Genomic DNA, 224,778 nt, shown 5'->3' with positions numbered 1-224,778 from the left:
ATGGCGTTGTCGCGCGGCTCAGCGCAGGCAAGGGTGACAAGAGTATCGCCATCCGCGCCGATATGGATGCTCTGCCGATCGTCGAGGCAACGGGGCTTTCCTATGCCAGCAACACTCCCGGTAAGATGCATGCCTGCGGCCATGACGGCCACACGACCGTCTTGCTCGGCGCAGCCGAATATCTCGCCCGCACCCGCCGCTTCAGCGGCACGGTGACACTGATCTTCCAACCGGCGGAAGAGGCGGGCAAGAATAGCGGCGCCCAGGCGATGATCGCCGACGGCCTGTTCGAGCGGTTTCCGTTCGACGCAATCTTTGGTCTGCACAACCACCCCGGCGCTCCCGAAGGCACCCTGCTGCTGCGATCCGGCCCGATGATGGCGGCCTCGGATACCGTCAATATCACCATCAAGGGCAAAGGCGGCCATGCCTCGCGCCCGCACCTGACCATCGATCCCGTGGTCGTGGCATGCAACCTCGTCGTCTCGCTGCAGACGATCATCTCGCGCAACCTCGATCCGACCCAGACGGCAGTCGTTACCGTCGGCACGATCCATGCCGGCGATGCGGTCAACGTCATTCCGGAATATGCCAAGCTCGCATTGAGCGTGCGCTCCTTCGAGCCGCGCATCCGCGATCTTCTGCAGCAGCGCATCACCAAGCTGGCCCGCTCAGTGGCCGAAGGTCACGATGCTTCCATCGAGATCGACTACGATCGCGGTAATCCTGTCGTCGTCAATTCGACTGTTGAGACGGATTTTGCCCGGATCGTAGCCGTTGAACTGATCGGCGAAGACAGGGTCGCGACTTGCCCGCTCATTCCCGGCAGCGAGGATTTTTCACACTTTCTCGAGCACAAGCCGGGCAGCTTCCTGCGTCTCGGCAATGGCATGAATTCCGCCATGCTGCATAGCGCCAAATACGACTTTGCCGATGCCAGCCTGACGGTTGGCGCGGCAATGTGGGCAAGGCTCGCGGAGCGCTACCTTCAGGACGACGCCTGAGGCTGCTGCCGCCAGGCTTGCCGCTTCGGATTTGGAGCTTCCCAAGGGGACCACAGGCGATCGTGATCCTCAACTGCCGAAGCCGGTCATATCGAACACGGCCGCGTTGTCCTGAACCTCGCGCAGCCCTTTATACGAGGCGTGGCGGAGACTGCCGTCATCGGTCCAACCGCGAAACTCGATCTCGGCGATCAGTGTCGGCTGCACGAAGACGTAGCGCTTGCCCTTCAGGGGAACGACCGGCCGGGTGGTCTTCAATCGGTCGAGCGTCTTTTTCAGGTGCTCGGCATCGCTAGTGCTGAAACCGGTTCCGACCGACCCCACGGAAATCCAGTCGAAACCCTTCTTGCCGGCGAGCAGCAGGCTGCCGATGCCGCCGCGGGCGGAAGCCGACTGTTCGTAACCGACGATCATGAAGCTCTCGCTCTCAACGCACTTGATCTTTAGCCAGTCGCCTGTTCGGCCACTGCGGTAGGGCCTGTCGCGATGCTTGGCGATGATGCCCTCCAGCCGATCATGGCAGGCATGCTCAAGCAGGTCTTCGGCCGGCAGGTCTATCTCTTCGGAAAAGCGGATCTGCCCATTGCCGCCTTCCGGTATCAGGTCTTCAAGAAGGTGCCGACGCACGGCGAGCTCGGTGCCGGTGAGGTCATGCCCGTCAAGATACAACAGATCGAAGGTGTAGAGCACGGACTCGGCCGAAGACCGCTTGCCGCCTCGGCCTCCGAGCGAACGTTGCAATGCGCCGAAGTCCGATCGGCCGTGCTCGTCCATAACAACCGCTTCCCCGTCCAGTATGGCGGTGGCCACACCAAGTTCTTTGGCTGCCGCGGCGATGGCGGGAAAGCGGTCGGTCCAGTCATGGCCGCCACGCGTAATGACACGAACGCTCTTCGGCTCGATATGGATCGCCAGCCGGTAGCCATCCCACTTCGCCTCGTAGAGCCAATCCGAACCCAGCGGCACGGTGGGTTTCAGCAGCGCAAGGCAGGGCTCGATCCTCGCCGGCATTGGATCGAAGGGCAGGCCTGGCTGGTCGGGATCGCGCTTGCGGATCGGACGAGACTGCAGCGTTGTGTTGGACTCGTTGAGAAATGGTAATGAGGGGCGGCGCGAACGCGTCATGATGGATGTTTGCCCTTCCCGGACCGGTTTTCCGCTTCGACCGACTTGCGAAGCGCATCCATGATGTTAATGACGTTGCTCGGCGCCGGCTCTTCCCTTTCGCTCGCCTTGGGCTTCGCCTTGCCCGGCTTTTTCATCTGCTTCCGCTTCGCATCGATGATATCGAGAAGCTTGTCCTGAACCGGATCGGAGACCATTTTCGGGCTCCAGTGCTGCGTCTGCTTTTTGATCAGCTGTTGAACCAGCGGCATCATCTCGCTGTCGGCTGCGTCATCGTCAACCGTCTCGAAATAGGTCTTGGCGTCGCGAACCTCGTCACCGTAACGCAGCGTCCAGAGCACGATACCCTTGCCGCGTGGCTCGAGCATGACGGCGCGTTCCCGCCTCGAGATCACCAGCCTGGAAATACCGACCATATTCTCGGCTGCCATGGCGTCGCGGATAACCGTGAACGCCTCCTCACCGACCGGGTCGTCCGGAGAGAGGTAATAGGGCGTATCGAGCCAGATCCATTCGACACCGTCGCGCGGTGCGAAGACCTCGATGTCGATGGTCTTGGTACTATCCAGCGCGACGTTTTCCAGTTCCTCGTCTTCGAGGATCACATACTCGTTCTCATCGCGCTGATAGCCCTTGACCTCGTCCTCCTCCTTGACCTCCTTGCCGGTGACGGAATCGACATAGTGGCTCACGACGCGGTTCCGGGTTTCCCGGTTCAAAGTGTGGAAGCGTACCTTTTCGTTTTCCGACGTGGCCGGCGTCATCTGGACGGGGCAGGTCACCAGCGACAGCTTCAGATAGCCTTTCCAGTGGGGGCGGGGCACTATCACTTCCTCCTCGATCAGCCGGCACGGCGCTGGTGGGCGCCGGTGCTGCGGCCCTTGGATCCGGACGCTCGAGTGGCTTTTTGCCTGCTCTTGCCGGCATTGGCGTTGGCCGCGGTGCGTTTGGTCTTGGCAGGCGCGGACATTCCCGCACTTTCACGCAGCGCCTGCAGAAGATCGCTCGGCTTGGACGCGGCGACCGCCTTTTTCTTCGGCAGAGTCCGGCCCTCTATCTTGGCCTTCACCAGCTCCGCCACCGCCTTTTCATACCGGTCTTCGAACTGCTTGGGATCGAACTGGCCTTTTTTCGTGTTGATGATGTGTTTGGCAAGCTCCAGCATCTCGCCCTCGATCTTCAGATCCGGCATCTCCTCGAAAGCCTTTTCCGACGAGCGGACCTCATAGTCGTAGTTCAAGGTGGAGCCAATGAGGCCGCTGCCATGCGGCCGAATGAGAACGGTGCGCAGGCGCCTGAACAGAACCGTGCGGGCAATTGCGGCGACCTTGGCTTTCGTCATGCCGTCGCGCAGCAGCTTGTAGGCATCGCTGCCCATCTTGTCAGGAGCAAGATAATAAGGCTTGTCGAAATAGACGTCGTCGACCTCGTCAATGGGAATGAACGCTTCGACCTTCAGCGTCTTGTCGCTGTTTGGAATTGCGGCCGCGACTTCATCGGGTTCGAGGACGACGTATCGCCCATCCTCAATCTCGAAGCCTTTGACCTGATCGTCGCGCTCGACGGCATCGCCGGTTTCGCTATCGACGAACTCGCGCCGGACACGATTGCCGGTCTTTCGATTCAAGGTATTGAAGGCGATCCGTTCGGAAGAGGATGCCGCCGTGTAGAGCGCAACGGGAAACGCGACTTCTCCGAACTTGATATAGCCCTTCCAATTCGCTCGCGGCGCAACCATCGACCCGACTCCCTCACGCAACCAACGCGAGTCAACGGCTGACCCCGCCATTTGTTCCGAGTCAAAACGAATCTAAATTCAAGCACTTAACACGCCTAAGTTTCTCGTTTTGCGAGTCGCGAGATGCTTTTGATTCCATGCGCCTTTTTGCCGTGGCGTGCGTTCTAAAGCATGTCGCGCAAAAGCGTGCAGCGGTTTTGCGGCAACGACATGCGCAAAAGCAAAGAGCTAACGCGCGAGGAGCGAATCTGAAAGATCGCGACGCACTTTAACGAGACGGCAACCACAGGGATGAACGACATGACCAAGCGCGAACTCATCGATACCGCCACCGACAAACGCTACGTCCGCCGCAATGGCCGCTCGCTGTCAGCCGACCGCCGCCAAACGGCGAAGACCAAAGCCAAGTCGGGGGAGGGTTCGAGGCGATGGGAACGTCAAGCACTGACGATCGCTCTTACGGCATCTGAGCACCGCTGAGTGCGACATAGACCGAATACACCGAACGCGTCGCCGCAATAAACAGCCGGTTGCGCCTCGGCCCGCCGAAGGTGAGGTTGGCGACGGTTTGCGGCACGCGGATCTTGCCGATCAGTTTTCCCATCGGATCGAAGCAATGCACGCCATCACCGGCACTCGACCAGAGGTTTCCGTTCACATCGGTGCGGATGCCGTCCGGAATGCCGCTGTCGATCAGGCAGAAGACGCGGCCGTTTTGAAGCCTGAGGCCGTCGACCACGTCGAAAGCCCTTATATGGCGCGGCAGGCTCTCATCATGGCTTGCGGCTGAATCCGCCACATAGAGAATCGTCTCGTCGGGGGAGAAGGCAAGGCCGTTCGGCTGGATGAAATCGGTGGCGACAGTCGCAAGCCCCCCGGTCGCCGGATCGAGCCGGTAGACGTTGCGGGTCGGCTGCTCCGGTACGGCGCGATAGCCTTCATAGTCCGACATGATGCCGTAGGTGGGGTCGGTGAACCAGATCGTGCCGTCGGATTTCACCACCACGTCGTTCGGCGAATTCAGCTTGGCGCCCTCGAAACGATCGGCGAGCACGGTGATCGAGCCATCGACCTCGGTGCGCGTGACGCGGCGGGCGCCATGTTCGCAGGAGATCAGCCGCCCCTGCCGGTCGCGTGTATGGCCGTTGGCGAAGTTGGAGGGTTGCCGGTAGACGGAGACACCACTCTCGGGCGTCCATCGCAGCATGCGCTGATTGGGAATGTCACTCCACAGCAGCTGGTTCGCATCGTTGAACCAGACGGGACCCTCCGCCCAGCGGCAACCGGAATAAAGTTCGTCGAGAGCGGCGCTCGTCACGATCAGCTGCCGGAAGCGCGGGTCGTGGATTTCGTAGATGCTGGCCTCGGCCATGGCGGTCTTTCCGTTTATCGCATGCCGGCCCGGCGACCGCCGGCGAGCATGATGACGCTGATGATGATGAGGCCGGTCATGATGAGGCGGATGCCGGCGCCGACCCCGTAAGTGTTGAGCATGGAGACGACCAGGAACATGAAGAGCGATGCACCCCAGATACCCGGCACGTTGGAATCGCCGCCGGCGACCGCGGTGCCGCCGATCACGACGACGGCGATCGACATCAACAGATATTCCGAGCCCATATTGAGCGCCGCGCCGCCGGAGAAACAGGCGAGCAGATAGCCTGCGACCGCGGCGAGCACAGCGCAGAACAGATAGGTGACGAAGCGTGTGCCGTCGACCGGTATGCCGGCCATGCGCGCCGCCGGCATGCTCTGGCCGATCGCCGAGATCCAGCGCCCGTAGATCGTCTTCTCGAGCAGGAACCAGGCAAGCAGCGAGATGACAAGCGCGACGATCGCCACATTCGGCACGCCGAGCGTGTTCGAGGTGGTGAACTCCGCAAGCATGCTCGGAGGCTTGATGCGCAATCCCCGGTTCGTCCAGATCGCGGCGGACTGGACGATGAAGCTCATGGACAGCGTGGCGATGATCGGCGGAATGCGCAGCGCCTTGATCAGCGCATAATTGCCGAGGCCGACGACAAGGCCGATGACGACGGCAACGAGAAGGCCGGGCAGGATCATGCCGTTTTCGACATTCATCAGCTTCAGCGCCACCGTGCCGGCAAGCGTCATGGTGGCGGGAACCGAGAGATCGATATTGCCGGGACCGAGAGTGATGACGAACATCTGGCCGAGGCCGACAATGACCGAGAAGGCAGCGAAGGTGAGTGCTGCCTGCGACAGGCCGAGCGTGCTGGCGCCGAGCGTCACCATGATCGTCAGGAACCAGACGATGAAGGCGGCGAGCCACGACCAGATCCAGGGCTTGCCGAAGAGGCTGAGGAGCGCGGTCATCGGCGTTTCTCCCGCTTCTCCAGGCGGTTCAGCATCAGGCGAAGCGCGAGCACGATGATCAGGATCGCGCCCTGAGCCCCGATCTGCCAGTCCGGCGAGATGCGCAGGAAGGATAGGAACGAGCCGGCAAGCGTCAGGGTCAACGCGCCGATGACGGCGCCGACAGGGGAGACGCGGCCGCCGATGAACTCGCCGCCGCCGAGGATGACGCCGGCGATCGACAGCAGCGTGTAACGCAGCGCGATATTGGCATCGGCCGAGGTCGTCAGGCCGACGAGGGCGATGCCGGCAAGCACCGCAAACAAGCCGGCAAGACCGTAGGCGCTGGCGCGCGCTGCGACAATCGACCAGCCGGCGCGCTCGACCGAGCGCTGGTTGCCGCCGATGCCGCGGACCAGCACGCCATGCGAGGAGCGCATAACGAGAAAATGAGCGACAGCGGCGATGATAATACTGGCGACGATCGCCATCGGCACCAGTGGCGGTTTGACGGTCATCAGCCAGCGCACCCAGTCCGGCGCCTGACCGCCGGGTGCCGGCAGCAACAGCACGGCAAGGCCGCCCCAGACGAAGCTCATACCGAGGGTGACGACAATGGACGGCAGGTTGCGCAAATGGATGACGACACCGAGGCCCGCATAGATGGCGATCGCGCCGGCAAGGATCAGGATGCCGGTCAGGGGAGCATCCCGCAGAAAGGTTGCGGTTACGCAGGCGACGAAGCTGACGAAGGTGCCCATCGAGAGATCGAGATCGTTGACCGCCATCACCAGCATCTGGGCGATCGTCGCCAGCGCGATGGGCACAGCCAGATTGAACAGCAGGTTGAGCCCGACATAGCTCATGGCGCGCGGCTGCAGCCAGAAGACGGCGGCGAGCAGCAGCGTCAGCGACAGAGCGGGGATGGCAAGACGCATGGCGTCGGACGACAGCCGGAACGTCATGCGGCGAGCCCTTCGAAGGAGGCGGCGATGATATTCTTCTCGTTGACCGCGTCGCCGGCAAGTTCGGCGGTGATGCGGCCTTCGCGGAAGACGTAGACGCGGTCACAGAGGCTCACTTCGTCCATTTCGGTCGAGTACCAGATGAAGGTGCGGCCACGCGCCGCTTCGTCGCGGATGATGGCGTAGACCTCCTGCTTGGTCCCGACGTCGACGCCGCGCATCGGATCGTCCATCAGCACGATCGGCGCGCGCGTTGAAAGTGCGCGGGCGAAGAGCACCTTCTGCTGGTTGCCGCCGGAAAGCGACAGGATGCGATTGGCCATATCGGGCGTGCGGATTTCGATCCGCCGCCTCCAGTCGGCGCCCTTCATCTCCTCTTCGCCGGAAAGGATCAGGCCGCGCCGGGTGAGGTCACCGAGCGAGGCGATGGAGAAGTTGCGCAGGATGCTCCAGAGTTCGAAGACGCCGTTAAGGCGGCGGTCGCCGGCGACGAAGGTGACGAGCGGATCGCGCTCAGGCAGCCAGTTGCCGGACTGGGCGGCATGCAGGGCAAGCAGCAGTTCGGTCTGCCCGTGGCCGGCCAGTCCCGCCAGTCCGATGATTTCTCCCTTGCGGGCAGCGAAGGGCAGGCCTTTCGTCTGATGGGACAGAATGAGCGGAGCGGTGGATTGTTCGCGCCCCGGGCGCTGCTTGGTTTCCTCCTTGGCGACAGTGCCCATCGCTTCCACGAGGCCGTGATGGTCGAAGCCCTGCGCCGGACGCTCGGCGACGACGCGGCCGTCCTTCATGACGACGATGCGGTCGGCGGTTTCGAGGATCTCGTGCAGAATATGCGAGATGAAGATGACCGATCCGCCGGCGGCGATGAAGCGGCGGACATGATCGAGCATCTGGCGGGCAAGGCTTGCATCGAGTGACGAGGTCGGTTCGTCGAGGATCACCAGCCGCGGCGCAACACCGGCGTCGGAAAAGGCCATTGATATCTCGACCATCTGCCGCTCGGCGATCGAAAGATCGCCCACGGCCCGGCTGCTGTCGATACCATGGCCGGGAAAGACGGCATCGAGGCTCTTCTCGATGATTTTTTCGGCGCGCCTGCGCCAGCCGAAACCGCCGAGATGACGATGCATGATGCGCGTGTTCTCGACGATGGAGAGGTTGGGACAGAGCGAAAGCTCCTGGAAGACGCAGCGCACGCCGCGAGCTCGCGCCACGTTGATGCCGTAGCGCTCCAGCCGCTCGCCGTCGCTTGCCACACTTCCTTCGTGCGGTGTGAGGCCGCCGTTGATCACGCTGACGATCGTCGATTTGCCGGCTCCGTTATGTCCGACGAGCCCGACGCATTCGCCCGGCATGACGCGGAGTGTGACGCCGTCGAGCGCCCTGACCGCGCCGAAGCTCACCTTGGCGCCATCGACGGCGATCACCGCCTTCAAAACCTCATCCATGCTGCCCGCCATGCCTGCTTGCAAAGAATGCCGCGCGGCCATTTGCGGGCGCGCGGCGGTCGCCGGGAGATTTACTTTGCCGACTCGATGACCTTGATCGCGTCTGCCTGCGTGTATTCCACGTTGGCAACGCCGCCGGCCTGGGTATTGGCAAGGTTGGTTTCGAGATTGTCCTGGTCGATGCGCAGGAAGGGCACGACCAGGTCCTTCTTGACTTGCTTGCCGTCGAGGATCTGCTGGGCGACCCAGAAGGCGAGCGTGGAGACACCCGGCGCGATGGACACGGACATGGTCTCGTAGCTCTTCGCCTCTTTCTGCTCCTTCCACCACTTCAGTTCGTCTTCACGGTTGCCCATGATAATGATCGGCATCTTCCGGTCGGTCGCCGCAATCGCCTGTGCGGCGCCATAACCGTCGCCGCCCTGCGTTACCACGCCGGCGATGTCGGGCAAGCTCGGCAGGATGCCGGCAACAGCCTTCTGCGCCACGTCCTGCGCCCAGTCTCCATGAACGGAGCCGACAATCTTGAACTGCGGGAACTGCTTGACGCCGTCGTGGATGCCTGCCGAGATCTCGTCGTCGACGAAGACACCGGCAAGGCCGCGGATTTCGAGCAGGTTGCCGCCATCAGGCAGTTTCTTCGACAGGTACTCGACTTCGCTGCGGCCCATTTCCTTGAAGTTGACGGCGATGCGCCAGGCGCAGGGCTCGGTCACGATGCCATCAAAGGAAACGACGGTGATGCCGGCGTCGCAGGCCTCCTTGACCGCGCCGTTCAGCGCCGTCGGCGAGGCTGCGTTCAGCACGATGGCGTCATAGCCCTGCAGGATCATGTTCTGGATCTGCGCGGCCTGTTCCGTCGCCTGGTTCTCGGCGGTGGTGAAAGGGTCGGCTGCGGCAACGGCGCCGGCCTTCACGGCTTCACCCGTCACCTTTCCCCAGCTCGTCAGCATGGCTTGGCGCCACGAATTGCCGGCATAGTTGTTGGAAAGGGCGATTTTCTTGGCCGCTGTGTCGGCAAAGGCGGAAACGGGCATCGCGGCGCAAGCAATAGCGGCCGATGCCAGTAGCATCTTGCGGATTGTCATGTCTTCCTCCCTGATGATCGCGCTGGTCGGCGGATCGCTTCACTCCTGCCGACCCAATCGGGCTCGAGTGAAAATTGTTCTTGCACTGAGCTTCCTCCTCTCAGTAAGGGCAGGATGCGGGAGATCGACCGGCCTGTACAGGGGCAAGGCAGCAAGTCGTTTGCGGGTTTTGCGCAATTAGCTGCGGGTTTACGCAAGACGGCGGCGCTTCCGTGGGCGCTTACTGCAAGGGGATCGCCGCGGGTTGAGGAGCCTGCTGCCGTCTCGGGGAGGAACTACCATGCTGCAACTCGCACCCGCAGCCATGTTCGACCACTATCTCGGTATTTCCCGGCTGCTCGCGGGCCAGCTCGACTTCCGCTCGGCTATCCGTTCGGTTGCGGCGGAGGTCGCTCATATCATCCCGCACGACCATCTCGATGTCTGTGTGCTTCTTGAGGGAGGCAACTACCATACGGCCTACGAGACGGGCATCGAAACCGCCTGGGGCAACCTTGCCGGCGCGCCGGTTGTCAACAGCCCGATCCGTTCGCTGCTCTGGGGCGAGGTGGACTTTCTGCTGGCGGACGACGCCATGACGGACCCGCGTTTCCACTTCGAGGGCGCCTTCAAGCGGCCGATCGTCGAAGAGTCGCTGAGGAGCCGCTTGCATGTGCCGATGAAGGTTCAGGGCACGATCATCGCGGCGCTCTCCTGTTCGTCGCGAACGGCGGGCGTCTACACGATGGAGGATATCGAACGCGCCCGCATCATTGCCGACCTGCTGACACCCTATTTCTTCGCGCTGCAGGCTGCCGAGCAGGCGCAACGCTCGGCCATCGTCGAGGCAGAGGCCCGCGCCCGCGAGGAGGGATTGCGGCAGGGCGCGCTGAAGCTGACCGAGGCACTGGAGCAGGAACGCCAGCGGATCGGCATGGACTTGCACGACCAGACGCTTGCCGACCTGACGCGGCTCGCCCGCCGGATCGACCGGCTGTCGCGCAACGGCGAGGTGGCCCCCGAGGCGCTGGAGCCCGTTTCCCGTTCCCTGCAGCATTGCATGCAGGATCTGCGGCAGATCATCGAACAGGCCAAACCCTCCGTGCTTCAGCTCTTCGGTCTCGCGCAGGCGATCGAGCACCATCTCGACCGATCGACCCGCGACACGGGATCGGCCATCGAATGGGGCCTTGTCGACGAGACGCACGGTGCATTGGAGCGACTGGAACCGACCGTCAGCGTCGCGCTGTTCCGGATCGCCCAGGAGGCAATCAACAATGCGGTGCGCCATGCCGCCCCGCTGGCCGTCACCGTGCGGCTTGAGGCCGACGAGGAGCGGCTGTCGATCGAAATCTTCGACGACGGGACCGGGCTCGCCAAGGCGCGGGGACGGATCGGCGGCGGCATCGACAATATGAAGACCCGTGCGCGGCTGATCTCGGCGCGTTTCACGACCGGGCCCGGCCACAACAATCACGGGACTGCGGTGCGCGTCGTGCTGCCGCTTACGCCGCACGACCCGGCGAGCGGGCCGGACCGAGGAGAGACACGATGAAGGTTCTGATCGTCGAGGACGACCCGCTGCACCGTTCCTATCTGCATGAGGCGGTCAACGCCGCCCTGCCGGAATGCGATACGGTGATCGAGGCGGAAAACGGCACCGTCGGCGAGAAGCTCGCCCGCGACCACAAGTCGGCGCATATCGTCATGGACCTGCAGATGGTCAGCCGCAACGGCATCGAGGCGGCACGCACCATCTGGAAGGAGCGGCCGGAGACCCGCATCCTGTTCTGGTCGAATTATTCGGACGAGGCCTATGTGCGCGGCGTCTCGCGCATCGTGCCGGATGGCGCAGCCTACGGCTATGTGCTGAAATCCGCCTCCGACGAGCGGCTGAAGCTGGCGCTGCGCTCGATCTTCATCGAGAGCCAGTGCGTCATCGACCGCGAGGTGCGCGGCCTGCAGCAAAAGAGCCTCGGCCAGGCGAACGGCTTTACCGATTCCGAATACGAGATCCTCGTCGATATCGCGCTCGGTCTCACCGACCGGGCCATTGCCAAACGCCGCAGCCTGTCGCTGCGTAGCGTGCAGAACCGCCTGCAGCAGCTCTACGACAAGCTCGACGTCTACCAGAGCGCCGGCGACGACCACGAGGACGGCCGCTTCAATCTCCGCGCCCGCGCCATTACGGTGGCTTTCCTGCGCAAGCTGCTGAACTACAGCGCTCTGGAGCGGGCCGAGGCAGAGCTGCAGGAGTGGCTAGACGGAAAGTAGTCCGGAGCTTGCTGGAAAGCCCATAATTCTGCCCAGGCGGATCAGGCGATGGCTTTCAACGGCGCGCGGCTGCTCGGTGCTGCCTCGGGCTTGCCGAACAGGAAGCCCTGCATCTGCGCCGGATGGCTTGCATGAAGGATCGCAAGCTGTTCTTGCGTCTCGACCCCTTCGGCAATTACCGGCAGGTTGAGCGTCGACGCCATCTCGATGACATTCTCAAACAGCGCCCTGATGGTGGGATCGACGCCGATGCCGGCAAGGAAGCGTCTATCGATTTTCAGCTTGTCGAACGGAAAATCGCGGAGGTTGCTGAGCGAGGAATAACCGGTCCCGAAGTCGTCCAGGACGATCCGGATCCCCATCGAGCGCAGCTGACCGAGCGTGGAAAGGACGGCAGCCCGATCGTGAAACAGCGCCGACTCGGTGATCTCAAGCTCCAGGCGGTCAGGCTGCAGTCCGGTTTTCGCAAGAATTTGCGAGAACTGCTCCACCAGGTTCGGCATCAGAAACTGAACCGGCGAGATGTTGACCGCGATCGTCAGCGGGGTTTTCCACGAGGCTGCTTCGCTGCAAGCTTCTTCCAGGACCCAGATCCCGATGGGGATGATGCAGCCGGTTTCTTCGGCGACAGTGATGAAGTCTGCCGGTGCAAGGATGCCTCTGCTTGCATGACGCCATCGCAACAATGCCTCGTAACCGCACGGCTCTTGCGAGGATGTATCAACGATCCTCTGGTAGACGAGGAACAGATCACCTTTGCCGAGTGCGTGCCGCAGATCATGCTCGAGCTGCCGCTTGGCATGCAATTCAATGTCCATCGCCTGCTCGAACGTGCAGGCTCTGCCGCGGCCGCCGCTCTTGGCCCGGTAAAGCGCCATGTCGGCATTGTTTCTGAGGCGCCGATCGGTAACGCCGTGCTCCGGGTACAAGGCAATGCCGATGCTGGCGCCGAATCCCGAAGAGGTTGCGAGATCTGCGAACTCGCCGGCGAAAGCCTTCAGCAGATCGGCCGACAACGCTTCCGTCTGTTGGCGGGACGTATTTGCGAGGATGATGCAGAATTCGTCTCCGCCCATGCGAGCGATCGTGACATGCGGTGGCAAGGTGCGGACCAAGACCTGCGCAACCCGCTGAAGAACTGCGTCCCCCTCGGCATGGCCGAACGTGTCGTTGACGAGTTTGAAACGGTCCAGATCGAGGGCAAGAAGCGCCAGCCCGCTTGGTGTTTCTGCAGCGCCGGCAATCGCCATCTCGAAACGCCGGTCAAACTCGCGACGGTTCGCGAGGCCGGTCAATGGGTCATGGCGCGCCATATGCTCGATCCTGCGGCTCGCCTCATGGCGCTCGGTCAGATCGCGTACGGCTATGACCTGGCACTCGCGCCCACGATATTCGATCGTTCGAGCAAGGATCTCGACCGGAATCCTGTCCTGGCCCTCTCGGAACACGGCGCCTTGGCAGGTGTCGATGCCAAGGCGTCTTTCGATCGCAAGCACCGCCTCGACCGGTTGCCCTTTCAGAAGCGCAGCTGCCTTACCGGCCATCGCCGCGAATTTCTCGTTGAGATCGATGACGACATTCTCCTGGGCAATGACGAGCCCCTCGAACGAGGCGTTCGCCAGCCCGCGCAGATCGGTCAAATGACGGTCAAGAAACAGGGCTGCGGCGGCTCCGAGCAGGATCAATGTCGAGATGATCGATACAGCGATGGCGATGGCGATCCGATCGACCGATGACAAATCGGCATGGACGGGCTCGGCGGAAGGGGTGATCTGGACACCGCTCATCGACACGGTATGCAGGCTGCAGATCGCCAGGACGATACACGCCGCGCTGGCGAAAATGTAGGAACGGCTGCCTGCGCTCCGCCGTAGGACGGCAACCGCAACCATGCCGAACACGATTGCCAACATACACGCAACGATCGATTTATCTACGGCGAGTGAGACCATGCTGAAAGGCGTGATCGCGAGCAGCCCCACGAAGTGCATCGCCGCAATGGCAATGCCGACCAAGACGCCACCAGACGCCTGGACAAGCCGGCTAGCATTCATGAAAGCGATTTCAACCGCTACCGCAAACAGAACGACGGCGGCGATAATCGACAGAACGATCAGAGGGCCGTCGTAGCCGATGGGCACCGGACCGGCATAGGCCAGCATCGCGATAAAATGGGTTGCCCAGGTGCTGGCGCCGAGAACGACGGCAGCGGCGATGAGCCAGTAGTGGTGGTGGTGCCGCACGCATTCCTGCGCACGCGTCAGCATGAAGACTGCCGTCAGGCTGCCGAAGCAGCAGATCGCCAGGGCAACGAAAAGCAACGTCCAGTCATGCTGGTCGGCGATACATGAAAGCACAGTGAACATGGCATCTCCCGAAGGTGGGGGGAGGGTGCCAAAGCGGACCTAACGAAATCATATAGGCATCATTAAAATGCAACTAATCCATGCATAAACCACAACGAAAAGACGAGAAAAAGCGTCACCTGGCAAGCCGCGAATAAAGGTGGCCACAAACCGCAGCTTCGGCCGAAGCAAGCCGACCTCTGACAAAGTGGTATTCAGGAGCTCCCCAGCGGGAGTGAACGCTTTGGCGTCTGCCAATGACGGACCGGAAATGACGCGGTACCGCGCCGCGACAAGGTTGTATATTCCGAAGGCTGCCAATCCGGCGGCAACCGCGATCCCCTAAGTTCCATAAGACAGATTACGCCACATTGTGATGTAGGAGGGTACATTCTATTTAGTAATGCGACAGTTGGGCCAGTTAGAGATGCGACAGTCTCGCCTCTTGATATGCTGGTCAATGTCAACTTACTGCTCGGCCTCATGCTGCAGGCTTATGACCATGCCGGTGCAGCCGGTCTGCTTTCGCTGAAGCGATCGCGGCCATGCAATCGTCGCCATAGCGAGAATCTTCGCAGCGCGGCGCATGTGTGCTTGAGTTGAGCGAGCGCCAGGTTTGCCGACTGCTGAACCGTATCGGCACTGGCGGCGCGGCGTCGGTGCGGCACAAGGCGATCGGCCGGCCGTCGAACAGCCGGATCAGCGACGGCGTTCGGGGTTATGCGGTAACGCTAGGATTTCGAGCCCCAGCAATATTCCGCGACCGAGATATTTCAGAATGGGGGCGATCAGGCTGGCGACGCCGCCTGCTTCACTGCCGATGTCCATAGTGGTGTCCTTTTCGATTCGACGGATCAATATCGAAAGGGCTGTCGGGTTTCAGGACTCGGCACCTGCGCTGCTTGCAAAGAGCGCGACCGTGGCAATTACCGCAGGCAGGCTGAACGCCGCTGCGGGAGCGTACATGTAACCGACAGCGCCGACACCGCAGCCGAGGGCGAAGGTCGCGACGGCAGCTGCCATCTTTTTAACCCGTGCTTTCGCTGTCACGACTTCGTCGGCTTTCGGATCGGCCAGAATGTCCGCGAGATCGAGCATGATCTGCGTCGTCGTGCCGGTCATCAGCGTGGAAGGCGGCGCTTTCGACAGATGCGCCTTGTGAAGCCCATTCTGAATAGCCATCGCCGAAACCAGGGCCATGCCGACCGCCAGTGTGACGGCCCCTTCTTCAGCCCGAAACGGGCCATGAAAGAGTGCGTAGGCAGCAACTCCCACAAACAGCAGCAGCTTGACGACAAGCATTGGCCGGATGGGTGAGCGATCCCGACTTTGAAGTTTCAGGCAGACCAGACGTGATACAAAAACGACCAGACAAAACATCGGTAGTGCCAGGAGTTTTGACAATGCTCCGTCCAGACCGTGCGCCAACGTGGCACCTAGCGTCACGAAGTTTCCAGTGACATGGGCGGTGAACAGCCCGGAAAGCGACAGGAAGCCGAGTGTGTCGACATAGCCGCCATTAAAGCTCAGGAGTGTGGGAAGGGAAGGAAGTTTCATGATCGTGACCTCGACTGATGCTGTTGCCGCAATTTCGTGTCTCGCACGGCACCTGAGTTTTGCCGCTGATCGTCGGCTCTCGCAATTGCATCAATTGTTTCGAATTCATTGCGCCAGGCGACATAATGGAAAGGGCGGCCGAAGCCGCCCTGCCCTTTGCGTTTTCGTTATGCGGCATCAGGCCGATTGATGGTCAAGAAGTGACGGACGACGGGCTTCTCCGGGCCGACGTGGTAGGTCAGAACTTTGCCCTGAAGGTCGGCGTCTGCATTGGAAACCCGCCGGTGCTGGCGAAGGTGTTCGGCCCAGGATTCCACCATGAACCACTCGACGATCTTCTCCGGGTCAGCCGAGTCTTCGGTAACGCCCCAGCCATATGCTCCATCGCGGCGACGCTCCTTGGACAGATAATCGATTGCGTGCAGGAACGCACTGCGGTGCTGCTTCTCGACCTTGTACTCGATCAGGATCAGAACCGGACCACGGTCATGGGCGATCGGCTCGGCGACAAGCGGTTCGGGCCAGTGGTTGGACGGCACCATGTCGGCATCGCCTGCAGGAAGCTTCACGCGATGCATGATGAAACCGGCAACGAGAAGACCAGCCGCTCCAATGAGCAAGGTAGACTGGATGCCAACAGCTTCGCCGACAGCACCCCAGCCGAGGCTTCCGGCAGTCATCGCACCATTGAATACGGTCAGGTAGACGGCAAGACCACGACCGCGCACCCAGTTGGGTAGAACAGCCTGCGCTGCGCCGTTGAGCGTGGTCAGGGCGGTGATCCATGCGCCCCCGAGGAACATAAGAACGATGATGGCGACGATCTTCGGCGGGGCAAGCGACAGGACACCCAAGACGACTGCGGTGATCAGTGCTGCGCCAAGAAGCAGACCGTCCGAGCTCAGGCGTTCGCGCAGCCTCGGCATGACCAAGGCTCCACCGATCGCACCAGCTCCGACCGCACCAAGCAGGATGCCGTAGAAGCTGGCATCCCCACCGAGCAGTTGCCGGGCGACGAGCGGGAGGAGCGCCCAGACGGCGCTGGCGAAGGCGAAGAAGATGGCGGCCCGCAGGAGGACGACATGCATCGGTCTGCTGGAGCGGGTGTAGCGAAGTCCGGCGCGGAAGGCACCGAAGAAGTTCTCCTGAAGCGCGTCGTTTGCATCCTTCGCCCGTGGCCACCAGACCAGAGCTGCGATCACCACGATGTAGCTTGCGACATCCGCGCCATAGGTGATCCCGGCTCCAAAGGCTGCGAGAAGCAGGCCGCCCGCAGCAGGCCCGATGGAGCGGGCGATATTGATGCCGAGCGAGTTGAGCGCCACTGCGCTCTTCACGTCCTCACGCTTCACCAGTTCCGGAACGATCGCCTGCCAGGTCGGCCCCACCAACGCGGCGCCAATGCCGCCGAGGAAGGTCAGGCCGATCAGCGCGCTGACCGAAAGCATGCCTGTCTGGGACAGAACCACCAGGGATATACTGACGGATGCCAGCAGGAGCTGGACAGCGATCAGGAACTTGCGGCGATCGAGGATGTCGGTGAGAACGCCTGCCGGGATGGCAAGCAGGAAGATCGGCAGGGTTCCGGCCGCCTGAACCATGGCGACTGCGGCGGGCGATGCGGACAGATCCGTCATCAGCCAGGAGCTGGCGACGTCGCGCATGAAACTTCCGGTGTTGCCAACGACGGTGGCGATCCACAGAACAGCGAAGACTGGCTGTGCGAGGGGCCCGAAGGTTCCCCCGGATGATTTTGCGGCACTCATTTGCCTGCTCCCTTGGTGAGGTCAAATGCTGCAACGAAGACGAATGCGCCTGCGAGGCCCAGGTGCTCGAAGAAGGCGTTGGCCGCCATCATACGGTCCATGCCCGGGGCCATTTCCCAGAAGCGGAGCGCGATGAAGGTCGCGAGAAGCGTGAAGCCAGCCAGCGCCAGGGCGCCTGTCCAGCGCAGGAAGCCCGAGACCACCATGGCGGAAGCCGTGAGTTCGAAGACGATGACGGCGACTGCGAAGAAGGCCGCTGGATGGAGGCCGAAATGATCCATCTCGGCCAATGCGCCGTTGAAATCGAAGATCTTGGTGAGCGGTCCCTGGATATAGGCGGCGCAGAGCGCCAGCAGCGACACCGTTCGCGTGACAGGAGAGCCGACGACGCGGGCCAGACTGCTCCGAACTGGATTCGACATATGTGATTGGTTGGTCATATCTGCTCCCTGCAGGTTCGCCGGTCTGAACGAGCGGCTGCGTTTGATGGAGCGATATTGGCTGGTTACCGCCCTGCCAACAATTGCAGCAATCGTTTCGATTCAATTGCGGTTTTTGAAATTATGAAATGGATTGCTCGGGCGGCGGCGTGGCCGCCCAAGCGTGAAGCCGAGATCAGACTGCCCAGCAGGAGCAGCCGAGAGCGCCGAAGAATCCCTTGAGGTCGGCGATCGGAAGTTTGGACGTCCAAGCACCGGCATGATCATGCCCATGCACGCCGCAATCGCTGGCACATCCGCATGTGGAGATTGCCGTGCGGCGTAACGAACGGGCACCGGCACCTTCCGGCTCGCCCCAGGCGGCATAGCCGCCGAATTTGCGGACAGGAGACCAGTCGGGCATCGCGGGCGGGATGTCGTTCTCGTCGAGCGTCTTGAAGTCGCCCGCGCCGTAGACGATCTTGCCACCGACCATGGTCAGCTCCGAAACGAGGAACGAGATTTCGTCCTCGGCGCAGGAGAAGAAGTCCTTGTCCGGCACGACCAGATCAGCGAACTGGCCCTTTTCGATACGGCCCTTCTTGCCCTCTTCGTTCGAGAACCAGGTGACCATTTCGGTCCACATGCGAAGCGCCGTCTCGCGATCAAGGCAGTTGGCACGCGGGTAGAGTTGCATTCCGCCAACTGTCTTGCCGGTCACCATCCACGAGAGCGAGACCCACGGATTGTAGGAGGCGACACGGGTGGCATCCGTACCTGCCGAGACATTCACGCCCTTGTCGAGCATGCGCTTGATCGGCGGCGTGGCTTCCGCCACGCCATGGCCGTAGCGCTCGACGAAATATTCGCCCTGATAGGCCATGCGATGCTGAGTGGCGATGCCGCCGCCAAGTGCCGCAATGCGGTCGATCGACCGTTCCGATATGGTCTCCGCGTGATCGAAGAACCAGTTGAGGCCTTTGAGCGGGATGTCCCTGTTGACCTTCTCGAACACGTCGAGCGAGCGGGAGATGGTCTCGTCATAGGTGGCGTGCATGCGCCACGGCCAACGGTTTTCGGCAAGAACCCGGACCACCGCTTCCAGCTCGCCTTCCATCTCCGGAGCCATTTCAGGACGTGGCTGTCGAAAATCCTCGAAATCGGCGGCGGAGAAGACAAGCATTTCGCCGGCACCGTTGTGACGGAAATAGTCGTTGCCCTGCTTGTATTTGACCGACTGCGTCCAGTTCAGAAAATCCTGCTTTTCTTCCTTCGGTTTCTGCGTGAAGAGATTGTAGGCCAGACGAACCGTCATCTGGTTCTCGTCCGACAGCTTCTGGATGACCTCGTAATCGTCCGGATAGTTCTGGAAGCCGCCGCCCGCGTCGATCACTCCGGTCACGCCAAGGCGGTTCAGTTCGCGCATAAAGTGGCGGGTCGAGTTTACCTGATAGTCCAGAGGAAGCTTCGGCCCCTTGGCGAGCGTCGAGTAGAGAATGCCTGCATTCGGCTTGGCCAGCAGCATGCCAGTCGGATTGCCATTGGCATCACGGGTGATTTCACCACCCGGCGGGTTCGGCGTATCGCGGGTGTAGCCGACGGCGCGCAGGGCCGCGCCATTCAGGAGTGCCCGATCGTATAGATGCAACAGGAAGACCGGGGTATCGGGAGCGATCGCATTGATCTCCTCGATCGTCGGCAGACGCTTTTCGGCGAACTGATGTTCGGTGAACCCGCCGACAACGCGCACCCATTGCGGCGCGGGCGTGATCGCCACCTGGCGCTTCAGCATGTCCATGGCATCTGCGAGCGAGCGCACGCCGTCCCAGCGCAGTTCCATGTTGTAGTTCAGGCCACCGCGAATAACGTGGGTATGGTTGTCAATCAGGCCCGGCAGGACGCGCTTGCCCTTGAGGTCGACGATCCTGGTGTCGGGGCCAGCCAACACCATGATCTCGCTGTCGGATCCGACCTCCAAGAACAGCCCGTCCTTGATGGCGATCGCCGTCGCGTTCGGATTGGTCCGGTCAAGTGTGGTGATGCGGCCGTTGTGAAGGATCAGGTCGGGATGCATGGTGTCTACTCGGGTCTGGTTGGGATCGGCGGCTTTCGCCGGTGAGAAGAGGTTCGAAAACGCCAGGCTTGATGCTCCTCCAAGGAAGGTTCGCCGCGTCGTCATCAGCTCCGCTCCTCTACTTGGCCGTCTGCGCGATGAGCAACGTCGATACGATCGCCGCCCTTGGGTAGGTGACCGAACATGTGCGGCTTGATCTGATGAAGCCACGAGACGGCTACCGGCTCCTTGCTCCACAAGGTCTTTGCGAGCGGTATGATCTGTTCGCCGACAAGAATTCCGAGAAGGCCGACTAGAGCGATGACCGGCGGTGCGGGTGAGCGGACGTTGAGCAGGCTGTAGACGATGCCGACAAGCAGGCCTGCACCGAGCGACAGGAGATAGATTTTCATGGGATGTCCTCCAGAATGACGGAAAGACCGCCCCGACGGGGTTATCGGAGCGGGCCGAGCAGGCCTTACTTGGCGGGGTTCGGGCCGATGCGCTTGCCGTGGGCGACGCGTTCGGCGGCCTTGTGGACGTGGGTGTAGGCATAGTCGATGCCCATGCCATAGGCGCCGGAGTGTTCCTTCACAAGCGTGGTGACCGCGTCGTAGGTCTCCTTGCGGGCCCAGTCGCGCTGCCACTCGAGCAGAACCTGCTGCCAGGTGACCGGGATCACGCCTGCCTGCACCATGCGATCCATCGCGTATTTGTGTGCGTCGGACGAAGTGCCGCCCGAAGCGTCGGCGACCATGTAGATCTCGTATTCCGGAACGTCGTGGAGGGCGGAGAGTGCGAAGGTCGTGTTGCAGACTTCCGTCCAGAGCCCCGAGACGACGATCTTCTTGCGTGCGTTGGCGGCATTCTTCGCCAGCGCGTCACGGACGTTCTGGTCGTCCCAGGAGTTCATAGAGGTCCGCTCGAGAATATCGTTCTCCGGGTAGACGGCGAGCAGTTCCGGAAAAGTATTGCCCGAGAAGGATTCGGTTTCGACCGTGGTGATCGTGGTGGGGACGTTGAAGATCTTGGCGGCCTTGGCAAGGCCGACGACATTGTTCTTCAGTGTCTGGCGATCAATCGACTGCACACCGAACGCCATCTGCGGCTGCTGGTCGATGAAGATGAGCTGGCTGTTTGCCGGGGTCAGGACTTCGAGCTTGGACATAGTCAATTCCTCTTCGGTTGTTTGGACCGCCTGTGCGGTGTCAGAATGGGCAGCAGCATCGGATGCCGCGGCACGACGCTCGTTCTGCAATCCTTGGAGTGTTGCGGGTTCCCTTTGAGAGCCGCTCACTCGTTGTCTTGGCTGCTGAATAGAAATCTATTGCGTCGGCTCTCGACACGGAATTGCAATATTACTTGCGAATGAATTACACATTTCGCAACAATGGACATCAAGCCTCAGCTTCCGCCGTTCCGTAGTGGGGAAGCGCCCGCCGCTCGCCCGATCAGGGGAGTCGGAACCACGCCTGGAATCTGGCGCCGAAACGCCTGGGCCGCTCCAGCGCGCGCGGCCAGATTTGCCTGTCTTTCGTTCCATGGATCTGACTATTCGACAAGACCTGCGGCGAACTTCGCGCGAGAAACTATCCTAATATGACCCGACGCGCCACAACGGTGGATTGAGCGGAAATTTGCAAACCAGCGGCTCGGGAAGTCTGTTCGACCTCCACGCCCTCTTCATAAGAGTTCATTGTGAGGGAGCATCGGCGGTCGCCAACAATATGGGCGAATGGGTCCAGGCGGGCAGTGCACGCACTCTCGTGACGAGGCCTCTTCGGGAAGCCGAGATGACAATGGCCTATGTCGCCAGAGGTTACACCGAGCGGGATCCTGCCGTGGTCATATCCGGCCGACGACGCGTTTCTCATCGTGCTCCATCTGATCGAGTCGAGCATTCCGACATATGGCAGAACAGACCGCCCTCTCCTCCGAAGATCTTATCCCAAAGGATCCGTCTGTCTCATAAGTCTGCGCAGGGCGCGGCAATCGCCGTCCGCGGAAAGTTCGAAGCATTCGTCATACATCTCCCGCGGAAGCATCTGACCGAACTCGCGGATCAGACAGGTGAGGGCTGAATGATCTGGCTGTCTGTCGCGGCATGGATGATCCTACGGTGCGGGATATCGGCGCTGCCCTCCTGCCCCTGATCGGTCAGGATGGCGCGGACCGCTCTCTCGTCGCGCATATCGCCCTCGCCCTCAACGCCCACATAGCTCATCGCTGCGGGCGTTCGCGCAGGACGCACTGAAGCGCCGCGATTCAGGGATCCGCGACGCTTCAAGTTCTTCGTCACATGACGATCAATGCTGGGCATCAGGCCGCCAGCGGCACGAGGTTGGCCTGGATCTCATCCCGGAATTCCTCGTATCGGCTCGGGAGCTTGAGTGCTTCGCCGAGATGCGCGGTGTCCTCGTCTCGGTTGAAGCCCGGCTCGTTCGTGGCAACCTCGAACAGAACGCCACCCGGCGTGCGGAAGTAGATCGCCCAGAAATAGTCGCGGTCGATGACGGGCGTGACCTGATATCCGGTATCCATCAGCGCCTTGCGCACCTCAAGCTGCTTCTCGCGGTTGTCGACCGCAAACGCGATATGGTGGACCGAACCCGCACCCTGACGGGCAAAAGGCGTCTTCGGCAGTGCTGCAAGATCGATCGTGTCCGCTCCGTTTCCGTTTGGAATGATGAAGCGAGTCACATCGCCCTCCTTTTCGGCGCGTTGGTAGCCCATGAAGCCGAGCAGTTCTTCAGTCGCTGCGATATCGTGCAGGCTGAAGCGAGCGCCGGCGAAACCGCGGATGGCAGCATCGCTAGGGATACCGTCGCCCAGCCATGGGGCGCGGGTATCGTCGGCGGACTCGATAAGCGCAAGGCTGTCGCCATCCGGTCCCATGAAACGAAGACGGTTGGCACCAAAGACGGTGTCCGTTTCCAGCCCGTCGACACCTTGAGCGGTGAAGCGATCCTGCCAGAACTTCAGCGAACCCTTCGGCACGGAGAACTGCGTTTCACCGACCTCGCCCACGCCTGGACGCCCCAGCATCATGTTCTGGAACGGGAAGTAGGTCATGACCGTCCCGGCTGAGCCGTTCTCGTCGCCGTAATACAGATGATAGACGCTTGGGTCGTCAAAGTTGACTGTCTGCTTGACGCGGCGCAGGCCCAACGTGTCGGTGAAGAAGCGGTTGTTCTGCCGCGCATCCGATGCCATCGAGGTCACGTGATGCAGTCCCTTGATATCCTTGATCATGTCGATGCCTTTCAATGGGCGTTGATGTTCGTGTGTTGATATGAATGTAGGCCGGTTGATCGCCGCCGAGAATTGCAATATTCCTTGTGATTGAATTGCAATTTTTGAAACAATGATATGAACGATTACAAAGCTCTCCGAACCTTCCTCCTCGCCGCCGAGAAGCGGAATTTCGCCCAGGTAGCCCGCGAACTGGACATGACACCCGCAGCCGTCACGCGTGCCATCGCCGCGCTCGAGGCAGAACTCGGCGTTCAGCTCTTTGTGCGCACTACGAGGCAGGTTTCCCTCACGACCGATGGCGCGATCTTTGCCGCGCAGATCCAGCCTGCGGTGAAGACGCTCGAAGACGCACGGCGCGAGGTGATGAACACTCACAAGGCTGACGAAGGGCGGCTCCGGATCAGCGCGCCGACATGGTTCGGAAAGGCAGTGCTGCCGCCGATCCTTTCAGGATTCAAGGAACGATATCCAAAGATGAGCTTCGAGATCTCGCTGTCCGATGGATTGGTGAACATTGTCGATGACGACTACGACCTGGCGATCCGCATCTCATCCCAACCATCGGACAAGTTCACGATCTGGCGCAAGATCCGTGCCGTTCCTCGGATACTCATCGCGGCGCCCGGGAGTCGGTTCGCCGAAATGCAGCACCCGAACGAACTGACACCTGACGACTGCCTCGCCTATAGCGGTGAGAGCCGGCGCGAGAACTGGGTGCTGTCGGATGGTGGATCCAGCATGACGATTTCGGCAGGTCGGGCCTTCAGCGCCAACAGTGGCGAGGTTCTGGCGGACATGGCCGCCGACGGTGTGGGCGTTGCCATGCTACCGGGGTTCAATATTGCCGACCACATCCGCAGCGGTCGTCTTGTCCATGTCTTCAAGGGATGGGCTCCGCCCGACCTGTGGTTGACGCTCTACTACCCGCCATATCAGGCCCTGCCGCCCCGGATCGCATCCTTCTCGAAGTTCTTCGAAGAGCAAGTCCCGGCGCACATGGTCATGCTGGATTGACGTTCAGTTAGGACGACGATCAGGCTGCTTGCTTTGCCTTGATCTGCTCGGCCACGAGCGCCTGCAGATGCCAGAGATTTCGGTCTCGGATCCCCTCGGCCTCAAGATCAACGATCGTGTTGTGCAGATATTGCGCGCACGATCCGCCCTGCCCGCAGGCGTTTGCGATCAGCTCCGCGGTGGTCTGCCTCGGCAATGGCTTGGTGAGGCCGGATCGTCTGGTACTTGCCCAGAAGGTCAGGGCGTTCTTCATGCCTTCAGGCGTCTGCACGCGAACCCACCGGACCATGGCGGCGACTTCGTGGTACTTGATTTCGCGCGCCACGAGCGCACCGAGATCCTGGCGGCGACGCTCTTCGGATAAACGGAGTACCACACCATCACAACGCCCGCCGCGTTCGAGAACCATCATCAGACCTGGTTGTTCGCTGGTTGCCCGCCAACGTTCGATCCTCAGCGAAAACGATCGATGCCATCCATATGCGAATGCTGGCATTCGGGCTGCCGGCTCGAACTCAGGGTTCCAGATAAGGGACCCGTAAGCGAAGACCCAAATCGGTTCGCCACCTGCCTCTCGTTCAATCCTGTCGACGAGACAGTCAAGTTCCGCCTCGGAGAGTGGTGTCCAGCCCGGTTCTGGGCCATCGTCCAGGACGTCTCGCAACGTCAGGGCAACAAGCTCTGGGGTCAACAGCATCATGGTCCCGTTCCGAATTTCGTGCTGTGTTCAATAAAAGATCGGAGCCGCGATTGCTTTCACATCGCGGCTCCGGGTCTTGTTTAGGACTGCACGAAGGCCAGAAGATCGGCGTTCAAGACATCGGCATTGACGGTCAGCATGCCGTGCGAGAAGCCGGGATAGGTCTTGAGTGAACCATTCTTCAACAGCTTTGCCGACTTCAGGGCCGAATCCGCGATCGGAACGATCTGGTCATCTTCGCCGTGCAGTACGAGCGTCGGAACCGTGATCGCCTTCAGGTCTTCCGTTTGGTCCGTTTCGGAGAAGGCCTTGATGCCGTCGTAGTGGGCCTTGGCTCCGCCCATCATTCCCTGCCGCCACCAGTTCTGGATCACACCTTCCTGAACTGTCGCGCTATCACGATTGAAGCCGTAGAACGGACCGGCCGGAACGTCGCGGAAGAACTGGGCGCGGTTCGTCGCGAGCGCCGAACGGAAACCATCGAAGACTTCGATCGGCAGGCCTTCCGGGTTGTTCTCGGTCTTCAGCATCAGCGGCGGCACAGCCGAGACGAGAACCGCCTTGGCGACGCGGCCGGCGGGCTGGCCGTGCTTGGCGACATAGCGGGCAACCTCGCCGCCGCCCGTCGAGTGGCCGATATGCACGGCATTCTTCAGGTCGAGCGCTTCTGCGACGGCGAAGGCATCGGCGGCGTAATGGTCCATATCGTGTCCGTCGGCAACCTGGGCGGAGCGACCGTGACCGCGGCGGTCATGGGCGACGACGCGGTATCCCTTCGAAAGGAAGAAAAGCATCTGGGCGTCCCAGTCGTCCGATGACAGCGGCCAGCCGTGATGGAAGACGATCGGCTGCGCATCCTTCGGACCCCAGTCCTTGTAAAAGATCTCAACGCCGTCGTTGGTGGTTATATATGCCATTGTCTTGGTTCCTTCGATTGGGTTGGTGGCGGGAGCAGCATTGGCTGCGAAGCTGAGAGAGGGTGAAATTGCCATGGCCGCTGCGGCGGCGCCTGCGGAGAGTAGTACGCCCCTGCGTGTTCATGGAAGAAAGGTTCTGAGCCATCTCGCGTCTTGCGATTTCATCATTGAAAACTTCAGGCGACGCTGTGTTCGTCTGACGGATGGATATTGCCGTCAGATCCTCACACCCACAATTGCGTGAATAGTTTCTATTTTATTGCCGGGTCTGCAATAATGAGACGCGCCTTCGCAGAAGTGAAGGTCCGATCTTGAAGCCGCCCCCGAAATCGAGCAAGGCGGCGTTCATATCCGGACGTTTCATCAGGACGAAGAACGATCTCTTTGAGATGCCTGCAGCATCCCTCGCGGCCCGCAAGGCGCCGAGGAAAGGATCCTTGGAGGGTATTTAGCAGAAGGCGGGTGTCTGGTTCCCAGAGCCAACGGCCAATTTAACGTTGCATTATATCACTCCCGTATCTGGAGGTGGAGATTGCAGATGGCGGCAGCTGCGCATGTGATGCCAGCGCCAAGTCCCTTGTTTCTATCGCACCTCAAATTCCGGATCGGGCGGAACCTGCATGGCGAGAGCGAGATGGTTTGTCTGGCCGGCAAGTCCGATGATCGTCAGGAGTTCGCCGTGTTGGGCATCGGTCATTCCCCGCGCACGGGCGGCAGCGGTATGGGATTGAACGCAGTACTGGCAAGCATTGGCGGTTGACACCGCTATGTAGATCATCTCGCGCGTCAACGGATCGATCGCGCCCTCGACCGTCATGACCGATTTGAGCGTTTCCCATACGCGTTTGAGGTTTGCGGGATCGATTGCAAGGGCACGCCAGAAGTTGTTGATGAAGTCGGTCTTGCGTGTCGCTCGGATGTCGTCGAACACGGCTTGCACGGCCGGAATGGCTGCGGCCTCTTGGTCCGACAGGAGTTTGACTGTTGTCATCGAAAGTTCCTCTCCGGGCGCCGATTTACGGCCTCTGAAATTGCCGGGACATCCGGCGCAGCCTGCGGACGATACGAAGAAACGACAGGCGCCGCCAGTCTCCCCGTCGGCGAGGAAACCATCGGCAAGAAAGAACGATCGAAGTCGGTTGTTTTTACGAAAACACGCAAAATTAGAAATTATTGTCTATATCTTTTATAGATTATTTTGTTCGATGACCCTGTCGATTTCAGCGATGAGATTTTCGAACGCCCTTTGAACGCTTCTTCGGGCGCATGTGACCTGCCGACTTCTTCCCATATCAACAGGAGATTTCCATGAGCAATCCGGTTCTCGTCAATCAGATCATTCCCGACACCGATGTCGTGCCGCTGACCGGCCGTGTCGGAGCCGAAATCAAAGGTATCCGCCTCGGCGGAGAACTTTCGGATGCAACGGTGGCGGCCATCAATCAGCTTCTCCTGAAGCACAAGGTCATCTTCTTCCGCGACCAGGGACATCTTGACGATTCCGAACAGGAATCCTTCGCACGCCGCCTGGGCGACCTCGTGCCGCATCCAACCCAGGGACCGGTCGCCGGCACCGCTTCCATCCTCAACCTCGATTCCAGCCGCGGCGGCGGCAGAGCGGACCAGTGGCACACCGACGTTACCTTCGTCGACGCCTACCCCAAATTTTCTGTCCTTCGCGGCGTCGTCATTCCGGCAGCCGGCGGTGACACGATCTGGTCCAACACCCATGCGGCATACGAAAGTCTGCCGGCGCCGCTCAAATTGCTGGCGGATAATTTATGGGCCATTCACAGCAATGCCTATGACTATGCCGCCGTGCGCCCTCGCGCCACGGATGCAGAGAAGAAGCATTTCGAGGAGATTTTCACCTCGACCATCTACGAGACCGAGCATCCGGTCGTGCGTGTTCATCCGGAAACCGGCGAAAGATCGCTGCTGCTTGGGAATTTCGTTCAGCGCCTGATCGGCGTATCGAAGGCCGATTCCGCCAAACTCTACGAGGTCTTCCAGTCCTACGTCACCGCGCCGGAAAATACCGTGCGCTGGCGCTGGAGAGCCGGAGATGTCGCGATCTGGGATAATCGCGCCACCCAGCATTATGCTGTCAACGATTATGGCGACCAGCACCGGGTGGTGCGCCGCGCCACTGTTGACGGCGACGTCCCCGTCAGCGTCGACGGTCGCCGCAGCACAACCCATGTGAAGGCTGCCAAGCGACAAGCAACGGCGGCGTGATCACGGCCGCATGGATGTCGCCCGGCGCAGGTTCTACCAGAGTTTCATGTGCCGGTTGACGTCCTTGTAGAGCAGGTAGCGGAACCGGCCGGGGCCGCCGGCGTAACAGGCTTGCGGGCAGAAGGAGCGCAGCCACATGAAGTCGCCGGCCTCGACCTCGACCCAATCCTGGTTGAGGCGATAGACCGCCTTTCCCTCAAGCACATAAAGGCCATGCTCCATGACATGGGTTTCCATGAAGGGGATCACCGCACCTGGCTCCAGGGTCACGATATTGACGTGCATGTCGTAGCGCACATCGGCTGGATCGATGAAGCGGGTCGTGCCCCAGCGCCCATCGGTGTCGGGCATCGCCCGGATCGGATGGTCATCCTCATGCGTGACGATGGCCGGCGGCAGCTCCAGCCCCTCGACCTCCTGAAAGGCCTTGCGGATCCAATGGAAGATCGCCGCGGTCGAGCCATCGTTTTTCAGGCGCCAGGCCGAACCGGCCGGGATATAGACGAAGGAGCCGGCGCGCAGCGCGTGGCTGACGCCTTCAAGCTCCACCGTCATGCCGCCTTCGACGACGAAGAGGACCGCCTCGGCCCGCTTGTCCGGCTCCGGCCGGTCGCTTCCGCCGCCCGGCTGAACTTCCATAACATATTGCGAGAAGGTCTCGGAGAAGCCGGAAAGCGGCCGGGACAGAACCCATGCCCGCGTTCCCGTCCAATGCGGAAGGACGCTCGTGACGATATCGCTCATGACGCCGCGCGGGATGACCGCGTAAGCCGTGGTGAAAACGGCCTTGCCGGAAAGCAATTGGGTCTGCGGCGGCAGACCGCCAAGCTTCGAATAATACTCTGTCTTGTCCATTGATGCGGCTTTCCAGGCAGGTGTCACTACATCTGCTTTATGCGCCGCCAGCCCGTTAGGCAACTGCCATTGGGCCAAGCGAACCTACCGATCGGCCATCACCAGATGGCCCGGTCCGACTTCACGATAGAAGGTGGCCGGAGGCTGGTAGTCGACCGAGCGCATCGGGCTCTTGATCTCGTCATTGGCCACCATCCGCTTTTCGTGGCGGCGGTCCGGATCGGGCACCGGCACGGCGGCGATGAGTTTCCTGGTGTAGGGATGCTGCGGATTTTCGAAGACGGCGGCCCGTGGGCCGATCTCGACGATCTCGCCGAGATACATCACCGCCACCCGGTGGCTGACGCGCTCGACCACCGCCATGTCGTGCGAAATGAACAGGAATGCGAGGTTGAGGCTCTGCTGCAGGTCCAGCATCAGGTTGATCACCTGCGCCTTGATCGAAACGTCGAGCGCCGAGACGCTTTCGTCGGCAACGATGACCTTCGGCTGCAAGGCAAGCGCCCGGGCAATACAGATGCGCTGGCGCTGGCCGCCGGAAAATTCATGCGGATACCGCGCCGCCATATCCGCAGACAGGCCGACCTTCACCAACAGGTCGGCGACCACGTCCCTTGCCTGCTTTGCATTGCCCATCCTGTGTTCGAGATAGGGTTCGGCGATCGCCGCACCCACCGTCATGCGCGGATTGAGGCTGGCAAAGGGATCCTGGAAGATCATCTGCACGGATTTTCGCATCTCGCGCAGCTCCTTCCTGTCGAGGCCGAGCACCTCCCTGCCCTCGACGAGAACGGAACCGGCTTGCGGCTCGATGAGCCGCATGATGGCGCGCCCCGTCGTCGATTTACCGCAGCCGGACTCGCCGACGAGCGACAGCGTCTCCCCGGCATGGAGATCGAAGGAGACGTTCTCGACCGCGTGCACGCGGCTGGTCAGCCGGCCGAACAGGCCGGAGTGAATGTCGAAACTCTTGGTGAGGTTCTTCACCTCAAGGACCGGCGTCATTGCGACCGTATCGGCGGCTTCGGGCGGAATATCGGATTCCCCCGTTGCCGTATTGACCACGGGGAAACGCAGCGGCCTCTGCCGGCCCTGCATCGAGCCGAGCACCGGCACGGCCGATAGCAGCGCCCTGGTATAGGGATGTCTGCCGCGGTGGAAGATATCGGCGGTGAGCCCGCTTTCGACCTGTTCGCCGCGATACATCACCACCGTCCGGTCGGCGATCTCGGCGACGACGCCCATGTCATGGGTGATGAACAGAACCGAGGTCCCCTCCTCCTCCTGCAGCATCTTGATGAGATCGAGGATCTGGCCCTGGATCGTCACGTCGAGCGCCGTCGTCGGCTCGTCGGCGATCAGCAGTTTCGGCCGGCTGGCAAGGGCCATGGCGATCATCACCCGCTGGCGCATGCCGCCGGAAAAACGATGCGGATATTCGCCGAAACGCGAGGCGGCAGAGGGGATGCGGACTTTTTCCAGCAGCCTGATCGTCTCGGCTTTGGCATCGGCTCGGCTCATATCGGAATGGCAGAGCAGCGCCTCGGAGATCTGATCGCCGATGGTGAAGAGCGGATTGAGCGATGTCATCGGCTCCTGGAAGATCATCGCCACCTCGTTGCCGCGCACCTGCCGCATGGCATGTTCCGGCAAGGCCAGCAGGTCGCGGCCGCCGAGCAGCACGCGGCCGTCGACGCGGCTCGTGTCCGCCTGCAGCAGCCGCATGATGGAGAGCGAGGTGACGCTCTTGCCCGAGCCGGATTCGCCGACGATCGCCACCGTCTCGCCGGGTGCGACAGTGAAGGAGACGTCGCGCACGACCGGTTTCCAGGCGCTATCCACCAGGAAGGAGGTGGTCAGCCTGTCGACGGAAAGAACGGGTGCGCTCGTCTCGATCGGTTGCGCTTGAACCTCAGCCATATCGCTCCCCTTGCGGCTTAATCCGGCCAGCGCAGCGCGGCATCGAAGCGGTGCCGGCTGCGGTTTTCGATCGGCGTCGCGATGATTTCGTTGGAAGCGCGCGCCTTGTCGAGTTCCTCGGCCAGGCGGTTTGCGACGATGACGTCCTGGCCCCGATGCAGGTTGCACGGGTCGAGATAGAAATAGCGGTGCTCCACCTCGTGGTCGCGCACGATGATCGGCGGGTTGCCCCTCGCCAGCGCATCGGCCAGATCCCAGGCGGTGATGTGGGCCTCTTCGGGATCGACGATCAGGCGCAGCCGCTCGAGTGGATTGTTGGTCGGGTCGGGCTCGATCAGCGCGGTCAGACCGGGGCGGCCGTCGAGTGTGCGCTTCCACAGGTTGAGATAGCCGGTCTCGCGTTCGCGGATGCCGGCATGGTCGCGGTTTTCCCAGGCTTCGAGTGCTGCCATGACGCCGAAGATGCTCTCCTTGCCGACCTTCATGCCGCGGCCGATGCCCATGTTCTGCAGGAAGGCGTGACGCACCAGCTCCTTCCGGCCGGCAACGATACCGGAGGTCGGGCCGCCGAGGAACTTGTGGCCCGAGTAAAGTGCGATATCGGCCCCCTGCTCCAGGAAAATCCTGAGATCATATTCCGAGGCCGCATCGACGATCACAGGCACGCCCCTGGCATGGGCGATCTCGACGAATTCCTTCAGGTTCAACAGGCCGTAATCGACGACATGGTGGGAGACGACATAGACGGCTGCGGCTGTTTTGTCGGTGATCGCCTTTTCCATGTGGAAGCGATGCGTCGAGGTCGCCTGGCCGATCAGCACGGCCTTGCCGCCGGCAAGCCGGATCGCCTGGTCGACCGGCGCGCCGTAGCTCACCACATGGCCCATCTGCACCAGCACTTCGTTCTTCTCGGGCACGGCATCCGGCAGCTTTTCGATCGCCAGCAGATTGTCGGCGGTGATGGCGCCGGCGACCGCCAGCGAAATGCCGGCCGAGCAGGAGGCGGTGACGAAGCCCGCCTCACCGCCGGTCAGCCGGGCAATAATGGCGCTTGCCTTGCGCTGCAGGTCGTTGATCTCGACGAAATGCGGCAGGATCGATGCCATCGCCTCGATCGCCTCCGGCACGACGATCGACGCGCCGAGGCTGGTCATCGTGCCGGATACGTTGATGACGGGTCGAAGGCCGAGCGAAGGTCTGATATCATTGGGCATGAAGGTCTCCAGAAGTCTGGGTCGAGGAACGGGCCCTGGGTGGACCCTTCTCCAAATATGAAAGCTCTCGTCAGCCATTCAAGGCAACGATCGCCTCGATCTCGACGGTGATGTTGCCCGGCAGCGAGCCGAAGCCGACGGCTGAGCGGGCATGTTCGCCGGCCGCGCCGAAGACCGCGATCAGCAGATCCGAGCAGCCGTTGATGACGCTCGGATGATCCTCGAACTCAGGCACGGCATTGACCATGCCGAGCAGCTTGACCACCCGCTTGACGCGGGAGAGATCGCCGAGCGCATCATGCATGACAGCGAGCAGATTGATGCCGGTCAGCCGTGCATGCCGATAGGCCTCCTCGACACTGACGCCGGCGCCGACCTTGCCGGCATGCAGGAAGCCATCGGCCTCGCGCGGCCCCTGGCCGGAGAGGTAGAGCATATTGCCCTCCACCACATGCGTCACGAAATTGGCGATCGGCGGCGGCGGCGGCGGAAGCTTGATGCCGAGGGCGGCTAACCGTTGGTAAGGCGAGTTCTCGACCTTGCCGGCGGCGGTGGGAAACTGATTCACGCAAACTCCTGTCATGCAAATTTGGATTGGGCCGACGTCTGGTCGGCGGATTAAAGGTCCTTGCGAAGTCTTGGATCGAGCATGTCCCTGAGGCCGTCGCCGACCATCTGCAGCGACAGTACCGAGAGGATGATGGCGACACCCGGAAACAGCGTCATCCAGTCGGCCTGGCCGATATATTGGCGGCCGGCGGCGATCATCGTTCCCCAGGTCGGGATTTCGGGGCTGACACCGAGGCCGAGGAAGGAGAGCCCGGCTTCGGCGAGCATGGCGCTGGCAAAGAGGAAGGTGGCCTGCACCAGGATCGGCGAGAGCAGATTGCGCAGCACATGCCGGGTCATGATGTGGAAGGTCGAAATGCCGAGCGCCCTTGCCGCCTCGACATAGGGCAGCTCGCGAATGACCAGCGTCGACGCACGGACGATGCGGGCAAGGCGGGGCGCATAAACGATCGACAGCGCGATGATAACCGTGGTCAAGGAGGGACCGAGGGCGGCGACAAGCGCGATCGCCAGCAGAATATCGGGAAAGGCCATCATCGCGTCGATCAGCCGGGCGATCGGCGTATCGAGCTTCTGGAAAAAACCGGCAAGCAGGCCGAGTGTCACGCCGATCACGGCTGACAGGCTGACGACCGCCACCCCGACGAGCAGCGACAGGCGGCCGGCAAAGATCGTGCGCGAGAAGACGTCGCGGCCGAACTCGTCGGTGCCGAAGAAAAAGGTGCCGCTCGGCGGTTTCAGCCGGTTGACGATGGAAAGTTTGGACGGCGAATAGGGCGCGACGACAGGGGCGAAGACAGCCAGCAGCACGAAGATCGTCAGGATCAGCAGGCCGAAAGCCACCGTCTTGCGCTTCAGCAGGCGGCGGACAAATTTGCTGCCTTCGCTCTCGGCGGGCTTGATCGCGATATCGGCCATCAGTAGCGCACCCTCGGATCGACCAGCAGATAGAGCATGTCGATTGCAAAATTGATCAGCACGTAGAGGGCGGCGATGACGAGCAGCGCCCCCTGGATGACGGGGTAATCGCGGCGCAGCACCGCCGAGACGACGAGATTGCCGACACCCGGCAGGCCGAAGACGGTCTCGGTGACGACGGCGCCCGAAATCAGCACCGCCGCCGTCAGGCCGAGCACCGTCAGGATCGGGATCAGCGCATTCTTCAGCGCGTGCTTGAGGATGACCTTGCGCTCGACCAGCCCCTTGGCGCGCGCCGTGCGGATATAATCATCGCCGAGCACATCGAGCATCGACGCGCGGGTGAAACGCAGGATCAGCGCCGAGGAGACGATGCCGAGCGCGAAGGCCGGCAGGGTCAGATGATACATCCGCTCAAGGAAGGTCGAGCCGGGGCCGCCATAACCCGAGACCGGGAAAAGGTTGAGCCGAACGGCGAAGAACTGCATCAGGATGAGGCCGAGCCAGAAGCTTGGGATGCTGGCGGCAAACATCGCCAGCGTCGTTGCCGCCTGGTCGACGAAGGAGCCGCGCCGATAGGCCGCATAGATGCCGATCGGCAGCGCGATGACGCCGGCAATGGCCAGCGAAAACAGCGTCAGGAAGAAGGTCGGCTCGGCGCGGTCGAGCAGAGCCGAGGTGACCGGCATGTTGAGGAAGATCGACTGGCCGAGATCGCCCCTCAGCAGCTGACCGATATAATAGACGTACTGCAGGCCGAGCGACTGATCGAGGCCGAGGCGGGCCCGAAGATCGGCAACATCCTGCGGCGTCGCATCTGGCCCGAGCATGACGGCAGCCGGGTCCCCCGGCGTCACGCGCACGATGACGAAGACGATCGTGACGACGAGAAACATCACGACGATCATGCCGAACAGGCGCTGGAGGATGTAGCGGATCATGAATGCTGGCCTTCAAGCCCTTGCAGATGCGGCAGAAAAGAAGACCGGCACCGGCCACGAAGGGCCGGCGCCGACGGCGATGTTTACTTCTTGATCGAAGCGTTCCAGAAATACGGCCATGGGGCCGGATCGACACCTTCGAGCTTGACCGATTTCGCCGAGACGGCGTTGAAATCGCCGATCTTCATAAAGGGCGCATCTGTATAAACCGCCTTCTGGACATCGGCCCAGAGCGCGGCGCGCTTCTTCGGGTCGACCTCGGCGGTGAAGGCATCGACGGCGGCCTTGCGGGCCGGCGTATCCCACCAGCCGGGCGAGCTGGTCGAAAGCGAGCCGATCAGGGCCGGCTCCGGTAGGAACGGGCTGTGGGTGATGTAGATATCCCAGAGCTTCGGATCGGTGCGGCGCTGAGTCAGCGTCGCCCAGTCCACCACCTGCATATCGACGGTGAAGCCGGCAAGCTTCAGATATTCTGCGGCGACCTGCGCCATCTTATAGTGGAATTCGTACTGCCGGCTGGTCAGGATGCGGATCGGCTCGCCATTATAACCGGCCTTCTTGGCAGCAGCGGCCGCCCCTTCCGGATCCGCGAGATTATAGGCGCCTTCGACGCCGGCATCGGTCGACCAGGAAAAGGACTTCGGATAGATGGCGCCGTCGAGCGCATAGAAATCCTTGCTGCCGAAAGCGGCGGCCAGCATGTCTTCCATGCTGAGTGCCTGGCGGATCGCCTTGCGGACCTCGACATTCCCAGCAACACCTTCCTTCGTGTTGAAGACGAAGACCGGATAGCCGAAGGGCTTCAACATGACCGGCTGCGAGGCAGTCGACGCCTTCACCTTGTCGTAGGATTCGACGGCGATCGAATCGACATAATCATACTGGCCGGAGACGGCGGCTTCGACACGGGTGTTCGGATCGGGCACCGGCACGAAGCGGATTTCATCGAGATATTGATGGCGGGCGCCGCCATAACCATTGCTGTCGCCTTCGCGGGACTTATAGCCATCGAAGCGGACGAGCTGGATATACTGGTCGGCCTTGCGCTCCTTCAGCATATAGGGACCGGTGCCGATGAACTCCTTCATCGGCTCGTCCTGTTTTTCCGACGGGATGATGATCGCCGCCGAATTGTTGAAGGCAAGCAGCGAGGTCAGCGGCGCATAGGGCTGCTTCAGCGTGATGGTGACGGTTGAAGGATCGACAGCAGTGATCTTGTCGATGAAGCCGGCCACCTGCTTGCCGCGCGAGGCGATCTTCATCCAGCGGGTCAGCGAGGCGACGACATCGTCCGAGGTCATGTCGCTATTGTCGTGGAATTTGATGCCGGTCCTGAGCTTGATCGTATAGGTTTTGCCATCTGCGCTGATCTCGGGCAGGCTTTCGGCCAGTAGCGGCGTGACGTTCCAGCTCTTGTCGAATGTGTAAAGCGTTTCGAAAATATGCTGGGTGACGATGCCGACGAGATCGGCCGTCGACGACATCGGATCGAGCGTCGGCGGCTCGCCGATCGTCGCGACATTGATGACGCCGCCCTTTTCCTGGGCAAGCAGGGTCGAAGGCAGGGCGACGAGCGCGGTGCCAAGGAGAAATGCGACAAGTGTTTTCATGAGAAGGCTCCCGGTCCAGTTCCACAATTATGTAATTCATCTTTTTGTAAGAGAATAAGAGCTGGATTGATCCTGTCAAGCGTGGGTGACCGATTATGCCTCTGCCGGGATACCGGAACGCGAGAAAACACAATCTTCGGCTGCGCCTGCACGAAGGCTGCGCATTATGCCAAGCACACGGATGGTCAGGCTTCAGCGGAACGGGAGAAAAGAATGAACATCAATTTCAAGGGCGGAAAATGGCTGAACGAACCGGCCAGCTGGCACGCCGACGACACCGCCCTCACCCTGACGACCGATGAAAAAACCGATTTCTGGCGGGAAACCCATTACGGCTTCACCCGCGACAGCGGCCATTTCCTTGCCTTTCCCACGGCAGAGAGCTTCACCGCCCAGATCCGCATCCAGGGCGAATTCCGCACCCTCTACGACCAGGCTGGCCTGATGGTGCGCCTCGACGGGAAACGCTGGGTAAAAACAGGCGTGGAATTCACCGACGGCGAAGCTTTCCTCAGCACCGTCGTCACCGACGGCAGGTCCGACTGGTCGGTGTCGCAGCCCTTCAAGGAACTCGAAGATTTCCAGATCCGCGTCACCCTCGCCAACGGCGCCCTGCGCATCCAGACCTCTCGCGACGGGAGCCGCTGGCCGCTGCTGCGGCTAGCGCCCTTCCCGGCCGCCGACGGTTACGAAGTCGGGCCGATGGCCTGCACGCCGGAGCGCAGCGGGTTGACGGTGCGGTTTTCGGAGTTTTCGATCGGGTTGGCGATTGCGACGGATCTTCATGATTTGAGTTAGACGCTATTATAAGATTCTCTGCGGACACGATCTGGGGTGATCCACGACTGTTGGCCGTTCTGTTCGTCGCCCCTGCTGTAAATGCCACACAAATAGGACTGTCATTTTCGAGATGACATCCGCCCCATTCTCTGCGAAAAAGAGCGCGATGAGAGACAGGGGCGCCCGTCGACAGACGGGCTGAGAAGCACCCTTCGAACCTGAACCGGATAATGCCGGCGGAGGGAGTCGCTCGGGGTCGCGGCTCGCCGTACGAATTACCCCGTGCCCGCCCCCGCCTGAAAGGGGCCACATGCAGACCAGGACCACACCAGGAGCCATGCTGAAGGCGATGCGCGAGAAGCCGCCGCTCGTTCAGTGCATCACCAATTACGTCGCCATGAACATCGCCGCCAACGTCCTGCTGGCCGCCGGCGCCTCGCCCGCCATGGTGCATGCCGCTGAGGAAGCCGGCGAATTCGCCGGCATCGCCAACGCGCTGACCGTCAATATCGGCACGCTGTCGTCGCAATGGATCGACGGCATGCAGGCCGCAGCGAAGGCAGCGACCTCAGCCGGCAAACCCTGGGTGCTCGATCCGGTCGCCCATTATGCCACGGCTTTCCGCCGCGATGCGGTCGCCGGTCTGCTGGCGCTCAAGCCCACGATCATCCGTGGCAATGCCTCCGAGATCATCGCGCTCGCCGGCGGCGAGAGCCGCGGCCAGGGCGTCGACAGCCGCGATCCGGTTGAACAGGCGGAAGGTTCAGCGCGATGGCTCGCCGAGCGCCAGCAGGCGGTCGTCGCCGTCACCGGTGCAGTCGATTTCGTCACCGATGGGGAGCGGGCGGTGCGGATCACAGGCGGATCGGCCTTGATGCCGCAGGTCACCGCCCTCGGCTGCTCGCTCACCTGCCTCGTCGGCGCCTTTGCCGCCACAGTGCCCGAGGATATGTTCGGGGCGACGGGCGCAGCACTCGCAACCTTCGCCATCGCCGGCGAAGAGGCAGCACTCGGTGCGGCCGGTCCCGGCTCCTTCGCCTGGCGCTTCCTCGATGCGCTGAACGCGCTTGACGCCGAAACGCTCGATGCCAGGGCCAGGATATCGGCCGCATGAAGACCTTCGATCTCTCGCTCTATCTCGTCCTCGACCCCGATCTCTGCGCCGGGATCGGCATGGTCGAGACCGCCCGCCTTGCCGTTGCCGGCGGCGCGACAATGGTGCAACTGCGCGACAAACATGCCGGCACGACCGGGATGATCGAGACCGGACGCGCGTTGAAACAGGCGCTTGATGGCACCGGCGCCCTGCTCATCGTCAACGACGATGTCGAGGCGGCCATCGCCATCGGCGCCGACGGCCTGCATATCGGCCAGGAAGACATGGATGCGGCGAGAGCGCGCAAGATGATCGGCCCCGGAATGATCCTCGGCCTGTCGGTCGAGACCGAGGCGCTCGCCGCTGCCGTCGATCCCAGCCTCGTCGATTATACCGGCGTCGGCCCGGTGTTTGCGACGCCGACCAAGGCCGACCACAAGCAGCCGATCGGCTTTGAGGGCCTGGCAAGGCTGGTGGCGGCTTCGCCGGTGCCGTCGGTTGCGATCGGCGGCCTGAAGGCAGAGCATGTGGCCGAAGTCTTTGACGCGGGCGCCAAGGGGCTTGCCGTCGTCTCCGCCATCTGCGGCACGCCGGACCCTGAAGCCGCTGCTCGCCGCATCGCCGGAGAAATCCGAAAGGCCCGCGCATGATCCGCAACGTCTTATCGATCGCCGGCTCCGATCCCTCGGGCGGCGCCGGCATCCAGGCCGATCTCAAGGCCTTTTCCGCTCGCGGCGTCTACGGCATGGCGGTACTGACCGCGCTGACGGCGCAGAACACTCAAGGTGTCACCGGCGTGCATCTGGTGCCGCCGCAATTCGTCGCCGACCAGATCAACGCCGTCTTTGCCGATGTGCGCGTCGATGCCGTCAAGATCGGCATGATCGCCAATGCCGGCATCGCCGATGCCGTCGCCAACGCGCTTGTTGCCGCACTGGCCGACCGGCGCAGCATCCCCATCGTCATCGACCCCGTCATGATCGCCAAGGGCGGCGCCGCCCTGCTGGCACCCGAAGCGGTCGACGTGCTGACCAGCCGGCTGCTGCCGCTGGCGACACTTCTGACCCCGAACCTGCCGGAGGCCGCCGCCCTGCTGCACCAGCCGGTGGCGACAAACCGGTCTCACATGGCGGCGCAGGCCGAGCAGCTGCGCGCGCTCGGCCCGGCGGCCGTGCTGGTCAAGGGCGGTCATCTCGACAGCGACGACAGCCCCGACGTGCTTGCCACAGCCGACGGCCTGCACTGGTTCGAAGCCAGACGCGAGCCGACCAAGAACACCCACGGCACCGGCTGCACGCTGTCGAGCGCGCTGGCGGCAGAGCTTGCCAAGGGCGCCTCGGTGTCTGAGGCCGTCGCCATCGCCAAGGATTACCTCGCCGGCGCAGTCGCGGCATCAGGAAGCCTCACCGTCGGCTCCGGCCACGGCCCGGTGCAGCATTTTCATGCGCTCTGGAGAGTCGAGGGATAAGCGCGCACATCGACGCACGCTTCCATCGAAACGGCTCGGGCTCGCGCCCCGAGCCGTTTTTGCGTTCGGCAACTACCTTGCTTTGAAAGCAGGAGCGTAACGGCGAGCAGCGTTGCGACCCATCTGAAAAATCCCTGTTGACAAGCCCAGCCAGATCGCCAAATCTATGTCATTAAAAGGGGATATATTCCGTAATAGAGGAATATCAGGAGGAGTGACGGGTGCCAGACCTGCTTGTGAGCTTATACTCCACACAGCTTGCCGATCTGAAGCGGAAAGCCGACGATGTCAGCGTTTCCATCCGCCCGGCCCTTCCCCCGGAATTGCATCTCGTCGTCAACTGGGTTCGCGAAAACTTCAGCGAAAACTGGGCGAGCGAAGTTGCAATCGCCTTCGCGCGTCAGCCTGTTGCCTGCCTGATCGCCGTCGACGGCGGCAAGCTCAAGGGCTTTGCCTGCTATGACACGACGGCGCGCGGCTTCTTCGGCCCGACCGGCGTCGACCGCCAAGCGCGCGGCAAGGGCATCGGGCTCGCCCTTTTTTCCGCCTGCCTTCAGGCGATGAAGACGCTCGGTCACGCCTATGCCTTCATCGGCGATGCCGGCCCGGTCGATTTCTACGCCGGGACCGCCGGCGCCATCGTCATCCCCGCCCCCGACAAGGGCATTTACGAAGGCATGCTGAGAAGCACGCCGAAATGACCATCTGATCCCGGAGTTACAGAATTGTCCTCGACCCCGCTCGCCCTTTTCGTCGGCCTTCCGAATCCCGCGATTTCGGATGATGAATTCGCCCTCTTCCGCGAGACCAATCCGCTCGGCCTCTTCGTCGGCCGGCGCAACCAGCGCGAGCCGGAACAGACCAGGCGCCTGATCGAACGCTTTCGGCAAGCCGTCGGCCGCGACGATGCGCCTGTCTTCACCGACCAGGAAGGCGGCCGCGTCCAGCATCTCGATGCCGGGCCTTGGCCGCTTTTCCACAGCTTCGGCCAGTTTGCCGAACTTGCCCGCCGCGATTTCGATCTCGGCAAAAAAGCACTGCGCCTTTCCTCCCAGGCCATGGGCGCGATGATGACGGAACTCGGTCTTTCCAGCGGCTGCTCGCCCGTTCTCGATCTCGTCTTCGAGACGACGAGCGCGGTCATCGGCGCCCGCTCTTTCGGCCCGGATCCCGATGTCATCGCCGCCCTCGGCCGCGAGGTGGTCAATGGCCTGCTCGAGACCGGCAACATGCCTGTGATCAAGCACATTCCCGGCCATGGCCGTGCGACGCTTGACTCCCACAAGGAGCGCCCGGTGGTCGACGCCTCCCGCGCGACGCTCACTGCGACCGATTTCAAGCCCTTCGTCGCGCTGAAGGATACGCCCTGGGCGATGGTCGCCCATGTCGTCTACTCGGCCTATGACGCGGAGCTGCCGGCCTCCGTCTCACCTGTCATGCACGACGTCATCCGCAACGACATCGGCTATGACGGCGTGCTGATTTCCGACTGCATCTTCATGGAGTCGCTCGCCGGCACCCTGCCGGAACGCGTCAGGCAGGTGCTCGACGCCGGCTTCGACATCGCCCTCCACAGCCATGGCGACATTGCCGAAAGCGAGGCCGCCGCCAAGGCCGCCCGGCCGCTGACGGACGCCGCGCTGCAACGGATCGCCGCCGGCAAGGGCCGCCTCGGCAATCTCAAGGTCGACGTCCGCGCCGCCCATGCTGAAGTCGAAGACATGTTTGCAAGCGCGCTGCTCTCCTGACCGGCGCATCTCTCATCGTATAAAAAAGGGGAATAAGACATGAAAAAATATCTTCTTGCCGCCGCTGCGCTGACGCTGCTTTCGGGCTCTGCCCTGGCGCAGACGATCCTGACGGTAAATATCGAACCGGCGACGACCTGGGTTCGCAACTTCAATCCGTTCAACCAGACCTCGTCGCGCCAGTCGACGCTCGATTTCATCTACGAGCCGCTGGTTATCTTCAATCGCTTCGACAGCAACAAACCGGTTTATCGCCTGGCCGAAAGCTTCAAGCTCTCCGACGATCTGAAGAGCATCGATTTCAAGCTGCGTCCGAACCTGAAATGGTCGGACGGTAAGCCGCTGACCGCAGCCGACGTCAAGTTCACCTATGATTATCTAAAGAAATTCCCGGCGCTCGACTTCGTCAGCATCTGGACCTTCATCACCGACGTGCAAGCCGTCGACGGCCAGACGGTGCGCTTCACGCTCGCCAATCCGAGCTCGCTCGCCGCCGAGCAGATCTCGCAACTGCCGATCGTTCCCGAATATGTCTGGAAGGACGTCGCCGATCCGGTCACTTTCGCCAATGAGACGCCGGTCGGCAGCGGCCCGCTGACTGAGGTGCCGCGCTTCACCGGCCAGACTTACGACCAGTGCCGCAATCCGAATTACTGGGACAACGCGCATCTGAAGGTCGATTGCATGCGCTTCCCGCAGCTTGCCGACAACAACCAGATGCTGACGGCGACGGCCGACGGCACGCTCGACTGGGGCGTCTCCTTCATTCCCGATATCGACAATGTCTACGTCTCCAAGGACCCGGCGCATTTCCACTACTGGTATTCGCCGAGCAGCATGGTCGCCTTCCTGTTCAACCTGGACACGGCGAACGAGAACAACAAGAAGGCCTTCAACGATCTGAAGTTCCGTCGTGCCGTCTCGATGGCACTCGACCGCAAGACGATGATCGATGTCGCCGGCTACGGCTATCCGACGCTGAACGAAGACCCCGGCCTGATGGGCGAGCTTTACAAGAGCTGGGCGGATCCATCGGTCAAGGCCGACTTCGGCAAGTTCGCGACTTATGACGCCGATGCCGCCAAGGCGCTGCTCGACGAAGCGGGCTATAAGGACAAGGACGGCGACGGCCTCCGCGACAATCCCGATGGCAGCAAGATCTCCTTCTCGATCATCGTCCCGAGCGCCTGGACCGACTGGATCGACACCGTCAACCTCGCCGTCGAAGGCATGCAGGCAGTCGGCATCGACGCCAAGATCGAAACGCCTGAAGAAGCCGTCTGGACCGGCAACCTCATCAACGGCACCTTCGATGCGGCGATCAACAGCTTGCCGGCATCGGCCTCGCCCTATTATCCCTACAAGCGCGCCTTCAGCGCTTCGGACAAGGGCAAGACCCGCTTCACCGCGCAGCGCTGGTTCAATCCTGATGTCGAGAAGCTCGTCACCGAGTTCACCCAGACCGCCGATCTTGCCGAGCAGAAGGATGCGATGAACAAGGCGCAGCGCATCGTCGCCGAAAATATGCCCGTCATTCCGGTGTTCAACAATCCGAACTGGTATCAGTACAACACCAAGCGTTTCACAGGCTGGTCGACCAAGGAAAACCCCTTCGTCAATCCGTCGATCTCGCGGACCAACCCGGCACGCCTGCTCAACCTCTTGGCCCTCGAACCCGTCAAGTAAGCATCATCATCCCGGGAGCGGCGTCAGAGCATGATGCCGAAAACTGTAAGCGGTTTTCGGATGCTCATCTAGACGCGCCGCTCCCGTCACGACGGAGTTCCCATGGCTTTCCTGCTTCGCCGCCTCGTCTTTTACATGGCAGCCTTCATCGCGGCAGCGACGATCAATTTCTTCCTGCCGCGGCTGATGCCGGGCGATCCGGTGCAGATCATGTTCTCCAGCGCCGGCACCGAATTGCCACCGGAAAGCCTGCAGGCGCTGAAGCTCACCTTCGGCTTCGTCGACGGCCCGCTCTGGCAACAGTATCTCACCTATCTCGGCAGCATCTTCACCGGCGATCTCGGCCGCTCGATCAAGTATTTCCCGCTGCCGGTCACATCGGTGCTCGGCCATGCTCTCATCTGGACCGTCGGCCTGATGGGCACAGCGACGATCATCAGTTTTGCACTTGGCACCCTGCTCGGCATCGCCGCCGCCTGGCGCCGCGGCAGCAGGTTCGACGTTATCGTCTCCGTCGGCGCGATTTTCGCGACCTCGGTGCCGGCCGTCGTCACCTCGCTGATCGTGCTCTTCATTTTCGGCTTCACGCTCGGCTGGTTTCCGAACGGCTACGCCGCCGATCCATCGCTCGATCCAGCCTTCAGCCTGCAATATCTCGGCAGCGTCGCCTATCACGGCATCCTGCCGATGGTGACGCTCTGCACGGTGCTGATCGGCGGCTTCACCGTCACCATGCGCAACAACATGATCAACCTGCTCGGTGAGGACTATATCGTTATGGCCCGCGCCAAGGGACTTTCCGACCGACATGTGATGCTCTGGTACGCCGCCCGCAACGCCCTGCTGCCGACCGTCTCCAGTCTCGCCATCGCCATCGGCACCATCCTCGGCGGCTCGCTGGTGACGGAGGTCGTCTATAACTATCCCGGCCTCGGCAACATTCTCTACCAGGCGATCCTCGCCCGCGATTACCCTGTCATCCAGGGCCAGCTCCTCATCATGACTGCGACCATGCTGATTGCCAATTTCATCGTCGACGTCAGCTATATGCTGCTTGACCCGCGGCTGAAGGGAGCGTGAGATGATGACCCTACTTCGAAACCGCAAGGCGCTCACCGGCCTCGTCATCATCGCCGTCATCATCATCATCGCGATCGCCGCACCGCTGCTGACGCAATATGATCCCGCCGCCCGCACCGGGCGGCCGCACCAGCCGCCGTCGCTCGACCATATCCTCGGCACCACCCGCATCGGCCAGGATGTCTTTGCCCGGCTGATTTACGGCGCCCGCACCTCGCTTGCCGTCGGCTTCGGCGCCGGCCTGCTGATCACCCTTGTCGGCACCGCGCTCGGCATCATCTCCGGTTATCGCGGCGGCAGAACCGACGAGGTGATCAGCTTCTTCACCAATATGGTGCTGGTCGTTCCCAACCTGCCGCTGCTGCTGGTGCTGGCCGCCTTCATCGGCCAGGCAAGCCCGCTCGTCATCGCCCTCATCCTTGGCGCCACCTCCTGGGCCTGGGGCGCACGCGTCACCCGCGCCGAAACGCTCTCCGTCAAACACAAGGATTTCATCAAATCGGCCGAGATGATGGGCGAGCCGCAATGGCGGATCATGACCTTCGAGATCTTTCCCAACGTGATTTCGATCGTCGGCATCAATTTCATCGGCAGCGTCATCTTCGCGATCATCACCGAGGCGACGCTGGAGTTTCTCGGCCTCGGCGATCCCCGCGCGATCTCGTGGGGTACAATGCTCTACAATGCCCAGAAGGCCTCGGCCCTTTCGGTCGGTGCATGGTGGGATATTCTCACCCCCTGCTTCGCGCTCGCCTTCCTCGGCATCGGCATGTCGCTGTTGAACTTCGCCGTCGACGAGATCGCCAATCCGCGGCTGCGCACCGGCAATCACCTGAAGCGCTGGTCCCTGCTCGTCCGTTCCGGGGAGGGCCGCCTGTGACGCAGCCGTTGCTTTCGGTGAGGAACCTCACCATCGACTATATCGGCGAGGAGAAGGATTTCCGCGCCGTCGACGATGTCAGCTTCGACGTGGCGCCGGGCGCGGTCTTCGGCCTTGCGGGCGAATCCGGCTGTGGCAAAAGCACCATCGCCTTTGCCATCAGCCGCCTGCACAAACCGCCGGCTCTGATCCGCAAAGAGAGCCGCATCCTGCTCGACGGCCGCGACGTGCTCGGGCTCGACCGGCAGGCGCTTGCCGCATTCCGTTGGCGCGAGGTCGCCATGGTCTTCCAGAGCGCCATGAACTCGCTGAACCCGGTGCTGCGCATCGAGGCGCAATTCTACGATATGCTGCGCACCCACAAGGGCATGAGCCGTGCGGCGGCCCGCGAGCGCACCGCCGAGATGCTGAGGCTCGTCGACATCGCGCCGGACCGCATGCGTGACTATCCGCATCAGTTTTCCGGCGGCATGCGCCAGCGCATCGTCATCGCCATCTGCATGGCGCTCGATCCGAAGCTCGTCGTCATGGACGAGCCGACGACGGCGCTCGACGTGGTCGTCCAGCGCGAGATCCTGCAGCGCATCAACGAGCTGCGCCGCAATTTCGGCTTCTCCGTGCTGTTCATCACCCATGATCTCGGGCTGATGGTGCAGTTCTGCGACCGCATTGGCATCATGCTGTCAGGCAGGCTGGTGGAGCAGAACACGGCCGAGGCGATCTACCGGACGCCGCAGCACGACTACACCAAAAAGCTCTGGGCCTCCTTCCCCTCGCTGCATGGAGGAGTGCTGTTATGAGCGATGCCATACTCGCGCTCGACGCGGTGACGAAGACTTTCGGCCATGGTCCCGGCGCCGTGCATGCGGCGCGCGTCATCTCGTTTTCGCTGCATGCCGGCAGGGCGCTGGCGCTCGTCGGCGAATCCGGCAGCGGCAAGACCACCTGCGCCCGCATGGCGATGCGCGAATATCTGCCGACATCGGGCCGGATTCTCTACAAGGGCCGGCCGGTCGAAGCGGCGAACTCCGCCGAGATCGCCCGCTACCGCCGCTCGGTACAGATGATCTTCCAGGATCCCTTCGCCTCGCTGAACCCCGCCCACACCATCGCCCATCATCTGAGGCGGCCGCTGAAGCTGCATCGCCCGGAGATCAAAGGAAGCGAGATCGACGGCGCGGTCCGCGAACTGCTTCACCGTGTCAGGCTCGATCCCGATCTTCTCGCCCCGAAATATCCGCATGAACTCTCCGGCGGCCAGCGCCAGCGCGTCAACATCGCTCGCGCACTCGCCGTGAAGCCGGAGGTGATCGTCGCGGACGAACCGACCTCGATGCTCGATGTCTCGGTGCGCCTCGGTGTATTGAATCTGTTGAACGAGATGAAACAGGAGATGAACCTCGGCCTGCTCTACATCACCCATGACATCGCCACCGCCCGTTATGTCGCAGAAGACATCGCCGTGATGTATGCCGGTCAGATCGTCGAATGGGGCAGTACCGCCCGGGTGATCGACAATCCGCTGCATCCCTATACAAGGCTGCTGCTCTCGGCCGTGCCCGATCCCGACATCCGCTTCGAGGATCCGAAGGCCCGTCTCCGGCCCGACGAGGTCGAGGATATCCGCCGCCGTTCGGCCGCGCCGCAGGACGAGATCGTCGAAGTGGAGCCGGAGCATTTCATGCGGATGATCTGACAGCCCGTTTGATTGCGCCTCAGCTGAGTTCTTGCGCAAGCCCGAGGAGAAGCCCTTCGGGCCCACGGATGTAGCAGAGCCGATACGCGTCCTTATACTGGACGACCTCGCCTACGAGCTGCGCGCCCCGCGCGCTGAGCCTTTCCAGCGTCATGTCGATGTCATCCACGGTGAACATGACGCGGAGATAGCCGAGCGCGTTGACCGGAGCGTTGCGGTGATCTGCGACGATATCAGGCATGAGGAAGCGGGAAAGCTCGAGCCGGCTGTGGCCATCAGGTGTGCGCATCATGGCAATCTCGACGCGTTGATCGCCCAGTCCAGTGATACGTCCGGCCCATTCTCCTTCGATCGTGGCCCGTCCTTCGAGCTCGAGGCCGAGTTCGCCAAAGAAATCAACCGCTGCTGCGAGGTCTTCGACGACGATGCCTACATTGTCCATCCGCTTGAGCGCCATGTTTCCAATCTCCAAAGTGTCGTTGCAATCTACGAGGTGCCGCCTCGTCTGACAAAGGACGTTTGAGGCGCCCCAACACCGACAGCCGTCCGAACCCAATTCGCTGCTGTCCACATCAGAAGCTTGAATCATGGACCGCCTCAAACCACCGCGCCGTTTTCAAACGGTCTCCGAGGCCTGCTGACTGGCCCGGCTCATCGCCGCATGCTAGGGGACGGTTCCTTTCAAACGAGGCAAAGCCGTCATGCTGCCCTGGATACAGCTCGATTCCGCGACCATTCCCGGTGAAAACGGCGAACTGCGATTGAAGCGGCGCGGCGGCGAATTCTCGATCATGCTCGGCGCCAATGAGCTGATGAACAGCCGCCTCAGCGGCTCGGAGGAAGCGCTGGCGACACTTTCCTGGGAGCGGATCAAGGCGCATCCGAAGCCGAGAATCTTGATCGGCGGGCTCGGCATGGGTTTTACCCTGCGCGCCGCCCTGGCAGTTCTTCCCGAAGATGCCGGCGTCACCGTCGCCGAACTGGTGCCTGCTGTCGTTGCCTGGGCCCGCGGCCCGATGACCGAGGTCTTCAAGGGCTGTCTCGACGATCCGCGCGTCGGCATCCATCAGGGCGATGTCGGCGAGGCGATCCGCGCCGGCAAGGCCGCCTATGACGCGATCCTGCTCGACGTCGACAACGGCCCGGATGGGTTGACCCGAAAATCCAACGATCGGCTCTACGATTTCGCCGGCCTTCGCGCCGCCCGCGACGCACTTCGCCCCGGCGGCGCGCTTGCCGTCTGGTCGTCCGGTCCGGATCCGGATTTCACCAGCCGCCTCAAGGACAGCGGTTTTTCCGTCGATGCAGTCAACACCCGCGCCAACGGCAAACGCGGCGGCGCCCGTCACGTCATCTGGCTGGCGGTCAAAGCGACGAGCTGACGGGAGGCCCTGAAGTATTCCTCAGGCGGCGTCCGTCTGCAATTCGCCCTCTTCGCCCTGGCCGCGGAAAGCCTGCAGCATCAGGTTGAGAAGCTCCTTGGTGGGCTCACTACAGGCGAAAAGGTCGTGCCGTATGGCGTCTATGATGTGACGGCCAACACCGGCTTCGTCAGCCTCGGCATAACGAGCGACACGGCCGAGTTCGCGCTGCAGGCAATCCGATGTTGGCGCGAGCGAATGGGATGCGAGCGCTATCCAACAGCAAGCGACCTGACTATTACCGCAGACTGCGGCGGCTCGAATGGTGCGCGCGTGCGGCTGTGGAGGCTCGAGCTGCAAAGGCTCGCCGACGAGACCGGCCTCACCCTCACGTCCACCATTATCCGCCGGGCACATCCAAGTGGAACAGAATAGAGCACCGCCTGTTCTGCATACCACGCAGAACTGGCGCGGCCGACCGCTGACGGATCGTGTCGCAGTGGTGGAGCTGATCGGCGCGACAACGACGAAATCCGGCCTCAAGGTCGAATGCGCACTCGACACCCGCATCGACCAAAAGGGCATCAAGGTCAGCGATGCAGACATGGGGATTCTCGACATCACCGGCGACCCGTTCCATCCTGAATCGAACTACACAATCAAGCCCCGACGGTCGTAGCAGTTATTGCGCGGAGTGTCCTAATGGCGCAGGATCTTGCTCAGGAAGGCGCGGCTGCGGTCGGTTTTCGGGTTGGCGAAGAATTCATCCGGCGTGCCGCTCTCGACGATCGTGCCGGCATCCATGAACACCACGCGCTGGGCGACCTTGCGGGCAAAACCCATCTCGTGGGTCACCACCATCATGGTCATGCCTTCCTCGGCGACGGCGACCATGACGTCGAGCACTTCCGAGATCATCTCGGGATCGAGCGCCGAGGTCGGCTCGTCGAACAGCATGATTTTGGGGCGCATGGCGAGGCAGCGCGCGATCGCCACACGCTGCTGCTGGCCGCCGGAAAGCTGTGCGGGATAGGCATCGAGCTTGTCGGCAAGGCCGACCTTGGCAAGCAGTTCGCGGCCGGCCTTCTCGGCCTCGGCACGCGGGATCTTGCGCACGTGGATCGGCGCCAGCGTGACGTTCTCCAATGCTGTCTTGTGCGGGTAGAGGTTGAACGACTGAAAAACGAAGCCGATCTCGGTGCGCAGCCGTGTCATGTTGGTAGCGGGATCGCCGAGGCGCTGGCCGTCGACGATCAAATCGCCGTCACGGATCGTCTCCAGACCGTTGATGCAGCGGATCAAGGTGCTCTTTCCCGACCCGGACGGGCCGCAGACGACGACAACTTCGCGCGGCTCGACGCTCAGCGTGATATCCTTGAGCACATTCAGTGGGCCGAACCATTTGTTGACGCCGCGAAACTCGATCATGCTGGTTCAACCTTTCGGATTTTGCGGCGACGTCACAATTGCACCTCGCCATGGCCGGTTCCCATCCGGTGCTCCAGACGGCGGGCGAGCATGATCAGCGGATAGCAAACGATGAAATAGCCGAAGCCGACCAGGAAGAAGACCAGCAGGCCGTTCGGCACTCGCTGCACCACCAGCCAGCCGACCCGGGTGAGGTCGGTGAGCCCGATGGCCGAGACGACGGAAGAATCTTTGATCAGCAGCACATACTGCCCGACCAACGGCGGCAGCACGATGCGCATCGCCTGCGGCAGCACCACCTGACGCATCCGCTGCCAGCGTGACAGACCGGACGCCAGTGCCGCCTCGATCTGACCGATTGGTACCGCGCGGATGCCGGCGGCGACGATCTCGCAGATGAAGCAGGCGGCCAGGTTTGTCAGCGCAATGATGCCGGCGGTGAAGGCGTCGAGCTCGATGCCGAATTCCGGCAGAATGAAGAATATCAGGAAGATCTGGACCAAGAACGGCGTGCCGCGGATCAGGTCGACCCAGGTGCCGATCGCCCCGCTGACCAGCCGGTTGCTGCCGGTTCGAAGGATGCCGAGGCAAAAGCCGATCAACGTACCCAGCACCAAGCTGATCAGCGACAGCATGATGGTCATGCTGAGGCCGCGCAACGCGAGGGGATAGCTGCCGGCGAGGCTTTGCAGCTGCTGCCAAATCATGTCCGCGCTCCTGTTGGTGCCATTCCGAGCCGACGTCCGGACAGCGCCGCCAGCCCCTTAAGAGCGTAATAGAGCAGGAGGTAAAACGCCGCGATGGTGATGAAACCTTCCGCCGGCATGAACCGATCAGAGGCGAGCAGTTGCCCGGCACGCGTCAGTTCGGCGACTGAGATCAACGATAACAACGCCGAATCCTTGACCAGCACGATCGCTTGGCCCAGCAACGGCGGGATCGTTACCTTGAACGCTTGTGGCAGAACGACGAAGCGCATGCGTTGGATATAGGTCATGCCAGAAGCGACGCCCGCCTCCACCTGGCCGCGGGGGATCGACAGGATGCCGGCACGGATGATCTCGGCGACATAGGCGCCGCTATTCAGCGACAAAGCGAGAATGCCGACAACGAGTTCCGGCAGGATGAAGCCGAGCCGGGGCAGGCCGAAATAGAGGAAATAGAGCTGCGCCAGCAATGGCGTGGCACGCACCATGTCGATATAGGCCTTGGTCGGAAGACGAAAAAGCCGGGCGCGCTGCAGGTTCATGGCGGCCAGCACGATGCCAATGGCGAGCGCGCCGGCAAAGGAGAGGAGCGACAGCCACACGGTCGTAATGAGGCCCTGCCCGAACAGGGGCAGATATTCAACGATGGTGCGGAAGCTGAAGTTCTCGAGCATTGCGGGCGGACTACCTCAGGCGGCAAGGGGACGAATTGTCCAGACGGTTCCGCAACGCCGAGGCGCATGCGAAACCGTCCGGGCCATAAAGATGCCTAGATCATGATCCGGATCGATCAGGAGGGTCGAACCTAGTGATCCTTCTTCCAGTCGTCGGAATTGACCCAGTAGTCGAGGTTTTTCTGCAGGCGGCCATCGAGGCTTACCTGGTCCAGAAACTGGTTCATCCAGATCAGGAGGTCCTGCTCGTCATAGCGTGTGGCAAACGCCAGCGGCTCCTTTGACAGCATGTCGGGCATGATGGTGAAGCTGCCGGCCGGATAGGCCGTTGACTGGCCCTTCACTGCCGAGACGTCATTGACGCCGCAATCGGCCTGGCCGTTATTGACAGCATCAAGCAGCAGCGGGCCGCCGCCCTTGTAGCTCTTGATCTCGGCGTCGGGGAAGGCGGCCTTGGCCTCTTTCTCGCCGGTAGCACCCAGGAGCACAGCGATCTTGGTGCCCTTGGCCTTGCAGTCGTTGGTCGAGCCGAACTTGCCACCGGCCTTGGTGAAAACGGTGCTGCCGGTGAACATATATGGTTTGGTGAAGGCGACTTTCATCCCCCGCGCCAGCGTCGGCGTCATGTCGGCGACCAGAAGATCAGCTTTGCCGGATAGCAGCGCCGGAATCAGGCCGTCCCAGTCGAAATCAAGGAAGGTGATCTTCACGCCCATTTCCTTGGCCATCAATTCGGCAAGTTCGACCGAACTGCCGGTCCGTTCACCGGCCTTCCCGACCAGGGAGAAGGGAGGGCCTTGTGTCTGCACCGCAACCCGCAACTCACCGCGCTTGGTGATGTCGTCGAGCGTCCCGGCGTTTGCAGCGGCCGCGATACTTGCGAGCGCAAGTGTTGTGATAAAAAGCTTGGCAATCTTCATCTGGCATTCCTCCCTGTTATCGTTGTCGTTCCCACCCTTGGGTGCCTTTTGAACGGCGGTGCCGTTGCCGGCGGCGACCGCGTTCGAAAATCCTCAATCCCAGCTAACCGTCTCGGAAACCCGGATGCCGCGCCTGGCCAATTCGTCGAAGAAGTGGCCGTCCGGCACATGCATCAGCGGGTTGAGCAGGCCGGGCTCGGCGATTTCGCCGCGCGCCAGCATCTGCGCCACGATGCTGGCGGGATAGCCGACGCCGCGGCTCATGCCGAACAGTCCAGAGGTCAGGTCGCGCTCTATGCTCAGGTCCGATGTCACTGTTTTGCGGCGGCCGCCTTTGCTGCCGGAAAAGACATTGCGCATCACGCAAAGATCCTTCTCGTCGGCGCCATACTGCAATTGGGGACCGAGCATCCGGCCGAGAAATTCGCGCGGGCTGGCGCCAAGGCCAGGCACTTTGTCTTCAGAGAGGAAGCCGAGTTCCTTCAGCGGAGCCCAGAACGCCGACCAGCCCGGCCAGCGCAGCGAATAGCGGCCACTGCGCTGCAGCCCCTTGGCAGAGCCGAGCATGCCGGCATAATGGAGCGCATCGCCATTCGGGAAGGCCTCCAGCCTGCCGAGGCCTGCGACCTCGATCTGATGGATGAAGCGATTGTCGTGTTGCCGGCGGGCCGGCACCTCGACCCGCTCGCCGTCCTCGATCAGCACGCTGTCGCGATTCTGGCTCATCAAAACCATGTCGAAGTTCCAGCTCACCTTGTAGCATAGCGGCTTGGTCATCGCTTTCGGCTCGGGGACGCCGCCGCAATAGGAATCGATGGAGGTGATGGTTTCGAATTGCCGGGCGGCCCGCGCATAGAGCACAAGGTCGATGCCGGGGTCGAGCCCGCATTCGGTCATGATCGAAACGCCCGCTGCCGTAGCCGCGGGAGCGAGATCGGCAATGGCCTTGCCGTAATTGGTGGTGACCAGCGGCGTGCACGTGGCGATCGCCGCCAGCACCGCCTCGCGCATCAGCGGCTGTGGCAAGAGGTCGATGACGGCGTCGGCATCCCTGATCACATCCGCCAGCACCGGACCGATCGGACCTTCCGGCACGACGAAACGTATGCGGGTAAGGTCGGTCAGGCCGCCAAGCCGGGCCGCGCCATCCGGCGCGATATCGACACAGACCACTTGCTCGACACCGTCGCTGGCGACGAGATCGGCGATCGCCGCCCGGCCTTGTAGGCCGAGGCCGCCGAGGACCGCGATCTTCATGCGGTTTCCTTTGGCATATTCTCGTCGGACCAGCAGCCTTCCGGCAGGCTGACCCACTTGTTGCATGCGGCCATGACGACGAAGGTCTCGCTGCGCACGATTTCGCCCGGCTCGCCCGCGCCGGGGATCAGCTCGCTGGTGACACGGTAGAGATCGTCAACATCACCGGCCACGGTCACGTCGACGATAATGTCGAAACGTCCGGTGACCACGCAGGCCGAGTTCACGAAAGGCAGCTCGGAGATGCGCTGCGCCAGTTCCCGTGCGCGGCCGCGCCCCTGCGCATTGATGCCGACGATGGCTGAAATCAATTCGGGGCGCTCGGTCAGGTTCAGCAATCCGACGATCTTGAGCAGGTTGCGGCCCACGAGACCGCGCAGCCGCACGCGCACGGTCGGAACCGAGATCGCCATCTTCTCGGCGAGGCGATTGACGCCAAGCTGCGCATCCTGCGACAGCAGCTTGACCAGTCGCCGGTCGGTCTGATCGAGATGTTCGCGCAAAGGCTCTGTCTTTCATAAATGGAAAGAATTTATGGCTCTTTCTTTCTAATATGAAAAAGAGTTTACGAGATTTCGATCTAAATGCAAGTGTATCGTTGATGCATGAAAAGACAATTGGGGCGATCGCGAAGGGTTGGCCAATGCGTTCCTTTTCGCACTGTTTAGTCATGCAATAAAATCGAAATACCCATTGAGGGCTTGTGCGTTGGAGTAACCAGCCGAAACTTCGACACGGGAGTCGCGTGATATTTAGTTAAACCGCCTGCTATGACGCTCCCCTTCGTGAACCCTCCGAAAAGCGAAGCGAGGGCCCCGGCGGCTACGAGCTCGAAATCAAGCCGCGCTGAAGGCACTATGCAGCGCGATGGCCGGAAAGCATTTTTGCGGGAACTGTCAATGAACTCCGAAAATGGATGCTCGTGGCGACCTTTCGATTGTGTCCGTCATTACGGGACGGGTGCATCGAAACCAACACTGAGCTGACATGAGAGGAGTTTCAGCTGATCGCAGTCTTTACCGGTCCGTGAATTATCGGCTTCCATGTTGGGCTCGCGAAGTTCGTAATCGCGAAAGAGCCGTTGGCATTGGAGGCGGTAAATACCCTCTATCCCATAACCCATATGGTCGATCATGTTCAGTTCATGGCGGCGTGAGAAACGGGTTGCAGTAGCGGCGAGGCACCCCTCATGCAGCACATAATCTACGGGCTGGCCCAAGCGCAAAAATACGTGCCCGGAGAGGAACTGTGCAATGGGGGGCGCTCGGATCAGCTGCCCGAAGCGATCCTGCGGGCAGCATTGATGGCGCGGCGGGCGCCGGAGCGCAGTTGCGTGGTCTCGGCGCCGGCAATGACCAGATCGAAGCCGAATTTAAGCAATTCGCCGGCCCGCTCGCCGTCGGCGGCATAGGCGCAGGCGAATTTGCCGTGGGCGCGGCAGCGCGAGACGGCATGCTGCATGGCGCTATCGATCTCCGCGGCGTTCGGCGCCACCTGGTCGCCGTTCGACAGCGCGATCGAAAGGTCGGACGGACCGACGAAGATACCGTCGATGCCGGCAACGCCGAGAATGCCGTCGATCGCCTCGAGCGCCGCCCGGGTTTCGACCATGGCGATGGCGACGGTCAGCGCGTTGGCGTTTTTCAGATAATCGTCGGCGGACAGGCCGGTGTGGTTCAGCGCCAGCGACGGTCCCCAGCTGCGCTCGCCGAGCGGCGGATATTTCGTGGTCCTGACGAAGGCTTGCGCGTCTTCGGCCGAATTGATCATTGGCGCGATGATGCCGGAGGCGCCTGCGTCGAGCAGGCGCGAGGCGGAGGCGAAATCGCCGACCGGTATGCGCGCCAAGGCTGGTTTGCCGGCGAGGCGCACCTGGCCGACGGCGTTTGCTGCCGCCGGCATGTCCCACATACCGTGCTGCATATCCAGTACGACGGCGTCGAAAGCCTCCTGCGCCAGGTGGTTGGCGAGCGTGGCGTCCGGAATACCCACCCAGGCGGAGATCATGCCGCCCTGGTGGTTCCTGATCCGTGCCGCGAAACCGTCGATATCAGCTGCGCTCATGCCATTCTCCTCGATTTCGACAGGCCGCCAACGGCCCTATTTTCACTTCGAGGAATTCTTCGATGCCGAATTCCTGCGAAGCCCTGCACGGTTGCCGGCTCATCCTCGCCGGCGCAGCCGTGAAATCGTTATTGTCACGGCGAGCCCGGCCGCAGCCAGGATGGCTCCCCAGACGATCCAGATGCTTTGGTTGATCATGAAACTGGACGACGGATAGGGAAAATAGCCGCTTCCCTGTGCGACCCAGATCAGTCCCAGGAGGATCATCAGTAGCCCAACGACATATCCGGCAGTTCGCAACATGCTTCGGCCCTTCCGTGTGAATCGATGCCACAATGTCGATCGGCTTCGTTCATGACAAGGCTTCTTTCCCCGCCCGCACATATTCCGGATGCAATACGGCGTCTGGAAGGTCAGGGCCCGTCGGCTTCCTTCACCAGCCAGCTGCTGAGCCTCTCGCTATCGACATTGGCCGATTGCGGCGGGATCAGCCAGTAACCGCGGTCGCGGGACTCGAGCGGCGGCCCGGCTTGCACCAGCATGCGGGCGGAGAGCAGCGTATCGACGAGACCCATCCAGCCGATCGCCACGCCCTGCCCGCTCAGCGCAGCCTGAACGACCAGCGAATAAGTATTGAAGCTTATATCGCCGCGGCCGGCATGGGCGTCGCGAAGGACGGAGAATTCGGTCAGATAACTGCGCCAGTCGAACCAGGGCGATGGCATCGGCGTGTCGAGATGGATTAGAACCGCCTTGGCAAGCTGCCCCGGATCGTCGAACGGGCCATTGCGATCGAGAAAGCCCTGCGTGCAGACCGGCACGACCTTTTCCCGCAGCAGAAGCGTGCCGATGGCGCCGAATTCCGCCCGCGTGCCGAAAACGACCGCAACATCCGCCTCGTCGCGAAAGCCCGCAGCAAACCGCTGCGTCGCGACGATCTGTATATCCGTTTCCGGATGAAGAAGCCGGAAGCCGTCCATGCGCGGGATCAGCCAGAGCGACGAAAAGGCATAGTCGGTTCTCAGCCGGGCGACCGGTCTTTGGGCTTCGGCACGGAAGTTGCGGGCGAGTGCATCGATGTCAGCGACCGCCTTGGCGGCGACCACAAAAAGCCGCTCCCCCGCCGCGGTCAGCTCGACACCGCGATGCTGACGGCGCAGCAGGTTGACGCCGAATTGCTCTTCCAGCCGGCGGATCTGATAGCTGACGGCAGGCTGCGTGAGGCCAAGGGCGCCGGCCGCCGCCGAAAAGCTGCCGAGCCTTGCGACCTCGACGAAGATGCGCATCCATCCAAGTTCCGGCAGACGATCTGACATAAAGAATCCTTTTGGCATCCATCGAAAAATGTCGCCTTTACAAGCGTAATGATAGAAGCTTTGATAAAACCTTCAAATGACAAAAAGGGAAGCCGCATGGCGCGTCCGAATATTCTCATCCTGATGGTCGATCAGTTGAACGGCACCTTGTTTCCCGATGGGCCTGCCGATTTTCTTCATGCGCCGCACCTGAAATCGTTGGCGGAACGTTCCGTTCGTTTCGCCAATGCCTATACCGCAAGCCCGCTCTGCGCACCGGCACGGGCGTCTTTCATGTCCGGGCAATTGCCGAGCCGAACGCGGGTCTATGACAATGCCGCGGAATTCGCCTCCGACATTCCGACCTACGCGCATCATCTGCGCGCCGCCGGATACCAGACGGCGCTTTCCGGCAAGATGCATTTCGTCGGCCCCGACCAGTTGCATGGCTTCGAGGAGCGCCTGACGACAGACATCTATCCGGCCGACTTCGGCTGGACGCCCGACTACAGCAAGCCCGGCGAGCGCATAGACTGGTGGTATCACAATTTGGGTTCAGTGACCGGCGCCGGCGTTGCCGAGATTACCAACCAGATGGAATATGACGACGAGGTCGCCTACCACGCCAGCCGCAAGCTGTTCGACCTCTCACGCGCCCACGACGGACGCCCCTGGTGCCTGACCGTCAGCTTCACCCATCCGCACGATCCCTATGTCGCGCGCCGCAAATTCTGGGACCTCTACGAGGATTGCCCGGTCCTTGACCCGGCGGTGGCGCCGATTGCCTTCGAGCGACAGGACCCGCACTCGCAGCGCCTGATGAAAGCCTGCGACCATGATGCTTTCGACATCAGCCGCGAACAGATCAGGCGGGCAAGGCAGGGCTATTTCGCCAATATCTCCTATGTCGACGAGAAGATCGGCGAGATTCTCGGTGTGCTGGAACGCAGCCGTATGGCCGAGAACACGATCATCCTGTTCGTTTCCGACCATGGCGACATGCTCGGGGACCGCGGCCTCTGGTTCAAGATGAACTTTTTCGAAGGATCGGCCCGCGTTCCGCTGATGATCTCAGTCCCCGGCTGGACACCCAAGCGCATCGATCAGCCTGTCTCCACTCTCGACGTGACGCCGACGCTGGCGGCTCTTGCCGGCATCGATATCGCCTCATTGAAACCATGGACCGAGGGCGAGGATCTGACGGCACTGGCCGAGGGCATCGGCAGCCGTGGGCCGGTACCGATGGAATATGCCGCCGAAGGTTCCGAAGCACCGCTCGTCTGCATCAGGGACGGTCGATACAAGCTTTCGCTCTGCGATAAAGACCCGCCGATGCTGTTCGATCTCGAAGCCGACCCGAGGGAATTGGACAATCTGGCAGCCGACCCGGTCCATGCCGAAACCTTGGCAGGGCTTGCCGACCAGGCCAGGCGGCGTTGGAACCTTGCCGAATTCGACGCCGCCGTGCGTGAAAGCCAAGCGCGCCGCTGGGTGGTCTACGCAGCGCTGCGCAACGGCGCCTATTATCCCTGGGACTATCAACCGCTGCAGAAGGCCTCGGAACGCTATATGCGCAATCACATGGACCTGAACGTGCTGGAGGAAAGCCAGAGGTTTCCGCGTGAGGAATGAGCGAAAACTGCTTCGGGATCAGGCCGTCCTGCGGGCCGGCGCCTCGCGAAGGAAATCCTCGATGAACTGCTTTTGCAGCAGGATGCCGTCCCATTCGTCGGGAAAAAACGGTGAGTCGTAGATTAGCGTGAAGGGGCCGGCGTAACCGGCCCTTTCGCACATTTCCAGGCACTTGCGGTAATCGTCGGCATCGAGGCCGCCAACACTGTAGTCGGCCTTAGCGTGGCAGATCTCGGCACGGCGCATGATGTCGGCCAGGCCTTCATATTTCGCGGGCGCTGCCCAATTGCCGAGGTCGCCGTTGAGGCCGACCTTGCCGTCCAGCCGGTCCAGCAGCCAGTTCATCTCGACCGGCGACGGCAGCAGGTCGAACCAGTTCTCGACGACGACACGCACGCCGCTGCCTTCCGCTTCGTCTGCCAGCCAGTTCAGGTGTCGGGCGGCGCGGCTAAGATTTTCGTCCGTCGGCGTCTGTTTGCCGGCGATGACGCGCATCCGCTGCGCCCCGAGGGAAGCGGCAGTGTCGATCCACTCCGCCATCCATTTGACGTCGCGTTCGGCCGTCTCGGCATGGCTCGGATCGCCATCCTCGACGAGCAGCGTCTGAAACAGCACGTTCGACGACGCCAGCGCATCGCGCAATTCGCCGAGATAGCCGGCGTCGAGGCTCGGCAGATGGAAGGAACATACCTCAAGCCGGTTGATGCCGCGCGCCGCCAGCGCCGCAGGCATGTCGATCAAGGCCGCCGCGCCAGGGCCATAGGGTTCCCTGGGCGCCGCGCTTTTGTCAGGATCGGGGCTATAGCCGTGGACGGCACCGAGCAGCCGATGCAATGACCACGTCGAAACCGCGAAGCGTCCGTTTTGCATATCCTGCACGTACTTTCCTCCAGCATCTCCTGAGGCCATCAATCGCAACAAAAACCCGGTAGTTCAATGGCCATTTCAGGCGAAATCGCCACGCACGACCGGGTCGGCGGCAAGGGCAACGCCGAGCAGCACCTCATCGCGACGGGCGGTGGCCGAGAGCAGCAGGCCGACCGGCATGCCCGCCTCGCCGGTACCGCAAGGAATGGAAACGCCGCACCAGTCGAGGAAATTGCCGAGCGCGGTGTTGCGCAACGTCTTGTTGTTCGTCGCGAAGAACAGTTCGTCGTCCTGCTCCAACGGACCAATCGGCGGAGCGATATGGGCGACGGTCGGAAAAGCGAGCAGCCGGTGGCCGACAAGGCGCTCGACTTCCGCGATCAGGCGGCTGCGCGCCTCGAGGATCGCCAGGTAATCGGCCAGTGTCGTCCTGCTTCCCAAGCGGGTGCGCATGACGACACGGTGATCCATCCTGTCCGCGTCCGGCCCGGCCAAGCGTTCACGGTGAAGCGCGAAAGCCTCCGCCGTCACCAGCGGACCATATCTCGTCATCAGATCGAAAATCTCGTCGAAGGCGGGAATGACGGCGCGGGCGACATGGACTCCGGCCTTTTGAAGACGTTCCAAAGCTGCCTCGAACGCGGCAATCACGCCCGGTTCGGCCCCGTCGAAAACGACATTCTCGGGCACGAGCAATTCCAGTCCTTGCAGCGGGCGCTCAGCGGCGTCAGGTGCCGTCAGCCCGCGCATCGCCGCATCGATCCAGACTGCGTCCCTGACGGTGCGGCAGAGCGGTCCCAACGAATCCAGGCTCTTTGCCAGCGGATAGACGCCCTCCATCGCGTGACGGCCCCGGGTTGCCTTGTAGCCGACGATGCCGTTCAGGGCGGCGGGAATACGCACTGAGCCGCCGGTATCCGTGCCCATGGCGACCGGCACCAGCCCGGCGGCGACCGCAACACCGGCGCCGGAAGACGAGCCGCCCGGAATGCGCCGGAGGTCGGTGCCGCGTGGATTGACCGGCGTGCCGTAATGCGGATTGATGCCGAGGCCCGAAAAGGCGAATTCGCTCATATTGGTGCGGCCGATAGCGACCATGCCCGCCTGCCTGAGGAAAGCGACGACGGCCGCATCGCGCTCGGCCGGCGCCTCCCCGCCCAGCACGACGGAACCCGCGGTTGTCGGCAGGCCTTCGATGTCGAAAAGATCCTTCCAGGCGATCGGAATGCCATCCAGCAATCCGAGCGAGCGCCCTTCCCGCAAACGCCTGGAGGCGGCGCGCGCCTCATCCATCCCCCGGCTTTCCAGCAGCGTGGTGAAAACGGCTTTGTCGGCGTAATCGGCGATGGATTCGAAGACAGCCTCGGCCACATCGACCGGATCGGCAGCACCACTTTGGATGAGGACGGAAAGCTGCGCGACCGACATCGCGCCGAAAGATTTACTCATGGGACGATCCACAGAAAGATGACCCCCTGGATTACCCCGGATCATTCCGGCGAACCAGAGCTTCACGTTATTTTGCATTTTATTAGTGCGATTTTCTGAACACTGAGTTTGCAGAATGCCCCTTCAATTGCCGCGATCGAAGACACACATGATGCACGCATGCAGAGCAGGTCCATAGTTTACTCTCGAGAGACCGGCGCCGCATGTGTTGCAGGAGTATTTAGAAATGACAGATTGTGAAGCTTTGAGCCGTCGCCAGGATATGGTGACCCATCATGTGAAAGAGGACGAAACCGCCGGCGCAGGCGAGCGCGACTATGTTGACCATGTCAGCGCTCAGAAGCTGTCGGCCTTCGAGCGCCTGGTCGTCGTCGGCGCATTGGTTCTGTTGAGCTTTGCGGGTTTTGCCGCATACTCTTCCGGCAATACGGACCCAATGACGACATCGGCCATTGCCGCCCCCGCGGACGACAACACGCCGCATCATCAGCCTTACGGCCATTGCCGTGAGAGCAGCCCCTATGCTGAGAGGGTCTGCTGACAGCAGGCCTATTTCGCCGGGCAAAAACGCGTTTCGCCGGGCATGGAGACCTTGGCCCAGGCTGCATCGACAGCAGAAAAAGGGAAAAGGACCATGGCCGGTGATATCGATTACAATCTCGACCGCTTCATCGATGCCCAGAACGGCATTTACGAACAAGCGCTCTCCGAGCTGAAAGCCGGGCGCAAAACGTCCCATTGGATGTGGTTCATCTTCCCGCAGATCGCCGGTCTCGGCACGTCGGCAATGGCCGAAAAATATGCGATCCGCTCGGCTGAGGAAGCCGCCGCCTATCTTGCCGACCCCATTCTCTCAAGCCGGCTGCTGCGCTGCGTCGAGGCGATTTTGTCGGTCGACGGCCGATCGGCGCATGAGATCCTCGGTTCACCCGACGACCTGAAGCTGCGATCCTCGATGACCTTGTTTTCCGCGATCAGCGACCATGGCTCGCCCTTTCACCGAATGATCGAGCATTTCTATCAAGGGAAATTCGACGAACGGACGATGGAAATCCTCCGGACTTAGAACAGGTAGATTTTAGGCCCGGTCGGCCCAATGTCGTCCGAGACCGCCCACAGTTTCGGCATCATGCTCTAGCTCTCTAATTTAGAACAGGATTCAGATTTTAGGCCGACCGGGCCTGAAATCATCCTGTTCTAGCGGCCCGGCCTGCTTCCAGCGCAGCTATCTCGTCGGAGATTTCGCTCAGCCGCTGACGCAGATCGTTGTCGGTGCCGTCATCGACTTCTTCCTCGCCGAAACAATAGCGGGCGTCGTGAAGCTCCAGCTTGGCCTCGAGCTCGGCGCGTTTGGCATATAGGCGCTTGAGATAGACGTAGTTCATCTCCCGGTCTCCACTTGTCCTCCGGTTATGGATCAACGGTGTGAGAGCGGTAAGGTTCCCGAAGGATTGTTCAGGCGAAAGAAGCGATCGCCGCGTTGCAGGCCTTGGCGAAATGACCGCAGCAGCCGGCAGCACCCATGGCCTGGCGGCTGACACGCGCCCCCTCGAGCAGCAACGTCAACGTATCGGCAAGAAGCTCAGGCTCGCGCGCATCGGCCGCCGAACAGAGGGCGGCCAGGCGATCGCGCTGTTCGGCTTTGTGCCGTTCGATCATCTCGTGGGCGGGATGGCCCTCGCCCTTCAGCTCGATGGCGGCATTGGCGAGATCGCAACCGGCGGGCTCGCCGTTCAGACATTGCGCCCGCGTTTCCACCCAAGCATACAGCTGAGCGCGCGGATTGCCGGGACAGGCCGTCTCCAGCTCGCGCCAGATCGCACCCGCCTTTTCCGAGGCGCGGCGCAGCGTCTCGCAGACGAGTTCGTCCTTCGAGCCAAAATGCCGGTAGAGCGTCATCTTGTTGGTCAGAGCCGCGTCGGCGATGGCATCGACGCCGATGCCGCGGATGCCGCGCTCGCGGAAAAGCTCCGACGCGGTCGAGACGATACGCTCCCGCGGCGGGATGCGATCTTCTGGAACGGCTGCGGAGGTTTCATTCGAAGTTTCTGATTTTTTTGCGGACGTAGTCCTTGACATCAATGTGACCGATCGGTAACAAATGCATTGTTACTTACCGGTAACACCACGAAACGCGAAAGTCAATGTCGAGAACACGGCAGCGGAAAGTGGAACACGGGCGACCGCCCACGAAAGGAGGACAACCATGAGAAAGACCAGAGACGACCTGACGATATCCGAAGCCCTTCGCGACCCCCTGATCGCCATGGTGTTGCGCGCCGACGGCGTGAAGCTTGAAGATTTCAAGCAACTCCTGGAGACGGCCGCCGGTAAACGCGAACCGCGCTCGACCTCAGTGGGCAACATGATCGGAGCGCTCGCAAGCCGCGCCAATCTTCCGGCGATGCCCTGCTTCGGCTGAACAATCCGCTTGAAAATTTCGGGGGATCTTTCCCTGCCCCCGTCAAGGGCTGCCGTCATAAAGAGGCGGCGGCCCTTGCTGCTTGATCGTAATGCCCGGAAAGCGCCCGGAGCGTCGCCGCCACGGCCGATGTCGCCGCGGCATCGAGCCCGACCCCCTTCATAGACTCCACCAGCAGCGCCTCTCGCACCGCCCGGTATTTCAGGCAGGTTTCAACGCCCTTTTCGGTGGCGGCGATCAGTTTCTCCTTGCCTGCCCGAGCGCTTGTCACGAGGCCGCGCCTTTCCAGCTTCTTGATCGCGTAGATCACCAGATGTGTATCCTCGACGCCGAGCACACTGCAGAGATCGCCGAGCCGCTTCGGCCGCTGCCTGTGGGCCACCGAATGCAGCACCAGCACGTCGATTGCAGCACAGCCGGGCTCGCCCGCCGCCGTCATGCAGCGGACCATCCAGCGATCGAAGGCATTGCCGGCGAGGATCAGGCCGAATTCCAGCTCCGAAAGAGCCGGCAGCGCTCCATCTGCCAGATGTGCGGAGGAGACGATCGGCCCGATTTCCTGTCGCCCGCGCTGATCTGCCATGTCGCCCCTCCATGATTTCGAGAAGATAACGTTGACATTTTATCGATAAATCGTCAATAAATTTTCAGTTCAATGGGAGGCCGGATGATGGGCAGACAGTGGGATTTCTGGGTCGATCGCGGCGGCACTTTCACCGATATCGTCGCGCGCCGTCCCGACGGTTCGCTCACCGCCCACAAGCTGCTCTCGGAAAATCCGGAAGCCTATCGCGACCCGGCGGTGCACGGGATCCGTGAGCTGTTTGGTGTGACAGCCGGCCAGCCAATCCCTTCCGAGCTTATCGGTGCGGTGAAAATGGGAACGACGGTCGCCACCAATGCGCTTTTGGAACGCAAGGGCGATCCGACCCTGCTGGTGACGACGAAGGGCTTTCGCGATGCGCTGGAGATCGGCTACCAGGCCCGCGCCGATATCTTCGCCAAGAAGATCGTCAAACCAGAACTGCTCTATGCCGACGTTATCGAGGCCGAGGAGCGCGTGCTGGCGGACGGCACGGTGGAACGCGTCCTCGATGAACATGTCTTGCGGCAAGCACTGGAAGCCGCCTATACCAACGGCCTGCGCGCCGTTGCCATCGTCTTCATGCATGCCTACCGCTACCCCCAGCATGAGCAGCAGGCCGCCGCCATCGCGCACGCGATCGGCTTCACGCAGATCTCGCCGTCGCACGTGGTTTCACCGCTAATCAAGCTCGTCGGCCGCGGCGACACTGCCGTCGTCGACGCCTATCTGTCACCGGTTCTTCGGCGCTATGTCGATCAGGTCGCCGCCGAACTCGGCACCGTCGAGGGAGAAGGTCCGAAGCTGATGTTCATGCAGTCCTCCGGCGGGCTGACCGATGCGCATCTCTTCCAGGGAAAGGACGCGATCCTCTCGGGCCCCGCCGGCGGGGTGGTGGGCGCGGTCGAGGTCTCGCGCATCGCCGGTTTCATCAAGATGATCGGCTTCGACATGGGCGGCACCTCAACCGACGTCTCGCATTACGACGGTGAACTGGAACGCGCCTTCGAGACCGAAGTCGCCGGCGTGCGGATGCGCGCGCCGATGATGAAGATCCATACCGTCGCTGCCGGCGGCGGTTCGATCTTGAGCTATGACGGTTCGCGCTTCCGCGTCGGCCCTGAATCGGCCGGTGCGACACCCGGCCCGATATCCTATCGGCGCGGCGGCCCGCTCACCGTTACCGATGCCAACATCATGGCCGGCAAGCTGCTGCCGGAATTCTTCCCTGAAATCTTCGGCCCGTTGCAGGACCTGCCGCTCGATGCCGAGACAGTGCGCGCCGCCTTCGCCGAAATGGCGCAGACGATCGGCGGCGGGCGGACGGCGGAAGATGTCGCCGACGGTTTTCTCGCCATCGCCGTCGAGAACATGGCCAACGCCATCAAGAAGATCTCCGTCCAGCGCGGTTATGACGTTTCGGACTATGCGCTCACCTGCTTCGGCGGTGCCGGCGGCCAGCATGCCTGCCTCGTCGCCGACAGCCTCGGCATGAAGACCGTGCTGATCCACCCCTTCTCCGGCATTCTCTCGGCCTATGGCATGGGTCTTGCCGATATCCGCGCCACGCGCCAGCGCGCGGTGCTGACGGAACTCGCCGCAGCGTTGATGACGATCGCCGACGTCCGGGCCGGGTTGGCCGAGGAGGTGCGCGAGGAGTTGACGCTGCAGGGTGTCGAGGCTGCCGACATGGAGATCGTCACCCGGCTGCACCTGCAATACAAAGGCACCGACACCGCCCTGCCCGTCGCCTTCGGGCCGCAGGAGGAAATGGCGCAGGCCTTTGCCGCCGCCCATAAGAAGCAGTTCGGCTTCATCTTCGAAGACCGGCCTGTTGTCGTCGATTCCATCGAGGTCGAGGGCATTGGCGGCGGCGCCGACATCGAGGAGGCGGACATACAGGCGGAAGCCTTCGAGCCGGAAGCCCTGCGCACAACCCGCTTCTATTCCGGCGGAACATGGCGCGAAGCCGGCATTTTCAGGCGCGACGGGCTGAAGCCGGGCGCCGTCCTCAAGGGCCCCGCCCTCATCATCGAACCGCATCAGACGATCGTTGTCGAAGCCGGCTGGCAGGCACGGCTTACCGGCCACGACCATATCGTGCTCACCCGCGAGATCCCGCTGTCGCGCAATGCGGCGATCGGCACCAGCGCCGATCCGGTCATGCTCGAAGTCTTCAACAATCTGTTCATGGCGATCGCCGAGCAGATGGGGGTGACGCTGCAGAACACTGCTCATTCGGTCAACATCAAGGAGCGGCTCGATTTCTCCTGCGCCGTCTTCGACCGCACCGGCGCGCTCGTCGCCAATGCGCCGCATATGCCGGTGCATCTCGGCTCGATGGACCGGTCGGTCGAAACGATCATCCGCCTCAATGAAGGCCGCATCCGCCCGGGCGACGTCTTCGCGCTCAACGCTCCCTACAATGGCGGCACGCATCTGCCCGACATCACCGTCGTCACGCCTGTTTTCGACGATCCGGGCGAAGTCATCCTCTTCTACGTCGCCTCGCGCGGTCATCATGCCGATATCGGCGGCAAGGCGCCGGGCTCGATGACGCCGAGGGCGACGAAGGTCGACGAGGAAGGCGTGCTGATCGACAATTTCCTGCTGGTCGACGAAGGCCGTTTCCGTGAGGGCGACTTCGCAGCGATGCTGCAGGACCATCCCTACCCTGCCCGCAATCCGGCCCAGAACGTCGCCGACGTCAAGGCGCAGATCGCCGCCAACGAAAAGGGCGTGCAGGAATTGCGCAAGATGGTCTCCCATTTCGGGCTCGACGTCGTCGAGGCGTATATGGGCCATGTGCAGGACAATGCCGAAGAGAGCGTCCGCCGGGTGATCGCCCGTCTGAGCGACAGCGAATTCACCTATCCCACCGACCAGGGCGCCGTCATCAAGGTGAAGATCACCGTCGACAGAAAAGCGCGTGAGGCGACGGTCGATTTCACCGGCACGAGCGAGCAGCAGCCGACCAATTTCAATGCGCCGGAACCAGTGACGCGCGCCGCCGTGCTTTATGTCTTCCGGGTCATGGTCGAGCAGCCGATCCCGATGAATGCCGGCTGCCTGCGGCCGATCCGGATCATCGTGCCCGATGGCTCGATGCTGCGTCCGGCCTATCCGGCCGCCGTCGTCGCCGGCAATGTCGAGACCAGCCAGCATGTGACCAATGCGCTGTTCGGGGCGCTCGGAACGCTGGCGGCAGCGCAGGGCTCGATGAACAACCTGACCTTCGGCAACGCCGTTTATCAATATTACGAGACGATCTGCGCCGGCGGACCAGCCGGTCTGCTCAACGACGGCACCGGCTTCAGCGGCGCCGATGGTGTGCACACCCATATGACCAACTCACGGCTGACCGATCCTGAGGTGCTGGAATTCCGTTTTCCCGTCGTGCTCGAAGATTTCCACATCCGCCGCGGCTCCGGCGGCAAGGGAAAGTATAGCTCCGGCGGCGGAACTGAGCGCAGCATCCGCTTCCTTGAGATGATGGATTGCAGCATTCTCTCCTCGCATCGCATGATCCGGCCGTTCGGCCTCTTCGGCGGGGAAGACGGGCAATTGGGAAAAACCGAGATCCGTCGCGCGGACGGCAATGTCGAAAGGCTGGAGGGCGCTGACCAGGCAATGCTCGCCGCCGGCGACGCCGTGATCGTCACGACACCGACCGGCGGTGGCTACGGCAAGACATAGGTGCACTTGACGCCACAGCCAACTTTTGCCGCGTGCAGGACTGTAAGATCGTTTGGCTGTTCTCCTCCGACCCCAAGCAAGAAGACACTTTCTGGGGCAAATAAGGCGCCGAGCCGCGACCAACGGACCGAAAGCGTCGCTGCCCGTACCACGTTCACTTTCAAGGAAATAGTGAGCTCGGCACGCTGCCGCGACAGGAGAGGCCCTCAATCAAGCCCGTGGCTTCGGTCATATCCATTCAACGCGCGCGTCTTCCAATTCAATGGATAGCCTGCTGGTTTGAAGACTTCAACGATTAGGGGATAGCAGGCGGCCATGTCAGAGGAATGGACGGTAGAGCAGTCGCCTCCGGGGCATGCGGATATGCAGCCTAAAAGATCGATCTCGGCGAAGAATTCGAGGTAATCATTCGGCCGCACAGGGCTTGCCTTCATGAAGTACTGTCCGGTGTCGCGCGAAAATCCGGTGCACATGAAGACGTTCAGAACATCATGAACATGCAGTTCCGCTTCATTGATCGGAAGACCAGTTCTCTGTGCTAAGGCGCGGGTCAGGTTGGAGTGGCAGCAATAATGGTACCGCCCGCCGTCGCTCAGTAGGTTGTGGGTGTAAGGGTCACAACGTGTACCGATGACGTCGTGGACTGACCCGCCGAATTCGTCAAAACCATACCAATCGAGGGTATCGTGAGTTATGGTTGCGATCGGCCGGAGGTAGGGGAAGTTGGAAAAAAGCTGATCGCCAACGCCCACATGCGTCCCATTCAGGGCGCGCGTCTTGCCGCTGTAAAAGCGCTCGCCAATGTTCTTCAGGTTGAACAGGTTCAGATCGCCAACCTGCGCGCCCTCGGAACAAATGATCCTGCAGAAATGACCAGCGGGGACCTCCCACGTTGCAGCATCGCGCGGTGGGACGGTCACTCGATCAACGAGCTCCAACGCATCACGAAGCGTCCGATAGGCAGATAAGTCGGGGCGTGGCAGCGTGTCTGTCGGATAGCAGATGACGGGTTTAATCGCTTTCCGTACATCGGCATCGGCGGGAGCGGTGGTCATCGAGGTGGTTTTCATGTTGACGATCTCATACGGCTGAATTGTTTGGCAGGGACGATGGCAAGTCAGCACCGTCTAGACCAGTCGTTCATAGCTATGAAGTGACAAAGTCGGATCCGAAGCGGATTTCCCCACGCTGAAACTGAATAGCCCTCGCCAAGCGCCAGAGTTGGCAATTGCGAGGGCGAATTGAAGCAGGCCGACTAATGGGTGTCGGCCGGAATGTAATCGATTCCATTCGGATAATAGACGAAAAACACGCAGTCTTCGGGACCCATACACTTGTTGACGCCTTTGCCGGCCGGCACCAGGTCGAGCCCGGTTGTATCGTCATAAGAGCTTCTGCCCCTCCAGCATTTCGAACCATTGCTCTGACGTGGTAACCTGCCTCGACAAGTTTTTGAGCGACAGGGCACCCTGCGGGCCGGAGAGTTTATCCGCAAATCCTACCGAAGGTGGAACCGAACTCGGACGGGCTGGCGCTCCCGGCCAATGATTCCGCAGCGTAAGCGATGCAGATGGCGGATCGGGGTTCCGTCCTAGAGAATTGGTTTGCCGCCGGTGACCGCGATTGTCGCGCCGGAGACATAGCTCGACAAGGGATCGGCCAGCATCACATAGGTCGTCGCCAGTTCGGCCGGCTGGCCGGGCCGTTTCATCGGCACCTGCTTGCCGAAACTGCTGACGCTTTCCTCTGGCAGGGTCGACGGAATGAGCGGCGTCCAGATTGGGCCCGGCGCCACCGCATTGGCGCGAATGCCTTTCTCCGCCAGAAGCTGGGCGAGCCCGGCCGTGAAATTCTGGATCGCGCCCTTGGTCGTCGCATATGCAAGCAGGGTCGGGTTCGGGCTGTCCGAATTGATCGACGCGGTGTTGATGATGGAACTGCCGGGCTTCATATGGGGAACGGCCGCCTTGGTCAGGTAGAACATCGCATGGATATTGACCCTGAAGGTCAGTTCCCACTCCTCATCGCTGATCTCGTCGATACTCTTGAAGCTCGCCTGATGCGCCGCATTGTTGACCAGAATGTCGATCCCACCAAGCTCCTTAACCGCCGTTTCGACGATCTGCCGGCAGTGGGCGGGATCCTGAATGTCGCCACTGACGAGCAAAGCCTTGCGCCCGGCCTGCTCGACCAGCCGTTTGGTCTCGTCGGCGTCCTCGTCCTCATCGAGATAGGAGATCAAAAGGTCGGCGCCTTCCCGGGCATAGGCGATCGCCACCGCCCGGCCGATACCGCTATCGCCGCCGGTGATGATCGCCCGCTTGCCCTTCAGCCGCTCGGACCCGCGATAGCTTTTTTCGCCGTGGTCGGGAACGGGGTCCATCTGTGCGGTGAAACCCGGCATCGGCTGCTTCTGGGATGGGAAAGGCGGTGTTGGATAATTCGTCATGATGATCTCCTGGTTCGGGATCAAACTCAGGCTGCGGCTTGTTGTTCCAAGTTTATGGCGGAGGTCCAGACGACCCCCCGCTGTGACATCCGCCCACACGATCAACCTACAAAATTTTGCGATTTGCCACAGCGACCGCTATGCCATAGTAATGTAACAGAATAGCAGTTTTAACGAGGTGCATGGAATTGGACGGAAAGACATCACCCGCAGTTTACACCGAAGACGAGGCCCATGCCGACGACGTCGCCAGCAAGGGTGCGCGGCGCGCCCGCGTCAGCGGCATCGATCGTGCGCTCCAAGTAATCGATCATCTTTATGAGACCGGCTCGCCTGCCGGCGTCTATGCGATCGCCAAGGCGGTGAAAGCGCCGCTGTCGACCGTTTACGTCATCGTCGACGATCTGGTCGAGAAGAACATGCTGACGCGCCAGGCGGACGGCTCGATCTGGCTCGGCGCCCGGCTCTATCATTACGGCCTCGCCTATGCCCGCTCGCTGGATTTCATGAGCATCGCCACCCACGAGATGCACGATCTCTGTCGCCAGGCCGGCGAAACCGTGCAGGTCTGCGGCCGCGACGGCGACTATATGCTGGTGCTTGCCATGGCCGACGGCCCGAGCCATTTCCAGGTGGCGTCCCGCGTCGGTACCCGCGTGCCGCTGAACTGGACGGCGTCTGGCCGCCTGCTCACCGGCCACCTGCCGGAGGAGGAGCGCATCGAGCTATTCAAGCGCTGCGCCCGCTCGTCACCGACCGGCCGCGCCGAGATCGATCCGAGCACCCTGTCGGAAGCCGCCGGCAAGGCCTTCGAGGCGCGCCTGTCGATCCAGGCGGGAGAATCGGATTATGCGGTTGCCTGCATCGCCTCGCCGATCTGCGACCGCGACGGCCAATGCGTCGCCACCATTTCCATCGTGCTGCCGGAACAGAAGGCCTTTTCCGACCAAAATCACTATACCACGCATGTGCGCAGTTCGGCGGAGCGGATCGAAAAGCTGATGGGCTGGCGCAACCGCTGAGCGCTTCGCTCATCGGCGGATCCTACCGGTAGGAGTAACCGTGGCTGTGGCGCACGAGCTTGCGTGCCCGCGGCACATAGCGGCTGGCGGTAAAGGCATCGGCGCCAATCACCGCATACCGCGGCTCGAACAGCTTGTTGAGGACGGAGACATCGCCGTTGGAATCCGTCGCCTCAAGGTCGGAATCGACGAGGTCGAATATGGTGAATTCGGCCTGCGCGCCAACCGAAAGCCGGTTTTCCATCGACAGCTTGATGACCGATGCCGGCGCGTGGGTGACGGCCTCCACCACCTTGTCGAAGGGCATGCCGACGCTGAGCAGCTTCGACATCGTCGTCGCCAGGTCCCAGACCGGGAAATTCATCGAATGGCCGTGCAGGTCGGTCGAGATCGAGAACGGCAGAAGCCCGCGCGCGATCGCCGCTTCCGCCACCTTGAAGGAGAAGGAGGCGCCGCCATGGCCGATGTCGAGGCGGATACCCTCGGAGGCGCAGCGCTCGGCGAGATTGAAGAGATCCTCGTCCTCCATAATGCTCGAGCCGGCCTTGCCGTTGAAGCAATGGGTGACGACGTCGCCGGGGCCGAGAATCTCCAGCACTTCGTCATAGAGCGCCGGCGGCTCGCCGACATGCACCATCATCGGCACTTTCAGGATCTTGGCGATCTTCTTGCCGAGCTTGACGGGGGTGACGCCCCAGGAGCCGGTGATGACATGGCTCGCGCGCACCTTGATGCCGACGATGTGCTCGCTGTTTTCGGCATAGACTTCGAGGATGCGGTCGAGATCGATATCTCTTATATCCCTGAGTTCGGCGACGCGGTTGCAGGCGACGAGGCCGATCGAGCCGAGGTTCAGGAAGGCTTTGATGCGCTCACGCGCGGCCTCGATGATGTATTCGCGGAAACCATGGAAGTTCGCCTCGCCGGCCGAACCGGCGTCGACCAGCGTCGTGACGCCGCGCTCGACGCCGCATTCGGAGGGGCGGATGGAAATGTCGGTGCCGCCGTGCCAGATATGCACGTGAAGGTCGATCCAGCCCGGCGAGACGAAGGCGCCCTTGCCGTCGATACGCGTCACATCCTCAGAGACCGCGAGCGACGGACCGATTTTGGCGATCCTGCCATCGGCATTGACGAGAATGTCGATCGCCCCCTCGGCTGTGCCCGCCCCGAAAGCCACTGGTTTGACATTGGTGAGGAGAAGCGGCTTCTGAGGCTGGTCGCCGGACATGGTCATATTGTTGAATTCCATAGTTATGCTATATAAATCTTTATAATAGAATAAGACTGAGGGCGCCGCTGTCAAGGACAATGACGCGGGATCCGCCGCTGAGGAAACGTCGATGGCGCGCTCGTTCCAAAGCGCGCCAGTCGCGAAGATCCGGTAAATCAGCGTTTACTTTCAATCCCGAAGGATCGAGTAGTCAAGCCGTTGGAGGTGATCCGGATCGGCAATGGCGTCGATCGCGGTGATCCTGCCGTCGGCGATCGTCAGCGCCACGACGACGCGGAGCTGGCCGGCGATCTGCACGACAAATCCGAGCTCGCCGTCGACAACGGCAATCTCTGCCGCCTGCGCCCGACCCTTGAAGGCTTCGGCTACCCCAGCTGCGCCGCGCATTTCGCCAATGCTGCCGAATCGGGCCGCCGTCGCATCCGGCCGGAAGACGACATCGGGGGCAAGCACGGCAAGCAAGGCCTCAAGATCGCCATTGCGCGATGCCGTCAAGAAAGCCTCCGCGATCGTCCGCTTGCGGCCGAAATCAACATCCGGCGCTTCGTCTGCCCCTTGCACCCGGCGGCGGGCGCGGCTTGCAAGCTGACGGGCAGCGGCAGACGAGCGGCCGATGATCGGCGCGATCTCGTCGAAGGGCAGATCGAACATGTCGTGCAGCACGAAGGCGACACGTTCGGCGGGCGCCAGCGTCTGCAGCACGACGAGCAACGCCACGCCGACCGATTCGGCAAGGGCTGCATCGCGCTCCGGATCGTTTGCCGGATCGGCGATCGCGGCATGGACCGGCATCTCCAGCGGTTCCTCGCGGCGGGTCTTGCGCGTGCGCAGCATGTCGAGGCAGATTCGCGCCACCACCGTCGTCAGCCAGCCGCCGAGATTACCGACATCGGTAGTATCCGTACGGCTGAGCCGCAGCCAGGCCTCCTGGACGGCGTCTTCCGCCTCGCTGCGCGAGCCAAGCATGCGATAGGCAGCGGCCTTCAGATGCGCCCTGTTCGCTTCGAATTCGTCGGCCAGCCAGTTTTTCTCGCCCATTTGTCACATTCCTCCGCTGCGTTCCGTCAAGGCCATGACGAATGAAACCCGGCCGATGTGACAGCGCCGGCGGATCGTCGAAAAGTAAACCGCATCAAGGAGACATACCATGCAGGAAAAACCGGTTATGCAAGAGAGAATGGGAAATCCCGCCCTCGTCCTGCCCGAGGCCATGCAGGCGCTCGCTGCCCTCAGCAAAGTGCCGACCGAGACCGGCCTTTCACTGAGGCTGCTTGAACTCGTCAATCTGCGCGCCAGCCAGATCAACGGCTGCAGCGTCTGCGTCGACGGTCATCCTCGCATCGCAAAGAAACTTGGCGAGACGGATGAAAGGCTCTTTGCCGTCAGCGCCTGGCGCGACTCGCCCTATTTCAGCGACGCCGAACGCGCAGCCCTTTCGCTGACCGAGGCGGTGACCCGCGTCAGCGACCGCGCCGACCCGGTGCCTGACGATATCTGGGACGAGGCGACCCGGCATTATGACGGAAGGAGCCTTGCGGCACTCGTCATCGCCATCGCCAATATCAATGTCTGGAACCGGCTGAACATCGCCACCCGCCAGATCGCCGGCGCCTGGAAGCCGTAAACAGCAATTGCCGGCAGCGCGTCACCCCACGCTGCCGGCAAATCTATTCAGTTTAGAAGCTCAGATGATGCCGCCGCCGCCGGCAGCGGAGGCCGGGCGCTCGGCAGCCACCTTCTTGCGGTAGCCGCTGGCGCGATAGGCGGCGATCGGTTCGATCGCGCCGCCGGCCCGGCGCCGGGCTTCGGCGAGGATCGGCTCGACATCGGCGCGATAGGCGCGCTTCAAGGTTTCCGACGCCATCAACGCATCATTGTCGTCCTGGTAGGCAGACAGCGCCTTGCGGTCGACGATCAGCGCCTGCGCATAGGCGCGGCGGATTTCGTTGGCGCTGTTGATCAGGCTCTCGATCGGGTCGGTGACATTGTGTGACTGATCGATCATATGAGCCGGGTTGAAGTCGTTGACGCCACGCTGCTCGGCATCGACCAGCTCATTGAAGACGAGGAACAGCCGGTAGGGATCGATCGCGCCGGCATCGAGATCGTCATCGCCATATTTGGAATCGTTAAAGTGGAAGCCGCCGAGCTTGCCGAACTGGATCAGCCGGGCGACGATCATCTCGATATTGGTGTTCGGTGCATGGTGGCCGAGATCGACGAGGCAATGGGCCTTCGGGCCGAGCGTCTGGGCGATAAGGTAATTGGTGCCCCAATCCTGGACGATCGTCGAGTAGAAGGCCGGCTCATACATCTTGTGCTCGGAGAACAGCTTCCAATCGTCGGGCAGCGCTTTGTAAATGTCAGCCATCGAGGCGAGGTAACGTTCGAAAGCCTTGGTGAAATTGCTCTGGCCGGGGAAGTTCGAGCCGTCGCCGATCCAGACCGTCAGTGCCTTGGAGCCAAGCGCCTGTCCGATCTCGATGCATTCGAGATTGTGCTCGACCGCCTGCGCCCGCGTTGCCGCATCGGTATGGCTGAGCGAACCATATTTGTAGGAATGGGCCTGGCCCGGCGCATCGGAAAAGGTGTTCGAATTCATCGCATCGAAGCCGAGGCCGAGCGCATTGCCCCTGGCCTTCAATTCGCTCACATCCGCCTTGTCCCAGGGAATATGCAGCGAGACGTTCGGAGTCGCCTGCGTCAGCTGGTTGATGACGGCGCAATCGTCGAGCTTGTCGAAGATGCCGCGCGGCTCGCCGGTGCCGGGAAAGCGGGCAAAGCGCGTGCCGCCGGTGCCGACACCCCAAGAGGGAACGGCGACGAAGAATTCCGCCACCCTGCGGGTAACCGCTTCGATATCGATGCCGCGGCGGTCGAGGTTCGCACCCAGCGCCTCGTAATCGGCTTTCAGTGCGGTTGCCCGCTTGTCGTTATCAGTTGCGACCAGATCCTGCGCGATCCTGAACTCGGCCATTTCTACCTCCCACATTTGTAATTGCTCCCCTTCTCCCCAGCGGGGAGAAGGTGGCCCGAAGGGTCGGATAAGGGGCGACACGGCATGACGCCCATAGTTCTTCGCTTCCCGCTCAGAACACGCAACGCTTCGCTCAGCGTCCCCCTCATCTGCCTGCCGGCATCTTCTCCCCGCTGGGGAGAAGAGACCAAGCCTTACCGCGTAAAACTCTGTACGTTGCCGGCATCGACGTTGATAATGTTGCCGGTCGATTTCGCCGAAAGGTCCGAGGCCAGGAAGTAGATCGCCTCGGCGATATCCTCCGGAAACACGTTCAGTTTCAGCATCGAACGCTTGCGGTAATGTTCCTCGAGATCGTCAACCTCGATCTTGGAGGAGGCGGCGCGCTGTTCGCGCCATTCGCCGCTCCAGATCTTCGAACCACGCAGCACCGCATCCGGGTTGACGGTGTTGACGCGGATGCCGGCATCCGCACCCTCCAGCGCCAGGCAACGGGCGAGATGGATTTCGGCAGCCTTTGCGGCGCAATAGGCAGACGCATTCGGCGAGGCGGCAAGGCCGTTTTTCGAGGCGACGAAAACGATGTTGCCGCCGAGCGCCTGACGGCGGAACAGGCGGAAGGCTTCGCGCGAAACCAGGAAATAGCCGGTCGCGAGAATATCGATATTGCGGTTCCACGTCGCAAGCTCGGTGGCTTCGATCGGCGCAGACGAGGCAATGCCGGCATTCGAGACGAGAATATCGATGCCGCCGAATTCGACACAGGCTTCCGTGAAGGAGGCGATCACCGCATCTTCCTTGGTGACGTCGAGGCGAACGCTGCGCACCGCATCGGCGCCAAACTTCTTGACGAAATCGGCTTCGGTGCCCTCGAGCGCCGCCTGGTCGATATCGGCAAGCACGACGCAAGCGCCTTCGCCGACGAGACGTGCGGCCGTCGCCCGGCCGATGCCGCCGGCGCCACCGGTGACGAAGGCCACCCGGCCGGCAAGGCTCTTCGGCTTCGGCATGCGCTGCAGCTTGGCCTCTTCGAGCAGCCAGTATTCGATATCGAAGGCTTCCTGTTCCGGCAGGCCCTGATATTCCGAGACCGTCGAGGCGCCGCGCATGACGTTGATGGCGTTGACGTAGAATTCGCTGGCAATGCGGGCCGTCGCCTTGTCGCGGGCAAAGGACAGCATGCCGACGCCGGGAACGAGAAAGATGACCGGATTGGCGTCGCGCATGGCGGGCGAATTGTCATGCTTGCAGTCGTTATAATAGCGGGCGTAATCGGCGCGGTAATCCTCCAGCGCCTGGTCGAGACCGGCAACGATCGCTTCGACATCCGGCTTTTCAGGGTCGAAATCGACGATCAGCGGGCGGATCTTGGTGCGCAGAAAATGATCCGGGCAGCTGGTGCCGAGCGCGCCGAGCGGCCGCAGATCCCGGGAATTGACGAATTCCAGCACGGCGTCCTGATCGTCGAAATGTCCGAGCTTGCGCTCCTGCTTGCCGATGCGACCGCGGATTTCCGGCATCAGCCGGGCGGCGATGGCGCGGCGCTCGGAGACGGCCAGGCTCTGGGCGACGGCACCGCCGAAAATCGTCTTGCCCTCGGTCTTTTCGGCAAACCAGACGATCGCCTTGTTGATGATATCGAGGGTCAGCTCGTAGCAGGCCTTGGCATCATCAGCCCAGGTGAACAGGCCGTGGCTTTCGAGCACGACACCCTTGGCATTCGGGTTGGCGGCGACGAAAGCGCCAAGGTCGAGGCCGAGCTGGAAGCCCGGGCGACGCCATGGCAGCCAGCCGATCTCGTCACCGAACACCTGCTGCGTCAATTCTCTGGAATTCTTCGAGGCGGCAATCGCGATGATCGCATCGGGATGCATGTGGTCGACATGGGTAAAAGGTACGAAACCGTGCAGCGGCGTGTCGATCGAGGCGGCGCGACCATTCAGATTGAAGGTGCAGTGCGGCAAGAAACCGACCATGCGGTCTTCGTCCTCGACACCCTTGTAGATGCCTTTCAGCGATTCCAGCTTGTCCTGGTAGAGGGTGGCGAAACCGTCGAGCTTGATCGTGCCGACGTCGCCGCCCGAACCCTTGACCCAGAGAATCTTCGCCTTGCCGCCGGTCAGCGGGTCGGTTTCCATCACCTTCGCAGAGGTGTTGCCGCCGCCGTAATTGGTGATGCGCTTGTCGGCGCCGAGCAGGTTGGAGCGATAGAGCAGCTTGCCGGGCTCATCGAGGCCTGCCGCATAAGCATCATCCCACCGGTTATCCAGAAGCCGGACGTTCGCCGCCATATCATCCTCCCATATAGGCTCGTGAGGCGCCGCGATCAGCGGGCCCTTTCGCTCACGGTATCGCGCATCAAAAGTGCGCTTGTCAATCGAAAACGATCATAATCGATTATGCTGCATCGCAATATGAAAATTTATGATCGTTTGTGATTGACAGGCATTAACGGATGCGAAATAAATATGACCAGAGGAGGAGCCCCATGCATGAACGCGAACGCCACCGCATTATCTTAAGCGCCGTTCAGGAAAAGTCCGTCGTGACGATCCAGGACATTTCCGAGCTGACGGAAGCTTCTGAAGCGACAATCCGGCGCGACATTGCGGCCCTTCATGTTCAGGGCAAGATCCGCCGCGTCCGCGGCGGTGCGGAGGCTGTGCATCCGCCGCAGCTCGGCAATCTTGCCGGCCGGCCCTTCCGGGTGTCAGAATCAGTCAACATCGATAAAAAACGTGCAATTGCCCGCGCAGCCGTCGAACTCTGCGAAGCCGGCGACGCCATCATTATCAATGGCGGCACGACCACCTTCCAGATGGTGCATTACATGGCCGGCCATCGCTTGCAGGTCATGACCAATTCTTTCGCGATCGCCGAACATCTGGTGAAGCATTCCAAAAACACGGTGACGGTGCCGGGCGGCGCGATCTATCGCGAGCAAAGCCTGATCCTGTCGCCTTTCGACAATGACGCGATCCGCAATTTTTATGCGCGGCGCATGTTCATCGGCGCCCAAGGCGTCGGCCCGCTTGGCATCATGGAGGCGGATGCGCTCATCATTCAGAGTGAGCAGAAGCTGATGCACCAGGCCGACGAACTCGTCGTCATGGCCGATTCAAGCAAATTCAATCGCCGGTCGAGCCTCATTCTCTGCGCGCTCGACCGCGTTTCTGTGATCATCACTGATGACGCGATTTCGGACGAGGCAGCTCGCATGGTCGAGAATGCCGGCGTCCGGCTCGTTGTCGCCAGCCCGGTGGCCCAGGGTGTGAGGGAGGATTCCTCGTCGGTCGCATGAGGCGCCGCCGAGGTGTGGAAGTCTAATCTTTAAGGGAGGAAAGTACATGAAACTCGCAAAGACACTTGCGCTCAGTGTAGCGCTCGCCGTCGCCATGATGGCCGGCACTGCAAGCGCCAAGGACATCAAGATCGGCCTGGTCGTGAAGTCGCTCGGCAACGGCTTCTTCGACGCCGCCAACAAGGGCGCCCAGGAAGCCGCCAAGGAACTCGGCGGCGTTGAGGTCATCTACACCGGTCCGACGTCGACGACGGCCGAAGGCCAGATCGAAGTCATCAACTCGCTGATCGCCCAGGGAGTCGACGCCATCGCCGTCTCTGCCAACGATCCCGATGCGCTCGTTCCGGCGCTGAAGAAGGCTGCCCAGCGCGGCATCAAGGTCATCTCCTGGGATTCCGGCGTCGCGCCGGAAGGCCGTATCCTGCAGCTGAACCCGTCGTCCAACGAGCTGATCGGCAAGATGTGCCTGACGCTCGTCAAGGACCACCTCGACGGCGGCAAGGGTGACTTCGCCATCCTGTCGGCAACGACCACCTCGACCAACCAGAACATCTGGATCGACCAGATGAAGAAGCAGCTCAAGGATTTCCCGGGCCTCAACCTCGTCACTACGGTTTACGGCGACGACCTCTCGGACAAGTCCTATCGTGAAGCCGAAGGCCTGCTGAAGTCGAACCCGAACGTCAAGGTCATCGTCGCTCCGACGACGGTCGGCGTTCTCGCCGCCTCCAAGGTCGTCGAAGACAAGGGCCTTGTCGGCAAGGTCTACGTCACCGGTCTCGGCCTGCCGTCCGAAATGGCCGGCGCGATCAAGTCGGGCGCCACCAAGGAATTCGCCATCTGGAACCCGATCGACCTCGGCTATTCCGCAGCCCAGATCGCCTATCACCTCGTCAAGGGTGACGCCGACGGCAAGCCGGGCAGCGAAATCACCGCCGGCCGCATGGGCAAGATCAAGATCGGCGACAACGGCGAAGCCGCCATGGCTGATCCCTTCGTCTACAATGCCTCGAACATCGACCAGTTCTCCAAGGTCTTCTGATCCAGAGCAAACACAGAAAAACCCGGCGGCCTTCAAGCCGCCGGGATTTCCCATTCGACACTGGTAGAAATCTGATGAACGCCGCCTTTCAACAAACCGCCACGGACAGCAAAACCGGCGATGCGCCCGCCATTCTGGAAATGCGCGGCATCTCCCAGATCTTTCCGGGCGTGAAGGCGCTCGACAATGTCAGCATCGCGCTCCACCCCGGCACGGTGACGGCGCTGATCGGCGAAAACGGCGCCGGCAAATCGACGCTCGTCAAGATCCTGACCGGCATCTACCGGCCGAACGAAGGCGAGATTTTGGTCGACGGCCGGCCAGTGACCTTTGCCAGCGCCCAGGCGGCGATCGATGCCGGCGTCACCGCCATCCATCAGGAAACCGTGCTTTTCGACGAGCTGACGGTTGCTGAAAACATCTTCCTCGGCCACGCGCCGCGCACGCGCCTTCGCACCATCGACTGGCAGGCGATGAACAGCCGCTCGAAGGCGCTGCTCATCGCGCTCGAAAGCAATATCGACCCGACGATCCGGCTCAAAGACCTCTCCATTGCGCAGCGCCACCTGGTGGCGATCGCCCGCGCTCTGTCGATCGAGGCCCGCATCGTCATCATGGACGAGCCGACGGCCGCTCTTTCCCGCAAGGAGATCGACGATCTCTTCCGCATCGTCCGGAGCCTGAAGGAACAGGGCAAGGCGATCCTCTTCATCAGCCACAAATTCGACGAGGTTTACGAAATCGCCGATGATTTCGTCGTCTTCCGCGACGGCCGCGCCATCGGCCAGGGCCGGCTCAAGGAAACGCCGCAGGACGAGATCGTCCGGATGATGGTCGGCCGCGACGTCGAGAACGCCTTTCCGAAGATCGATGTCGCTATCGGCGGCCCGGTTCTGGAGATCCGCAACTACAGCCATCGCACTGAATTCCGCGACATTTCCTTCACCCTGCGCAAGGGCGAGATTCTCGGCATATACGGTCTGATCGGCGCCGGCCGCTCGGAACTGTCGCAATCGTTGTTCGGCATCACCAGGCCGCTCTCCGGCACGATGATGCTCGAAGGCCGCGAGGTCTCGATCCATTCGCCGCAGGACGCGATCCGGGCCGGCATCGTCTACGTGCCGGAGGAGCGCGGCCGCCACGGGTTGGCGCTGCCGATGCCGATCTTCCAGAACATGACGCTGCCCTCGCTCGCCCGCACCTCGCGCCGCGGCTTCCTGAGAGCGGCAGAAGAATTCGCGCTGGCGCGCAAATATGCCGAGCGGCTGGATCTGCGTGCCGCCGCCCTTTCCGTGCCGGTCGGCACGCTGTCGGGCGGCAATCAGCAGAAGGTGGTCATCGGCAAGTGGCTGGCGACGTCGCCGAAGGTCATTATCCTCGACGAACCGACCAAGGGCATCGACATCGGCTCGAAGGCCGCCGTGCACGGCTTTATCAGCGAACTCGCCGCCGAAGGCCTGTCGATCATCATGGTCTCGTCGGAACTGCCCGAGATCATCGGCATGTCGGACCGCGTTCTGGTGATGAAGGAAGGCCTGGCGGCCGGGATTTTCGAACGCGCCGAGCTGACGCCGGAAGCGCTGGTGCGCGCCGCCACCGGCAATGCATGAGGCCCACAATGCATAAGGCAAGAGCATGGCAAGACTGATCAGAAAACGCGAAACCCTGCTGTTCCTCATCATTGTGGTGATGATTGCGATCTTTTCGACGCGGGCTGCGGATTTCGCAACGCCGGACAATCTCGCCGGCATTTTCAACGATACCTCGATCCTGATCATCCTGGCGCTGGCGCAGATGACGGTCATCCTGACGAAGTCGATCGACCTGTCGGTTGCCGCTAACCTCGCCTTCACCGGCATGGCGATCGCGATGATGAATGCCGCCTATCCCGATCTGCCGCTCGTCGTACTGATCCTTGCGGCGATCGTCATCGGCGCCTGTCTCGGCGCCATCAACGGCTTTCTCGTCTGGGCGCTGGAAATCCCGCCGATCGTCGTCACACTCGGCACGCTGACCATCTATCGCGGCATGGCCTTCGTGCTCTCGGGCGGGGCGTGGGTCAATGCCCACCAGATGACGCCGGTCTTCCTGTCGGTGCCGCGCACGCCGATCCTCGGCCTGCCCGTCCTCGGCTGGGTCGGCATCATCATCGTACTGTTGATGTATGTGCTGCTCAGATATACCCAGTTCGGCCGCTCGGCCTATGCAACCGGCGGCAATCCGACCGCGGCCGTCTATGCCGGCATCGATACCGGCTGGACCAAATTCCTCGCCTTCGTCCTGTCAGGCGCGCTCGCCGGGCTTTCAAGCTATCTCTGGGTGTCGCGCTATGCCGTCGCCTATGTCGATATCGCAAGCGGTTTTGAGCTCGACAGCGTCGCGGCCTGCGTCATCGGCGGCATCTCGATTGCCGGCGGCGTCGGCTCGGTCGCCGGCACCGTGCTCGGCGCACTCTTCCTCGGCGTCATCAAGAACGCGCTGCCGGTCATCGGCATTTCACCCTTCACCCAGATGGCGATCTCCGGAACCGTCATCATTCTCGCCGTCGCCTTCAACGCCAGGCGCGAGCGCAACCGCGGCCGCATCATCCTGCGCGACCGCGCCGCAGCCGAGATCAGAACGGAGGCCGCAGCATGAGCACCGTGCCCACACGCGAAAAGCGGGTCATCCCCGATCGTCTCGGCACGCCCTTCCGCCGCATCGCCGCCAGCTGGGAAGTGCTGCTCTTTGCCGTCGCGATCCTGATCTTCATCTTCAATTCCCTGGCTTCGCCCTATTTCCTCGACGCCTGGAACCTTTCGGACGCCACCTTCAACTTCACAGAAAAGGCAATGATCGCCTTTGCCATGGCGCTGCTCGTCATATCGGGCGAGATCGACCTCTCGGTCGCCGCGATTATCGCGCTCGCCTCGACGGCGATGGGGGCGGCAGCGCAAGCCGGCATCGGCACACCGGGCCTGGTTCTGATCGGCATCGGCACCGGCCTTGCCTGCGGCACCTTTAACGGCGTGCTGGTCTCGGTACTGAAACTGCCGTCGATCGTCGTCACCATCGGCACGATGAGCCTTTTCCGCGGCATTTCCTATATCGTGCTTGGCGACCAAGCCTATGGCAAATACCCCGCCGACTTCGCCTATTTCGGCCAGGGCTACGTCGTCTGGGTATTCTCCTTCGAATTCGTGCTGTTCTTCGTGCTGGCGATCCTGTTCGCCATCCTGCTGCACGCGACGAATTTCGGCCGGCAGGTCTATGCGATCGGCAACAATGATTTCGCTGCCCGCTTCTCCGGCATCCCGGTCGAGCGCGTCAAATTCATCCTTTTCCTGCTAACCGGCGTCATGAGCGGTGTCGCCTCCATCTGCCTCACCTCACGCCTCGGCTCGACCCGGCCGTCGATCGCCCAAGGCTGGGAGCTCGAAGTCGTCACCATGGTCGTGCTCGGCGGCATCTCGATCCTCGGCGGCTCCGGCACGATCGGCGGCGTCGTCATCGCCGCCTTCGTCATGGGCCTCGTCACCTTCGGCCTTGGCCTGTTGAACGTGCCCGGCATCGTCATGTCGATCTTCATCGGCCTGCTTTTGATCATTACCATCGCCATCCCGATCATCGCCCGCCGCGTCAAGCTCATGAGCTCCCGATGACCAGAGAAAAACACGCCTTCAAGATGCAGCTCAATCCGGGCATGGAAGCCGAATACCGCAAGCGACATGACGAAATCTGGCCGGAATTGGTCGATCTCCTGCATAGGTCGGGCGCCAGCGACTATTCCATCCATCTTGACCGCGAGACCGACACGCTGTTTGGCGTGTTGACGCGGCCCGCCGATCACACCATGGCAAGCCTGCCGGAGCATCCGGTCATGAAGAAATGGTGGGCGCACATGGCCGATATCATGGCGACCAACCCGGACAATTCGCCGGTGCAAAGCGACCTCGTCACGCTCTTCCATATGCCATGAACGCCACCTCCTATCGCCGCATCGCCGTTCTCGACATCGGCAAGACCAATGCCAAGGTCGTCGTGCTCGACAGCGAAACCGGCGCCGAGGTCGCCGTCCTGAAGCGCCCGAACATCGCGATCAAAACCGGTCCCTACCCGCATTACGACATTGAGGCGCTTTGGTCCTTTGCGCTCGATGCGCTGAAGAGGCTTGCGGGGGAAACGGGTTTCGATGCCATCTCGGTCACCACCCATGGCGCCGCCGCCGCGCTGCTTGGCGGGGACGGCACGCTCGCCATGCCTGTGATCGACTACGAACACGAATATCCGCAGGAAATCCGTGATGCCTATACGGCCTTGCGTCCCGCCTTCGACGAAACCTTCTCCCCACGCCTCGCGATGGGCCTCAATATCGGCGCGCAGCTGCACCATCAGAAGACCGCCTTTCCCGAGGAATTCGCCAGGGTGGCGACCATCCTCACCTATGCGCAATATTGGACGGCGCGGCTGACCGGTATCGCCGCCAATGAGCTGACCTCGCTCGGCTGCCATACCGACCTCTGGAACCCGAAGGCCGGCGACTATTCCTCGCTGGTCGACAGGCTCGGCATTCGCGCGCTGATGGCGCCGATCCGCTCCGCCTTCGATGCGCTCGGCCCGGTCCTGCCCGAGATCGCCACCGAGCTCGGCCTTGCAGCGCCCGTGCCGGTCTATTGCGGCATTCACGATTCCAATGCCTCGCTGCTGCCGCATCTGGTCCATCGGAAAGCACCCTTCGCCGTCGTCTCCACAGGCACCTGGGTCATCAATTTCGGCGTCGGCGGCGACCTCGATCATCTCGATCAAAAACGCGACGCGCTCGCCAATGTCGATGCCTATGGCCGGGCCGTTCCCTCCTCGCGTTTCATGGGCGGGCGGGAATTCGAAATCCTTTCGGCCGAGATCGGTCCTGTCGACGAAAAGGCGGCCCAGGCGGCGATCGGCCCTGTCATCGGTAAAGGCATGATGCTGTTGCCCAATATCGGCCCCGGTTCCGGGCCGTTTCCGGGAAAGGTGAGCCGCTGGATCGGCGCCGAGCAGGCAAGCCGCGAGGAGCGTTATGCCACGGCCTGCCTCTATCTCGCTTTGATGACCGATGCCTGCCTCGGGCTGATTGGCGCCAAAGGCCCCGTCATCGTCGAAGGGCCTTTTGCCCTGAACGAGACCTATCTCAAGCTGCTTGCCGCCCTTACCGGCCGCGAGGTCATGGCCGTTCCTGGTACAACCGGCACCAGCCAGGGCGCGGCCCTCCTCACCGGCATCCGGCCGTTATCGGGTGCCGAGACGCATGTTCCGCCGACCGAGATCCCAGGGCTCTCGGCGTATCGCGATCACTGGTACGCGGCGATGGAATAAGAGTCTTTCCAAATACGGCCCAAGAACGGTCTTGCTCGCCCCTGCCTTGCGGTTAGTGTGCCCCTCGAAAACCAAGTCGAGGAGACAGCATGACAGAGACATTCGATCCGCGCGGGCTCGCAGTCAGGTTTCACAGCCTGCGCCAGGCCGGCAGGCAGGAGGAAACCGGCAGTTTCACCCTGCCGGCCGATCTGCATCAGGCGATGGAAGCGCAGAATTTCCTTGCCGCCGCAGATGGCATCTCCAGCAATGCCTGGAAAGTGACGGTCTCGCCGCAGGGCCAGGCGGTTACTGCTCCCCTGCATCCCTATGCCGAGGCTGCCGCCGGCGCCAGCATCCCCTGGTATCCGGGCCTGAAATTCGAGACCGAGATCGCCGTCCGTCTCGGCAAGGACCTGCCGATCCGCCCGGGTGCTCCCTACAGCCGCGCCGACGTGGTCGAAGCGATCTCCGCTGCCTATCTCGGCGCCGAACTGCTGGTCAGCGCCCTCAGGGAAAGCGGCGGCGTTTCCTTCCTGCTGTTCGTCGCCGACCGGCTCGGCAATAGCGGTTATGTGCTCGGCCCGAAGCTCGAAAAAAGCTTTGTCGACAAAGCCGGTGGCACGCCGCTCAAGGTCACCCATGCCGGCCGCACGATCTATGATGGCCCGGCACAGCATCCGAAGGGCGACGTTCTCACCTGGCTCGTCGATTACGCCAATGATGGCTTGCGCCCAGAGACATCGCTGAAGGCAGGCGCGCTGATCACGACCGGCACGTTGAGCGGCGCGGTCGAACTGACCGAACCCGGCGAGATCGATATCCTGTTCGGCGACAGCAGGCTAAGTTTCTCGGTGTCGAAGTGTTGATTTGAAGCCCACGGGAGGATGTCACCGCATCCGGTCGGCGCGCGGAACCGTGTCGGACAGAAAGCATAAGTTGACAATTCAGGTTAAGTTTTGCAGGGAAAGGGAGGGCTTGCCCTCTCGAACCCGTGCGACACCGAACCCGGAGCAGACCATGCCTTCGCCTTTCCTTGACCTGTCGGGAGTCGATTATGCCATCGGGCCGAAATCCATCTTGCATGGCATCGACCTGACGCTCGAGCAGGGCCGCATCTACGGTCTGGTGGGGCCGAACGGTTCCGGCAAGAGCACGCTTTTGAAGATCATCGCCCGCCAGGTCGCGCCGAAATCCGGCGCCATCGCCTTCAACGGCAAACGGGCGGGCGATTGGGGCGCCCGGGAATTTGCCCGGCACGTCGCCTACATGCCGCAATTCACGCCGGCGACCGACGGCATGACCGTGCGGGAACTCGTGGCGCTCGGCCGTTTTCCCTGGCACGGCACGCTTGGCCGCTTCACCGCGACGGATCGCAACATGGTCGAGGAGGCAATTGCCCGCACCGAGCTTGACGATTTTGCCGATCGTCTCGTCGCCAACATGTCCGGCGGCGAGCGCCAGCGTGCCTGGATCGCCATGATGCTCGCCCAGGACGCCCGCTGCCTGTTACTCGACGAGCCGACCTCGGCGCTCGACCTTGCCCATCAGGCAAGCGTCCTCTCGCTGGTGCAGGAACTCAGCCATGAACGCGGGCTGACCGTCATCATCGTGTTGCACGACATCAACCTTGCCGCACGCTACTGCGACGCGATCATCGCGCTCAATCGCGGCCGGATCACCGCCGAGGGCACGCCCATGGAGATCATGCAGGCCGAGACGCTGCAGTCGATTTTCGGCGTCGGTATGGGTGTCTTTCCCCATCCGGTTCGAAACGAGCCGGTCAGCTATCTCTTATAAAGCAATTCCAGGAAAAGTGCGAAGCGGTTTTCCGTCCGGAATTGCGTTAAAACAAAAGGTTAGAGTGGTTCTGCGCTTCCATCAAAAGCTGAACCGCTCTAGCTGGTCGCTTACACCTTCTCGCGGAACATCTCGATGATGGCGGAAAAATCCCTGCCGCCGTTGCCCTGCTTTTCGAAGAGCGCAAAAAGCTGGGCCGCTTCGGCACCCATCGGCGTTGAGGCACCGCTCGCCAGCGCCGCCTCCTGCGAGAGTCTCAGATCCTTCAGCATCAGCGCCGCGGCAAAACCCGGTTTGTAGTCGTTGTTGGCCGGCGACGTCGGCACCGGCCCGGGCACCGGGCAATAGGTATTGATCGACCAGCACTGGCCGGATGAGGTCGAGGCGACGTCGAACAGCGCCTGGTGCGAGAGGCCGAGTTTTTCGGCGAGCACGAAGGCCTCGCAGACGCCGACCATCGAGATGCCGAGGATCATGTTGTTGCAGATCTTTGCCGCCTGGCCGGCACCGGCCTCGCCGCAATGGACGATCTTCTTGCCCATCGCCTCGAGAATGGGTTTTGCTCTGGCGAAGGCCTCGTCCGAGCCGCCCGCCATGAAGGTCAGTGTGCCGGCGCTCGCCCCGCCGGTGCCGCCGGAGACGGGCGCGTCGAGCGAAAGGCAGCTTGCGGCCTTGGCCATCTCATGCGCCTTGCGGCTGCTCTCGACATCGATCGTCGAGCAATCGATGACCAGTGTGCCCTGCGCCGCGGTCTGCAGGATATCCGTCCAGGCCGTCAGCACGTGCCTGCCCTGCGGCAGCATTGTGATGACGATCTCGGCGTCCTTGACCGCCTGGCTGGCATGGCTTGCCGGCTTGACGCCGCTGTCTTCGGCCGCCTTCAGCACGGAGGCCGCGAGATCGAAACCGAGGACCTCGTGGCCTGCTTTGACCAGATTGGCCGCCATCGGCCCACCCATATTGCCAAGCCCGATGAATGCGATCTTTGCCATGGTCTTCTCCTATCGATTGTCTTCGAGGATTATCGCTGCCGCCTTTTCGGCGATCATGATCGTCGGCGAATTGGTGTTGCCCGAGGTGATCGACGGCATTACCGAGGCGTCGGCGATCCTGAGCTTGCCAAGCGCCCGGAAGCGCAGCCGGGGATCGACGACGCTGTCCCTGTCGGCGCCCATGCGGCAGGTACCGACGGGATGGAAGATCGTCGTGCCGATTTCGCCCGCCGCCTGCTCCAGATCGGCTTCCGTCTGATAGCTAGGCCCCGGCTTGAACTCCTCCGGCCTGAATCGGGCGAACGACGGCTGCGCGACGATCTTGCGCGTCAACCGTATCGAACGGACAGCTATGTCACGATCGCGCTGTGTCGAGAGGTATTTCGGGCTGATCGTCGGCTGGGCGGCGAAATCCGGGCTCGACAGGTGCACCGATCCGCGGCTTTCGGGCCTCAGATTGCAGACGCTCGCGGTGATTGCCGGGAAAGGATGGACGGGATCGCCGAACTTCTCCAGCGATACCGGCTGCACGTGATATTGCAGGTCGGGCGTTTCCCGGTCCGGACCCGATCGGGTGAAGATACCGAGCTGGCTCGGCGCCATCGCCATCGGCCCGGAGCGGCGGACGAGGTATTCAAGCCCGATCGCCGCCTTGCCGATCAGCTTCGTCGCCTTTTCGTTCAGCGTCGGAACGCCCGTCACCTTATAGGCCAGACGCAGCTGCAGATGGTCCTGCAGGTTCTCGCCGACACCCTTCACCTCAGTGACGACATCGACGCCCGCCTGCCGGAGAACCTCACCCTTGCCGATGCCGGACAATTCCAGGATATGCGGCGAGCCGATCGACCCGGCTGACAAAATGGTCTCCTTTGCCGCATAAGCACGTTGCGGCTCGCCGCGATGCTGGAATTCGACGCCGGCAACGACGCCCTCCTCGACCAGCAGCCGCCGAACCTGCGCCTTGGTCAGCACGGTCAGGTTAGAACGTCGCATCGCCGGGCGCAGGAAGGCCTTCGAGGTGTTCCAGCGAATGCCGGAACGCTGGTTGACGTCGAAATAGCCGGAACCTTCGTTGCTGCCGCGGTTGAAATCTGCGGTCTCCGGAATGCCTGCCTCCTTCGCCGCCTGCTGGAAAGCGTCGAGCACGGCCCAGCGCACCCGCGCCTTCTCGATCCGCCATTCGCCGCCAGCGCCGTGCATCTCGTCTTCGCCGCGATAAAAATCCTCGGACTTGCGGAAGAAGGGCAGGACATCGTCCCAACCCCAACCGCTGCAGCCCATCTGCCGCCAGAGATCGTAATCACGCGCCTGGCCGCGCATATAGATCATGCCGTTGATCGAAGAGGAGCCGCCGAGCACCTTGCCGCGCGGATAGCTCAGCGCCCGGCCGTTCAACCCGGCTTCAGGCGCCGTGGTGAAACACCAGTCGGTACGCGGATTGTTGATGCAATAGAGATAACCGACAGGGATATGGATCCAGTGGTAATTGTCGCTGCCGCCGGCTTCAAGCAGCAACACCCGGCTCCTGCCATCGGCTGACAGCCGGTTGGCGAGCACACAGCCGGCGCTGCCTGCGCCGATGATGATATAGTCGTATCGATCCATGTGCCCCACACGAAACTTCAGATGCCTGCCGCTTCCCTCTCCCCGCGGGACGGGAAGAGGTTCGCCCGTTCAGCGGCGATAGACAAATCCCAGTTTGCGCCCCAGCCGCGAGGCGTAGAATTCGCCGATGATGCCGCGACGAAAGATCAGCACGCAGACCATGAAGACGATGCCGGTGATGATCGTCACCGGAAATTCCGAGGTAGCGAGGTAGTTTTCCAACGCCACCACCAGCCCGGCGCCGAAGAGCGGGCCGATCAGCGTGCCGATGCCGCCGAGCAGCGTCATCAGGATCACCTCGCCCGACATCTGCCAGGCGACGTCGGTCAGCGTCGCAAACTGGAAGACGATCGATTTTACCGCGCCCGCAAGCCCGGCAAGGGCTGCCGACATGACGAAGGCGCCGAGCTTGTAACGCGCGACGGAATAGCCGAGCGAGACAGCCCGATTTTCGTTCTCGCGGATTGATTTCAGGATCATGCCGAAGGGCGAGTTGATGAAACGCCAGATGATCAGCACGCCGATCATGAAAACCGCCAGCACGAAATAATACATGTTGGTCGAGCTGTTCAGATCGATGAAGCCGAACAGATGGCCGCGCGGCACCGATTGGATGCCGTCCTCGCCTTCGGTGAATTTCGCCTGCAGGCAGAAGAAGAAGAACATCTGCGACAGCGCCAGCGTGATCATCGCGAAATAGATGCCCTGGCGGCGGATGGCGAAGAAGCCCATCACCAACCCGAGAAACGCCGCACCCGCCACCCCGATCAGAATGCCGAGCTCCGGCGGCAGCCCCCATTCCTTCACCGTATAGGCGGTGAAATAGGCGGCCCCGCCAAAGAAGGTGGCATGGCCGAAGGACAGCAGGCCGGTATAACCGAGCAGCAGGTTGAAGGCGCAGGCAAACAGCGCGAAGCACAGCAGCTTCATCAGGAAGATCGGATAGAAGAAGAATGGCGCGAGCAGCAGGAGCAAAAGCCCAATGGCGAGGAAGCCCGCCTGCACCGAAAGGGCGGTTCGGCTTTTTTCCGTTTGAATGGTGTCGGTGATGTCGGTCATGTCAGGCATCCCGGCCGAAGAGGCCCGCGGGCCTGATGAGAAGCACGATCGCCATGATGACGAAGATGACGATGTTGGAAGCCTCGGGATAAAAGACCTTGGTCAGGCCCTCGGCGATGCCGAGCACATAACCGGTGATGATCGCGCCCATGATCGATCCCATGCCGCCGACGACGACCACGGCGAAGACGACGATGATCATGTTCGAGCCCATCAGCGGCGAGACCTGGTAGATCGGCGCGGCCAGCACCCCGGCAAAGGCGGCCAGGCCGGCACCGAGCGCGTAGGTGAGCGTCAGCAGCACCGGCACGTTGACCCCGAAGACCTGCACCAGTGTCGCGTTTTCGGTGGCGGCGCGGAGATAGGCGCCGAGCTTGGTCTTCTCGATCAGCAGCCATGTGCCGAGGCAGACGACCAGCGAGACGACCACCACCCAGCCGCGATAGATCGGCAGGAACATGAAGCCGAGATTGGCGCCGCCGGCTAGCGCTGCCGGCGTCGCATAAGGCTGGCCGGAGGAGCCGTAAAGATAACGGAAGGTGCCTTCGACCGCGAGCGCCAGCCCGAAGGTGAAGAGCAGGCCGTAGAGCGGATCGAGATCATAGAGCCGGCGCAGGAACAGCCGCTCGATGATGGCGCCGGCAAGGCCGACAATGAGTGGCGCCAGGATCAGCGACGGCCAGTAGCCGATACCGGCATAGGTCAACAGCAGATAGGCGACGAAGGCGCCGAGCATATATTGCGCGCCATGGGCGAAGTTGATCACCCGCAGCAGGCCGAAAATGATGGCGAGGCCGAGGCTGAGCAGCGCGTAGAACGAGCCGTTGATCAGGCCGATCAACAGCTGGCCGAGCAGAGCCTGCAGGGGAATGCCGAAGATCATCGTCATCTGGTCATACTCCCAGAACCTTGTGCAGCGTATCCATGCGCTGCGGCAGTTCGCCGACCGGGAATTCCGACACCATCTGCCCATGATCCATCAGATAGAAGCGATCGGCAATACGGCTGGCGAAACGGAAGTTCTGCTCGACCAGCAGGATCGTCATGCCGCGTCCTTTCAGGGTCTGCAGCACCTCGCCGATACGCTGGACGATGACGGGGGCAAGTCCCTCCGTCGGTTCGTCGAGAATAAGCAACCTGACGCCGGTGCGCAGGATCCGGGCGATCGCCAGCATCTGCTGTTCGCCGCCGGAAAGTTTAGTGCCGGGGCTGCTGCGGCGTTCGTAGAGATTGGGGAAGAGTTCGTAGATCTCGTCAAGCGTCATGCCGCCCTTCGCCACGACCGGCGGCAGCAGCAGGTTTTCCGAGACCGTCAGCGTCGAGAAGATGCCGCGCTCCTCCGGCACGAAGCCGATGCCGCGGTGGGCCGTCTTGTGCAGCGGCACCTGCATCATGTCGCTGCCGGCAAAGCTGATCCTGCCCTTGCGGGACCGCACGATGCCGGTGATGGTGCGCAATGTCGTCGTCTTGCCGACGCCGTTGCGGCCGAGAATAGTGATCGTCTCGCCTTCGGCCACCCGCATGTCGACACCGTGCAGGACGTGGCTTTCGCCGTACCAGGCGTTCAGTCCCTGGACTTCGAGGAGAGCGGCCATCAATGCTCCTCCGTGCCCATATAGGCGACGCGCACGCGCTCGTCCTGGCTGACTGTGGCGTAGTCGCCCTCGGCGAGGATCTCACCGCGCTGCAGCACGGTAACATGCTGGCAGATATTGGCGACGACGGAGAGATTGTGCTCGACCATCAGCACCGCCCGGTCGCGGGCGACGTCGCGGATGATGGATGAGACGACGGCGACATCCTCTAGCCCCATGCCGGCCATCGGTTCGTCGAGCAGCAGCACCTTGGGATCGAGCGCCAGCGTGGTGGCGATCTCCAACACGCGCTTGCGGCCATAGGAGAGATCGGCGGCGATCTGATCGCGCTCCTTGGAAAGCCCGACGCTGGCAAGCAGTTGCTCGGCGCGCGCGTTCAGCCGGTCGAGCGCCGAGAGCGGCCGCCAGAACTGGGTGGAAAGATTGTTCGGCCGCTGCAGCGCCACCCGCACATTGTCGAGAACGCTTAAGTGCGGGAAGACCGCCGAGATCTGGAAGGACCGCACCAACCCCATGCGCGCCACCTTGTCGGGCGGCGTCTTGGTGATATCGGTGCCCATCAGGGTGATCGTGCCCGATGTCGGCTGCAGGAACTTGGTCAGCAGGTTGAAGACCGTCGTCTTGCCGGCGCCGTTTGGGCCGATCAGCGCATGCACGCTCGCATCATGCACGTCGAGATCGACGTTCTTGACGGCCGTGAAGCCACCGAAATCGCGGCGCAGGCCGCGGGCGGACAATACCACCCGCGGCTTTTCCTGCGTTTCAATTGCGGAAACCGCCATTGCGCTCACTTCACCAGATCGCAACCGCTCTTGGCGGGATCGATATAGGCTTCCTTGCCGGGAATGGTGGCAAGTACGTTGAAGTAATCCCACGGCTCCTTGCTTTCGGAAGGCTTCTTGACCTGCAGCAGGTACATGTCGTGGATCATCCGACCGTTGGCGCCGACCGTGCCACCACGGCCGAAGACGTCATCAACAGGCATTTCATGCAGCTGTTTGGCGACGGCTTCCGTCTCGTCGGTGCCGGCCTTCTGCACCGCCTTCAGATATTGCGTCACTGCCGAATAGGTGCCGGTGTGGATCATGTTCGGCATCTTGCCGGTGCGGGCGAAGAATTTTTTGGCGAAGGCGCGGCTTTCGTCGTCGCGGTTCCAGTAAAAACCTTCCGTCAGCGTCAGTCCCTGTGCCGCCTCGAGGCCAAGACCGTGCACTTCGGCAAGCGTGAAGAGCAGCGCCGCCAGATGCTGGCCACCCTGGGTGATGCCGAATTCAGCCGCCTGCTTGATGGCGTTCGAGGTATCGAGGCCGGCATTGGCAAGGCCGATTACCTTGGCGCCTGATGATTGCGCCTGCAGCAAGAAGGACGAGAAGTCCTGGGTCGACAGCGGATGGCGGACGGCGCCGACGACCTTGCCGCCGCTCGCCTTGACGTAGTCGCTGGTCTGCTGCTCCAGCGAATAGCCGAAGGCATAGTCGGCGGTCAGGAAGAACCAGCTGTCGCCGCCCTGCTTGACGAGGGCGCCGCCAGTGCCGACGGCAAGCGCATGCGTGTCGTAGGCCCAATGGAACCCGTAAGGCGAGCAGGCCTTGCCGGTGAGATCGGTCGTCGCCGCACCGGTGACGATGTCGATCTTCTTCTTCTCCTTGGCGATAGCCTGCACGGCGAGCGCCACAGACGAGGTCGTCAATTCCATGATCGCATCCACCTGCTCGGTGTCGTACCATTGGCGGGCGATGTTGGAGGCAATATCCGGCTTGTTCTGGTGGTCGGCATCGACGATCTCGATCGGCACATCAAGCACCTTGCCGCCGAAATCCTCGACCGCCATCTTGGCAGCCTCGACGGAAGACTTGCCGCCGAAATCGGCATAGACACCCGACTGGTCGTTCAGGATGCCGATCTTGACCTTGCCGTCGGTCGCGCTCTGCGCGAGCACCGCAGTGCTGCTTGCAAGCAGAAATGCAACTGATGCAATGAGATTCTTACGCATATTCTCTCCTCCCAGAGATTGGCCAGATTGCGGATCTGTTCAGATTTGGCCAGCCGCACTCCTCGGAGCGGCCGACCCTTAGCCTACGATCAAGGAAATTCCGCCTTGAGGCAACGGGTGATTTACAACTAATTCCAAACAGTATCTGTTCATTTTTGAACAGAGGGGATCGCCATGAACAATCCACCGCAGTTTACTTGGGACGATCTGCAGTTTTTTCTAGCCGTAGCCCGCACTGGACAGCTCTCGACGGCGGCCCGGCAGTTGCGCTCCAGCCATGCCACGGTCTCGCGCCGCATCGACCGGCTGGAATTCACCCTCAAGGTCAAGCTCTTCGAGCGCAATCCGCGCGGCTATGTGCTGACCGCCATGGGCACGCGTTTCATCGAGACAGCCGAGCGGATGGAGCAGGAGACCGAGCGGCTGCGCGCCGATCTCGCCGACGGCTCGATGGCGCAGCGCGGCCTCGTGCGCCTCAGCGCGCCTGAAGGTTTTGCCAATTTCTTCTTCGCGACCGTGCTGCCGCGGTTTGCCGCCCAGCATCCGCACCTGGCGCTGGAACTGGTAACGATCCAGCAGATCATGTCGCTGTCACGCAAGGACGCCGATCTTTCCGTCGTGCTCGACGAGCCGAAGGGCGGGCCTTATTTTGCCGAGAAGCTGACCGACTATCACCTGCAGATCTACGGCTCGCGCGACTATCTGGCAAAGGCGCCTGAGATCACCTGCCGCGAGGACCTGCTCGGCCATCCCTTCGTCAGCTATATCGAGGAAATGATCTTCGCGCCGGGCCTGGATTATCTGAGCGATGTGCATCCGCGCATCAAGCCGCAATTCCAGAGTTCCAGCATCTTCGCGCAGCTCACCGCCACCCGAAACGGCCTCGGCCTCTGCATCCTGCCCTACTTCTTCGCCAGCCGTTATCCCGAGCTCGTGCGCGTGCTGCCCGAGGAAATCGACCTCAAGCGCCAATACTGGATCACCTGCCATCGCGACCTGAAACAGGCGCCGCGCGTTCGCGCCGTCATCGATTTCCTGCGCGAGGCGGTGCGCGGCGAGGATGCGCGCTTCGTGCCGCCCTACGTCACCGCCGCGGGCGCGCCGCGCCGGTCCGAAGCCGAAACTTGACTATTTGAGAAACTCGGCCCGGTGCGGGGTGAATGCATCGATCAGCCGACCCTTTTCCAGCGCCTTGACGCCGTGGACGAGATTGGGGGGCACGATGAAGCTGCCGCCCTGGCGCAGCACCTCAGTCCGGCCGTCGATCGTCACTTCGAAGCTGCCCTCGGCGACATAACTTGCCTGGATGTGCGGATGCGAATGAGCAGCACCGACAGCGCCGCTTTCGAAGGCCACTTCCACCATCATCATCTCAGGCAGATAGGTCATGATGCGCCTGACGACGCCGGGCTCGGGGTTGACCCATTCGGCGCCTTCGGCCGATACGAACAGATCGCTTGACGACATTTCCGTCTCCTCATTCCAGAATCGATCGCCGGCAAAGTGGATCATGCCGACGCTTTTGAAAAGATGGCGGGCGCTGTCTTTTCGATACGGCCGCCTTCTGTTGACGCGGTCGGCTGGCGGGTCTATGCGAGCTTGAGCGAGGCAAGCCTGAGTTCAAGGGTGAGGAGACGCCGACATGCAGCATACGCGCGAGGTTTTCGACTGGGCCGACCCGTTCCGCCTGGTGGAGCAGCTCACCAGCGAGGAGCGCATGGTGCAGGATACGGCCCATGCCTATGCGCAGGAAAAACTTGCGCCCCGCGTTCTCGACGCCTTCCGCAATGAAAAGACCGATCCTCAGATCTTCCGCGAAATGGGCGAACTCGGCCTGCTCGGCCCGACGATCTCGCCTGAGTATGGCGGCGCCGGTCTCGGTTACGTCGCCTACGGCCTGATCGCCCGCGAAGTCGAACGGGTCGATAGCGGTTACCGCTCGATGATGAGCGTGCAGTCCTCGCTGGTCATGGTGCCGATCGAAACATTCGGCTCCGAAGCACAGAAGCTGAAATACCTGCCGAAACTCGCCATCGGCGAATGGATCGGCTGCTTCGGCCTGACCGAACCCGATCACGGCTCCGACCCCGGCTCGATGGCGACACGCGCGAAAAAAGTCGACGGCGGCTACAGCCTCACCGGCTCTAAGACCTGGATATCCAATGCGCCGATCGCCGATATCTTCGTCGTCTGGGCCAAGACCGAGGACGGCCTCATCCGCGGCTTCATCCTCGAAAAGGGCTGGAAAGGGCTTTCGGCTCCCGCCATCCACGGCAAGGTGGGCTTGCGCGCCTCGATCACCGGTGAAGTGGTGATGGACGGGGTCTTCGTGCCCGAGGAAAATCTTCTGCCCGGCGTCACCGGCCTCAAGGGCCCGTTCACCTGCCTGAATTCGGCCCGTTTCGGCATCGCCTGGGGCGCGCTCGGTGCTGCCGAGGATTGTTATGCCAGGGCACGGCAATACACGCTGGAGCGCAAGCAGTTCAGCCGGCCGCTCGCCGCCAACCAACTGATCCAGAAGAAGCTCGCCGACATGGCGGCGGAGATCTCGCTCGGCCTGCAGGGCTGCCTGCGGCTTGGCCGCATGAAGGAGGAAGGCCATCCGCCGGTGGAACTAACCTCGATCCTCAAGCGCAACAGCTGCGGCAAGGCGCTGGAGATTGCGCGCGCCGCCCGCGACATGCTCGGCGGCAACGGCATTTCCGACGAATTCGGCATCGCCCGCCATCTCGTCAATCTCGAAGTGGTCAACACCTATGAGGGTACGCACGACATCCATGCGCTGATCATCGGCCGGGCGATCACCGGCATCGCGGCTTTCGCGAACTAATTCACCGGCCCGTCAAGGCGAATTGCCAGGCGCCTGACAATGTGCAACCTTTCCTCTCGCGGCACAAAGCCGGCAAAGAGGGGGATCGCATGTTTCTGCTTCTTGCATTGCTGATCGGTGTCGTTGCCGGCCTTCGCACCATGACGGCGCCGGCCGCCGTCGCCTGGGGTGCGGCACTTGGCTGGTTCGACGTCTCGCAGACGCCGCTTGCCTTCATGGGTTACAAGTGGACGCCGTGGATCTTCACGGTTCTCGCCGTCGTCGAACTGATCGCCGACCAGTTGCCGTCGACGCCGTCGCGCAAGGTGCCGATGCAGTTCGGCGCCCGCATCGTCGCCGGCGCGCTGGCAGGCGCAACCATCGGTGCGGCCAGCAGCCTGTTGTTCGGCGGGCTGATCGCCGGCGTAATTGGCGCCGTCATCGGCACCTATGGCGGCGCTGCCCTCCGCAGCCGGCTTGCCGCCTCCTTCGGCAAGGACCTGCCAGCCGCCCTCATCGAGGATGCCGTCGCCGTCATCGGCGCGGTGCTGATCGTGGGGGCCGTCGGATGAAAAGCTTCGACGCTATCGTGATCGGCGCCGGCCAGGCCGGCCCGTCGCTTGCCGCCCGCATGGTCGAAAAGGGCATGAAGGTGGCGCTGATCGAGCGAAAATTCCTCGGCGGCACCTGCGTCAATGCCGGCTGCATGCCGACGAAGACGCTGGTCGCCAGCGCCCGCGCCGCCCATGTCGCAAGAAGCGGCGCCGCTTATGGTGTCAGGATCCCCGGCGAGATCGCCGTCGACATGAAGGTGGTCAGAGCCCGCGCCGAAAAAGTCACGATGAATGCCCGCAACGGCCTGATCGACTGGTTGGGCGGCATGGACGGCATGAGCGTAATCTACGGCCATGCCCGGTTCGAGAGCCCCAACACCGTCAGCGTCAATGGCGAGACGCTGACCGCGCCGCGCATGTTCCTCAATGTCGGCGCGCGGCCCGTCGTTCCCGACCTGCCGGGCATCAATGAAATCGATTACCTCACCAGCACCTCGATCATCCATCTCGACACGCTGCCCCGGCATCTCGTGGTGATCGGCGGCAGCTATATCGGGTTGGAATTCGCGCAGATGTATCGCCGCTTCGGCGCCGGGGTCAGCGTCATCGAGCATGGCCCGAAGCTCGCATCGCGCGAGGACGAGGATATATCAGACGCGATCGCCGACATCCTGCGCTCGGAAGGCATCGGCATCCACACCGACGCCGGCAATATCGCCTTCGCCAGAAACGGCAGCGGGGTGAGCGTCACCGCCGGCCCGGCGAAGATCGATGCGAGCCATGTGCTGATCGCCACCGGCCGCAAGCCGAACACCGACGATCTCGGCCTCGATGCCGCGGGCGTCATCACCGACAAACGCGGCTTCATCGCGGTCGATGACAGGCTCGCCACCAATATCGAGGGCATCTGGGCGCTCGGCGACTGCAACGGCCACGGCGCTTTCACCCACACCTCCTACAATGATTTCGAGATCGCCGCTGCCAATCTCCTCGACGGCGACGACCGCAAGGTTTCAAGCCGCATCCCGGCCTATGCGCTCTATATCGACCCGCCACTCGGCCGCGTCGGCATGACGGAGAAGCAGGCGCGCGCCTCCGGCCGCAAGATCATGGTATCGACCCGGCCGATGAGCCGGGTTGGCCGCGCCAACGAGCGCGGCGAGACCAAGGGCTTCATGAAGGTGATCGCCGATGCCGAGACCAAGCAGATTCTCGGCGCGGCGATCCTCGGCATCGAGGGCGACGAGGTGATCCACGGCTTGATCGATGCGATGAATGCGGGAACGACCTATCCGGCATTGCAATGGTCGGTACCGATCCATCCGACGGTATCGGAGTTGATTCCAACGCTGCTTGGCGATCTGAAGCCGGTTTAGCTGTGATGTTTGGAAATCGACAGCTGGAGGCGGACCCCGCGTGTCTATCGAACTGCTGATCGAGAATTACGGCCTGCTGGCGATCTTTCTGGGCGCCGCCTTTGAAGGCGAAACGGCCGCGTTCCTTGGCGGCGTGATTTCACACCGCGGGCTGCTGCCCTATTGGTCGGCGTCGCTCGCGGCCACGGCCGGATCTTTCGCCGGCGATCAACTATGGTTCCTCGTCGGTCGTTACGCGGCTAGCTGGAGCCTCGTCCGCCGGCTGAAGGAAAAGCCGGCGCTGGCGCGCGCAACCGCGCTTTTGGAAAAATATCCCACCGGTTTCATTCTTGCATTTCGTTTTCTGGTTGGGCTGCGGACGATCAGCCCCATCGTCATCGGCACGACACGGATACCGACCGGAAAATTCGTCCTCCTGAATGCCGCGGCCGCACTGGTGTGGGGGCAGCTTTTCACGGCGCTCGGTTACCTGTTCGGACACGGCATCGAACAGATATTAGGCCACCTTCCCCTTCACCGCCATCTGCTGGTCGCAGCCGGAGCCGCGGCTGTCGTCGCAGGCGCGGCTCTGGTCTTTCGCAAAATGAAACTCAGCGCCAGGCGCTCGTAAAGGCGATGGGACGGCCTATTCCATCACGATCTGCAGCTTTACGTCGCTCGGCCGCGCCTCGACGGCGCGATCAAACGCCTTGATCGAATCCTCGAATATGAAGGTCTCGGAAATCAGCGGTTTCAGGTCGACGCGACCCGAGCCGAGCAGGGCGATCGAGCGCTCATACTGATGCGCGTAGCGGAACACCGTCTCGATGCGGATCTCCTTGGTGGATGCCGTCGAAACGTCGAAGCCGATCGGGTTGACCGGCAGGCCAACGACGACGATGACGCCGCCCGGGCGCGGCAACGCCATGATCGTCTCCCAGGCCTTCGGTGAGCCGGAGCATTCAAAGACGACATCGGCGCCCCAGCCGTCCGTCAGCCGGCCGACCTCTTCGCTCAAGTTCTTTTCGCGGATATTGACCGGAATGACGCCCTGATATTGCGCGGCGATATCAAGTTTCGGCTGGGCGAGATCGGCGACGATCGCCCGGGCGCAGCCGCCGGCAAGGGCAGCAATCGCCACCATCGTGCCGATCGGCCCGGCGCCGAGGACGACGGCGGTATCGCCGGGTGTAATCTTCGCTTTACCAGCCGCCTGCATGCCGACGGCGAAGGGTTCGACCATGGCGCCCTCGGCGAAGCTGACATTGTCAGGCAGCTTGAAGGTGTAGTTGGCGGGATGCACGACCTCCGGCGTCAACACGCCATGGACCGGCGGCGTCGCCCAGAAGGTCACCGCCGGATCGATATTGTACATGCCGAGCCGGCTTGCCTTGGAATTCGGATCGGGAATGCCGGGCTCCATGCAGACGCGGTCGCCAACTTTCAGATGCGTGACGCCGGCCCCGACCTCGACGACCGTGCCTGCTGCTTCATGGCCGAGCACCATCGGCGCGTTGACCACGAAGGGGCCGATCTTGCCGTGCGTGTAATAATGCACGTCGGAACCGCAGACACCGACGGTGTGGATCCTGATCTTCACCTCGCCCGGGCCGGTTTCGAGCGGCAGATCGATATCACGAAGCGCAAGCTCATGCTGGCGCTCGAGGACAAGCGCACGGACTTTGGTCATCGTCGGTTTCCTTCCCTATGGCCCCTCGGTTCATCGAGTGCCGTTGAAGCGACTATAAGACGGGAAGGGGCGGCAATTCAATCTTAGAGATTAAGCTTTTGCTCAACATGCGATGAAATGCCCGCCTCTATAATCCGAAAGATTTGTGTTCCAAGACCTCTGTATGATTCCAGCCGAGACCGTCGGAGAGTACATTCTCCATACGAGATCCCGACCATGAGGACAGGCAGAGAGATGAAGAAAGATCCCGATAATGTCGGCGGAAATCGGTCTTGCGGCCTGACGATATCAAGGTCATTGCGGGAATTCTGGCGCCGGCTTGTGGACCCGATTGTCGAACTGCCGAAGGGCCGCCAGCCGCGGCCGGTGCGTGTTGTCGTCGAGACGAGGGATCGAAATCGCCACCGACAGCGTTATTAGCCATGAGCCGGCACGGCGCCACGGAAGCATGATGACTCCGGGCAGATGCGGATCAGCAAGATAAGGAAGACCATCATGAAATCGATCGTGTCATTCTGTCTGTTCGCATCCCTGCTCTTTGCCGCAAGTGGGGCGTCTGCGGCCCTCGAACAAGCATCGCTCCCGCCGCAGCAGGAAGAAAGGGTGGTGCCGGCCAATCTCGCGCTCACCTTCACCGGCCCGGTCAATCTTGCCCGCTCGACGGCCATCCTGTTCGATGCTGAGGGTTTGGCGCTTCCCACCGGCAAGCCATTTCTCTCCGGTCCTGAAGGATCGATCTTCAAGGTCCCGCTCGACCCTGCCATGGCGCCCGGCCTCTATACCATCGACTGGCGTGTCCTCTCGATGGACGGCCGCAGCGCCCAAGGCCAATACCGGTTCCGGATCGATCCTTAGCTCGCTCGCTGAAAAGCATTTATGAGATTTTTATATTGACGGCTCCTTGCTCGTCTCGAACCTTTATGCCCTTCGGTTCCATATTGATCTCCGAGAGATCGAAAAGATCATCTCCACGCCAGAAAGCATGAAAGGCGACCCCCCCAGGGTGTGCGCCCTTTGTCTTGTCTGACTCCAACAAGAACAACCGGAGTCACGATCATGATGGATATCATTCTGCTTGGCACCGCGATCATATTCTTCGCGCTGTGCTTTGCCTACACAAGAGCCTGCGACAGGCTTTGACAGGAGAAACGACGATGACCCTCGATTATGTCTTGAGCGGTGCCGTAACCGTGTTTCTCACTGTCTACCTCACCTACGCTCTGCTTCGCCCGGAACGCTTCTGAAAAGAACTGGCGCTTCTGAGGTCGCGCATGCGACCGAGAAGCAGCCGGGTATTGAAAGTTTACCTCCATGACCCTCAACGGATGGCTTCAGATCCTGCTTTACTGCGGGATCATCCTGGTGCTCGTCAAACCGCTCGGCGGCTACATGACGCGTGTATTCAGCGGCGAGCGCACTTTCCTGTCACCCGTCCTCGTTCCGATCGAACGGCGACTTTACCGCATGGCCGGCACGGGCGAACGCGAGGAACAGCATTGGACCTCCTATGCCTTTGCCATGCTGCTCTTCAACCTTCTCGGCGTCATCGTGCTTTATGCGCTGCAGCGCCTGCAGGCCGGCCTTCCCTATAATCCGGCCGGCATGGCGGCCGTCCCGCCGGAGCTTTCGTTCAACACCGCCGTCAGTTTCGTCAGCAACACCAACTGGCAGAACTACGGCGGCGAAAGCACGATGTCCTATCTGACCCAGATGGCTGGCTTCACCGTCCAGAACTTCGCCTCCGCGGCGACGGGCATCGCCATCGCACTTGCCTTCATCCGCGCCTTCGCGCGCACGTCGGGCAAGGCCATCGGCAATTTCTGGGTCGATATGACGAGGGCGACCTTCTATGTGCTGCTGCCGATCTGCATCGTGCTGACGCTCATCTATGTCTATCTCGGCGTGCCGCAGACGCTCGGACCCTATGTCAATGCGACGACGCTCGAAGGCGCGCAGCAGACGATCGCCGTCGGCCCCGTCGCCTCGCAGCTTGCGATCAAGATGCTCGGCACCAATGGCGGCGGCTTCTTCAACGCCAATTCGGCCCATCCCTTCGAAAACCCCGATGCGGTCTCCAACCTCATCCAGATGGTTTCGATCTTCGCAATCGGCGCGGCGCTGACCAACGTCTTCGGCCGCATGGTCGGCAACCAGCGCCAGGGCTGGGCGATCCTCGCGACGATGGGCGTGCTGTTCCTCGCCGGCGTCACCGTCACCTATTGGGCGGAAGCCGCTGGTAACCCATTGATGCACGCCTTCGGTCTTGGCGGCGGCAACATGGAAGGCAAGGAAGTCCGCTTCGGCGTCGCCCTGTCTTCGCTGTTTGCGGTCATCACCACCGCCGCCTCCTGCGGCGCGGTCAACGCCATGCATGGCAGTTTCACCGCGCTCGGCGGCCTCGTTCCGTTGATCAACATGCAGCTCGGCGAAGTCATCGTCGGCGGTGTCGGCGCCGGCTTTTACGGTATCCTGCTGTTCATCATCGTCGCCGTCTTCGTCGCCGGCCTGATGGTCGGCCGCACGCCGGAATATCTCGGCAAGAAGATCGAGGCGAAGGAAATGAAGATGGCCGTTCTCGCCATCCTCTGCTTGCCGCTTGCCATGCTGGTTTTCACCGCGATCGCCACGGTGCTGCCGTCCGCCGTCGCCTCGATCGGCACCGCCGGCCCGCATGGCTTCTCCGAAATCCTCTACGCCTATACCTCGGCTGCGGCCAATAACGGCTCGGCTTTCGGCGGGCTGACAGGCAATACACCCTGGTACAACGTGACGCTCGGCATCGGCATGCTCGCCGGCCGCTTCCTGGTCATCATCCCGGCACTGGCCATCGCCGGCTCGCTGATCGGCAAGAAGACGGTTCCGGCCTCGGCAGGCACTTTCCCCACGGATGGTCCACTCTTCGTCGGGCTGCTCGTCGGCACGATCCTGATCGTCGGCGGCCTGACCTTCTTCCCGGCCTTGGCGCTCGGCCCCGTCGTCGAGCACCTGGTGATGATCGCCGGCCAGACCTTTTGAGGTGATGCCGCAGCGATCCTCACGATTTGACAGGGCTGACCGGCATCCGGTTCGCCATCCTCTTTCCAAGCTGGAGCCTCTTATGAGCCAGGCAAAATCCGCGAGTATCGTCGATAGTCGCATTCTCATTCCGGCCGTGGGCGCCGCCTTCAAGAAGCTCGACCCACGGGCACTTGCCAGAAATCCGGTCATGTTTGTGGTGGCCACGGTCTCGGTGCTGACCACCGTGCTTTTCCTGCGCGATCTCGCGGCCGGCAACGGCAATCTCGGTTTCTCCTTCCAGATCAATCTCTGGCTCTGGTTCACCGTGCTGTTTGCCAATTTCGCCGAGGCGGTTGCCGAGGGCCGCGGCAAGGCGCAGGCGGATTCGCTGCGCAAGGCGCGCACCGAGACCCAAGCCAAGCTGCTGACTGCCAACAATGGCAGCGACTACCGCATGGTGCCCGGCACCAGCCTCAAGGTCGGCGACGTCGTGCTCGTCGAGGCTGGCGACATCATTCCCTCGGACGGCGAAGTCATCGAAGGTGTGGCCTCTGTCAACGAGGCGGCGATCACGGGCGAATCCGCCCCCGTCATCCGCGAATCCGGCGGCGACCGCTCGGCGGTGACCGGCGGCACCCAAGTGCTGTCCGACTGGATCCGTGTCCGTATCACCGCGGCGGCCGGCTCGACCTTCATCGACCGGATGATCGCGCTGGTCGAAGGCGCTGAACGCCAGAAGACGCCGAACGAGATCGCGCTCAACATCCTGCTGGCCGGCATGACGCTGATTTTCGTGCTCGCCACCGCGACGATCCCGAGCTTTGCCATCTATGCCGGCGGCTCGATCCCGATCATCGTGCTCGTCGCCCTCTTCGTCACCCTGATCCCGACGACGATCGGCGCGCTGCTGTCGGCAATCGGCATTGCCGGCATGGACCGCCTGGTCCGCTTCAACGTGCTCGCCATGTCCGGCCGCGCCGTCGAGGCCGCCGGCGATGTCGACACGCTGCTGCTCGACAAAACAGGCACGATCACCCTCGGCAATCGCCAGGCGACGAGTTTCCGCCCGGTTCGCGGCGTCTCCGAACAGGATCTCGCCGATGCCGCCCAGCTCGCCTCGCTGGCCGACGAAACGCCTGAGGGACGCTCCATCGTCGTGCTCGCCAAGGAGAAATATGCGATCCGCGGCCGCGACATGGCGAGCCTCAAGGCGACCTTCGTGCCCTTCACCGCCCAGACCCGCATGAGCGGCGTCGATCTTGAAGGCGCCTCGATCCGCAAGGGTGCGGTCGATGCCGTGCTGACCTATGTCAATGGCGACGCGCCTTCAAAGAATGGCAGCGAGGTCGTGCGCGAACTGCAGTCGACCGCCGACGAGGTCGCCAAATCGGGCGGCACGCCGCTGGCCGTTGCCCGCGACGGCAGGCTGCTCGGCGTCATCCAGCTGAAGGACATCGTCAAGGGCGGCATCCGCGAGCGCTTCACCGAGCTGCGCCGCATGGGCATCCGCACCGTGATGATCACAGGCGACAACCCGCTGACGGCAGCCGCCATCGCTGCCGAGGCCGGCGTCGACGACTTCCTTGCCCAGGCGACGCCGGAGATGAAGCTGGCGCTGATGCGCGAGGAACAGGCCAAGGGCAAGCTCGTTGCCATGTGCGGCGACGGCACCAACGATGCGCCGGCGCTCGCCCAGGCCGATGTCGGCGTCGCCATGAACACCGGCACGGTCGCCGCCCGCGAGGCCGGCAACATGGTCGATCTCGACAGCGACCCGACGAAGCTGATCGAGATCGTCGAGATCGGCAAGCAGTTGTTGATGACGCGCGGCGCGCTGACGACGTTTTCGATCGCCAACGACATCGCCAAGTACTTCGCCATCATCCCGGCGATGTTCCTGACCTTCTATCCGCAGCTCGGCGTCCTGAACGTCATGGGGCTTTCGACGCCGCAAAGCGCCATTCTCTCGGCGATCATCTTCAACGCACTGATCATCGTCGCGCTGATCCCGCTGTCGCTGAAAGGTGTGCGCTATCGTCCGATCGGCGCAGGCGCGCTCTTATCGCGCAACCTGCTGATCTACGGCCTCGGCGGCATCATCGTCCCGTTCATCGGCATCAAGGCGATCGACATGGCCGTCGCAGCCCTCGGCCTCGCCTGAAACACTCCAAGGAGTAGCAACAATGTTGAAAGAATTTCGCCCGGCCGTCGTCATGATCGTCGCCACCACCGCCATCACCGGGCTTCTTTATCCGCTCGCCATGACCGGTGCTGCCCAAGCCCTCTTTCCCAGCCAGGCGAACGGCAGCCTGATCGAGAAGAACGGTGAGGTGATCGGCTCGGCGCTGATCGGCCAGGCCTTTAGCAGCGACAAGTATTTCCACGGCCGCCCTTCGGCTGCCGGCGACGGCTATAATGCCGCTGCCTCCAGCGGCTCGAACCTCGGCCCGACCAGCAAGAAACTGATCGACCGCGTCAAAGACGATTACGAGACCGCCAAGGCGGCGAACCCGAATTCGGAGGTGCCCGCCGACCTCGTCACCGCGTCGGGCAGCGGCCTCGATCCCGATTTTTCGCCGGAGGCGGCCTACTTCCAGGTGACCCGCGTCGCCAAGGCGCGAAGCCTGGACGAGGCCAAGGTCAAGGCGCTGGTCGACGGCGTCGTTCAGGCCCGTGAACTCGGCCTTCTCGGCGAGCCCACCGTCAATGTTCTGGCGTTGAACCAGCGGCTTGATGCTTCTATGACTGAGTGAAGGTAGGCGGGCCACAGCCTTTCCCTCATTGCTGTGCTCGTCACAGCAATGAGGGAAAGTGGAGCAAGCCTCGCCGACATGAAAGACCACACCCATGCCAGACGACAATCGCGACCAGGCCGGCAGGCCATCGCCCGATGCGCTTCTCGAAAAAGCCCGGGCGGAAACGCGCGGCCGTCTGAAGATCTTTCTCGGTGCCGCCCCGGGCGTCGGCAAGACTTACGAGATGCTGATCTCCGGCCGCGCCAAGATCGCCGATGGCCTCGATGTCGTCATCGGCGTCGTCGAGACCCACGGCCGCAAGGAGACCGAGGCGCTCGTCGCCGGTTTCGAAATCATTCCCAGCGTCGAAATCGACTATAGGGGCCGGCTGCTCCAGGAGATGGATCTCGACGGAATCCTCGCCCGCCGGCCTGATCTCGTGCTGGTCGACGAACTCGCCCATAGCAATGCCGAGGGCAGCCGCCATCCGAAACGTTACCTCGACGTCAGGGAATTGCTCGATCGCGGCATCGACGTTTATACGACGCTGAACATCCAGCATGTCGAAAGCCTGAACGACGTCGTCTCGCAAATCACCCGCATCCGCGTGCGCGAGACGGTGCCGGACTCCATCATCGACATTGCCGATGACGTCGAGATCATCGATCTGACGCCGGACGATCTCATTAAGCGTCTGCACGACGGCAAGGTCTACATGCCGCGCACCGCCGAGCGGGCGCTGACCAACTACTTTACCCCCGGCAACCTGACGGCGCTCAGGGAACTGGCGCTGCGCAAGACGGCGCAGCGCGTCGACGACCAACTGCTGACCCACATGCAGGCCCACGCCATCTCAGGCCCCTGGGCGGCGGGCGAACGTGTCCTCGTCTCGGTCGACCATCACCCGCGCTCCGCCTCGCTGGTGCGTTACGCCGCCCGCATGGCCTCGCGGCTGCGCGCCCCCTGGGCGGCCGTCTATATCGAGACCAACCGCTCGATCAATCTCAGCGAAGCCGAGCGCGATACCGTCGCCGCCACCCTGCGCCTTGCTGAACAGCTCGGCGGCGAGGCGATCACCCTTCCCGGCCGCGAGGTGGCCGAAGAACTCGTCCGCCACGCCACCGCCAACAACGTCACCCACATCGTCATCGGCGCCCCGAAGAAGCCGACCTGGCGCGACTGGTGGAACCGCTCGATCACCGACGAACTGATCCGCAAGACAGGCGAGATCAGCGTCCATGTCATCTCAGGCAGCGAGAAGGATGGCACCACCGCGCGCGGGGTCAGGGCGGCCGCCATCGCACCGCCACTGGATTTCAGAGCCTACCTGCTGGCGACCGTCTATGTCGCTATTGCGCTCGGCGTCGGCGTCGTGCTCGACCAGGTGCTTGACGTCCGCAACCTCGCCCTGGTCTTCCTGATGGCGGTGCTGACCTCCGCTGTGCTTCACGGCCTGCGGCCGGCACTTTACAGCTGCATCCTCAGCGCACTGTCCTTCAATTTCTTTTTCCTGCCGCCGCGCTACACGCTGACGATCAGCGATCCGGAAAGCGTGCTGGCCCTGTTCTTCTTCCTCGGCGTCGCCATCATCGCTAGCAACCTGACCGCGACCGTGCAGCGCCAGGCCGCCGCCGCGAGGCAGCGGGCGCGCACGACCGAAGACCTCTATCTCTTCTCGAAAAAGCTCGCCGGCACCGGCACGCTCGACGACGTCCTCTGGGCGACCGCCTTCCAGCTCGCTTCGATGCTGAAGGTCCGCGTCGTGCTGCTGCTGCCGGAAGAGGGCGGCATCGCCGTCAAGGCCGGCTACCCACCCGACGATACGCTCGACGATGCCGATATCGCCGCCGCTCGCTGGGCCTGGGAACACAATCACGCCGCCGGTCGCGGCGCCGATACCCTGCCCGGCGCCAAACGCCTCTACGTACCGCTCAGAACCGGGCGCACCGCCGTCGGCGTCATCGGCCTCGACAGCGACCGCCGCGACGGGCCGCTGCTGACACCCGAGCAGCAGCGGCTGCTCGATGCACTGGCCGACCAGGCGGCCCTTGCCATCGAGCGTGTCCAGCTTGTCGCCGATGTCGATCGGGCAAGGCTCGCGGCCGAAGCCGACCGGCTGCGCTCGGCGCTGCTCACCTCGATCTCGCACGACTTGAAGACACCGCTTGCCGCCATCCTCGGCGCCGCCGGCACGCTGCGCGACTATTTTGCCTCGATGCCGGAGGAGGATCGTAGCGACCTGCTTGCCACCGTCGTCGACGAATCCGAGCGCCTCAACCGCTTCATCGCCAATCTGCTCGATATGACCAAGATCGAATCCGGCGCAATGGAACCGAACCATGCGCTGCATTATGCCGGCGATATCGCCGGCAGCGCACTCCGTCGCGCCGCAAAGATCCTCGAGCGCCACAAAACCGAGATGCATATCCCCGCCGACCTGCCGATGGTGCGTGTCGATCCTGTCCTGTTCGAGCAGGTGATGTTCAACCTGCTCGACAATGCCGCAAAATACGCGCCCGAGGGATCGGTGATCGACATCGGGGGCTGGGCGGATGCCGATTACGTCGTTCTGCAGGTCGTGGACGAAGGCCTGGGCATCCCGCCGGCCGATCTCAACCGTGTGTTCGACACCTTCTATCGTGTGCGCAAGGGCGATCAGGTGCGCGCCGGCACCGGCCTCGGCCTTTCCATCTGCCGCGGCTTCATCGAGGCGATGGGCGGCACGATTACCGCCAGCAACCGGCCGGGCCGCCCAGGCGCGGTCTTCACCATCCGCCTGCCAAAACCCACCGACATTCCGAAACTGGATGAACTTTGATGAGCGGTTCAACCGTCAAAATCCTCGTCGTCGACGATGAGCCTCCGATCCGCAAGCTGCTCCGCGTCGGCCTGACCGCGCAGGGTTACGAGGTACAGGAGGCGGCCAACGCGGCCAACGCCCGTCAGTCGGTCGCCGACGCCATGCCCGACCTCATCGTGCTCGACCTCGGCCTGCCCGATACATCGGGCCACGACCTGCTGCAGGAGTGGCGCGACCAAGGGCATTCCATGCCCATCGTCATCCTTTCCAGCCGCACAGACGAGGCCGGCATCGTCAAGGCGCTGGAAAGCGGGGCCGACGATTACGTCACCAAACCCTTCGGCGTCAACGAACTCGGCGCCCGCATTCGCGTGGCGCTGCGCCACCGCCTGCAGCAGCAGGGCGAAAAGGCGATCTTTCAGACGGGCGGGCTGTCGATCGATCTGGTCAAGCGTATCGTCAAGGTCGACGGCCAGGACATAAAGCTGTCGCCGAAGGAATACGACATCCTGCGGGTGCTCGCCCAGCACGCGGGCAAGGTGCTGACACACCAGTTTCTTCTAAAGCAGGTATGGGGACCGGCAGCGGATGTGCAGTATCTGCGCGTCTACATCAGGCAGCTGCGGCAAAAAGTCGAGCAGATTCCCGACCAGCCGCACTATATCACCACCGAGACCGGCGTCGGCTACCGGCTCAGGGAACCGGACTGAACGCCCTTCCCTCCCGCTGCCCGAACGAACCAGAACAGCATCGAGCCCAGACAGCATAGAGAATGACATGAACCTTCCCAACATCATCCGACCGGAACACACCTTCATCGGCGTGTCGGCGCCGACGAAATGGCGCGCGCTGCAGGGTATAGCGGATAAGGCGGCCAAGGCCTTCTCTGTCGACGGCCAGACCATCCTGAAAGCGCTTGAAACGCGCGAGAAGCTCGGCTCCACGGGGATCGGCAACGGTATCGCCATTCCGCATGCGGCGATCGACGGCATGACCAGCCCGCGCGGCCTTCTCCTCCGCTTCGCCCAGCCGCTGGATTTCGAGGCGATCGACGATATCCCGACCGACATCGCCTTCGTGCTGCTCTTCGGGGAAAACAATCGCGGTGAATATCTGAACGTGCTTTCCGCCATCGCCCGGCGGCTGCAATCGGACGGCGTGCTTGCCGCCATGCGCAAGGCAAGGACGGTCGACGAATTCTATTCCGATTTCATCGCCGATTCCAGGGTATGAAAAAGGCGCGGCCCAAAGGTCGCGCCTCCTCGTCTGCAATCAGACTATCTTAGAGCGCCGCGCGTCCGAAAGGACGCGCTAAGGACGCTCTAACGCTTTGAACTGGCGCATAATCCTTTCCGAAAATCGATGACGATTTTCGGGGTTATGCGCTAGAAGTCGCGCTGGAAGCGCAGGAAGCCGAACACTTCGTCGTCGCCTTCGTCCTCATCGTGATATTGCACGCTGAGCTTCGTCCTGAGGTCGTCAACGATACGGTAGTCGATCGTGACGCCGGTGGTGTAGGCGCTGCCGCCGCTGAAGCCGTTGCCGTCAGCGTCGAGAGCGATATTTTCGAAGTACTGGAAGCCGGGGGTGACCGACCACTTATCATTGATCTTCAAGGCGTATTCTGCTGCGATCGTCCATTCGGACTCTTCGTAGTAGTAGTTGGCGCCGCTTGCCCATACGCCGGCAATGCCGAGCGTGCCCGGGCCGATGTCGGCATAAACGATGCCACGGACCGCGACTTCGCTGGTGTCGGTGTCATAACCGGCAAGCAGGTAGGCGCTGATGGCGCCGGCCTTGTAGGAGACCTGGCCTGCGACACCAAAATTGTTCGGACCGTCGCCCGGCTTGGTGGCGTAGTCGTCTTCCAGTTCGTCGACCGAGATGCCGGCGGCGAAAGCGCCGGACTCGTACTGATAACGGATCGAGTTGTGGGTCGTCTCGTTGCTGGCGAGCGTATCGGTCTCGCCGCTCATGTCGTCATCCCACCAGCTGTACAGCTTACCGACGCGGAAGCCGGCAATATCGATATAGCCTTCATCCAGCAGAGCTTCCTGGTCGGTGGCATTGTCGACATTGTAACGCAGCGTGATGACGCCGGTGAGCGTACCGTACTCGGTGTCGTTCTTGGCCTGGAAGGTGACCTGACCGCGAGTCCAGAAGTCTACGTCGGAATCGCCGGAGATCTGCTTACCGAAGCGCACTTCGGTACGAATGTAGCCGCCGATCGAAAGGCATGTTTCCGTCCCCGGAATATAAAAATAGCCGGTACCGTAGGCGTCGCAAACGCGAACATATTCCACGGGCTCGGGTTCCGCCGCCACGATGGCGTCGGCTGCGCGGGCTCCGGAGGCCGCGGCAAGGGCGGCAACGGAGGCAAAAAGGATAGTTCTGATATTCATTTTGAATGGCCCTAACAGGTTTGGAATGCGAGGCGCATTTCAAGGGATGCCCCCACGTAGCGGTCGGAGAATACGACCGCACGGGGGCCATATAGGAATCCGCAAGTGTCATCGCGGCAAAATCTGGGCAAAAATCAGCAGCACCACGGCGCTTTAGTGGAGGAACTGTGGCGAAAAAAACACGGTCCCGCGGCCGACGGCGGCGGCAACGAATTGGCCGCGGCCAACTTCGACACGTCTATTTCAAAATCACCCCTCAAATGGAATGACATTCTAACGGCAGGGCCGGAACCGGAAGAACCTTTGTTTCATTATACGACTGACTTGATAGAGTTAAGACAGAAAACAGGAGGGTTCCCATGCAGACACAACGGCTCACCCGGCTCCTCGCGGCCGCGGTCATGGCGGGCAGCTTCGCGATCGGGAGCATTGCTCCCGCTTTCGCGGATCAGACGCTGCTCAACGTTTCCTATGATCCGACTCGCGAATTGTATAAGGATTTCAATGCTGCCTTTGCTGCCAAGTGGCAAAAGGACAGCGGTGAAACCGTGACGATCCAAGCCTCGCATGGCGGTTCCGGCGCCCAGGCCCGCTCCGTCATCGACGGTCTCGACGCCGACGTCGTCACCCTGGCGCTCGAAGGTGATATCGACGCCATCGCCAAGGCGACCGGCAAGATCCCGGCCGACTGGAAGACAAAATTACCCAATAATTCGACGCCCTATACGTCGACGATCGTCTTCCTCGTGCGCAAGGGCAACCCGAAGGGCATCAAGGATTGGGGCGACCTGGTCAAGGACGACGTGCAGGTCATCACCCCGAACCCGAAGACATCGGGCGGCGCCCGCTGGAACTTCCTCGCTGCCTGGGCATGGGCCAAGCAGGCGAATGGCGGCGACGAAGCCAAGGCGCAGGATTATGTTGCGAAACTGCTGCAGCACGTTCCAGTTCTCGACACCGGCGCGCGCGGCGCCACGACCACCTTCGTCCAGCGCGGCCTCGGCGACGTGCTGCTTGCCTGGGAAAATGAAGCCTATCTTTCGCTCGAAGAACTCGGTCCCGACCAGTTCGAGATCGTGACGCCGAGCTTCTCGATCCGCGCCGACCCGCCGGTTGCCATCGTCGACGGCAATGTCGACAAGAAGGGTACACGGAAGGTCGCCGAAGCCTATCTCAACTACCTTTATTCGGACGAAGGCCAGAAGATCGCCGCCAAGCACTATTACCGGCCGATCAAGCCGGAAGCCGCCGATCCGGCCGACATAGCCCGCTTCCCGAAGCTGACGCTCGCGACCATCGACGACTTCGGCGGCTGGAAAGAAGCGCAGCCGAAATTCTTCGGCGACGGCGGGGTATTTGACCAGATCTACAAGCCGGCCCAATAATAGACTTCATGAAAGCACATAGCCCCACGCGGTGGCGGTTCAGGCGGCCGAGCGTCATTCCGGGTTTCGGAATGACGCTCGGCTTTACCTTGACCTGGCTCACCCTTCTGATCCTCATCCCGCTCTCGGGCCTTGCCGTCCGGTCGAGCGCGCTCGGCTGGGAGAAATTCTGGTCGATCGCGCTCGATCCGCGCACGCTGAACGCGCTGCGCATCAGCTTCGGCAGCGCCTTCATCGCCGCGATCGTCAATGCCGTCTTCGGCGTCCTGCTTGCCTGGGTGCTGGTGCGCTACCGCTTTCCCGGCAAACGCATCATCGATGCCATGGTCGACCTTCCCTTCGCGCTGCCGACCGCCGTTGCCGGCATCGCACTGACGACGCTTTATGCGCCGAATGGCTGGATCGGCCAGTTTCTGACGCCGCTCGGCATCAAGATCGCCTTCACCCCGGCCGGCATCGTCGTGGCGCTGATCTTCGTCGGCCTGCCGTTCGTGGTGCGCACGGTGCAACCGGTCATGGAGGAAATCGACAAGGAGGTCGAGGAAGCAGCCGCAACGCTCGGCGCCAATCGCTTCCAGACGATTTTCCGCGTGCTGCTGCCGGGGCTGGCGCCTGCCGCGCTCACCGGCTTTGCGCTCGCCTTTGCCCGCGGCGTCGGCGAATACGGCTCGGTCATCTTCATCGCCGGCAACCTGCCGTTCAAATCGGAGATCGCACCGCTTTTGATCATCATCAAACTCGAAGAGTATAATTACGCGGCAGCGACCGGCATTGCGGCGATCATGCTGATCATCTCGTTCGCCATGCTGCTCGTCATCAACCTCATCCAGAGCTGGAGCAGGCGGAGGTACGGCTATGGCGCTTGAGTCAACCGTTCAACCGGTCAAGCTGCGTTCGGTGACCACCGAAAACCGGATCGCGCGCCGCACGCTGATCATCGTCTCGATGGTCTTCCTGCTGCTGATCCTGCTGCTGCCGCTCGCGGCCGTCTTCGTCGAGGCCTTCCGCAAGGGTGCCGGCCCGTTCCTCCAGGCGCTCGCAGACGCCGAGACCTTCTCGGCGATCCGCCTGACACTGATCGTTGCCGGCGTCAGCGTTCCCCTCAACCTCGTCTTCGGGGTCACCGCCGCCTGGGCGATCGCCAAGTTCGAGTTCAAGGGCAAGGCCTTTCTGACGACGCTGATCGACATGCCCTTCTCGGTCTCACCCGTCATATCGGGCCTGGTCTTCGTGCTGTTGTTCGGCGCCAATACCTCGCTCGGCCAGTGGCTCAGCGCTCATGACATCAAGATCCTGTTTGCGGTGCCGGGGTTGATCCTCGCCACCATGTTCGTCACCTTCCCCTTCGTCGCCCGCGAGCTGATCCCGCTGATGCAGGAACAAGGAACGGCCGACGAAGAGGCAGCCCTTTCGCTCGGCGCCAGCGGCTGGCAGACCTTCTGGCACGTGACGCTGCCGAATATCAAATGGGGCCTGCTCTACGGGGTGCTGCTCTGCAACGCCCGCGCCATGGGCGAGTTCGGCGCCGTCTCGGTGGTGTCAGGCCACATCCGCGGCCAGACAAACACCATGCCGCTGCAGGTGGAGATCCTCTATAACGAGTATAATTTCACCGGCGCTTTTGCCGTCGCCACGCTCTTGGCCTTGCTGGCGCTCGTCACTCTTGTTTTGAAGACGCTGCTGGAAATGCGCTATAGCGCTGAAATCGCCGCCAGCCGGCGGCACTGAAGGATTTGGAATGGAAGTACGCGTTCAAAACATCCGCAAGGAATTCGATCGTTTTCCAGCGCTGCACGATGTCTCGCTCGACATCCGCTCCGGCGAGCTCATCGCACTGCTTGGCCCTTCGGGCTCCGGCAAGACAACATTGCTGCGGCTGATCGCCGGCCTCGAAAGCCCAACGGAGGGTCTGATCTTCTTCGGCGACGAGGACGCCTCGAAGAAAACCGTTCAGCAGCGCAATATCGGCTTCGTCTTCCAGCACTATGCTCTGTTCCGCTACATGACGGTGCTCGACAATGTCTCCTTCGGCCTGAAGGTCAGGAACAGCGCACGGCGGCCCGCCAAGGCCGATATCCGCAAGCGAGCGCTGGAACTGCTCGACCTCGTCCAGCTTTCCGGTCTCGAAAAACGCTACCCCGCCCAGCTTTCCGGCGGCCAGCGCCAGCGCGTGGCGCTTGCCCGCGCCATGGCCGTCGAGCCGAACGTGCTGCTGCTCGACGAGCCCTTCGGGGCGCTCGACGCCCAGGTGCGCAGGGATCTGCGTAAATGGCTGCGCGATATCCATGACCGCACCGGTCACACCACCGTCTTCGTTACCCACGACCAGGACGAGGCCCTGGAGCTTGCCGACCGCGTCGTCGTCATGAGCCAGGGGGCGATCGAACAGGTCGGCACGCCGGATGAGGTCTACGACAACCCGAATTCTCCCTTCGTCTTCGGCTTCATCGGCCAGTCGAACTGCCTGCAGGTCGAAATCTCCGATGGTGACATCCGCTTTGAAGGCCGTTCGCTCGGCCTCAATGCCGATAGTGAGCCGGAGGGCCCTGCGCAGCTCTACTTCCGCCCGCATGACGTCAGGCTCTGCGAATCGGCTGAAAACTGCATTGCCGGCCAGCCGGTTTCCAGCCGCCGCGTGGCCGGTACCCGCCATATCGAATTGGATATCGGCAATGACCGCCCGCATATCGAGATCGAGCTGCCGCCGAGCGAGGCCGACAGGCTCGACCGCAACCGCGTGGCCTTCAAGCCGACCCGCTGGAAGCTGTTCCGCAGCTGATGGAGGTTGTCGCCAATGACCCGGCTCCTTGCAGGACTCTCATGTCGCGAGAGTCCATTTGGCTTTTTGTGATCTATGGTTGTTTGTATTTTAGTCACATGACGAGTAAAAGATTTTCACGATAAAAAGTAGGACTAATCCCACAGGAGGCACCTGGCGTTGAGGGCGGAGATTTCCTTTGGAAAATCCCTGATCGGGATTTTGTTCGCAGGGCTGGCGGCCGCAGGCTGCACGACGACATCGAAACCGGCGGCAACGTCGGCGAAGACCAAGCAGGTTCACGCGGCGAAGGTCACTTTCAATTATACGACCAAGGATCGCGACTGCCTGCAGCGCGCGATGTATTTCGAATCGCAGCATTCGGATGAGGACGGCTATATGGCTGTCGGAACCGTCGTCATGAACCGGCTCACCTCCGGCGCCTATCCTCCTTCGATCTGCGGCGTCGTCGCCCAGGAAAAGCAGTTTGCGCCCGGCGTGATGACGCGCGAAGTCAAGCCGCAGGCCGAAACCGAGCTGGCGACCGCCGCCGACGCGATCCTGAAGGGCGCACGCCATCCGGCGGTGAAGGATGCAATGTTCTTCCACACCGACGGGCTGAAATTCCCCTACAACAACATGCATTATGTGACGGTCGCCGGCGGCAACGCCTTCTACGAGAAGCGCGACTCCGACGGCATGCTCGAGACACCGCCGCCGCTGCCCGCCTATGAGGTGGCGATGAATTATGTACCGGGCGAAAGCATGCTGCCGCCGCAATTCGAGGCGCTGATCCCCTCGGCTGTTCCCGTTCCTCTCCCGGCTCCGGATCCGTTGGCGACGGCGAGCACGATATCGGCGATAAATATGGCGCCCACAGCACGTATGGCGCCCATCGCAAATCCCATGCCGATGCAGATCACCGCACCGGTGACTTCGCCGGAAACCTCGATCGAACCCGACCCGGGAATGCCGATCGCGATCCCCATTCCCCGCCCCGCCTATGACAGCGTCATGCTGCGCGGCAGCATTGCAGCGAACGGCGGCTAAACCAGTTTCGATTTTGAAGTGAACGCGCGCCTTAAGCGCGCTCTTCCCAGACCCTGGCAAGCTCGACGATCGTCTTGACTGCCTTTTCCATATCCTGGCGGCTGACCCATTCGAGCGGCGAGTGGAAGGCGTGGCCGCCGGCGAAGATGTTTGGGCATGGCAGACCCATGAAGGAGAGGCGCGAGCCGTCGGTGCCGCCGCGGATGCTGCCGCGCACTGGCGTCATGTCGGCCCGGCGCACCGCTTCGATGGCGTTGTCGACGATTTGCGGGTGGCGGTCGAGCACCACCTTCATGTTGCGATACTGCTCCTTGACCTGGAAATGATAGGTCGAGCCGGGATAGCCAGCCATGACCTCCTTGACGATGGCTTCGAGCATGGCTTCCTTTTCCACCAGCCCCTTGTCGGTGAAGTCGCGAATGATGAGGCTGAGCGACGCCTTCTCCATCGAGCCGGTCACCCCTGTCGCATGGATGAAACCCTGCTTTCCCTCGGTGGTCTCGGGCGCCATCTCCCTCGGCAGCCGGTCGATGATGGCGCCGGCGATCTTGATGGCGTTCTCCATACGATCCTTGGCGAAACCCGGATGGATCGCCACGCCTGCTATGCCGATCTCCACACCATCGGCCGAGAAGGTCTCGTCCTCGATATGGCCGGCGGTCTCGCCGTCCATCGTATAGGCAAAGTCGGCGCCGAGTTTCCTGAGGTCGACCTTGTTGACGCCGCGCCCGACCTCTTCGTCGGGCGTGAACAGGATTTTGATCGTCCCGTGCCGGAGAGCTGGATTGTCGACAAGGAACTGGGCCGCGGTCATGATTTCCGCCAGTCCCGCCTTGTCGTCGGCGCCGAGCAATGTCGTGCCATCGGTCGTGACGATGTCGTTGCCGATCTGATTGTTCAGCTCGGGATGCTCGGAAACGCGGATGACCCGGCTTGCATCGCCGGCAAGCCTGATATCCCCACCGGCATAGTTCCGGATGATCTGCGGCTTGACATTCGTGCCGCTGAAATCGGGCGCCGTATCCATGTGCGAGCAGAAACAGATGACCGGCACCGTCTTGTCGCTATTTCCAGGAATGGTCGCGTAGACATAACCGTGTTCATCGAGATGCGCGTCGGCAAGGCCGATCTTCAGCAGTTCATCGACCAGAACCCGGCCGAGATCCTTCTGTTTTTCGGTGGTCGGCTGCGTCGACGAGGCAGGATCGGATTGCGTGTCGATAACGGTATAACGGAGAAAGCGGTCGAGAACGGTATCGGTCATGGCATCCAATCCAGAAAGATCACCCGAGAGATATAATCCTCGCGGAGGATGCGGCAAAAGATTTTTCCGCTCGCGACGCGAGAGAATTGCCGTTCAGTCGATGCGCTTTCCCTCGCCGTCGAAGACGTGCAGATACTGGGCCGGGAAGGCCACGTTCACCTTCGGGCCTGCCTTCAGCGCTTCGCGATCGAGCGTGAAGATCTTGAACGGCAGGCCGTGCAGGGCAAGGTGCAGGATGATGCCGAAACCGGTGGGTTCGACGAGTTCGACATCGGTGGCAAGTCCTGCCCCGTCATTGGTCATCAGCACGTGCTCCGGCCGGATGCCGAGCGTCACCTTGGCGCCGTCTCCCAGCGGCAGCGGCTTTGCCAGCGGCACGATCGTGCCGTCCTGCAGCTTGACGCCGCCTTCGACATAGCTCGCCTCGAGGAAATTCATTCCCGGCGAGCCGATGAAGCCGGCGACAAAAAGATTGGCAGGGCGGTCATAAAGTTCCAGGGGACTGCCGACCTGCTGGACGACGCCGCCATGCATGGCGACGATCCGGTCCGCCAGCGTCATCGCCTCGATCTGGTCGTGGGTGACGTAGATCGAGGTCGCCTTCAGGTCGCCATGCAGTTTCTTGATTTCGGCGCGCATCTGTTCGCGCAGGCGCGCATCGAGGTTGGAAAGCGGTTCGTCGAACAGGAAGGCCTTCGGTTGGCGCACGATGGCGCGGCCCATGGCGACGCGCTGGCGCTGGCCGCCGGAAAGCGCCTTCGGCCGCCGTTCGAGCAGCGGATCGAGGCCAAGCTTGGCGGCGGCCGAAGCCACAGCGCTCGCGATCTTCTCCTTCGCCGTCTTCCGCAGCTTGAGGCTGTAGCTCATATTGCCGGCGACGTTCATATGCGGATAGAGCGCATAGGACTGGAACACCATGGCGATGTCGCGGTCCTTGGGATGAAGCTCGTTCACTCTGGCGCCTGCAATGCGGATCTCGCCTGATGTGACCTCCTCCAGCCCGGCGATCATGCGCAGCAGCGTGGACTTGCCGCAGCCGGACGGACCGACGAGCACGACGAACTCGCCATCCTTGATTTCGAGGTCGACGCCGTGCAGCACCTGCACATGGCCATAGGCTTTGCGGATATTCTGGATATCGATCGATGCCATTTGTTTAACCCTTGACCGCGCCGGCCGTCAGGCCCTGGACGAGATAACGCTGGATGAGCAGGAAGAAGAGGCCGGCCGGAATGAGCGCCATGACACCCGCCGCCATCATCTGCCCGAAATCCACCGAGAATTTCGAAACGAAGGTGAGAAGGCCGACCGGGAAGGTCGCCGCGTCATTGCCGTTGATCAGCATCAGCGCAAACAACAACTCGCTCCAGGCGGCGGTGAAGACGAAGCCGAGCGTGGCGGCGATCCCCGGCAGCGTCAGCGGCAGGATGATCTGGCGAAACGCCGTGAACTGCGTCGCCCCGTCGATCATCGCCGCCTCTTCGAGATCCCTCGGGATGCCGTCGAAGAAGGACTGCATCAGGAAGGTGGCAAACGGCACGTTGAAGGCGGTGTAGACGATGACGAGGCCGGTCAGGCTGTTGGTCAGATGCAGCGGCGACAGGATCTTGAAGATCGGCGCCACCAGCATGACCAAAGGAAACATCTGGGTCAGCAGCATCAGCGCGACGATCCAGTATTTTGCCCTGAAATTGAACCGCGACAGCGCGTAGCCCGACAGCGAGGCGCAGATCGTCACCGTCACCGCCGTCGACGTCGAGACGATCAGGCTGTTCTTGAAGAAGGTCGGAAAGGCGCTGTGCTGCAGCACGAAGGCATAATGCTCCCAGGTCGTGCGCGACGGCCACATGCGCACGCCTTCGCTATAGAGCAGGTCGTTCGGCGTCACCGAGACCTTGAGCAGCCAGAACAGCGGGAAGAGCGCGAAGGCGATATAGCAGAGGATTGCCAGACGGTGCGCAATGGTGGGAATGACGGATCGTCTCATTGGCTCAATCCTTGTTCAGCAGCGTCTGCCGCAGCAGGATGATCAGCATCGAATAGGCCAGCAGCAGCCCGAGCAGCACCAGCGCGATCGCCGAGGCGTAACCGAAATCGAGCCGCTTGAACGCCGTCGTGAAGATGTAGCTCGCAACGATCTGCGTGCGGTCGGCCGGCCCGCCATTGGTCATGACGACGATGAGATCGGCGAAGTTGGAGATCCAGACGGTGCGCAGCAGCACGGTGATGGCGATCGTCGGCGCCAGAAACGGCAGGGTGATCGAACCGAAACGCTGGAACCAGCCGGCGCCGTCGATCGACGCCGCCTCGTAGAGATCGCGCGGGATTGCCTGCAGGGCGGCAAGCAGCGTGATGGCGAAGAAGGGAATGCCCCACCAGACATTGGCGACGATCGGCCCCCACATCGCATAATTGGGATCGGAAAGGATATTGCCCGGCTCATGCATCAGCCCGAGGGCGAAGAGCCAGTGCGGGATCGGCCCGATGACCGGATTGAACAGCCAGGCCCAGTTGAGGCCGGCGAGAAAGGACGGCACCGCCCACGGCAGGAAGACCAGCGCCTGGGCGATTGCCCGGCCTGGGAATGGCTTGTCGAGCAGCAGCGCCAGGATGAGCCCGAAAGTAAACTGCAGGACAACGGAGGCACCGGTCCACCAGAGCGTGTTCCGCAGCGCCCCATAGAAGGCAGGATCCGTGGAAAGCTCGCGGAAATGATCGAGCCCGATGAAGCCGCCGGAAAACGGATTGAGCAGCTGGATATCGCGGAAGGCATAGGAAACGCCGACCGTCAGCGGCACCAGCATCACCGCGATGATCAGGATCAGCGACGGCGCGCTGTAGAGATAGGGCTCCGAAGCATCGGCAAGACGACGCAGCCATGGCCTGCGGTCGCGACGCATGTCGAGCGTATCGGCGGAAGTGGTCATCAGATTGCAGTTTCCATTGTCTTTACCGGTCGGGAATTGGTGACGTTTCCGAATGGAGAGACCGGAGCCCCCTCATCCGACCCTACGGGCCACCTTCTCCCCGCTGGGGGAGAAGGGGAATGAGGCGCCGCCACGCGTCCCTTCTCCCCAGCGGGGAGAAGGTGCCGGCAGGCGGATGAGGGGGCTTCTGCCACAAAGCCCTCTATCCTTATTTCTTAGTCAGGAACTTCTGCTGCGCCTTGGTCAGGTATTCCGCCCACTGGTTGGCCAGATCCTTCGCCGAGATGTCGCCCAGCATTGCCTGCTGCGAGGTCTTGATCGCCAGCGAATCCTTGAAGAAGGCAAATTCTTCGAGGTAGGTCGGCATCACCGTCGGTACCGTGTTCGGGTCCGCCAGTTCCTCGAACCAGCCCTTGAACTGGTCACCGGCATAGAAGGGATCCTTCTCGGCCGCAGTATAAGCCGGCAGGGCGCCGATGCGCTTGTTCCACTCGATATTGCCTTCCGGCCCTTCGAGGGTGGCGATCAGCTTCCAGGAGAGATCCTTGTTGCCGCTGGTCGAAAACATCGACCAGCCGCCATAACCGATGGTCGGGAAGGACTTGCCGTCCGGGCCCTTCGGCAGCGGCATGACGCCGAAATCGTCCTTCTTCATGCGTTCGGCGATGGCGATCAGCGCATCCGGATCCTGGTCGAGGAAGGCGCAGGTGCCGGAATAGAAACCGGCGACGACTTCGTTGAAGCCCCAGTTGATGCTGTCCTTCGGCGCATAACCCTTCTTGTAGAGATCGACCATCCATTCGATGCCCTTGGCCCAGCCGGGGCTGTTCATCGTCGAGGTGCCGTCGTCGTTGAAGTATTTGTTCGAACCGGCCATCGAGGCGGCAAAGATCATCCAGCCGTTGAGGCCGCCCGCTCCACCGCGCATGCAGTAGCCGTATTTGCCGGACAGTTTGGAGATCTTTTCGGACGCAGCGGTGAATTCCTCCAGCGTCTTCGGTGGTGCTGCGACACCGGCTTCGGAAAGCAGCTTCTTGTTGTAGAACATCGCCCTGAGATAGAAGCCGTAGGGCAGCATATAGGCGGTCTTCTTGACGTCGCGGCCAAGTTCGAGCGCGCGCGGCGTCAGTTCCTTGGTGTGCTCCCACTTTGCGAGATAGGGCTCGAGGCTTTCGAGCATGCCGTTATTGGCATAGAGCGACAGCCAGGTATCGGGCATTTCCATCACATCGGGCACATCGCCGGCCGATACCATGGTCGCAAACTTCTGGAACGCTTCGTTCCAGGGCAGCGAAATGATGTCGACCTTGGTGCCGGGATTGGCGGCTTCGAACTTGCCGACGATCGATTTCAGCGTTTCGGTGCGCTCCGGGCTGGTGATGACTTCGACGAGCTTCAGCGTCGTGTCGGCAAAGGCCGTGCCCGCCATCATCGAAGCAAAGAGCGTTGAGATTATTAGCTTTTTCATGCTCGGTTCCCCCTTGTTAGGTTTCTCTCAGGTTTCAGGATTGTGAGGCGGCGGCGAGCGCCTCCTCGATGTCTCTCCACAGGGCCTCGGTTCCTTCGAGGCCGACATGGAGGCGTACGGATCGCGCATGGATGCCGAAGGCATGTGCGGAATTCGGCTGTGCCTTCTGCTGAAGCACCACCTCGCCCGGTACGATCAGGCTTTCATGTCCACCCCAGCTTACACCCAATTTGAAGAGCTTGAGGTGATCGGCAAAGGCGCGGATATCGACACCCTCGCGGAAGATGAACGAAAACAGGCCCGAGGTGCCATTGAGCCCGGCGGGCAGACGGTTGGCGAGGCCGGGATGGCAGACCGTCTCCACGACCTCGAGCTTCTGCAGGCGCCTGGCGATTTCAAGCGCCGATGCCTCATGCGCCCGCATGCGTAGCGGCAGCGTGCGCAGGCCGCGGATCAGGAGCCAGGCGTCGAACGGCGATAGCTTGCCGCCGAGATAGGGATAGGCTTCGGCCTTGATGCGGGCGATCATCGCCTTCGAGCCGGCAACGATCCCCGCCACCACATCACTGTGGCCGCCGAGGTATTTCGAGGCGGAATGGATGACCAGATCGACGCCGAGCGTCAGCGGCCGCTGGAAGAACGGGCTTGCCCAGCTGTTGTCAATCATCGAGACGATGCCATGTTGCCTGGCGAGGGCCGCGAGCGCACCGATATCATGCGCCTCCATCACCCAGCTCGTTGGGCTTTCCAAGTAGAGGAGCTTGGCGCCGGGCAGCGCCCTGGCGACCGCTTCCTCGTCGCGCCCATCGACATAGGTCACCTCGATCTTCATCCGCTTGAGGATCGTGCCGAACAGGCGGAAGGCATCGGGATAGACGTGTTTGACGGCGACGATGCGGTCGCCCGGTTCGACAAAGCTCAGCACCGCAGACGAGATCGCCGCCATGCCGCTGGCAAAACCCAGCGCATCCTCGGCACCCTCGAGCTTGGCCAGCATTTCCTCGAAGGCGCGCACCGTCGGGTTCAGCCCGCGCGTATAGGTCGGCCGCACCTTCTCGCCGCGATAGACGGTGATCATCTCGTCGTAATCGGAAAAGGTGAAAAGCGAGGTCTGGAAGATCGGCGGCACGACGGCGTCGGCAAAATTGCCGTCGTCGTGGGCGGTGATGAGGGAAGCAAGATCGAACGGGTCTGCGCCGCTGCTCATTTGGACATTTCCTTGATGTCTTCCTCGACGATATCGAGAATTTTCAATGTTTCCACGCGCGCCGCCTCGGCATCCCCGGCCGCGATCGCGTTGAAAAGGGTGCGGTGAAAAGGGAAGGACCGGCGGGCGAAATCCTGCCGGTCGAAGGGATGTTCCCAGAAGCGCTCGAAGGTCTCGCGCATCTGCTCGAGCAACTGGCGAAACAGCGGATTGTGGGTGGCGTCGTAGACGGCGAGATGGAAGGCCAGATCCTCCGGCCCGGAGGTGCCCTTCTCCAGGTGCACGTGCTCCATGGCGTTCAGTTTCTCTTCGATGACGACCAGATCCTTCGCCGTGCGCCGGCGGGCCGCGACCATGCCCGCTTCGCATTCGATGCCGCGGCGAACTTCCAGCGTCTGCAGCAGCGCATCGCGCAGATGCACTGCATCGAACGACAGCGGCATATGGATCGTCGCTCTGGACACCGGCTTCAGCAGATAGGTGCCGCTGCCCTTGCGCGTCTCGATGACGCCGAGCGCCTGAAAGTGACGGATCGCCTCGCGAATGGTCGAACGCCCGACGGCAAGAGCCGCCATCAGCTCACGCTCGGTCGGCAGCCGGTCTCCCGCCTGCAGCCGCGCTTCCTCAACATAATCCGCCAGCGCGTCGGTCACCTGACGCGCGCGGTCCATGGCGGGAAGCGGCCGGATCACCGGCCTATCGCTACGATTTGCCTTCATGGTTCCCCATTTTCTTATCAGGCAGTCAGGCTCTTGAATTGGTCTGACATCTTAGCATTTCTCAAAGTGGGGGAGGCGTCAAGGGGTGTTGTTGGTGTCGAGTTGCTCAGAATTTCCGGACAATATTGGAGAACTTTCGAAAAAACCCTCGTAAGATATTCGGAGATCGGGAGAATCACCCAGAAGGGGGCAGCCATGCAGCAGGTAGAGGATGGGCTTGAACACGGCGTCGCTCATGAGAACGCCTTCCGGTAAGGATGTAGGGCCTCAGTCGGAATGAAGAGCGCGAGAATAGTAATCAGCGGGTGAGGTCTGCGACGATCTTACCCGGCGCGTGGCCGGTACGATTGCGCTCGATTGCAGAGGCAAGATCATCGAACCCGACTACCTCGGCGATTGTCGATTGCAAAGTGCCCGCGTCGACCTGCTGAGCGATGGCAGCCAGACGCGAGGTGTCGGGCTTATTCGACAGAAAGACGCCCCGCCGACCATCCGGCGCACGCGATGCGACGTCTGGTGCCGCGATGCTCACGAGCAGGCCGTTAGATGACAACAGCGCCCAAGATGGGTCCAGAACCTTGCCGCCGACCAGATCGACGACGAAGTCGATCTTGCCTGTGAGGTGCTCCAGGGTCTGATGGCGGTAATCGATCACCTCGTCTGCACCCAGGGCTTCCACATGCAGAAGGCTTGTGGTCGAGGCAGTGGCATAGACGAACGCTCCCGCCGATTTGGCGAACTGAACGGCAAAGCCGCCCACCCCGCCAGCCGCACCCTGAATCAGCACCCGCTGTCCAGACAGGTCGAGATCCGCGGCCTGAATGACATGCCAAGCCGTCATAGAGGCCACTGGGATAGCTGCAGCCTGGACGTCAGACAGGCCCTCCGGGGTCTGGACGAGTTTGCCGGCCTCGATGACAAGATGGTCGGCGTAGGCTCCGACGCCACCGAGGGCGGCCATGACCCGATCCCCAGCCTTCACGCCTGTGACGCCGTGGCCGGTCCGAAGCACGACGCCGGCCATTTCGATGCCAAGCGTCGCGGGCAGGGTTAGCTTGAAGCGCTCGCGGAGATAGCCTTCACGGATTTTCCAGTCGATGCCGTTTACTGCGGCGGCCTTGACCGACACCAAGACCTCGCCCGGGCCCGGCTCGGGCGAGGATACCCTATCGACTGTCAGGGATTCGGGCCCGCCATAGGCTTGAAGACGTAAGGCCCGGCCGGTGGCAAGCGGTGTAGTGTTTGGATCGGTGGGTTCGAAATCAGGCGAATTGTTCATGTGGATCTCCTTCTGGGGTGAAAGATATGAGTCCAAAATTTGAGCCACAAGTCGTCGCAATGGGACAGTCCGTCTCGCAGAAGAGACACATCGTCTTCAGGCGTGCCTTTGATTCGGCAGACCGTGGCGCTAGCCACCAGTTGGCATGCTCGACATTGTCTGATTATCTGCTGGTGAAGTGTGCCCCCTTAGGGGATAGGATTCGGGACGAAGTACGCCTCTGAAAGTCTCACTCAGATTGGACGATGTCTGTATTAACCGCTTCTGCAACGCGTTTAGTCTTATTATTAAGCAGTGGGCAATTATGGTCTGAACGACATTCAGGCCCGAAAGCTGCCCTCTCATCATCTGGCGATAAAGGCGGCCAGTTCGTCAGGTGTTCCGTTTGGAAAAGCCTGTTTTAGAAAATCCAGGAACGCGGAGACTTTTGGGCTTAGCAGTCGGCGAGAGGGATACAACGTCCATAAGGCTATCTCGGGACCGTCGAAATCGCCCCAATTCACCAACCTCCCGTCAGTGATATCTTGCGCCACCAACGAGATAGGAAGACGTGCCGCACCGACACCGATACGTGCCGCATCCCTGACCATGATAAGAGATGCGAGACCGAGTACAGGATCGATTGAAATCGAGGAGAGACCATTGGGTGTCTTCAGGCGCCATGTTTGTTGCTCGCCCGCCCCACGTATGACGCCAGGAGCGACAGCATCTTTTGTTGGACGCGGCAGGTCGGGGCTTGCTACGACGACAAGCCGATCCCGAAGAAATGCTCGCCCGATCAGGCTTTCATCAGAATCTGGATTGACCCGAATGACCAGATCGTAACCTTCCTCGATCATGTCGACAGGTCGATCCTCGGATGTGACCTCCAGCCGTACCTCGGGATATTTCAGTGCGAATTGAGCTGCGATTTTACCCATCGCGCTCTGAGAAAAAAGCACAGGCGCACTAATGCGCAGCTTTCCTTTGGGTGTTTGGCCGCCGGATGCGATCGCCGACGTGGTCTCGTCGAGTTCGGCGAGCAATCTCCCTGTCCGCTCGAAAAGCGCACGCCCCTCTTCGGTCAGTTTGAGGTTCCGCGCGCCCCGCTCAAACAGCCGAAGGTCAAGGCTGCTTTCCAACTCTGCGACGCGGCGGGACAGTGTTGCTTTGGGCCTTCCGGTCGCTCTTGCGGCTTTGCCGACCCCCCCGTGGCGGGCGACCAAATTAAAATCAGCAAGCGCAAGAAGATCCATAGGTGTCCCATCAGTGAGATAGTGTGTCCAAATTATCCGTCTATCGCACCGTCAGTGAACCACACACATTGGACATGTCAATCAATTTAACAGGAGAAACCCTATGACTATTCTCGTTACCGGCGCTACAGGCAACATTGGCCGTCAAGTCGTCGAACACCTTGTCAAGCGCGGTGCGGATGTTCGCGCCCTCGCTCGCGACCCATCGAAAGCCACGTTTCCGGACGGTGTGTCCGTCGTCCAGGGTGACTTTCTCGATGTCGATTCGCTACGCACCGCCATGTCCGGCGTTTCCACCTTGTTCCTTTTGAACGCGGTCGTGCCGGACGAATTCACGCAGGCCCTCATCGCGCTGAACGTCGCCCGATCGGCTGGCATCGAGCGCATCGTCTACCTCTCCGTGATCCATGCCGACGTCTACGTGAACGTACCGCATTTCGCTGGCAAGTTCAGCGTCGAGCGAATGATCGAGCAGATGGATTTCAAGGCCACAATCCTCCGTCCGGCCTACTTCATGCAGAACGATCTGATGGTGAAGGACGTCATTACCGGGTACGGCGCTTACACGATGCCGATCGGCCCCAAAGGCCTTGCCATGATCGACGTTCGTGATATCGCCGAAATTGCTGCCCTTGAGCTGCTGCGTCGTGAAAATGCTTCAGAGCCGCTCCCAATCGACCGGATTAACCTTGTCGGCCCACAGGTGTTGACCGGAACGGATATTGCCGCCATCTGGTCAGACGTGCTTGCCCGCTCGATCAACTACGGCGGCGACAACACTGAAGGCTTCGAGCAGAATCTGAAGCAGTTCGTACCAGCCTGGATGGCCTACGACATGCGTCTGATGGGCGAACGATTTATGACCGACGGGATGCTTCCCGAGGCCGGCGATGTGGCGCGCCTGACTGCATTGCTTGGCCGACCTCTGCACCAATACCGCGACTTTGCGCTGGAAACAACTACAACGCAGCGCCGGTAGCGGATTCTGCTGCGGGAATTTCGCACTTAGCCGCCGGCTGCCGGCCCCAGATCGATCAGCGCCTTGATCGGCAGATGATCCGAGGCAATACGCGCCAGCGGCGTGTCATGCGCTTCCACCTCCGAGATGATCCCCTTGCGGTTGGCGATGATGCGGTCGAGGGCGAGGAGCGGCAGGCCGGCGGGGAAGCTGGGGACGGCAGGCGGCAGTTCTCCGAAGGCGGATTGGAAGGTGTTGAGGGACGAGCGGTCGCCGAGCCGCCATTCGTTGAGGTCGCCGAGCAGGATGGTCGGCATCTCCTGCCTGTCGTTGATGAGGTCGACCAGCATTCGGGCCTGCTGGGCTCTGTTATGGCGCAGCAGGCCGAAATGCGCGGCGATGATGCGCAGCACCCCGCCCTCTTCGAGCTCGATTTCGGCGACCAGCGCGCCGCGCGGCTCCAGCCCCGGCAGCTTGACCTGGTGCACGTCATGCACCAGCCCCTTCTTGAAGAGCACGACATTGCCGTGCCAGCCATGCGCCTTGGCCATGCCCGCAATCGGCACCGGGATCAGCCCGGTTTCCCGTTCCAGCCGGCCGAGATCGAGAATGCCGGTGCGCTCGCCGAAGCGCGTATCGGCCTCCTGCAGGGCGATGACGTCGGCACCGATTTCATGAATCACCCGGCTGGTACGCTCCGGATCGAAGCGACGGTCGGTGCCGATGCACTTGTGCACGTTATAGGAGGCGATCAGCGTTCCGGCGCTGCGCGGTCTTGTCTCCGTATAGGCCGGGTCGAGCCGCTTTTTCCTGCTCCTGATCGAAGCGAGAATGCTGGCGGGAAGATTGACTTTTCTGGCGTGCATCGGAAGGCGCAGTCATTCCGTTGATCAAAAAGGGCTTCTCTCCGCAGTATAGGAGGGCAACGGGAACTTGCCATGTCCGATCACAAATAATCCTTCAGAGATAGGGTGAGCCCAGCCATAGCACCTTCTCGAGCAACCGCACCGGGAAGGGTCGCGCCCGCAAACCGTCCAGCGTCACCAGCGTTGCCGATTTCAGGGTTTCCTCGATATGCTCGTCGATCTCGCCGGCAAAACCCTCGTTCAGCACTTCGAGATCGACCTCGAAATTCAGCCTCAGCGAACGCGGATCGAGATTGGAAGAGCCGACATAGGCCCAGGTGCCGTCGATCGTCAGCAGCTTCGAATGGCTGAAGTTGCCGGTCGAGCGCCAGATGCGGCAGTAATTCTTGAGGATCTGATCGAATTGCGCCGTCATCGCCCGGTCGACCAGCACCAGGTTGTTGACTGAGGGAACGACGATATCGACTTCGACGCCGCGCCGCGCAGCCGTCACCAGGGCGCTGATCAGTTCGCGGTCCGGCAGGAAATAGGGCGACATGATGCGGATCGATTGGCGCGCCACGGAAAAGGCGCCCATCAGCATCTTGTGGTTGGTCTCGACGCTGCGATCCGGCCCGGAGGCGACGACGCGCATCAGGATCGGATCGCCGGGGCTGCGCTGCGGCGGTTCGATGCGCCAGGCCTCGCCGTTCAACAGCTCCTGCGTGGAAAAGCGCCAGTCTTCGGCGGCAAGATCGAAAAGGTCGGCAACCACTGGGCCGGTGACGCTGAAATGCGTGTCGTGAGCAAAACTCTCACCCGTCGCCTCCTCGCTGAAACCCGCGCGGATGTTCATTCCGCCTGTCAGCGCGATCTTCCCGTCTCCGATCAGGATCTTGCGGTGGGTGCGCAGATTGGCATAGGGCAGCCGCAAGCCCATGATGACGTTGCCGTTGAAGACGGCGACGGTGACGCCGCCCTCCCGGAGATGGCCGAGAATGCTCGGCACCGAATAACGCGCTCCGACCGCATCGATCAGCACCCGGACCTCGACGCCGCGCTTTACCGCCGCAATCAGCGCATCGGCGATGCGAAGGCCGATGACGTCGCGGTCGAAAATATAGGTTTCAAGCAGGATGCTGCGCGCCGCCTCGTCGATGATCGATTTCATCGCCGCATAGGCCTCGTCGCCGGTCTCCAGCACGTCGATCGTATTGCCTGAGGTCAGCGGATTGCGCGTCACCCGGTCACCGAGCGTCTGCAGCGCCGCAAAGCGGCGGCCGAACTGGCTGATCACCGTCTCGGCCTCGGCATCGAACGTCTCCAACTCGTCGATTTCGGCCGCAAGCAGCAGCGCGTCGCGGCGGATGCTCAGCGATTTGCGGCGGATACGGTTGATGCCGGCAATCGCATAGAGCACCGCACCGATGATCGGCGACAGGATGATGACGCCGACCCAGCCGATCGCCGCACGCACCTCCTCCTTGGTCATGGCAGCATGGATCGCCGCCGCGGCCCCCATGGCGATCGAAACAACAAAGAGGATATGCGGCCAGTAGGTCGACAGGAGATAGAACATCGCTGGCCAATATAGCCGCGAAACGGCAGCGTTCAATCGCGCCGGCTCTCTCCCATGACGCGAAATTTTTCGCGGTGATCATTTTCCAGGCTGGCGAGATCAATCGCGAGGGCAGGAACCATCCCGGCACAGATCGATTGATCCCAAGGAGATGAGGATCGCCATCATGAACATAGCCGCAACCGTCGGTCCTGCCCTGGCGCTCGATGTCGCCGATGCCGACAGCATTGCCGAACTGCGGCATCAGGCCGAAGGCTGCACCCGCTGTGATCTCTACAGGAACGCCACGCAGATCGTCTTCGGCGAAGGGCCGGGGAAAGCCGAGATCGTCCTCGTCGGCGAACAGCCGGGCGATCGGGAGGATCTGACCGGAAAGCCCTTTGTCGGTCCCGCCGGCCAGTTGCTCGATCACTGTCTGGAAGAGGCGGGTCTCGACCGCCAGCGCTGCTATGTCACCAATGCCGTCAAGCACTTCAAGTTCACGCCGCGGGGCAAACGGCGGCTGCATGCAAAACCCAATGCCGGCGAGATCCGGCGTTGCGCCTGGTGGCTCGGCGCCGAGCTCAACATCCTGCAACCGAAACTCGTCGTGGCGCTCGGCGCAAGCGCGGTTTATGCGCTGCTCGGGCCGAAGGTGAAGCTGACGCCGGCGCGCGGCCATATTCTGCAGCCGGCAAACCATTCGCCTGTGCTGGTCACCATCCACCCCTCCTATCTCTTGCGCATTCGCGACGAGGCAGAACGGCACAGGCTGCGGCTGGAGTTCGTGTCAGATCTGCACAAGGCGGCGGAGTTTGGGGCGCGCTGAGCGCCTCTTCTCAACCCTATTATGCTGCATTGCGAAATATTTCCGGTTGTGGGGGCGATTTCGCTTGAAACAGCTCCGTTCATCTGGAACCATCCAGGCAGTATCGCGTTCGAACGACCGCATCATGTGACTGGAGATCAGCGATGGCAGAAACTCGAGACGAGTGGATCAAAAAGCGTGCATATGCCCTCTGGGAAGAAGAGGGCTATCCGACCGGGCGAGAATCCATCCATTGGGAACAGGCACGACACGAGCGCGAAGCGCTCGAAGGCTCTGCTGCCTCTTCCGATGGGAAGGAAGTCAAGCCCAAGGCGAAGCGCAGCGTCGCCGGCAGCAAGACCAACGGCGTCGTGACACCGGCGCCGAAACGGACCGCGAGCCGCAAAACGGCGCTCTGAACCTGAATACCGAGCACTTGGATTAAAAAAGGGCGTCGTCGCGGCGCCCTTTGATGGTTTTCGTCATACGATTGAATTAGTTGCGCTATATGGAATTTGAAAGGTGGGCTTCCACGCGGGGTGAACAGAGGCCGGATGACGCTGCAAGTTTTGAAGCTTCCCAAAAAAGTTGAGCCCTCGCCCGTTAACCGGGAACCAGAACATACACCGGTTGTTTATGGCGAAACCGGGGAAGTTGCCATGAACGACGGCCAGTCCGATATCCTCTCCGTCCCGCTCGTCGCAGCCAGCGGCCGCTCTTCGACCGCGCTCGTCTAGAGGGATGGAGATGTCGCTCCTCATCATCGCCGCACTGCTCTACCTCGGTCTCGCGCTCGGCTTCATCCTTGTCGTCGACAATCTCGTCGGGCTGATTTTCCGCGATCCCCGCGCACCGGTGCAGCCGCGCTCCTTCGACATTGGCCGTGCCTTCGCTGCATCGCAAAAGCTCTATCGAAAATAACAGGTCGCAGGCATCCTCCCAGCTCGTTTTACGCAAGAGCGGCGCCGTCGAATTCGGGATATTTGCGCATCAGATCCACCTCACTGGTGCAGCTGTCGTCGCGCGCCGTCAGTTCGATCGAGATCGTGTCGGCGGGATCAAGGCGGCCGCTGTCGTGATGGTTGGCACCATCGTGATAGACGGGAATACGCGCGCCGCTCTGGCTGACCAGAACGGCATCCCGCTCGAAACCTCTTTGCAGCAACCAGTCACGCGGCGCCATCAGGCGGATGTCGACCTCGTAGGAGTGCTCCTTGAGGCTGACGGTATAGGTAACCGGTGACACTTGGCCGTTGACGTCGATCGCGCCGTTTCCATCGGCTTTGACGATGTGGTTTTCCATGTTCTCGGCTCCTGTTTGCGGGCGGTTTTCCCATCTGGAATGGAGCGAACGCGGCTTTCGTTCCGATATCCGAGCGACCCTACCGCCGGAACTTTCGGCCTCAGCACCAGTTTGATCCCTTTGCACACCATTGGAGGCGACGATGCCGAGAGGTGACAAATCCGACTATACAGACAAGCAGAAGCGCAAGGCCGAGCACATCGAGGAGGGCTATGAGGATCGCGGCGTCTCCGAGAAAGAGGCTGAGCGGCGTGCCTGGGCGACGGTCAACAAGGAAAGCGGCGGCGGCAATAAATCCGGTTCCGGCCGCGGCAAGACGGATACGCACGGCTCCGCCGAAAAGGGTGGTCACATCGGCGGCGCTGCATCCGCCGCGCGCTCGAAGGAGGAACGGTCAGCTTCGGCGAAGAAGGCGGCCGCGACGCGCAAGCGTCATGAACACCACAGCCACCACTAACAAAAGGTGCGACTGGCGGTGATCTGCCGCCGGCCGCATCCGACAAAGGATTTTTAGACATGGCCAAGTCGAAGAAAAAATGGTCGCGAGATGTCACTGAACACAGCGATGCCATGGACCTGAAGGAAGGCGTGTTCAAATCGGACGATCCGAAGAAGATCGCCCGCTCCGTCAAGCACTCGGCCGAGGAGAGCCATCGGCGCAAGTCGAGCCCGTTCCGGGCGGCCATGTCGATGCTGACCTTCTACATCAACCGCGCCGGCGACCAGCTGACGAAAAAGCGGCGCGGCACCCTTGAAAAAGCCAAGGACGAACTGCGAAAAGACTTCGATCGTCAACCGAAGAAATGAGCACCATGGCATACGAGCTTTATTATTGGGACGGCCTGCAAGGCCGCGGCGAATTCGTCCGGCTGGCGCTTGAGGAAGCCGGCGCCGACTATGCCGACGTCACCCGCGAGCCTACGCGGGGGACGGACGCCATGTTCGCCCTCATGGATAGCGAAAGCGAACCGCATATTCCCTTCGCCCCGCCTTTCCTGAAGGACGGCGACCTGATTATCCCGCATGTCGCCAACATCCTGTTTTACCTCGGCCCGAAACTCGGCCTTGCGCCTGAGGACGAAGGCCTTCGCCATGTCGCCAACGGGTTGCAGCTCACCATCACCGATTTCGTCGCCGAGGTGCATGATACGCATCACCCGATCGACACGTCGCTTTACTACGAGGATCAGAAGCAAGAGGCGAAAGCCCGCTCCGCCGCCTTCATCCGCGATCGCATTCCGAAATTCCTTGGTTATTTCGAGCGTGTTCTGCGGCAGAACCCTGACGGCCTCGACCATATTGTGGGAAATGCGCTCACCTATGTCGACCTCTCGCTCTTCCAGATAATCGAGGGCTTGACCTATGCGTTTCCGAAAGCCATGGCGAAGCGCAAGGCGGAATACCCGGCACTGCTCGCCCTGCATGATCGAGTGGAAAAGCGTCCGAACATCGCCCGCTATCTCGCTTCGCCTCGCCGCTTGGCCTTCAACGAGGACGGGATTTTCCGGCATTATCCCGAGCTCGACAGCGCGGGGTGAGTGAAGAGCGGTTCATTCCAGCGGCATGGCCGCATCGAAGAAATCGCCCCATGGGTCCTTCGGCCGGGTCTTCAATTGCTGCGGCACGTTGGCAAGCGTGAAGGCGGCCGGGCCGCTGACTTCGTTCAAATCAGACCAATCGAGCGGCATCGAAACCGGAGCCCCCAGTCGTGCCCGCGTCGAATAGGCCGCGACCGCCGTGCTGCCGCGGCCGTTGCGGAGATAATCGATATAGATGTGCCCGCTGCGTTTGGCCTTCGTCGCGGTCGACAGATATTTTTCCTGCGCGTCAGCCGACATGCTTTCTGCAAGTGAATGGGCAAAATCCTTCACCTCGGCCCAGCCGGCCTTCGCCGCGAGCGGCGACACAACATGCAGCCCCTTGCCTCCTGATGTCTTGACGAAGGCAGCCAAACCATGGGCCTCCAGCCGTGCCTTCACGTCAAGCGCTGCCGAAATCACCGCGCTCCAGGCGATATCCTCGCCGGGATCGAGGTCCATGGTGATCATATCCGGCCTTTCCCAATGATCGGTCGTTACGCCCCAGGGGTGAATTTCGAGCACGGCCGATTGCACCAGCGCCACCAGGCCGTTGAAATCGACGATGCGCAGCAGCTTTTCACCGTCCATATCCTGCGGATCGGCGATCTCCTCGATATGTGGATTCATGCCCTTCCAGGCATGTTTCTGGAAAAACCGCTGGTGGCCCTTTATTCCGTCCGGCAAACGCAGCAGCGCCAGGGGCCGATTGACGAGATAAGGCGCCATGAATGGCCAGACCGCCGCATAATAGTCCGCGAGCGCCTGCTTGGTCACACCCTCGTCCGGCCAATAGAGCCGGTCGGGATGGGTCAGGACTACGTCCGATGCCGGCGAATTTCTGGGGCTCATTCCTCGATCTCGCGTGTGAGAAAATCAAGTAGCCTGTTTTCCTCGGCCCGCAAGCCCCGCAGCGGCGCGTTGCTGCTCTCGATCAGCGGATGATCATTGCCGGCGAGCGCGATGATCGCCGGATGGATATAGCTCGAGCGCGAGATCGCCGGCGTGTTGTGCAGTGCCTCTGCCGAGGCCTCCGACATCTGCTTTACCGTCGGCCTGGAACCACAGACAATCGCCTCGCGCGCCGCTCCGAAGGCCGCCAGCGACCCTGCCCAGGTGCGGAAGGTCTTCGCGGAAATCGGGATTCCCGATATCTCGGCCAGATAGGCGTTCAGCCGGCCGGAATCGATCGGCTTCAGCGCAGCGTTTTCATCCTTCCAGACGAAAAGCTGGCGGCCGGGCAGGTCCGCGATCTCCTCCAGGATCTTCTGCAGCCTGGGATGTTTGAGACTGCGCTGGACGCGCTTGCCGCCCTTGGCGCGGAATTTCAGCTCGATCTGCCCGTCGACGATCTTCAAGTGCCGCTTGAGCAGCGTCGTTGCGCCATAGGTGCCGTTTTCCCTGACATAGGCCTGGTTGCCGACGCGCAAGTGCGCCTCGTCGAGCAGCGTCGTCAGGGCCGCCAGCACGCCGTTGACATCCTCGGTGCCGGTGTCGAGATGGCGCAGCACAGTGCGGCGTATCTTCGGCAGCGCCCGGCCGAACTCGATCAGCTGATGGAATTTCCCGGCACTGCGGAAAGACTGCCATTCCTTGTGATAGCGATATTGCTTGCGCCCGCGCGCATCAATGCCCGTCGCCTGCAGATGGCCGTTTTCGTAGAGGCAGATCCAGACATTCTCATAGGCCGGCGGCAGACCAAGCGCGCCGATGCGCGCCCGCTGCAATTCATCGGCAAGCGTCGTGCCGTCGGGCATCACATAGCTGAAGCCCTTGCCCTTCCTTCGTCTGCGGATGCCTGGTTCGGTATCGCTGACATAGACGAGACCAAGTTCGGTGATGGCTTCGGCATTCATCTTCTCTGCGACCTGCTACTTGCTCCTGCGACCGAACTGGAACCAGCGGCGGCGCTGGGCCTTGGTCGCCCCCTCCGGCGGTTGGGTCTGGCCTGTCGGCGCAAAGACGGCGACGCTCTGGGCATAGACGATGACCGGATTGTCTTGCTCGTGCACCTCGAAGGCGTTGGTCTCTGTCCCGGTGTCGAGGATCCGCGACCAGTGTTCCAGCCCGTTCACCTCGGGCAGGTATATTTCGCAATCGCCGCCGGCATTGAAGACTAGGAAAAGGTCGTCCATCACCTCGGTTTCCGGTGCAAGTGCGCTCCTTGAGAGATAGACGCCGAGCACTTGCAACCCGTCGTCGTTCCAGGCGTCGTCATCCATGAAGTTGCCGTCCGGCTTGTACCATGCGATCTCGATGCGCCCGTCCTCGCTGGTCTCGCCGGTCAGGAACCGCTCCTGCCGCAGGACCGGATGCGCCTTGCGGAAGGCGACGGCCTGCCGGCAAAAATCGAGGAAGGGATCGTCGAGCCCATCCCAGCCCGTCCAGCCGATTTCATTGTCCTGGCAATAGGCATTGTTGTTGCCGCCCTGGCTATTGCCGAGCTCGTCGCCGGCGAGAATCATCGGCACGCCTTGGGAGAGCATCAGCGTCGCAATCATGTTGCGCCGGCGCCGCGCCCGCGCGGCATTGATTTCGGCATTGTCGGTTGCGCCTTCGGCGCCCATATTGTCGGAATGATTGTCCGAATGGCCGTCGCGGTTGTCCTCGCCATTCGCCTCATTGTGCTTGTCGTCGAAGGACACAGTATCCGTCAGCGTGAAGCCGTCATGGGCCGACAGGAGATTGATCGAAGAGGTGGCGCCCCGATCGGAATGATTGAACTGCGGCGCCGAGCCGGTGACGCGCGCCGCCACCTCCGACACCATGCCACCATCGCCCTTCCAGAAACGGCGCACGTCGTCGCGAAACTTGTCGTTCCACTCACGGAAGGGATGCGGGAAGCCCCCGACCTGGTAGCCGCCCTCGCCGATATCCCAGGGTTCGGCGATCAGCTTGACGCCTGAGAGAATCGGATCCTGCCGGATCGCGCCGAAGAAGCCACCCTGGCGGTCGAATTCCAGGTCCTGCCGTCCGAGCGTGCTGGCGAGATCGAAGCGGAAGCCGTCGATATGCATGACGCCCACCCAGTAGCGCAGGCTGTCGAGCACCATGCGCATCACCATCGGATGGGCGACATTCAGCGTATTGCCGGTGCCAGTCGTATCGAAAGTATGGCGGGGATCGTCGGGCGAGAGAATGTAGTAGCTGGCATTGTCGAGCCCGCGGAAGGACAATGTCGGTCCTTTCTCGCTGCCCTCGGCGGTGTGGTTGTAGACCACATCCATGATGACCTCGATGCCGGCGGCATGGAACTTCCGCACCATGGTCTTGATCTCGGTGATCTTGTCGCCGGACATGTAGCGCGATTGCGGCGCGAAGAAGCCGAGCGTCTGGTAGCCCCAATAGTTCTTGAGGTTGTTTTCGAGGAGATAACGATCATCGAGGAAATACTGGATCGGCAAAAGCTCGATCGCTGAGATGCCGAGCTTGACGAGATGGTCGATGATCGGATCGCTGCACATGCCGAGAAAGGTGCCGCGCAGTCGGTCCGGCACTTTCGGATGCGTCATCGTCAGGCCGCGCACATGCGCCTCATAGATGATGGTGTCGGGCCAGGGCCTGCGGATCGCCTCTTCACCCGCCCAATCGAAGTCCGGATCCTGCACCACGCCCTTGACCGTGAAGGGCGCGCTGTCGCGATCGTCGAAGGAAAGGTCGTCCTCGCCGATCTGATAGCCGAACAGCGCGTCGTCCCATTGCAAGTCGCCCGTTACCTGCTTGGCATAGGGGTCGAGCAGAAGCTTGTTGGCATTGAAACGATGGCCGGCGTTGGGGTCATAGGGGCCATGGGCGCGATAGCCGTAGACGGTGCCCGGCCCGACCCCGGCGACATACCCGGACCAGATGTCGCCCTCGCGTTTCGGTAGCGGCATCCGGGCGATTTCATTTTTTCCATCGGGGGAGAAGAGGCAGAGCTCTATCTGTTCCGCATGAGCCGAGAAAACGGCGAAATGGGTACCGGAACCCGTATACTCTGCCCCCAGCTCCGGCTTGAGGAAGTCGAGTTCCGAAAATGAAAAGCTCATGATGCCCCGCTCAATGAAAAGACCAAGCGGGAAACGTAATGGCGGTTCTAAAGTTCCCTCATGAATGGGAAAAGGCAACGGTGTTGCCGGCCGGAGGGTGCGCTTACGGCATCAACTGGCCGCCATTCACCTCGATGATCTGGCCGGTGATGTAGCCGGACAGCGTCGGCGAGGCGAGGAAGAGATAGGCGCCGACGCAATTCTCCGATGTGCCGACGAAACCCATCGGGATCGACTTGCGCTGCAGTTCCATCTGCTCGTCATTGGTATAACGCTCGTGGAACGGCGTGGCGATGACTCCAGGCGCCACGGCATTGACGCGGATCCTGTCGGCGACGAATTCCTTGGCGTGGCCGCGGGTGATCGTCGAGACGAAGCCCTTCGATGCCGCATAGAGGATCGCCCCGTTGCCGCCGCCATTGCGGGCGGCGATCGAGGTGGTGTTGATGATGAAGCCACCCTGTTTTTTCAGCCACGGATGGGCTGCCCGCGTTGCCGCCAGCACCGAGCGCGCGTTGAGATCCATCACCGCGGCATAATGCGCGTCGGTATATTCCGAGGTCGGCTTGCGCCCCAGCATGCCGCCGGCATTGTTGATAAGCCCGTCGAGATGGCCGAAGGTTTTTGCCGTCTCCTCGACGACACGTTCGGTCTCGCCTTCCCGCGACACGTCGCCCTGGATCAGATGCACGGTGCCGCCGGCACTCCTGATCTCCTCGGCAAGCGCCTCCGCGGGCTCGCGGCTGGCATTGTAGTGGATGCCGACCTTGGCGCCCTGCGCTGCAAAGGCGCGGGCGAGCGCCGCCCCGATGCCGGTCGAGGCGCCGGTGATCAGCACGGCCTTGCCGGAGAGATCCGGCAGTTTGATCGATGCGAGCGATTGCGCAAGTTCTACCATGGCTAAGACCGTCTCCCGAAAAACCAAGGACATAGGTGATGAAACAGATTGGGGAAGTCTATCAGCCGAAATCGGCGAAGGGCAATGCACGAAAGCGGGAGACTTGTATCGCCCGTAGGCGGGCAGAACGATCTTTCCGGCAGCCGTCGTTGCCGACGGCCGCCGGATTTCTCGTCACGAAGGCACACCGAAAGCCGGTTGCGGTTTTTGGCGGGCGAGTGGCGGGAATGCCAGCGCGATTGCCGCGGCCCCGAGCCCGACCATCGCCGAGCCGATGAACAGCCAGGAATAATTGGCGAACGTGTCGAATATCCAGCCGCCGATAAGGGGGCCGAAGGCCATGCCGAGGCTGGAGAGCATCGTCGCCGCGCCCAGGACGGTGCCGAGGATGCGCGGCCCGAAGTATTCCCGCGCCAGCACCGCATAGAGCGGCATTACACCGCCATAGGCGCTGCCAAAGACGATGGCGAGCGCATAGAATTGGGTCAACTCGCTGACGAAGAGATAGGTTGCGAGGGCTGCCGCCTGCACCAGCAGGCCGGCGACCAGCACCGGCTTCACCCCGATCCGGTCGGCAAGGCTGCCATAGAGCAGCCGGCCGCCGAGGCCCGCCAGGCCCTCGACGCTATAGATGCTGACCGCCGCCATCGGGGCGACGCCGCAGATCGTCGCATAATTCACCATGTGGAAGATCGGCCCGGAATGCGCCGCACAGCAGGCAAAGAAGGTCAGGCCGAGCACGATGAATTGCGGCGACCGGAAGACTTTCGACAGCCGTGGCTGGGCGCCGTCGACGGCGAACGCAGCGCCGGCTTCAGTGGTCTCGGCCGGTGGGCGCTTGACCAGCAGGGCGGCCGGCACGAGCAGCGCCCAGGCAGCAATGCCGATGATCAACATCGCCGGCCGCCACTCATAGGCCGAGATCAGCCAGCGCGCGAAGGGCGAGATGGTCATCGGCGCGACGCCCATGCCAGCGGAAACGAGCGACACCGCCAGCCCACGATTTTCGTCGAACCAGCCGATGGTCGCCGCGATCATCGGGGCGAAGAAGGTGCTGGCAGCCAATCCGACTAGGATGCCGTAGGTCAGCTGGAACTGCAGCAACGTCTCGGCGCGGCTGGCCAGCACAAGCGCCAGGCCGAGCAGCACAGAGCCGATCATCACGACGATACGCGGGCCGAAGCGGTCGCTGGCCGCGCCCCAGAGGAAACCGCCAAAACCCATGACGATGAAATTCAGTGTCATCGCGCTGGCGATCCCGACATGCGACCAGCCGGTGGCGGTGGCGATCGGTTCTTGAAAGATCGCTAGCGAGAACATCGCGCCGATGGCCACGCACGACATCAATGCGCCTAAGGCGACGATGACCCAACGATAGGAAACACCCATGGCTTCATAACCTCCCTGCCGACAGAGTGATCGCGACGCATACGGCTCACCCGCCGCACTCCTCGCGATCTAAAGACGTTCGGGCTGCGGCGATTTCGACAGCGCACTCAGATCTTTTTCGCCGTTACGGTTCTACAGAGTCCGAAACATCACCAATGCGTCGACATAACCCTCGGTCGGATGAAGGAAGACGCCGGGAAGGCGGCCGACGATTTCGAAGCCGAGGGATTGCCACAGCTGGACGGCGCGGCGGTTGCTGCTGACGACGAAATTGAACTGCATGGCGCGAAAGCCTCTGGCGCGCGCGTGCTCAAGGGAATGTTGATGCATCAAGCGCGCGACGCCACGGCCGCTGGCGGCTGCATCGGTCATGTAGCCGCAATTGCAGACATGGCGGCCGCCGCCGGCCTGATTGGCCTTGATGTAATAGGTGCCGAGGATGACCCCGTCCTCTTCGGCGACGAAGGTCTCGCGGTCCGGCCCCATCCAGTAGGCGAGCGCATCGGCTTCGGGGAGATCGCGGTCGAGCGCATAGGTTTCGCCGGCGCGGATCGTCGGAGAAATGATCCTCCAGATGGCGCCTCGATCGTCGTTGTCTGTGGGTCGGATCAGCATACCCGATTTTTACAGAAGGCTGATATGCCGCGCAACTGGCCGAGGGCTGCTGGCGAACCGACGCAAGCGCCTTCTTCGACCGGCCTCAAACCCTTTCGAGCGCGATCGCAATCCCCTGCCCGACGCCGATGCACATCGTCGACAGCGAATATCGCCCGCCGGTCTCCCGAAGCTCCAGCGCCGCCGTGCCGGTGATGCGGGCACCCGACATGCCGAGGGGATGGCCGAGCGCGATCGCGCCGCCATTGCGGTTCACCCGCTGATCGTCATCGGCAATGCCGAGCGTGCGCAGCACCGCCAGCCCCTGGCTGGCGAAGGCTTCGTTGAGTTCAATGACGTCGAACTGTTCCTGGGTCATGCCAAGCCGGGCCATCAGCTTGCGCGAGGCCGGGATCGGGCCGACACCCATTACCCGTGGCGGAACGGCGGCAGCCGCGCCGCCGAGGATGCGGGCGATCGGCGTCAGACCAGATTTTCGCGCCGCCGCTTCGGAAGCGACGATCAGCGCCGCCGCCCCGTCATTGACGCCGGAGGCATTGCCTGCAGTCACCGTGCCGCCTTCCTTTTTGAAAGGGGTGGCAAGTTTCGCCAGCGTCTCGATCGTCGTCGCCCGCGGATGTTCGTCCTTGTCGACGATGACGGGATCGCCCTTGCGCTGCGGGATGGTCACCGCAGTAATCTCCTTCGCCAGCCGGCCGCTTGCCTGGGCGGCGGCGGCCTTCGCCTGGCTGCGCACCGCAAAGGCATCCTGGTCCTCGCGGCTGACCTTGTAATCTTCGGCGACGTTCTCGCCGGTCTCCGGCATCGAATCGACGCCATATTGCTTCTTCATCAGCGGGTTGACGAAGCGCCAGCCGATGGTGGTGTCGTGGATTTCGGCGGCCCGCGAAAAGGCCGTCTCGGCCTTCGGCATGACGAAGGGTGCGCGCGACATGCTCTCGACGCCGCCTGCAATCATCAGCTCGGCCTCGCCGGCGCGGATGGCGCGCGCCGCCGTGATTACCGCATCCATGCCGGAGCCGCAGAGCCGATTGATCGTCGTGCCCGGGACAGCGATCGGCAGGCCGGCCAAGAGGGCCGACATGCGCGCGACATTGCGGTTATCCTCGCCCGCCTGGTTGGCGCAGCCGAAGATCACATCGTCGACGGTTTCCCAATCGACGGCGGTGTTGCGTTCCATCAGCGCCTTCAGCGGGATGGCGCCGAGATCGTCGGCGCGCACCTGGGATAGCGAGCCGGCGAAGCGGCCGATCGGCGTCCTGATATAGTCGCAGATAAAGGCTTCGGTCATGGCTTTTCCTCAGAGTTCCGGGACGACGAGATCGGCAACCGGCCCGTCGATATGGAGCGGCGCGCCGGTTATCGCCTGCAATTCCTCCGGCGACATCGCGGCCAACTTCTCGCGCAGGACGAAGTGTCCGTCGACGATGTCGATGACGGCATGGCTGGTATAGACGCGGGTGATGCAGGCCACACCGGTCAGCGGGAAGGTGCATTTCTCCACCAGTTTCGGCTCGCCCGTCTTGGTGACGTGCTCGGTGATGACGCAGACTTGCTTGGCGCCGTGCACGAGATCCATGGCGCCGCCGACGGCCGGCACGCCTTTGCTGCCCACCCGCCAGTTGGCGAGATCGCCGCTCTGGGCGACCTGGTAGGCGCCGAGGATGGCGACGTCGAGATGGCCGCCACGCACCATGGCGAAACTATCGGCATGATGGAAGAAGGCCGCCCCCGGCTTCAGCGTCACCGCCTTCTTGCCGGCGTTGATCAGGTCCCAATCCTCCTCACCTTCGGCCGGCGGCTCGCCGAAATTCAGGATGCCGTTTTCGGTGTGAAAGATTGCCTGGCGGCCGGGCGGCTGATAGCGGGCAACCATTTCGGGAAAGCCGATGCCGAGGTTGACATAGGCGCCGTCGGCAATATCCTGGGCGGCGCGCCATGCGATCTGCGCATTGGAAAGCTTGATGTCTTCCCGAGTGTTGATGGGACGGGTGTTGACGGTCATACGTAGGCCACTCCGGCTCGAATGAGTTCTTCTTCCTGCTGGGGACTGATAACAGCGACGACGCGGTCGACGAAGATGCCGGGTGTGACCACATGCTCGGGATCGATGCCGCCGGCCGGCACGATCGACGAGACCTGGACGATGGTCTTCGCCGCCGCCATGCACATCAGCGGATTGAAGTTGCGGCCGGCCTTGTTGTAGGTGAGATTGCCCTGGATATCGCCGATCTCAGCCTTGACGATGGCGAAGTCGGCCTTCAGCCAGCGCTCCTGCACGTAATGGCGGCCATCGAATTCGGCGATGACCTTGCCCTCGGCAAGTTCGGTGCCATAGCCCGTCGGCGTATAAAAAGCCGGAATGCCGGCCCCGCCGGCGCGGATACGTTCGGCCAGCGTTCCCTGCGGCACCAGCTCGAGCTCGATTTGACCGGCCAGATATCTGTCGGTGAAGGCGCGTGGGTCCGACGAACGCGGAAAAGAGCAGATCATCTTTCTGACCATGCCTGCGTCGATCATCGCAGCGATACCGATGCGCCCGTTGCCGGCATTGTTGTTGATCACGGTGAGGCCCTTGGCGCCCTTGTCGATCAGGGCATGAATGAGCTCGATCGGCGCGCCCGAACCACCAAAACCACCAATCATGACGGTCGCGCCATCACCGATCTCGGAGACGGCCTCCGCCGTGCTCCTGACTGTCTTGTCCATGCGGGATTTCTCCTTGGCTAGATCAGGTTCTCCAGCGTCAGCCATAAAGCCCGAGGCGACGGACGGCAAGAAATTTGTGCGTTATTTGACTTTTGTTCGTATATCGCACAGAATGGATGGATCGATTGGAGAACTCGCCCGATGCGCGAAACGGATTTTGTCAGCGGCTTTGCCCGCGGCCTGAAAGTCATCGAGGCCTTCGGCGAAACGCGCCAGCGGCTGTCGATCGCCGAGGCCGCCAAGCTGACGGAGCTCGACCGCGCCACCGTGCGCCGTTCGCTGCTGACGCTGGCCGAGCTCGGTTATGCAGATTATGACGGCAAGTTCTTCACCCTGACGCCGAAGATCCTCCGGCTTGGCCATGCCTATCTCGCGGCGACGCCGCTGCCGGCGCTGCTGCAGCCGCATCTCGATCATCTCTCGGAAAAGGCCGGCCAGAGCGCCTCGGCCTCGGTGCTCGACGGCACCGAAATCGTCTATATCGCCCGCGCCTCGCAGCGCCGCGTCATGTCGATCAATCTCACCCCCGGCAGCCGCCTGCCGGCCTATTGCGCCTCGATGGGCCGCGTGCTGCTGGCGGCCCTTACCGAGAACGAGGCGCGCGCCATCCTTGCCCGCAGCGAGCTGAAGCAAAACACTGCGAATACCAAGACCGATCCGGACGAGCTGATCGCCGAATTCCGCCGGGTCCGCGCCGAGGGTTATGCCATCATCGATCAGGAGCTGGAGGTCGGCCTCTGCTCGATCGCCGTGCCTGTGGAAAGCGACCGCGGTGAAACGGTTGCGGCGATCAATATCGGGGCGCCGGCCGCCCTCGTCCCGGCCGCCGAGATGAAGGAGCGCTATCTGCCATTGCTGAAGGAAACCCAGGCGACATTGCGGCCGCTGCTGCGCCGGTGACGGCATGCACGGAAGGCGGGCGGCCCCGGTCAACACCGGGGCCGCCCGCAATTGTCAATGCATCAGGTCGAGCGCGGCTGTGAGGTCTCCCATCGGCGGCCGGCCGTTATCACCAAGCGCCTTGTCGCGGGCGACGATGCCGGGCAGCACCGGCAGATCGTAACGCGCGGTGATGAAGCGGATGATCGAGGTGGTGTCGTACTGGGTATGATCGACGGTGCCGTCCTTGGCGAAGGGCGAGATGATGAAGGCCGGAATGCGGTTGCCCGGCCCCCAGCGGTCGGCCTTCGGCGGCGCGACGTGATCCCAGAAGCCGCCGTTTTCGTCATAGGTGACGATCACGAGCATATGGCCCCATTGCGGGCTCTTTTCGAGATGGGAGACGATATCGGCAAGATGCTGGTCGCCGCTCGAGATATCGGCATAACCGCCATGTTCGTTGAGGTTGCCCTGCGGCTTGTAGAAGGAGACCGCCGGCAGCTTGCCCTCGTCGATATCTCCAAGGAAGGCCTCGCCGCCAAGGCCGCCGTCTTTCAGATGTTCGGCCCGTGCCGGCGTGCCGGGCGCGAAATTGGCGAAATAGTTGAACGGCTGGTGGTGGAACTGGAAGTTCGGCACCGGCGTGGCGTTTTTGCCGTCGAGGGCCGCCTGCCAGGCGCCGCCGTACCACGCCCAGTCGATGCCTTTCAGCGACATCAGGTCGCCGATGGTCACCGCATGCTGCGGCGGTAGCGTCGTTGCCGCCGTCGGATCGGCATAGGCTTGGTCGCCATCCTTGGCCGGCGGGTTGGCGCTCGGCTGGTAGGGTGGCTGCATGGTGTTGACGGCGTAGAAATCGGGCGTCAGCGCACCGTCGGAGACGAATTTCGGGGCGCCGTCCAGCGCCGACTTCGGGGCGTTGTCGGCCACCACAAGCGAAGTGCCGTCGGCATCGACCTTGGCGATCACCGGCTTGGCCGGGCTCTTGTCGGCATCGGGATAATAGGGGGCGCAGGCGCAGATCAGCGCGAAGTGATTGAGGAACGAACCGCCGAAGGCGCCCTGGAAGAAGTTGTCGGCGATGACGTATTTCTTCGCCACCTGCCACATCGGCAGGATCGAGCCGTCGTAATGGCCCATGACCAGGCTACCGGAATCGGCCCAGGCGACGAACTTGTCGTTCTTGCCGCCGTCGATCTGCATCTGCTCCTGATAGAAGCGGTGCCAGAGATCGCGGGTGATAACCGACGGCGCCTGCGCAAACCCCTTCGGATCGTCGATCGCGAAGCTGGCATTGGCCAAATGGGCCGACTGTGCTTCGGTGACGGCAGGCGTCACGCCCTTGGCTGTCAGGCCGCCCCAGGCCGGCGGCAGTTCGGCGAGCGGCTGGCCGTTGCGGTCGAGCTGGCGGGCCTGCTCGGCACTGACATTGGCAAGGCCATCGGCGCCGGGAAAGCTGCCATAGAGATTATCGAAGCTGCGGTTTTCGGCATAGATGACGACGATGTTGTCGATCTTATCGTAACCGGCGGGCGCCGCATGGGCGGCCGTCGCCATGGCAAGCGGCAGCATCGCCGATCCGGCGAGACAGATGGAGTGAAGGAGTTTCAGTCTTTTCACGGGGGTACCTCATGGCTGGCGGCGTTGGCTAGAGGGAGCACGGGGACGATCCGACGCTATTCCCGGCATCTATCAACTTTGTGACATGGGCCTGTCGCGAGGCGGCGGGAGAACGGCTGTCATCAATTTGTTGCAGCGAGGTTCGATCATCAAGGAAACGAATGCCAAGTCATTGGAATCCTTATCATGACCACGAATACCATCTGGCTTGCGCGCTCCGCCTTGGCGGTCGGCATCGTTGCTGCAGCGCTCTCTCTGGCCATTCTGCCGCTGCGGCAAAGCAGCGCGGCGGCGGCTTTCCGCGTACATCCCGGCCCGATGTCCCGCGCCGAGGCCTTCGCCCGGGTCGAGACACTGACCGCGCTTGGCCGCAAGCTGTTCTCCGACGCCTCGCTGTCGGCCTCCGGCCTGCAGGCCTGTGCCTCCTGCCATGATCCCGCTCACGCCTTCGGCCCGGCCTCGGCCAAGCCGGTCGAAATCGGCGGCAAGGATATGAACCAGCCAGGCCTGCGCGCCGTTCCGGCGCTGCGCTATCTGCAAGCGGTGCCTGCTTTCACCGAGCATTATTACGATTCCGAGGACGAGGGCGACGAAAGCGTCGACAACGGCCCGACCGGCGGCCTGACCTGGGATGGCCGGGTCGATCACGGCGCCGAGCAGGCGAAGATCCCGCTGCTCTCGCCCTTCGAGATGGGCAACAAGGATGCAGCCGAGGTGGCGGCCAAGCTGCGCAAGACGGCCTGTGCCGATGCCATCAAGGCAGCGTTCGGCGCGGCGGTGTTCGGCAATCCTGAGGATACCTTCGATGCCGTCGCCGAGGCGCTCGCCACCTTCGAACAAAGCGGCCCGGATTTTTATCCCTATTCCAGCCGCTACGACGCCTTTCTCGCCGGCAAGGCGACGCTGACTGCGCAGGAATTGCACGGGCGGCAGCTGTTCGAGGATCCGGAAAAAGGCAATTGTTCGAGCTGCCATCTGAGCGAACCGGCCAATGACGGCGAGCCGCCGCTCTTTTCCGATTTCGGCTTCCTCGGGCTCGCCGCCCCCCGCAACATGGCAATCCCGGCGAACGCCGATCCCGACTATCACGACCTCGGCCTCTGCGGCCCGCTGCGTAGCGATCTCGCCGGACACAACGAATATTGCGGCCTGTTCCGCACGCCGACGCTGCGCAATGTCGCGCTGAAAAAGAGCTTCTTCCACAACGGCTATTTCCACACGCTGCGCGACGTCGTCTCCTTCTACGCGAGCCGCGACAGCGATCCCGGCCGCTGGTATCCGAAAAATTCAGACGGCACGATCCGTAAGTATGACGACCTGCCGCAAGCCTACTGGGCCAATCTCAACCAGGACCGGCCTTTCGGCAGGAAGCCGGGCGATGCACCTGCCCTCACCGATCCGGAGATCGACGATATCGTTGCCTTCTTGGGGACACTGACGGATGCCGACTTGCAGCCGAAGGCGAGCGGGCACTGACGCAATCGCCGAACAGGCTGAAGATTACCACAATCTCAGGCCGCCTCTTTGCTAGTTCAATCCGGCCGCCAGATCGCATTATCTGATTTCTTCAACTCGTTTCGTATCCCACATGCCCGGATCCTGCGCTGCCGGTATCTCTTCTAACCGCTCCCGCTGATAAGCGAAGCTTTGCTCTCGTTGTGAAAAGCTCGAGCCAAGCATTCTCATCAGAACCCAACCGCCAAGTATAATGCAGTGCCCGTTGTATATGCCGTGTCAGGCCAGGAGAGATCATTCGTAGAACAACAAGGGTTTGTGAGAGGCGCATTTTGGCGGATCGGAGATTATCTCGGCTCAACCCCGTTTCACTACGGCGCGTGACAACATTCAAAACTTATCTTAATGAATAGTTAAACTGCAAAAGTGCGGGAGGCTCCATGCACGAGCGCGAAATCAAGAAGGCATTTTACCCGAACTTCAATATGATCAGGCTCGTGGCAGCCTCCACGGTAATCTTCTCGCATGCCTTCCTTATCTCGGAAAAGACCTCGGCGAACGAGCCCTTTGAGCGTTTGCTCGGAGAGGGCAATATCCTTGGCCTCTTCGGCGTCTATGTGTTTTTCATCAGCAGCGGCTTCCTCGTCACGCAGAGCGCGCAGTTCGGCAGCGCGGGTGGTTTTCTCTGGAGGCGGGCGCTGAGAATATACCCGGCATTTATCGTCTGTACGCTGCTCAGCGTCTATGTCTTGGGCGCCTTGTACAGCCCGTTGGGCGTCAGTGGTTACTTGCTCAAGTCGCTTCATATGAAGACGACACTGCATTCGTTGCTCGACCCGAACTTTGGCATGACCCTGCCGCATGTGCAGTTTTATGACCCCGCCATCTCTTGGCTTGCCACCTCGGTCAACGGCTCTCTTTGGACGATCGGGCAGGAAATCTTCTGCTACCTCATCGTCGCCGGATTAATGGTAATCGGGCTTCTGCGAGCCCCGCTGATGGCACTTGCCCTCGCCGTAGGCGTGACCTGGCAGCTTTTCTTCGATCATCCGTGGCCAAAGATACGGTTCCTGACGGATTTTACTTTTATCGCTCCCTACTTCTTCTGCGGTTCGCTTCTGAGGTTCGTGATGGAAAAGCGGCAGCCCAATATAGTCCTGGCATTGATCTTCGTAGCGCTCGGTATGCTCTGCCTCGTCTTCTGGCCCGGCTATCTTTACGGCCGCATGTTGTTCGCCTATCCGCTTATCTACATCGCAACCTCGCCGGTGATACGCCTGCCGACTCTCGAACGCTTGGGCGACGCCTCCTACGGGACCTATCTCTATGGCTGGCCAGTGGAGCAGACGATGAACCATGCCCTCGGCGAGTACAGCACGTGGTGGGCGGTCTTAGCGCTTTCCCTGCCGACAGCGTGGTTGCTCGGCTGGCTTTCATGGCATCTGCTGGAAAAGCATGCGCTGCGGTTAAAACGAATCTCATTCCTCCAGCGACAGCCTGCATCCCCTGAGAAAGGCGACTTCGACCCACGTCGCAGTGACGTCTGGCACTCTTGATCGTCACAGCCGGACTTTGACGCGTGACTGTTCTCGGATACCAACACCATTCGGCACTGCTCCCCTTGATGTATCATAATTTCCGATATACATCATTTCATCGGAAATAGTGGGGGAATGATGGAACGTTCGTTTTTGACGATTGCCGCCGGTGAGAATAATACGGCGATACGGGCTCTTTCGGCGCCGGCGCGGGTTGAGATGCTGAAGCTGCTCTGCGCCAAAGGGCCGACGAATATCAATGATATTGCCCAGGCGCTTTCTCTCCCGCAATCCACCGTCGCCACCGGTATCCAGATTTTGGAAGAAGCCGGGCTCGTCGAGTCGCGGCTGGCCAAGGCCCGCAAGGGAAACCAGAAGATCTGCTCGGCGGTCTATAGCGAAATCCTGATCAGCTTTGAGGAAAGTGCCGCGCAACGGGCCAACAATATCATCGAAGTCGAGATGCCTGTCGGGCTCTACACCAGCTGCGACGTGCATGCGCCATGCGGCCTTTGCTCGACCGAGAGCGTCATCGGCCCTCTCGATGTTCCCGACTATTTCCTTGATCCGCAGCGCATGCAGGCCGGGCTCGTCTGGTTCGGCCGGGGCTATGTCGAGTATAAATTCCCCAACAATGCCAAGGTGTTGAACAAGGATATCCGCGCCATCGAATTTTCGATGGAGCTGTCGTCGGAAGTGCCCGGCACCAATGCGGACTGGCCTTCCGATATCACCCTGTGGGTCAACGGCATGGCGATCGGCACCTGGACCTCGCCCGGCGACTACGGCGACAAGCGCGGCGCCTTCACGCCGGCCTGGTGGAAGCTCGAAGGTTCGCAATATGGGGCAATGAAGACCTGGCGCATCTCGACGCGGGGAACCTTCATCGACGGTGTCGCCGCATCGAATGTCACGCTCGGCGACCTGGCGCTCGGCCAGCACTCGTCCATCCGCCTGCGCGTCGGCATCGCTGAGAATGCCGGCCATACCGGCGGCGTCAATATTTTCGGCCGCAGCTTTGGAAATCACGGCCGCGATATCATCATGCGGCTTCATGTCTGAAAATCGATATCATAAATCGTGATTTCAAATTTCATTTCTTTTTCAAATTAGCAGACCATAAAATATAGACAATGCATTGTAATTAAATTGTTTTTCAGGAAATTATATTAGTATGATTAAAAACACCGGTCGGTTGACAGAACGACATTCCTGATATCAAGTTGGAGGCAAGAAAACAAAAATTCTGATACATAAACGGGAGGATCCGTTGAAAACCAATGTCGTTGCCCACCGCGATTTCCGCATCGCGACCATTGACGCCAGGCTCTACAGTTCATTTCTCGAGCATCTCGGCAGAGCGATATACGGCGGCATCTACGAGCCCGGACATCCGACAGCCGACGAGGACGGCTTCCGCCGCGACGTGCTCGATCTGGTGCGTGATCTCGACACGCCCTACTGCCGTTACCCCGGCGGCAACTTCGTTTCGGCCTATAATTGGGAAGATGGCGTCGGCCCGCGGTCGGAGCGCCCGGTTCGCCTCGACCTTGCCTGGCGCACCCGTGAAGCCAATCAGATCGGCGTCAACGAATTCGTCGACTGGTGCAAGAAGGCCAACACCAAGCCGATGCTCGCCGTCAATCTCGGCTCGCGCGGCCTCGATGCCGCCCGCAATTTCCTCGAATATTGCAATCATCCGGGCGGCACCTATTATTCCGATCTGCGCCGCAAGCACGGCTGGGCCAATCCGCACGATGTCAAATTGTGGTGCCTCGGCAATGAGATGGATGGCCCCTGGCAGGTCGGCCACAAGTCGGCCTATGAATATGGCCGGCTGGCCGACGAGACGGCCAAGGCCATGCGCGGCTTCGACAAGTCGCTCGAACTGGTGGTCTGCGGCTCGTCCAATTCCGATATGAAGACCTATCCGGATTGGGAGGCTCAAGTCCTCGAACAGTGCTACGACAGTGCCGACCATATCTCGCTGCATATGTATTTTGCCAACCGCGAGAAGAACACCCTCAATTATCTCGCCCGGGCGACCAAGCTCGATCGTTACATCACCACGATCGGCGGCGTGATCGACTATATCAAGGCGAAGAAGCGCTCGAAGAAGACGATCGGCATTTCCTTCGACGAATGGAACGTCTGGTATCATTCCAACCAGCAGGACAAGGAAATCCTGGCGCGCGACGAATGGCCGGATGCGCCGCATCTGCTTGAAGACGTCTATAATTTCGAAGACGTGCTGCAGGTCGGCGGCATCCTGAATACCTTCATCCGCCGTTCCGACCGGGTGCGCATCGCCTGCATCGCCCAGCTCGTCAACGTTATTGCCCCGATCATGACCGATGACGGCGGGGCCGCCTGGCGCCAGACGATCTACTACCCCTTCTACTACGCCTCAAGATATGGCCGTGGATCGGCACTGCAGCTGGTCGTCGATGGCCCGACCTATGACAGCGACGAGGAGAACGACGTCCCCTATCTCGACGTCTCCGCCGTCCATTCCGAGGATGGCAAGACGCTGACCTTCTTTGCCGTCAACCGTCATCCGCAGACGGCACTGGATTTCGACGTGCGCCTGGAAGGTTTTGGGACCGCCAGCGTCATCGAGCAGGTGGAGATGACCCATAGCGATCTGCTAGCCGTCAACACGGCTGCGCGGCAGGATACGGTCGCGCCGGTCAATGTCCAGACTGCGAAGATCGAGGACGGCAGGTTGCGGGCGGCGCTGAAGCCGCTGTCCTACAACGTCATTCGGCTGTCGGTCTGACAGCCGCCGCCGGGTAAGGCCCATTGGCCCCCGGCTGAAGAGATTCGGCTCGACTGCGAGGAGGCAGGCGGGTTGAAGGGATGGTTGGCTAGAGCCTTGGACCTTGAGTGTTTCAAGTCCTGATGCTTTCGCGAACCGACAACCGCGACGTGCCCATGCGTGCCTTTGCGGCCGCCGTATCGTCGCTTTCTAGGGAGGAGTTCATGCAACAGTGGAAGAGGCTCGCATTTGGCGTCGCGCTGGCCGCACTCGGCCTGACAGCGGCGGCCAAGGCCGATGACTATACCTCCTTGCCCCGCAAGGAGACGCTCATCGTCGAAAATCCGGAAGGGACGATCAAGAATCCGGGCTGGTTCAATATCTGGGTCAATGGCGGCGGCGGTGTTTCCACCGGCCTGCAGCAGCTGACCATGGATACGCTCTGGTATATCGACCCCGAACAAGGGCTTGGCGGCTCGACCTGGGACAGTTCCCTGGCCGCCGACAAGCCGCAATATAATGCCGACTTCACCGAGATGACCGTGAAACTGCGCAAGGGGCTCTTCTGGAGCGACGGCGTCGAGTTCACGGCCGACGACGTGGTCTATACCGTCAAGACGCAGATGGATCATCCCGGCATGGTCTGGAGTGCTGCCTTCTCGGTTCAGGTGGCAAGCGTCGAGGCGACTGATCCCCAGACGGTGGTGTTCAAGCTGAAGAAGCCCAATTCGCGCTTCCATGCCCTGTTCACCGTGCGCTGGAACGGCGCCTGGATCATGCCCAAGCATGTGTTCGAGAAAGTCGCCGATCCGATCCGCTACGATTTCGCCAACCCCGTCTCGCTCGGCGCCTACAAGCTCAAGGCTTACGATCCCCAGGGCAAATGGTACACCTGGGAAAAGCGTGAAGACTGGCAGAAGACGTCGCTGGCGCGCTTCGGCGAGCCGGCTCCGAAATATGTGACCTATACCGATCCGGGTCCGCCGGATAAACGCACCATCGCTCAGCTCGAGCACAATCTCGATATCATCCACGACAACACGCCTGAGGGCATGTTCACCCTCAAGGAAAAATCCAAGTCGATCGAGACCTGGTTCCCGGGCTTCCCCTTCGCCCATCCGGATCCGACACTTCCGGCGGTGATTTTCAACACCCAGGACCCAACCTTCAACAATCCTGATGTGCGCTGGGCGCTCGCCCTGCTGATCGACATCAAGGCCGTCGACATGGCGAGCTACCGCGGCGCTGCGACGCTCTCGGCGCTCGGCGTACCGCCGACAGCAATCGCCATGAAAGACTATCAGGCGCCGATGCAGGATTGGCTGAAGGATTTCGAAATCGACACCGGCAAGCAAAAGATCAAGCCCTATGATCCCAGCATCGGCCAGCAGGTCGCCGATCTTCTGCGCAAGCAGCCGAAGTTCAAGGACCAGATCCCGACCGACCCTGAGGCAATCAGCACCGCATTCGGCTATGGCTGGTGGAAGCCGGATCCGAAGGCTGCCGGCGAACTGCTCGAAAAGGCAGGCTTCAAGAAGGCCGGCGGCAAATGGATGACCCCGGACGGCAAGCCGTTCAGGATCCGGATGACCGTCGAGGGCGATTCGCGCTCGGTCTTCACCCGGGCCGGCACCCTGATCGCGCAGCAATGGGCAGCCTTCGGCATCGACGCCAAAGCCGTGCCGACGACCAGCCTGTGGCAGGTTGCGCTGCAGCCCGGCGATTTCCAGGTGGCGATTGCCTGGAGCGTCGAGACCTGGGGCGGCGATCCCGACCTGTCGTTCTTCCTCGACAGCTGGCACTCACAGTTCGTGGCCAAGAAGGGTGACGTTCAGCCGCCGCGCAACTGGCAGCGCTGGAGCAATCCGGAGCTCGACAAGATCATCGAGACCATTCGCGGCATCAGCGCCGACGATCCCAAGGGCATCGAGCTCGGCAAGGATTATCTGAAGCTGGCCGCCCGCGAAATGCCGACGATCCCGCTGATGTCCTATAACGTCTTCACCTCGATGGATACGACCTATTGGACTGGCTACCCGACGATTGCTGACCCTTACACAGACCCGGTGCCGAATTGGGCGAACTCCAGGCTGATGATGGTCAAACTGAAGCCGGCTCAACCGAAATAATCCTCCCAACGCCGGCGCGCAGCCATCGCGCCGGCCCCCTTATCGACGGGCATCGGCCCGTCGATCCTTTCCCGTCGATGCTGTCCCATCGATGAAAGGAAACCAGAGAGGAACCACTGCTCTATGACGTCCTATCTGATCTTTGTACTGAAGCGGTTCGGTCAGTTTCTGCTCGTCGTCTTTCTGGGCGTCAGCATCACATTCTTCGTCACCCACCTGACCCCGATCGATCCGGTCGAAGAAAGCATCGGCGCCATTACCCAGATGGGGCAGTCCGATCCGAATGCGATCGAACTGATGCGCCAGTCACTGCGCGAGCTTTACGGCATGGAGGGCTCGATCTGGCAGCAATATCTGCATTTCTGGCTGCGGCTTGCGACCGGTGATCTCGGCCCCTCGCTGTCGGCTTTTCCCACACCCGTTTCCACCATCATTCTGCGGTCCCTGCCCTGGACGATCGGGCTGATGACGGTCTCCACCCTGATCACCTTCGTGCTCGGCAATGCGATCGGCGCGCTCGCCGGCTATTACCGGAAGAATACGGTGCTGAAGGCCGTCAGCCTCGTCTGCATCGCCCTGCTTCCCATTCCCTATTATATTCTCGCCTTCGTGCTGCTCATCCTGTTCGGCTATCTCTGGCCGGTGCTGCCGATCAATGGCGGCTATGAGATGAACGCCAATCTCAACCTGTCGTTTTCCCTGGTCCTCGATATCCTCGAACATTCGATCCTGCCGGCCATGTCGTTGATCCTTGTCGGAACCGGCAGTTGGCTGATCGGCATGCGCGCGCTGGTATCCAACATCATCACCGATGACTACGTTGTCTTCGCCGAGCTCGGCGGCGTTCCGAAGCGGAAAATTCTCCGCTCCTACATCGCCCGCAATGCCATGGTGCCGCAGTTCACCGGGCTTGCCATGTCGCTCGGTGCGATCTTCAACGGCACCGTCATCACCGAAATCGTCTTCGGCTATCCCGGCATCGGCAACCTGCTGATTTCAGCCGTGCATGCCGGCGACTACAGCCTGGTGCTCGGCCTCAGCGCCTTGTCGATCGTCGGCGTCGCCGCCGCGGTGTTCATCATCGACATTCTGAGCCCGCTGATCGACCCGCGTATCAAGGTGGAATAGAGCATGTTTACCATTATCCGTGACCTCGCCCGCCAGAATATGGAATTCCTCTGCGGCCTGCTGCTCTTTGCCGTCATCGTCGGATTGATCATCCTGTCCTATTTCTCGCCCTACGCCCCGACGGACATCTATCTCCTGCCACCCGACATGCCGCCCGATGGCGATTACTGGCTCGGCACGACATCGCGCGGCCAGGACGTTTTCTGGCAGTTGACGACCGCCCTTCGCAACACCCTGTATTTCGGCATCGGCGTCGCTTTTCTCTCACGCATCATCTCGCTGGTCGTCGGCCTCGTCGCCGGTTATGCCGGCGGTGCGGTCGACCGGGTGCTGATGGCGATCAACGACAGCGTCATGGTCATCCCGCAATTTCCGCTGCTGATCCTTTTCTATTTCGTGCTGAAGGACAGCATGACCTGGACCGCGCTGATCGTCATCATGGCCTCGCTCGGCTGGTCCTACGATGCGCGCCTCATCCGCTCGGTGGCGATCGGCCTCAAGACCAGGCCGTTCACCACCCAGAGCGTCTATTCCGGCATGAGCATGCGCAAGATCCTCGCCGAGGAGCACCTGCCCTACGTTCTGCCGATCGTCTTTGCCACCACGATGAACAACATGATCTGGTCGATCGGCATGGAGATCACCCTGTCGGTGCTCGGCTTCACCGATATCGAGACGCCGACCATGGGCATGATGATCTACTGGGCCAATGCGCATTCGGCGCTGATATCAGGCGTATGGTGGTGGGTGGCGGCACCCGTCGCCGCGATCGTCGTTCTCTTCCTGGCGCTCTTCCTGCTGTCGATGTCGATGAACGAATACAATGATCCGCGCAGCCGGCTGAACCGGATGGGAAGTTAGCATGGACCCTTTGGTCGAAATCGAGAATCTGAAAGCCTATTACCGTGCCTTCCTTTATGGCGTCGATCGCGAGGTGCGCGCCGTCGACGATATCAGCCTGACGATCGGCCGCGGCGAGGTTTATGGCGTTGCCGGTGAATCGAGCAGCGGCAAGACCACCCTGATCAAAACCATTGCCGGCGCCATCCGGCCGCCGCTGCGGGTCGTGTCGGGGAGCGTGAAATTCCATTTCGCCGGCGGCACCCAGGATATTTATGCGATGAAGCCGGAGGAGCGCATGGCGCTGCGCTGGAAGCATCTGTCCTATATCATGCAGGGGTCGATGAATGTGCTCAATCCGGTGCGCCGGATCCGCCATTCCTTCACCGATTTCGCCTTTCGCCACATGCCGGTCGGCAAACAGGTTTTCTTCGAGAAGGTCGCTGCCCATCTGCAGCGGCTGAAGCTCGATCCGCATCTGCTCGACGCCTATCCGCACGAGCTCTCCGGCGGCATGCGCCAGCGCATGACCATTGCGCTCGCCACCATCCTGACGCCGGAATTCATCATCGCCGACGAACCGACGACGGCGCTCGACGTGATCGTCCAGCGCGACGTGCTGTCGATGATCCGCGAAATCCAGCGCGAGATGGGTTCGTCCTTCCTGTTCGTCACCCATGATATGGGGGTTCACGCGACGGTCTCCGACCGCATCGGCATCGTCTATGCCGGGCGTCTGGTCGAGGAAGCGCCGACCGCCAAACTCTTCAGCAAGCCGCTGCACCCCTATACGCAGCACCTCGTCGGCAGCCTGCCGCGCATCGGCGATGCGACGACGCGACCCTCGCTGGAGGGCCGTCCGCCAAACCTTGCCATGCCGCCGGAAGGCTGCCGGTTTCACCCGCGCTGTCCGAAACGCATGGATATCTGCTCGCAGAAGGTGCCGCCTTTGGTCACCGTCGAGCCGGGGCGGCGCGTCGCCTGTTTTGCAGTTACGGGAGATCAGCTTTGACCGCTCTGCTCAGCCTCTCGCATGTCACGAAAATCTATCGGCAGGGCGGCATGCTCGGCCGGCGCCTGGTCACCGCAGTCAAGGATGTCAGCTTCGAACTGGGCGAGGAGCCGGAGATCCTGTCGATCGTCGGCGAATCCGGCTCGGGCAAATCGACGATCGCGGCGATGATCCTGGGGCAAACCACACCGACGGAAGGGCAGCTGGAATTCTCCGGCAAAACTGTCACCATCCATAGCCGATCCGAACGCAAGGCCTTCATGAAGGAGGTCCAGCCGGTTCTGCAGAACCCGTTCGAAGCCTTCAACCCGCTGAAGCGGGTCGACCGCTATCTGTTCGAGACGGCCCGCAATCTGTCAGGCCCGGGAAAACGGATAGACCGGAAAGAAGCGGAGCGGATGGCCGATGCGGCGCTTACGCATGTCGGCCTGACGCTCGAAGAGGTGAAAGGCCGGTTCCCCCACGAACTATCCGGCGGCCAGCTTCAGCGCGTCGCCATTGCCCGCGCGCTGATCCCGCAGCCCCGCCTGCTGGTCGCCGACGAGCCGGTCTCGATGGTCGACGCCTCGCTGCGCATGGCGATCGTCAACCTCTTCGGCCGCCTGAAAAGCGAACTCGGCCTGTCGATCATCTACATCACCCATGATCTGGCCACCGCCTATTACATCAGCGACAACATCATCATCATGCGCAAAGGCGAAATCGTCGAGCGGGGCCAGGCCCGCCCCGTGCTGGATAATCCGCAGCATCCCTATTCGCGCGCGCTCAAGGAGGCGGTGCTGGCGGCGGATTTCAGCCCGGCGATGTGAGCGCTGCCCGTAATGAAAATCAGGCCGCAAGCCTCGCGTTCACTGTCCGGGCATGGATGCCGGAGCGCGGGCACCATGGCGCACGGCATGGATGATAATTTCGGCCTCGGTGACTTCGTAAAAGATCAAGTAGGGGTAAGGAACCGCCGTCAAGCGGCGAATGGTCAAGTCTTCGGTGCGCTTGCCGACGAACGGTTGCTCGGGAAGTTTTTCGATCAGCAATTTGATGCGCTGCCGAACACGGCGTGCGCCCTGCGGCGAACGCGGGTCGAGATATCCGGCAATGTCTTTCAGGTCGGCAAGGGCCGGTTTCGTGTAGCGAAGTCTCACAGGCCGTAGCTGGCCCATACGGCGCGAACTTCTTCATCGCTTGCAAATTCGCCCCGCGCAGCGGCGGCTTTCGAGTCCGCAATCGCCGCCCGCTCCCCGGATGCCAAAGGCACAGGCTCTTGCTCGTCGGCAAGGTGCAACAGGACGCGCGCCAACTCATCCTGCATATCTGGAGAAAGGGCGCGGACGCGCTCGACGGCTTGTTCCAAAAGGTCTGTCATACCCCATTATGCCCGGAAATTCCGCCCGGAAAAAGGGAAAAAACACGCTTCGCCAAAAGGCGGCAGCGCGCGCTCCCACCGGTCGCGGCGGCCGATTGTCGAATTGAGATCTCGCAACCCGACCATCAGCATCATGGATGAGATCGTCGAACGGGGCCAGGCCCGCCCCGTGCTGGATAACCCGCAGCATCCCTACTCGCGCGCGCTCAAGGAGGCGGTGCTGGCGGCGGATTTCAGCCCGGCGCTGTAGGCTCATCCCACGGCGCTTTGGTGTAGGCATCCGGTGAAGACCGCGGTCCTCAGCTTAAATGTTTGGCCGTGATGCGGCGACTGCTCTTGCAGCTTTATTGCAACGCTCAGACACCTGTATACGAAAGCCCTATTTGCTTGGTCGCAAACTTTGTAGAGATACCGAGCGATGTCTTCAACAGAAGCACCTTGGCGGCTGTTGTTCTCGCAGGTGGCCAGGGTTCGACCTGTTCCGGGCGTTTTCTACAATTCCATGGCAACCGCTAACGATTAAGCTCGTCGAAAAAAGCAACGATTGGCTCACAATCAGCGCGAAGAAGAGCGAGTCCGTTTATCGCACGGTCGGAAACGGGGACGAAGCTCTGGGCGAAGTAGGACCAGTTGTAAAACTGGTCCCCGCCACCCTTCTTGACCACGAGCACTGCGTGAAACGCGACCTGGTAGTCGGTGGAACCACCGCCGTTTGTAAACGGTGTCTGCATCCTCAAACCCGCCAATTCAGCCCGTTGTGTGACTGCCTTGTACCGCCGGGGATAAGCCTCGGCCACCTGCACGCAATAGGGATGTGAACCGGCGACCGCGAGTGCACGCCACTCCACAATCTTGATGTTGAGGGCAGACCAAAGAAATAGGCCGGCAATCGGTCCAGCAACTGACGACACGACCACCATGTGTAGCAGTTTGACCGTCCTCGGGCTATCGATCCGGCCTGGCGCCAGCGCAAGGATCGGCAGATCGACCAGCCCAGCCAGCAATATAAACAACCAGATGGCGAAACCAAACTGATCCGTCACCGATACCATTAGAGCAACAACCAGACTCATCCCGAAGTGCACAGCGACGGCTCGCTTCATTAAGCGAGAAGCCGGTTGATCCAGAATAAGTGCACCGGCCGAAATGGCAAAAGCCACAAGCGGACCCGAAAACCACAACAGACACATAAGGACAGCGGGGAGGTCCCAACTGTAGTACGCGATCGGGTGGACTGACCATAGAATAATCCCTGCCATCAAGGAGCACCAGCCGCAGAGCAGGATTAGGCGGAGTACCGGCAATGGTCTCGAAGGTGTCGACACGGAGGATGCGGTCATGTTTCTTTGACCAGATTTTGCATTTGCGATTTCGAACGTCAGAGGGGACGTCGCGGTGCTGGCGGCGGATTTCAGTTTGGCGATGTAGGCTCATCCCACGGCGCTTTGGTCGACATGGTCCGTTTCAGGCAGTCATTGGGCTGCGCTGGCGCGTCGAGGTATTCGGCATAAATTTCGGGGCTGACCGTGAATGTGGTCCGCTCGAGCAGCACTTCCGGACTTTTGTTCGTGGGTGAGGAAGGCATGGGAAACTCCAGTCTGGGCACGACAGAGCGTAACGACGTCATCTTACAAGTATTGTAAAGATATCATCGCTACGTAATCCATCACGTGCGCAACGGCGCGGCGCTGTCGTCGGTCTGACGATTTCCCTATTGTTTTGTGACTGCCCTTACCCCGCCTTGCTGCAGATCCACCGCGTCGGCAAGAATGTCGGCGGTCTCGTTGAGCAGCACGTCTTTTGCGTTCTTGCGGGCATTTTCGATGGCGATATCGGCGCTCAGGCTGCGCTCGCCTGACTCCAGGCCATCATCGTCACCGGGATCGTCGCCACCGCTTTCCTGCGCACGAGCCTTGAACCGTTCGGCGCGCGCCGTCGCTTCCTTGCGACGTTCGGCTTCATTCAGGGAAACAATCCCCTTCTCGCGCTGCGCCTTCAGGTCGGCAATGTCCTTCAACAGGCGCTGGAAATCCGGATCGCCCTTCACCCGCGCATCATGGCGGCTTTGCAATGTCGGCAGCAGTTTCGCAAGCGCCTCGTCGCGCGAGTATTTCGCAGGCTTGATCTCAGCCCATGGCAGGGCATTGTCATAACTGGTCTCGCCGAAGCTTGTCGGATCGGACAGTCCCGGCAGGCTGATATCCGGCGTCACGCCACGCAGCTGCGTCGTGCCGCCATTGACCCGGAAAAACTGGGCGATCGTCACTTTCAGCTCGCCGAATTCGGGTTTGCTATTGTGAACCACCTGGTCGAGATCGACGACGGTCTGCACCGTGCCCTTGCCGAAGCTCGGTTCGCCGACAATCACGCCTCGACCGTAATCCTGGATTGCCGCGGCAAAAATCTCCGAAGCCGAGGCCGAGCCGCGATTGATCAGCACACCCATCGGGCCTGCCCAGACAGGCTCTGGGAAATCCGAATCCTTGACCTCGATCTTGCCGTTGCCGGCACGCTGCTGAACGACCGGGCCATTGCCGATGAAGAGGCCGGTCAGATCAATCGCCTCATCCAATGAACCACCGCCATTGTTGCGCAGGTCCATCAGAACGCTGTCGACATTCTCTTCTTTCAGCTCGCCGAGAAGCTTGGCGACATCGCGGCTTGCACTTTTATAATCCTTGTCGCCTTTGCCCTTGGCTTCGAAATCCTCATAGAAGACCGGCAGGGTAATGATCCCGATTTTTCGCTCGATATCGCCCACTTTCACCGACAGCACAGTCTTCCGGGCAGCCTGCTTATCGAGACTGATTTTATCGCGCACCAGGTTGACGACGCGATGCGTGGCATCGGCGCCGGCATCGGCCGGCAGGATGTCGAGGCGCACGACGGAGCCCTTTTTCCCGCGGATCATCTGCACGACTTCATCAAGCCGCGTGCCCACAACTTCCTTGATCGCCCCATCCTTGCCCTGGCCAACGCCGGTGATGCGGTCTCCGACCGCGAGCTTGCCGGAAAGCTGCGCCGGCCCGCCGGGCACGAGTTCACGGATCGTCGTGTAATCGTCGCGCTCCTGCAGCACCGCGCCGATCCCGAACAGCGACAGCTTCATCGAGACATTGAAATCGGCGGAAGCGGCCGCGCCGAAATAATCCGTGTGCGGATCGACCGAGTTTGAATAGGCATCCATGAACGACTGGAAAACGTCGTCGCTTTTGAATTTGTAAACGCGCTCGAGCGTGTTGTCATACCGCTTGTCAAGCGTGTCGCGAATAGCCGCATCGGTTTTGCCGCCGAGCTTCAGCCGCAGCCAATCGCTCTTGACGCGCTTGCGCCACAGCTCATCGCTCTCGGCTTGCGACTGCGGCCAGGGCGCCTTTTCGCGCAGCACCGAATAGTCTTCCTTTGTACTGAAATCGAAACCCTGCTTCAGCAGGCCGCGCGCATAGGTCATCCGATCGACAACGCGCTGTTCATAGGCGTTGAAAATCGCAAACGGGATCTTCAAATCCTTCCGTTCGATCGCATCGTCGATCTCGCTGCGGTCAGCCATGAACTTGTCGATGTCGGCCTGCTGGAAGAGCATGCGGTCCGGATCAAGCGACTTGATGAACTGATCCATGACCCTCGCCGACAAGGCGTCGTCGAGCGGAACCGGCTTGTAGCTATAGCGCGAGAGAAATTGTGCGCTCAACTGAGCAGCTTGCGCCTGTCGCTCCAGCGGCGCCAAAACCGGCGGCGATGCGACTTCAGCAGAGGCGGACTGTACGATTGCAAGAAATGCACCGAGAAAAACGAAAGCTATGCGCATGCAGCGTTGATCCAATTCTTCATGCCGAGGGTGGATGTGTGATCTAAGTGAGGCAATTGTGGTTTTTTGGCAAGCAGGAGGCAAATTGGATTAGTCTGCGAGGCCTGAGAAAAATGGCCCGGCACGATCGATCGCGAGAAAGTGCTCCGCGTCAATCCGCTGGACGGGTGATCGATACGTCTTCGAAACTTCCTGCATTTTCTCGGATTCGAAGAACCAGTGGGACCACAGCAAGCGGATCGGGCGGCGGATATATCTCGCTAGTGCAGTCGGATCGAGCCTGGAGGAAGTGAGGGGTTTCGCAAAATTCCCGCCGCCAGCTCTTGGCACGATGCCCATCGCCCGCGCCGATACTGTGTTTAGACGAGAGCCTGTTGGCTGCGCGCCGAGCCAGCGGTCAGGTTAATTAACCGTGCAATTGTGTCGGAGAACGGTCGCAAGGCTAATATCTCCGTGCGGCCGACAAGACGAAGGGTCAGCAGTCTGCAACGCACCAGAATCGGTATGGTTGCTGCGCCGTACAATATGCAGCACTCCGGGTCTATCGCGGGAAAAGAATGTTCACCCACCTAAGAATGTGCTGCATATCATTGGACCGCGCAGCATGTTAGAAGGGCTGCGACTCCGGAAAGGAGCACGCATGCCGCTGGACATTCTTCCAATCGTTTCGAAATATGGCCGGCGACAATGCCATCATGGTTATGGGCAACGGCTCCTCCAAGCAGGCCGTCGTCGTGACCAAGGCGGCACTCAAAGATGCTCCGCCTGCCCCCATAGTTTACGGCTCAGTTCCGCTACCCGACCTCGCCACGATCGGAGCGATTGCCAGCTCAAAATTCGACAAAGGCATGATCGCCGTCGATGGCCGGATTTGGGTCACAGCAGAGGATCTTCGAGAGGGGCGACGTGTAATTGGATAGGATCGGCCGCGCGTGGGGAGCGCCATGGCCACGATCGCGCCCGCAACGCGAGAACCCGGTTGCGGGTGCCGTTTCGATAGCGCATGCCTTCGCTGAACGGAACGATCTTGCGTTCGGGAGACCACAATGAAACTTCAGATCAAGCATCGAACGAGCTACCGTTACGCGCGACCCGTCTGGCTGCTTGCACACCGATTGATGCTGTCGCCCCGAACCGCCCAACAGCTGCGGACCTTGTCTTTCGGGATCGACTGCTCTGCCCGGGGATCGATCGACTGGGCGCAGGACGTCTTCGGCAACACAATAGCCACGGTGACGTTTTCTGAACAAACCTCGGAGTTGACGATCTCCAGTGATGCCGTTGTCGAGCAGACCGCCGATCCGTGGCCTGTTTTCAATATCGACATTTCGGCCCACACCTATCCCTTCACCTATTCAAGCGAAGACAAGACCGACCTTGGCGCATTTGCTGTTGCGACATCTTCCCGTGGCGCGGTGTCGGATTGGGCAGGAGCGTTCGTGCGCAGCCGCCCGACCGACACGCTGTCACTCCTCAAGGATTTGAACGCCGGCATTCTCACAAATGTCACCTACCGTATCCGAGATGAAGAAGGCACGCAGTCGCCCGAACAAACACTGGAACTCGCAAGCGGCTCATGCAGGGACATTGCGGCGCTCTTCATCGAGGCGGTGCGCTGCCTGGGGTTCGGTGCCCGTGCTGTCTCCGGCTATCTCTACGACCCTCAGGCCTCGGTCGATGACGGCGGATCAACGCATGCCTGGGCGGAAGTCTATCTTCCCGGAGCAGGCTGGATCGCGTTTGATCCCACCCACCGACGGGTGGGAGCAGCCTGTCTCATTCCCGTGGCGTTTGCTCGCAACAATGGCCAGATCATGCCTGTGACCGGCGGATATGCTGGAACGCCGGAAGATTTCGTGGAAATGGACGTGTCGGTCAAGGTCATCGAGATACGAGAATAGCGTGGGAGATGGGCGCTCGGCTGCCCTATTCCTTTCAAATCATCGACCCGTTTAAGAGATTTCGAAATTGAAACTATTGCGTATCTGAAATACGCGAAAGTTACATCATGTTTATCTCGTCGGCGAAAACATAGATAAAACGCGTGGCCACCGCCAGGCGCAGGCCGGCAAATTGGTCCATCTCACGCGCGGTATCTACGTCGGCGCGGCCGTCAGCCGAAGCGGACAATCCGCTATGCAAAACGAAACAACTGTTGATCGCTCCTTAGGCATAGCACGCCCTCTGATCGTGTCTTTGAGAAACTTCCAGCCGGCGGACCAATATCCGGTATCAGTCTGGCTAGCGATGCAAAATCCCCTAGTCGGCACGCATTCTTTTCATTTGCTTTGCCGCCTCAAGAGGCGCACGGTCCGAACTTCAGTAAGCCATGTTCAGGGCGCTGCTGTTTTAGGGTCACCATACCCTAGCCCCGACTGAAAGGAGGACGTTATGTCTTCCAACATTTCCCTTCGGTTCCTGACGGCCATGGATCGCAACATTCGTCGGGAAGTGCGCTTCCGCAGGCACCGCTGCTAGGCTTTCGATTTTGAGCCTGGCGGAGCGTTTGAGTACCGGTTGGGCCGCTCGGAAAAGACAATCATCCCTCTCAGCATCGCGCATCATCAATCTGCTATCCGCGGTTTGCCCCGTGGCAATCTGCAGACCGCGCATTAACGCCCTACGTGACTGACTTCTCACCATGGGTGTGTGAATATGCATAAGCAGATTTTGGTTCAACGTGGACACCCGCGCGCTCGGCATGGCTGTAGGTGAGATGGGCCTACCCTTCGCCGTTCCGTGCTTTAGCAGTTTCACACTGCGTTCCCAAGACCTTGGTCGACACCGCCAGCTTGCTCTCTTCCAACCATCAGGAAAGGCTCCAATGTCCAAGACATCAATGCTCTATTTATGGAAGAGCACATCAGTCTATCTTAGCCGGTTTCGATACATCGAATTCCTGATCAAGTCGGCCCCTGCTTTCAGCCTAGCCTTCATCGCTTACGTCGCACTGATCCACCCTCGCTGAACGACGCGCGACTGCTTCAGGCACCGAGCAAGTCTGCCTAACCGATGTTGGTTCTGTTTCGACGCAGACCTCATCTCAACCAAGGAGTTTTTCTATGCCTTCCGATGAAGCAGCACCGATCCGCCGAACAATTCGCATGTTTCCCGCCGAGAAGACTGCCTTTACCGAGATTGCGTTCACTAAGATTGTGGCCACGGAAAAAGGGGGGCAGGATGAGAAATCAGCGTTGCTCAAAGCCCTAAGGATCAGCCGATTGCAGGTGATACATCTCAGCGACAACGAGCAGGGCCAAGACCCGAGCAAATTCCCCCACTAACCGTTCACAAGTGGCTATCGCCCACAAATCTTCGCGGGTGAAAATCCCCGCCGAAAGACTAACTCACTCTCAAAGGAGATACCCATGATCGAATTTAAATCGTCGGACGGTAACGCCGAAAGATCAGCAGAAATCGACCTGCACCTTAAAAAACTGGATGCCGAAATGGCGTCGCCGAATATCAAGGAGATAAGGCACGCTGAACTCAACGCGCTTTATCGCCAGCTAAGCGCCGAAAGAGTCTTGCTTACCTCGGCAATGGGTTCAAAGCATTGACGATTAACCTGGCGCCAGGCCCGCTTAGGTGAGACCAGCCAAATTCCTGCTTTGGGAAAGTGCCGATAGGCGCTCTCCAACATGGCATGACCGACCCTATTGATCTTGCGGGTAAACCGGAAACGCGCCTTGGCCAGGCGGGGTCGAACTTCGCAGCCTTGGCGATATTGCTGGATCGACCTCGACCGACCAAGTGCCGGACGAGAAGCTTTCGACAGTACGGATGGCGAGCAGAAGGGCGCGGACAGATCGCTGATAAAGTTGCGCTTGGGACACGGATCGCGGTTATCGGAGTCTTGCGCATAATGGTGCCTCGCAAGATGGAACTCGCCACCGGCCGCTCCCCCGGCGAAAAACGCCCCATCACCGATGCACGGCCGCGAGCGCAATTCCGTCGGCGACTTCCTGGCAGCGATCGGTCAAATTGGCGGTCGCCACACGCAGGTGGCTACTCGGCAGAACCGAGAATTTCGCTCCCGGATGAACCGCGATGCCCCTCGCCGCGAGCGTGACCAGCGCAAATGGTTCCGAGGACACTGGGATCCAGGCGCAAAGACCACCGCCATGGGCGGCCTCGACGCCGCGCTCGGCGAGCGCATTGATGAGTGACAAGGTGACGACCTGCCCTCTCATACCCGACAGTGAAGACTTCTCACATTTCCTCGAGCACAAACCTGGCGCCTTTCTGCGTCTCGGTAATGGTGTCAACTCGGCGATCCTGCATAGCGCCGAATATGACTTCGCGGACGAAAGTCCGACGGCAGGTGCTGCCATGTGGGCGCGGTTGACCGAACGCTACCTCGACGAATAGGCTGCCTTTCGAAAGCGCATTGCGCTCGCAAAGCTCTCACTCAAGGCGCGACAAATCGAACGACTAAACTAAGCGCTCCTAGCATTATCTGGGAAACTCATACAACCACGGCAACAAGTTCGAAGCGGAGGTGGAAAAAGCTCGCGCAGGCACTCGCGCTCATCGATGACGGCGATCCTAGGCAGGCGGAAGCCGGCGTCCGTGCCCTCGGGGAGCTACTCGGCTTCACCGCGACAAGGCCCGACAATGACGGAGACACCGGACCCGACGTGTTGTGGCGCGATTACGCGAATCCGCGCCAGTTCGGTTTCGAATTGAAGACGGACAAAAATGATCCGGCGACCTATTTCAAGAAAGACATTTCGCAGGGTCATGACCATCTCGAATGGATGGCGCAGACCTATCCCGGCCACACCATCCTCGGCCTCGCCTTTGTCGGTCCGGCGGGCAAGGCGCATGCCCAGGCCAACCCCTCGGCCGACATGAGCCTGTGTCTGCCATCGGCCCTGGCGGCGCTGCGCGACGAACTGCTGGCGCTGATCGAGGATCTGCGCAAGCACACGCCGATGGAGCGCCTCATCGCGATTGCAAAGGAGACGGAAAAAGATCGCTGGGACATCGAATCCCTGCTGGCGCGTATCGATCCAAAACCCATGAGCAAATGAAACCACGCTGTCCGCCCGCGCTGGTCCGCGACAGGATGTTGCGCGGGGGAAATCGGCATTGCCTTTGAATTTCTCGGGCATCCCGGAAGTAGCGGTAGATTTTGTTCGCGGTCGGTCATCATAGCAAATGCCAAGGTCACGCGCCCGCGAAACCCAGCCTTCGATGTATGAGGAAACGCCCGATCATCCGCCGACCGCTTCGCCGCCAGTCTTTGGCTGCCGAGCGGATCGGTCTTTCGATCGAAAGCCATTGCCGAGCGATGGCGGCAGAGCTTGAGATCGAACCCGCCGCGCCGCGCCAATCCATCAGAATTCCGACAAAAAGCGTAAGCCTTGTTGAATTCCTGATCGGCCCGGCCGCCGGCCCCGCGCAGCAGAATTGTGGGCAGCGGCACGCCCGACCGGTCGACTTTGCTACCTCTTCCCGCACGGGCGCTTTATGGCTGCGCCACCGCAACGTGAGCGGAAATTATTGCCGATCGACCGAGGGGTTGACTGAGGCCCAAAGCCGGGGCTCAAAGGTGGCATCCACGGTCGCTCGCGGCGGGAAAACATAGGGAATTATAAGGTTTTTCGCTACGCCATTGAAATCATGTGAGAATCTAGCTTCCCCAGCCAAATCTCCCTAAATTCCCTTGATTGCTTGATTTTCCAGTCGTGCCGTCGACCTGACCGTTGGCCGTGAAGCCCTTCCTGGCGACGTCGTGCGGTCCTTGATGTCGGCCCCATGAACCGCATTCCCAGGCGCACCGCGTCGGATACGCGATCAGATCGCCACAGCGCGTCGCCGTCGGTTCCTCAACCGGTCGCTGTACCCGGCGTCCGCAAAAAACCCCGCGGTTGTTGCAACACCGCGGGGCTCTTTGACGCCTGACCAGGGAGAGTAGGTCAGGCAGCCTTGACTTTACTGGATGTGCGGGCCCATTCGGGCAGCCAGTTGCCGTGGGTGGCGAGCAGGTCGTCGACCAGCGACCAGATCTGGTCGAGGTCGAGTTCGGCTGCCGTATGTGGGTCCATCATCGCGGCGTGGTAGATGTGCTCGGGATTTTCGGTCATCAGCGCCTGCACCGTCAGTTCCTGGACGTTGATATTGGTGCGGATCAGCGCGGTCAGCTGCGGCGGCAGGTCGCCGATGAAGGTCGGCTGGATGCCGGAGGCATCGACCAGGCAGGGCACTTCGGCGGCGCAATTATTCGGCAGCGAAGTGATGCAGCCATTGTTGCGGACATTGCCGTAGATCACCGAGGGTTCGCCGGTCCAGACCGAGTTGATGATCGAGGAAGCATATTCCTTCGACGGCTGAACCTCGATCTTGTCGGCGCTGCGATAGGCCTCCGCCTGGCCCTTCCAGCGCTCGATCTGCTCGATGCAGCGTTTTGGATATTCATCAAGCGGAATGCCGAACTTCTCGATCAGGTCCTCGCGACCCTCCTTGATGAAATAGGGCGTGTATTCGGCAAAATGCTCCGAGCTTTCGGTAACGAAATAGCCAAGACGCGTCAGCATTTCGTAGCGCACCTTGTTCGGGCAGCGCGGGTTCCAGCCGGGCTTCGGCGCCCTGCCCTCGCGATAGGCGCGCAGCAGATCGGGATAGAGGTTGCGGTAGGAACCATCGGCCTGGCGATGCTCGAATTTGAGATAGAAGGCCATGTGGTTGATGCCGGCCGCGCGATAACGGATCTCCTCGTAGGGAATGTCGAGATCGTGGGCCAGCTCCATCGCCGTGCCCTGCACCGAATGGCAGAGGCCGACTTGGCGGATGGTGGGGTATTTCTCCGATATCGCCCAGGTGTTGATCGCCATCGGGTTGACATATTGCAGCATGATCGCCTCGGGGCAGATGGCGAGCATGTCCTCGCAGACCTTCCAGAGATGCGGCACGGTGCGAAGCCCGCGCATGATGCCGCCGACGCCGAGCGTGTCGGCGATCGTCTGGCGCAATCCGTATTTCTTCGGCACTTCGAAATCGGTGACGGTGCAGGGTTCATAACCGCCGATCTGGAAGGCGACGACGACGAAATCGGCGCCGGCAAGCGCCTTGCGCTGGTCGGAATAGGTCTCGGCCTTGGCCTTGACGCCGAGCGTCGAGATCAGCTTGTTGACGACGATAGCGCTTTCCTCGAGCCGCTGCGGATTGAGATCCATCAGCGCGATCGTCGCGCCCGAAAGTGCCGGACGCTGCAACACGTCGCCGACGATGTTCTTCATGAAGACGGTCGAGCCTGCTCCGATGAAGGTGATTTTGGGATTTCCTGCCATTATAGCCTCCGGCATTCGATAATCATGCTACCTCGAAAGCGGCCTTGACGAGCCGTTCGGTGTAGGCGGTCTTGGGATGGGTGAGAACTTCGTTGACGGGCCCCTCTTCGACGATCTTGCCATGCTGCATGACGATGACGCGATGGCAGAGCGCTCGCACGACCTTGAGGTCGTGGGAGATGAAGAGGTAGCTGAGACCCCGCTCGTCCTGCAGCTTGCGCAGCAGTTCGATGATCTGCGCCTGGACCGAGAGGTCGAGGGCGGATGTCGGCTCGTCGAGCAGGATGAATTCCGGCTCCAGCGCGACGGCGCGGGCAATGGCGATGCGCTGGCGCTGGCCGCCGGAAAATTCATGCGGGAAACGCGAGAGGATATTGCCGGGCATGCCGGCGGCGATCAGCGCCTCGCGCACCCGGTCCTGCCGTTCGGCCCTGGTGGCGCCCAGCCGGTTGACGACGAGGCCTTCCTCGATGATCTGGCCGATCGTCATGCGCGGGTTGAGCGAGGAGAACGGGTCCTGGAACACCACCTGCATGCGGGCCCGCAAGGGCCGCATCTCGGCCCGGGAAAGCCCGTGGATCGGCTGATGGTCGAAATGGATCTCGCCGGCCTGTGGCGTGTTCAGCCGCAGGATCGCCTGGCCGAAGGTGGTCTTGCCGGAGCCGGATTCGCCGACGAGGCCGAGCGTCTCGTGGCGGCGCAGCGTCAGATCGAGGCTGTCGACGGCGACAAGCTCGCGCAGTGCCGGCTTGAAGAAAGTGCCGTGGCGCATCATGAAGCCGACGCGCACGCCCTTGGCATCGAGGATGACATCCGATCCCTCCGGCAGCGGATTGGCCTCACCACGCGGCTCGGAGGCAAGCAGATGTTTTGTATAGGCGTGCTGCGGATTGGCAAACAGCGCTTCGGTCACGTTGTGCTCGCGCACTTCGCCATGCTGCATCACATAGACGTAATCGGAAAACTGCCGCACGACGGTCAGGTCGTGGGTGATGAGGATGACGGCCATCCCCATTTCCTTCTGCAGGTTGCGGATCAGGTTGAGGATCTGCGCCTGCACGGTGACATCGAGCGCCGTCGTCGGCTCGTCGGCGATCAGCACATCAGGATCGTTGGCAAGCGCCATGGCGATCATCACGCGCTGGCGCTGGCCGCCGGAGAGCTGATGCGGATATTGCATCAGCCGCGCGACCGGATCGGGGATCTGCACATGTTCGAGCAGTTCGAGCGCCCGCTTCTGCGCATCCCGCTTGCTGATCCGGCGATGGACGCGGATCGCCTCGACGATCTGGCTGCCGATCGTATAGATCGGGTTCAGCGAGCTCATGGGCTCCTGGAAGATCATCGAGATGCGGTCGCCGCGCAGCTTGCGGCGGGCCCGCTCGGAAAATGTCAGGATATTGCTGCCGTCATAGGCGACCGTCGATTTCTCCGAAACCACGGCGCGCTTCGACAGCAGCCCCATCACCGTTCGCGCCGTCACCGATTTGCCGGAGCCGGATTCGCCGACGATGGCGATCGTCTCGCCGCGATAGAGTTGGAAGGAGACGTCCTTGACGGCTTCGACCATGCCGTCTTCGACCTTGAAATTCACCGCCACATTGCGGGCGTCGATGATCGGTGTGTCCGAGCGGCCGTCATGGTCATGGCGGACGGATGGGGCGAAGGAATTGACCAGTGCAAGAGCCATATCAATCACCTCAATAGGGATCGACTGCATCGCGCAGTCCATCGCCCAGCGCATTGAAGGCGAAGACGGTGACGAGCACGAAGCCGACGGGGGAGAGAATCCAGGGATAGGAGCCGATGACAGAATAGGTCGCGGTATCCTGCAGCATCAGCCCCCAGGAGATCAGCGGCGGCTTGACGGCAAAGCCGAGGAAGCCGAGGAAGGATTCCAGCAGCACCACGCTCGGTATGGCGAGCGTCACCGCGACGATGACGTGGCTCATCACGTTCGGGAAGATGTGCTGCAGGATGATGCGCCGGTCGGTGGCGCCGACGGCCATCGCCGCCCGGACATAATCGATGCGGGCAAGCGCCAGGGTCTTGCCGCGCACCTCGCGCGACATCTGCGCCCAGCCGAGCGCCGACATCACGACGATGACGAAACCAAGGAAGACATTGGTCGGCGCCGTCACCGGGATCAGCGAGGTCAGCGCCAGATAGAGTGGCAATTGCGGAAAGGCGAGCACCAGCTCGACGAAGCGCTGCAGCCAGACATCGAAGGTGCCGCCGAAATAGCCGGAGACCATGCCGACGGTCGTGCCGATGACGGTGACGATGAAGACGACGGTGAGCGCGATGGTCAGCGAGATGCGCGAGCCGATGATGGCGCGCGACAGCACATCGCGGCCGAACTTGTCGGTGCCGAGGAAATGCACCGGCTCGCCATCGGTCGAGCCGAAGAAGTGGCGGTCAGCCGGGATCAGGCCGAAAAGCTGGTATTCGGCGCCCTTGACGAAGAAGCCGAGCAGCCGCGGATTGTCGTAATCGACGCCGACGATCGGCTGGAAGGTGACCGGGTCGAGCGCATCGGAATCGGCCAGGCCATAGACGCGCGGCTGGAAGACGAAATTGCCGTCCTTGTCGTGAAAGCTCATCATCTGCGGCGGCGCAAAGCCGACATCGGTCGCCTTGGGGTCCATCGGCGCGACGAAATCGGCAAAGACCGCCATGAAGAGCAACAGCCCGACGAGGATAAGCCCGGCCATGCCGGTCCAGGAACGCCGCAGCCGGCGCCAGACCAGGGCGATATAGCTCTCATGGCCACGCGATGGCTTGTTGACCGAAGGTTCGGTCGTTGTCGGCGGTGGCGGCGAGGAGTCGAAAGCCAGCATCTCAGGCTCCTTGAAATTGGCGGACACGCGGGTCGAGCAGCGCCAGCAGCAGGTCGGCAATGATGTTGCCGACGATCAGCGTCGCCGACAGCACCATCATGAAGGTGGCGGTGACATAGACGTCGCCGATCGCCATCGAACCGACGATCGCCGGGCCGACGGTCGGCAGCGCGAAGATGATGGCGGTTTCGATCTCGCCGGTCAGCATGTAGGGCAGCACGACGCCCTGGTACATTACCAATGGATGAAGCGCATTGGGCACCGCATGGCGCATCACCACCGCCGCGCCGGAAAGCCCCTTGGCCTTGGCCGTCTCGACATATTGGGCGTTCAGCGTGTCGAGCAGATTGCCGCGCATCACCCGCATATTGTAGGCGAGCCCGCCGAAGGTGGCGATCGCCACGACCGGCCAGACATGATGGACGAGATCGACGAATTTCGCCCACGACCAAGGCGCTCCGCCATATTGCGGCGAGAAGAAACTGCCGATTTCGGCAACGTTGAATTGGAAGACCAGCAGATAGACGATGATCAGCGCCATCAGGAACCGCGGCACCGTCATGCCGAGGAAGGAAATCGCCGAAAGCGTGCTGTCGATCCAGCTGTATTGCCGCGTCGCCGCCCAGATGCCGAAGCCGATGCCGAGCACCGAAGCGAGGATGTGGCAGACAAGCGCCAGAAGCAGGGTCCGCGGCAGCCGCTCTGCGACGACGTCGGCGACCGGCTTGTTGTAGAACATGCTGTAGCCGAAATCCCCGCGGGTGACGATGCCGCCGATCCAGTTGACGTATTGGACGACCATCGGTTTATCCAAACCGTGTTCGACCCGGTAGGCCTGGGCCTGCTCTTCGGCCTGGGCATAGGATGCGCCGCCCTGGTTGATCAGCTGGGATCTTATATAATCGGCATAGTCACCGGGCGGGGCCTGGATGATCGCGAAAGTCACCACGCTCAGAATGAACAGGACGGGGATCGCGGAAGCTATGCGCACGAGCAGGAATCGTAACATCGGACGGTCCGCTTTTCCTTGCCGCCAGTCGCTCCTTGTCAGCGCGGCCGGCTTGTTGGTCATATCAGGCCGCGCGCCACGCGCGGCCTGAATCTCGCTTCAGCTGGGAGGGAACTAGTTCTTAACAGGGCCCTTGTCGCCAGGCTTGCCGGGCAGCTGTTCTGGGAACAGCTCGTATTTGCCCTGCTTGTCGGCGGCCACCCACAGGCGTTCGCGGATCACCGAATCTTCAGCCCAGTTGAACATGAAGATCGGCGTGCCCTGCGGCACATTCGAGAACCGCTTGTTGATGATCAGGGCGCCAGGATATTCCGTCAGACCCACGGTGTTGACGTGCTCTGTCGAGATCTTCTGGTACTGTTTCATCAGCGCAACGCGGGCATCATTGTCCGGGCTGGTCGTGAACTTGGCGACGACATCGTTCAGTTCCTTTTCGAACGGCATCAGATCGAGCTGATCGTCCTTGCCGGCGCGATGGTGCCAGCTGGTGCGTGGACCGATCGGCGCAAGCTGCTCGGTATTCTGCACCACCGACGACAGTTCCGTCGTGTTGCGCTGGATCAGCCAGTCGAAACGGCCGCCATAATGCGCGTCGTCACGCTTCGGGCCGTCGAGCGCATTGATGACGATCTTCAGACCGAGCTTCTCCATCTGAGCGACGACACCTTCGGCAAGGCTCTTGTCGGTCGTGTACTGATTGTTGATCAGCATGACGATTTCGACATCCTTGCCGCCGAGCGTGCCGGCCGGGAAGTTCACGATGCCGTTGCCATCGGTATCCTTGAGGCCTGCCTTGGCGAGTTCCGCCTTGGCGCCCTTGAGATCAAAGGGATAGTAGACGGTGGAGTTGCGGTCGTAAAAGCTGGTGCCGGAGGAGAGCCCGCCCGCATAGATCGCGGTGAACGGTCCCTTGACCAGCGAGTCGCCGATCGCCTTGCGATCGAGCGCCATGGTGACGGCCTTGCGGAAATCCTCGTTGCGGTTCAGCTCGCGGATCGCCTGGCCGCGTTCGTCCGGGTTGCCCCAGCCGTTGGCGGAGAAGTTCATGCGCAAGTTATAGCCGATGAGGCGCGGACCGAAAGCCAGGCGGGCCGGCGCGGTCTTTTCTGCGGCGCGCTTCAGCGACGCGACGAAGTTTTCCGGCTGCTCGAGGTTGGAGATATCGGCGGCCCCGGCCACGGCCTGAACGTCGCGGTCGGCCCAGGTCGAGAGCTTATAGTGCAGCTCGTTCAGATAGGGCAGCTGATTGCCCTTCTCGTCGACCTTCCAGTAATAGGGGTTGCGGCGCATGACGATGATATCGTCGGAACGATATTCCACCGGCACCCAGGCGCCCATGACCGGCATGTTCATGAACTCGGGCGGGAAGGCGTTCTTGAACTGGTCGTAGGTGTTCTTCGAATATTTCGGATGCTGCGGTTTGAGGATATGCGATGGACCCGGGCAGAAGTTCGGGTAGGACATCGTGTAGAGATATTGCTTCGGGAAAGCTTCCTTGAAGGTCCATTCGACGGTGTAATCGTCGATTTTCTTCAGCGTCGTGCCGACACCGAAAGCCTCAGGCGAGGCACCGCCGCCGAGCGGCGAGACGTTCGGATCGACGACTTCGTCATCCCAATAGAACATGATGTCGTCGGCGTTGAACGGCGCACCGTCCGACCATTTGGCGCCCTCGACCAGGTGCATGGTCAGCTTGTGGCCGTCTTCAGACCAATCCCAGCTCTTGGCAAGGTTCGGTAGCGGCTCAGTGTCCTTGGCTTCCACCTGGAACAGCGGTGCGGTGCGCGTCAGGCATTCGGAAAGACCGATATCGATGCCGCCCCAGCCCTGCGTCTGGCCGGCGCCGTAGTTCCAGCCTTCCGGCCGGCCGCCGATGACATGGCGCATCGTATCGCCGTAGACACCGATGCCGTCGGGCATATTGCCTGTCTTGAAGACCATCGGCTCCTTCGGGAGGCGATCCTTGACCGGCGGCAGCTTGCCGGCGGCAACGAAATTCTTCGTGACCCAGTCGGGCTCGTGATATTCGGGCAGCGCCTTGAACTCCAGGATGGAGTCGCGCGCCACATATTTGATCTTGCCTTCGGCCGGGAAGTTCGCCGGCGCCGGCGGAACGGTGGCCTCGGAGGCGTATGCATTCAGCGCCAGGACTGAGACGCCAAGCGCCAGTCCGGCCAGAATGCCAAGGTTGCGGAATTTCATTATCGTTTCTCCCTCTTGTTCCGGAGCGCGGGGCACGCGGCTCCTTTTCCTCAAACGGCGTGAAAGCGGGCCGGCGGCCCAAGGATTTCCCTCCCGGAAATCCATGGCGACCCCTCTTTCACGAAAATCAGACGGCCTGTTTCAGCGCCGCCTTTTCCGCGCGCAGCTCTTCGATCGAGCGAACGTTGCGGCGTGCAGCACCCGCCCAGTCGCGGGTCTGCACCTTGGATTTCGACAGCCGCTCCTTGGCGGCCGGCACGGCATCGGCATATTGCGGCAGCCAGCGCGCCTGGGCAACGACCATTTCGTCGACCATCTGCCAGACTTCCTCGGGCGTCGACACGGCGCCGACCAGCGGGTCGTGCAGCACGGCAAGCTTCAAGAGGTCGATGTCGCCCGATATCGCGGCATGCACCGACATGCGCTGCACGTTGATCGAGGCGATGCAGGTGGCAGCACAGGCTTCCGGCAGGGTGACGCCCGAAACCATGTTGATGCCGAAGCGATCGACGAAGCCAGGCGATTCGATGATCGCATCGGATGGCAGGTTGGTGATGACGCCGTTGTTCTTGACGTTGAAATGGCCGCGATAGACCCGGTTCGTTTCCAGCGCCTCGAGAATGTGGCTGGCATGTTCGTTCGAGCGCTTGGTGGTGTCGAGCGGCTTTGCGGCGGATTCCAGGAATTGCGGGAATTCCGTCTCGAACCAGTTGCGGGTTTCGGTGGAATGGCGGAGATAACCGCCGGTCTCGCCATGGATCCAGTCGGACATGTCGATCCAGCGGGTGATTTCCTCCGGCCGCTTGCGGTACCAGGGCAGGTATTCCGAAAGGTGGCCGTTGCTCTCGGTGGAATAGACGCCGAAACGCTTCAGCACGTCGATGCGCAGTTTCTCCTGCTGCGAAAAGACCGGATGCGCCTCGAAGGCGGCAACCAGCTCGTCCTTGCCGATCCTGCGGCCGTTGAGGCGCAGGTCGATGAACCAGGTCTGGTGGTTGATGCCGGAGCAGACATAGTCGAGCTCACCAAGCGATTTGGCGCCAAGCACCTCGGCAATCTGTTCGGCGCCATGCTGGACGCCGTGGCAGAGGCCGACGGTATCGACCTTGCCGTATTCGATCGCCGCCCAGGTGTTCATCGCCATCGGATTGGCATAGTTGAGGAATTTCGCGCCGGGCTCGGCGACTTCCCTGATGTCCTTGCAGAAGTCGAGAATAACCGGGATGTTGCGCTGGCCGTAGAGAATGCCGCCGGCGCAGATCGTATCGCCGACACATTGATCGATGCCGTATTTCAGCGGAATTCTGATATCGTCTGCATAGGCCTCGAGCCCGCCGACCCTGACGCAGCTGATGATGTAACGGGCGCCGGACAGCGCCTGGCGCCGGTCGGTCGTCGCCGTCACCTTGGTCGGCAATCCGTTCGCTTCGACGATGCGGTCGAGGATCGCCTTGATCATCTCGAGATTATGCTCGCTGAGATCGGTCAGCGCGAATTCGACGTCGCGAAACTCCGGAACGCACAAAATGTCGGTGAACAGCTTCTTGGTGAAACCGACGCTGCCCGCACCGATGATAGCGATTTTGAAACTCATGATCTTCACCTCGACCCAATCAAATGCTACAGAAAAGACGGCTATGGAGGATCAGCCCGCATGCTGGAACATGGGGTTGAAAAAGCCAAGAAAATGCTTGTTTTCCTCCCGACCGCTCTATCGGCCGTGGTCTCTTCCCTGTTTGTCGAGCGGGATTATGCCCGAATTCAGCAGGGCCACCAGAGAAGGATTATGCTTTCAGGGGTAATTTTGTGCTGCATAATTTGATTGCCAACGGACAGTCGATGAGAACGGTTTCGCTGCCCCGCGGCCGGGAGCGATTGCATGCGATGCCGACGAGCTCCGGCTATGAAGTGCGCGAGAACGAGCCCTATGACTGGGATGGCCGAAGGCGCGGCCAGACCCCCTTCACCGTGCTGCAGCACACGATCAGCGGCACCGGCCGGCTGCGCTACCAGAACCGCAATTATCGTCTTCAGGGTGGCGACACACTGCTGGTGCTGGTGCCGCACAATCATCGATACTGGCTGGAGAAGGGCGACCGCTGGGAATATTTCTGGATTTCGATGAATGGCGAGGAAACGCTGCGCATCCACCAAATGGTGCTGTCCACCGCCGGGCCGGTGCTGAAACTGCAGCCTTCGACCATCGATCATCTCGCCGATTGCAGCCTGCGCCTCGTCACCGGTGCGACGTCGCCGGGGGCTGCCTCGGCGATTGCCTATGAAGCGGCGATGGCGCTCTACGACGACGTCTTCGGCTCGCCGGCGTTTGCCGCCGAGCTCAGCCTGATGCAGCCGGTGATCGACCATATCAATGCCAATCTCGAAAAGCCGCTGCCGGTCAGCGACCTCGCCGGCATCGTCGGCCTCAGCCGCGCGCATTTCTCCCGCAGCTTCGCCGAGAGCGAGGGCATGCCGCCGGCCGAATTCGTGCTGCAGCAGCGGCTGCAGCGCGCCGTCAAGCTTCTGACCAAGGCGGACTTTCTGCCGGTCAAGGAAGTCGCCATCATGTGCGGCTTCGAGGATCCGAACTATTTCTCCAAGGTCTTCCGCCGGGTCTACGGCACCAACCCGACGGAATTCCGCACCACCGGCATGTATGCCAGCATCGGCAAGCTGCGATAGCGGCCGCCAGCTAGGCCAATTCCGTCAGGCCCGCACCTCGAACACCATGTTGAACGGCGTTTCCGTCGCACGACGGAAATGCGTGAACCCGGCGTCGAGCGCCACCTTTCGAAGCTTCATTTCGCCTGCCTGCGCGCCAAGCCCCAGCCCCACCTCCTGCGAGAGCGATGCCGGCGTGCAGATCATCGTCGAGGCGCCGTAATAGACGCGGCCGACGGGATTGAGATTGTCCTTGAGATGGTCATGGGCAAAGGGCTCGACGATCAGCCACGTGCCGTTCGGCCCGAGCGTTTCCTTGACGTGCTGGCCGGCGCCGACCGGATCGCCCATGTCGTGAAGGCAGTCGAACATGGCAACCATGTCATAACCGCGCCCGGGAAATTCCGCTGCTCGGGCCTGCTCGAACGTCACACGGTCGGCGACGCCGGCATCCTCGGCGGCGGCCCTGGCCTTTTCGATCGACGGGCCGTGATAATCGAAGCCGGTAAAGCGGGAGGCGGGATAGGCCTGCGCCATCAGGATGGTCGATGCCCCGTGACCGCAACCGACGTCGGCGACACTGGCGCCGGCCTTGAGCTTTTCTTCCACCCCGGCAAGGGCTGGAATCCATTCGGCGACGAGATGGCTGTTATAGCCTGGACGAAAGAACCGCTCGGTTCCCCTGAACAGACAGGTGCTGTGCTCATGCCAGCCGAGACCCTTGCCGGTGCGGAAGGCGTCGGCGACCTTGGGCTCGTCCATCCACATCGATTGCACGACCTCGAAGGCGCCGACGAAGAAGGCCGGGCTGTTTTCCTCGGCAAAGACCATCGCCTGCTCCGGCGTCAGGCTGAAACGATCGGTTTTTTCGTCATAGCTGACATAGTCCGCTGCTGCCTGGGCGCTGAGCCATTCCCTGACATAGCGCTCCTTCACTCCGGTTTTTGCAGAGAGCTGCTGGACGGTCATCGGCGTTCCGTCGGCCATCGCCTTGAACAGCCCCACCTTGTCGCCCAGCACGACCAAGGCGCCCGACATGGCGGCGCCGACATCGCCGACAAGCCGGCCGACGAGTGCATCGAGTTTCTGCATATCTGGCTCACGCATTGTTTCCTCCCGAGCGCGTGATTAAGGGTCTTCAAAATTAGGCTTTAATAATATTCCGTCAATCACCTTCCCTTTCACCGGACGCGCGGCCGTATTAGAGGTCGAAAGTTTCCGGGAGATTTCATCGAAAACGACGTGTCTACCGGAGATCTCAACTTGCGCGAGAAAACGAACTCATGAGGCCCTGCGCGTGTTTCGTCATTGCCTGGTCCGGAATCTCCCCGAGGCAGAAACACACTTTTGATGTAGGGTTATCATTATGTCTCTATCTTCCGCTCAATGCCGCGCCGCCCGCGCCCTCTTGGCCTGGTCGCAGGACGATCTCTCGTCAGCCGCAAACGTCGCCAAGGCGACGATCGCCAATTTCGAGGCCGGCAAACGCTCTCCCTATGACCGAACCCTCCAGGATATGAAGCACGCCCTGGAAGGCGGCGGCGTCGTGTTCATCCCTGAAAACGGTGGAGGAGCCGGCGTTCGCCTTGCAAAACGTGCAAATTCGATCGACACCAACGAGACCGAAACGGTTCAATATGAAGAATATCTCGAAAACGACGCACCGCCTGGTGCGGGTGGCTGAATGATGACAAAGAAGCAGAAGCTCGAACACTCGGAACTGGCCGGAGAATTCACCGATGACGGGATCACCGTGCTCGTCGATATCTTCCGCACATCCGGCAGCAATGAAGACTGGACGATGGAAGTCGTCACGCAAGGCGAGGATCTGATCCGTTGGGACGAGCCATTTGCCACCGACCGGGAAGCGTTTGACGAATTCCTGGCCGTCGTTGCGCGGGACGGCCTTCGATCGTTTCTCGAAGATGACGAGCCGTCTGTCCATTAAGGAAAATTCGTGAAAAGCATCAATGATCTCGTCGCCTCGGCAAAAACCGTCAGCGACCGATACCGGGCCGGACGGATGGAGCGCGAGACCGTGCGCGAATGGGTTCTCGGACTTGGCGCCTATCCATCGCCGCACGGAGACCGTGTGCGCGAAGCGGTGGAATGGTTCCGCCTGCACAATCGCGAGCCTGTTTCCGACGACATCGTGCTCGTGGACATCGACCGGCTCAAAGCAATTTCAGCGCCGTGATCCTCTCCGCTGCATTTACACATACAGCGCCAAGCTGATGGAGCTCTGCACGACCGGCATGTATACCGGCATCGGAAAGTTCGATCGCCCCGAAAAGCGGAGGGCGCCGTCTATTGCCGCATCACGGTTTGACATCGATTGAGCGAACGGCAATGTTGCTTTCAGGCTCCTCGCTCTGCCCGGGCAGACGTCGCGACGGTATGGAATTTTCTTAAGGAATATTCGATGACAGCGACCAAAATTCTCCGACCGGTCATTGTTATAGCGGTTCTTGCAGCTCTCGGCATTCTGCTCTGGTTTGCGACCCGCCCGCCGCCGCTGGTCGTCCAGGGGGAGGTCTCCGCCAACCGCGTCGACATCAGCCCGCGTGTCTCCGGCCGCATCGCCAAACTCATTGTCGACGTCGGCGATAATGTCGAGGCCAGCACGGTGATCGCCGAGCTCGAAAGCCCGGAGCTGACAGCGGCGCTGCACATGGCTCAAGCCGCCCTTGCTGTTTCCGAGGCGGATCTTACCCGCGTCAACAGCACACGCCCTGAGACGATCGATGCTGCGAATGCCGAGCTTGCCGCCGCGACTGCCGATGTCACGCTCTATCAGGAAGAATCTACGCGCCAGGCAAGGCTGATTACCACAGGCGCCTCGACACAGGCGCAGGTCGACCAAACGGCCCGCAATCTCGAAGCGGCGATCCGCAAGCGGGAATCCGCCGAGGCCAATGTGCGGCTGGCCGTTGCCGGCTCCAGCAAAGAGGAGAAGGCGCTTGCCGCCGCGCAGGTGGAGCAGGCGCGCGCCTCGCTCAATCAGCAGCAGGTCAACGTTTCCGAGCTGACCATCCATGCGCCGATCTCCGGTCAGGTGACAACAAGGGTTGCCGAACTCGGCGAGAATTTCAGCGCCGGCGCACCGCTCTTTTCGATCATCGACATCCGGAATCCCTGGTTCACCTTCAATCTGCGCGAAGACCTGCTGAAGGGCCTGAAGATCGACGACGGTTTCGACATCGTCGTACCGGCGATCGGCCCGGACAGGATCGCGGTCAAGGTCACCATGATCAATACGCAGGGGCAATATGCCACCTGGCGGGCGACACGGGCGACCGGCGATTTCGATCTCCGGACATTCGAGGTGCGCGCCGTCCCTGTAAAATCCGTGGACGGCCTGCGCCCCGGCATGAGCGCCATCGCCGCCTGGTCGGAGCGTTGAGATGACGCCGCGCCCGCGCGTGCGCCCAGGTTTCCTCCTCGTCTTCGCACGGGAGTTCAACTGGTTTCGCCGCCGGCCGTTTCTGCTGTTCCTGACGACCGCTCTGCCGTTGCTGCTGATGGGCCTTCTCGCTGCCGTTTTCAGTGCGGGGCTGGCCACCCGCCTGTCGATTGCCGTGCTCGACCAAGACAGTACCGATCTGTCGCGGCGGATCATACGGATGGTCGACGCGACCCAGGACACATCGGTCGCGCTTGCCGTCAGCGACCTCGCCGAAGGGCGCCAGCTCATCCTCTCCGGCGAGGTCCACGGCCTGCTCCTGCTGCCACGCAATCTCGAGCGCGACGTCCTCTCCGCCCGGCGGCCGGAGGTGGTGTTCTTCTACAATACCCAGACGATGACAACGGGAAATCTGGTGCTGCGCGGCATCAATTCCGCCATTCCGAGCGTGGCTGCGGGCATCAGATTGTCGCTGCGCACCGCCCAGGGAGAGCCTGTCGATGCCGCTCAGGCCGCTCTCGCCCCCGTTCCGGTCCAGGTGAACCCGCTCTTCAACCCCAGCCTCAACTATGCTCATTTCCTCCTTGCCGCCCTGATGCCCAGCATACTGCAGGTGGTGATCGTCACGACGATGGCCTATTCGCTCGGACTCGACGTCGAGACCCGCCACCGGCTGCGAATTCTCCGGCGGCTCGGCGGCGGCCTGTGGCCGGCGCTCGCAGGCAAGATCCTGCCCTATACGCTGATCTTTCTTGCGGTGCTCGCCATTGCGGACCTGGTCCTCTTCGGCCTTCTCGACATGCCGCTACGCGGTGATCGCTGGCTGCTGCTGCTGGCTGGCACCCTGTTCATCCTGGCGAACCAGTTCATCGGCGTGCTGCTCGCGCTGCTTCTGCGGCCGATGGCAAGCGCAATCAGCATCGGCTCCCTGTTCGTCGTGCCCGCCTTCGGCTTCATGGGCATCGGTTTCCCGAGGATCGGCATGAACGGCTTTGCCTATCACTACGGCCAGTTGATCCCCGGCACATGGTATCTGATGGCAAGGATCGACCAGACAATCCGCGGCACGCCACTCGATCTGTCGTGGAAGCCGATCCTGGTGTTGCTTTTCTTCGTCATCCTGCTTGCATCCCTCGCAGCGCTCCGGCTGGAAGCGATGAGATCCCGGAACCGGCGTCAGGCATCGGCACTGCGGGAGGCGGCTCGATGATCGGCCTCCTCACCGCCTGCCGAATCGAACTCATGCGCATCCTGTCGCTGCGGCCGGCATTTTCCGTACTCATTCTGGCAGTCTGCATTTACGCGGCCCTCTATCCTCAGCCCTATCGGAACGAGGCCCTGCGCGACGTGCCGATCGCCCTCGTCGATCTCGACGGCACCGACAGCAGCCGCCAGTTCGCCCGCCGCATCGACGCCTCGGCCGACGTCGCCATCGGTGCCGAGCTGCCCGACGAGCCAAGCGCCGAGCGCGAGGTCTTCGCCCGTCAGCTCTATGGCATTCTCGTCATCCCGAAATATTTCGAGCGCGATCTCCTGCATGGGCGCCAGTCGCCCGTGGCGCTTTATGCCGATGCCAGTTACTTCCTGATCTATTCGCGCATCGCCGGCGGCGTTTCGGCCGTCGCCAAGACCTTCGGCGTCGAGGTCGAGACCGCGCGGCTGATCGCCGCGCATGTCGATCCCGCCATCGCCGCCGCGGCCTCCGACCCGATGCCGCTGACGACAGTCCCACTCTTCAACCCGCAGGGCGGCTACGCCACCTATCTTCTTCCCGCCGCCTTCGTTCTCATCCTGCAACAGACACTGTTGATCGGGGTCGGCTTGCTTGGAACGCTCAGGGACGAGGGTCCAGCCAGTTCGCCGGCCGGCGCGCTGGCGACCGTGCTCGGCAAACTGCTTGCCTATCTTATCCTGCAGACGGCGGTACTGCCTTTCTATCTGATCGTCCTGCCTTATCTTTACGATATTCCGAGACTCGGGAACCCTCTCGTCATCTTCGTTTTCTCGCTACCCTTCGTGGTCTCCGTCAGCGCGCTTGGCATGGTCGTCGCAGCTTTGTTCCGCAGCCCCCTCACAGTCCAGCTGGTGTTTGCAGCGATCGGCATCCCCTTCCTGTTTCTCGCCGGCTTTTCCTGGCCGACCGAGGCGATGCCGAAGGCGCTGCATTATCTGGCGCTCCTGGTTCCCAGCAGCTCAGCCATCAACGGCATCGTGTCCGTTTCGCAGCTCGGGGCCTCACTCAGCGACGTCCGCACCCCGTTTCTGACGCTCTGGGCGCTGGCGTTATTCTACGGTTGCCTCGCAGTCGGATTGGAGGCCAGGATGCGCCGGTCCTACGAAGCGCGATCTTCCCTCGCGAGTTGATGTCGATGATAGATAATCTCACCTGGTCCGGGGTACTTGCCGATCCTGTCGTACAGGCCGGAACGCTGGCCGTCGTCGGCGCCATCGTCACCCGAGTAGCGCTTCGCCCCTTCCCAAGCTGGAAGCTCGCGGGCCAGGTGTTCTTCTTCGCGGCGCTGAGCGTCCTGCTGCTCTATCACGACATCGTGCCCTACGAAGTCGGGCCGACGCCGAATTCGACCTTCGAACGGGTCTTCATCGCCCTTGCCAAAGTGGTCTGGTGGATCAATGCCGCCTGGGCGCTGATCGCCTTCGTCCGCGTCTTCCTGATCTTCGAGCGTCAGCCGAGAGAGGGGCGCCTCGTCCAGGATCTGGTGATCGGCCTCATCTATCTCGGCGCCATCCTCTCGGTGGTCGCCTATGTCTTCAGCTTTCCCGTCGGCACGCTGATCGCCACGTCCGGCGTGTTTGCCATCATCCTCGGCCTTGCGTTGCAAAGCACGTTGAGCGACGTCTTTTCCGGCATCGCCCTCAATCTCGGCCGGCCTTATACGATCGGCGACTGGATCGTGCTGAACGACGGTGTCGAAGGCCGTGTCCTCGAAACCAATTGGCGCTCCACACACCTCCTGAACGGCTCGAACGACCTGGTGGTGCTCCCCAACAGCTTCCTCGCCAAAGTCGGGCTGACCAATCTCAGCAGTCCCGACCGCAGCCATGGGGTGTCGCTGACGGTGCGGGTCGTTCCGACGACCGGACCGTCGGTGATCGCCGAGGTCATGCGCACCGTGCTGCTGAGCAGCGGTTCGATCCTGACCGAACCGAAACCCGGTGTGCAGATCAAATCGCTGAATGCCGATGCGGTGGAGGTGGAGCTTTCCTTCCGCGTCAGGGATATCGGCCAGGCGGGGCCGGCGAAGAACGAGATCTTCGACCTCATCTACCGCCATCTCAAGGCCGCGGGCCTCACTTTGGCGCGGCCGATCGATGCGGCCGGCCCGCCACCCGGCCAGGTGCAGTCAGAGGAGATGGTAAACCCGCACCGGCCGACGCCGCTCAAGCTCCTCGATGCCATCCCGCTGTTTTCCTCGCTGACCGAGGACGAGAAGGAGACGCTCGCAGCCTCGATGACGCGGCGCACCTACAAGAAGGATTCCATCCTCATCGAACAGGGCGATACCGTTGCATCGCTGATGATCGTGCGCAGCGGCGCACTCGTCGCGACACGACAGGAAGGCCGCAAGGAAATCGAACTCGGCCGGCTGGCGCCGGGCGATTATTTCGGAGAAAGCGGACTGCTGATCGGGATCGGCGAGGCGGCGAGCCTGCGCGCGCTCACCTTCGTCGTGGTCTACGAAATCGCTCAAGCGAGCCTGACGCCGCTCCTGCACGATCGGCCCGGCATCGCCGAAGAGCTTGCCGCCACCCTGTCACGCCGCATCGAGACCGGCCAGCACTCCCTGGCGACCGAAGGCGCCACGCTGAACGGCGGCTCGATGAACTCGCTGGTGACGCGAATCCGTCATCTGTTCCAGGTGCCGCCGTAGGCTGTCCGCCAATTGCAAGGGCTCGCCGTATAAGATCGTCGCCAGTCATTGCCTGACCGTTCGATCCGGGCTGACGCAATCACGCCGATACTCGGCGGCGTAGGAGCAATGACGATCGGGAGCCTGAGGCATAATACCCCCGTTGCAGCTTCCATGCGAAGAGGTCTGGGGTTCCGCAGCTTCGGTAAATGTGACACGTTTACGAGGCTGACATGGCTCCTGCATTTCACGCGCGAGGCGTAAGTCAACCGCGGCTAAATTTTAATTCGTCGGATAAGTAGAAGGAACAGCACGTGGCAGCATTTCCGGAAAAGGCAAAGGTCGTCATCATCGGCCTCGGCGGTATCGTCGGCGCCTCGATCGCGCATCATCTCGTCGAGCGCGGATGGGACGATATCGTCGGCATCGACAAGTCGGGCATACCGACCGATATCGGCTCGACAGCCCATGCCTCGGACTTCTGTTACACCACGAGCCACGACTATCTGTCGGTCTGGACCACGCAATATTCGATCGATTTCTACGAGAAGATGGGCCATTACGCCCGCATCGGCGGCCTCGAAGTGGCGCGCACCGGCGACCATGCCTGGATGGAAGAAATCAAGCGCAAGCTATCCTCGGCACGCGCTTTCGGCACCCGCGCCCATTATGTCAGCCCCTCCGAGATCAAGGAGAAGTTCCCGCTGATCGAGGAAGATCAGGTGATGGGCGGTCTTTACGATCCGGATGCCGGCCTCGTCATTCCGCGCTCGCAGACCGTTGCCGGCAAGCTCGTCGATGCCGCCGAAAAGGCCGGCAAGCTGCAGGTGTTCGGCAACACGCCGGCGAAATCGCTGATCGTTGAAGGCGGCCGCATCAAGGGTGTCGTCACCCATCGCGGCACGATCATGGCCGACCACGTCATCGTCTGCGCCGGCCTCTGGGGGCGCCTGATCGCGGAGATGGTCGGCGAAGACCTGCCGGTCATGCCGGTCGACCACCCGCTCACCTTCTTCGGTCCCTATAACGAGTTTGAAGGCACCGGCAAGGAAATCGGCTTCCCGTTGCTGCGCGACCAGGGCAACTCCGCCTATATGCGCGATACCGGCGACCCGGCGACGACCGAGGGCGGCCAGATCGAGTGGGGCTATTACGAAGCCACCAACCCGCGCATGTGCCATCCGCGCGATATTCTCGAAAAACACGAAGCGCGCCTTTCACCGTCGCAGCGTGATCTCGAGATGGAACAGATCATCGAGCCGCTCGAGCGCGCCATGGAACTGACGCCGATCCTCGGCGAACTCGGCTATAACGAAGGTCACTCCTTCAACGGCCTGCTGCAGGTTTCCGCCGGCGGCGGCGCATCCTGCGGCGAGAGCCAGAAGGTCAGGGGTCTCTGGTATTGCGTTGCCATCTGGGTCAAGGACGGCCCGGGCTATGGCAAGCTCATCGCCGACTGGATGACCGATGGCCGTACTGAAATCGATCACAACAGCATCGATTACGCCCGCTTCTATCCGCATCAGTTGACCGAAGAGTTCATCGAGGGCCGGTGCTTCGAAGCCGCCCAGAAGATCTATTTCCCGGCCGTTCACACCCGCGAACCCTATGCCTCCGCCCGCAACGCCAAGCGCTCGCCCTTCTACGAGCGCGAAAAGGAGCTTGGTGGCTACTTCATGGAACTTGGCGGCTGGGAGCGTGCCCACGGCTACGCCGCCAACGAGCACCTTCTGGAGAAATACGCCGACCGCGTCCCGGTTCGCGAGAACGAATGGGACAGCCGCCATTTCTGGCGCGTGTCGAATGCCGAGCATCTGGCGATGAGCGAGGATTGCGGCATCGTCAACCTCAGCCACTTCCACATGGTCGATATCGAGGGACCCGACCATGTCGAACTGATGGAATGGCTGTGCGCCGCCAAGGTCGGCGGCGATGCAAACATCGGCAAGGGCGTTTACACCCACTTCCTCGACGACGAAGGCATGGTGCGCGCTGACTTCACCGTCTTCCGCATGGCCGACCGCTGCCGGCTCGTCAACGGCGCCGATGCCGGCCCGCGCGACCTGCACTATATGAAGCGCGTCGCCGAAGACCGCGGCCTTGACGTGATCATCACCGACGTCTCGGAAAAATTCGTGACGATCGGCATCTGGGGTCCGAATGCGCGCGACACGCTGAAGAGGGTTGTGGCCGATCCGGCCGGGCTCGATCAGGAAAACTTCGCCTTTGCGGCAATCAAGCCGATCGAAATCGCCGGCAAGCCCGTCACCGCCTTCCGCATCTCCTATGTCGGCGAGCAGGGCTGGGAACTGCACATGAAGTACGAAGACGGCCTCGCCGTCTGGGATGCGCTGCGCTCGACCGGTGTGATGGCCTTCGGCGTGGAGACCTATGCAAACTCGCGCCGCATGGAAAAGAGCCTGCGCCTGCAGAACGCCGACCTCCTGACCCAGTACAACCTGATCGAAGCCGATCTCGCCCGTCCGAAGGTCAAGGAAGCCGATTTCTGCGGCAAGGCGAAACATCTGGAATACAAGGCGCGTGAGCACCAGCCGGCCATGCTCTGCACGCTTGTCATGACCGAGAATACCGACAAATCGGGCGTGAAGCGTTATCCCCTCGGCAACCTGCCGGTTGTCGAACCCGCCACGGGAGAGGTTCTGGTCGACGAGCTTGGCCGTCGGTCCTACACGACCTCGATCGCCTACGGCCCGACGGTCGGAAAGAACATTGCTTTGGCCTATTTGCCCTGGTCGCATTGCCAAGTCGGACGCAGGCTGAATGTCGAGTATTTTGCCGAGAGCTATCCGGTGGAGGTTGTCAGCGTCGGATACAAGCCGATCTATGACCCGGAAAATCTGAAGCCACGCACCTAAGCGCTTGTGGCGCCGCAAGCACGCGGCGCCACTCTGCCACTCCGTGCTACCGCCTGTCGCCATTTCCGGCTTCAGCGGTATCATCGGGCGCGCGGCTCGGAATGAACCGTTTCGAGATCAGCCAGCAGCCGAGCGCCCAGAGCGCACCGGCGCACCATCCGGCGAGGACATCCGTCGGGTAATGGACGCCGAGATAGATCCGGCTCAGACCGATGATGACGGCCAGGAAGACGCCGGCAAACATGACGAAAATCCGCGTCGAGGGATAACGCTGCGTCCGGGCCAGCAGCGCCCCGAGCGTCAGATAGGTCACCGCCGAGACCATCGCGTGGCCAGAGGGAAAGCTGAGATCGCTGACCTCGGCGAGATGTGGCACGATGTCGGGGCGCGGCCGCGCAACGAGGATCTTCAAGAGTGTGCTCGCCAGCCAGCCGGTCAGCACCGAGGAGAAGACGAAGATCGCGATCGGCCAGCGCCGGTCGAGCAGAAGATAGACTGTGACGAGGATCGTCATCAGCGAGAGAACAGTGACGCCGCCGAGGCTGGTGATGTCGGCGACGGCATGCGTCATCCAGCCAGGCCCGATCGGCACGCCAAGCTCACCCGGCCGCCTCAGCGCCAGCAGGATCGTTTCATCGAAACGGAAGGTCTCGCCTTCGAGAACCTCGCTCGTCAGCCGCTGCAGCACGAACAGTCCCCCGGCCACTGATGCCAGCATGATCAGCGTCAGCGGCTCATATGCGGTGAGCCTCGCCAAAAATCCGCGTCGTTGAACCTCACTCATGCCTGCCGTCGAGCTCCCTTAACTTCATGTCGATCTACGCCACATCGGCAAGGCCAGCCGCAAAATCAAGACCGTGCGGCATTCGGAGACATTTCGGTGGGCGCCACCACCCCTCGCGGAAGGCTCGGTAGCAAAAGCTCAACCTTCTTTTGCTATGGCTGGAGCCGATTGTCCTGGAGATGGTTTCGGCGATGAAAATTCTGACCTCGATGGTTCTGATGGCGGCCGTCCTGCAGCCGGTCGCCGCCTTGGGCGAGACCGAATGGATGGGCGACGCAAGACAATGGTCGGTCGGCTTTGCCGGCGAGCGCCCTGCCTATTGCCGGCTGCTGTGGAACAGCGAGCTCGGCAAGACCGTGGAATTCCGCCAGAGCGCCACCGAGACCTTCTGGCTGGTCACCAAGGACACCTGGGACATTCCGGCCGGCACCACGACCGAGGTGACGCTGACCGATCGTTCGATGACGAAAGTGGTCGCCGCCGAATTCTTCGACAAGACCACGCTTCGCCTCTGGCCACCGGCCAGCAAAGGAAGCGGCGGACTGAAGAAGATCATCAAGAATTCCTTTGCCGGAACTCCTGACGTGCAGCTGACCTTTGCCGGCGACGAAGGCGACTGGACGCTGCCGCTCTCGCGGGTGGATCAGCTCTACCCCACCTTCGCCCAGTGCCTCAAGCGGCTCGGCGCCGGCGAAAAGGCCAAGCAGGATTCGGCAACCAGCAAGCCGTTCTGACAATCTTCCCGGTTCAGCCGATCGGCGGCGGCACCGTCTCGCGGATCAGGTTGCGCACGGCCTCGATATCGCCGTTGAGCGGCCGTTCGTCGCCATAATGGGAGATACGCTGGCGCACGACTTGGTAAACCAGATCCGTGCCCGCCGCCCGCGGCGCCGTCGCAGTCAGGAAATCATGCGCCTGGGCAGCGGCCATCAGCTCGATCGCCAGGATATATTCGGCATTGTCGATGACCGTGAGCAGCTTGCCGGCGGCAGCTGTCGGATGGGCGAGGAAATCCTCCTGCAGGCCGGAGGTGAGGCCGCCGTCCATGGCCGCGGGGGCGGCAAGCCGGCGGTTGTCGTTGCTGAGTGCGGCTGCGGTATATTGCGCGATCATGAAGCCGGAATGGCTGCCGGCGTCACTCGCCAGAAACGGCGGCAGGCCGCTCACCAGCGGATTGACCAGCCGGTCCATGCGCCGTTCGCTGATCGCGCCGATCTGCGCCAGCGCAATGGCGAGGCTATCGGCCGCCTGCCCGAGCGCCGCGGCGACCGCATGCGCCTCGGAGGAGACGATCGGATGTTCGGGCGTGCCGGAGACGGCGGGATTGTCCGTTACCGAGGCAAGTTCCTGATCGACGATACGGGCGGAATTGTCGAAAACGTCACGGGCGGCGCCATGCGCATGCGGCACCGAACGAAGGCTGAGCGCATCCTGGGTGCGCCCGCCGAAGGCGGCGGCGACAAGGCCGCTGCCGAAAAGCCGGGCCCGCAGCGTCGCGCCCACCTTTTCGATCCCCGCCGACGGGCGCAGCGCCAGCACCGCCTCGTCGAAAGCGGCGATCTGGCAGCCTGCCGCTTCGAGCGTCAGCGCCGCGATCGCATCGGCCCAGTCGAGCAGCCGTTCGGCGCGAGAAAGTGCTGTGGCGGTCAGCCCCGTGGCGCAGGCCGTGCCGTTGACGAGGCTCAAGCCCTCCTTGGCACCGAGCACCAGCGGCTGAAGGCCGATCGCCGCCAGCGCCTCGCGGCCGCTCATGCGCCGGCCGGCAAGCGTGGCGCTGCCTTCGCCGATCAGAACAAGCGCAATATGGGCATTGTGGACGAGATAACCGGCGGAGCCCTTGGACGGCACGTCGGGAATGCAGTCATGCTCCAGCATGGCTGTGAGGTGCTCGACGACATCACGCCGTACGCCGGAATGGCCGTGGGCGAAATTGGCAATCTGAGCGGCGATGATGGCCCGCACTTCGCGACCGCCCAGCAACGGCCCCACGCCGCACGCATGGCTGAGCACGATGCTGCGCGACAAAAGGCTCTGCGAGACCCGATCGACCACCGTATCCGCCAGCGCCCCGACGCCGGTGTTGACGCCGTAGGCACGCATGCCGGTCTCGACGATTGCGGCGACGATGCGGCTTGCCTGCTCGACGCGCGCCCAGGCGGCGGGCGATAGTGCCAGCGCCTCCCCTGCCCCGACGCGGGCAACATCGCACCAGGTCAGCAGGGTCTCGATGGTTTTGGTCATTGACCGCTTCCGAAATGGCCGATGAACTGGCGGAAGGCGGGTGTGGCGCCGCCGGTGAACATGTCGTCCGGCTTGCCGCTGCTTTCGATCAGCCCTTCGCGCATGAAGACGACGCGGTTGGAAACATTGCGGGCAAAGCTCATCTCATGGGTGACGACGAGCATGGTCATGCCTTCCTCGGCAAGCGCGCGCATGACGCGCAGCACCTCGCCGACGAGTTCCGGATCAAGGGCCGAGGTCGGCTCGTCGAAGAGCATCACCTTCGGCTTCATCGCCAGCGCGCGGGCGATCGCGGCGCGCTGCTGCTGGCCGCCGGAGAGATGGGCGGGATAGGCATGGCGCTTGTCTGCGATGCCGACCTTTTCGAGCAGCGCTTCGGCCTCGGCGATGCAGTCGGCACGTGGTCGTTTGAGCACATGGATCGGCCCTTCAATGACGTTCTGCAGGATCGTCATATGGGACCAGAGATTGAAGGACTGGAACACCATACCGAGTTCGGAGCGGATGTGGTCCACCTGCTTCTGGCTCGCCGGTTTGCTGCGCCCGTTTTTGTGCACCATCTCGATGTGCTCGCCATCGACCCAGATCTCGCCATCGCTTGCGGTTTCGAGCATGTTGATGCAGCGCAGAAAGGTCGATTTGCCGGAGCCTGAGGCGCCGAGCAGCGAAATCACATCGCCGTCCTCAGCATTGAGGGAAATGCCGCGCAGCACCTCGTGCGTGCCGAAGCTCTTGCGGATATTGCGGACCGAAAGTCGGGTGACGCCTGGCATGGTTGCTCCAATCGGTTCAAAGACCGCTTACGCTTTCAGCGCCTGCGGGGCCGCGCGGCGGTGTCGGGACAGCGAATATTCGAGCAGGGCCATGCCCTGCAGGATGATGAAGTTCAAAACGAGATAGATGATCGCCGCGCAGAGAAAGACCTCCATCGTCCGGTAGGTCTGCGAGATCAGCCGCTGGGCCACACCGGTGACCTCCCAGACGGTGACGAGGCTTGCGAGCGCCGTCGACTTCATCATCAGCACGATCTCGGTGGAATAGGCCGGCAGCGCATGGCGGAAGGCAATCGGCGCCAGGATGCGGCGCACCAGCAGGGGGCCGGACATGCCGATCGAGCGGGCCGCCTCGATCTCCTTCGGCGAAACGGCGCGGATGCCGCCGCGAAAAATCTCCGCCGTGTAGCCGGCGGTGCAGAGCGCCAGCGACAGCACGGCGCAGACCATCGGCTCGCGCAGGAACGGCCACAGGAAGGAATAGCGGATGACGCCGAACTGGCCGAGGCCGTAAAACACCAGGAACATCTGGATCAGCAGCGGCGAGCCGCGGAAGATGAAGATATAACCCTTGGCGAACCCCGAAAGCAGCGGGTTGCCGCTGACCCGCATCGAGACGATGACGAGCGCCAGCAGGCCGCCAAAGAAGATCGACAGCGAAAACAGGATCAGCGTCGTCGGCACCGCCTTGAGCAGGGTGACCATGGTCGAAGCTAGAAAGGTGAAATCCATCATCGCCTCCTTACGTCTGGCCCATGGCGGCTGCCGGCATGCTGCGGTTGGCGCGGCGTTCCGCACCGTTGAAGATCCGGTCGGAAAGGCTGGTCAGGATCAGATAGAGGCAGCCGCCGGCGATGAAGAACAGGAAATATTGCCGGGTCGAGCCCGCCGCGACCTGGCTGGTGCGCATCAGTTCGGCAAGGCCGGTGACGGAAATCAGTGCGGAATCCTTGAGGCTGAGCTGCCAGACATTGCCGAGGCCGGGAATGGCGAGGCGAAACACCTGCGGCATGATGATACGGCGCAGCCGCATGCCGCGATGCATGCCGATTGCCGAGGCCGCCTCAAGTTCGCCTTTGGAAATGGCGTGGAAAGCGCCGCGAAACACCTCCGCCTGATAGGAGCCGGAGATGATGCCGACGGCAAGCGCGCCAGCGATGAAGGAGGGCAGGCCGAGGAAACCCTCGTAACCCATCGCCTTGCCGATCGAGGTGACGGCCGAGGAGCCGCCGAAATAGATGAGATAGATGATCAGCAGCTCGGGCACGCCGCGAAACACGGTCGTATAGATGTTGCCGAGGGTGACGAGGGCAAGATTGCTGGAGAGTTTCGCCGCCGCGACGATTGCGCCCAGTACCGCGCCGATTGCCAGCGCCGTCGCCGTGACAGCCAGCGTCATCAAGGTAGCGGCAATGAGCAACGCGCCCCATCCGGTCGAGCCGAAGCCGAGCAGTTCCAAGCTTGCCATAGCGTCCGTTCCCCGTCCGTGGCAGTGTTTTGCGGATTGACAATAGCATGCTGTCTCCGGCGATAAAGCCGGAGACAGGCGTTTGCGGCCGCAAGGCCGAAACGCTTATTGCTGCGGGCTGACGTCGACCTTGAACCACTTCATCGAGAGGTTCTTGACGGTGCCGTCGGCGAGCGCGGACTTGATCGCCTCGCTGAACTTGTCGCGTAGGTCGGTGTCAGCCTTGCGGACGCCGAGGCCTTCGCCCTCGCCCCAGATCGAACCGACGATCTCCGGACCGGTGAAGTCGAGTGCGCCATTGGCGCTCTGGAAGGCGTTGGCGAAATAGACGGCGTCGTCAAAGCCGAGGTCGATGCGGCCGTTCTGCAGGTCGAGATCACGGTCGGCGCCGGTCTTGTATTCGCGGATCTCGGCAATGTCGCCGAAATTGTCATAGACGAACTTGGCGTAGACGGTCGCCGCCTGAATGCCGATCGTCTTGCCCTTGAAAGCGGCCTTCAGCGCATCGATCTCCTTCACGCCAGTCTGGCCGGGCGTCATCTTGATCGTGGCGCCGGTGCCGGCAGCCTTGGCCAGCGGGCTGTCCTTGGCGGTGGCGAATGCGGCAGGTGTGGCAGCATAGGGAATGGTGAAGTCGATGACCTGCTTGCGCTCTTCGGTGATCGACAGCGCATCCATGATGACGTCGAACTTACCGGCATTGAGCGCCGGGATCATACCGTCCCAGTCGGAAGCGACCAGCGTGCATTCGATCTTGGCGCGTTCGCAGAGCACTTTGGCAAGCTCCGGCTCGAAGCCCCCGAGCGTGCCGTCGGCATTGGTGAGGTTCCACGGCGCATAGGCGCCTTCAAGCGTGATGGTCGCCTTCGTCCAGTCCTTGGAAAAGGCGGGCGCAGCGAAGGCGGAAAAAGCCGCCACGCCGCAAAATAGGATTGCGCTGAATTTCATTGATGAATTCTCCTCTGGAGTTGAAACAGACCTTGCGGCACCACGGCCGATCTTCGTCGGCTTGCCCTTTCCTGTCCTTTTAATGTTTCGGACCGATTGGGAGGTTGTATATGGTACCATATGAGATATTTTGTGATATGCAAGAGGAAAGTCGATTTAGGTGGCGAATTCCATTCGTGCAAAAGGAATAGGCAATGAAGCGTTCCGGCGAGATGAAGCGCGAGTTGGCGGAAAATGATAGCACGCCGCTTTATGCCGGCGTCAAGCAGGTGATCCTCGACCGCATCCACAGCGGCGAATGGCCGCCGAAATACCGGGTGCCATCGGAAAACGAGCTGGTGGTCGAGCTCGGCGTCAGCAAGATGACCGCCAACCGGGCGCTGCGCGAACTTGCCAATGAAGGCGAACTCGTCCGCATCCAGGGGGTCGGTTCCTTCGTCGCCGAGCGCAAGGGCTATTCGGCGCTGTTCGAGGTGCGCAACATCGCCGAGGAAATCGCCGAACGCGGCCATGTCCACGAGGCTTCGGTCATCGTTCTCGCCCAGGAAACAGCCTCTCCGGAGATCGCCGACGCATTGGAGCTTGCGATCGGCGCGGCGGTCTTCCACTCGCTGATCGTCCACAGCGAAAACGGCGTTCCGGTGCAGATCGAGGACCGTTTCGTCCATCCGGAGGCTGCTCCCGAATATCTCGGCCAGGATTTCACGACGCTGACGCCGAATGCCTATCTGACCGCCGCAGCCCCGCTTAGCGGCTCCGAGCACGTCGTCGAGGCGGCGATGCCGCAGGCCTGGGAATGCAAGCTCCTGACCATCCTGAAGACCGAACCGTGCTTGACGATCCGTCGACGCACATGGTCGGCAAAGCAGGTGGTGTCGACCGCCCGCCTTGTCTATCCGGGCTATCGCTACCGGCTCGAAGCGCGCAGCGGCAAGATGTTCGAGGAATGAGAACACTCGCCATGTTGTATATGGAACATGGAATTACTGTGATGCCGGGGTGAAACGCGCCACCAGCGCGTGACGATCGCCCGGATAGGTGAAGCGCACATGCGTCACCGGGCCGGCGCCGCTCCAGGTGCGGCGTTCGACGACGAGACAGGCGGTATTGCGCGCGATGTCGAGGACCGCGGCCACTTCGGCATTGGCCGAGACGGCGTGGATCCGGTGTTCGGCCGTGCTCCACGGCACCTGGTTGAGCAACCAGGGCCCCGGCGCCATCATCAGGAAATCGGCATCGGCGGCTTCCGGTACGGTCGCCAGACTGATCAACCGCTCCTCCAGGCAGAAGGGCCGCGCGCCGGCATTGTGGATGCAGACCACCTCGACGACCGAAGAGGCGACCGGCAGTTCCAGCCGGCGGCTGTCTTCCACCTTCGCCTTGCGGCTGGTCTTCTTCGAAACCGCATAGGAATAGGGCAGGTTCAGCGACTGCACCTCGGCCTTGATGTCGTGGATTTCGAGGACGGCCGATTGCGCCTGCGGCTGGGTGACGAAGCTGCCGGATTTCTTGCGGCGCTCGATGAGACCGGCCTTGGCGAGCTGAGTCAGCACCTTGTTCACCGTCATCCGCGAGACGTCATATTGGGTGGCGAGATCCACTTCGAAGGGAATGCGATGCCCCGGCGGCCATTCGCCCGAGACGATACGGCCCTCGATGTCGCCAAGGATGCGCTGATGCAAGGTGGGATCCCTGCTTTGATTCATCGCCACGTTCCGATTGATCCCCCGCTCTAATTCGAATGCTTGCTCATGAAAAGCGCTTTTTCAGGCAGCCAGCAATTCACCCATCGCGGCCAGGAAACGCCGGTCGATGGCGTCACGTTTGAGATGGCGCCCGCCCTCCACCTGCTTGCGGCCGCGCGCCCAGACGCAATCGACGGAAATACCGCCGGCAAACAGCCAGTGATCGAGAATCTGGTCGCCGGAGAGATAGGAAACGGCCGCAGTATCGAGCGAAACGAGATCGGCGTGATGGCCTTCAACAAGACCTGCGGGCGCCTTCAAAGCGGCACCGCCGCCGGCAAGCGCCTGGGTGAACAGGCAAAGTGCCGTCGATCCGCCGGGTGCTGCAACGACATTGCGGGCGCGCAGAGCCAGGCGCTGCGAATATTCGAGCTGGCGCAGTTCTTCCGGCACCGAGATCAGCACATTGGAATCCGAACCGATGCCGTAACGCCCGCCCTCTTCGAGGAAGAGTGGCGCGGCAAAGGCGCCGTCGCCGAGATTGGCTTCGGTGATCGGGCAGAGGCCGGCAATCGCCCTGCTTTTCGCCATCCGCCGCGTTTCGTCGTCGGTCATGTGCGTCGCGTGGATCAAGCACCAGCGCTCATCCACAGGCGCATGATCGAGCAGCCATTCCACCGGCCGCGCGCCCGACCAGGCGATGCAATCCTCGACCTCCTTGACCTGCTCGGCGACATGGATATGGATGGGGCCGTCGCCCGCCATCGGCACAAGCTTCGCCAATTCCTCAGGCGTTGCGGCGCGCAGGCTGTGCGGCGCCAGCCCGAGTTCCGCGCCGTCGAGCCGGCTGGTTACCGCCCGGCATCCCTCCATCAGCCTTTCGAAGCTTTCCAGCGAATTGATGAAACGCCGCTGGCCGTCGATCGGCTGAGCGCCGCCGAAGCCGGAATGAGCGTAGAAGACCGGCAGCAAGGTCAGGCCGAGGCCGGTCTCTTCGCTGGCAGCACCAATGCGTTCGGCAAGCTCGGCGATATTGGCGTAAATGCCGCCATCCCTGTCATGGTGGAGATAATGGAATTCGCCGACCCGGGAAAAGCCCGCCTCCAGCATTTCCGCATAGAGCTTGGCGGCGACCGCCTCGACATGTTCAGGGGTCATTGCCAGCGCGAACTTGTACATGACGGTGCGCCAGCTCCAAAAGCTGTCATTGGCCGGGCCGCGTACCTCGGCAAGGCCGGCCATCGCCCGCTGGAAGGCATGGCTGTGCAGATTTCCCATGGCCGGAACGATAAGAGCGTGGCGTTCATCGCCGGGCTGAGGCGAAACCCCGATCTCGACCCGGGCAATGCGACCGGCTTCGAGCGTCAGCCGCACGTCCTTCTGCCAGCCTTTCGGCGTCAGTGCCGTGCCTGCGTGAAGTGTGGTCATGGCCGTCCCTCTCCTCTTACCGCGCCGCTGCTCTTTCTTTTCCAGAAAAGCGCGCAAAATTTCTCTTGTCACCTGCTTATTATGTATATACATATTTCGACATAAGGAAAGGCGCAAAGCTGATGACCGGGAACAATTTTTCAGAGGAAGCCTCATCCCCAGACGTCCGGCCAGTGCTGTGGCGCAATGCGCGCCTGGCCACGCTTGCGCCTGAAAAGGACGGGCTCGGTATCGTCGAAAAGGGCGCCGTGCTCACCGAAAACGGCCGCATCACCTTTGCCGGTGCCGAAAGCGAGTTGCCGGCTTCCGCCATCGAACGCTCCGACATCGTCGATCTCGAAGGCCGCTGGGTCACGCCCGGCCTCGTAGACTGCCACACCCATATCGTCCACGGCGGCAACCGAGCCCGCGAGTTCGAGATGCGCCTTCAAGGCGCCACCTATGAGGAAATTGCGCGTGCCGGCGGTGGCATCGTCTCCTCGGTCAAAGCGACCAATGCGCTGTCGGTCGAGGAACTCGTCAGCGCGGCGCTGCCGCGGCTCGATACGCTGCTTGCCGAAGGCGTGACGACGATCGAGATCAAATCCGGCTACGGGCTGAACCGGACCGGCGAAGTGAAGATGTTGCAGAGCGCCCGTCTGCTCGGCCATCTGAGACCGGTCCGCGTCGCCACCAGCTATCTCGGCGCCCATGCGACGCCGGTGGAATACAAGGGCCGCAACGGCGATTATCTCGATGATGTCGTGCTGCCCGGCCTCGACGACATGTATAATCTCGGCCTTGCCGATGCGGTCGACGGCTTCTGCGAGGGCATTGCCTTTTCCAGAGCCGAGATCGCCCGCGTCTTCGACAAGGCGAAGGCGCTTGGCCTGCCGGTCAAGCTGCATGCCGAGCAACTTTCCAATCTCGGCGGCGCCCGGCTCGCCGCGTCATATGGCGCGCTTTCGGCCGATCATCTGGAATATCTCGACGAAGAAGGTGTTGCCGCGATGGCCGCTGCCGGCACCGTGGCCGTGCTTCTGCCCGGCGCCTTCTACGCCATCCACGAGAAGCAGAAGCCACCGGTGGAGGCGCTACGCCAGGCCGGCGTGCCGATTGCGATTGCCACCGATTGCAATCCCGGCACCTCGCCGCTCACCTCGATGCTGCTGACCATGAACATGTCGGCGACGCTTTTCGGCCTCACCGTCGAAGAATGCATCGCCGGCGCCACTCGCGAAGGTGCGCGCGCGCTCGGCCTCATCGGCGAGACCGGAACGCTCGAGCCCGGCAAATCAGCCGATTTTGCCGTCTGGAATATTGAGAGCCTCGCCGAGCTCGTCTACCGCATCGGCTTCAACCCGCTTCACGCACGCGTCTTCAAGGGCGAAAGGAACGGTCGATGACCATCACGCTCCACCCGGGCTCCGTCTCCCTCAGGGATTTGGAAATCATCTATTGGACCGGCGAGCCGGCAAGGCTCGATCCCGCCTTCGATGCCGGCATCGCCAAGGCCGCCGCCCGGATCGCCGAGATCGCCGCCGGCAATGCGCCGGTCTACGGCATCAATACCGGCTTCGGCAAACTCGCCTCGATCAAGATCGACAGCGCCGACGTCGCAACCTTGCAGCGCAATCTCATCCTGTCGCATTGCTGTGGCGTCGGCGCGCCGCTGCCTGAAAATATCGTCCGGTTGATCATGGCGCTGAAACTGGTCTCGCTCGGGCGCGGCGCCTCCGGCGTACGGCTGGAGCTGGTGCGGCTGATCGAGGGCATGCTGGAAAAGGGCGTCATTCCGCTGATCCCGGAAAAAGGCTCGGTCGGCGCCTCCGGCGATCTTGCACCGCTCGCCCATATGGCCGCGGTGATGATGGGCGAAGCCGAAGCCTTCTTCGCCGGCGAACGTCTTTCGGGCGCTGAAGCCCTCGAAAGGGCAGGTCTCAAACCGGTGGTGCTCGCCGCCAAGGAGGGCCTGGCGCTGATCAACGGCACCCAGACCTCGACGGCCTTGGCGCTTGCCGGTCTCTTCCGCGCCCACCGCGCCGCGCAGTCGGCGCTGATCACCGGCGCCATGTCGACCGACGCCGCCATGGGCTCTTCGGCGCCCTTCCATCCGGATATTCACACCTTGCGCGGCCACAAGGGCCAGATCGACACGGCATCAGCACTTCGCGCCCTGCTCGAACAATCCGTCATCCGCCAGAGCCATATCGAGGGCGACGAGCGTGTGCAGGATCCCTATTGCATCCGCTGCCAACCCCAGGTCGATGGCGCCTGCCTTGACCTGCTGCGCTCGGTTGCCCGCACGCTGGAGATCGAGGCCAATGCGGTCACAGACAATCCGCTGGTGCTGTCGGACAATTCCGTCGTCTCCGGCGGCAATTTCCACGCCGAACCCGTCGCCTTTGCCGCCGACCAGATCGCGCTTGCCGTCTGCGAGATCGGCGCGATTTCGCAGCGCCGCATCGCCCTGCTGGTCGATCCCACCCTTTCCTACGGCCTGCCGGCCTTCCTCGCCAAGAAGCCGGGCCTGAATTCCGGCCTGATGATCGCCGAGGTCACCTCGGCGGCGCTGATGTCGGAGAACAAGCAGATGTCGCATCCGGCCTCGGTCGATTCGACCCCGACCTCAGCCAACCAGGAAGACCATGTCTCGATGGCCTGCCACGGCGCCCGCCGCCTGCTCGGGATGACCGAGAACCTGTTCGCCATCATCGGCATCGAGGCGCTGACCGCCGCCCAAGGCGTCGAACTGCGCGCGCCGCTGTCGACAAGCCCGGAACTCGCCAAGGCGATCACCGCGATCCGCAGCAAGGTTCCGACCCTCGATACCGACCGCTACATGGCGGGCGACCTCGCCGCCGCCGCCGAGCTGGTGGCGACCGGCGCACTGAACGCCTCGGTTTCATCTGGCATCTTGCCGGTTTTGGAGGGTTGAGATGACCGCACCATACGAAATCCGTCAGGGCACCTCCCCCATAATCCTCGCCTTTCCCCACACCGGCACCGACGTGCCGGCGGAGATTGCCGACAGTCTCAACGACAATGGCAGGATTCTGGCCGATACCGACTGGCACATCCACCAGCTCTATGACGGCCTGCTCGACAATGTCACGACCGTGCGCGCCACCTTCCACCGCTACGTGATCGACGCCAACCGCGATCCGCAGGGCGTCAGCCTTTATCCCGGCCAGAACACCACCGGCCTCATCCCGGAAACGGACTTCGACGGCCAGCCGATCTGGAAGGATGGGCAGGCGCCTGACGAAGCCGATATCGCGGCGCGGCTGCGGGATTTTCATGCGCCCTATCACGCGGCACTTGCCGCCGAGATCGAGCGCGTCAGGGCAAGCCATGGCGTGGCGATCCTTTACGACTGCCACTCGATCCGCTCTCACATTCCCTTCCTGTTCGAAGGCAAGCTGCCGGATTTCAATATCGGCACCGATATGGGCAAAACCTGCGACGGCGCCATCGAGCAAGCGACGCTGACCGTCGTCGAAGCCGCCGAAGGTTATGACAGCGTGCTCAACGGGCGCTTCAAGGGTGGCTGGACGACCCGCCATTACGGCCGGCCCGAGACCGGCGTGCACGCGATCCAGATGGAGCTTGCGCAGTCGACGCATCTGCAGACCGAGACACCGCCCTTTGCCTACGACACCGCGAGGGCAGACCGACTTCGCGTCCATCTCAAAAACATTCTGGTGCGCATCGAACAAATTGCGCCAGACCTGAAACGATAACGATCACTCGACAGGGGAACCGCCATGACCAATCCACGCCACAATATCCGCGAAATCCGCGCGCCCCGCGGCAATGATCTCAATGCCAAGAGCTGGATGACCGAAGCGCCGCTGCGCATGCTGATGAACAATCTCGATCCTGATGTCGCCGAGAACCCGAACGAACTGGTCGTTTACGGCGGCATCGGCCGCGCCACCCGCACCTGGGAGGATTTCGACCGCATCGTCGCGACGCTGAAGACGCTGACCGAAGAAGAAACGCTGCTCGTCCAATCCGGCAAGCCGGTCGGCGTCTTCCGCACCCACAAGGATGCGCCGCGGGTGCTGATCGCCAATTCCAACCTGGTGCCGCATTGGGCGACCTGGGACCATTTCAATGAGCTGGATAAGAAAGGCCTTGCCATGTACGGCCAGATGACGGCCGGCTCGTGGATCTATATCGGCACGCAGGGCATCGTCCAGGGCACCTACGAGACCTTCGTCGAGGCCGGCCGTCAGCATTATGGCGGCAATCTCAAGGGCAAATGGATCCTGACCGGCGGCCTCGGCGGCATGGGCGGCGCCCAGCCGCTCGCCGCCGTCATGGCCGGCGCCTGCTGCCTCGCCATCGAATGCAATCCAGACTCGATCGATTTCCGGCTGCGCACCCGCTATGTCGACGCCAAGGCCGAGACGCTCGACGAAGCGCTCGAGATGATCGACCGCTGGACCAAGGCCGGTGAAGCCAAATCCGTCGGCCTGCTCGGCAATGCCGCCGAAATCCTGCCGGAAATGGTCCGCCGCGGCATCCGCCCCGACATGGTCACCGACCAGACCTCGGCGCACGACCCGATCAACGGCTACCTGCCGAAGGGCTGGACGATGGCCGAGTGGAAGGCCAAGCGCGAAAGCGATCCGAAGGCAGTCGAAAAAGCGGCGCGCGCCTCGATGCGCGAGCATGTCGAAGCGATGATCGCCTTCTGGAATGCCGGTATTCCGACGCTCGATTACGGCAACAATATCCGCCAGGTCGCCAAGGACGAAGGCCTCGAAAACGCCTTCGCCTTCCCCGGCTTCGTGCCGGCCTATATCCGCCCGCTGTTTTGCCGCGGCATCGGCCCCTTCCGCTGGGCAGCCCTTTCCGGCGACCCGGAGGATATCTACAAGACCGATGCCAAGGTGAAAGAATTGCTGCCCGACAACAAGCACCTTCACAATTGGCTGGATATGGCCAGGGAGCGCATCGCCTTCCAGGGCCTGCCGGCGCGGATCTGCTGGGTGGGCCTCGGCGACCGCCACAAGCTTGGCCTCGCCTTCAACGAGATGGTGAGATCAGGCGAACTCTCCGCCCCGATCGTCATCGGCCGCGACCACCTCGATTCCGGTTCCGTCGCCTCGCCGAATCGCGAAACCGAAGCCATGAAGGACGGTTCCGACGCCGTCTCCGACTGGCCGCTGCTCAACGCCCTGCTCAACACGGCGTCGGGCGCCACCTGGGTGTCGCTGCACCACGGCGGTGGCGTCGGCATGGGCTTCTCGCAGCATTCCGGCATGGTCATCTGCGCCGATGGTACGGACGACGCGGCAAGGCGGCTGGAGCGCGTGCTCTGGAACGACCCGGCGACCGGCGTCATGCGCCACGCCGATGCCGGCTACGACATCGCCCTCGACTGCGCCCGCGAAAAGGGTCTGCGCCTGCCCGGCATTCTCGGGAACTAAGCCCGGTGAGGATCCTGCGCGCCGGCGATCATAAGCGCATGCCGTGGAAGAACGGCGGCGGCGAAACGGTGGAGATCGCCGTTTCGCCCGAAGATGCCGGCCTTGGCGGTTTCGACTGGCGCGTCAGCATGGCGACCGTCGCAACCGACGGACCGTTTTCAATCTTTCCCGGCATCGACCGCACGCTGGCGATCCTCGACGGCAACGGCATGCTGCTCGACATCGAAGGCAGGACGCCCGCGCTGCTGACGATGGCAGACGATCCGCTCGCCTTCCCGGCGGATATCCCGGTCGCGGCCAGGCTCGAGGACGGAGCGATCACCGATCTCAACGTCATGACCCGCCGCAACGGGTTTGCCCACACGCTAATCCGGCTCGCCGTCGATGGCGGCAAGACGGTGCCGCTGCCGTCGTCGACATGCCTGTTGCTCTGCCATCGCGGCACGCTCTCATTCCGGCGGGACGGCGAGACCGGCGCGCTTGCGGCCGGCGATGCGCTGCTGATCAACGACGCGGCCGGGATCGCGCTGGAAATCGACGGCGAAGCCAAATGTTATCTTGCCATGATCGCCCCTTGCTGATCTTAGCCCAAGGTTTTGAAGCAATTAGACAATCCTCGACTTTGCGACGCTTCCGCATTGACCATTTCAATCTCAGGCCATGGACGTCATTCCTGCTTTCGGTCTAAACTTCGCCCTTCTGATGGAGAAGAAGACCTAGACCGCCCACGACGTGCTGGGTGGCAAGGGAGCAGGCGTGACGGATCCATACGATATTCTCGGCGTTGAACGCGATGCGAACGAGGCGCAGCTGAAGGCTGCCTATCGGCGCCTGGCGAAGGTCGCCCACCCCGATTCGGGTGGTGATTCGCAAGCCTTCGATAATCTGCAGAAAGCCTATGGGCTGCTTCTCGATCCGGTCCGCCGCAAAGTGTACGACGACACCGGCTACGACGTCGAATTCGCCGATGCCGCCGAGCTGCAGGCGCTTGTGATGATCGAGAAGCTGGTCACCGACGCGGTGCTCGACGAGCGAGCGCCTGGAAGTTTCGATCCTGTCGCCGTCATGCAGGACAGTCTCTCCGAAGAGCTGCGCAAGGCGCGGTTCAGCAAGAGCGAGCTGGAGCGCCATGCCTCGCGCATCGGCCTGCATCTGGAGCGGCTCGGCAAACACTCCGGCCGCGATGTGCTCGCCCACATGTTCCGCGCCCGCATCGAGGCGATCTCCAAGGCGGTGGCGGAAACCGACGCGAAGATCAAGGCGACGGAACGCGCCGCCGACATGCTCACCGGCTATATCTACGACATCGACCCGCCGCCGCTGCCGGAAGCTGCGGTCGCCAACCTCGAATGGGCCGAGGCGTCGAGAAACCGCTCCACCGGCTGAGGGCCTGGGACGCCGGCCTTAATAGGACAGCTTCGGATACCAGTCCGGCGCCCGGCCTTCGGGCGTGCAATCGAGCACGGTCCAGAGCGGCATCAGGTCGGGCGCGCCGCGCGGATCCTCGCCCGGATCGGCCGTCACCCCGCCCATCTCCCCGCTCCAGAAATGGCAAATGGTGCCGTCGCGCCGGGCGAAGACGTTGAAGGCGGCGTCATCGCCACCGCCCCTGCCGATGGCGTGATAGTCGCGGCTGTAATTACCCGTCGGGTCGGAATAGAGCGGCAGATGGTGCCAGCCGCGTTCCGTCTTGAAGGCAAGCAGCCTGCCGATCGGCGACAGCGCGACGACCGCCAGCGCAGCGCGCTGCTGGATGTCAGGCACCTCGCCGTCCCAGGCCGAGAGCAACGAGGTGCACATCGGGCATGGGCGCTCGCGTTCCGGGCCGAACATATAGCTGTAGACGATCAGCGTGTCCTTGTCGGCGAAGAGTTCGGTAAAGGATATCGGCCCGTTAGCACCTTCGAAACGGTAATCCTTCGTCACCTGGCCGCCCGGCGGCAGCGCCCGGCGCTGTACCGCCACACGCTCGATGTGCCGGCGCAATTCGATCTCTTCGGCCAGCAGCGCATCGCGGGCGCTGCGATAAGCCTCGCTCTCATTGGGAAACCGGACGCCGTTCTTTGCCGCAAGCATGGCGGCGGGTACCAGATGCTGATTATCCATGACGATATCCTCCTTCTGTTGCCGCGCATCGTTTCGGACGCGCAAGGGACGTGCTGCAGCACATCGTGAGAATGACGAACGGCGGATGCGAAAATCGACAGTGCCGCCGCGAAAAAACGGCAGGAAGAAAAAATCCCGCTTCGGAATCCCGAAATTCGCCGCTTCGGGATTCCGAAATCCGCGGGGTTTTCGCGCGGTGTCGTCGCAAAGAATACGCAATGATTTCAATCCGGCAACCAATTTCGGGATTCCGAAGTGCTATATAGAGTATGGTGGCAGATCCTCACTATCGCCACCACAGCGAAACAAAAGCCTCGGTCCGCGCGATGTCTGAAAAGCAAAAAGGGCGCTCGACCCTTGCGGGGAGCGCCCTTATCCTGTCGGACAGCGAACGGCTCGACGGCGTCGATACCATACGCATCCGTTTTTCAGGCAGGAGCGGTATATGGACCCTTTGGGCCTGGGTTTCAAGGGACTGTCCCGCACGGCAATAGAGTCAGCCGTTAGAAGGCCACTCCGGTCACGGGATTGACCACCGGCCGTTCGCTTTTATCGCTCGCTCCAGCCGGCTGCACTGTCGGTGGCGCCAGCGATTCTGCGTCGGCGGGCTCCGGCTTTTCGGGAACGGCGCCGACATCCTTGGGTCGCCGCTGCTCGGGCTTTACGTTTTCGTCATTCGTCGACATTGTCTGTCTCCTTTCAAGGACAAAGTCACGGCCGCCGACATGGTTCCGATGACGGAATGGAGGATTGCCGATGCTGGACAGATTTCTGCTGCAGGGGCCGCAGGATGCGCGCTTCACCATCCTTCTGGCGCATGGCGCCGGCGCGCCGATGGATTCCGCATCGATGACATCCGCGGCAGAGGCGCTGGCCGCCGTCGGCTTCCGCGTCGCCCGTTTCGAATTCGCCTATATGGCCGCCCGCCGCACCGGAGGCCGCAAGCCGCCGCCGCGCGCCGAAACGCTCAATCCCGAATATGAGGCGGCCATTGCCGAGCTCGGGACCAGCTGCCCGCTGATCATCGGCGGCAAGTCGATGGGCGGCCGGGTTGCCAGCATGGTGGCAGACGACCTCTATCGTCAGCAAAAGATCGCCGGGTTGCTTTGCCTCGGCTATCCCTTTCATCCGCCCGGCCAGCCGGAAAAGCTGCGCACCGGCCATCTCACGGGGCTGGCGACGCCCGCGCTGATCTGCCAGGGGACGCGCGATGAATTCGGCACACGCGACGAGGTGCCGGGCTACGATCTCTCAAGCAGGATCGAGCTCTTCTGGCTCGAAGACGGCGACCACGACCTCAAGCCGCGCAAGACAGTCTCCGGCTTCTCCGCTGCCGATCACCTCGCCACGATGGCGAAGACGGCCAAGGCCTGGGCCGAGCGCCTCGTCGTCTAGGGTGCCAGCTTCCTGACATCGATGCTCCGGTCGGTGGCGGAGACGGTGATTTCGAAGTGATCGGCCTGCACCACGTCGCGGATGTTGCGCGGCCGGTGCGCGGCGATATTCACCCCGCCTCTCAGCCGGACGCTGTCATAGAGGATACCGGCGCCGCCGCTCGAACGCACCTCTTCGCCCAACACCTGCGACGCAGCATAACTCGTGCCGTCATAGACATGGGGCCGCAGCGCCTGTTCGCCGCGAATGTCGAGATAGTCGCCAATGAGGGTAGCGGCGTAGCTTCGATAGGTGCGGGCCATCGTCGCGACACCGCGCGCGACAGTTTCGCGCCGGAGATGATGGCCGACCTCGGCGGCGGCCGTGCGGAGATGGTCGGCGGCATACCAGGCGCCGAGATCCGGGCCGTTGAAACGCATTCCTCCCGGCGCGACATGCAGGAATGCCGCCATCACGATACTGGCGTTCGGCGTCCCGTAGACCCATTCATCCTCGGGAAGCCTGCGGATGCGGTCGGCGACGAGACGGTCGTTGGTCCAGCCGACGAGTTCCATCACCGCGTCGAGATCAGCCGCCCGCGCCACCGTCTCAAAAAGCCCGATGGGCGGAAATTGCGACGGGATCAGCCGGCAGGACGGACGCGGCGCCTCGGCAAAACGATCGCTCACCGGAAGACGATGTCCGTATCTTCGTAAGGCGTGAATGCCTCGTCGAGCACATTCGGCTGCATATAGAGACCGCCGCGCGCGCCATCGAGAAACCGGCGTACGGTCATCAACCCGTCCTGGGTTCCGTTGGTGACGATCTCAAGCGGCCGATGCCCGCCGAAAACCGGCGCCTGATGCGGCGTACGCAGCCAGGCGATGCCGGCGCGTTCGTCGGCAAACAGCACGCCGAGCGCCTGATGGATGCCGAGCACGGCGGAGATCCGCGTCAGCGTATCGACATCGAGCGTGAAAGCGCCGTGCTCGCGGGCCTGCTTGGCCCAATTGTGGTAGGTCGAGCGGGAGGGATAACCAAGCATTAGCAGGCGCTGCTCTTCGCTCAACCCCCAGAGATCGGCGATCGCCAGAAAGGTTCGTAGCGCCGGAGCGCTGAGCCTTTTGCGATTTACAGGGGCAAAGCGGTCGGTTTCCAGCCGCTGCGGCCCCTGGCCTTCTCGTTGCTCGGTGCGTCGCGCATACCGCATAGAAGCCTCCTGTCTTGAATTAGACATAGTCCAAATCTGGGCGTACATCAACCAGATTTCAAGAGGTTGTCATTCCGACTACCGGTTCGGGCGTCACCATAATCCCGGCAGTAGCCGGTAGCGGACCTTGCGGCGGTATTCGGCATAACCCGGCAGGTCTCTTACCAGATGCTTCTCCTCGTCCAGCAGCCGCGCGACGAGTCCGCCTAAGGCAGGAGGGATGGCAAGCAAGCCCCAATACGAGCCGAGCGACAGCGTTATGCCAACGAAGAGCACAAGCGCCGCCGCATACATCGGATGACGCACGATGCTGTAGAGCCCGCTTGAAATGACCCGCTGATCCCTGCGGATCTCGACCGTCGCCGAGGCGAAGTTGTTCTGCCGCAGGACCAGGAAGCAGCCGTAAAAGCCAGCTGCGACCAGGATGTTGCCGAAAATCACAACCGACGCCGGAACGGCCGACCCGCCGAACCGATAATCGAGTGCCGAGCCGATGAAGAGCGCAATCAGCACGATGCCGTTGAAAAGCTGAATGCGCTTCTGTGCCGGCTCCCGCTCCGCAGCCGGCCCGACATGCAGCCGCTGTTCCAGCAAGGCGCGGTCATATTTCAGAAAATAGGCTGTCGTCGCAACGATCCAGGCGGAAAAATTGAGAAAGAACAGCCAGCCCTGCCAATAGGACAGCGAACCTGCAGCGACGAAGATCATCACCGCGAGCACGGCGACGAATTTCACCGTCGCTTCCGTCGCCCGCCTGCCGAGGTTCTTCTTTTGATCCTCCATCGGCCCACCTCCATTATGTCAGGAAACCTCTCCTGCCGCCTCGCGGATCGTCTGCATCAGGATCGATTGCGGCACGGACGGCGCGGAATCGGCGCGCATCGTCAGCCCGACCGGCCCCTTGGTCTCGCCGGTATCGACCGGCAGAAGCGCCAGTCGTCCGTCGGCGACATCGTCGGCCACCACGCCGTTGGAAATGATCCAGATCGCATCGCTTGAGCGAAGGAAGGCGCGGCCGAAGGCATCCGAGACCGTCTCGATCTGGTTCGGCAGGCTGGAGACGCCGTTGGCGATGAGGAAATTTTCGACCACCGGCCGGATAATCGAACCCCGCGTCGGCATCAGCACCGTGTAATCGCCGAAACCTGAGAAGGGCGATTGCCCGCCGCTCAGCAGCGGATGGCCGGCGCGCACGGCAAACACCACCTGCTCGGAGTAGAGATGTTCGAAGGAAAAGCCCGCCATCTTCTCCGCCCCCGCCAAACGTCCGACGACGACATCGAGATCGCCGACGCGAAGCTGCTCCAGCAGCACCGCGTTCTCGCCGGTGACGATCTTCACCCGGCTCCAGGTCCTCTCCTTGAGGAAGAGTCCCATCGCCCGCGGCATGATGCGCGACGACACCGTCGGCAGGGCGCCGATCCGGATCGGCGGTGCATCGGCAAACTGCTCCTGCGCGACGGAATCGAGACCCTGGCGCAGCGCCGTCAGCGCCGCCCCGGCATGGCGGAGGAAGACTTCGCCATAACGGGTGATCTTGATGCCGCGGCCATCGCGCTCGAAGACGGCAACGCCCAGCGCTTGTTCCAGCTCGCGGATCGTCTTGGTGACCGCCGGCTGGCTGACATGCAGCAATTCAGCCGCCTTCATGACGCTCTTCTGCCGCGCCACCTCGACAAAGGTCTGCAGATGGCGAAACTTGACGCGGCTGTCGATCATCACTCACATAACTCCATGGTTATTGAAAAGCAGAAAAATATCATTTTACTTAACCGGATCAACCATTCAATTTTACTATTCAGGAGGAGAGTGACGTGCAATTTGCCCGCATCAACGACGTGACGATCCATTATCAGGTGATCGGTGCGCCCGCCGACCGGCCGGTGATCGTCTTTGTCAATTCGCTCGGAACGGATTTCCGTATCTGGCGCGACGTCGTGGTGCGGCTTGCCGGCGACTACGCCATCGTGCTTTACGACAAGCGCGGCCACGGGCTTTCCGATGTCGGCCAGCTCCCCGCTTCGATCGAGGATCATGCAACGGATCTCGCCGGGCTGCTCGATCTGCTTTCCGTCAAAGATGCGGTTATTTTAGGCCTCTCCGTCGGCGGCCTCGTCGCCCAGTCGCTCTATCAGCGCCGGCCGGATCTGGTCCGCGCGCTGATCCTCTGCGACACCGCCCATAAGATCGGCACCTCGGAAAGCTGGAACGCCCGCATCGCCGCGGTCGAGCAAAACGGCATCGCCAGCATTGTCGACGCCATTATGGAGCGCTGGTTCACGCCAGCCTTCCGTCGGCCCGAAAGCACCGCCTATGCCGGTTACTGCAACATGCTGACGCGCCAGCCGGTCGAGGGTTATATCGCCGCCTGCGAAGCGATCCGCGATGCCGATTTCACCGAGGCGGCAAAGAAGATCACTGTCCCGACCATCTGTATCGTCGGCGACCAGGACGGCTCGACACCGCCCGATCTCGTGTTTTCGACCGCGAAGCTGATCCCAGGCGCCCGATACGAGGTGATCGCCGATTGCGCCCATATTCCCTGCGTCGAGCAGCCGGACGCGCTGACGGCGATCATCCGCGCCTTCCTGACATCTCTTCCGCCTGGAGAAACCAACCGATGAACGAAACCGCCTCCTCCTCGGAGCGCCACCGGCAGGGCATGGCGACCCGCCGCGCCGTGCTTGGCGACGCCCATGTCGATCGCGCCACAGCCGCGGCGACCGAATTCGACCGGCCCTTCCAGGAACTGATCACCGAAGCCGCCTGGGGTCATGTCTGGTCGCGCCCGGGGCTGACCAAACGCGAGCGCTCGATCGTCACCATCGCACTGCTGGCGGCGCTCGGCCAGGATGACGAGGTTGCCATGCATGTGCGCGCCACCGCCCACACCGGCGCCACCCGCGAGGATGTCTGCGAAGCGCTGCTGCATGTGGCAATCTACGCCGGCGTTCCCGCCGCCAATCACGCGATCAAGATTGCCAAGCAGGCCTTTGAACAGATGGACGCCGAAAAGGCGACCTGAGGGGGAGAGATGTCCGAATTACCGAACCGCAAGCCCGAGACCGGCGCCTTCTTCGCCCGCGACCGCGCCTGGCATGCGCCGGCGCTGACCCCCGGCTATAAAACATCCGTGCTGCGCGCGCCGCAGCGTGCGCTGCTCTCGCTCGACGGCACGATCTCCGAAACGACAGGCCCGGTCTTCGGCCATTCGATGATCGGCGATCTCGACAACGACCTGATCCTGAATTATGCGCGCTCCGGCGAAAGCGCCATCGGCGAGCGCATCATCGTCCACGGCCGCGTGCTCGACGAGCGCGCCAAGCCGCTTGCCGGTGCACTGGTCGAGTTCTGGCAGGCCAATGCCGGCGGCCGCTATCGCCACAAGAAGGAATCCTATCTCGCGGCGATCGACCCGAATTTCGGCGGCTGCGGCCGCACGATCACCGACGAGGAAGGCCGCTACCATTTCCGCACCGTCCGCCCCGGCGCCTATCCCTGGCCGAACGGCGTCAACGACTGGCGCCCCGCCCATATCCACTTTTCGATCTTCGGCCACGGTTTTGCCCAGCGCCTGATCACCCAGATGTATTTCGAAGGCGATCCGATGATCTGGAAATGTCCGATCGTCGGCACGATCCCCGACAAGGCGGCGATCGAGCAGCTGATCGCGCCGCTCGACTGGGGCAACACCATCCCGATGGATTCACGCGCCTATAAATTCGATATCGTGCTGCGCGGCCGCCGCTCGACGATGTTCGAAAACAGGCTGGAGGGCAACTGACCATGCAGCAGCTTGGCTATCTCAAGGAAACTCCGTCGCAGACGGCAGGTCCCTATGTCCATATCGGCCTGACACCGAATTTCTGCGACATAGCGGGCGTCTACGATACCGATCTCGGCACCGAGATGATCAACGACAAGACGCTCGGCGAACGCATCACCATGACCGGCCGCATCTTCGACGGCGCCGGCGCACTGGTGCGCGATGCCGTCGTCGAAATCTGGCAAGCCGACAGCGCCGGCCTTTACAACAGCCCGTCGGAAATGCGCGGCACAGCCGATCCCAATTTCACCGGCTGGGGCCGCTGCCCGACCCGGTCCGCAGACGGTGTCTATAGCTTCGAGACCATCAAGCCCGGCCGTGTCCCCTTCAAGGACGGCCGCAAGATGGCGCCGCACATCACCGTCTGGATCGTCGCCCGCGGCATCAATATCGGCCTGCATACGCGCATGTACTTTCCGGAGGAGACGGAGGCCAACAGCGCCGACCCGCTGCTTCAGCGCATCGAACATCGCGAGCGTGTCGCAACCCTGGTCGCCACCCGCGACGCCGCGACCTGCCATTTCGACATCCATCTGCAGGGTCCGAAGGAAACGGTGTTTCTGGATATTTAAGAGCCGGCAAGTAACTTGCCGATAGGGCCCAGTGCAAGTAGCGTCCCCTCACCTTACCCTTTCCCGAGAGGAGACGGGACAATGCCTCAAAACCCCTTCTCCCCTCGGGGAGAAGGTGGCGGCAGCCGGATGAGGGGCCTCCATCACAAACGAGCAATTCATGACCGCATCGCCCTTCGACCATCCCTTCCTCTCCGGCCTGCTCGGCGACGATGAAATCGCGCCCTACTTCTCCGCCGGGGCCGACATTCGCGCCATGCTCGCCTTCGAGGCCGCGCTGGCGAGGGCCGAAGCCACCCATGGCCTCATCCCTGCCGAAGCCGCAAGGCGGATCGCCGAAATCTGCGCCGGCTTTTCTCCCGACCTGCCCCGTCTGCGAGCGGCCGCGGCACGCGATGGCGTCGTCGTTCCCGAACTCATCCAGCAGCTGCGCACCGACGTCGGCGAGGAAGCGGCAAAAAGCCTGCATCTCGGCGCCACCAGCCAGGATGTCATCGACACCAGCCTGATGATCCGGCTGAAGGCCGTCGTCTTCCTGTTTGCCGGCCGGCTGTCCGCCATCGTCGCAGCGCTCGATGGGCTCGATCGTCAGTTCGGCCGCAACCGGCTGATGGGCCATACCCGCATGCAGGCGGCGATTCCGATCAGCGTCTCCGACCGTCTCACTGTGTGGCGCGCGCCGTTGGCGATTTATCGCGACCGCCTGACCGAGCAGAGTTTTCCCGTCCAGCTCGGTGGGGCCGCCGGCACGCTCAACAAGCTCGGGCCGCAGGCCGAAACCGTCCGCGCCTCGCTCGCCCAGGAGCTCGGCCTCACTGACACCCGGCAATGGCAGAGCGGCCGTCTGCCGATTGCCGATATCGCCGGCCTGTTTGCGTCGATATCGGGCAGCCTCGGCAAGATCGGCCAGGATATCGCGCTGCTTGCCCAGGCAGGCGACGAGATCGAAATATCAGGCGGCGGCACCTCCTCGGCGATGGCCCACAAACAGAACCCCGTTGCCGCCGAGGTGCTGGTCTCGCTTGCCCGCTTCAACGCCACGGCGCTGTCGGGCATTCACCAATCCCTCGTCCATGAACAGGAACGCTCCGGCGCCGCCTGGACGCTCGAATGGCTGCTGCTGCCGCAAATGGCGATGGCAACCGCCGCCAGCTTGCGGCTGGCGGGGGAGTTAGTGGGGAATATCAGGCGGCTTGGGGTGGTCTAAAGCCCGTCGCGATCTTTTACCTCAGGCGAAACGAGCATCAAACGAGCCTGGCTATGGCCCGCAGATTGTCGGCCGTCGTTGTTGGGAATTCGAAGAATTCGAGATAGGCGGGGATTTGTTCGAACAGCATATCCGTGCCGACTTGAAAGGCGCAGCCCCGAGCCCGTGCTGCCTCCAGCAACGGGGTGATCTCCTTGCTCAGCACCACCTCGCCGACGAAGGTCGATGGGGAGATGCGGTCGACATCGATCGGCAGAGGGTCACCCCGCCGCATTCCAAGCGGTGTCGCGTTCACGACGATATCGAACCCTGCCGGATCGAGAGAGCCGGTCGTGACGTGCAGATGCGGATAATATGTCTTCAACCGGCCGAGCAGCGCGGTCGCGGCTGTCTCGCTGGCGTCGAAGATTGCGAGATGGCCCACACCTGCCTGCGCCAGCGACGCCGCGATCGCCGAGCCGACGCCGCCGGCGCCGACGACGAGCGCATGGGCGCCGTCGACCTTTCTGCCCTTGCGCAGAACGCCCCGCACGAAGCCCTCGCCATCGAACATGTCACCAATCAGCCTGCCATCGGCATCAAGACGCACCGCATTGCACGAGCCCGCGACTTTGGCGTTGGTCGAGGCTTCGTCGAGCAGTGCCATCGTCGAAATCTTGTGCGGCATCGTGATCAGCGCGCCATGGATATTGGAGAGCCGGAAGACAAGCTTCAGGAACGCCGGATAGTCCTTCGGCCGGCAGCCCATCGGCACGACGACCGCATCGATCCCTGTCTTTTCGAAATACGGATTGTAGATCAGCGGCGCCTTGAACGACTCGGTGGGATAACCGAGGTGAGCGATGAGTTTGGTCGTGCCGGTGATCATGTGGCTAGACTTTCTGGGGATCGGCAGAGGCAACGGTGTCGGCGAGGCGGACCATCTGCCCCGAGCGCGCCGATCTCTTGATCGCTTCGACGACCCTGAGGGTTGCGAGGCCCTCGCGCCCCCTTACGAGGGGCGCGGCATCGCCACGTATGACATCGCAAAAATGGCGGAGCTGACGGCAAAGCGGATCGGCTGCTTCAAAGGGTACGCGCTCCTCGGCAAGCGGCTCCAGCCAATTCGGCTTCGACGTCGCTGTCCAAAGCGTCAGATCGGGAATTGCGAGCGAACCCTTGGTGCCGCCGATCTGGTAGCAATGTCCGGCATAGTGGGGAAATGCAGGGTTCTCACCGGTGGTCGCCTCCCAGCTCCAGGGCGCCGCCACCGCATCGCTGCCGTTAAGCGTGGCGAGAACGCCGTTTGCAAACCGCAACGAGACAACGGCCGTATCCTCGACGGCGTGGTGGCGCACGGCGTGCGATTCCATCGCCTGCACGGCTTCGACCTCGCCGAACAGAAATCGGAAGAGGTCGACATCATGGATCAGGTTGACGAAGATTGGGCCGGCGCCGGCTTCCCGCCGCCAGGAGATGTCGAAATAGTCGTCGGGCTTGGCGACCCAGAAGGTGCCATGCACCGCGATGATCCGGCCAAGCCGGCCGCCGTCGACGATTTGTTTGGCCGCCTGGATCATCGGGTTGTAACGCCGGTGATGGCCGACCAGGATCGGGATCCCGGCCTTCTCGCCGGCCGCAACCAGCGCCGCGGCGGCATCGACATCGTCGGCGATCGGTTTTTCGACCAGAACCGGGATGCCAGCGGCGATGATCTCCATAGCGTTCTCGACGTGGAGCTGGTTCGGTGTTGCCACGATGACGCCGTAAGGCCTGTCTTCCTCACTGATATCCCGGAAGTTCGCATACCATCGGGCGCCGGCATTGCGGGCAAAGTCGTGACCGGCCGAAGACGGATCGATCACGGCGGAGAGAAGCGTTCCGGGCTCGGATATGATGCGCTCGGCATGGCGTCTGCCGATCAGGCCGGCTCCCATGACTGCAATCTTCAATGGCTTCATGATCGGCTCCCAGAATTTGACGAGGTATCGGCCCTGCCCCCTACTTCCGCAGGATTTCTCCGAGAAATTTCCGGGTGCGCTCGTGCTGCGGGTTAGTGAAGAATTCGGCGGGCGGGGCTTCCTCGACGATCGCGCCGCTGGCCATGAAGATCACCCGGTCGGCGACCTGGCGGGCAAAGCCCATCTCATGGGTGACACAGATCATCGTCATGCCCTCGTCGGCCAATGCGATCATCGTATCCAGCACCTCCTTGACCATCTCCGGGTCGAGCGCCGACGTCGGCTCGTCGAACAGCATCACTTTCGGCCGCATGCAAAGCGCGCGGGCAATGGCGACGCGCTGCTGCTGGCCGCCTGAGAGCTGGACCGGGTATTTGTCGGCCTGCTCCAGGATCTTGACCCGCTCAAGCAGCCCGCGTGCCCGTTCCTCGGCTTCCGCCCTGCCGACGCCGATCGCCTTCATCGGCGCCAGCATGCAGTTCTGCAGCACGGTCAGGTGCGGAAACAGATTGAACTGCTGGAAGACCATGCCGACCTCCCGGCGGATCGCATCGACGGTCTTGGCCTGGTCACTCAGAACGATGCCGCCAACCCGGATTTCACCTTTCTGGTAGGTCTCGAGATGGTTGATACAGCGAATGAGCGTCGACTTGCCGCTGCCGGAAGGCCCGCACAGGACGATCCTCTCGCCGCTGCGGACCGTCATGTTGATATCGAGAAGGGCTTGAAACGAGCCGTACCACTTTTCCACCTGCGCCATGGAGATCATGGTTTCTGCGGCCTGGGCGGGAATGGGACTGGTCATCGGTAGAACTCCGGGATTGGCGGGCAGGGCCGCATCGAGGAACAGGGGACGCGGATCAGCGCGCGGAGGCGGCGAACCTTCGCTCGAGACGCGCCCCGAGAATCGTCAACGGGCAGCACATCAGGAAGTACAGGATGCCGACGACGCCGAAGACCGTCAGCGGTTGGAAGATCTGATTGGAGATGATGTTGCCGGCGCGGGTCAGCTCCGTGAAGCCGACGATCGAGGCAAGAGAGGTGCCTTTGATCAACTGCACGAGGAAGCCGACCGTGGCAGGCAGCGAGATGCGCAGCGCCTGCGGCAGGATGACATCCTTCATGCGGGAGATATAACGAAGGCTCAAAGCCTTTGCCGCTTCCGTCTGGCCGCGCGGAACCGCCTCGATCGATCCGCGCCAGATCTCGCCGAGATAGGCGCTGGCATGCAGCGTCAGTCCGATGGCGACGGCGACCCAGGCATCGAGCATCAGCCCGACCAGAGCGAGACCGTAATAGGTCACGAATAGCTGCATCAGAAGCGGCGTTCCCTGGAAGACGGCGATGTAGCCGGCCGTCAGGCGTTCCAACAGCGGGATGCCCGAGACGCGGGCGAGAGCAACGCCGAGCCCGGCAATGCAGCCGCAGACAAAGCCGACGGCGGAGAGGACGACGGTCCATTTCAGGCCGATCAGGAGGAAGACGAACTCGTCGTGACCCATGGAATTCCTCCTACTTGACGGGATATTTGAAGTAGCGGGCCGAAAACAGCGCAAATAGGCGCATCATCAGCCAGGAAATCACGAAATAGAAAACCGTGACTGTGAAGTAGACCTCGAAGCTCCGGAAGCTCTCCGATTCGATCCGCTGGGAAACGGAGGTCAGCTCATAGGCCGAGATCGCCGAGGCAATGCTGGTGGTCAGCGTCAACAGCACGAACTGGCTGGTCAGAGACGGGTAGATCGCCCGCAACGCCGGCTTGAGGATGATCAGCCGGAAGACCTGCGCCTTGTGCAGGCCAAGCGCCAGGCCGGCTTCCATCTGCCCCTTCGGGATCGACTGGACGCCGCCGCGAATGATCTCGATTGCATAGGCGCCACCATTGATGCCGAGCGCGATGATCGCCGTCGGCGTTGGATCCAGCCTGATGCCGGTGAGCGGAAGCGCGAAGTAGATGAAAAAGATCTGGACCAGGAACGGCGTGTTGCGGATCAACTCGACGAAGGCGATGACCAGCCACCGCACCGGCTTCAGCGGAGAATCGCGCAGGGCAACTCCGCCAATTCCGATGACGATCGCCAGCAGCATTCCACAAATGGCAAGCAGGAATGTCCCGAGACAGCCGAGCAGGAGACTTGGCAGCCCATCGATAATCGGGGTGAAATCCAACTTATAATTCATGCCTTCGCTGCTCCCGCCATGTCGGCTATAGCTTCTATCGCGAGCTCATAACCGCGGGCGCCAAAGCCGATCATGATCGCCGTGGCGACGCGCGAGATCAGCGAATTGTGGTAGATGCTTTCGCGCGCATGAACATTCGAGATGTGCAGCTCGATCTTCGGCGGATCGAACATTTTCAGCGCATCGAGAAGCGCGATTGAGGTGAAGGTATAGCCGGCGGGATTGATGATGATGCCGCAGGCCTCTTTGCGGGCCTGGTGCACGCTTTCGACCAACTCGCCCTCGAAATTGGTCTGGCGGAAGTCGATGGCAAAGCCGAGACTCCCAGCCTTTGCGAGGCACTTGTCCTTGATATCTGCCAGCGTCGTCGACCCGTAGATGGCAGGCTCGCGCTCACCCAGCAGGTTCAGGTTCGGTCCGTTGAGCACAAAGATGGTTCTGGTCATGTCGCGCACCTCGGGGCCTTGGGCATTGCGGTTGCGTTGATGGGCAGGGCATGCCCGCCGTCCTAAATAAGGACTTCACTTCTCTCTGGACGTCATCCTCGACCTTGTGCCGAGGATCTGCCGCCGAAGATGCTCGGGACGAGCCCGAGCATGACGGAGGAGTGGTTAGCGGGCCTTATCATCAGCCGGAAGGCCCGGGCCTCGTCCCGCCTTTAGCGTTGGCTCAGTTCACCGCAAACGGAATGCCTTCCAGCGTTTCCGGGAATTGCGGGACCGGGACCTTCATCCACTTGTCGTAGACGGTCTTGAGCTCGCCGTTTGCCTTGATTTTGTCGATGAAGGTATTCAGCGCCGCGTTGATTTCCTTCTCGCCGAGACGCGTGCAAGCGCCGTTGTAGAGTTTCTGGAATTCAAGCTTGTTTTCGAATTCGCCCGGACGGGCCTTCTCGACGCGGTCCATATAGAAGATGTTGCCGCCCAGCGTATCGACCTGGCCGGAAACGAGGGATTGGACGCTCGCAGCGTCTCCGTCATAGCGCCGGATCGTCGTGCCCTCAGGCGCGTTCTTCGTCACCTGCGTGTCCTGCGCTGCACCCTTGGCGACGCCGACGCTGAATTTGGCCATGTCGGCATTCGTCTTGATCTCTGCCGATTTGGGACCGATCAGAACGATGGCATTGGCCACATAGGGCTTGCTGAACTGCACGGCCTTTGCGCGATCCGGCAGCATCGCCATGGTTGCAAACAGAACGTCGACGCGGCCGGCCGTGAGGGCCGGAATGCGGTTGTTGACTTCAAGCGGCACGAACTCGACGGTAACACCCAATTCCTTGGCAAACAGCGTCGCGATGTCGGCGTCGAGGCCGTCCTGTTTGCCGCCGCTGGTCACAAAACCCCAAGGCGGGTTGTCACCCTGAATTCCGACGATGATCTTACCGCGAGCCTTGATTTCATCAGGCGTAATCGCGGCGGCCGGTTGCGCCAAGGTGACGGCAGCCACAAAGGCTGCGGCTCCGAGCATGGCGTTTCGGCGCGTCAGCATAGACTTGAACATTATGTTTCCTCCTCTTTGACGGTCATTCGACCGGACAGCCACCTCACCTTTTGACTGTGGGAGGAATGATTGCCAGAGACGGACGGCTAAATCAACAGAGTTTTTCAAAATCATATGAGATTTTATAATGCCTCTATCTATTTTAATTCCTCACGAGATTTGCAATAATAGGTGAGAGCGAGTTTTCGCGGCTGGCGGTGGATGCCGAAAGGGCTTTGATATGAAGACCTCGATTGCGACTGTGACGATCAGCGGCGAACTGCCGGAAAAGCTCGAGGCAATCGCCCGAGCGGGCTTCGACGGCGTCGAGATTTTCGAAAATGATTTCCTGGCATTCGACGGAAGCCCGGCCGATGTCGGAAAACTCGTGCGCGACCATGGCCTGGAGATCACGCTGTTTCAGCCGTTTCGAGATTTCGAGGGCATGCCGGAGCCGCTGCGAAGCCGCACCTTCGATCGCGCCGAACGGAAGTTCGACGTGATGCAGCAGCTTGGAACAGATTTGGTGCTGGTCTGCTCGAACGTCTCGCCGGCGGCCATCGGCGGCATCGACCGTGCGGCTGAGGATTTCCGGGAACTCGGCGAGCGTGCCGCCCGGCGTGGACTGAGAGTGGGCTACGAGGCGCTCGCCTGGGGTCGCCATATCAGCGACCACCGCGACGCCTGGGAAATCGTGCGACGCGCCGATCATCCGAATGTCGGCCTCATCCTCGACAGCTTCCACACCTTGTCGCGCAAGATCGACGTCAATTCCATCCGCTCGCTTCCCAAAGAGAAGATCTTTATCGTCCAGCTTGCCGATGCGCCGCTGATCGACATGGACCTGCTCTATTGGAGCCGTCACTTCCGAAATATGCCTGGAGAAGGCGATCTTCCCGTCACGGCGTTCACCGAAGCCGTCGCTGCCACAGGTTATGACGGGTATTTCTCGCTGGAGATTTTCAACGACCAGTTTCGAGGCGGCCTGTCGCGGGCAATCGCCGCCGACGGCCACCGCTCACTGATCTATCTCGGCGACCAGGTGCGGCGCCATCTCGGCGCCGACAGCATGACCGGGGCGGCGATGCCGCAAAGGGCTGCCGTGAAAGGTGTCGGCTTCGTGGAGTTTGCCACGGACGAACAAGATGAAGTCGAGCTGGTGGCTTTGCTGCGCACCCTCGGGTTCAAGCAGACTGCCGTCCACCGCACCAAGAAAGTCTCTCTGTTCGAGCAGGGCGAGATCCGGATCCTCGTCAATGTCGATCAGGCGGGATTCGCCAATGCGGCCTACGCCGTTCATGGCACGTTTGCCTATGCGATCGCCTTGGTCGTCGACGATGCCGCAAAGGCGTATGCGCGCGCCCTTGCCCTGGATGCGGAGGCATTCAGCCAGCCGGTCGCGGCGGGCGAGCTTGAACTGCCGGCCATTCGGGGTGTGGGCGGCGGCATCGTCTATCTGATCGACGACAAGAGCGCCTTGGGGCGCTTTTCCGAAATCGACTTTCGGCCGGTCACCGACGACGCCCAGACGGCGGACGGCGGCCTTTTTCGCGTCGATCACGTCGCCCAGACGGTCGGCTATGATGAAATGCTCACCTGGCTTCTGTTCTACACGTCGATCTTCGAGACCCATAAGACCCCGATGGTCGACATCATCGATCCAGCCGGGGTGGTGCGCAGCCAAGTCGTCGAGAACCAGTCGGGCGAGTTGCGCATTACCATGAACGGAGCCGAAAATCGCCGCACCCTGGCCGGACATTTCATTGCGGAGAAGTTCGGGTCCGGCATCCAGCATCTGGCATTTTCAACCGACGACATCTTTGCAACCGCCGAAAAACTTCGTGGCTGCGGCTTCAGGTCCCTGCACATTTCGCCGAACTATTACGACGACGTCGAAGCCCGCTTCGGGCTCGATCCTGTCATGACCGAGCGGCTGAAAGCAGAGAACATCCTCTATGACCGAGACGAGCATGGCGAATATTTCCAGCTCTATAGCGGAACCTATGGCGAGGGTTTCTTTTTCGAGATCGTCGAGCGCCGCGGCTATCGCGGATATGGCGCGCCAAATGCAATTTTCCGGATCGCCGCGCTGAAAAGGCAGATGCGTCCGGAAGGAATTCCGAAAGACGCTTATTAAATCAGAGAATGCGGCCGCTCTTCAGCACATGCTCTACGCCGCTTTGTACATGCCGTCTGACCACCTCGGTCGCGCCGGCGACGTCACGTTGAATGGACAGTTCGAACAAAAGCCTGTGGTCATCGACAACAGGCTTTCCGCGAAAGCTTTCGGCCAGCATATGGTAACGAAGGAAGCGGTCGAACACCGACGACAATGTCGCCATCAGCGTCGCTGAATTGCAGGCCGAGACGATCGCCTGATGGAACTCCCAATCGTATCGGACCCAGTCGACCGTGCGCGAGACGTCGCCCGCCAGCAGCTTGCGCTCAGCGGCAGCCAGCCGGTGATGGGCAGCGACGATGCGCCCTTCCCATTCGAGATTTCCGGCTGCGAATGCAAGGCCGATCGCATGCATTTCAAGAACGATCCTCAGGTCGGCAAGCTCCAGCAACTCCCGCCGCGAAGCAGGGCTCACTTCAAAACCACGCTGCCCCTCGGCGACGACGAGGTTCTCCGTGGTCAGGCGGCTCAGAATTTCGCGCAGCGACGAAATGCCGATCGAGTAGCGCTCCTTTGCCTGCTCCAGTTTGATCTTGGCCCCCGGCGCCAATATGCCTGATATGATATCCTCGCGGATCTGCCGGAAGACGACATCGCTTACTGTTTCAGCCGGGTCGTGGACTTGCTTGAGCATGGCTTTTCCTGGTTTCGCCGAGAAGTGTGATGGCCTTAAATCTTGAAAAGACCTCCGTTGTTATTTCAATGTCCCTTTGGCCAGCGCATGTTCCACCCCGCCCTGGATATGAAACGCAAGCACTCGCTTGGCCGTCTCTGCATCCCGTCGCAGGGCCGCATCCAGAAGCTGCTGGTGTTCATCGGCGGCGACGTCACCCCGGTAGGACAAAGCGACCATCTGATACCTTAGATATTTGTCGAAGATCCCCGAGTGGGTCTGCATCAGCAGTTTCGACCCGCATGCGGAAATCAAGGCCTGGTGGAATTCCCAATCATAGCGCTTCCAGTCCTCGGCCCTGCTGGTGTCGCCGGTTGCCATCACCTGCTCCATCCGCGCCAATTTGTAGTGGGCCGATACCAGCGGCGCCTCCCATTCCACGTCTCCATGCGCGAATGACTGCTCCAAGGCATGCGTCTCGAGCAGAAGCCGCATTGCCGCCGTCTCCTTGAGGTCGGAGACGGATACCGGAGAAACTTCAAACCCCTTCTGTCCCTCGGCAACGACCAGACCCTCGGAGGAGAGCCGGTTCAGCACCTCTCTGAGCGTACTGATGCTGGTATCGTAGGCCTCCTTCAGGCTTTCCAGTCTCAATTTTTGCCCGGGCGCCAGCCGCCCGAAAATGATGTCGGCCCGAATGCGCCGGTAGCTGCTCTCGGCGATGGTCTCGTTTACAACAGGCTGGAGCATCACGAGTCTCTTATATTTCTCATATCATCTGATATATCGCTTTTCGGCAATGCCAAGCAAGGAAGCATTCACGCAATACCGAACCCAATTTTCTCATACGATGGAGGTTTCCGCGGACACTGAATGTGCGCGGATCCACATACCCCTTTAGTTTGGTCAGGCTTGCGCTCTCCATTCGGTCACAGATGCGAGTCACACCGACCTCGGCGGAGATGCCTGTCGTGTCCAGCCTCAGGAATTGCGGCGGCAGAAATCAACGCCCGCTGGATGATCCAACAATTGTCGGCGGTTTATGCACTTTCTGGCAAATGCACAGGAAGATAGCTCAGGGGAACAAGCTGGGTATCGAGATCGGGACCTTCCCATTGGCCTGGGTCATAGAAAATGCCGTTATCAGCGTCATACAGGATAAAGTGGTCTCCTTCGACATGGACGACCGCCACCCCGATGACGTCACTCCAGCTCTCCACCTTGCGTACCTCGCCAATACGCCACCCCAACTCGCTTAGGACACAGCTTAGTTCTTTCCACGTGGTGTAATGATTGGTCTGTGCTCCCCAATCGATCATGCCGGCAAGTTGGCCGTAGGGTCTGCCGGTGAGCATCTGCAAGACAAAAACGCCGCAACCATCATCCCGCGGGCGTTGCGTTACAAATTGAAAGCGGACCTTGGCGGGGTTGGGTTGCGCCAATGCTCAGTTCTCCAATTCATTCGGTAGTGCCCGCTCAACCGGGCGATGAGCGCGGGACGACTGGCAAAAACAGCTTCCATTGCGCGGGGTGCTTGATTTCTCGGGCGTGGAATTCGTGATGCTGGCAGGCTGAATTCTGGCGCGAGGTGACAGCAATTGTTTTTTCAATCGTGCGCAACCATCTAATAGGCATGACTTACGGGAAAATGTCCCCGCCCAGCAGCCCGTTTACCGAAAACCAACCATACTGGCTTGCTTTCCGGCGCAAAAGCCGATTGCTTAGGAAAATCTACTCCTTCTTCCGCTAGCGGTTAGGAGAATGAGAGGGGCACAGGCAAACCCGTGGAATTCTACTGCTTCGCATCGGGATAAACTATGATTACGATGGCGATGCGGGAAGGCCGGTTTGAAGAACGATGACGACAGAACTGTTTCAGGTAAAATTTTGGGGCGTCCGGGGCAGTATTCCCGTATCGGGCCCCGAGTTCGACCGCTACGGCGGTAATACGTCCTGCATCGAAATTCGCTGCGGAAAACATCGGATGATCTTCGACGCGGGCTCCGGCCTGCGCGAGGCGGGGCTGTCATTGCTCGCCGACGGCGTCAGCGACGTCGATCTGTTCTTCAGCCATTGCCATTACGACCACATCATCGGCCTGCCGTTTTTCAAGGCGATCTATTATCCCTCGATCAACGTCAACATCTGGTCCGGCCATCTCGACGGCAAGATGAGCACGCGGGAAATGGTCGAGCAGTTCATCAGCCCGCCCTGGTTTCCGGTCAAGACCGACATCTGTCAGGCGACGATGAACTTCCGAGATTTCCATTCCGGACAGGTGCTGACGCCTCACGAGGGCATCGAGATCAAGACCTTCATGCTCAACCACCCGGGCGGCGCCATCGGCTACCGCATCGAATGGCAGGGCCGTTCGGTCGCACTGATCTATGATATCGAGCATATTCCAGGCGCTTACGACCCGGTCTCGCTGGAGATGATGAAGGGTGCCGATCTCGTCGTCTACGACTGCACCTACAATGAAGACGAGATGCAGCGTTTCAAGGGCTTCGGCCATTCGACCTGGGAGCATGGCACCGAGCTTGCAAAGATAGCCGGCGCCAAACGTTTCGCCCTGTTCCACCACGCGCCATCCCGCACCGACGAACAGCTGGCGCAGATGGAAACGCAGGCGCAGGCCGCATTCCCTGAATCCTTTGCCGCCCGCGACAACCAGATCGTGGTGATCTAGGTGCGCAAGAACACCCCTTCCGCTTCAGCAGCCAGAAGGTGACTTGCTAGCAGCCGGGGCGCCGGATGTGGCTTAGTGTGTACGGCGCGTAACGTGCCCAATCGGAGCCGCAAGACCCTCAAGCGCGCCGCACGCGCCAACCCACGCATGTTCATCGACTGCAAGTGCCGTCTGAAGCCAGGCGAGGGTCAAACGTTTCGTGGCTTCCAGTACATCTGGAGCCTCGGTTTCGGTCTCGCGCGCGTCAAGGCCGGCAATCCCGCCAAGCCCGTGTCCAACCTCGCGCAACATCAACAGTGCCTCCGCGCCCGGGCCATCCTGAAAAGCATCCGCATGCCATTCGGGACCGCGCGGGGTGAAATGCGGATCATCCTGATCACCACAGACAACAAGGCTGAGGGTTGTCAGACTGGAAAAATCCACATCGAAGAAGGGAAACCGGCTTGCGTTCTCCTCGGTCATGTCCTTTCCGCCGCGCCCAGGAGCAGCCAGCAGAATTCCCGCCGAAATTCGAGGATCGGAAAAATCCTCACCGTCCACGCGCGCGCCCAACAGAAGCCCAACGGTGTGGCCGCCAAAGGAATGACCGGCCGCCGCGATTCGGGAATGATCCAGCCGCCCGGAGACAGCGGGCGCCTGATGTTCCACCTCAACCAATTGCTCGATGACCGCCTTCAGCTCCTCCACGCGCTCGCGCCAGAAGAAAGGCGCGCCAGGTGCGCCTGCAGGCAAACCGCCGACGCGCGAGCTTGCATGCGTTGGCTGAATGACAGCGAAACCGCGTTCCGCCCAAAACTGAGCCAATGGAGCGTAGCCGTCCTTCGATGGAAGGTAATTTGAGGGGCCGAAACCGTGCGAAACGAGCACAATGGGCAGGTGGCTGCCCGTTGCAGGTGCGGTTAAACGCAGTTCAAGCGGCTGGCGGCCTTCCATTGGCAAACGGATTGGGGTGTAGGCTACAGTGAGAGTGGCATCAGGCGTGGGAATGTGGCTGGCGAGATTGATCAGATTGTTCATGGTCGAATATCCTGAGCTTGGGTTTCCGAGTAGTCGCCTTCACGCCACAGGATGACCTGTCTCGCGGAACCAGGTCTGCGCATCCGCCCCGGCAGGGCTCCGCATCGGCGCGTCCGGCTCCGTTACGGCACGCCAGACGGCCTGGGCCACATCTTCCGGCGTCGTCACCTCGGTCCCCGTGCGCAAGGCCGTGAGATAGTCGTGAACGAATGCGCTGTAAGGTTGGGGGATCTC

219 protein-coding genes, 6 pseudogenes and 1 riboswitch (2 of these 226 running past the window's edge) are annotated in these 224,778 nt (G+C 61.7%); of the genes and pseudogenes, 104 read left to right on the top strand and 121 right to left on the bottom strand.

Going from position 1 to position 224,778, the window contains the following annotated elements; genetic code table 11:
- On the top strand, window positions 1-1,004 hold the 3' portion of the coding sequence (locus HJB83_RS11755; protein WP_221131916.1) for a M20 aminoacylase family protein. Its footprint begins 187 nt before the window's first position; only the last 1,004 of its 1,191 coding nucleotides appear in the window; the start codon falls outside the window, past its left edge; it ends in the stop codon at window positions 1,002-1,004.
- A gap of 69 nt (window positions 1,005-1,073) precedes the next feature.
- Here the strand turns inward: HJB83_RS11755 and ligD (HJB83_RS11750) are convergent, their stop codons facing one another.
- Genes ligD (HJB83_RS11750) through HJB83_RS11740 form a run of 3 tightly spaced genes read right to left on the bottom strand, consistent with a single transcriptional unit; the run spans window position 1,074 to window position 3,867 of the window.
- On the bottom strand, window positions 1,074-2,129 hold the full coding sequence (ligD, locus tag HJB83_RS11750) for a non-homologous end-joining DNA ligase (RefSeq protein ID WP_221131915.1): 1,056 nt from the start codon (window positions 2,127-2,129) through the stop codon (window positions 1,074-1,076).
- A complete protein-coding gene (locus HJB83_RS11745; RefSeq protein WP_207585631.1) occupies window positions 2,126-2,956 on the bottom strand; it encodes a Ku protein in 831 nt (276 codons plus the stop codon). Before HJB83_RS11745 ends, ligD (HJB83_RS11750) begins: the two co-directional genes overlap by 4 nt.
- Before the next feature lie 14 nt (window positions 2,957-2,970).
- Window positions 2,971-3,867 carry a Ku protein gene (locus HJB83_RS11740; RefSeq protein WP_207585264.1) on the bottom strand — a complete coding sequence of 299 codons (897 nt, stop codon included), beginning with the start codon at window positions 3,865-3,867 and terminating at the stop codon, window positions 2,971-2,973.
- 300 nt (window positions 3,868-4,167) lie between these two features.
- On the opposite strand from HJB83_RS11740, the gene HJB83_RS11735 reads away from it, so the two are divergent.
- On the top strand, window positions 4,168-4,347 hold the full coding sequence (locus HJB83_RS11735; RefSeq protein WP_207585263.1) for a hypothetical protein: 180 nt from the start codon (window positions 4,168-4,170) through the stop codon (window positions 4,345-4,347).
- Here the strand turns inward: HJB83_RS11735 and HJB83_RS11730 are convergent.
- The 5 genes from HJB83_RS11730 to HJB83_RS11710 form a co-directional block, all read right to left on the bottom strand.
- Entirely contained in the window at window positions 4,325-5,239 is a 915-nt protein-coding gene (locus HJB83_RS11730; protein ID WP_207585262.1) for an SMP-30/gluconolactonase/LRE family protein, read from the bottom strand. The genes HJB83_RS11735 and HJB83_RS11730 overlap by 23 nt on opposite strands.
- A gap of 14 nt (window positions 5,240-5,253) precedes the next feature.
- Window positions 5,254-6,204 carry an ABC transporter permease gene (locus tag HJB83_RS11725; RefSeq protein WP_221131914.1) on the bottom strand — a complete coding sequence of 317 codons (951 nt, stop codon included), beginning with the start codon at window positions 6,202-6,204 and terminating at the stop codon, window positions 5,254-5,256.
- On the bottom strand, window positions 6,201-7,148 hold the full coding sequence (locus HJB83_RS11720) for an ABC transporter permease (protein WP_221131913.1): 948 nt from the start codon (window positions 7,146-7,148) through the stop codon (window positions 6,201-6,203). Before HJB83_RS11720 ends, HJB83_RS11725 begins: the two co-directional genes overlap by 4 nt.
- Window positions 7,145-8,596 (bottom strand): sugar ABC transporter ATP-binding protein, encoded by a 1,452-nt coding sequence (locus HJB83_RS11715; protein WP_221131912.1) that lies wholly within the window; start codon window positions 8,594-8,596, stop codon window positions 7,145-7,147. The genes HJB83_RS11720 and HJB83_RS11715 overlap by 4 nt, the downstream gene beginning before the upstream one ends.
- Window positions 8,597-8,667: 71 nt before the next feature.
- Entirely contained in the window at window positions 8,668-9,684 is a 1,017-nt protein-coding gene (locus HJB83_RS11710; protein WP_207585258.1) for an ABC transporter substrate-binding protein, read from the bottom strand.
- Window positions 9,685-9,964: 280 nt separating this feature from the next.
- Here HJB83_RS11710 and HJB83_RS11705 point away from each other — a divergent pair, with 280 nt between their 5' ends.
- Window positions 9,965-11,218 (top strand): sensor histidine kinase, encoded by a 1,254-nt coding sequence (locus tag HJB83_RS11705; protein ID WP_221131911.1) that lies wholly within the window; start codon window positions 9,965-9,967, stop codon window positions 11,216-11,218.
- Window positions 11,215-11,937, top strand: coding sequence for a response regulator transcription factor (locus tag HJB83_RS11700; RefSeq protein ID WP_207585256.1), 723 nt, complete (start codon window positions 11,215-11,217; stop codon window positions 11,935-11,937). Before HJB83_RS11705 ends, HJB83_RS11700 begins: the two co-directional genes overlap by 4 nt.
- A gap of 41 nt (window positions 11,938-11,978) precedes the next feature.
- Here HJB83_RS11700 and HJB83_RS11695 read toward each other — a convergent pair whose 3' ends face one another.
- Window positions 11,979-14,303 carry an EAL domain-containing protein gene (locus HJB83_RS11695; protein ID WP_221131910.1) on the bottom strand — a complete coding sequence of 775 codons (2,325 nt, stop codon included), beginning with the start codon at window positions 14,301-14,303 and terminating at the stop codon, window positions 11,979-11,981.
- A 563-nt stretch (window positions 14,304-14,866) separates the two neighbouring features.
- On the opposite strand from HJB83_RS11695, the pseudogene HJB83_RS11690 reads away from it, so the two are divergent.
- Window positions 14,867-15,016 (top strand): annotated as a pseudogene (locus HJB83_RS11690) (helix-turn-helix domain-containing protein); the annotation flags it as partial.
- On the opposite strand, the gene HJB83_RS34065 reads toward HJB83_RS11690, so the two are convergent.
- The 9 genes from HJB83_RS34065 to HJB83_RS11650 form a co-directional block, all read right to left on the bottom strand.
- On the bottom strand, window positions 14,982-15,110 hold the full coding sequence (locus HJB83_RS34065) for a hypothetical protein (protein ID WP_259669622.1): 129 nt from the start codon (window positions 15,108-15,110) through the stop codon (window positions 14,982-14,984). The pseudogene HJB83_RS11690 and the gene HJB83_RS34065 sit on opposite strands and share 35 nt — an antisense overlap.
- A 51-nt stretch (window positions 15,111-15,161) precedes the next feature.
- A complete protein-coding gene (locus HJB83_RS11685) occupies window positions 15,162-15,839 on the bottom strand; it encodes a YoaK family protein (RefSeq protein ID WP_207585254.1) in 678 nt (225 codons plus the stop codon).
- A 167-nt stretch (window positions 15,840-16,006) separates the two neighbouring features.
- On the bottom strand, window positions 16,007-17,605 hold the full coding sequence (locus HJB83_RS11680) for an MFS transporter (RefSeq protein WP_221131909.1): 1,599 nt from the start codon (window positions 17,603-17,605) through the stop codon (window positions 16,007-16,009).
- Window positions 17,602-18,045 (bottom strand): DoxX family protein, encoded by a 444-nt coding sequence (locus HJB83_RS11675; protein WP_221131908.1) that lies wholly within the window; start codon window positions 18,043-18,045, stop codon window positions 17,602-17,604. Before HJB83_RS11675 ends, HJB83_RS11680 begins: the two co-directional genes overlap by 4 nt.
- Before the next feature lie 175 nt (window positions 18,046-18,220).
- Window positions 18,221-20,203: an amidohydrolase gene (locus HJB83_RS11670; RefSeq protein ID WP_221131907.1), complete on the bottom strand. Its 1,983-nt coding sequence runs from the start codon at window positions 20,201-20,203 to the stop codon at window positions 18,221-18,223.
- On the bottom strand, window positions 20,203-20,490 hold the full coding sequence (locus tag HJB83_RS11665) for a XapX domain-containing protein (RefSeq protein ID WP_207585250.1): 288 nt from the start codon (window positions 20,488-20,490) through the stop codon (window positions 20,203-20,205). The genes HJB83_RS11670 and HJB83_RS11665 overlap by 1 nt, the downstream gene beginning before the upstream one ends.
- Before the next feature lie 65 nt (window positions 20,491-20,555).
- Window positions 20,556-21,245, bottom strand: a complete 690-nt coding sequence (locus HJB83_RS11660) for a hydrolase (RefSeq protein ID WP_207585249.1) — start codon at window positions 21,243-21,245, stop codon at window positions 20,556-20,558.
- 894 nt (window positions 21,246-22,139) lie between these two features.
- The gene (locus tag HJB83_RS11655) at window positions 22,140-22,301 is read right to left on the bottom strand and encodes a hypothetical protein (RefSeq protein WP_221159554.1); all 162 of its coding nucleotides are present in this window, start codon (window positions 22,299-22,301) and stop codon (window positions 22,140-22,142) included.
- A gap of 95 nt (window positions 22,302-22,396) precedes the next feature.
- Entirely contained in the window at window positions 22,397-23,329 is a 933-nt protein-coding gene (locus tag HJB83_RS11650; RefSeq protein ID WP_207585248.1) for a VOC family protein, read from the bottom strand.
- 117 nt (window positions 23,330-23,446) lie between these two features.
- On the opposite strand from HJB83_RS11650, the gene HJB83_RS11645 reads away from it, so the two are divergent.
- Window positions 23,447-24,346, top strand: coding sequence for a LysR family transcriptional regulator (locus HJB83_RS11645; RefSeq protein ID WP_207585247.1), 900 nt, complete (start codon window positions 23,447-23,449; stop codon window positions 24,344-24,346).
- A gap of 19 nt (window positions 24,347-24,365) precedes the next feature.
- On the opposite strand, the gene HJB83_RS11640 is transcribed toward HJB83_RS11645, so the two are convergent.
- From HJB83_RS11640 to HJB83_RS11630, 3 genes are all read right to left on the bottom strand, one after another.
- The gene (locus tag HJB83_RS11640; protein WP_207585630.1) at window positions 24,366-25,043 is read right to left on the bottom strand and encodes a gamma-glutamylcyclotransferase; all 678 of its coding nucleotides are present in this window, start codon (window positions 25,041-25,043) and stop codon (window positions 24,366-24,368) included.
- Window positions 25,044-25,126: 83 nt separating this feature from the next.
- Window positions 25,127-25,963: an alpha/beta fold hydrolase gene (locus tag HJB83_RS11635; protein WP_207585246.1), complete on the bottom strand. Its 837-nt coding sequence runs from the start codon at window positions 25,961-25,963 to the stop codon at window positions 25,127-25,129.
- A gap of 583 nt (window positions 25,964-26,546) precedes the next feature.
- Entirely contained in the window at window positions 26,547-26,954 is a 408-nt protein-coding gene (locus HJB83_RS11630; RefSeq protein ID WP_221131906.1) for a carboxymuconolactone decarboxylase family protein, read from the bottom strand.
- 317 nt (window positions 26,955-27,271) lie between these two features.
- Between HJB83_RS11630 and HJB83_RS11625 the strand changes: the two genes are divergently transcribed.
- Window positions 27,272-28,201 carry a TauD/TfdA family dioxygenase gene (locus tag HJB83_RS11625; RefSeq protein WP_207585244.1) on the top strand — a complete coding sequence of 310 codons (930 nt, stop codon included), beginning with the start codon at window positions 27,272-27,274 and terminating at the stop codon, window positions 28,199-28,201.
- A gap of 33 nt (window positions 28,202-28,234) precedes the next feature.
- Here the strand turns inward: HJB83_RS11625 and HJB83_RS11620 are convergent, their stop codons facing one another.
- From HJB83_RS11620 to HJB83_RS11590, 7 genes are all read right to left on the bottom strand, one after another.
- Complete coding sequence (locus tag HJB83_RS11620; protein ID WP_207585243.1) at window positions 28,235-29,056, bottom strand: bifunctional allantoicase/(S)-ureidoglycine aminohydrolase; 822 nt, start codon at window positions 29,054-29,056, stop codon at window positions 28,235-28,237.
- Window positions 29,057-29,140: 84 nt separating this feature from the next.
- The gene (locus HJB83_RS11615; RefSeq protein ID WP_221131905.1) at window positions 29,141-30,976 is read right to left on the bottom strand and encodes an ABC transporter ATP-binding protein; all 1,836 of its coding nucleotides are present in this window, start codon (window positions 30,974-30,976) and stop codon (window positions 29,141-29,143) included.
- A gap of 17 nt (window positions 30,977-30,993) precedes the next feature.
- Complete coding sequence (locus HJB83_RS11610) at window positions 30,994-32,190, bottom strand: aminotransferase class V-fold PLP-dependent enzyme (protein ID WP_221131904.1); 1,197 nt, start codon at window positions 32,188-32,190, stop codon at window positions 30,994-30,996.
- A 70-nt stretch (window positions 32,191-32,260) separates the two neighbouring features.
- Window positions 32,261-32,773 (bottom strand): RidA family protein, encoded by a 513-nt coding sequence (locus HJB83_RS11605; protein WP_207585240.1) that lies wholly within the window; start codon window positions 32,771-32,773, stop codon window positions 32,261-32,263.
- A gap of 35 nt (window positions 32,774-32,808) precedes the next feature.
- The gene (locus HJB83_RS11600) at window positions 32,809-33,678 is read right to left on the bottom strand and encodes an ABC transporter permease (protein ID WP_207585239.1); all 870 of its coding nucleotides are present in this window, start codon (window positions 33,676-33,678) and stop codon (window positions 32,809-32,811) included.
- Window positions 33,678-34,619 carry an ABC transporter permease gene (locus HJB83_RS11595; RefSeq protein ID WP_207585238.1) on the bottom strand — a complete coding sequence of 314 codons (942 nt, stop codon included), beginning with the start codon at window positions 34,617-34,619 and terminating at the stop codon, window positions 33,678-33,680. The genes HJB83_RS11600 and HJB83_RS11595 overlap by 1 nt, the downstream gene beginning before the upstream one ends.
- A gap of 83 nt (window positions 34,620-34,702) precedes the next feature.
- On the bottom strand, window positions 34,703-36,229 hold the full coding sequence (locus tag HJB83_RS11590) for an ABC transporter substrate-binding protein (RefSeq protein WP_221131903.1): 1,527 nt from the start codon (window positions 36,227-36,229) through the stop codon (window positions 34,703-34,705).
- 213 nt (window positions 36,230-36,442) lie between these two features.
- On the opposite strand from HJB83_RS11590, the gene HJB83_RS11585 reads away from it, so the two are divergent.
- From HJB83_RS11585 to HJB83_RS11535, 11 genes are all read left to right on the top strand, one after another.
- On the top strand, window positions 36,443-37,027 hold the full coding sequence (locus HJB83_RS11585) for a DUF1349 domain-containing protein (RefSeq protein ID WP_221131902.1): 585 nt from the start codon (window positions 36,443-36,445) through the stop codon (window positions 37,025-37,027).
- A 147-nt stretch (window positions 37,028-37,174) separates the two neighbouring features.
- Window positions 37,175-37,271: riboswitch (TPP riboswitch) on the top strand.
- 48 nt (window positions 37,272-37,319) lie between these two features.
- Complete coding sequence (gene thiM / locus HJB83_RS11580; protein ID WP_221131901.1) at window positions 37,320-38,123, top strand: hydroxyethylthiazole kinase; 804 nt, start codon at window positions 37,320-37,322, stop codon at window positions 38,121-38,123.
- On the top strand, window positions 38,120-38,755 hold the full coding sequence (thiE, locus tag HJB83_RS11575) for a thiamine phosphate synthase (RefSeq protein ID WP_207585234.1): 636 nt from the start codon (window positions 38,120-38,122) through the stop codon (window positions 38,753-38,755). Before thiM ends, thiE begins: the two co-directional genes overlap by 4 nt.
- The gene (gene thiD, locus HJB83_RS11570; protein WP_207585233.1) at window positions 38,752-39,573 is read left to right on the top strand and encodes a bifunctional hydroxymethylpyrimidine kinase/phosphomethylpyrimidine kinase; all 822 of its coding nucleotides are present in this window, start codon (window positions 38,752-38,754) and stop codon (window positions 39,571-39,573) included. Before thiE ends, thiD begins: the two co-directional genes overlap by 4 nt.
- 221 nt (window positions 39,574-39,794) lie before the next feature.
- Window positions 39,795-40,274: a GNAT family N-acetyltransferase gene (locus HJB83_RS11565; RefSeq protein ID WP_221131900.1), complete on the top strand. Its 480-nt coding sequence runs from the start codon at window positions 39,795-39,797 to the stop codon at window positions 40,272-40,274.
- 24 nt (window positions 40,275-40,298) lie between these two features.
- Entirely contained in the window at window positions 40,299-41,321 is a 1,023-nt protein-coding gene (locus HJB83_RS11560) for a glycoside hydrolase family 3 N-terminal domain-containing protein (RefSeq protein WP_221131899.1), read from the top strand.
- A gap of 39 nt (window positions 41,322-41,360) precedes the next feature.
- Complete coding sequence (locus HJB83_RS11555) at window positions 41,361-43,007, top strand: ABC transporter substrate-binding protein (RefSeq protein ID WP_221115698.1); 1,647 nt, start codon at window positions 41,361-41,363, stop codon at window positions 43,005-43,007.
- A gap of 102 nt (window positions 43,008-43,109) precedes the next feature.
- Complete coding sequence (locus HJB83_RS11550) at window positions 43,110-44,087, top strand: ABC transporter permease (RefSeq protein WP_207585229.1); 978 nt, start codon at window positions 43,110-43,112, stop codon at window positions 44,085-44,087.
- Window position 44,088: 1 nt separating this feature from the next.
- Window positions 44,089-44,967: an ABC transporter permease gene (locus tag HJB83_RS11545; RefSeq protein ID WP_207585228.1), complete on the top strand. Its 879-nt coding sequence runs from the start codon at window positions 44,089-44,091 to the stop codon at window positions 44,965-44,967.
- The gene (locus HJB83_RS11540) at window positions 44,964-45,767 is read left to right on the top strand and encodes an ABC transporter ATP-binding protein (protein WP_221131898.1); all 804 of its coding nucleotides are present in this window, start codon (window positions 44,964-44,966) and stop codon (window positions 45,765-45,767) included. Before HJB83_RS11545 ends, HJB83_RS11540 begins: the two co-directional genes overlap by 4 nt.
- Window positions 45,764-46,663 carry an ABC transporter ATP-binding protein gene (locus tag HJB83_RS11535; RefSeq protein ID WP_221131897.1) on the top strand — a complete coding sequence of 300 codons (900 nt, stop codon included), beginning with the start codon at window positions 45,764-45,766 and terminating at the stop codon, window positions 46,661-46,663. The genes HJB83_RS11540 and HJB83_RS11535 overlap by 4 nt, the downstream gene beginning before the upstream one ends.
- Window positions 46,664-46,682: 19 nt before the next feature.
- Here the strand turns inward: HJB83_RS11535 and HJB83_RS11530 are convergent, their stop codons facing one another.
- Window positions 46,683-47,120 (bottom strand): VOC family protein, encoded by a 438-nt coding sequence (locus tag HJB83_RS11530; RefSeq protein ID WP_207585225.1) that lies wholly within the window; start codon window positions 47,118-47,120, stop codon window positions 46,683-46,685.
- Between the two features lie 244 nt (window positions 47,121-47,364).
- On the opposite strand from HJB83_RS11530, the gene HJB83_RS11525 reads away from it, so the two are divergent.
- Complete coding sequence (locus tag HJB83_RS11525) at window positions 47,365-48,045, top strand: spermidine synthase (RefSeq protein ID WP_207585224.1); 681 nt, start codon at window positions 47,365-47,367, stop codon at window positions 48,043-48,045.
- 120 nt (window positions 48,046-48,165) lie between these two features.
- Window positions 48,166-48,703, top strand: a pseudogene (locus HJB83_RS34710) (ISAzo13 family transposase); the annotation flags it as partial.
- A 20-nt stretch (window positions 48,704-48,723) separates the two neighbouring features.
- Here the strand turns inward: HJB83_RS34710 and HJB83_RS11510 are convergent.
- The 9 genes from HJB83_RS11510 to HJB83_RS11470 all read right to left on the bottom strand — a co-directional run bounded on the left by HJB83_RS11510 (window position 48,724) and on the right by HJB83_RS11470 (window position 56,390).
- Window positions 48,724-49,452, bottom strand: a complete 729-nt coding sequence (locus HJB83_RS11510; RefSeq protein ID WP_207585221.1) for an amino acid ABC transporter ATP-binding protein — start codon at window positions 49,450-49,452, stop codon at window positions 48,724-48,726.
- 32 nt (window positions 49,453-49,484) lie between these two features.
- Window positions 49,485-50,159 carry an amino acid ABC transporter permease gene (locus tag HJB83_RS11505; RefSeq protein WP_207585220.1) on the bottom strand — a complete coding sequence of 225 codons (675 nt, stop codon included), beginning with the start codon at window positions 50,157-50,159 and terminating at the stop codon, window positions 49,485-49,487.
- Complete coding sequence (locus tag HJB83_RS11500) at window positions 50,156-50,833, bottom strand: amino acid ABC transporter permease (protein WP_207585219.1); 678 nt, start codon at window positions 50,831-50,833, stop codon at window positions 50,156-50,158. The genes HJB83_RS11505 and HJB83_RS11500 overlap by 4 nt, the downstream gene beginning before the upstream one ends.
- Window positions 50,834-50,964: 131 nt before the next feature.
- Window positions 50,965-51,753 carry an ABC transporter substrate-binding protein gene (locus HJB83_RS11495; protein ID WP_207585218.1) on the bottom strand — a complete coding sequence of 263 codons (789 nt, stop codon included), beginning with the start codon at window positions 51,751-51,753 and terminating at the stop codon, window positions 50,965-50,967.
- Window positions 51,754-51,846: 93 nt separating this feature from the next.
- Window positions 51,847-53,010, bottom strand: coding sequence for a saccharopine dehydrogenase family protein (locus HJB83_RS11490; RefSeq protein ID WP_221131896.1), 1,164 nt, complete (start codon window positions 53,008-53,010; stop codon window positions 51,847-51,849).
- Window positions 53,007-53,513 (bottom strand): Lrp/AsnC family transcriptional regulator, encoded by a 507-nt coding sequence (locus HJB83_RS11485; protein WP_221131895.1) that lies wholly within the window; start codon window positions 53,511-53,513, stop codon window positions 53,007-53,009. Before HJB83_RS11485 ends, HJB83_RS11490 begins: the two co-directional genes overlap by 4 nt.
- 766 nt (window positions 53,514-54,279) lie before the next feature.
- Window positions 54,280-55,074 carry an HpcH/HpaI aldolase/citrate lyase family protein gene (locus HJB83_RS11480; protein ID WP_207585215.1) on the bottom strand — a complete coding sequence of 265 codons (795 nt, stop codon included), beginning with the start codon at window positions 55,072-55,074 and terminating at the stop codon, window positions 54,280-54,282.
- A gap of 99 nt (window positions 55,075-55,173) precedes the next feature.
- Window positions 55,174-55,377 carry a hypothetical protein gene (locus HJB83_RS11475; RefSeq protein ID WP_207585214.1) on the bottom strand — a complete coding sequence of 68 codons (204 nt, stop codon included), beginning with the start codon at window positions 55,375-55,377 and terminating at the stop codon, window positions 55,174-55,176.
- 110 nt (window positions 55,378-55,487) lie between these two features.
- A complete protein-coding gene (locus HJB83_RS11470) occupies window positions 55,488-56,390 on the bottom strand; it encodes a choline sulfate utilization transcriptional regulator (RefSeq protein ID WP_221115693.1) in 903 nt (300 codons plus the stop codon).
- Between the two features lie 96 nt (window positions 56,391-56,486).
- On the opposite strand from HJB83_RS11470, the gene betC reads away from it, so the two are divergent.
- Window positions 56,487-58,001: a choline-sulfatase gene (gene betC, locus HJB83_RS11465; protein ID WP_207585212.1), complete on the top strand. Its 1,515-nt coding sequence runs from the start codon at window positions 56,487-56,489 to the stop codon at window positions 57,999-58,001.
- Between the two features lie 18 nt (window positions 58,002-58,019).
- On the opposite strand, the gene HJB83_RS11460 is transcribed toward betC, so the two are convergent.
- Together HJB83_RS11460 and HJB83_RS11455 are read right to left on the bottom strand one after the other, a co-directional pair.
- The gene (locus tag HJB83_RS11460) at window positions 58,020-58,880 is read right to left on the bottom strand and encodes a sugar phosphate isomerase/epimerase (RefSeq protein WP_207585211.1); all 861 of its coding nucleotides are present in this window, start codon (window positions 58,878-58,880) and stop codon (window positions 58,020-58,022) included.
- Window positions 58,881-58,946: 66 nt separating this feature from the next.
- Complete coding sequence (locus HJB83_RS11455) at window positions 58,947-60,317, bottom strand: amidase (protein ID WP_221131894.1); 1,371 nt, start codon at window positions 60,315-60,317, stop codon at window positions 58,947-58,949.
- Window positions 60,318-60,579: 262 nt separating this feature from the next.
- On the opposite strand from HJB83_RS11455, the gene HJB83_RS11450 reads away from it, so the two are divergent.
- The gene (locus tag HJB83_RS11450) at window positions 60,580-60,858 is read left to right on the top strand and encodes a hypothetical protein (protein ID WP_207585629.1); all 279 of its coding nucleotides are present in this window, start codon (window positions 60,580-60,582) and stop codon (window positions 60,856-60,858) included.
- A gap of 93 nt (window positions 60,859-60,951) precedes the next feature.
- Window positions 60,952-61,383: a DUF1810 domain-containing protein gene (locus HJB83_RS11445; RefSeq protein WP_207585209.1), complete on the top strand. Its 432-nt coding sequence runs from the start codon at window positions 60,952-60,954 to the stop codon at window positions 61,381-61,383.
- A 121-nt stretch (window positions 61,384-61,504) separates the two neighbouring features.
- Here the strand turns inward: HJB83_RS11445 and HJB83_RS11440 are convergent, their stop codons facing one another.
- Complete coding sequence (locus HJB83_RS11440; protein ID WP_207585208.1) at window positions 61,505-61,702, bottom strand: hypothetical protein; 198 nt, start codon at window positions 61,700-61,702, stop codon at window positions 61,505-61,507.
- Window positions 61,703-61,772: 70 nt separating this feature from the next.
- Window positions 61,773-62,396 carry a TetR/AcrR family transcriptional regulator gene (locus HJB83_RS11435; protein WP_207585619.1) on the bottom strand — a complete coding sequence of 208 codons (624 nt, stop codon included), beginning with the start codon at window positions 62,394-62,396 and terminating at the stop codon, window positions 61,773-61,775.
- Between the two features lie 127 nt (window positions 62,397-62,523).
- On the opposite strand from HJB83_RS11435, the gene HJB83_RS11430 reads away from it, so the two are divergent.
- Entirely contained in the window at window positions 62,524-62,739 is a 216-nt protein-coding gene (locus HJB83_RS11430) for a hypothetical protein (protein ID WP_007627616.1), read from the top strand.
- A 55-nt stretch (window positions 62,740-62,794) separates the two neighbouring features.
- On the opposite strand, the gene HJB83_RS11425 is transcribed toward HJB83_RS11430, so the two are convergent.
- A complete protein-coding gene (locus HJB83_RS11425) occupies window positions 62,795-63,322 on the bottom strand; it encodes a winged helix DNA-binding protein (protein ID WP_207585618.1) in 528 nt (175 codons plus the stop codon).
- Between the two features lie 87 nt (window positions 63,323-63,409).
- On the opposite strand from HJB83_RS11425, the gene HJB83_RS11420 reads away from it, so the two are divergent.
- A complete protein-coding gene (locus HJB83_RS11420) occupies window positions 63,410-67,018 on the top strand; it encodes a hydantoinase B/oxoprolinase family protein (RefSeq protein WP_221131956.1) in 3,609 nt (1,202 codons plus the stop codon).
- 206 nt (window positions 67,019-67,224) lie between these two features.
- Here the strand turns inward: HJB83_RS11420 and HJB83_RS11415 are convergent, their stop codons facing one another.
- Entirely contained in the window at window positions 67,225-68,088 is an 864-nt protein-coding gene (locus tag HJB83_RS11415) for a DUF1989 domain-containing protein (RefSeq protein ID WP_221131893.1), read from the bottom strand.
- 521 nt (window positions 68,089-68,609) lie between these two features.
- Entirely contained in the window at window positions 68,610-69,467 is an 858-nt protein-coding gene (locus HJB83_RS11410; protein ID WP_207585616.1) for an SDR family oxidoreductase, read from the bottom strand.
- A gap of 182 nt (window positions 69,468-69,649) precedes the next feature.
- Between HJB83_RS11410 and HJB83_RS11405 the strand changes: the two genes are divergently transcribed.
- Window positions 69,650-70,489 carry an IclR family transcriptional regulator gene (locus HJB83_RS11405; protein WP_221131892.1) on the top strand — a complete coding sequence of 280 codons (840 nt, stop codon included), beginning with the start codon at window positions 69,650-69,652 and terminating at the stop codon, window positions 70,487-70,489.
- Window positions 70,490-70,511: 22 nt separating this feature from the next.
- Here the strand turns inward: HJB83_RS11405 and HJB83_RS11400 are convergent, their stop codons facing one another.
- Both HJB83_RS11400 and HJB83_RS11395 read right to left on the bottom strand, forming a co-directional pair.
- Window positions 70,512-71,720, bottom strand: coding sequence for an amidohydrolase/deacetylase family metallohydrolase (locus HJB83_RS11400; RefSeq protein WP_221131955.1), 1,209 nt, complete (start codon window positions 71,718-71,720; stop codon window positions 70,512-70,514).
- A 171-nt stretch (window positions 71,721-71,891) separates the two neighbouring features.
- Complete coding sequence (locus HJB83_RS11395) at window positions 71,892-72,761, bottom strand: sigma-70 family RNA polymerase sigma factor (protein WP_221131891.1); 870 nt, start codon at window positions 72,759-72,761, stop codon at window positions 71,892-71,894.
- A 127-nt stretch (window positions 72,762-72,888) separates the two neighbouring features.
- Here HJB83_RS11395 and HJB83_RS11390 point away from each other — a divergent pair, with 127 nt between their 5' ends.
- The gene (locus HJB83_RS11390; RefSeq protein WP_207585613.1) at window positions 72,889-73,347 is read left to right on the top strand and encodes a carboxymuconolactone decarboxylase family protein; all 459 of its coding nucleotides are present in this window, start codon (window positions 72,889-72,891) and stop codon (window positions 73,345-73,347) included.
- A 60-nt stretch (window positions 73,348-73,407) separates the two neighbouring features.
- On the opposite strand, the gene rhaI is transcribed toward HJB83_RS11390, so the two are convergent.
- Both rhaI and HJB83_RS11380 read right to left on the bottom strand, forming a co-directional pair.
- On the bottom strand, window positions 73,408-74,700 hold the full coding sequence (rhaI, locus tag HJB83_RS11385; protein ID WP_221115687.1) for an L-rhamnose catabolism isomerase: 1,293 nt from the start codon (window positions 74,698-74,700) through the stop codon (window positions 73,408-73,410).
- A gap of 194 nt (window positions 74,701-74,894) precedes the next feature.
- Window positions 74,895-76,991, bottom strand: coding sequence for a bifunctional rhamnulose-1-phosphate aldolase/short-chain dehydrogenase (locus HJB83_RS11380; protein WP_207585611.1), 2,097 nt, complete (start codon window positions 76,989-76,991; stop codon window positions 74,895-74,897).
- A 197-nt stretch (window positions 76,992-77,188) separates the two neighbouring features.
- On the opposite strand from HJB83_RS11380, the gene HJB83_RS11375 reads away from it, so the two are divergent.
- The 9 genes from HJB83_RS11375 (at window position 77,189) to HJB83_RS11335 (ending at window position 86,156) form a co-directional block, all read left to right on the top strand.
- Window positions 77,189-78,001, top strand: a complete 813-nt coding sequence (locus HJB83_RS11375) for a DeoR/GlpR family DNA-binding transcription regulator (RefSeq protein ID WP_207585610.1) — start codon at window positions 77,189-77,191, stop codon at window positions 77,999-78,001.
- Window positions 78,002-78,047: 46 nt separating this feature from the next.
- Complete coding sequence (gene rhaS / locus HJB83_RS11370) at window positions 78,048-79,043, top strand: rhamnose ABC transporter substrate-binding protein (protein WP_007627590.1); 996 nt, start codon at window positions 78,048-78,050, stop codon at window positions 79,041-79,043.
- 74 nt (window positions 79,044-79,117) lie between these two features.
- A complete protein-coding gene (locus HJB83_RS11365) occupies window positions 79,118-80,653 on the top strand; it encodes a sugar ABC transporter ATP-binding protein (protein ID WP_221131890.1) in 1,536 nt (511 codons plus the stop codon).
- Between the two features lie 25 nt (window positions 80,654-80,678).
- Entirely contained in the window at window positions 80,679-81,680 is a 1,002-nt protein-coding gene (locus tag HJB83_RS11360; protein ID WP_221131889.1) for an ABC transporter permease, read from the top strand.
- Window positions 81,677-82,684 carry an ABC transporter permease gene (locus HJB83_RS11355; protein ID WP_221131888.1) on the top strand — a complete coding sequence of 336 codons (1,008 nt, stop codon included), beginning with the start codon at window positions 81,677-81,679 and terminating at the stop codon, window positions 82,682-82,684. Before HJB83_RS11360 ends, HJB83_RS11355 begins: the two co-directional genes overlap by 4 nt.
- A complete protein-coding gene (rhaM, locus tag HJB83_RS11350; protein WP_221131887.1) occupies window positions 82,681-83,001 on the top strand; it encodes an L-rhamnose mutarotase in 321 nt (106 codons plus the stop codon). The genes HJB83_RS11355 and rhaM overlap by 4 nt, the downstream gene beginning before the upstream one ends.
- A complete protein-coding gene (locus HJB83_RS11345; RefSeq protein ID WP_221131886.1) occupies window positions 82,998-84,377 on the top strand; it encodes an FGGY-family carbohydrate kinase in 1,380 nt (459 codons plus the stop codon). The genes rhaM and HJB83_RS11345 overlap by 4 nt, the downstream gene beginning before the upstream one ends.
- An 89-nt stretch (window positions 84,378-84,466) precedes the next feature.
- Complete coding sequence (locus HJB83_RS11340) at window positions 84,467-85,225, top strand: fumarylacetoacetate hydrolase family protein (RefSeq protein WP_221115681.1); 759 nt, start codon at window positions 84,467-84,469, stop codon at window positions 85,223-85,225.
- Window positions 85,226-85,376: 151 nt separating this feature from the next.
- Window positions 85,377-86,156 carry an ABC transporter ATP-binding protein gene (locus HJB83_RS11335; protein WP_221131885.1) on the top strand — a complete coding sequence of 260 codons (780 nt, stop codon included), beginning with the start codon at window positions 85,377-85,379 and terminating at the stop codon, window positions 86,154-86,156.
- A 110-nt stretch (window positions 86,157-86,266) separates the two neighbouring features.
- On the opposite strand, the gene mmsB is transcribed toward HJB83_RS11335, so the two are convergent.
- The 7 genes from mmsB to HJB83_RS11300 form a co-directional block, all read right to left on the bottom strand.
- Window positions 86,267-87,148, bottom strand: a complete 882-nt coding sequence (mmsB, locus tag HJB83_RS11330; RefSeq protein WP_221131884.1) for a 3-hydroxyisobutyrate dehydrogenase — start codon at window positions 87,146-87,148, stop codon at window positions 86,267-86,269.
- A gap of 9 nt (window positions 87,149-87,157) precedes the next feature.
- Window positions 87,158-88,753 (bottom strand): GMC family oxidoreductase, encoded by a 1,596-nt coding sequence (locus HJB83_RS11325; RefSeq protein WP_221131954.1) that lies wholly within the window; start codon window positions 88,751-88,753, stop codon window positions 87,158-87,160.
- Between the two features lie 69 nt (window positions 88,754-88,822).
- Window positions 88,823-89,812 (bottom strand): branched-chain amino acid ABC transporter permease, encoded by a 990-nt coding sequence (locus tag HJB83_RS11320; RefSeq protein ID WP_221131883.1) that lies wholly within the window; start codon window positions 89,810-89,812, stop codon window positions 88,823-88,825.
- A gap of 1 nt (window position 89,813) precedes the next feature.
- A complete protein-coding gene (locus HJB83_RS11315; RefSeq protein WP_221131882.1) occupies window positions 89,814-90,701 on the bottom strand; it encodes a branched-chain amino acid ABC transporter permease in 888 nt (295 codons plus the stop codon).
- 4 nt (window positions 90,702-90,705) lie between these two features.
- Window positions 90,706-91,407 carry an ABC transporter ATP-binding protein gene (locus HJB83_RS11310; protein WP_221131881.1) on the bottom strand — a complete coding sequence of 234 codons (702 nt, stop codon included), beginning with the start codon at window positions 91,405-91,407 and terminating at the stop codon, window positions 90,706-90,708.
- The gene (locus tag HJB83_RS11305; protein ID WP_221115676.1) at window positions 91,407-92,189 is read right to left on the bottom strand and encodes an ABC transporter ATP-binding protein; all 783 of its coding nucleotides are present in this window, start codon (window positions 92,187-92,189) and stop codon (window positions 91,407-91,409) included. The genes HJB83_RS11310 and HJB83_RS11305 overlap by 1 nt, the downstream gene beginning before the upstream one ends.
- Window positions 92,190-92,194: 5 nt before the next feature.
- Complete coding sequence (locus HJB83_RS11300) at window positions 92,195-93,400, bottom strand: ABC transporter substrate-binding protein (protein ID WP_221131880.1); 1,206 nt, start codon at window positions 93,398-93,400, stop codon at window positions 92,195-92,197.
- A gap of 174 nt (window positions 93,401-93,574) precedes the next feature.
- Between HJB83_RS11300 and HJB83_RS11295 the strand changes: the two genes are divergently transcribed.
- Window positions 93,575-94,528 carry a LysR family transcriptional regulator gene (locus tag HJB83_RS11295; protein ID WP_221131879.1) on the top strand — a complete coding sequence of 318 codons (954 nt, stop codon included), beginning with the start codon at window positions 93,575-93,577 and terminating at the stop codon, window positions 94,526-94,528.
- Here HJB83_RS11295 and HJB83_RS11290 read toward each other — a convergent pair whose 3' ends face one another.
- Window positions 94,529-94,867, bottom strand: coding sequence for a cupin domain-containing protein (locus HJB83_RS11290; protein ID WP_183834382.1), 339 nt, complete (start codon window positions 94,865-94,867; stop codon window positions 94,529-94,531).
- A 175-nt stretch (window positions 94,868-95,042) separates the two neighbouring features.
- On the opposite strand from HJB83_RS11290, the gene HJB83_RS11285 reads away from it, so the two are divergent.
- The 4 genes from HJB83_RS11285 (at window position 95,043) to HJB83_RS11270 (ending at window position 98,749) form a co-directional block, all read left to right on the top strand.
- Window positions 95,043-96,230: an acyl-CoA dehydrogenase gene (locus HJB83_RS11285; protein WP_207585594.1), complete on the top strand. Its 1,188-nt coding sequence runs from the start codon at window positions 95,043-95,045 to the stop codon at window positions 96,228-96,230.
- 89 nt (window positions 96,231-96,319) lie between these two features.
- Window positions 96,320-96,781 (top strand): DUF4126 family protein, encoded by a 462-nt coding sequence (locus tag HJB83_RS11280; protein ID WP_221115673.1) that lies wholly within the window; start codon window positions 96,320-96,322, stop codon window positions 96,779-96,781.
- Complete coding sequence (locus HJB83_RS11275; protein WP_221131878.1) at window positions 96,778-98,139, top strand: FAD-containing oxidoreductase; 1,362 nt, start codon at window positions 96,778-96,780, stop codon at window positions 98,137-98,139. Before HJB83_RS11280 ends, HJB83_RS11275 begins: the two co-directional genes overlap by 4 nt.
- 40 nt (window positions 98,140-98,179) lie before the next feature.
- Window positions 98,180-98,749 carry a DedA family protein gene (locus HJB83_RS11270; protein WP_207585591.1) on the top strand — a complete coding sequence of 190 codons (570 nt, stop codon included), beginning with the start codon at window positions 98,180-98,182 and terminating at the stop codon, window positions 98,747-98,749.
- A gap of 15 nt (window positions 98,750-98,764) precedes the next feature.
- On the opposite strand, the gene HJB83_RS11265 is transcribed toward HJB83_RS11270, so the two are convergent.
- Window positions 98,765-99,808, bottom strand: coding sequence for an NAD(P)-dependent alcohol dehydrogenase (locus tag HJB83_RS11265; RefSeq protein WP_221131877.1), 1,044 nt, complete (start codon window positions 99,806-99,808; stop codon window positions 98,765-98,767).
- Between the two features lie 294 nt (window positions 99,809-100,102).
- Window positions 100,103-100,258, bottom strand: coding sequence for a hypothetical protein (locus HJB83_RS11260; RefSeq protein ID WP_221131876.1), 156 nt, complete (start codon window positions 100,256-100,258; stop codon window positions 100,103-100,105).
- Window positions 100,259-100,303: 45 nt separating this feature from the next.
- Here HJB83_RS11260 and HJB83_RS11255 point away from each other — a divergent pair, with 45 nt between their 5' ends.
- From HJB83_RS11255 to HJB83_RS11220, 8 genes are all read left to right on the top strand, one after another.
- Entirely contained in the window at window positions 100,304-100,663 is a 360-nt protein-coding gene (locus HJB83_RS11255) for a copper resistance protein CopC (protein ID WP_207585589.1), read from the top strand.
- A 299-nt stretch (window positions 100,664-100,962) separates the two neighbouring features.
- Complete coding sequence (locus HJB83_RS11250) at window positions 100,963-101,052, top strand: K(+)-transporting ATPase subunit F (RefSeq protein WP_003547774.1); 90 nt, start codon at window positions 100,963-100,965, stop codon at window positions 101,050-101,052.
- A 67-nt stretch (window positions 101,053-101,119) separates the two neighbouring features.
- Window positions 101,120-102,823, top strand: coding sequence for a potassium-transporting ATPase subunit KdpA (kdpA, locus tag HJB83_RS11245; protein WP_207585588.1), 1,704 nt, complete (start codon window positions 101,120-101,122; stop codon window positions 102,821-102,823).
- Window positions 102,824-102,905: 82 nt separating this feature from the next.
- Window positions 102,906-104,966 carry a potassium-transporting ATPase subunit KdpB gene (kdpB, locus tag HJB83_RS11240; protein WP_221131875.1) on the top strand — a complete coding sequence of 687 codons (2,061 nt, stop codon included), beginning with the start codon at window positions 102,906-102,908 and terminating at the stop codon, window positions 104,964-104,966.
- 22 nt (window positions 104,967-104,988) lie between these two features.
- A complete protein-coding gene (gene kdpC, locus HJB83_RS11235) occupies window positions 104,989-105,558 on the top strand; it encodes a potassium-transporting ATPase subunit KdpC (RefSeq protein WP_221131874.1) in 570 nt (189 codons plus the stop codon).
- Window positions 105,559-105,652: 94 nt separating this feature from the next.
- On the top strand, window positions 105,653-108,358 hold the full coding sequence (locus tag HJB83_RS11230) for a sensor histidine kinase KdpD (RefSeq protein WP_207585585.1): 2,706 nt from the start codon (window positions 105,653-105,655) through the stop codon (window positions 108,356-108,358).
- Window positions 108,358-109,050, top strand: coding sequence for a response regulator transcription factor (locus HJB83_RS11225; protein ID WP_207585584.1), 693 nt, complete (start codon window positions 108,358-108,360; stop codon window positions 109,048-109,050). The genes HJB83_RS11230 and HJB83_RS11225 overlap by 1 nt, the downstream gene beginning before the upstream one ends.
- Window positions 109,051-109,117: 67 nt before the next feature.
- Window positions 109,118-109,573 (top strand): PTS sugar transporter subunit IIA, encoded by a 456-nt coding sequence (locus HJB83_RS11220; protein ID WP_207585583.1) that lies wholly within the window; start codon window positions 109,118-109,120, stop codon window positions 109,571-109,573.
- Window positions 109,574-109,725: 152 nt separating this feature from the next.
- On the opposite strand, the gene HJB83_RS11215 is transcribed toward HJB83_RS11220, so the two are convergent.
- Entirely contained in the window at window positions 109,726-110,742 is a 1,017-nt protein-coding gene (locus tag HJB83_RS11215; RefSeq protein ID WP_207585582.1) for a porin, read from the bottom strand.
- A gap of 359 nt (window positions 110,743-111,101) precedes the next feature.
- On the opposite strand from HJB83_RS11215, the gene HJB83_RS11210 reads away from it, so the two are divergent.
- The 5 genes from HJB83_RS11210 (at window position 111,102) to HJB83_RS11190 (ending at window position 115,935) form a co-directional block, all read left to right on the top strand.
- The gene (locus HJB83_RS11210) at window positions 111,102-112,127 is read left to right on the top strand and encodes a sulfate ABC transporter substrate-binding protein (RefSeq protein WP_221131873.1); all 1,026 of its coding nucleotides are present in this window, start codon (window positions 111,102-111,104) and stop codon (window positions 112,125-112,127) included.
- A gap of 8 nt (window positions 112,128-112,135) precedes the next feature.
- Window positions 112,136-112,993, top strand: coding sequence for a sulfate ABC transporter permease subunit CysT (cysT, locus tag HJB83_RS11205; protein ID WP_207585580.1), 858 nt, complete (start codon window positions 112,136-112,138; stop codon window positions 112,991-112,993).
- Window positions 112,983-113,855 carry a sulfate ABC transporter permease subunit CysW gene (gene cysW, locus HJB83_RS11200; protein WP_221131872.1) on the top strand — a complete coding sequence of 291 codons (873 nt, stop codon included), beginning with the start codon at window positions 112,983-112,985 and terminating at the stop codon, window positions 113,853-113,855. Before cysT ends, cysW begins: the two co-directional genes overlap by 11 nt.
- Window positions 113,856-113,865: 10 nt before the next feature.
- Window positions 113,866-114,906, top strand: a complete 1,041-nt coding sequence (locus tag HJB83_RS11195) for a sulfate/molybdate ABC transporter ATP-binding protein (RefSeq protein WP_207585578.1) — start codon at window positions 113,866-113,868, stop codon at window positions 114,904-114,906.
- Between the two features lie 159 nt (window positions 114,907-115,065).
- Complete coding sequence (locus HJB83_RS11190; protein WP_221115666.1) at window positions 115,066-115,935, top strand: cell wall hydrolase; 870 nt, start codon at window positions 115,066-115,068, stop codon at window positions 115,933-115,935.
- 31 nt (window positions 115,936-115,966) lie between these two features.
- Here the strand turns inward: HJB83_RS11190 and pepT are convergent, their stop codons facing one another.
- From pepT to HJB83_RS11145, 9 genes are all read right to left on the bottom strand, one after another.
- Window positions 115,967-117,199 (bottom strand): peptidase T, encoded by a 1,233-nt coding sequence (gene pepT / locus HJB83_RS11185; protein ID WP_221131871.1) that lies wholly within the window; start codon window positions 117,197-117,199, stop codon window positions 115,967-115,969.
- Window positions 117,200-117,292: 93 nt separating this feature from the next.
- Window positions 117,293-118,351, bottom strand: coding sequence for an ABC transporter ATP-binding protein (locus HJB83_RS11180; protein WP_207585575.1), 1,059 nt, complete (start codon window positions 118,349-118,351; stop codon window positions 117,293-117,295).
- A gap of 4 nt (window positions 118,352-118,355) precedes the next feature.
- On the bottom strand, window positions 118,356-119,186 hold the full coding sequence (locus HJB83_RS11175; protein WP_221131870.1) for a carbohydrate ABC transporter permease: 831 nt from the start codon (window positions 119,184-119,186) through the stop codon (window positions 118,356-118,358).
- Window positions 119,187-119,190: 4 nt separating this feature from the next.
- Window positions 119,191-120,126: a carbohydrate ABC transporter permease gene (locus HJB83_RS11170; RefSeq protein ID WP_207585573.1), complete on the bottom strand. Its 936-nt coding sequence runs from the start codon at window positions 120,124-120,126 to the stop codon at window positions 119,191-119,193.
- Between the two features lie 208 nt (window positions 120,127-120,334).
- Window positions 120,335-121,594 carry a sugar ABC transporter substrate-binding protein gene (locus HJB83_RS11165; RefSeq protein WP_207585572.1) on the bottom strand — a complete coding sequence of 420 codons (1,260 nt, stop codon included), beginning with the start codon at window positions 121,592-121,594 and terminating at the stop codon, window positions 120,335-120,337.
- Between the two features lie 34 nt (window positions 121,595-121,628).
- Window positions 121,629-122,801: a PLP-dependent transferase gene (locus HJB83_RS11160; RefSeq protein WP_207585571.1), complete on the bottom strand. Its 1,173-nt coding sequence runs from the start codon at window positions 122,799-122,801 to the stop codon at window positions 121,629-121,631.
- On the bottom strand, window positions 122,798-123,520 hold the full coding sequence (locus HJB83_RS11155; protein ID WP_207585570.1) for a FadR/GntR family transcriptional regulator: 723 nt from the start codon (window positions 123,518-123,520) through the stop codon (window positions 122,798-122,800). Before HJB83_RS11155 ends, HJB83_RS11160 begins: the two co-directional genes overlap by 4 nt.
- A 298-nt stretch (window positions 123,521-123,818) precedes the next feature.
- Window positions 123,819-124,799: an NADP-dependent oxidoreductase gene (locus tag HJB83_RS11150; protein WP_207585569.1), complete on the bottom strand. Its 981-nt coding sequence runs from the start codon at window positions 124,797-124,799 to the stop codon at window positions 123,819-123,821.
- Window positions 124,800-125,143: 344 nt separating this feature from the next.
- Window positions 125,144-126,034 carry a LysR family transcriptional regulator gene (locus HJB83_RS11145; RefSeq protein ID WP_221115664.1) on the bottom strand — a complete coding sequence of 297 codons (891 nt, stop codon included), beginning with the start codon at window positions 126,032-126,034 and terminating at the stop codon, window positions 125,144-125,146.
- Window positions 126,035-126,137: 103 nt separating this feature from the next.
- On the opposite strand from HJB83_RS11145, the gene HJB83_RS11140 reads away from it, so the two are divergent.
- Complete coding sequence (locus HJB83_RS11140; RefSeq protein ID WP_207585567.1) at window positions 126,138-127,013, top strand: SDR family oxidoreductase; 876 nt, start codon at window positions 126,138-126,140, stop codon at window positions 127,011-127,013.
- A 26-nt stretch (window positions 127,014-127,039) separates the two neighbouring features.
- Here HJB83_RS11140 and HJB83_RS11135 read toward each other — a convergent pair whose 3' ends face one another.
- On the bottom strand, window positions 127,040-127,858 hold the full coding sequence (locus HJB83_RS11135) for an endonuclease/exonuclease/phosphatase family protein (RefSeq protein ID WP_207585566.1): 819 nt from the start codon (window positions 127,856-127,858) through the stop codon (window positions 127,040-127,042).
- Window positions 127,859-127,952: 94 nt separating this feature from the next.
- Entirely contained in the window at window positions 127,953-129,416 is a 1,464-nt protein-coding gene (locus HJB83_RS11130) for a phosphatidylserine/phosphatidylglycerophosphate/cardiolipin synthase family protein (RefSeq protein ID WP_221131953.1), read from the bottom strand.
- A 166-nt stretch (window positions 129,417-129,582) separates the two neighbouring features.
- Here HJB83_RS11130 and HJB83_RS11125 point away from each other — a divergent pair, with 166 nt between their 5' ends.
- The 4 genes from HJB83_RS11125 (at window position 129,583) to HJB83_RS11110 (ending at window position 131,124) form a co-directional block, all read left to right on the top strand.
- Window positions 129,583-130,224 (top strand): UdgX family uracil-DNA binding protein, encoded by a 642-nt coding sequence (locus HJB83_RS11125; RefSeq protein WP_207585565.1) that lies wholly within the window; start codon window positions 129,583-129,585, stop codon window positions 130,222-130,224.
- 143 nt (window positions 130,225-130,367) lie between these two features.
- Window positions 130,368-130,622, top strand: a complete 255-nt coding sequence (locus tag HJB83_RS11120) for a DUF2934 domain-containing protein (RefSeq protein WP_003574663.1) — start codon at window positions 130,368-130,370, stop codon at window positions 130,620-130,622.
- 135 nt (window positions 130,623-130,757) lie between these two features.
- Window positions 130,758-130,940, top strand: a complete 183-nt coding sequence (locus HJB83_RS11115) for a hypothetical protein (protein WP_207585564.1) — start codon at window positions 130,758-130,760, stop codon at window positions 130,938-130,940.
- Window positions 130,941-130,950: 10 nt separating this feature from the next.
- Window positions 130,951-131,124 carry a hypothetical protein gene (locus tag HJB83_RS11110; protein ID WP_207585563.1) on the top strand — a complete coding sequence of 58 codons (174 nt, stop codon included), beginning with the start codon at window positions 130,951-130,953 and terminating at the stop codon, window positions 131,122-131,124.
- Between the two features lie 28 nt (window positions 131,125-131,152).
- On the opposite strand, the gene HJB83_RS11105 is transcribed toward HJB83_RS11110, so the two are convergent.
- Window positions 131,153-131,506: a hypothetical protein gene (locus HJB83_RS11105; protein WP_207585562.1), complete on the bottom strand. Its 354-nt coding sequence runs from the start codon at window positions 131,504-131,506 to the stop codon at window positions 131,153-131,155.
- Between the two features lie 142 nt (window positions 131,507-131,648).
- On the opposite strand from HJB83_RS11105, the gene HJB83_RS11100 reads away from it, so the two are divergent.
- The 3 genes from HJB83_RS11100 to HJB83_RS11090 are packed head-to-tail and all read left to right on the top strand — an operon-like array spanning window position 131,649 to window position 133,044.
- Complete coding sequence (locus HJB83_RS11100) at window positions 131,649-131,963, top strand: plasmid stabilization protein (RefSeq protein ID WP_221115662.1); 315 nt, start codon at window positions 131,649-131,651, stop codon at window positions 131,961-131,963.
- A gap of 59 nt (window positions 131,964-132,022) precedes the next feature.
- Complete coding sequence (locus tag HJB83_RS11095; RefSeq protein WP_221115661.1) at window positions 132,023-132,313, top strand: DUF3175 domain-containing protein; 291 nt, start codon at window positions 132,023-132,025, stop codon at window positions 132,311-132,313.
- A 5-nt stretch (window positions 132,314-132,318) separates the two neighbouring features.
- Entirely contained in the window at window positions 132,319-133,044 is a 726-nt protein-coding gene (locus HJB83_RS11090; protein WP_221115660.1) for a glutathione S-transferase, read from the top strand.
- 12 nt (window positions 133,045-133,056) lie between these two features.
- Here HJB83_RS11090 and ligD (HJB83_RS11085) read toward each other — a convergent pair whose 3' ends face one another.
- The 9 genes from ligD (HJB83_RS11085) to HJB83_RS11045 form a co-directional block, all read right to left on the bottom strand.
- Entirely contained in the window at window positions 133,057-133,935 is an 879-nt protein-coding gene (gene ligD / locus HJB83_RS11085; protein ID WP_221131869.1) for a non-homologous end-joining DNA ligase, read from the bottom strand.
- Window positions 133,932-134,939 carry a DNA topoisomerase IB gene (locus HJB83_RS11080; RefSeq protein ID WP_221115658.1) on the bottom strand — a complete coding sequence of 336 codons (1,008 nt, stop codon included), beginning with the start codon at window positions 134,937-134,939 and terminating at the stop codon, window positions 133,932-133,934. The genes ligD (HJB83_RS11085) and HJB83_RS11080 overlap by 4 nt, the downstream gene beginning before the upstream one ends.
- Before the next feature lie 15 nt (window positions 134,940-134,954).
- On the bottom strand, window positions 134,955-137,111 hold the full coding sequence (gene glgX, locus HJB83_RS11075) for a glycogen debranching protein GlgX (RefSeq protein ID WP_221131868.1): 2,157 nt from the start codon (window positions 137,109-137,111) through the stop codon (window positions 134,955-134,957).
- Window positions 137,112-137,214: 103 nt separating this feature from the next.
- The gene (locus HJB83_RS11070; RefSeq protein WP_221115656.1) at window positions 137,215-138,009 is read right to left on the bottom strand and encodes an SDR family NAD(P)-dependent oxidoreductase; all 795 of its coding nucleotides are present in this window, start codon (window positions 138,007-138,009) and stop codon (window positions 137,215-137,217) included.
- A 174-nt stretch (window positions 138,010-138,183) separates the two neighbouring features.
- A complete protein-coding gene (locus HJB83_RS11065; RefSeq protein WP_221115655.1) occupies window positions 138,184-139,398 on the bottom strand; it encodes an MFS transporter in 1,215 nt (404 codons plus the stop codon).
- Between the two features lie 132 nt (window positions 139,399-139,530).
- Window positions 139,531-140,013, bottom strand: coding sequence for a GNAT family N-acetyltransferase (locus HJB83_RS11060; protein WP_221131867.1), 483 nt, complete (start codon window positions 140,011-140,013; stop codon window positions 139,531-139,533).
- Window positions 140,014-140,098: 85 nt separating this feature from the next.
- Window positions 140,099-141,304, bottom strand: coding sequence for a 3-oxoadipyl-CoA thiolase (gene pcaF / locus HJB83_RS11055; RefSeq protein ID WP_221131866.1), 1,206 nt, complete (start codon window positions 141,302-141,304; stop codon window positions 140,099-140,101).
- 9 nt (window positions 141,305-141,313) lie between these two features.
- On the bottom strand, window positions 141,314-142,018 hold the full coding sequence (locus HJB83_RS11050) for a CoA transferase subunit B (protein ID WP_221115652.1): 705 nt from the start codon (window positions 142,016-142,018) through the stop codon (window positions 141,314-141,316).
- Window positions 142,015-142,722, bottom strand: a complete 708-nt coding sequence (locus tag HJB83_RS11045; protein WP_221115651.1) for a 3-oxoacid CoA-transferase subunit A — start codon at window positions 142,720-142,722, stop codon at window positions 142,015-142,017. Before HJB83_RS11045 ends, HJB83_RS11050 begins: the two co-directional genes overlap by 4 nt.
- A gap of 141 nt (window positions 142,723-142,863) precedes the next feature.
- Here HJB83_RS11045 and HJB83_RS11040 point away from each other — a divergent pair, with 141 nt between their 5' ends.
- Entirely contained in the window at window positions 142,864-143,622 is a 759-nt protein-coding gene (locus HJB83_RS11040) for an IclR family transcriptional regulator C-terminal domain-containing protein (protein WP_221131865.1), read from the top strand.
- Between the two features lie 54 nt (window positions 143,623-143,676).
- Here the strand turns inward: HJB83_RS11040 and HJB83_RS11035 are convergent, their stop codons facing one another.
- Window positions 143,677-145,221, bottom strand: a complete 1,545-nt coding sequence (locus HJB83_RS11035) for an acid phosphatase (RefSeq protein WP_221131864.1) — start codon at window positions 145,219-145,221, stop codon at window positions 143,677-143,679.
- A gap of 186 nt (window positions 145,222-145,407) precedes the next feature.
- On the opposite strand from HJB83_RS11035, the gene HJB83_RS11030 reads away from it, so the two are divergent.
- The 9 genes from HJB83_RS11030 (at window position 145,408) to HJB83_RS10990 (ending at window position 156,890) form a co-directional block, all read left to right on the top strand.
- Window positions 145,408-146,697, top strand: coding sequence for a cytochrome-c peroxidase (locus HJB83_RS11030; RefSeq protein ID WP_221131863.1), 1,290 nt, complete (start codon window positions 145,408-145,410; stop codon window positions 146,695-146,697).
- 419 nt (window positions 146,698-147,116) lie between these two features.
- On the top strand, window positions 147,117-148,232 hold the full coding sequence (locus HJB83_RS11025; protein ID WP_221131862.1) for an acyltransferase: 1,116 nt from the start codon (window positions 147,117-147,119) through the stop codon (window positions 148,230-148,232).
- Window positions 148,233-148,349: 117 nt separating this feature from the next.
- Window positions 148,350-149,276: a transcriptional regulator gene (locus HJB83_RS11020; RefSeq protein ID WP_259671320.1), complete on the top strand. Its 927-nt coding sequence runs from the start codon at window positions 148,350-148,352 to the stop codon at window positions 149,274-149,276.
- A 208-nt stretch (window positions 149,277-149,484) separates the two neighbouring features.
- On the top strand, window positions 149,485-150,993 hold the full coding sequence (locus HJB83_RS11015) for an alpha-N-arabinofuranosidase (RefSeq protein ID WP_221131861.1): 1,509 nt from the start codon (window positions 149,485-149,487) through the stop codon (window positions 150,991-150,993).
- A gap of 203 nt (window positions 150,994-151,196) precedes the next feature.
- Window positions 151,197-153,101 carry an ABC transporter substrate-binding protein gene (locus tag HJB83_RS11010; protein WP_221131860.1) on the top strand — a complete coding sequence of 635 codons (1,905 nt, stop codon included), beginning with the start codon at window positions 151,197-151,199 and terminating at the stop codon, window positions 153,099-153,101.
- A 123-nt stretch (window positions 153,102-153,224) separates the two neighbouring features.
- Entirely contained in the window at window positions 153,225-154,229 is a 1,005-nt protein-coding gene (locus HJB83_RS11005; RefSeq protein ID WP_207585543.1) for an ABC transporter permease, read from the top strand.
- A 3-nt stretch (window positions 154,230-154,232) separates the two neighbouring features.
- The gene (locus tag HJB83_RS11000; protein WP_221131859.1) at window positions 154,233-155,090 is read left to right on the top strand and encodes an ABC transporter permease; all 858 of its coding nucleotides are present in this window, start codon (window positions 154,233-154,235) and stop codon (window positions 155,088-155,090) included.
- A 1-nt stretch (window position 155,091) separates the two neighbouring features.
- Complete coding sequence (locus tag HJB83_RS10995) at window positions 155,092-156,081, top strand: ABC transporter ATP-binding protein (RefSeq protein WP_221131858.1); 990 nt, start codon at window positions 155,092-155,094, stop codon at window positions 156,079-156,081.
- Window positions 156,078-156,890, top strand: coding sequence for an ABC transporter ATP-binding protein (locus HJB83_RS10990; RefSeq protein ID WP_221131857.1), 813 nt, complete (start codon window positions 156,078-156,080; stop codon window positions 156,888-156,890). The genes HJB83_RS10995 and HJB83_RS10990 overlap by 4 nt, the downstream gene beginning before the upstream one ends.
- A gap of 39 nt (window positions 156,891-156,929) precedes the next feature.
- Here the strand turns inward: HJB83_RS10990 and HJB83_RS10985 are convergent, their stop codons facing one another.
- Window positions 156,930-157,238: a type II toxin-antitoxin system RelE/ParE family toxin gene (locus HJB83_RS10985; RefSeq protein ID WP_259671319.1), complete on the bottom strand. Its 309-nt coding sequence runs from the start codon at window positions 157,236-157,238 to the stop codon at window positions 156,930-156,932.
- The gene (locus HJB83_RS10980) at window positions 157,217-157,441 is read right to left on the bottom strand and encodes a hypothetical protein (protein ID WP_221131855.1); all 225 of its coding nucleotides are present in this window, start codon (window positions 157,439-157,441) and stop codon (window positions 157,217-157,219) included. The genes HJB83_RS10985 and HJB83_RS10980 overlap by 22 nt, the downstream gene beginning before the upstream one ends.
- Before the next feature lie 133 nt (window positions 157,442-157,574).
- Here HJB83_RS10980 and HJB83_RS10975 point away from each other — a divergent pair.
- Window positions 157,575-157,691 (top strand): annotated as a pseudogene (locus HJB83_RS10975) (ABC transporter ATP-binding protein); the annotation flags it as partial.
- A 262-nt stretch (window positions 157,692-157,953) separates the two neighbouring features.
- Here the strand turns inward: HJB83_RS10975 and HJB83_RS10970 are convergent.
- From HJB83_RS10970 to HJB83_RS10960, 3 genes and pseudogenes are all read right to left on the bottom strand, one after another.
- Window positions 157,954-158,601 (bottom strand): hypothetical protein, encoded by a 648-nt coding sequence (locus tag HJB83_RS10970; protein WP_221131854.1) that lies wholly within the window; start codon window positions 158,599-158,601, stop codon window positions 157,954-157,956.
- Between the two features lie 251 nt (window positions 158,602-158,852).
- Window positions 158,853-158,999: pseudogene (locus HJB83_RS10965) on the bottom strand (DUF1778 domain-containing protein); the annotation flags it as partial.
- A 153-nt stretch (window positions 159,000-159,152) separates the two neighbouring features.
- Window positions 159,153-161,249: a carboxy terminal-processing peptidase gene (locus tag HJB83_RS10960; protein WP_221131853.1), complete on the bottom strand. Its 2,097-nt coding sequence runs from the start codon at window positions 161,247-161,249 to the stop codon at window positions 159,153-159,155.
- A 1,046-nt stretch (window positions 161,250-162,295) separates the two neighbouring features.
- Here HJB83_RS10960 and HJB83_RS10955 point away from each other — a divergent pair.
- The 4 genes from HJB83_RS10955 (at window position 162,296) to HJB83_RS10940 (ending at window position 164,809) form a co-directional block, all read left to right on the top strand.
- Window positions 162,296-163,150 carry a transglutaminase family protein gene (locus HJB83_RS10955; protein WP_221115646.1) on the top strand — a complete coding sequence of 285 codons (855 nt, stop codon included), beginning with the start codon at window positions 162,296-162,298 and terminating at the stop codon, window positions 163,148-163,150.
- Window positions 163,151-164,073: 923 nt separating this feature from the next.
- Window positions 164,074-164,217, top strand: a complete 144-nt coding sequence (locus HJB83_RS10950; RefSeq protein WP_207585536.1) for a hypothetical protein — start codon at window positions 164,074-164,076, stop codon at window positions 164,215-164,217.
- Window positions 164,218-164,311: 94 nt separating this feature from the next.
- Window positions 164,312-164,533 (top strand): hypothetical protein, encoded by a 222-nt coding sequence (locus tag HJB83_RS10945; RefSeq protein WP_207585535.1) that lies wholly within the window; start codon window positions 164,312-164,314, stop codon window positions 164,531-164,533.
- Window positions 164,534-164,617: 84 nt separating this feature from the next.
- A complete protein-coding gene (locus HJB83_RS10940) occupies window positions 164,618-164,809 on the top strand; it encodes a hypothetical protein (protein WP_207585534.1) in 192 nt (63 codons plus the stop codon).
- Between the two features lie 363 nt (window positions 164,810-165,172).
- Here the strand turns inward: HJB83_RS10940 and HJB83_RS10935 are convergent.
- A pseudogene (locus tag HJB83_RS10935) lies at window positions 165,173-165,418 on the bottom strand (GntR family transcriptional regulator); the annotation flags it as partial.
- On the opposite strand from HJB83_RS10935, the pseudogene HJB83_RS10930 reads away from it, so the two are divergent.
- Window positions 165,417-165,620 (top strand): annotated as a pseudogene (locus HJB83_RS10930) (amidohydrolase); the annotation flags it as partial. The pseudogenes HJB83_RS10935 and HJB83_RS10930 sit on opposite strands and share 2 nt — an antisense overlap.
- Complete coding sequence (locus tag HJB83_RS10925; protein WP_221131852.1) at window positions 165,584-166,285, top strand: hypothetical protein; 702 nt, start codon at window positions 165,584-165,586, stop codon at window positions 166,283-166,285. The pseudogene HJB83_RS10930 and the gene HJB83_RS10925, both read left to right, overlap by 37 nt.
- A gap of 888 nt (window positions 166,286-167,173) precedes the next feature.
- Here the strand turns inward: HJB83_RS10925 and HJB83_RS10920 are convergent.
- The 6 genes from HJB83_RS10920 to HJB83_RS10895 form a co-directional block, all read right to left on the bottom strand.
- Entirely contained in the window at window positions 167,174-168,544 is a 1,371-nt protein-coding gene (locus tag HJB83_RS10920) for an alpha-glucosidase/alpha-galactosidase (protein WP_221131851.1), read from the bottom strand.
- A 22-nt stretch (window positions 168,545-168,566) separates the two neighbouring features.
- A complete protein-coding gene (locus HJB83_RS10915) occupies window positions 168,567-170,234 on the bottom strand; it encodes an ABC transporter ATP-binding protein (RefSeq protein WP_221131850.1) in 1,668 nt (555 codons plus the stop codon).
- Between the two features lie 10 nt (window positions 170,235-170,244).
- Window positions 170,245-171,384, bottom strand: coding sequence for an ABC transporter permease (locus tag HJB83_RS10910; RefSeq protein ID WP_221115642.1), 1,140 nt, complete (start codon window positions 171,382-171,384; stop codon window positions 170,245-170,247).
- Window position 171,385: 1 nt separating this feature from the next.
- Window positions 171,386-172,393 (bottom strand): ABC transporter permease, encoded by a 1,008-nt coding sequence (locus HJB83_RS10905; protein ID WP_207585529.1) that lies wholly within the window; start codon window positions 172,391-172,393, stop codon window positions 171,386-171,388.
- 114 nt (window positions 172,394-172,507) lie between these two features.
- Window positions 172,508-174,598, bottom strand: coding sequence for an ABC transporter substrate-binding protein (locus tag HJB83_RS10900; protein WP_221131951.1), 2,091 nt, complete (start codon window positions 174,596-174,598; stop codon window positions 172,508-172,510).
- Window positions 174,599-174,722: 124 nt separating this feature from the next.
- Window positions 174,723-176,189, bottom strand: a complete 1,467-nt coding sequence (locus HJB83_RS10895; RefSeq protein ID WP_221115641.1) for an alpha-glucosidase/alpha-galactosidase — start codon at window positions 176,187-176,189, stop codon at window positions 174,723-174,725.
- A gap of 245 nt (window positions 176,190-176,434) precedes the next feature.
- On the opposite strand from HJB83_RS10895, the gene HJB83_RS10890 reads away from it, so the two are divergent.
- Window positions 176,435-177,277 (top strand): AraC family transcriptional regulator, encoded by an 843-nt coding sequence (locus tag HJB83_RS10890; RefSeq protein ID WP_207585624.1) that lies wholly within the window; start codon window positions 176,435-176,437, stop codon window positions 177,275-177,277.
- A 24-nt stretch (window positions 177,278-177,301) separates the two neighbouring features.
- Here the strand turns inward: HJB83_RS10890 and HJB83_RS10885 are convergent, their stop codons facing one another.
- Entirely contained in the window at window positions 177,302-178,363 is a 1,062-nt protein-coding gene (locus HJB83_RS10885; RefSeq protein WP_207585526.1) for a class I SAM-dependent methyltransferase, read from the bottom strand.
- A 259-nt stretch (window positions 178,364-178,622) separates the two neighbouring features.
- Between HJB83_RS10885 and HJB83_RS10880 the strand changes: the two genes are divergently transcribed.
- The 8 genes from HJB83_RS10880 (at window position 178,623) to HJB83_RS10840 (ending at window position 187,404) form a co-directional block, all read left to right on the top strand.
- Window positions 178,623-178,940, top strand: coding sequence for a helix-turn-helix transcriptional regulator (locus tag HJB83_RS10880; RefSeq protein WP_207585525.1), 318 nt, complete (start codon window positions 178,623-178,625; stop codon window positions 178,938-178,940).
- A 3-nt stretch (window positions 178,941-178,943) separates the two neighbouring features.
- Window positions 178,944-179,204 carry a hypothetical protein gene (locus HJB83_RS10875; RefSeq protein WP_164012736.1) on the top strand — a complete coding sequence of 87 codons (261 nt, stop codon included), beginning with the start codon at window positions 178,944-178,946 and terminating at the stop codon, window positions 179,202-179,204.
- Window positions 179,205-179,213: 9 nt separating this feature from the next.
- On the top strand, window positions 179,214-179,453 hold the full coding sequence (locus HJB83_RS10870) for a hypothetical protein (RefSeq protein ID WP_164012659.1): 240 nt from the start codon (window positions 179,214-179,216) through the stop codon (window positions 179,451-179,453).
- 225 nt (window positions 179,454-179,678) lie between these two features.
- Window positions 179,679-180,659 (top strand): HlyD family secretion protein, encoded by a 981-nt coding sequence (locus HJB83_RS10865; protein ID WP_221131849.1) that lies wholly within the window; start codon window positions 179,679-179,681, stop codon window positions 180,657-180,659.
- A gap of 1 nt (window position 180,660) precedes the next feature.
- Window positions 180,661-181,869: an ABC transporter permease gene (locus HJB83_RS10860; protein ID WP_207585524.1), complete on the top strand. Its 1,209-nt coding sequence runs from the start codon at window positions 180,661-180,663 to the stop codon at window positions 181,867-181,869.
- Entirely contained in the window at window positions 181,866-183,023 is a 1,158-nt protein-coding gene (locus HJB83_RS10855) for an ABC transporter permease (RefSeq protein WP_207585523.1), read from the top strand. Before HJB83_RS10860 ends, HJB83_RS10855 begins: the two co-directional genes overlap by 4 nt.
- 5 nt (window positions 183,024-183,028) lie before the next feature.
- Complete coding sequence (locus HJB83_RS10850) at window positions 183,029-184,549, top strand: mechanosensitive ion channel family protein (RefSeq protein ID WP_221131848.1); 1,521 nt, start codon at window positions 183,029-183,031, stop codon at window positions 184,547-184,549.
- Between the two features lie 293 nt (window positions 184,550-184,842).
- On the top strand, window positions 184,843-187,404 hold the full coding sequence (locus HJB83_RS10840; RefSeq protein ID WP_221131847.1) for an FAD-dependent oxidoreductase: 2,562 nt from the start codon (window positions 184,843-184,845) through the stop codon (window positions 187,402-187,404).
- Between the two features lie 46 nt (window positions 187,405-187,450).
- Here the strand turns inward: HJB83_RS10840 and HJB83_RS10835 are convergent, their stop codons facing one another.
- A complete protein-coding gene (locus HJB83_RS10835; RefSeq protein WP_207585519.1) occupies window positions 187,451-188,188 on the bottom strand; it encodes a phosphatase PAP2 family protein in 738 nt (245 codons plus the stop codon).
- Between the two features lie 191 nt (window positions 188,189-188,379).
- Between HJB83_RS10835 and HJB83_RS10830 the strand changes: the two genes are divergently transcribed.
- Window positions 188,380-188,922, top strand: a complete 543-nt coding sequence (locus HJB83_RS10830; protein ID WP_207585518.1) for a hypothetical protein — start codon at window positions 188,380-188,382, stop codon at window positions 188,920-188,922.
- A gap of 13 nt (window positions 188,923-188,935) precedes the next feature.
- Here the strand turns inward: HJB83_RS10830 and hutH (HJB83_RS10825) are convergent, their stop codons facing one another.
- From hutH (HJB83_RS10825) to HJB83_RS10805, 5 genes are all read right to left on the bottom strand, one after another.
- Entirely contained in the window at window positions 188,936-190,429 is a 1,494-nt protein-coding gene (gene hutH / locus HJB83_RS10825; RefSeq protein WP_207585517.1) for a histidine ammonia-lyase, read from the bottom strand.
- Window positions 190,426-191,202 (bottom strand): ABC transporter ATP-binding protein, encoded by a 777-nt coding sequence (locus tag HJB83_RS10820; RefSeq protein ID WP_207585516.1) that lies wholly within the window; start codon window positions 191,200-191,202, stop codon window positions 190,426-190,428. Before HJB83_RS10820 ends, hutH (HJB83_RS10825) begins: the two co-directional genes overlap by 4 nt.
- Window positions 191,203-191,229: 27 nt before the next feature.
- Window positions 191,230-191,934, bottom strand: a complete 705-nt coding sequence (locus tag HJB83_RS10815) for an ABC transporter permease (RefSeq protein WP_207585515.1) — start codon at window positions 191,932-191,934, stop codon at window positions 191,230-191,232.
- Window positions 191,935-191,944: 10 nt separating this feature from the next.
- Window positions 191,945-192,670 (bottom strand): ABC transporter permease, encoded by a 726-nt coding sequence (locus HJB83_RS10810; protein ID WP_207585514.1) that lies wholly within the window; start codon window positions 192,668-192,670, stop codon window positions 191,945-191,947.
- Between the two features lie 105 nt (window positions 192,671-192,775).
- Window positions 192,776-193,618 (bottom strand): transporter substrate-binding domain-containing protein, encoded by an 843-nt coding sequence (locus tag HJB83_RS10805; RefSeq protein ID WP_207585513.1) that lies wholly within the window; start codon window positions 193,616-193,618, stop codon window positions 192,776-192,778.
- Window positions 193,619-193,812: 194 nt separating this feature from the next.
- Here HJB83_RS10805 and hutC (HJB83_RS10800) point away from each other — a divergent pair, with 194 nt between their 5' ends.
- Entirely contained in the window at window positions 193,813-194,568 is a 756-nt protein-coding gene (hutC, locus tag HJB83_RS10800) for a histidine utilization repressor (protein ID WP_207585512.1), read from the top strand.
- A gap of 33 nt (window positions 194,569-194,601) precedes the next feature.
- Here hutC (HJB83_RS10800) and hutC (HJB83_RS10795) read toward each other — a convergent pair whose 3' ends face one another.
- Window positions 194,602-195,324 (bottom strand): histidine utilization repressor, encoded by a 723-nt coding sequence (hutC, locus tag HJB83_RS10795; protein WP_207585511.1) that lies wholly within the window; start codon window positions 195,322-195,324, stop codon window positions 194,602-194,604.
- Between the two features lie 60 nt (window positions 195,325-195,384).
- Window positions 195,385-196,731: a formimidoylglutamate deiminase gene (locus tag HJB83_RS10790; protein WP_221115634.1), complete on the bottom strand. Its 1,347-nt coding sequence runs from the start codon at window positions 196,729-196,731 to the stop codon at window positions 195,385-195,387.
- Window positions 196,732-196,853: 122 nt separating this feature from the next.
- Between HJB83_RS10790 and hutI the strand changes: the two genes are divergently transcribed.
- The 6 genes from hutI to HJB83_RS10760 all read left to right on the top strand — a co-directional run bounded on the left by hutI (window position 196,854) and on the right by HJB83_RS10760 (window position 203,537).
- On the top strand, window positions 196,854-198,116 hold the full coding sequence (gene hutI / locus HJB83_RS10785; protein ID WP_221131846.1) for an imidazolonepropionase: 1,263 nt from the start codon (window positions 196,854-196,856) through the stop codon (window positions 198,114-198,116).
- Window positions 198,113-199,648 carry a histidine ammonia-lyase gene (gene hutH, locus HJB83_RS10780; protein ID WP_221131845.1) on the top strand — a complete coding sequence of 512 codons (1,536 nt, stop codon included), beginning with the start codon at window positions 198,113-198,115 and terminating at the stop codon, window positions 199,646-199,648. Before hutI ends, hutH (HJB83_RS10780) begins: the two co-directional genes overlap by 4 nt.
- 1 nt (window position 199,649) lies before the next feature.
- Window positions 199,650-200,453: an N-formylglutamate deformylase gene (hutG, locus tag HJB83_RS10775; RefSeq protein ID WP_221131844.1), complete on the top strand. Its 804-nt coding sequence runs from the start codon at window positions 199,650-199,652 to the stop codon at window positions 200,451-200,453.
- A gap of 24 nt (window positions 200,454-200,477) precedes the next feature.
- A complete protein-coding gene (hutU, locus tag HJB83_RS10770; protein ID WP_221115632.1) occupies window positions 200,478-202,151 on the top strand; it encodes a urocanate hydratase in 1,674 nt (557 codons plus the stop codon).
- A gap of 5 nt (window positions 202,152-202,156) precedes the next feature.
- A complete protein-coding gene (locus HJB83_RS10765) occupies window positions 202,157-202,732 on the top strand; it encodes a HutD family protein (RefSeq protein ID WP_221131843.1) in 576 nt (191 codons plus the stop codon).
- 175 nt (window positions 202,733-202,907) lie between these two features.
- Window positions 202,908-203,537 carry a J domain-containing protein gene (locus HJB83_RS10760; RefSeq protein ID WP_221131842.1) on the top strand — a complete coding sequence of 210 codons (630 nt, stop codon included), beginning with the start codon at window positions 202,908-202,910 and terminating at the stop codon, window positions 203,535-203,537.
- 18 nt (window positions 203,538-203,555) lie between these two features.
- Here the strand turns inward: HJB83_RS10760 and HJB83_RS10755 are convergent, their stop codons facing one another.
- Window positions 203,556-204,257: a DUF899 family protein gene (locus tag HJB83_RS10755; protein ID WP_221131841.1), complete on the bottom strand. Its 702-nt coding sequence runs from the start codon at window positions 204,255-204,257 to the stop codon at window positions 203,556-203,558.
- 503 nt (window positions 204,258-204,760) lie between these two features.
- On the bottom strand, window positions 204,761-204,943 hold the full coding sequence (locus tag HJB83_RS10750) for a hypothetical protein (RefSeq protein ID WP_207585502.1): 183 nt from the start codon (window positions 204,941-204,943) through the stop codon (window positions 204,761-204,763).
- Window positions 204,944-205,013: 70 nt separating this feature from the next.
- Here HJB83_RS10750 and HJB83_RS10745 point away from each other — a divergent pair, with 70 nt between their 5' ends.
- Window positions 205,014-205,652: an alpha/beta family hydrolase gene (locus tag HJB83_RS10745; RefSeq protein WP_221131840.1), complete on the top strand. Its 639-nt coding sequence runs from the start codon at window positions 205,014-205,016 to the stop codon at window positions 205,650-205,652.
- Here the strand turns inward: HJB83_RS10745 and HJB83_RS10740 are convergent.
- The 4 genes from HJB83_RS10740 to pcaQ form a co-directional block, all read right to left on the bottom strand.
- A complete protein-coding gene (locus tag HJB83_RS10740; protein ID WP_207585500.1) occupies window positions 205,649-206,320 on the bottom strand; it encodes an RES family NAD+ phosphorylase in 672 nt (223 codons plus the stop codon). The genes HJB83_RS10745 and HJB83_RS10740 overlap by 4 nt on opposite strands.
- Window positions 206,317-206,841 carry an MbcA/ParS/Xre antitoxin family protein gene (locus HJB83_RS10735; RefSeq protein ID WP_221131839.1) on the bottom strand — a complete coding sequence of 175 codons (525 nt, stop codon included), beginning with the start codon at window positions 206,839-206,841 and terminating at the stop codon, window positions 206,317-206,319. Before HJB83_RS10735 ends, HJB83_RS10740 begins: the two co-directional genes overlap by 4 nt.
- 93 nt (window positions 206,842-206,934) lie before the next feature.
- Complete coding sequence (locus tag HJB83_RS10730; RefSeq protein WP_207585498.1) at window positions 206,935-207,624, bottom strand: isoprenylcysteine carboxylmethyltransferase family protein; 690 nt, start codon at window positions 207,622-207,624, stop codon at window positions 206,935-206,937.
- A gap of 18 nt (window positions 207,625-207,642) precedes the next feature.
- Window positions 207,643-208,560, bottom strand: coding sequence for a pca operon transcription factor PcaQ (gene pcaQ, locus HJB83_RS10725; protein WP_207585497.1), 918 nt, complete (start codon window positions 208,558-208,560; stop codon window positions 207,643-207,645).
- Window positions 208,561-208,655: 95 nt separating this feature from the next.
- Here pcaQ and pcaD point away from each other — a divergent pair, with 95 nt between their 5' ends.
- The 5 genes from pcaD to HJB83_RS10700 all read left to right on the top strand — a co-directional run bounded on the left by pcaD (window position 208,656) and on the right by HJB83_RS10700 (window position 212,446).
- On the top strand, window positions 208,656-209,465 hold the full coding sequence (gene pcaD, locus HJB83_RS10720; protein WP_221131838.1) for a 3-oxoadipate enol-lactonase: 810 nt from the start codon (window positions 208,656-208,658) through the stop codon (window positions 209,463-209,465).
- Complete coding sequence (gene pcaC / locus HJB83_RS10715) at window positions 209,462-209,866, top strand: 4-carboxymuconolactone decarboxylase (RefSeq protein ID WP_221131837.1); 405 nt, start codon at window positions 209,462-209,464, stop codon at window positions 209,864-209,866. Before pcaD ends, pcaC begins: the two co-directional genes overlap by 4 nt.
- A 9-nt stretch (window positions 209,867-209,875) precedes the next feature.
- The gene (gene pcaH / locus HJB83_RS10710) at window positions 209,876-210,625 is read left to right on the top strand and encodes a protocatechuate 3,4-dioxygenase subunit beta (protein WP_221131836.1); all 750 of its coding nucleotides are present in this window, start codon (window positions 209,876-209,878) and stop codon (window positions 210,623-210,625) included.
- A 2-nt stretch (window positions 210,626-210,627) separates the two neighbouring features.
- Window positions 210,628-211,239 (top strand): protocatechuate 3,4-dioxygenase subunit alpha, encoded by a 612-nt coding sequence (gene pcaG / locus HJB83_RS10705; protein ID WP_221131835.1) that lies wholly within the window; start codon window positions 210,628-210,630, stop codon window positions 211,237-211,239.
- Window positions 211,240-211,399: 160 nt separating this feature from the next.
- Entirely contained in the window at window positions 211,400-212,446 is a 1,047-nt protein-coding gene (locus HJB83_RS10700; protein ID WP_221131834.1) for a 3-carboxy-cis,cis-muconate cycloisomerase, read from the top strand.
- Between the two features lie 37 nt (window positions 212,447-212,483).
- Here HJB83_RS10700 and HJB83_RS10695 read toward each other — a convergent pair whose 3' ends face one another.
- The 7 genes from HJB83_RS10695 to HJB83_RS10665 all read right to left on the bottom strand — a co-directional run bounded on the left by HJB83_RS10695 (window position 212,484) and on the right by HJB83_RS10665 (window position 218,067).
- On the bottom strand, window positions 212,484-213,314 hold the full coding sequence (locus HJB83_RS10695) for a shikimate dehydrogenase (protein ID WP_221131833.1): 831 nt from the start codon (window positions 213,312-213,314) through the stop codon (window positions 212,484-212,486).
- Between the two features lie 4 nt (window positions 213,315-213,318).
- Entirely contained in the window at window positions 213,319-214,386 is a 1,068-nt protein-coding gene (locus HJB83_RS10690; protein WP_221131832.1) for a Gfo/Idh/MocA family protein, read from the bottom strand.
- Between the two features lie 40 nt (window positions 214,387-214,426).
- Window positions 214,427-215,191, bottom strand: a complete 765-nt coding sequence (locus HJB83_RS10685) for an amino acid ABC transporter ATP-binding protein (protein WP_311044279.1) — start codon at window positions 215,189-215,191, stop codon at window positions 214,427-214,429.
- Window positions 215,192-215,246: 55 nt separating this feature from the next.
- Window positions 215,247-215,888, bottom strand: a complete 642-nt coding sequence (locus HJB83_RS10680; RefSeq protein ID WP_207585489.1) for an amino acid ABC transporter permease — start codon at window positions 215,886-215,888, stop codon at window positions 215,247-215,249.
- A 10-nt stretch (window positions 215,889-215,898) separates the two neighbouring features.
- Window positions 215,899-216,567 carry an amino acid ABC transporter permease gene (locus HJB83_RS10675; protein WP_221131831.1) on the bottom strand — a complete coding sequence of 223 codons (669 nt, stop codon included), beginning with the start codon at window positions 216,565-216,567 and terminating at the stop codon, window positions 215,899-215,901.
- Window positions 216,564-217,013, bottom strand: coding sequence for a type II 3-dehydroquinate dehydratase (locus HJB83_RS10670; protein ID WP_221131830.1), 450 nt, complete (start codon window positions 217,011-217,013; stop codon window positions 216,564-216,566). Before HJB83_RS10670 ends, HJB83_RS10675 begins: the two co-directional genes overlap by 4 nt.
- Window positions 217,014-217,236: 223 nt before the next feature.
- Window positions 217,237-218,067, bottom strand: coding sequence for a transporter substrate-binding domain-containing protein (locus HJB83_RS10665; RefSeq protein WP_207585486.1), 831 nt, complete (start codon window positions 218,065-218,067; stop codon window positions 217,237-217,239).
- A 220-nt stretch (window positions 218,068-218,287) separates the two neighbouring features.
- Between HJB83_RS10665 and HJB83_RS10660 the strand changes: the two genes are divergently transcribed.
- Window positions 218,288-220,183, top strand: a complete 1,896-nt coding sequence (locus HJB83_RS10660) for a bifunctional sugar phosphate isomerase/epimerase/4-hydroxyphenylpyruvate dioxygenase family protein (RefSeq protein WP_207585485.1) — start codon at window positions 218,288-218,290, stop codon at window positions 220,181-220,183.
- A gap of 1 nt (window position 220,184) precedes the next feature.
- On the opposite strand, the gene HJB83_RS10655 is transcribed toward HJB83_RS10660, so the two are convergent.
- From HJB83_RS10655 to HJB83_RS10645, 3 genes are all read right to left on the bottom strand, one after another.
- Entirely contained in the window at window positions 220,185-220,859 is a 675-nt protein-coding gene (locus HJB83_RS10655) for a GntR family transcriptional regulator (protein WP_221131829.1), read from the bottom strand.
- 60 nt (window positions 220,860-220,919) lie between these two features.
- Window positions 220,920-221,588: a GntR family transcriptional regulator gene (locus HJB83_RS10650; RefSeq protein WP_207585483.1), complete on the bottom strand. Its 669-nt coding sequence runs from the start codon at window positions 221,586-221,588 to the stop codon at window positions 220,920-220,922.
- Window positions 221,589-221,878: 290 nt separating this feature from the next.
- On the bottom strand, window positions 221,879-222,280 hold the full coding sequence (locus HJB83_RS10645; protein WP_246762887.1) for a hypothetical protein: 402 nt from the start codon (window positions 222,278-222,280) through the stop codon (window positions 221,879-221,881).
- A 416-nt stretch (window positions 222,281-222,696) separates the two neighbouring features.
- Here HJB83_RS10645 and HJB83_RS10640 point away from each other — a divergent pair, with 416 nt between their 5' ends.
- On the top strand, window positions 222,697-223,527 hold the full coding sequence (locus tag HJB83_RS10640; protein WP_207585482.1) for an MBL fold metallo-hydrolase: 831 nt from the start codon (window positions 222,697-222,699) through the stop codon (window positions 223,525-223,527).
- A 72-nt stretch (window positions 223,528-223,599) separates the two neighbouring features.
- Here HJB83_RS10640 and HJB83_RS10635 read toward each other — a convergent pair whose 3' ends face one another.
- Both HJB83_RS10635 and HJB83_RS10630 read right to left on the bottom strand, forming a co-directional pair.
- Window positions 223,600-224,544 carry a dienelactone hydrolase gene (locus tag HJB83_RS10635; protein ID WP_207585481.1) on the bottom strand — a complete coding sequence of 315 codons (945 nt, stop codon included), beginning with the start codon at window positions 224,542-224,544 and terminating at the stop codon, window positions 223,600-223,602.
- 39 nt (window positions 224,545-224,583) lie between these two features.
- Window positions 224,584-224,778, bottom strand: partial view of an SDR family oxidoreductase gene (locus HJB83_RS10630; RefSeq protein WP_221131828.1) — the final stretch only. It continues 564 nt past the right edge of the window; 195 of the gene's 759 nt are visible here — the last part of the coding sequence; the start codon falls outside the window, past its right edge — the gene reads right to left on this strand; its stop codon occupies window positions 224,584-224,586.

The sequence above is a fragment of the Rhizobium sp. NZLR11 genome (assembly GCF_019685115.1).
Lineage (GTDB): Bacteria > Pseudomonadota > Alphaproteobacteria > Rhizobiales > Rhizobiaceae > Rhizobium.
The sequence above is the reverse complement of the archived record's forward strand: the minus strand, read 5'-3'. Positions and strand labels throughout refer to the sequence as shown.

What these genes read in the sequence shown, in the direction of transcription:
- ligD (WP_221131915.1), bottom strand. Translation starts at nt 2,129, where the DNA reads ATGACGCGTTCGCGCCGCCCCTCATTACCATTTCTCAACGAGTCCAAC.
- HJB83_RS11740 (WP_207585264.1), bottom strand. Translation starts at nt 3,867, where the DNA reads ATGGTTGCGCCGCGAGCGAATTGGAAGGGCTATATCAAGTTCGGAGAA.
- HJB83_RS11735 (WP_207585263.1), top strand. Translation starts at nt 4,168, where the DNA reads ATGACCAAGCGCGAACTCATCGATACCGCCACCGACAAACGCTACGTC.
- HJB83_RS11730 (WP_207585262.1), bottom strand. Translation starts at nt 5,239, where the DNA reads ATGGCCGAGGCCAGCATCTACGAAATCCACGACCCGCGCTTCCGGCAG.
- HJB83_RS11725 (WP_221131914.1), bottom strand. Translation starts at nt 6,204, where the DNA reads ATGACCGCGCTCCTCAGCCTCTTCGGCAAGCCCTGGATCTGGTCGTGG.
- HJB83_RS11720 (WP_221131913.1), bottom strand. Translation starts at nt 7,148, where the DNA reads ATGACGTTCCGGCTGTCGTCCGACGCCATGCGTCTTGCCATCCCCGCT.
- HJB83_RS11715 (WP_221131912.1), bottom strand. Translation starts at nt 8,596, where the DNA reads ATGGATGAGGTTTTGAAGGCGGTGATCGCCGTCGATGGCGCCAAGGTG.
- HJB83_RS11710 (WP_207585258.1), bottom strand. Translation starts at nt 9,684, where the DNA reads ATGACAATCCGCAAGATGCTACTGGCATCGGCCGCTATTGCTTGCGCC.
- HJB83_RS11705 (WP_221131911.1), top strand. Translation starts at nt 9,965, where the DNA reads ATGCTGCAACTCGCACCCGCAGCCATGTTCGACCACTATCTCGGTATT.
- HJB83_RS11700 (WP_207585256.1), top strand. Translation starts at nt 11,215, where the DNA reads ATGAAGGTTCTGATCGTCGAGGACGACCCGCTGCACCGTTCCTATCTG.
- HJB83_RS11695 (WP_221131910.1), bottom strand. Translation starts at nt 14,303, where the DNA reads ATGTTCACTGTGCTTTCATGTATCGCCGACCAGCATGACTGGACGTTG.
- HJB83_RS34065 (WP_259669622.1), bottom strand. Translation starts at nt 15,110, where the DNA reads ATGGACATCGGCAGTGAAGCAGGCGGCGTCGCCAGCCTGATCGCCCCC.
- HJB83_RS11685 (WP_207585254.1), bottom strand. Translation starts at nt 15,839, where the DNA reads ATGAAACTTCCTTCCCTTCCCACACTCCTGAGCTTTAATGGCGGCTAT.
- HJB83_RS11680 (WP_221131909.1), bottom strand. Translation starts at nt 17,605, where the DNA reads ATGAGTGCCGCAAAATCATCCGGGGGAACCTTCGGGCCCCTCGCACAG.
- HJB83_RS11675 (WP_221131908.1), bottom strand. Translation starts at nt 18,045, where the DNA reads ATGACCAACCAATCACATATGTCGAATCCAGTTCGGAGCAGTCTGGCC.
- HJB83_RS11670 (WP_221131907.1), bottom strand. Translation starts at nt 20,203, where the DNA reads ATGACGACGCGGCGAACCTTCCTTGGAGGAGCATCAAGCCTGGCGTTT.
- HJB83_RS11665 (WP_207585250.1), bottom strand. Translation starts at nt 20,490, where the DNA reads ATGAAAATCTATCTCCTGTCGCTCGGTGCAGGCCTGCTTGTCGGCATC.
- HJB83_RS11660 (WP_207585249.1), bottom strand. Translation starts at nt 21,245, where the DNA reads ATGTCCAAGCTCGAAGTCCTGACCCCGGCAAACAGCCAGCTCATCTTC.
- HJB83_RS11655 (WP_221159554.1), bottom strand. Translation starts at nt 22,301, where the DNA reads ATGAGCTATGTGGGCGTTGAGGGCGAGGGCGATATGCGCGACGAGAGA.
- HJB83_RS11650 (WP_207585248.1), bottom strand. Translation starts at nt 23,329, where the DNA reads ATGATCAAGGATATCAAGGGACTGCATCACGTGACCTCGATGGCATCG.
- HJB83_RS11645 (WP_207585247.1), top strand. Translation starts at nt 23,447, where the DNA reads ATGAACGATTACAAAGCTCTCCGAACCTTCCTCCTCGCCGCCGAGAAG.
- HJB83_RS11640 (WP_207585630.1), bottom strand. Translation starts at nt 25,043, where the DNA reads ATGCTGTTGACCCCAGAGCTTGTTGCCCTGACGTTGCGAGACGTCCTG.
- HJB83_RS11635 (WP_207585246.1), bottom strand. Translation starts at nt 25,963, where the DNA reads ATGGCATATATAACCACCAACGACGGCGTTGAGATCTTTTACAAGGAC.
- HJB83_RS11630 (WP_221131906.1), bottom strand. Translation starts at nt 26,954, where the DNA reads ATGACAACAGTCAAACTCCTGTCGGACCAAGAGGCCGCAGCCATTCCG.
- HJB83_RS11625 (WP_207585244.1), top strand. Translation starts at nt 27,272, where the DNA reads ATGAGCAATCCGGTTCTCGTCAATCAGATCATTCCCGACACCGATGTC.
- HJB83_RS11620 (WP_207585243.1), bottom strand. Translation starts at nt 29,056, where the DNA reads ATGGACAAGACAGAGTATTATTCGAAGCTTGGCGGTCTGCCGCCGCAG.
- HJB83_RS11615 (WP_221131905.1), bottom strand. Translation starts at nt 30,976, where the DNA reads ATGGCTGAGGTTCAAGCGCAACCGATCGAGACGAGCGCACCCGTTCTT.
- HJB83_RS11610 (WP_221131904.1), bottom strand. Translation starts at nt 32,190, where the DNA reads ATGCCCAATGATATCAGACCTTCGCTCGGCCTTCGACCCGTCATCAAC.
- HJB83_RS11605 (WP_207585240.1), bottom strand. Translation starts at nt 32,773, where the DNA reads ATGACAGGAGTTTGCGTGAATCAGTTTCCCACCGCCGCCGGCAAGGTC.
- HJB83_RS11600 (WP_207585239.1), bottom strand. Translation starts at nt 33,678, where the DNA reads ATGGCCGATATCGCGATCAAGCCCGCCGAGAGCGAAGGCAGCAAATTT.
- HJB83_RS11595 (WP_207585238.1), bottom strand. Translation starts at nt 34,619, where the DNA reads ATGATCCGCTACATCCTCCAGCGCCTGTTCGGCATGATCGTCGTGATG.
- HJB83_RS11590 (WP_221131903.1), bottom strand. Translation starts at nt 36,229, where the DNA reads ATGAAAACACTTGTCGCATTTCTCCTTGGCACCGCGCTCGTCGCCCTG.
- HJB83_RS11585 (WP_221131902.1), top strand. Translation starts at nt 36,443, where the DNA reads ATGAACATCAATTTCAAGGGCGGAAAATGGCTGAACGAACCGGCCAGC.
- thiM (WP_221131901.1), top strand. Translation starts at nt 37,320, where the DNA reads ATGCAGACCAGGACCACACCAGGAGCCATGCTGAAGGCGATGCGCGAG.
- thiE (WP_207585234.1), top strand. Translation starts at nt 38,120, where the DNA reads ATGAAGACCTTCGATCTCTCGCTCTATCTCGTCCTCGACCCCGATCTC.
- thiD (WP_207585233.1), top strand. Translation starts at nt 38,752, where the DNA reads ATGATCCGCAACGTCTTATCGATCGCCGGCTCCGATCCCTCGGGCGGC.
- HJB83_RS11555 (WP_221115698.1), top strand. Translation starts at nt 41,361, where the DNA reads ATGAAAAAATATCTTCTTGCCGCCGCTGCGCTGACGCTGCTTTCGGGC.
- HJB83_RS11550 (WP_207585229.1), top strand. Translation starts at nt 43,110, where the DNA reads ATGGCTTTCCTGCTTCGCCGCCTCGTCTTTTACATGGCAGCCTTCATC.
- HJB83_RS11545 (WP_207585228.1), top strand. Translation starts at nt 44,089, where the DNA reads ATGATGACCCTACTTCGAAACCGCAAGGCGCTCACCGGCCTCGTCATC.
- HJB83_RS11535 (WP_221131897.1), top strand. Translation starts at nt 45,764, where the DNA reads ATGAGCGATGCCATACTCGCGCTCGACGCGGTGACGAAGACTTTCGGC.
- HJB83_RS11530 (WP_207585225.1), bottom strand. Translation starts at nt 47,120, where the DNA reads ATGGCGCTCAAGCGGATGGACAATGTAGGCATCGTCGTCGAAGACCTC.
- HJB83_RS11525 (WP_207585224.1), top strand. Translation starts at nt 47,365, where the DNA reads ATGCTGCCCTGGATACAGCTCGATTCCGCGACCATTCCCGGTGAAAAC.
- HJB83_RS11510 (WP_207585221.1), bottom strand. Translation starts at nt 49,452, where the DNA reads ATGATCGAGTTTCGCGGCGTCAACAAATGGTTCGGCCCACTGAATGTG.
- HJB83_RS11505 (WP_207585220.1), bottom strand. Translation starts at nt 50,159, where the DNA reads ATGATTTGGCAGCAGCTGCAAAGCCTCGCCGGCAGCTATCCCCTCGCG.
- HJB83_RS11500 (WP_207585219.1), bottom strand. Translation starts at nt 50,833, where the DNA reads ATGCTCGAGAACTTCAGCTTCCGCACCATCGTTGAATATCTGCCCCTG.
- HJB83_RS11495 (WP_207585218.1), bottom strand. Translation starts at nt 51,753, where the DNA reads ATGAAGATTGCCAAGCTTTTTATCACAACACTTGCGCTCGCAAGTATC.
- HJB83_RS11490 (WP_221131896.1), bottom strand. Translation starts at nt 53,010, where the DNA reads ATGAAGATCGCGGTCCTCGGCGGCCTCGGCCTACAAGGCCGGGCGGCG.
- HJB83_RS11480 (WP_207585215.1), bottom strand. Translation starts at nt 55,074, where the DNA reads ATGAGCGCAGCTGATATCGACGGTTTCGCGGCACGGATCAGGAACCAC.
- HJB83_RS11475 (WP_207585214.1), bottom strand. Translation starts at nt 55,377, where the DNA reads ATGTTGCGAACTGCCGGATATGTCGTTGGGCTACTGATGATCCTCCTG.
- HJB83_RS11470 (WP_221115693.1), bottom strand. Translation starts at nt 56,390, where the DNA reads ATGTCAGATCGTCTGCCGGAACTTGGATGGATGCGCATCTTCGTCGAG.
- betC (WP_207585212.1), top strand. Translation starts at nt 56,487, where the DNA reads ATGGCGCGTCCGAATATTCTCATCCTGATGGTCGATCAGTTGAACGGC.
- HJB83_RS11455 (WP_221131894.1), bottom strand. Translation starts at nt 60,317, where the DNA reads ATGAGTAAATCTTTCGGCGCGATGTCGGTCGCGCAGCTTTCCGTCCTC.
- HJB83_RS11450 (WP_207585629.1), top strand. Translation starts at nt 60,580, where the DNA reads ATGGTGACCCATCATGTGAAAGAGGACGAAACCGCCGGCGCAGGCGAG.
- HJB83_RS11445 (WP_207585209.1), top strand. Translation starts at nt 60,952, where the DNA reads ATGGCCGGTGATATCGATTACAATCTCGACCGCTTCATCGATGCCCAG.
- HJB83_RS11440 (WP_207585208.1), bottom strand. Translation starts at nt 61,702, where the DNA reads ATGAACTACGTCTATCTCAAGCGCCTATATGCCAAACGCGCCGAGCTC.
- HJB83_RS11435 (WP_207585619.1), bottom strand. Translation starts at nt 62,396, where the DNA reads ATGTCAAGGACTACGTCCGCAAAAAAATCAGAAACTTCGAATGAAACC.
- HJB83_RS11430 (WP_007627616.1), top strand. Translation starts at nt 62,524, where the DNA reads ATGAGAAAGACCAGAGACGACCTGACGATATCCGAAGCCCTTCGCGAC.
- HJB83_RS11425 (WP_207585618.1), bottom strand. Translation starts at nt 63,322, where the DNA reads ATGGCAGATCAGCGCGGGCGACAGGAAATCGGGCCGATCGTCTCCTCC.
- HJB83_RS11420 (WP_221131956.1), top strand. Translation starts at nt 63,410, where the DNA reads ATGGGCAGACAGTGGGATTTCTGGGTCGATCGCGGCGGCACTTTCACC.
- HJB83_RS11415 (WP_221131893.1), bottom strand. Translation starts at nt 68,088, where the DNA reads ATGAAAACCACCTCGATGACCACCGCTCCCGCCGATGCCGATGTACGG.
- HJB83_RS11410 (WP_207585616.1), bottom strand. Translation starts at nt 69,467, where the DNA reads ATGACGAATTATCCAACACCGCCTTTCCCATCCCAGAAGCAGCCGATG.
- HJB83_RS11405 (WP_221131892.1), top strand. Translation starts at nt 69,650, where the DNA reads ATGGAATTGGACGGAAAGACATCACCCGCAGTTTACACCGAAGACGAG.
- HJB83_RS11400 (WP_221131955.1), bottom strand. Translation starts at nt 71,720, where the DNA reads ATGTCCGGCGACCAGCCTCAGAAGCCGCTTCTCCTCACCAATGTCAAA.
- HJB83_RS11395 (WP_221131891.1), bottom strand. Translation starts at nt 72,761, where the DNA reads ATGGGCGAGAAAAACTGGCTGGCCGACGAATTCGAAGCGAACAGGGCG.
- HJB83_RS11390 (WP_207585613.1), top strand. Translation starts at nt 72,889, where the DNA reads ATGCAAGAGAGAATGGGAAATCCCGCCCTCGTCCTGCCCGAGGCCATG.
- rhaI (WP_221115687.1), bottom strand. Translation starts at nt 74,700, where the DNA reads ATGGCCGAGTTCAGGATCGCGCAGGATCTGGTCGCAACTGATAACGAC.
- HJB83_RS11380 (WP_207585611.1), bottom strand. Translation starts at nt 76,991, where the DNA reads ATGGCGGCGAACGTCCGGCTTCTGGATAACCGGTGGGATGATGCTTAT.
- HJB83_RS11375 (WP_207585610.1), top strand. Translation starts at nt 77,189, where the DNA reads ATGCATGAACGCGAACGCCACCGCATTATCTTAAGCGCCGTTCAGGAA.
- rhaS (WP_007627590.1), top strand. Translation starts at nt 78,048, where the DNA reads ATGAAACTCGCAAAGACACTTGCGCTCAGTGTAGCGCTCGCCGTCGCC.
- HJB83_RS11365 (WP_221131890.1), top strand. Translation starts at nt 79,118, where the DNA reads ATGAACGCCGCCTTTCAACAAACCGCCACGGACAGCAAAACCGGCGAT.
- HJB83_RS11360 (WP_221131889.1), top strand. Translation starts at nt 80,679, where the DNA reads ATGGCAAGACTGATCAGAAAACGCGAAACCCTGCTGTTCCTCATCATT.
- HJB83_RS11355 (WP_221131888.1), top strand. Translation starts at nt 81,677, where the DNA reads ATGAGCACCGTGCCCACACGCGAAAAGCGGGTCATCCCCGATCGTCTC.
- rhaM (WP_221131887.1), top strand. Translation starts at nt 82,681, where the DNA reads ATGACCAGAGAAAAACACGCCTTCAAGATGCAGCTCAATCCGGGCATG.
- HJB83_RS11345 (WP_221131886.1), top strand. Translation starts at nt 82,998, where the DNA reads ATGAACGCCACCTCCTATCGCCGCATCGCCGTTCTCGACATCGGCAAG.
- HJB83_RS11340 (WP_221115681.1), top strand. Translation starts at nt 84,467, where the DNA reads ATGACAGAGACATTCGATCCGCGCGGGCTCGCAGTCAGGTTTCACAGC.
- HJB83_RS11335 (WP_221131885.1), top strand. Translation starts at nt 85,377, where the DNA reads ATGCCTTCGCCTTTCCTTGACCTGTCGGGAGTCGATTATGCCATCGGG.
- mmsB (WP_221131884.1), bottom strand. Translation starts at nt 87,148, where the DNA reads ATGGCAAAGATCGCATTCATCGGGCTTGGCAATATGGGTGGGCCGATG.
- HJB83_RS11325 (WP_221131954.1), bottom strand. Translation starts at nt 88,753, where the DNA reads ATGGATCGATACGACTATATCATCATCGGCGCAGGCAGCGCCGGCTGT.
- HJB83_RS11320 (WP_221131883.1), bottom strand. Translation starts at nt 89,812, where the DNA reads ATGACCGACATCACCGACACCATTCAAACGGAAAAAAGCCGAACCGCC.
- HJB83_RS11315 (WP_221131882.1), bottom strand. Translation starts at nt 90,701, where the DNA reads ATGACGATGATCTTCGGCATTCCCCTGCAGGCTCTGCTCGGCCAGCTG.
- HJB83_RS11310 (WP_221131881.1), bottom strand. Translation starts at nt 91,407, where the DNA reads ATGGCCGCTCTCCTCGAAGTCCAGGGACTGAACGCCTGGTACGGCGAA.
- HJB83_RS11305 (WP_221115676.1), bottom strand. Translation starts at nt 92,189, where the DNA reads ATGGCGGTTTCCGCAATTGAAACGCAGGAAAAGCCGCGGGTGGTATTG.
- HJB83_RS11300 (WP_221131880.1), bottom strand. Translation starts at nt 93,400, where the DNA reads ATGCGTAAGAATCTCATTGCATCAGTTGCATTTCTGCTTGCAAGCAGC.
- HJB83_RS11295 (WP_221131879.1), top strand. Translation starts at nt 93,575, where the DNA reads ATGAACAATCCACCGCAGTTTACTTGGGACGATCTGCAGTTTTTTCTA.
- HJB83_RS11290 (WP_183834382.1), bottom strand. Translation starts at nt 94,867, where the DNA reads ATGTCGTCAAGCGATCTGTTCGTATCGGCCGAAGGCGCCGAATGGGTC.
- HJB83_RS11285 (WP_207585594.1), top strand. Translation starts at nt 95,043, where the DNA reads ATGCAGCATACGCGCGAGGTTTTCGACTGGGCCGACCCGTTCCGCCTG.
- HJB83_RS11280 (WP_221115673.1), top strand. Translation starts at nt 96,320, where the DNA reads ATGTTTCTGCTTCTTGCATTGCTGATCGGTGTCGTTGCCGGCCTTCGC.
- HJB83_RS11275 (WP_221131878.1), top strand. Translation starts at nt 96,778, where the DNA reads ATGAAAAGCTTCGACGCTATCGTGATCGGCGCCGGCCAGGCCGGCCCG.
- HJB83_RS11265 (WP_221131877.1), bottom strand. Translation starts at nt 99,808, where the DNA reads ATGACCAAAGTCCGTGCGCTTGTCCTCGAGCGCCAGCATGAGCTTGCG.
- HJB83_RS11260 (WP_221131876.1), bottom strand. Translation starts at nt 100,258, where the DNA reads ATGCTTCCGTGGCGCCGTGCCGGCTCATGGCTAATAACGCTGTCGGTG.
- HJB83_RS11255 (WP_207585589.1), top strand. Translation starts at nt 100,304, where the DNA reads ATGAAATCGATCGTGTCATTCTGTCTGTTCGCATCCCTGCTCTTTGCC.
- HJB83_RS11250 (WP_003547774.1), top strand. Translation starts at nt 100,963, where the DNA reads ATGACCCTCGATTATGTCTTGAGCGGTGCCGTAACCGTGTTTCTCACT.
- kdpA (WP_207585588.1), top strand. Translation starts at nt 101,120, where the DNA reads ATGACCCTCAACGGATGGCTTCAGATCCTGCTTTACTGCGGGATCATC.
- kdpB (WP_221131875.1), top strand. Translation starts at nt 102,906, where the DNA reads ATGAGCCAGGCAAAATCCGCGAGTATCGTCGATAGTCGCATTCTCATT.
- kdpC (WP_221131874.1), top strand. Translation starts at nt 104,989, where the DNA reads ATGTTGAAAGAATTTCGCCCGGCCGTCGTCATGATCGTCGCCACCACC.
- HJB83_RS11230 (WP_207585585.1), top strand. Translation starts at nt 105,653, where the DNA reads ATGCCAGACGACAATCGCGACCAGGCCGGCAGGCCATCGCCCGATGCG.
- HJB83_RS11225 (WP_207585584.1), top strand. Translation starts at nt 108,358, where the DNA reads ATGAGCGGTTCAACCGTCAAAATCCTCGTCGTCGACGATGAGCCTCCG.
- HJB83_RS11220 (WP_207585583.1), top strand. Translation starts at nt 109,118, where the DNA reads ATGAACCTTCCCAACATCATCCGACCGGAACACACCTTCATCGGCGTG.
- HJB83_RS11215 (WP_207585582.1), bottom strand. Translation starts at nt 110,742, where the DNA reads ATGAATATCAGAACTATCCTTTTTGCCTCCGTTGCCGCCCTTGCCGCG.
- HJB83_RS11210 (WP_221131873.1), top strand. Translation starts at nt 111,102, where the DNA reads ATGCAGACACAACGGCTCACCCGGCTCCTCGCGGCCGCGGTCATGGCG.
- cysT (WP_207585580.1), top strand. Translation starts at nt 112,136, where the DNA reads ATGAAAGCACATAGCCCCACGCGGTGGCGGTTCAGGCGGCCGAGCGTC.
- cysW (WP_221131872.1), top strand. Translation starts at nt 112,983, where the DNA reads ATGGCGCTTGAGTCAACCGTTCAACCGGTCAAGCTGCGTTCGGTGACC.
- HJB83_RS11195 (WP_207585578.1), top strand. Translation starts at nt 113,866, where the DNA reads ATGGAAGTACGCGTTCAAAACATCCGCAAGGAATTCGATCGTTTTCCA.
- pepT (WP_221131871.1), bottom strand. Translation starts at nt 117,199, where the DNA reads ATGACCGATACCGTTCTCGACCGCTTTCTCCGTTATACCGTTATCGAC.
- HJB83_RS11180 (WP_207585575.1), bottom strand. Translation starts at nt 118,351, where the DNA reads ATGGCATCGATCGATATCCAGAATATCCGCAAAGCCTATGGCCATGTG.
- HJB83_RS11175 (WP_221131870.1), bottom strand. Translation starts at nt 119,186, where the DNA reads ATGAGACGATCCGTCATTCCCACCATTGCGCACCGTCTGGCAATCCTC.
- HJB83_RS11170 (WP_207585573.1), bottom strand. Translation starts at nt 120,126, where the DNA reads ATGACCACTTCCGCCGATACGCTCGACATGCGTCGCGACCGCAGGCCA.
- HJB83_RS11165 (WP_207585572.1), bottom strand. Translation starts at nt 121,594, where the DNA reads ATGAAAAAGCTAATAATCTCAACGCTCTTTGCTTCGATGATGGCGGGC.
- HJB83_RS11160 (WP_207585571.1), bottom strand. Translation starts at nt 122,801, where the DNA reads ATGAGCAGCGGCGCAGACCCGTTCGATCTTGCTTCCCTCATCACCGCC.
- HJB83_RS11155 (WP_207585570.1), bottom strand. Translation starts at nt 123,520, where the DNA reads ATGAAGGCAAATCGTAGCGATAGGCCGGTGATCCGGCCGCTTCCCGCC.
- HJB83_RS11150 (WP_207585569.1), bottom strand. Translation starts at nt 124,799, where the DNA reads ATGAACAATTCGCCTGATTTCGAACCCACCGATCCAAACACTACACCG.
- HJB83_RS11145 (WP_221115664.1), bottom strand. Translation starts at nt 126,034, where the DNA reads ATGGATCTTCTTGCGCTTGCTGATTTTAATTTGGTCGCCCGCCACGGG.
- HJB83_RS11140 (WP_207585567.1), top strand. Translation starts at nt 126,138, where the DNA reads ATGACTATTCTCGTTACCGGCGCTACAGGCAACATTGGCCGTCAAGTC.
- HJB83_RS11135 (WP_207585566.1), bottom strand. Translation starts at nt 127,858, where the DNA reads ATGCACGCCAGAAAAGTCAATCTTCCCGCCAGCATTCTCGCTTCGATC.
- HJB83_RS11130 (WP_221131953.1), bottom strand. Translation starts at nt 129,416, where the DNA reads ATGTTCTATCTCCTGTCGACCTACTGGCCGCATATCCTCTTTGTTGTT.
- HJB83_RS11125 (WP_207585565.1), top strand. Translation starts at nt 129,583, where the DNA reads ATGAACATAGCCGCAACCGTCGGTCCTGCCCTGGCGCTCGATGTCGCC.
- HJB83_RS11120 (WP_003574663.1), top strand. Translation starts at nt 130,368, where the DNA reads ATGGCAGAAACTCGAGACGAGTGGATCAAAAAGCGTGCATATGCCCTC.
- HJB83_RS11115 (WP_207585564.1), top strand. Translation starts at nt 130,758, where the DNA reads ATGACGCTGCAAGTTTTGAAGCTTCCCAAAAAAGTTGAGCCCTCGCCC.
- HJB83_RS11110 (WP_207585563.1), top strand. Translation starts at nt 130,951, where the DNA reads ATGTCGCTCCTCATCATCGCCGCACTGCTCTACCTCGGTCTCGCGCTC.
- HJB83_RS11105 (WP_207585562.1), bottom strand. Translation starts at nt 131,506, where the DNA reads ATGGAAAACCACATCGTCAAAGCCGATGGAAACGGCGCGATCGACGTC.
- HJB83_RS11100 (WP_221115662.1), top strand. Translation starts at nt 131,649, where the DNA reads ATGCCGAGAGGTGACAAATCCGACTATACAGACAAGCAGAAGCGCAAG.
- HJB83_RS11095 (WP_221115661.1), top strand. Translation starts at nt 132,023, where the DNA reads ATGGCCAAGTCGAAGAAAAAATGGTCGCGAGATGTCACTGAACACAGC.
- HJB83_RS11090 (WP_221115660.1), top strand. Translation starts at nt 132,319, where the DNA reads ATGGCATACGAGCTTTATTATTGGGACGGCCTGCAAGGCCGCGGCGAA.
- ligD (WP_221131869.1), bottom strand. Translation starts at nt 133,935, where the DNA reads ATGAGCCCCAGAAATTCGCCGGCATCGGACGTAGTCCTGACCCATCCC.
- HJB83_RS11080 (WP_221115658.1), bottom strand. Translation starts at nt 134,939, where the DNA reads ATGAATGCCGAAGCCATCACCGAACTTGGTCTCGTCTATGTCAGCGAT.
- glgX (WP_221131868.1), bottom strand. Translation starts at nt 137,111, where the DNA reads ATGAGCTTTTCATTTTCGGAACTCGACTTCCTCAAGCCGGAGCTGGGG.
- HJB83_RS11070 (WP_221115656.1), bottom strand. Translation starts at nt 138,009, where the DNA reads ATGGTAGAACTTGCGCAATCGCTCGCATCGATCAAACTGCCGGATCTC.
- HJB83_RS11065 (WP_221115655.1), bottom strand. Translation starts at nt 139,398, where the DNA reads ATGGGTGTTTCCTATCGTTGGGTCATCGTCGCCTTAGGCGCATTGATG.
- HJB83_RS11060 (WP_221131867.1), bottom strand. Translation starts at nt 140,013, where the DNA reads ATGCTGATCCGACCCACAGACAACGACGATCGAGGCGCCATCTGGAGG.
- pcaF (WP_221131866.1), bottom strand. Translation starts at nt 141,304, where the DNA reads ATGACCGAAGCCTTTATCTGCGACTATATCAGGACGCCGATCGGCCGC.
- HJB83_RS11050 (WP_221115652.1), bottom strand. Translation starts at nt 142,018, where the DNA reads ATGACCGTCAACACCCGTCCCATCAACACTCGGGAAGACATCAAGCTT.
- HJB83_RS11045 (WP_221115651.1), bottom strand. Translation starts at nt 142,722, where the DNA reads ATGGACAAGACAGTCAGGAGCACGGCGGAGGCCGTCTCCGAGATCGGT.
- HJB83_RS11040 (WP_221131865.1), top strand. Translation starts at nt 142,864, where the DNA reads ATGCGCGAAACGGATTTTGTCAGCGGCTTTGCCCGCGGCCTGAAAGTC.
- HJB83_RS11030 (WP_221131863.1), top strand. Translation starts at nt 145,408, where the DNA reads ATGACCACGAATACCATCTGGCTTGCGCGCTCCGCCTTGGCGGTCGGC.
- HJB83_RS11025 (WP_221131862.1), top strand. Translation starts at nt 147,117, where the DNA reads ATGCACGAGCGCGAAATCAAGAAGGCATTTTACCCGAACTTCAATATG.
- HJB83_RS11020 (WP_259671320.1), top strand. Translation starts at nt 148,350, where the DNA reads ATGATGGAACGTTCGTTTTTGACGATTGCCGCCGGTGAGAATAATACG.
- HJB83_RS11010 (WP_221131860.1), top strand. Translation starts at nt 151,197, where the DNA reads ATGCAACAGTGGAAGAGGCTCGCATTTGGCGTCGCGCTGGCCGCACTC.
- HJB83_RS11005 (WP_207585543.1), top strand. Translation starts at nt 153,225, where the DNA reads ATGACGTCCTATCTGATCTTTGTACTGAAGCGGTTCGGTCAGTTTCTG.
- HJB83_RS11000 (WP_221131859.1), top strand. Translation starts at nt 154,233, where the DNA reads ATGTTTACCATTATCCGTGACCTCGCCCGCCAGAATATGGAATTCCTC.
- HJB83_RS10995 (WP_221131858.1), top strand. Translation starts at nt 155,092, where the DNA reads ATGGACCCTTTGGTCGAAATCGAGAATCTGAAAGCCTATTACCGTGCC.
- HJB83_RS10985 (WP_259671319.1), bottom strand. Translation starts at nt 157,238, where the DNA reads ATGGGCCAGCTACGGCCTGTGAGACTTCGCTACACGAAACCGGCCCTT.
- HJB83_RS10980 (WP_221131855.1), bottom strand. Translation starts at nt 157,441, where the DNA reads ATGACAGACCTTTTGGAACAAGCCGTCGAGCGCGTCCGCGCCCTTTCT.
- HJB83_RS10960 (WP_221131853.1), bottom strand. Translation starts at nt 161,249, where the DNA reads ATGCGCATAGCTTTCGTTTTTCTCGGTGCATTTCTTGCAATCGTACAG.
- HJB83_RS10955 (WP_221115646.1), top strand. Translation starts at nt 162,296, where the DNA reads ATGAAACTTCAGATCAAGCATCGAACGAGCTACCGTTACGCGCGACCC.
- HJB83_RS10950 (WP_207585536.1), top strand. Translation starts at nt 164,074, where the DNA reads ATGTCCAAGACATCAATGCTCTATTTATGGAAGAGCACATCAGTCTAT.
- HJB83_RS10945 (WP_207585535.1), top strand. Translation starts at nt 164,312, where the DNA reads ATGCCTTCCGATGAAGCAGCACCGATCCGCCGAACAATTCGCATGTTT.
- HJB83_RS10940 (WP_207585534.1), top strand. Translation starts at nt 164,618, where the DNA reads ATGATCGAATTTAAATCGTCGGACGGTAACGCCGAAAGATCAGCAGAA.
- HJB83_RS10920 (WP_221131851.1), bottom strand. Translation starts at nt 168,544, where the DNA reads ATGGCAGGAAATCCCAAAATCACCTTCATCGGAGCAGGCTCGACCGTC.
- HJB83_RS10915 (WP_221131850.1), bottom strand. Translation starts at nt 170,234, where the DNA reads ATGGCTCTTGCACTGGTCAATTCCTTCGCCCCATCCGTCCGCCATGAC.
- HJB83_RS10910 (WP_221115642.1), bottom strand. Translation starts at nt 171,384, where the DNA reads ATGCTGGCTTTCGACTCCTCGCCGCCACCGCCGACAACGACCGAACCT.
- HJB83_RS10905 (WP_207585529.1), bottom strand. Translation starts at nt 172,393, where the DNA reads ATGTTACGATTCCTGCTCGTGCGCATAGCTTCCGCGATCCCCGTCCTG.
- HJB83_RS10895 (WP_221115641.1), bottom strand. Translation starts at nt 176,189, where the DNA reads ATGAGTTTCAAAATCGCTATCATCGGTGCGGGCAGCGTCGGTTTCACC.
- HJB83_RS10890 (WP_207585624.1), top strand. Translation starts at nt 176,435, where the DNA reads ATGAGAACGGTTTCGCTGCCCCGCGGCCGGGAGCGATTGCATGCGATG.
- HJB83_RS10885 (WP_207585526.1), bottom strand. Translation starts at nt 178,363, where the DNA reads ATGCGTGAGCCAGATATGCAGAAACTCGATGCACTCGTCGGCCGGCTT.
- HJB83_RS10880 (WP_207585525.1), top strand. Translation starts at nt 178,623, where the DNA reads ATGTCTCTATCTTCCGCTCAATGCCGCGCCGCCCGCGCCCTCTTGGCC.
- HJB83_RS10875 (WP_164012736.1), top strand. Translation starts at nt 178,944, where the DNA reads ATGACAAAGAAGCAGAAGCTCGAACACTCGGAACTGGCCGGAGAATTC.
- HJB83_RS10865 (WP_221131849.1), top strand. Translation starts at nt 179,679, where the DNA reads ATGACAGCGACCAAAATTCTCCGACCGGTCATTGTTATAGCGGTTCTT.
- HJB83_RS10860 (WP_207585524.1), top strand. Translation starts at nt 180,661, where the DNA reads ATGACGCCGCGCCCGCGCGTGCGCCCAGGTTTCCTCCTCGTCTTCGCA.
- HJB83_RS10855 (WP_207585523.1), top strand. Translation starts at nt 181,866, where the DNA reads ATGATCGGCCTCCTCACCGCCTGCCGAATCGAACTCATGCGCATCCTG.
- HJB83_RS10850 (WP_221131848.1), top strand. Translation starts at nt 183,029, where the DNA reads ATGATAGATAATCTCACCTGGTCCGGGGTACTTGCCGATCCTGTCGTA.
- HJB83_RS10835 (WP_207585519.1), bottom strand. Translation starts at nt 188,188, where the DNA reads ATGAGTGAGGTTCAACGACGCGGATTTTTGGCGAGGCTCACCGCATAT.
- HJB83_RS10830 (WP_207585518.1), top strand. Translation starts at nt 188,380, where the DNA reads ATGAAAATTCTGACCTCGATGGTTCTGATGGCGGCCGTCCTGCAGCCG.
- hutH (WP_207585517.1), bottom strand. Translation starts at nt 190,429, where the DNA reads ATGACCAAAACCATCGAGACCCTGCTGACCTGGTGCGATGTTGCCCGC.
- HJB83_RS10820 (WP_207585516.1), bottom strand. Translation starts at nt 191,202, where the DNA reads ATGCCAGGCGTCACCCGACTTTCGGTCCGCAATATCCGCAAGAGCTTC.
- HJB83_RS10815 (WP_207585515.1), bottom strand. Translation starts at nt 191,934, where the DNA reads ATGGATTTCACCTTTCTAGCTTCGACCATGGTCACCCTGCTCAAGGCG.
- HJB83_RS10810 (WP_207585514.1), bottom strand. Translation starts at nt 192,670, where the DNA reads ATGGCAAGCTTGGAACTGCTCGGCTTCGGCTCGACCGGATGGGGCGCG.
- HJB83_RS10805 (WP_207585513.1), bottom strand. Translation starts at nt 193,618, where the DNA reads ATGAAATTCAGCGCAATCCTATTTTGCGGCGTGGCGGCTTTTTCCGCC.
- hutC (WP_207585512.1), top strand. Translation starts at nt 193,813, where the DNA reads ATGAAGCGTTCCGGCGAGATGAAGCGCGAGTTGGCGGAAAATGATAGC.
- hutC (WP_207585511.1), bottom strand. Translation starts at nt 195,324, where the DNA reads ATGAATCAAAGCAGGGATCCCACCTTGCATCAGCGCATCCTTGGCGAC.
- HJB83_RS10790 (WP_221115634.1), bottom strand. Translation starts at nt 196,731, where the DNA reads ATGACCACACTTCACGCAGGCACGGCACTGACGCCGAAAGGCTGGCAG.
- hutI (WP_221131846.1), top strand. Translation starts at nt 196,854, where the DNA reads ATGACCGGGAACAATTTTTCAGAGGAAGCCTCATCCCCAGACGTCCGG.
- hutH (WP_221131845.1), top strand. Translation starts at nt 198,113, where the DNA reads ATGACCATCACGCTCCACCCGGGCTCCGTCTCCCTCAGGGATTTGGAA.
- hutG (WP_221131844.1), top strand. Translation starts at nt 199,650, where the DNA reads ATGACCGCACCATACGAAATCCGTCAGGGCACCTCCCCCATAATCCTC.
- hutU (WP_221115632.1), top strand. Translation starts at nt 200,478, where the DNA reads ATGACCAATCCACGCCACAATATCCGCGAAATCCGCGCGCCCCGCGGC.
- HJB83_RS10755 (WP_221131841.1), bottom strand. Translation starts at nt 204,257, where the DNA reads ATGGATAATCAGCATCTGGTACCCGCCGCCATGCTTGCGGCAAAGAAC.
- HJB83_RS10750 (WP_207585502.1), bottom strand. Translation starts at nt 204,943, where the DNA reads ATGTCGACGAATGACGAAAACGTAAAGCCCGAGCAGCGGCGACCCAAG.
- HJB83_RS10745 (WP_221131840.1), top strand. Translation starts at nt 205,014, where the DNA reads ATGCTGGACAGATTTCTGCTGCAGGGGCCGCAGGATGCGCGCTTCACC.
- HJB83_RS10735 (WP_221131839.1), bottom strand. Translation starts at nt 206,841, where the DNA reads ATGCGGTATGCGCGACGCACCGAGCAACGAGAAGGCCAGGGGCCGCAG.
- HJB83_RS10730 (WP_207585498.1), bottom strand. Translation starts at nt 207,624, where the DNA reads ATGGAGGATCAAAAGAAGAACCTCGGCAGGCGGGCGACGGAAGCGACG.
- pcaQ (WP_207585497.1), bottom strand. Translation starts at nt 208,560, where the DNA reads ATGATCGACAGCCGCGTCAAGTTTCGCCATCTGCAGACCTTTGTCGAG.
- pcaC (WP_221131837.1), top strand. Translation starts at nt 209,462, where the DNA reads ATGAACGAAACCGCCTCCTCCTCGGAGCGCCACCGGCAGGGCATGGCG.
- pcaH (WP_221131836.1), top strand. Translation starts at nt 209,876, where the DNA reads ATGTCCGAATTACCGAACCGCAAGCCCGAGACCGGCGCCTTCTTCGCC.
- pcaG (WP_221131835.1), top strand. Translation starts at nt 210,628, where the DNA reads ATGCAGCAGCTTGGCTATCTCAAGGAAACTCCGTCGCAGACGGCAGGT.
- HJB83_RS10700 (WP_221131834.1), top strand. Translation starts at nt 211,400, where the DNA reads ATGACCGCATCGCCCTTCGACCATCCCTTCCTCTCCGGCCTGCTCGGC.
- HJB83_RS10695 (WP_221131833.1), bottom strand. Translation starts at nt 213,314, where the DNA reads ATGATCACCGGCACGACCAAACTCATCGCTCACCTCGGTTATCCCACC.
- HJB83_RS10690 (WP_221131832.1), bottom strand. Translation starts at nt 214,386, where the DNA reads ATGAAGCCATTGAAGATTGCAGTCATGGGAGCCGGCCTGATCGGCAGA.
- HJB83_RS10685 (WP_311044279.1), bottom strand. Translation starts at nt 215,191, where the DNA reads ATGACCAGTCCCATTCCCGCCCAGGCCGCAGAAACCATGATCTCCATG.
- HJB83_RS10680 (WP_207585489.1), bottom strand. Translation starts at nt 215,888, where the DNA reads ATGGGTCACGACGAGTTCGTCTTCCTCCTGATCGGCCTGAAATGGACC.
- HJB83_RS10675 (WP_221131831.1), bottom strand. Translation starts at nt 216,567, where the DNA reads ATGAATTATAAGTTGGATTTCACCCCGATTATCGATGGGCTGCCAAGT.
- HJB83_RS10670 (WP_221131830.1), bottom strand. Translation starts at nt 217,013, where the DNA reads ATGACCAGAACCATCTTTGTGCTCAACGGACCGAACCTGAACCTGCTG.
- HJB83_RS10665 (WP_207585486.1), bottom strand. Translation starts at nt 218,067, where the DNA reads ATGTTCAAGTCTATGCTGACGCGCCGAAACGCCATGCTCGGAGCCGCA.
- HJB83_RS10660 (WP_207585485.1), top strand. Translation starts at nt 218,288, where the DNA reads ATGAAGACCTCGATTGCGACTGTGACGATCAGCGGCGAACTGCCGGAA.
- HJB83_RS10655 (WP_221131829.1), bottom strand. Translation starts at nt 220,859, where the DNA reads ATGCTCAAGCAAGTCCACGACCCGGCTGAAACAGTAAGCGATGTCGTC.
- HJB83_RS10650 (WP_207585483.1), bottom strand. Translation starts at nt 221,588, where the DNA reads ATGCTCCAGCCTGTTGTAAACGAGACCATCGCCGAGAGCAGCTACCGG.
- HJB83_RS10640 (WP_207585482.1), top strand. Translation starts at nt 222,697, where the DNA reads ATGACGACAGAACTGTTTCAGGTAAAATTTTGGGGCGTCCGGGGCAGT.
- HJB83_RS10635 (WP_207585481.1), bottom strand. Translation starts at nt 224,544, where the DNA reads ATGAACAATCTGATCAATCTCGCCAGCCACATTCCCACGCCTGATGCC.